Source organism: Pseudomonas sp. R4-34-07, assembly GCF_003852375.1.
Lineage (GTDB): Bacteria > Pseudomonadota > Gammaproteobacteria > Pseudomonadales > Pseudomonadaceae > Aquipseudomonas.
In genome coordinates this window covers 4,519,313-4,745,788 of record NZ_CP027760.1, presented here as the reverse complement: position 1 = coordinate 4,745,788, position 226,476 = coordinate 4,519,313, and the positions used below count along the sequence as shown (strand labels likewise).

The window sequence follows — 226,476 nt, the reverse complement described above, 5'->3', positions numbered from 1 at the left end:
ATGCCATTGAGCAGCCAGGCGGCGGGATAGAGGATTTTCAGCGGCACGCCCAGCAGGGCGTTACCGAAGCCCAGTATGGCCTGTGGATAACGGGTAGCCAGGGCGCGGGGCAGGTAGTCGGCGAGGATCAGCAGCAACGCGCACGAGATCAACCAGCCGAGCCACGGCCCGTTTTGGGCCCAGGCATAGATCGCCAGCAGCGTGCAGAGAATCACGACGGCTGCGCGACACAGGCTGTTGCACAGGATCAGGCTGTGGCGCGGGAAGCTCAGGCGCGCGGCGGCCTTGTCGCCCTGGCGTGTGCCGGGGCGCAGGGCCAGCAGATGTTGTTGCGCGGCTTCGATGGCGGTAAACAGCGCCGCCCATAAAGTCAGCAGGGCAATTACGGCGAGCATCGGCCCAAGGGGCAAGTTGTCCATGATCGCCGCCCGTCAGATATGCAGGATGTATTCGCGAACCAGCTTGCTGCCGAAATAGGCCAGCATCAGCAGGCAGAAACCGGCCAGGGTCCAGCGGATGGCCTTGTGCCCACGCCAGCCGAGGCGGTTGCGGCCCCACAGCAATACGCTGAATACCACCCAGGCCAGGCAAGCCAGCAAGGTTTTGTGCACCAGATGCTGGGCGAACAGGTTTTCGACGAACAGCCAGCCGGAAATCAGCGACAGCGACAACAAGGTCCAGCCGGCCCACAGAAAACCGAACAGCAGGCTTTCCATGGTTTGCAGCGGCGGGAAGTTCTTGATCAGCCCGGACGGGTGCTTGTGCTTGAGCTGGTGGTCTTGCAACAGCACCAGCAGCGACTGGAACACCGCGATGGTGAACATGCCGTAGGCCAGGATCGACAGCAGGATATGCGCGAGGATGCCCGGCTCTTCATCGATCACCTGGACGGTGCCGGTGGGCGCGAACTGCGCCAGCAGCACCGTGAGCATGCCCAGCGGGAATAGAAGAACGAGCAGGTTTTCGACCGGAATCCGGTAGCACGCCAGCAGCGTCAATGCGATCACGGCGGCGGCGATCAGGCTGGCGGCGCTGAAAAAATCCAGGCCCAGGCCAACCGGGGTCAGCAGGTGGGTGAACAGACTGGCCGCATGGGCCAGCAGGGCCAGCACGCCAAGGCCGACCAGCAGACGTTTGTCCGCTTTGGTGCCATGGGCCAGACGAGAGCCCTGATAGAGAGTCGCAGCGGCATACACGATGGCGGCGGCGAGGCTGGGTAGCAAACTGGGTGACAAGGGGAGCATAAATCCTGATAGGCAAGCCCGAAAGGCGCTGAGTTTGGCACACACCTGCGCTGCACGAAAGACTCCTGGGCCAGACAGCGGGTGTGCATGGACGCAGTCTTCGCTATAATCCGCGACCTGCCCACGCCGCAGGCTCGCCGAGCGCTGTTTTTAATAGCGATTTACCACAGCCTGGGCCGCCATTACCTCGGTCTACCAATGCATTTCGATGAATAGGGCCTGAAAGGATCGCGCATGTTTGAAAACTTGACTGACCGTCTCTCGCAGACGCTGCGCCACGTAACCGGCAAGGCCAAGCTGACCGAGGACAATATTAAAGACACCCTGCGTGAAGTGCGCATGGCGTTGCTGGAGGCCGACGTGGCCTTGCCGGTGGTGAAGGACTTCGTCAACTCGGTCAAGGAGCGTGCGGTCGGCACTGAAGTGTCGCGCAGCCTGACCCCGGGCCAGGCGTTCGTGAAGATCGTCCAGGCCGAACTCGAAAGCCTGATGGGCGCGGCCAACGAAGATTTGAACCTCAGCGCCGTGCCACCGGCCGTTGTGCTGATGGCCGGCCTGCAAGGCGCGGGTAAGACCACCACCGCCGGCAAGCTGGCGCGCTTCCTTAAAGAGCGCAAGAAGAAGTCGGTGATGGTGGTGTCGGCCGACGTCTACCGTCCGGCCGCGATCAAGCAGCTGGAAATGCTCGCGGGCGAAGTGGGCGTGACCTTCTTCCCGTCGGACCTGAGCCAGAAGCCGGTTGATATCGCCACTGCGGCTATTAAAGAAGCCAAGCTGAAATTCATCGACGTGGTCATCGTCGATACCGCCGGTCGCCTGCACATCGATGAAGAGATGATGGGCGAGATCAAGGCGCTGCATGCCGCGATCAACCCGGTCGAGACGCTGTTCGTGGTCGACGCCATGACCGGCCAGGATGCCGCCAACACCGCCAAGGCCTTCGGTGACGCACTGCCGCTGACCGGCGTGATCCTGACCAAGGTAGACGGCGACGCCCGTGGCGGCGCCGCGCTGTCGGTACGCGCCATCACCGGCAAGCCGATCAAGTTCATCGGTATGGGCGAGAAGAGCGAAGCGCTCGAACCGTTCCACCCGGAGCGTATCGCCTCGCGTATCCTCGGCATGGGCGACGTGCTCAGCCTGATCGAACAGGCTGAAGCCACGCTCGATAAAGACAAGGCCGACAAACTGGCCAAAAAGCTGAAGAAGGGCAAGGGCTTCGACCTCGAAGACTTCCGCGACCAGCTGCAGCAAATGAAGAACATGGGCGGCCTCGGCGGCCTGATGGACAAGCTGCCGAACATCGGCGGCGTGAACCTGGCGCAAATGGGCAACGCCCAGGGCGCGGCAGAGAAGCAGTTCAAGCAGATGGAAGCCATCATCAACTCCATGACCCCGGCCGAGCGCCGCGACCCTGAGCTGATCAGCGGTTCGCGCAAGCGTCGGATCGCCATGGGGTCCGGCACCCAGGTGCAGGACATCGGTCGCTTGATCAAGCAGCACAAGCAGATGCAGAAGATGATGAAGAAGTTCTCCGCCAAGGGCGGTATGGCCAAGATGATGCGCGGCATGGGCGGTATGTTGCCCGGCGGCGGTATGCCGAAAATGTAAAGTATTCGAGCGCAAGCCTTCGCTTGCGCTCCGACCCACAGGGATGTGGGATCTCCAGCAAACCCGCCGTTGGCGGGCGCTGACTTGCCGTTTTAACCGACGGCTCTATAGCAGATCTGAATGGCACGCTGATAGGCGCCAGAAAAAGACATTTGCAAAAGTCCGGATATTCCTTAGAATATGCGGCCTTTCGGGCACCTATGCCCGCTGTGCATTTAGATTTGCAGCACCGACTACAGGAACGATGTTCACATGCTAACAATCCGTCTTGCCCTTGGCGGCTCCAAAAAGCGCCCGTTTTACCACTTGACCGTAACCGACAGCCGCAACCCGCGCGACGGTTCGCACAAGGAACAGGTTGGTTTCTTCAACCCTGTTGCTCGTGGTCAAGAAGTTCGTCTGTCCGTGAACCAAGAGCGCGTAGCCTACTGGCTGAGCGTGGGTGCACAGCCATCCGAGCGCGTTGCAAAGTTGTTGAAGGACTCGGCTAAGGCCGCAGCCTGAGCAATATGAACGCGACGCCAGCTGTTGCTGATGATTTGATCGTTATCGGCAAGATTTACTCTGTTCATGGCGTTCGCGGCGAAGTGAAGGTGTATTCCTTTACTGATCCGACTGAAAACCTGTTGCAGTACAAAACCTGGACGCTCAAGCGCGAAGGTAGTGTGAAACAGGTCGAGCTGGTCAGTGGACGCGGGAACGACAAGTTCCTGGTCGCAAAGCTCAAGGGTCTTGATGACCGTGAAGAAGCGCGTCTTCTGGCCGGTTATGAGATCTGCGTGCCGCGCAACCTGTTCCCTGAATTGACCGACGGCGAGTACTACTGGTACCAGCTGGAAGGTCTGAAGGTTATTGATCAACTCGGGCAATTGCTGGGGAAAATCGATCATCTTCTGGAAACTGGCGCCAATGATGTAATGGTGGTCAAGCCTTGCGCTGGCAGCCTGGATGATCGCGAACGCCTGTTGCCCTATACCGGGCAGTGCGTGTTGGCCGTCGACCTGGCAGCGGGCGAGATGAAGGTGGAATGGGACGCGGACTTCTAAGCGTGGCTACTTTGCGCATTGAAGTGATCAGTTTGTTTCCCGAGATGTTTTCCGCCATCAGCGAGTACGGCATCACCAGTCGGGCGGTGAAGCAGGGGCTGTTGCAGCTTACCTGTTGGAACCCGCGAGACTACACGACGGATCGGCATCACACTGTGGACGATCGCCCATTTGGCGGTGGCCCGGGCATGGTGATGAAGATCAAGCCCCTGGAAGACGCGTTGGTTGAGGCCAAGGCCGCCGCCGGGGAGAAGGCGAAGGTAATTTACCTGTCCCCTCAAGGCCGTCAGCTGAAACAGGCTGCGGTACGCGAACTGGCAAATGAGGAAGCACTGATCCTGATTGCCGGCCGCTATGAAGGCATTGACGAGCGGTTTATTGAAGCTCATGTCGATGAAGAGTGGTCGATTGGGGACTATGTCCTGTCTGGCGGTGAGCTGCCGGCGATGGTCCTGATAGATGCGGTTACACGACTGCTGCCTGGAGCTTTAGGGCATGCGGACTCTGCGGAGGAAGATTCCTTCACGGATGGTTTGCTGGATTGCCCGCACTACACCCGTCCGGAGGTGTATGCGGATCAGCGTGTTCCCGACGTATTGCTAAGTGGCAATCACGCACACATCCGGCGTTGGCGTTTACAGCAGTCCCTTGGTCGGACCTATGAACGACGCGCCGATCTTCTGGAAAGCCGCTCGCTTTCTGGAGAAGAGAAGAAGCTGCTCGAGGAATACATCCTCGCGCGGGACGATAGTTAACAACGTATCGATGGTAGGTCCATTGACTTACCTTAGGAGCACAGCATGACTAACAAAATCATCCTTGCACTCGAAGCAGAGCAGATGACCAAAGAGATCCCTACCTTTGCCCCGGGCGACACCATTGTCGTTCAGGTGAAAGTGAAGGAAGGCGACCGTTCGCGTCTGCAAGCGTTCGAAGGCGTGGTAATCGCCAAGCGTAACCGTGGTGTGAACAGTGCTTTCACTGTTCGTAAAATCTCCAACGGTGTTGGCGTAGAGCGTACTTTCCAGACCTACAGCCCGCAGATCGACAGCATGGCTGTGAAACGTCGCGGTGACGTACGCAAAGCCAAGCTGTACTACCTGCGTGACCTGTCCGGTAAAGCAGCTCGCATCAAGGAAAAACTGGCTTAAGTCCAGCTTCCCGATGCAGAAAGAAGCAGCCTACGGGCTGCTTTTTTGTGCCTGCGATTTGTGCAGTGCGCCCTGCTAGGCCTGACCAGGCTGAATGACTGCCAGTAATGTCCATCCCGCCAGCGGTTTCATATCGCTCTCTGGCGTGACCACATGCACCCAGCCGCTGCTATCGCGGGCAAACAGCAGTGTCGCCCGTTCCCCGTGCAGTGCCTGATAATCGCTCCAGCCAAACCCATCGGTCAGGTGGGTGGTATACAGTTCGGCGCCTTGCCCCAACAGGCTGGCAAGCTTGGTGTAGCTCAGCGGCTGACTGCCCAGCAAGTGCCCGCGATGCTCGCCGCTGGCCCGGTGCTTGTCGGTGCGACGGCTTTCCTGGCTGTTGGCCAAGGCGAACAGGCGATGCCCGAAGTCATGACGAAAGCGCATGGTGGCCAACGCATTCAACTCGCCGGAAGGGGAAAGCGCGAGCAAATGCCCGAGACCGACCAGGTCCAGATGCGACTCGGCATGCTGTGATGCCGGGTTGCCGAAGTAGGTCGGCAGCCCTTCCATGCGGCTGGCCCGAATGTTTTCCCAGCTCGAATCGGTCAGCAGCACTCGGCTGCCAAGCTGTTGCAGGGCTTTGCCGAGGATGCGTGCCGGGCCGTTCGCACCGACGATCAGAAAGCCGCTTGGCGCGGGCTCGGCTACTTTCAGCAAGCGGGCCAGAGGACGCGCAGTCGCGCTTTGCAGCACCACCGTGCCGATAATCACCGCAAATGTCAGCGGCACCAGCAACAACGCACCTTCGTGGCCGGCCTCATCCAGGCGAATCGCAAAAATGGCCGACACCGCCGCGGCCACAATCCCGCGCGGGGCGATCCAGGCCAGCAGTGCGCGCTCGCGCCAGTTCAGTTTCGAGCCGACGGTCGACACTGCAACGTTCAGCGGGCGCGCAATGAACTGAATGATCAGCAGCAGAATCAGTACGAACGGCCCCAGGGCAATCAATGCGTTCAGGTCCAGGCGCGCCGCCAACAGAATAAACAAGCCGGAAATCAACAGTACGCTGAGGTTCTCCTTGAAGTGCAGGATGTGACGCACGTCCACCCCCTTCATGTTGGCCATCCACATGCCCATCAGGGTCACCGCCAGCAGGCCGGACTCATGCATGACCTGATTGGAGGCGATGAACACCCCCAGCACCGCCGCCAGGGTGGCCAGATTATGCAGGTATTCCGGCAACCACTGGCGGCGCATGACCAGGCCCAGCACCCAGCCCCCGACAATCCCGAACAGGCTGCCGCAGAGGATGACGCCGCCAAAGGTCAGCAGGCTGTGACTCAGGCCATCGCCCGAAGCACTGGCGATGATAAAGCTGTAGACCACCACGGCCAGTAGCGCACCGATGGGGTCGATGACAATGCCTTCCCAGCGCAGGATGTTGGCAATGGACGCCTTGGGGCGTACCACGCGCAACATCGGCACGATGACGGTCGGGCCTGTGACCAGCGTCAGGGTGCCGAACAGCAGCGCCAGCAGCCAGTCGAAACCCAACAGCCAGTGGGTTGCCAGGGTGATCACCGCCCAGGTCGTCAGTGCGCCAAGGGTCACCAGTCGGTGCACCACGCTGCCGATTTCCTTCCATTCCGACAGATGCAGCGTCAGGCTACCCTCAAACAGGATCAATGCGACGGCCAGCGACACCAATGGCATCAGCAATGGGCCGAACATTTCCTGCGGGTCGAGCCAGCCGAGTACCGGCCCCGCCAGAATTCCGCTCAATAACAGAAACAGAATCGCCGGCAACTTCAGGCGCCAGGCCAGCCATTGGCAGCCGAGCGCGGCCACACCGATACCGCCGAAAGCCAACAAGATCTGTTGTTCGTTCATTAAAGCTTCCTGTTCCTAGAAGTAGCGGGCTATGAAAGACTGGTGGCCCTTGCCACAGTTCACTAAATAAAATGGCGCCAAGCCCCTTGCCGCGTCGCCTGAGTAACCATGCCTGCCATTGACCACCCGCTGATCGACCGCTTCCTTGACGCCCTTTGGTTGGAAAAAGGCCTCTCGGACAACACTCGCCAGGCTTACCGCAGCGACCTGGCCCTGTTCAACGGTTGGTTGCAGGAGAAAAACCTGGAGTTGATCAATGCCGGGCGAGAGCTGATCCTCGATCACTTGGCCTGGCGCCTCGAGCAACATTACAAGCCGCGATCCACTGCGAGATTTCTCTCCGGTGTGCGCGGCTTTTATCGCTATCTGTTGCGTGAAAAACTCATCGCGATCGATCCAACTCTACAAGTCGATATGCCGCAATTAGGTAGGCCTCTTCCTAAATCTTTGTCGGAAACTGACGTGGAGGCCCTGTTGGCCGCTCCCGATCTCAGTGAAGCCATCGGCCAGCGCGATCGCGCCATGCTCGAAGTGCTCTACGCCTGCGGGCTGCGGGTGACCGAGTTGATCAGCCTGACCCTGGAGCAGGTCAACTTGCGCCAGGGTGTGTTGCGGGTGATGGGCAAGGGCAGCAAGGAGCGCCTGGTGCCGATGGGTGAGGAAGCGATTGTGTGGGTCGAGCGTTACATGCGCGATGCGCGTAACGAATTGCTCGGTGGCCGCCCCAGTGATGTGCTGTTCCCCAGCCTGCGCGGCGAGCAGATGACCCGCCAGACCTTCTGGCACCGCATCAAGCATCAGGCCAAGGTCGCCGGGATCGGCAAGACGCTGTCGCCGCACACTCTGCGCCATGCATTCGCCACGCACTTGCTCAACCATGGCGCGGATTTGCGTGTCGTGCAGATGCTGCTCGGGCACAGTGACCTGTCCACCACGCAGATTTACACCCATGTCGCGCGGGCGCGCTTGCAGGATATGCACGCCAAGCACCATCCGCGCGGCTGAAAAATCCCAATTTACCCTGCCACGGGCTGCCCTGCGGCCCAACTGTGGTAGGCTTTGTCGGTTCGCAAAGGCGACGGTCACACCCCCATTTTCCAATCGGCGTACCTGCACCGTCCCTGCATCTGCCTTCAGGAGTTCCCATGCGCTTGACCCAGATTATTGCCGCCGCAGCCATTGCGTTGGTTTCCACCTTTGCCGTCGCTGATGACGCAGCCGAGCAGGCCATTCGCAAGAGTCTGGTCAACCTGCAGCTCGACACTCCCATCGAAAGCATCAGCGCCAGCCCGATGGCCGGCCTGTATGAAGTCAAGCTCAAGGGCAGCCGCGTGCTGTACGCCAGTGCCGACGGCCAGTACATCGTTCAGGGCTACCTGTTCCAGCTCAAGGACGGCAAGCCGGTCAACCTGACCGAGAAAGCCGAGCGCCTTGGCGTGTCGAAGCTGATCAACGGTATTCCCGTGGCTGAAACCGTGGTGTACCCGGCCATCGGTGAAACCAAGACCCACATCACGGTGTTCACCGACACCACCTGCCCGTACTGCCACAAGCTGCACGCCGAAGTGCCTGCGCTGAACAAGCTGGGGGTGGAAGTGCGCTACGTCGCGTTCCCGCGCCAGGGCCTGGGCTCGCCGGGTGATGAGCAGTTGCAAGCGGTCTGGTGCTCGGCCGACAAGAAGGCGGCCATGGACAAGATGGTCGACGGCAAGGAAATCAAGGCGGCCAAATGCGCCAACCCGGTTTCCAAGCAGTTCGCCCTGGGCCAGTCCATCGGTGTGAACGGCACACCGGCCATCGTTTTGGCCGACGGCCAGGTAATTCCGGGCTACCAGCCGGCACCACAAGTTGCCAAACTGGCACTGGGTGCCAAGTAAGCATTTATCGTCGAGCCTTTGACGAGCATGGCCCGCCGAACCGTCGGCGGGTCATTAATTGAGAGCCGCAGTTGTGCGGCTGTGTTCCACGGCCGACCTTGAGTCGGCCGTTTCATGGGGAGTTCTTCAGTGAAACCGGTCAAAGTAGGCATCTGTGGGTTAGGGACCGTCGGTGGCGGCACCTTCAACGTACTTCAGCGTAACGCTGAAGAAATTTCCCGCCGTGCAGGGCGCGAGATTGAAGTGGCGCAGATTGCCACGCGTTCGCCAAAGCCTCAGTTCGAAACGACCGGTATTGCGATTACCCACGATGTGTTCGCCGTGGCCACCAACCCTGAAATCGATATCGTCATCGAGCTGGTGGGCGGCTACACCGTGGCCCGCGAGCTGGTGCTAATGGCCATCGACAACGGCAAGCACGTGGTCACCGCCAACAAGGCGCTGATCGCCGTGCACGGCAACGAGATCTTCGCCAGGGCACGTGAGAAGGGCGTGATCGTGGCCTTCGAAGCGGCGGTGGCCGGTGGCATTCCGGTGATCAAGGCGATCCGTGAAGGCCTGTCCGCCAACCGCATCAACTGGGTGGCCGGCATCATCAACGGCACCGGTAACTTCATCCTCACCGAAATGCGCGAGAAGGGCCGTACCTTCGAAGACGTGTTGGCCGAAGCCCAGGCCCTGGGTTACGCCGAAGCCGACCCGACCTTTGACGTGGAAGGCATCGATGCGGCCCATAAGCTGACCATCCTGGCGTCCATTGCCTTTGGTATTCCGCTGCAGTTCGACAAGGCCTACACCGAAGGCATCACCAAGCTGACCACCGCCGACGTGAACTACGCCGAAGCCCTGGGCTATCGCATCAAGCACCTCGGTGTGGCGCGCAGCACCCCGGCCGGTATCGAATTGCGTGTGCACCCGACACTGATCCCGGCCGACCGCCTGATCGCCAACGTCAATGGCGTGATGAACGCGGTGATGGTCAACGGTGACGCCGCCGGTTCCACGCTGTTCTACGGCGCCGGCGCCGGCATGGAGCCGACCGCTTCATCGGTGATCGCCGACCTGGTGGACGTGGTTCGCGCCATGACCAGCGACCCGGAAAACCGCGTGCCGCACCTGGCCTTCCAGCCGGATTCGCTGTCGGCCCACCCGATCCTGCCGATCGAAGCCTGCGAAAGTGCCTACTACCTGCGCATCCAGGCCCAGGATCATCCGGGCGTGTTGGCCCAGGTGGCCAGCATCCTGTCGGAGCGCGGCATCAACATCGAATCGATCATGCAGAAGGAAGTCGAGGAGCAGAACGGCCAGGTGCCGATGATCCTGCTGACCCATCGCGTGCTCGAGCAGCATATCAACGATGCCATCGCTGCACTGGAAGCCTTGCAAGGTGTAGTGGGCCCGGTCGTTCGTATCCGCGTCGAGCACTTGAACTAACCGATTGTTCCAGGGGCCCCGAGCGTTCGGCGGCCCCTGTTCGAGAATGTTTTAGAGGAGCCAGTCATGCGTTACATCAGCACCCGCGGCCAGGCACCGGCCCTGAATTTCGAAGACGTTCTGCTGGCAGGCCTTGCCACCGACGGCGGCCTGTACGTGCCGGAAAACCTGCCGCGCTTCACCCAGGAAGAAATCGCTTCCTGGGCCGGCCTGCCGTACCACGAACTGGCGTTCCGGGTGATGCGCCCGTTCGTCACCGGCAGCATTCCGGATGCGGACTTCAAGAAGATCCTGGAAGAAACCTACGGCGTATTTTCCCACAGCGCCATCGCGCCCCTGCGCCAGCTGAACGGCAACGAATGGGTGCTTGAGCTGTTCCACGGCCCCACCTTGGCGTTCAAGGACTTTGCCCTGCAATTGCTCGGTCGCCTGCTGGACTACGTGCTGGAGAAACGCGGCGAGCGCGTGGTGATCATCGGCGCCACCTCCGGCGACACCGGCTCGGCGGCCATCGAAGGGTGCAAGCACTGCGAAAACGTCGACATATTCATCCTGCACCCACACAAGCGTGTGTCGGAAGTGCAGCGTCGCCAGATGACCACCCTGTTTGGTGAAAACATCCACAACATCGCCATCGACGGCAACTTCGATGACTGCCAGGAAATGGTCAAGAACAGCTTCGCCGACCAGAGCTTCCTCAAAGGCACCCGCCTGGTGGCGGTGAATTCGATCAACTGGGCGCGGATCATGGCCCAGATCGTCTACTACTTCCACGCTTCCCTGCAGCTGGGCGGGCCGGCGCGTTCGGTGTCGTTCTCGGTGCCGACCGGCAACTTCGGCGATATCTTCGCCGGCTACCTGGCACGCAACATGGGCCTGCCGATCAATCAGTTGATCGTCGCGACCAACCGCAACGACATCCTGCACCGCTTCATGAGCGGCAACCAGTACATCAAGGAAACCCTGCACGCCACCCTGTCGCCGTCGATGGACATCATGGTCTCGTCGAACTTCGAACGCCTGCTGTTCGACATGCACGGTCGCAATGGCGCGGCGCTGGCCGAGCTGATGAACAGCTTCAAGCAAGGTGGCGGTTTCAGCGTCGAGCAAGAGCGCTGGACCGAAACCCGCAAGCTGTTCGACTCCTTGGCAGTGGACGACGCGCAGACGTGCGAAACCATCTCTGAAGTCTACGCCCAGACCGGCGAGCTGCTCGACCCGCACACCGCCATCGGTGTGAAGGCCGCCCGCGAGTGCCGTCGCAGCCTGGATATCCCGATGGTGATCCTGGGCACCGCGCACCCGGTCAAATTCCCGGAAGCGGTGGAGCAGGCCGGTGTCGGCAAGGCCTTGGAGCTGCCCAAGCACCTGACTGATCTGTTCGAACGGGAAGAGCGTTACACGGTGTTGGCCAACGACCTGAAGGCGGTGCAGGCGTTTGTCAGCCAGCATGGCAATCGGGGTAAGCCGCTGTAAGGCGCACCGCATAGACAAAAACGCCGCTTTCCCTTCCCAGGGTCAGCGGCGTTTTTTTGTTTCTGGCAGGCCCGCCAGTAATATCATCTACGTGAGTAGCTTATGGGCCAGCGCCATTACCGTGCCAACAGCCGTAAAGAAGCCTATTGCGATGCCCACGGGGTACCAGAAGATCTCACGGGTTATCTTGTGGACTTCAGCATTGAACTTGCGTTGTTCGGCATAGATGCGTGATATGTCCGCGTGAATTTTCTCGATCGACGCTTGTTGTTCATTGTGTTCCAGCATCCTCTTCATCCTTCGTGATAAGGGTCTCATGACATGCACTCTGCCCGCACGGCAGGGTGAACAGCGCTCACCCGAGTATAGGATTCACTCCTCGCCTGCGCGCTCGGCTTACCCCAAAACCGCAACCCATTGCGTAAGCAGTTATGTGCTGCCGTTTTTTACCTGTCATGTTGCAAGCGCATGCTGGATACGTCATCCCCGCACAACCCTTGAAAGACGAAAAAGCGAACTTTCCTACGTTACGACCAGTCACTTAGGAGAGATGCAGCACCCGTTGAAACGATTGTTCCCGAACTATTGAGTGGTGATCGAGATGGAAAGTATCAGCCTATTGCTCGAAGAAGCACTGAGCCCTTATCTGGTTACGCTGACCACCTCTGGTGTGCAGGGCGAATGCCTGGTGACCGTGAAGAACCCCGGCGGCGCCATCATGGTCGAGCGCGAAGTCAACCGCGCTCAGCTGACCGACAAGCGCGCGCTGGTGGATGTGGTGGATTGTCTGCTGCGCGATTTGAAAATCGCTGAAGGTCGACTCGAGCCCTCGGTCATCGCAGCCTTGCGAAATGCCGCCATGACACGAAACCCGGTCTGCGCATGAAGAATTATTTATCCTTCGAAACTTCCTACAACACGGCCGGTCAGAGTTTGTAACAGCAAGAGCAAACATTGTGCTCCGGTGTTTGTGGCTTGTTGTACTGGTCTTTGTAGATCACGTTTAACCCCGAGTTGTCTCCCCACTCCTCGGGGTTTCTTTTTGCCTGGGATTTGGCACAGCGCGCCCTGCGAACGCAAACGGGTCATGGCTGGCGCGCAGTATTCGTTGAATGACCTCGCCATCGGTTAGACTGGTCGCCTTTCCTTGTCCTAGAAGCCCGTTCATGGCCCAGCCGTCCACGACCTACAAATTCGAACTCAACCTCACCGACCTTGACCGTTCGGTGTACGAGAGCGTCAAGCAGACCATCGCCCGCCACCCTTCGGAAACCGAAGAACGCATGACCGTGCGCCTGCTGGCCTACGCCCTCTGGTACAACGAGCAATTGGCGTTCGGCCGTGGCTTGTCGGACGTCGACGAGCCGGCCCTGTGGGAAAAGAGCCTGGATGACCGGGTGTTGCACTGGATCGAAGTCGGCCAGCCGGATGCCGACCGCCTGACCTGGTGCTCGCGCCGTACCGAACGTACCAGCCTGCTGGCGTATGGCAGCCTGCGCGTGTGGGAAGGCAAGGTCGTGCCGGTGGCGAAAAACCTGAAAAACGTGCACATCGCTGCCGTGCCCCAGGAGATTCTGGAGGTGCTGGCCAAGGACATGCCGCGCGTAATCAAGTGGGATGTGATGATCAGCGAAGGCACGATTTTCGTCACCGATGACCGTGGCCAGCATGAAGTGCAACTGGAATGGCTGGTTGGCGGACGTGATTGAACATGTGGGAGGGGGCTTGCTCCCGATAGCGTTGGATCAGTCACAACATCATTGACTGACACTCAGCTATCGGGAGCAAGCCCCCTCCCACATTTGATCTTTGTTGAATTTTGAATTGTCGTTTAACCCTTGTATCAGTAGAGAAGTTATCCCCACCGTATGCGTATCGAACCCCGTCCCTTGCCTGCCGTCCTGCCTTTCCTCGGTGAATTGCCACCGCTGCTGACCCGTCTCTACGCCGCGCGCGGGGTGCAATCGGAAGCCGAGCTGGACAAGAGCCTGGCGCGGTTGATTCCCTATCAGCAGCTCAAGGGCATTGATGCCGCTGTCGACCTGCTGGTCACGGCGCTGGAGCAGCGCCAGCGCATCCTGATCGTCGGTGACTTCGATGCCGACGGCGCCACCGCCAGTACCGTCGGCACACTGGGCCTGCGTTTGCTCGGTGCGGCCCACGTCGATTACCTGGTGCCCAACCGCTTCGAATATGGCTACGGCCTGACGCCGGAGATCGTGGCGGTGGCGCTGCAGCGCGAGCCGCAGTTGCTGATCACCGTGGATAACGGCATCTCCAGCGTCGAGGGCGTGGCGGCGGCGAAGGCGGCGGGGTTGAAGGTGCTGGTGACGGATCACCACTTGCCGGGCGATGAACTGCCGGCGGCGGACGCGATCGTCAATCCGAACCAGCCGGGCTGTACCTTCCCCAGCAAGGCGCTGGCCGGTGTCGGCGTGATCTTCTACGTGTTGATGGCCCTGCGCGCGCGCTTGCGCAGTCTGGGCTGGTACGACAACAGCCCGCAGCCGAACATTGGTGAGTTGCTCGACCTGGTGGCCCTGGGCAGCGTTGCCGACGTGGTGCCGCTGGACGCCAACAACCGCATCCTCGTCCATCAGGGCCTGGAACGTATTCGTGCCGGTCGGGCGCGCCCGGGGATCAAGGCGATCCTTGAAGTGGCCAAGCGCGACCATGCCCGTATCACCTCCACCGACCTCGGCTTTATCCTTGGCCCGCGCCTGAATGCGGCCGGGCGCCTGGATGACATGAGCCTGGGCATCGAATGCCTGCTCACCACGGACATTGCCGCCGCACGGGAAATGGCCGCGCAACTGGATGGCATGAACCAGGACCGCAAATCCATCGAGCAAGGCATGCAGCGCGAAGCCCTGGCCCAGCTCAAGGATTTGCCGGTCGAATCGATGCCGTACGGCTTGTGCCTGTTCGATCCGGAGTGGCACCAAGGGGTGATCGGGATTCTGGCGTCGCGCATGAAAGAGCGCTATTTCCGTCCCACCATCGCCTTTGCCGATGCCGGTGATGGCCTGCTCAAGGGCTCTGGGCGTTCAGTACAGGGCTTTCATATCCGTGACGCGCTGGCGGTGGTTGCCAGCCAGCATCCCAGCCTGATTGCCAAGTACGGTGGTCATGCGATGGCGGCTGGCCTGACCCTGCCCGAAGCGAATTTTCCGTTATTTGCGCAAGCCTTCGATGCCGAAGTGCGTCGGCAACTGCGCGAAGAAGACCTCACCGGTCGGCTGCTCTCCGACGGCACCCTGGCGGTGGAAGAGTTTCACCTGGAGTTGGCCCGCGCACTGCGCCATGCCGGCCCGTGGGGGCAGCACTTTCCCGAGCCATTGTTTCACGGCGTGTTCCAGTTGGTGGAGCAGCGGGTGGTCGGCGAACGGCACTTGAAGGTGGTGCTCAAGAGCGAATGTGGCTCGGTGAAGCTCGATGGCATTGCGTTTGGGGTCGACCGTGAAGTCTGGCCGAACCCGACGGTGCGTTGGGTGGAGTTGGCCTACAAGCTGGACGTGAATGAGTATCGCGGGAATGAAACGGTGCAGTTGATGATTGCGCATATCGAACCGCGTTAGATCCAACTGACACCGGGATACAAATGTGGGAGGGGGCTTGCTCCCGATGGCGGAGTGTCAGTCACTGTTCATATGACTGATCCACCGCTATCGGGAGCAAGTCGAATCGTCGCACCGCCCCTCCCACATTTGGTTTTGTGTACTGCTTACTCGGCTTTGGCTTGGTGCTTGACGATGATATCCACCAGCCGCTTGGCCAGCGCCGGATAGTTCTCATCGAAGTGATGCCCGCCGGGCAGCTTGATGGCTTCGCCCACGGCGGTCTTGTCGGTGCAGCCACTCTCGTCGACTTCCTCGGCGCCGTAGATGCACACCACTTTGTCGGCTGGCAGCTTGGCCATTTCCGGGCCGGTCGCGGCTTCTTTGCCGGCGTTGCCCAGCCAGCCTTCCACTTCGATCTCAAAGCTGCCGGTGCGGGCGAAGGCCAGCAGGATGATTGCGTCGACCCTTTGCTGCTCGTTTGCCGGCATGCGGTTGTAGATGGCCGGCAGCACGTCGGCGCCAAACGAATAACCGGTCAGCACGAAGCGCTTGGTGCCCCATTTCTGCCGGTAGTGCTGCATCAGCTCGGTAAGGTCCTTGGCGCTTTGTTCCGGGGTCTTGTGCTGCCAGTAATAGCGCAGGGTGTCGATGCCGACCACCGGGTAGCCGATCTTTGCCATCTCGCCGGCCACGTCGCGGTCCAGGTCACGCCAGCCGCCGTCACCGGAGAGGAACAGGGTCACGGTGTCCTTGGCCTGGCCTGCCGGCACTTCCACCACCGGAATCGCCAGGCCGCCGTTGTCCGAACCTACCAGTTGCTTGCGCAGCTCGTTGTTCAGCACTTGCGGGTAATGAATGTCGTAGTCGCTGATGCTGGTGGTGGCACGCGGTGTGTCGCGTACGAAACTGGCGCTTTCATCGTCAGGGTTGTCGTTCCACGCCACCAGCCAGTTGCCATGGGCGGCGGTTTTCGGCAGCGGGTCGTTGCAGCCTTCCTGTTTCAGGGCGAAGCCGACGGAGATGGCATTGGCCTTGTCGTCGGTCTGTGTGGCCAGCCAGCGCCAGGCGAGCGCCGCGCCAGGGCCGATGCCGCTGACCAGGGTCGCCGGGCCTTTGAGTTGGCCCAGGGCGCTTTGCAGCGCCTTCTCCTGCAGGGCGCAGTCATCTTTAGGCAGCACCACTTGCACGATCTGCGCCGAGCCGCCCTGGCTCAGGGCGATCAGCTGGCTGTCGGTGAGGGTTTCGTCGGCCATCACTGCCACCGCCACGCGGGCTTTGGCGGTGCCGGCCGGGGTCACGCGGGTCATCGTCGAACCGTCGGCCTGGGGCAACTGCTCCAGGGTCGGTTGTGGGGCAGGGCGGTTCCAGTACCAATAGCCGCCGCCCAGGATCAGCGCGAGCAGCACAACGAAGGCCAATACATACCGCCAGGAGCGTCGAATCATCAGCGTTTCACCAATCCAGTCAAGCCGCCCGCGATCAGGGCGGCGGTGTCGGCCAGTGCCACCAGCGGATCAAGTCCTGCGGGCACGGCCATATAACGGGGTTCCCAGTCAGGCTGGAACTTGTCTTTGAAGCGGCGCAAACCTTGAAAGTTATACAGTTGCTCGCCACGGCGGAACACCATCGAGCCCAAGCGTTGGGTCAGTGGCGCGCCACGCCGTGGCTGCAGGCCCGACAACGGCACCATGCCGAGGCTGAAGCGGGCGTAGCCGTGGTTTTTATAATGTTGAATCAGGCCGACCATCATGAACTCCATGGTCAGCTTCGGCGCGTCCGGGTGGGCGCGCATCAGGTCGAGACTGGCCAGGTCATGGTTGTACGTCTCGAGCAGGTTGGCAAAGGCCACCGGGCGCCCTTCGAAGCGGATGATCGCAATCCGAAAGTGCTTGAGGTAGTCGTCGCTGAAGCGGCCCAGGGAGAAGCCTTTTTCACGCACATTCTTACCGGTAAGCCAGGCGTCCGAGATAACTTTTAATTCATCCATCGGCGCCGTGCCCGGCTCGCAGATCTCCAGTGACAGGCCGTCCCGGGTGCCACGGTTCCAGGTGTAGCGCAAATCCTTCATCTCTTTGCCCTTGGCTTCCAGGTCAAAGCGTTTCAGGTCGACGCGGGCTTCTTCGCCCAGCTTGATCGCAGTGAGGCCGATATCCATGTAGTACGGCAGGTTCTCGGCGCGTACCTGATAGAACACCGGGCGTGCGTGGTGAATGTCGCACAGGTCGCGGAACTGCCAGATCATCTCGGCGCGCGGTTGAGTCGGGCCGATTGGATCATACAACGCCACCAGGCTGCGCCCGCGACGGGCGTACATCAGGAAGGCTTCATCGTTGGGGTGGAACAGCAACGCCTTGTCGCCGGTCAGCGCCAGGCCGCCGTCGGGTTGGGAAGAGGCCATCAGGATCTTGCTGGCGCGTTCCAGCTCATCCGGGGTCGGCAGGTGGATCACCGGGCGCGCGGTCCGCAGCAGCCAGGTCAGCGACACGATCACCAGCAATACGGCGGCGCCGAGCAACGAGCGCAAGCCGCGCGGGGCGTTGGCATCGAGGGTGAATTGCCACCAGAGTTGGTGGCTGTAAGGCACATCTTGATAGGCAAACAGCAACAGCCAGATCGACGCGCCCAGCACGCAGACGCTGGCGACCAGGTACAGCGGCGAGAACGGCAGTTCGGTCAAGCGGCTGGCGCGGTAGAACGAGCGCCGGAAGATCGCCAGCAGCACGGCGGTCATGGTCATCAGGCTGGCTTCTTCCCAGTCGAAGCCCTTGAGCAGTGAGAGCAGGGCGCCGACCAGCAGCAGCACCATGGTCAGCATCCAGGCGGCTGACAAACGTCGACGCAGGCCTTGGGCCAGCAATAGGCACAGCACGCCGATCAGGCTGGCACCGAAGTGCGACGCATCAATCAGGCGGTGGGGAATCAGGAAGCCGATGTTTTCCAGGCGTGAATCGATCTCCGGCGTGGCGCCGGAAAACAGCAGGACCACGCCGGACAAAAAAACCAGTACGGCCAGCACCGGTGCCGCAAGGCCGGAGGCGACGCGCAGGCTCTGCTGAGTCTGGAACAGGCGCTGGGCCTCGTTGATCAGCAGGAAGATACAGGCGATCAACAGCGGCAACACCACGTAGATCATCCGGTACAGCAACAGGGCGGCAGCCAGTGGCGCAGCGCCGAGTTTGTCGGCGAAGGCCGCCAGCAGGATCGCCTCGAAGACCCCCACGCCTCCCGGTACATGGCTGAGCACGCCGGCGGCCAGGGCCAGCAGGTACACCAACAGGAACGGGCCGAAAGGCGGTGCTTCGGGCAGCAGCATATAAAGGACAGCGGCTGCGGCGGCGACGTCCAGCGCGGTGATGACCAGTTGCAGGAACGTCAGGCGACGGCCAGGCAGGCGCAGGGTGCGGCGCCCGGCCTTGACCAGCAGGTTATCCGGATAGGGTTGTTCCGGCAGGCGACGGCGATAGATACCGATGCACAGCATGGCCGACAACAGCAGCACCGCACCGGCGACACCGCCCAGCAGGCTCTGCGGTAAATGCAGGTAGGTCGATGCCGCCGGCAGGTTGCTCAGCGTGGCCAACGCGGCCAGTGGCGGCAGCGCGCAGCCCAGCGCCAGGCTGGCGAACACGGTCATGTGGGCGACTTCCGACGCACCAATGCCGTGGCGTGCATATAAACGGTAGCGCACCGAGCCGCCCGAGAGCATCGACAGGCCGATGGCGTTGCCGATGGCAAAGGCAGTGAAGCCGCCCAGGGCCAGGGTCTTGGCCGGCAGTTTCACGCCAGCGTAACGTGCGCCGGAAAATTCATAGCCCAACAGAATGATGAAGCCGGCCACCGCTGCGGCAAACGCGCCGAGCAAGGCCGGTTTAGGCACCTCCAGGATCGAGTCGTGGAGCGCGTAGAGGTCGAGTTCCAACAACAGGTGTCGGCAGGCGATCAGGGCAATTGCAAACAGCAGCAACGTAACGGCCAGGCCGATGGGCTGACGATATTTGCTCAACAGATCCAGCCAACGCAAACGGGTGGGAGCGATCGGTTGTTCCGCTGTGACAGTGTCATGTGGTTCAGACGAGTTGGCGCGCATCAATCACCTCGTGGATTGTGCGCGACAGGATGGAGGTATCCAGCCAAGTTACCAATCCCTATGGACAAAATAATTACAAATATTAACGCGGATCACCGAGTGGGGCGACTGCGGCCATTGGTCGTAGAAGGTAGCGCTTGAGCATCGAGCATAGCGTGCAATGGGATGGACTCTGCAAACCGTCTACGGTTTCATGAAAGATGCCATGCCATTGTTTCAGAAGAACTTTTTCATCGGATACAAAAAAGGCCACTCTTTCGAGTAGCCTTTTTTGATGTTTGGTTGCGGGAGCCGGATTTGAACCGACGACCTTCGGGTTATGAGCCCGACGAGCTACCAGACTGCTCCATCCCGCGTCTGTGGGCGGCATTCTACAGTCCAGCGACGAGGTGTCAACCGTTAATGAGTCGATGGCTCAAATTAACGGTGATTTATTCAAAATCAAGGCCTTGCCACTTTCATTGTAGGAACGAGCTTGCTCGCGAAAGGCGTCAACGATAACGCAGCGCTTCAGGTAGCCAGCGGTGTGTTGAAGTTTTTCGCGAGCAAGCTCGCTCCTACAGGAGGGGAGGTAAAACAGGCGCGCACAAAAAAGGCCACTCTTTCGAGTAGCCTTTTTTGATGTTTGGTTGCGGGAGCCGGATTTGAACCGACGACCTTCGGGTTATGAGCCCGACGAGCTACCAGACTGCTCCATCCCGCGTCTGTGTGTCGGCATTCTACAGAGGATCGCGAGTGTGTCAACCCGAAAATAGAAGAAAAGCGCTTGTGGTTCAATCGCTTAGCTCTCCAAGGCGAGCTTGGTAGGGGCGCGGAGCCAGTCGGGCCGAGGCTTTCAGCTCTATTGGAGGGCCGAATTCGATTGAGAAAACAAATTCATCTGCGATATTTCGTACCGCTCAGGCAGAAGATTCAAACTACTGGTGCTATATACAGGGGTGAATGCGATACTGGCCATCCGTTGGTCCACACCCCGTTTATATGACGCAGCGCAAAATCATCCACGTCGACTGTGATTGCTTCTACGCCGCCATCGAGATGCGCGACGACCCGAGCCTGGCGCAAAAACCCTTGGCTGTCGGCGGCTCGGCAGACCGGCGGGGGGTGATCGCCACGTGCAATTACGAAGCGCGGGCGTACGGGGTGCGCTCGGCGATGTCATCCCGTCACGCGTTGAAGTTGTGCCCGGACCTGACAATCGTCAAGCCGCGCATGGATGCCTATAAAGAAGCGTCGAAGGAAATCCAGACGATCTTTCGCGACTACACCGATTTGATCGAGCCGTTATCGCTGGATGAGGCCTACCTCGACGTATCCGATAGCCCGCACTTTGGCGGCAGTGCCACGCGCATCGCCCAGGACATTCGCCGGCGTGTCTCCAATCAATTGCACATCACCGTGTCTGCCGGCGTGGCGCCCAACAAGTTTCTGGCCAAGATCGCCAGCGACTGGAAAAAACCCAACGGCCTGTTTGTGATTACCCCGGACCAGGTCGAAGATTTCGTCTCCCAGTTGCGGGTGAGTAAGTTGCATGGGGTCGGCAAGGTCACTGCCGACAAGCTGGCGCGCCTGGGCATTGAAGATTGCCTGCAATTGCGGGAGTGGAACAAGCTGGCGCTGGTGCGCGAATTCGGCAGTTTTGGTGAGCGCCTCTGGAGCCTCGCCCGTGGGATCGATGACCGCGTGGTGCAGAACGACAGCCGGCGGCAATCGATCAGCGTGGAAAATACCTACGATGTGGACTTGCCGGATCTTTCAAGCTGCCTGGCAAAACTGCCCGAACTCATGGACACCCTGGCCGGGCGCATGGCGCGTATCGACAGCAGCTACCGGGCGGGCAAGCCGTTCGTGAAGGTCAAGTTTCATGACTTTACCCAGACCACTTTGGAGCAGGCCGGGGCAGGGCGGGACCTGGAGAGTTATCAACAGCTGATGACCCAGGCGTTCAACCGGGGTGGGAAGCCGGTGCGGTTGTTGGGGATTGGGGTGAGGTTGCTGGATTTGAGTAGCGGTAACGAACAGCTCGAGTTTTCCTGGTAGACGCCGGAGCAAATGTGGGAGGGGGCTTGCTCCCGATGGCGGTGTTTCAGTGCCAGATGTACTGACTGACACACTGCAATCGGGAGCAAGCCCCCTCCCACATTTGGATCTTCACATGGCTTGAAGCTCAGCGTGCGTCAGGGTCTGCGACTAACCGCCCGGCATCCTTGGCCAGCGCCTGCAAAAACTCCTGCTGCAACTCCGGGTCATTGCGCGTGAGTTCGATCAGGCTTTGTTCGAGTTCGCTGGCTTCTTCTTCCAGGCCCAGCTCCGAGAGGCGCTTGACCCGGTGTACCCACTGGTTGACTTCGTCGTCTTCCAAATCGTCGTAGATCAGGCCATGGGCTTCCAGCAATTTTCCGCGCAGGGTGCTGCTGATCGCCAGGGTCGAATCCGTGTGCACGTCGTCCTGGCCGTCTTCCACGCTGATCTTCAAGGTGGTGATGCGGTTCAGGTCCTGTTCGGCAAACGGACTGTCCAACAGGTTCAGGCGCAGGACGCCGTCGCGGTCGGTGGTCAGTTCATGGGTCTGCTTGCCGGCGGTGACCTGTACCGGGCGTTCGCTCCAGGGCAGGCTCGAATACTCCAGGCGCTTGTCACGCTGGACTTCATCGATGCCCGCGAGGTTCTGCTGGGCACGGCCGTGGGATTGCACGTTCATGAACGGGTTAATGCCGTCCACGCCGTAGCTCAGCCAATCGCGGGTCATGCTGGCGGGCAGGTTGCCGAGGGCGAAGATGTTCACCACATTGGCCCCCGCGCCAGCCACCAGCGCCACGGCACCCAGGGGCATCTCGTAGAGTTTGCGCCAGGGCTGATAAGGCGTGTAGCGGTCGTAACGCCGAGTGACTTCGAATTCGGTGACTTCAAAGGTCTTTTGCTCGTGAATCCGAACCCGACGTTGCGGCAGCTCCAGCACTTTGGGCTCGCCTACATCGATCTGCAGGCTGTGGTCGAGCAACTTGCGCTCGACCCGCTCCTCGTGCTCACTGCGTTGCGACATCTGGTTGGCGCAGCCGCTGACCAGCAGGGCGCCGCACAAGGCGGCGCCCCCCAGGGCTCTGGTGTTTCGCTTGAACATGACTTCTCTTGATCTGGTTTTCAGCGACGAATACGCGCCTGAAGGAAAGACAGCACGTCAGCCACCGGCAACGGTTGGGCCTCGGCTTCGGTCCGGCTCTTGTATTCCAGATTGCCATCGGCCAGGCCGCGGTCACTGACCACGATCCGGTGGGGGATGCCAATCAGTTCCATGTCGGCGAACTTGATGCCCGGGCTGGTTTTCTTGTCCCGGTCATCGAGCAGCACTTCAAAACCGGCGGCCGTCAGTTCGGCATACAGTTTGTCGGTAGCTTCGCGTACTTGCTCGGTTTCATAGCGCAACGGCACCAGCGCAACCTGGAACGGGGCCAGGGCGTCGCTCCAGATGATGCCTTTCTCGTCGTTGTTCTGCTCGATGGCAGCGGCGACCACACGGGACACACCAATGCCGTAGCAGCCCATGTCCAGGGTGATCGGCTTGCCGTTCTCGCCCAGCACTTCGCACTTCATCGCCTTGCTGTACTTGTTGCCCAGCTGGAAGATGTGCCCGACTTCGATGCCGCGCTTGATCTCCAGGGTGCCCTTGCCATCCGGGCTTGGGTCGCCAGCCACGACGTTGCGCAGGTCGGCCACGGTCGGAACCGGCAGGTCACGCTCCCAGTTCACGCCGAAGTAGTGCTTGTCGTCGATGTTCGCACCGATCCCGAAGTCGCTCATCAGCTCGACCGAACGGTCGATGATGATCGGCAGCGGCAGGTTCAGCGGGCCGAGGGAGCCGGCGCCGGCGCCAATGGCGTCGCGCAGTTCGGCATCGGTGGCCATGACCAGCGGGCTGGCCACGCCAGGTTGCTGGGCCGCCTTGATTTCGTTGAGCTCGTGGTCGCCACGGATCACCAGGGCGATCAGCTTGCCTTCTTCTTCGGCGCGCACGATCAGGGTCTTGATGGTCTTTTCAATCGGCAGATTGAATTTTTCCACCAGGGCCGCGATGGTCTTGGTATCCGGGGTGTCGACCAGGCGCAGTTCTTCGGCTGGCGCTGGGCGCGAGGTTTCCCGTGGGATGGCTTCGGCTTTCTCGATGTTCGCCGCGTAGTCGGAACCGTTGCTGAACGCGATGTCGTCTTCGCCGGATTCGGCCAGCACGTGGAATTCGTGGGAGCCGGCGCCGCCGATGGAGCCGTTGTCCGCTTCAACCGGGCGGAATTTCAGGCCCAGGCGCGTGAAGATGTTGCAGTAGGCCTGGTGCATGCGGTCGTAGGTCGCCTGCAGGGACGCCTGGTCGGCATGGAACGAATAGGCGTCCTTCATGATGAATTCACGGCCGCGCATCAAGCCGAAGCGTGGGCGGATTTCATCACGGAATTTGGTCTGGATCTGATACAGGTTCAGAGGCAGCTGTTTATAGCTGCTCAACTCGTTGCGCATCAGGTCGGTGATGACTTCTTCATGGGTCGGGCCGGCGCAGAAATCGCGGCCATGACGGTCCTTGAAGCGCAGCAGCTCGGGGCCGTACTCTTCCCAGCGTCCGGATTCCTGCCACAGTTCAGCCGGTTGGGTGCTCGGCATCAACACTTCCAGAGAGCCGGCAGCGTTCATTTCTTCACGAACGATGGCTTCGACCTTGCGCATCACCTTCAAGCCCATGGGCAGCCAGGTGTACAGGCCGGAGGCCAGTTTGCGGATCATGCCGGCGCGCAGCATCAGCTGATGGCTGATCACAACCGCATCGGAAGGCGTTTCTTTCTGTGTGGCGAGCAAATATTGACTGGTACGCATGGTAGGCCGTTGTCGGTTGCTTGGACTTGAAATGACTCGGGATTGTACGGGCGGTTGCTGCTGGAGTACAGGCGTGACATTGCGGGGGATCTGACTGACTGTGGGAGATCCAAATGTGGGAGGGGGCTTGCCCCCGATAGCGGTGGGTCAGTGATACATAAGCGCCTGACACCCTGCTATCGGGAGCATGGGTATCTACACAACTTTGGCGTAGCCCTGAACCTGTGGCGAGGGAGCTTGCTCCCGTGGCGTCCTGGCGGCCTATAGCTATCTGACTGATGCTCCGCGTTCCAAATGTGGGAGGGGCGGTGCGACGATTCGACTTGCCCCCGATGGCGGCCTGACAGCCGACCAGGATGTTGGATCAAGGCGAGTACATATCCGTTGCTGCGGTAACGGCGGCTTAGGGTTCCGCCCTTACGGCGTCTCACTTTTGAAAAGCGCAAAAGTAAGCAAAACGCTCTTGCCCCACCACTCGGCACCTCGCCTAGGCTCGGTGTGCCCGTAATCCGACATTGATTTGGGGGGGCGCCGCCACGCGCCATCCATGGCGCGGGGCGGCTAAACCGGCATCCCTGCCGGTTTACCCCCCAAATCACTGTCGGATTACGGCCAGCGTGGTTTAACGGGGCGCCTAGATCACAAGCAAGATCAAGAGCGGCTCGCTTCGCATCGTGGTTACCGTAGGCTGCTACAAAATTGTGTAGATACCCATGGCTATCGGGGGCAAGCCCCCTCCCACATTGTCAGTCTTCTTGCGGGGGATTCAACTGGGCGCGCCGATTCTCCTGGAACCAGTGCAAGGCAATCAGGAACAACGTCGGCACCCCCAGCAGGCAGGTGATCATGAAGAAGCTGTGATAGCCGAACTTCTCCACCATCACCCCTGAGTACCCGCCGATCAGGCGCGGCAGCAACAGCATGATCGAGCTGAGCAGCGCGTATTGGGTGGCGGAGAACTTGAGGTTGGTCAGGCTCGACAGGTAGGCGACAAAGGCAGACGTGGCCAGGCCCGAGCTGAAGTTATCCAGGGAAATGGTGACGATCAGCATCTGCAGGTCGGGGCCCATGTCGGCGAGCATCACGAACAACAGGTTGGTGCCGGCCGAGGCCACGCCACCGATGAACAGGATCGGCAGAATCCCGAACCGCACGATCAACAGGCCGCCCATGCCGGCGCCGAGCAGGGTCATGATCAGGCCGAAGATCTTGCTGACCCCGGCAATCTGGTCCTTGGTAAAACCCTGGTCGATATAGAAAACGTTGGCCATCACGCCCATGACGGTATCGGACATGCGATAGGTGGCGATCAACCCGAGCAGCAGCAACGCCTGCCAGCGGTAGCGCAGGATAAAGTCGTTAACCGGCGTCAGCACCGGCGCCAGGCCACGGCGGCCCATGGCCGAGAGGCACAGGGCGGTGAGCAGGATATAAAGGATGGCCCGCAGGAAGGCACGGTCTTCCATCAGCAGTTCCCACAGGCTCACGCCCTGGAACAGCACGCTGGCGAAATCCGTGTTGTACAGCTGGGTAAACATGGCAGGCACCGACACCAGCAGCACAATCAGCACGAACACTGACGCCAACTGATGCACGAAGCTATAGCGCCCGGCCTGCAACTGGGTGCGCAGCGGCACGTTGGGTTCGCGCATCAACAGAGTGGTGAGCAGGGCCGGAACCATCAACACGCCGAACAGCACATAGGTGCCGGTCCAGGCCGAGTGCTTATAGTTGAAACCGGTGGAGCCGAAGCCTTCGGCAAAGAACAGCGCACCGGCCGTGGCCAGCAGGGCAGCGATGCGATAACCGGACATATAGCTGGCGGCCAGGGCGGCCTGGCGGCTGTCGTCGGCGATTTCCAGGCGGTAGGCGTCGACGGCGATGTCCTGGGTGGCCGAGGCGAAGGCAACGACGACGGCAATGGCAATCAGCCAGGACAAGTGTTTTTGTGGGTCACAAAAGCCCATGCCGATCAATCCGAGGATCACCAGCGACTGGGAAAGCACCAGCCAGGAACGCCGGCGCCCGAGTTTACCGAGCAATGGCAGGCGCCATTGGTCGAGCAGCGGCGACCAGACCCACTTGAAGGCGTAGGCCAGCCCGATCAGGCTTGCATAACCGATGGTCTCGCGGGCAACACCCGCTTCACGCAGCCACACGGAAAGCGTCGAGAACACCAACATATAAGGCATGCCGGCAGCGAAACCGAGCAACAACAGCACTAACGTCGAGGGGCTGGCATAGGCGGCGAGCGCGGCGCGCCAGGTTTTACGGGGCATGGGCTGGAGTCTGCCTCAGATTTGCGGAAACAAAGCGCGCACTCTAACCGCTGTGCTCTACCGGGCGCCAGCCATGGCGCTGAATATCAACGCGATTGTTCAGGATGCTGACACCTTCGCTGCGTAAACGCGCACGTTGCTCGTCACCTGAGGCGCTGCCCACCGGCAGACTTATCCGACCACCGGCACCCAACACCCGGTGCCAGGGCAGTCGGGTGTCTGCGGGAAGCTGGCTCAGGGTACGCCCGACCCAGCGTGCGGCGCGCCCCAACCCGGCCAGGTGCGCCAACTCGCCGTAGCTTACGACGCAACCTGCCGGCACTTGCGCCAAGGTCAGGTATAGCGCGGTGCGGCGCATGTCGGCGGGGCTTTGCGGGGTGTCGGCAGGTTCATTCACTGTGGGGCTATCCGTTGAGAACGTCGGTGTTTTTGTAAGAAACGTCTGTAAACTTGGGGGTGAGCATGGAACTCACTATAAATAGTTGAGTCAGTTCAGGCTATCCACGACGATAGCCCCTTCTTTTCGCCAACCCCGAGCCCCGTATCTGCTTATGTTGTCCAGAACCCTGCTGTGCCTCGCTGTCCTCAGTGCTTCCACGCCCCTGCTCGCCGATACCGTCTGGTTGAAGAACGGTGACCGCCTGACCGGCAAGATCAAAGTTTTCGACGGTGGCAAGTTGCTGATCCAAACCAGCTACGGGGGCGCCATCCCGGTGGATTGGAAGCAGGTGAAAACCCTGGAGAGCGACCAGGAGTTGCTGGTCAAGCAGGACGCCTATAGTGGTGAAAAGGCCAAGTCCCTCAAGGCTGCGGAGGATGGCAAAGTCGTGCTGGCCAACGGCGAAGCACCCAAGACCGTGGACCTGGCCAGTATCCAGCAGATCCTCAAGCCCAAGCCTGTGATCGAAGACCTGGTGTGGAAGGGCAACATCGACCTGGCGCTGGACTACAAGCGCGCCGACAAAGACACCAACGACTACGACGTCGACTTCAAGACCTCGGCCCGTCACGGCCAGTGGCGCCATACCGGCAAGGGCGAATACAACCGCGAATTCCAGGACGACGTCACCACCACCGACAACTGGGCCCTGGAATACGATCTGGACCGCTTCATCACCGAGCACTGGTTCTGGCAGGGCCGCCTGACCTACAAGCGCGATAAGGTCGAAGACCTGGCGCGCCAACGCACCGTCGGTACCGGCCCGGGCTATCAGTTCTGGGACGATGAACTGGGCGCGTTCTCCCTCGGCTCGCTGATCAACCGCACCGATTACGAATACGCCGATGGCGGCAAGGACAACTTCTATTCCCTGGCCATGAAGTGGAACTACAACCGCTACCTGGTAGGCAAGACCGTGGAATTCTTCACCAACGGCGAGCTGGGCAAGCCGATTGACGGTCCGGCCGAGTATGCCCTGGATGCCGAGATGGGCCTGCGCTACAAGGTCACCGAATGGGCCTCGCTCAATCTCAAGGCCGAGCGCGACGTCATCAGCGGCGACTCCGACAGCAGCTTGAGCAAGACCCGCTACACCGCAGGGTTTGGCGTGGCCTGGTAACGCGGCATCGAGCACCCTGGCAACCTGCGCAGATATTGATTACCTTGTGTTGAGATCCATTCCCATATGCCATGGGCGGCGAAACAACCCAGGAGTCATACATTGAGCGCGCACGTTGCCAGGAACGCCCGAGAGCTGTTGCTCAAGGAATACCGTGGGGCCTTGGCCACACAATCCAAAGCCATGCCCGGTTTTCCCTTCGGTTCGGTCGTGCCGTACTGCCTCGACGAGCAGGGCCGCCCGCTGATCCTGATCAGTCGCATCGCCCAGCACACCCACAACCTGCAGAACGACCCCAAGTGTTCGTTGCTGGTGGGTGAGCGCGAAGCCGACGATGTGCAGGCCGTCGGGCGCCTGACCTACCTGGCGCAAGCCGAAAAACTCGACGACGCCGCTGCGATCGAAGCCGCCGCCGAGCGCTATTACCGTTACTTCCCCGAGTCGGCCAACTACCACAAGGCCCACGATTTCGATTTCTGGGTGCTCCAGCCGGTGCGCCACCGGTATATCGGCGGGTTCGGCGCGATCCACTGGGTCGACCGCCTGACCTTGGCCAATCCGTTCGCGGGCAACGCCGAACGCAGCATGATCGAACACATGAACAGCGATCACGCCAAGGCCATCGCCCATTACGTCGACCTTGCCGGTTTACCGACGACCGAGCCTGCGCAACTGGCCGGCATCGACAGCGAAGGCATGCATCTGCGTATCGGCCAAGCCCTGCACTGGCTGCCGTTTGGCGAACCTTGCAACACGCCGACACAAGTACGCGAAGCCTTGGTTTCATTGGCTCACGCCGAATCCTGGCCGAAAAAATCAGACGTTAGTGCTTGAATTCACGAAAAGGCGACGTCATCTAAGGTGAACTAGCAAGGCATTCTTGCGTTGAGGAACCATTTGATGCGCCCTTTTTTGTTGCTTTTTCTCTTGTTCCCGGTGCTGGAGCTGTTCGTATTCGTTCAAGTCAGCGGTGCGATCGGATTCTTCCCGGCTCTGCTGCTGATCATTCTCGGCTCGATGCTCGGCGTGCTGGTGCTGCGCGTCGCCGGGCTGGCGACGGCACTGCGTGCCCGTGAAAGCCTGAACCGCGGCGAGCTGCCCGCCCAGACCATGCTCGAAGGCCTGATGATGGCCCTGGCCGGTGGCCTGTTGATCCTGCCGGGTTTCATCAGTGACGTGGTGGGCCTGGTCATGCTGCTGCCGGTCACACGCAAATTGCTGGCCGGCAAGATGCGCCAGCGTGCCGAAGAAGCGGCCCTGCGCCAGCGTGCTTTTGCCGACGACCTGCAACCCCGTGGCGGCCCGGCCCCGCGCCAGCCCTTGGGGCGTGAAGGCGATGTGATCGAAGGCGAATTCGAACACCGCGACAACAAATAACTGCTTCACCGGCACGGCACCTTCGGGTGCCGTGTTGCATTTCATCCTTGGGCAAACACAAAAAATTTACTGCGCTGGCCCTTGTAATAAGCCTGGGCGCCCTTATGTAACGGTCACCGCAAGGTTTCTGGTGGTGACACTAGACAGACTTCCGCGGTTCGCCCAGCGAGCCGCGACCGGCACCGCCGGAATTTAACCCGCCGGAATTGATACCGGCCGATGAAAAACACATTAGGAGAGATCGACAATGAGTAACCTTCGTCCTCTGCACGACCGCGTCGTCATCCGTCGCAGCGAAGAAGAAAAGAAAACCGCTGGCGGTATCGTCCTGCCAGGTTCGGCTGCTGAAAAAGCCAACCATGGCGTGATTCTCGCTGTCGGCCCAGGCAAATCCCTGGACAACGGTGATGTACGTGCGCTGGCCGTTAAAGTCGGTGACAAGGTTGTTTTCGGCCCTTACTCCGGCAGCAACACTGTGAAAATCGACGGCGAAGACTTGCTGGTAATGGCTGAGAACGAGATTCTCGCCGTACTGGAAGGCTGATTTCCCCGCTCATTTTCCCGTTTACTCCAAAGTATTTAAGGAATATCGATCATGGCTGCTAAAGAAGTTAAATTCGGCGACTCCGCTCGCAAGAAAATGCTCACCGGTGTCAACGTCCTGGCTGACGCAGTAAAAGCGACCCTGGGCCCGAAAGGCCGTAACGTGATCATCGAGAAGAGCTTCGGCGCTCCGACCATCACCAAGGACGGCGTTTCCGTCGCCAAAGAAATCGAACTGGAAGACCGTTTCGAAAACATGGGCGCGCAGCTGGTCAAAGACGTTGCCTCCCGTGCCAACGATGACGCCGGTGACGGCACCACCACCGCGACCGTACTGGCTCAGGCCATCGTCAACGAAGGCTACAAGGCCGTCGCTGCCGGCATGAACCCGATGGATCTCAAGCGCGGTATCGACAAGGCGACCATCGCCATCGTTGCCGAGCTGAAAAACCTGTCCAAGCCATGCGCTGACACCAAGGCTATCGCTCAGGTAGGCACCATCTCCGCCAACTCCGACAGCTCCATCGGCGACATCATTGCCGAAGCCATGGAAAAAGTCGGCAAAGAAGGCGTGATCACCGTTGAAGAAGGCTCGGGCCTGGAAAACGAACTGTCGGTTGTAGAAGGCATGCAGTTCGACCGTGGCTACCTGTCCCCGTACTTCGTCAACAAGCCAGACACCATGGTTGCCGAGCTGGACAGCCCGCTGATCCTGCTGGTCGACAAAAAGATCTCCAACATCCGCGAAATGCTGCCAGTGCTGGAAGCCGTTGCCAAAGCCGGCCGCCCATTGCTGATCGTTTCCGAAGACGTTGAAGGCGAAGCCCTGGCGACCCTGGTCGTGAACAACATGCGTGGCATCGTCAAGGTTGCGGCCGTCAAGGCTCCAGGCTTCGGCGACCGTCGCAAGGCCATGCTGCAGGACATCGCCGTATTGACCGGCGGTACCGTTATCTCCGAAGAGATCGGCCTGAGCCTGGAAAGCGCCACCCTGGAAAACCTGGGTAGCGCCAAGCGCGTGACCATCTCCAAGGAAAACACCATCATCGTTGACGGTGCTGGCGTTGAAGGTGACATCGAGTCGCGTATCGCTCAGATCCGCGCTCAGGTAGCCGAAACTTCCTCGGACTACGACCGTGAAAAACTGCAAGAGCGTCTGGCCAAGCTGTCCGGCGGCGTTGCAGTGATCAAGGTTGGCGCCGGTTCCGAAGTCGAAATGAAAGAGAAGAAGGCCCGCGTTGAAGACGCCCTGCATGCAACCCGTGCAGCCGTTGAAGAAGGTGTGGTACCTGGCGGTGGCGTTGCGCTGATCCGTGCTCTGGAAGCCCTGACCAACCTGACCGGCGACAACGCTGACCAGAACGTTGGTATCGCTGTACTGCGTCGTGCCGTTGAAGCACCGCTGCGCCAGATCGCTGCCAACTCCGGCGATGAGCCAAGCGTTGTGGTCAACGAAGTCAAGAACGGCAAAGGTAACTACGGTTACAACGCTGCGACTGGCGTCTACGGCGACATGATCGAAATGGGCATCCTGGACCCAACCAAGGTGACTCGTTCCGCGCTGCAAGCGGCAGCCTCCATCGGCGGTCTGATCCTGACCACCGAAGCTGCAATCGCCGACAAGCCTAAGGCTGAAGGCGCTGGCGGCGGTATGCCAGACATGGGCGGCATGGGTGGTATGGGCGGCATGATGTAAGCCAGCCTTACCCGGCTAGTTAAAAAACCCCGTCTGCAGCGATGCAGGCGGGGTTTTTTTATGGGTGTTGCGCAAGCCGTCAACGGGACGTGGCGGGCTTCGATGGCCGGTACAACAGTAGGCAATACATGCCCAGGCAGATCAGCCAGCAGAAAATCGCCGTCCACACGTTGTGGGAAAAAAAGTGCGCCCCTTGCAGCATGCGGCTCACTGAAAACACGCTGCCCAAGCCCACCGCAAAGATAAACGCGTTGCGCGCCATGCGTGGCCGGAGATCGCGCAGGGCGAAGAACCAGGCGAACAAGGCAAAGCCGGTTGCCGCATGCCCGCCGGGCCAGCAGCGACCGGGTTTATCGGTCGGCGGGCGAGGGCTGAGCAGTTCGCTGTAGGTTTCCTGGCCACCGAATTCCTTGAGGCTCCAGGGGCACTGCACGGCGGTGATGGTTTTCAACGGCGCCACAAAGGCCGTCGCCATTGCCAGGGAAAGTACCAGGCAGACCAGTTCACGGCGGTAGGGCTTGAGTCGCTGCAGGATGAAACTGCCGACCAGCCCGAGAATCGCCAGTACCGAAAACAGGATCACCAGCTGCTTGGCTCGATCATGCAGGATGTCTTCGAGGAAGAAGCTATAGCGGCCAATAAAGCCGCCCTGCTCGACGTCGTAGAAGCGTTTGGCCAGGTCCATGTCCAGCGAGGTCAGCTGCAGCAACAGCAAAGCCAGCGCAGAGCCGACGGGAAGGCCCAGGCATAGCCAGAAATTAAGCGGTTTTGAAACGGGAATAGAGGCGGGGGACTTCATGACGGACCTTCGTAAAAAACGTCCCGTACTCACCCGCACGGGACGTTTTGGTTAGCGTGTGCTCAGGGCTGGGGCCTCTTCCTTGGGGGCTCTCCAACTCAGCAGTTGTTGCTTGTAGTCGTAGCTGGCGGCTTGGTAATAGGTGATCGCCCGCTGGATTAACGGGTCGTCGCTGCCGACGCGCAGTTCCTGGCTGTCCCCCAGCGCCTGGTCATGACGACGCAGGCCTTTGCGCGGGCTGAGAATCGCCAGGTTCGTGCCGTCAAACAGGCCCAGGTGCTGGTAGTTGCCGACCACCACGCGCGGTGGCAGCGGGTTGTCTTGCAACAGGTTGCGGCCAAAGAACGTCGATTCGTAGCTCAGGTTGATCAAGCCCAGCAGCGTCGGCGCCAGGTCGATCTGGCTGGCCAGTTGCGCGGTTTCCCGGGCGTCGATCAGCTTCGGTGCATAGATGAACAGGGGGATCTGGTAGTTGGTGATGGGCAAGTCTTCCTTGCCTGCACTGCCGGCGGTGTGGTCGGCGACGAACACGAAGATCGTGTTATCGAACCAGGGCTTCTGACGCGCGGCGTCGAGGAACTGGCCGATGGCGTAGTCGGTGTATTTCACCGCGCCGTCACGGCCCTTGCCGGATTTGATATCGATACGCCCGTCCGGGTAGGTGTAGGGACGGTGGTTGGAGGTGGTCATCAACTGCAGCAAAAACGGCTGCTGCTTGGCGTAGTCGGCATCGGCCAGATTCAGGGTTTGTTTGTACAGGTCCTCGTCGGCCATGCCCCAGGCGTTTTTAAACGAGATTTGCGCTTCGGGCACACTGCTCTGGTCGACGACGCGATAGCCATTGCCGCTGAAAAACGCATTCATGTTGTCGAAGTAACCGCGCCCGCCGTAGACGAACACGCTGTCGTAGCCAATGGCGGAAAGCTGCTGCCCCAGGCTGGCGAAACCGCTTTCGCGGCCGATACGCTTGACGATAGAGCGCCCAGGCGTAGGAGGAACCGCCAGGGTGATGGCTTCCAGGCCACGGTCGGTGCGCGTACCGGTAGCATAGAAGTTATTGAAGTACAGGCTCTGTTGGCGCAGCGCATCGAGGTAGGGCGTGAGGTGGCGCTCGTCGCCGTTGCTGCCCATGTATTTGGCGCTGAAACTTTCGATGGTGACCAGCACGATATTGGGCTTGCGCAGCGTTCCGGAGTTGGTGATGGCGCGGCGGATATCCAGGGGGTCCTGGTCGATGAAACGGGCGTTGGGCTCACTGAGCTCGGCGCGCAATTGCTTGGCGACTACGTCGGTTGGCAGGCTTTTATAGAACTGCGTGTAGTCCAGTTCGTTGTTACGGAACGCGGCAAAGAACTGATAGGGGCCATTGCTGGCCAGTTCGTTGTTGTAGGCGTTGCCACCTTGGGTGCGCGGGCTGTCCTGGCTGATCAATTGCAGGCTGAGGCCGGCGACCACCAGCAAGGCCACGGCATTCACCAACCGGCCACGCAGCGCCGGCAGGGGCGCGGCCATCGCGGCGTTGAAGGGCTTGCGCAGGGCCACGCTGAGGATCAGCGCGAGCATCGCCAGCAGGCTGAGCAGCTTGCCGATCGGGTAGGACTCCAGCAGGTTGTTCAACACCTCGTCGGAGTACACCAGGTAATCAACGGCGATAAAGTTGAAGCGCACGCCGAATTCATCCCAGAACAGCCATTCGGCCACCGAGGTAAACAGCATCGCGAACAGGCTCGCCGTGAGCAGCGCTTGCAAAAACCAGCGATGACCGCGGCGGCGCCACAACGCTGGCGGGCACAGCAACAGGTACAGCCCCAGCGGCAATGCCGCGTAGGCCAGGAAGCCGAGGTCGTAGAGCAAGCCCACGCCGAACACCGGCAGCAGGTTACCGCCGACTTCATCCAGGTGAGTGATGAGCAGCACGCTGCGGGTGAGCAGGAAAACAACCAGCCAGGCGCCGGTTATCAACAGCAAATAGCGCACAGGCGCGGTTTTGGGGAGCCCCATGTCAAATTTCCTTTTATCAATGGCGGCGATCTTCACGCTGACACTGTAGTCAGTTTGTGAAGCTATAGTGAAAAACTCGTTTGGCTGCCCAATCAGTTGAAAACCTTTATCGACGGGCCTCGCCGCTCTATCCCTGAGCCGCACTTGGCCTTAAGCTGCGCGAGCCAACACGGCCGTTACCGCGTACGGAGACACTGCCCATGCGAATTTTATTGGTTGAAGACAACCGCGATATTCTGGCCAACCTGGCCGATTACCTGGGGCTCAAAGGCTACACAGTGGACTGTGCGCAGGACGGTTTGTCGGGCCTGCACCTGGCCGCCACCGAGCATTACGACTTGATCGTGCTCGACATCATGCTGCCCGGCATCGATGGCTACACCCTGTGCAAACGCCTGCGTGAAGATGCACGCCGCGACACCCCGGTGATCATGCTCACCGCCCGCGACCAGTTGGACGACCGGCTGCAGGGCTTCAAGTCCGGGGCCGATGACTACCTGCTCAAGCCGTTCGCCTTGTCCGAACTGGCCGCGCGCATCGAAGCGGTGCTGCGCCGGGCCCAGGGTGGCGGGCGGCGTGTGTTGCAAGTGGGCGACCTGCATTACGACCTCGACACCCTGGAGGTCACGCGCGAAGGGCGCATGCTCAAGCTCAACCCGGTCGGCCTGAAGCTGCTGGCAGTATTGATGCAGAAAAGCCCGCACGTATTGCGTCGGGAAATTCTCGAAGAAGCCTTGTGGGGCGATGATTGCCCGGACAGCGACAGCTTGCGCAGCCACGTCCACCAATTGCGCCAAGTGATCGACAAACCTTTCGCCAAGCCGCTGCTGCAAACGGTGCACGGTGTGGGTTATCGCCTCGCCGAGGGCCGTGATGGAGTTTAAGCAAAGCCTTGCCCAGCGGATCATCATCGCCTTTGCCTTGATGAGCGCGTTGGTAGCGGGGGCTTTCGCCATGGGCATCGTCGCGACGGTGCACCTGGTGGAAGAGAAGTTGATTTCGGCGGGCCTGGGTGGCGATCTGCAACGGCTGCTGTTGATGGACAGCATGGAAGACTGGCGACACCGGCCGGAGCCTGACCAGTTGTTTTATTTCAGCGGCGGCCCCGGCGATTTCGAGCTGCCCAAGGACCTGCGGCATCTGGACCCAGGCTTTCATGAAGTGTTTCGCGAGTCGCTGTCATACCACGCCATGGTCGAGGTGATCGATGGCCGGCGTTATGTGCTGCTGCAGGACCAGAGCGATTTCGAAGAGCGCGAGCGCGTCCTGTTTGCCGTGGTGCTGGTGGGCTTCGTGCTCAGCCTGGCGTTGGCGGTGTTTCTCGGCTGGGTGCTGGCGCGCAAGGTGATGGCGCCGGTGGTACGGCTGGCGCGCCAGGTGCGCCATCGCGACCAGTTGCTCGGGCTTGCCCCGCCTTTGGCACCGGATTATGCGGCCGACGAAGTGGGTGAGTTGGCGGTGGCGTTCGATGCCACCCTGGGTCGCTTGCGCCAGGCGCTGTCTCGCGAACAGTTGTTTACCAGCGATGTGAGCCATGAATTGCGCACACCCTTGATGGTGCTGGCCAGTTCCTGCGAGCTGTTGCTGGAGAACCCGGCAATCGATCAACGGGGGCGCAACCAGGTCCAGCGAATCGCCCGGGCCTGTGAAGAAATGCGCGAACTGGTGCAGACCTTCCTGATGCTGGCCCGTGCCCAGCATGACGATGCCGCCATGTCGGCCCAGGTCAACCTGACACAGGTGGCTGAGGACCTGCTCGGGATCTGGCGCGGGCCCATCGAGCAAAAGGGCCTTGAACTGATCTACTGCCCAGGCAATCCGCTGGATACCCGCTACAACACCACCTTCCTGCATGCGGTGATGGGCAATCTGTTGCGCAATGCACTGCATTACACCGAGCAAGGGTTTATCCGCCTCACCCTGGAGCCCAGCGGTTTTGTGGTGGAGGATTCCGGCGTGGGCATTCCTGAAGACAAGCGTGAGGCGATGTTCGAGCCGTTTGTGCGGGGCAGCGAGAAGCGCGGCGAGGGGCTGGGCTTGGGCTTGTCGCTGGTGCAGCGCATCTGTGAGAACCAGGGCTGGAGCGTGACCCTGAGCACCATGGAGCCCAATGGTTGCCGTTTTCATGTGGAATTGGATCAAGTCAAAACCTGACCGCTCAGTCTGACAATTTGCTGCTGCACGACGCCGGTTTTTCAGCGAAGATGGCCCGATGCTACTGAATGTTTCTGTAAAGTCTTGAAATGTATGCAATTGGACAGGACAAGTTTTTCACAACGAGTTGACTTGTTGATCACAGTTCGCTGCTTAGGGTTGTAGGCATCAGTAATTGGAGATGTAAGATGCCTTCGCCGATCAAGTTGGAATTTTCTGAAAAGTACGACGATAACCACGCTCACCGCTATTTGCTCAAGCATCAGGACAATCTGGCCCGCCGGTGGTCCCACAAACGCGACGAGCAGCTGGCGCGCGCGGCGCTGGCGATGGCCGGTGAGCCAAGCCTGGTGTTGGACTTGCCGTGTGGTGCAGGGCGATTCTGGCCGTTGCTGGCCGAGAAACCCAACCGCGTGATTATCGGGGCCGACAATTCGGCGTCGATGTTGAAGGTCGCCACGGTGGCCCAACCCCCGGAAGTGGTGAAACGGGTACGTCCTTTGCAGACATCTGCCTTTGATATCGATTTGCCAGATAATTCGGTCGACAGTATTTTCTGCATGCGCTTGATGCACCACATCGGTGACCCAGCGCACAGGATGACAATACTGCGGGAGTTTCAACGTGTTACCCGTGACAGCGTGATTATCTCGCTGTGGGTGGATGGCAATTTCAAGGCTTGGAAGCGTAAGCGCGCCGAAGTGCGTCGTCGTAAGAAAGGTGAGCAGGAAGGTTACCAAAACCGGTTTGTGTTACCGGCTGCTACTGTCGAGGCAGAATTCGAGCAGGCCGGTTTCCGGGTTCAGGAATCCCTGGACTTCATGCCGCTCTACGCCATGTGGCGAGTCTATGTATTGCGTAAGAGGTAACAGGATGGCAGTTGAGTGCGTAGTCGGCAGTCATGTAGCTCCCGAAGAACGATTTGATTTTTTCTGGCGCCAGCAGGGCGAATGGGTAGAAGAGCCCAATCGTCGGCGTGGCGGTGAAAGTGGCGTACAGCGGGTGGTCAGTTCCAATGGCCGTTTGCTCTACTGCAAGCGCCAGACCGGCCACATCTACCGCAGTTGGCTGCATCCGTTTGGACGTCCGACCGTGTTGCGTGAACGTGATGCCCTCAGGGGCCTGCGCTTGCTCGATGTACGGGTGCCGGAGATGGTGTTTTGCGAGGCGCGACGCGACCCCGAGCATCAATGGAAAGCCTTGCTGGTCACCGCTTCGCTGGACGGTTTCGACGAGATCGAAAACTGGTACGCCGCCGGTGGTCGTGAGCAATACGGCGAGGAGGTGCATGAACGCCTGCTCAAGGAGCTGGCCACTACCCTGGCGCGCATGCACAAAGGGCGCTGGCAGCATGGTTGCCTGTATATCAAGCACATCTTCGTGCGGGTCACCGGCGAGGGCGATGCGGTGACTGTGGAAGTGGCGTTGCTGGACTTTGAAAAATGTCGCCAGCGTCTGACCGCTTATCGGGCCGCCTCCCATGACATGCTGCAATTGCGCCGCCATTCGTCGTGGAACGATACCGACTGGAAAAAACTCAGCTACTTTTATGAGACGGCGTTTGGCAGCGCTATCAAGGGTTTAACCAGATGAAGCTAGAAATAGCACGAGGTGTGTTCCTGGTCGGGGCGTTGGGCATTGCAGCCCTCGCCCTGGCTGCGTGGGAACAGCCTCGCACACAGGTACTCAGTGCGGCGCAAGGCGGTGGGCTATGCCTGCAGCCACGTGTCGCCAAGGTCAGTGTGGCGGCCAAGCCCGATCATGAATTGCTGTTATTCATGTTCGGGATGTCTCAAGCGATGAGGCCGCAGAGTTGAAACGATTGAACCCCCCAGGAAGGGCTTCGCGATGCGAGGCCCTTTTTTTTGGGACTCAGCGGGGGCAATCGGGTGAGCGCAAGTCACTGCAGTGAACTGAAGGCGCACCCACCGATCACGCTATTGAGGGGGCACGTTGTCAGCTTTGGTCAGCACCGTGTACACCGTCGGCAGGACGAACAGGGTGAATAGGGTACCAATCGACATGCCGGTGGCGATCACCATGCCGATATCGAACCGACTGACCGCACCCGCACCGCTGGAAAAAATCAGCGGGACGACGCCCATTACCGTTGCCAGGGTCGTCATCAGAATCGGCCGCAGGCGAATCGCAGCCGCTTGTTCCACCGCAGCGCGCGCGCACAGGCCTTTTTCCTTGCGCAGTTGATTGGCGAACTCAACGATCAGGATGCCGTGCTTGCTGATCAAGCCGATTAACGTGACCAGCCCGATTTGCGTGTAGATATTCAGGGTGGACCAACCCAGAAACAGTGCGATCAATGCACCGCATACCGACAGCGGTACCGTCACCAGTATCACCAGGGCATCGCGCAGGCTTTCAAACTGCGCCGCCAATACCAGGCCGATGAACGCCAACGCCAGGCCAAACGTGCCCCATAGCGCATTTCCCTCCTGCACGAACTGACGTGTCGCGTTGCGGTAATCGAAGGTATAGCCCGCTGGCGCCTCCTCCTGGGCGATGGTTTGCAGGGTCTGCAGTGCGTTGCTCATACCCACAATCGGAAAGGCCGACACCGTGACTGAATTGAGCTGCTGGAACTGATTCAACTGCCGTGGCCGAACCTGTGGGCTGGAGACTGTGGTCAGCGTCGACAAGGGCAGTAATTGGCCCTTGGCGTTTTTGACTGCGTACTGGCTCAGCCAGGCGGGGTTGTCCCGATAGCTGCGCTCCACTTGAGCAATCACTTTGTAGAGATGACCGTCGATACTGAATCGGTTGATTTCCGCTTCAGCCAGCAGGGTGCTCAAGGTCAGGTCCAGATCCTCCATGGACACGCCCATCTGGGCGGCCTTGGTCCGGTCAATTTCGACCGTTACTTCGGGTCGGTCGAAGGCCAGGTCGATATCCACGTAGGCAAACTTTCCTGAGTCGATCGCGCGTTGTTTGATGCGCTCGGCCACGCCGATCATCGAGTTGTGGTCCTGCTGGGAGCTGATGACAAAGCCAAAGGGCAGCCCTTCACCTGTGCCTGGCAAGGAAGGCAGGTTGAACGCGAAGACTTGCAGGCCGGGGTTGTTGTCGAGTTTTTCACGCAAGGGTGTCAGGACGCTCATCTGTGTACGTTCACGTTCCTCCCAGGGTTTGAGCAGGAAGCCGCCAACGCCTGAATGTACGCCGTCCAGGCCGTTGATCTGGAAGGATGCCTGGTATTCGGGAAAGGTTTTGAACGGTTCGATAAAGTCCTGGGTGTAGCGGTTCAGGTACGCCAGGTTGGTCGGTTGGGGCGCATTGGACAGGATAAAAATCAGGCCCTTGTCCTCGTCGGGCGCCAACTCCGAGAGGGTGAACGTGAGCATGACGGGGATCAGGCAGAGTACGAGCGCGGCGAATACCACTACCACGGACCGCGCTTGCATGATCTGGTGCAGACGGCGCTGATAGCGCGTTTTCAACGCGTTGAAGAATCGGTCCAGCACCCGCGTCAGGCCCTGTGGCTGTGTTTCAGGGCGCAGCAAAATGGCACACATCATCGGTGACAGCGTCAACGCCACGATCCCGGAAATCACCACAGCGCCGGCCAGGGTCAGGGCAAACTCTTTGAACAGCGCCCCGGTCAGGCCCTGCATGAAACCGATGGGTGTATAGACTGCGGCCAGCGTGATGGTCATCGACACCACCGGGATGCAAACCTCTCTTGCCCCCTTGATCGCGGCCTCGAGTGGGGATTTACCCTGTTCGATGTGGCGGTGAATGTTTTCCATCATCACGATGGCGTCATCGACCACCAGGCCGATCGCCAGGACCATGGCCAGCAGCGTCAGGACGTTGATGGAATAGCCCATCAGCTGCATGAGGAACAAGGTGCCAATCAGCGACAGCGGAATGGTGATGACGGGAATGATCACCGAGCGCAAGGAGCCCAGGAACAAAAACACCACCAACACTACAATCAGTACGGCTTCTACCAGGCTGGACAGCACTTGGTCGATCGAGGCATTGATGTAAAGCGTCGAATCGTAAGCGATATCCGAATGCAAGTCGGGCGGGAGCTGCGATTGCAGGTGTGGGATCAGTTCGCGGACACGCTTGCCTAACTCCAGGGGGTTGGCGTCGGGTGTGGCTTGAATACTGGTATAAACCGCAGGGGTGCCATTGAAGGTGCTGAAACTGTCGTAATTTTGCGAGCCCAGCTCCACGCGTGCAACGTCTCCCAGGCGCACCTGATTGTCGCCGTCGGTTTTCACGGGAATCGCACTGAACCCCTCGGCCGATTGCAGTTCAGTGTTGGTGGTCGCACTGGTGACGACATATTCGCCGGTAAGGTCCCCCGCGACAGATTGTACGTTGTAGCGTCTGATTGCCTGGGTCACGTCAGCGGCGCTCAGACCAAACCCTGCGAGTTTTATCGGGTCGAGCCACAGGCGCATGGCGAAGCTCTGGCTGCCGATGATCTGCGCTTGCGCCATGCCCGGCAGTGTCACCAGTCGCGGCTGGACCACGCGCTGCAGGTAGTCCGTGATCTGAGCATTGTTCATGGTTTTGCTGGAAAAACTCAGGTACATCAGCGCGGTGCTGTCCACTGCAACTTTGCTCAGCACCGGATCCTCAATCCCGCTGGGCAACTGGTTCCTGACTTCATTGGACTTGGCCAGCAGCTCGGTGAACAAGCGGTCACTGTCGGCGTCCAGCCGACTATAGATAGAGATAATCGAGATATTCTGGCGACTGGAAGACGTCATATAGTCGATGCCTTGTGCGCTGGCCAGGCTTTGTTGCAAGGGTTGTGTGATGTAACTCTGGATGGTGTGCGCACTCAGACCCGGGGCGACGGTGGTGACAGTGATCAGCGCGTTCTGCATCTGCGGAAACTGGCGCAGCTGCAGTTTTTCGTAGGCCTGACAGCCCAGCAGCACGATCAACAGACTGACCACCACGGCCAGTACCGGGCGACGGATGAACCGGTCGGTGAAGGTCATTCTGCGCCCTCCTGATGTGGCATCGGCTGCCCATCCGGCTGGCTTCGGTCAATGCTGATCCGCACGGGTGTGCCGTGTTTCAGTTTGAGCTGGCCGGCGGTGACCACCTGTTCGCCCTTGCTCAGCCCCTTGGAAACCACCACCAGGCCATTGCGACGCTCGCCCGTTTCGATCAAGCGCTGCTCGGCTATCAGTTGCGGTGTATCGCCGGTATCGGAGGCCTGCGGCTCGCCGTTGTTGCCTCGGATTATCACGTAAACGTACTGACCATAAGGGTTGAAGGCGATCGCACTTTCCTGGATCACGGTTTGCGCAGTCGGTTCGTCCAGCAGCACCCGTAAATGGGCGAACATTCCCGGGAGCAGGTCGTCGCGTGGGTTGGGCAGCGTCGCGCGCACCAGCACATTTCGCGTGCTGTCATCGACGATCGGGTTGATGGCGCTCACCTCGGCGAGGCTGAAGGTGCCTGGGCGTGCCGAGACTTCAACCTGAACCGGCTGCCCGATCCTGATCAGTTGAACGGCTTGCTCGGGCACATAAAAGTCCACGTAAAGGCGGCGTGTGTCCTGCAGGCTGGCGATAACCTGGGTACTTTGCAGGTAATCACCCACGTTGACCTGGCGGATGCCGATGGTGCCGGTGAAAGGGGCGGTGATGTGTTTCTTTTCCAGCGCTGCGGTGCGCTGTGCAACGAGGGCAGTGTTGCGGTTGAGTTCAGCACCGAGCCGATCGAATTCGCCTTTGGAGATGGCGCTGATGTCCACCAGTTTTCGACCGCGCTCAAAGTTCTGACGGGCCAGGCGCTGGTCGGCCTTTGCCACGTCCAACTCTGCCTGTTGGGTTTGGTGCTCGAGCTGCAGCAGGGTCTGTCCAGCCTCGACCCTTTGCCCTGACTCAAAGTGCAACTGTGTGACGACACCGGGCACCTCAGTGCTCAGGTTGATACCTTGCAACGCCTTGAGCGTGCCCGCGGCAGGCATTTGGCGCTGCCAGGGGATTTCAAAGGCATTGGACGTCGCCACACTGACGGGTGGCGTTGGCCCATGCAAAAGCTGCAGTTGCTGATAAATCCAGTACGTCTTGTAGCCGGCGAGCATCAGCACGACTGACAGAACGAGGCTGAGCATGATAATCATCCGGCGGCCCGGCATGGTCATAATGGAGTCCTTGTGAAGACGTGTGCAGGGTTAACGAAGCGCGAGCACGCACGACCAGGCGGCACTGCGTTGAGCGCCGCAGTCTTCGTCAGAACAAGGAAGGGGATAAGGGGTAGCTTCGCAAGTTGTTGTGGGACAAGTCTCTCGGATGAGAAGCAATTCCACAGACTGCGTAGGCGATGTGCCAGGTGTTGGTGGTTGTCGGCGGCTAGGCTCCTGGGCGTCGGCGCAGGAGCCTTGAGATCGAGGCGGGTGGTTACGTCATAAGGTGCAGGTGGTTATCCCATAACCCTGCAGGCAAGGTCAGCGGCGTCGCTACCGGCTGTTTCTGACGGCAATCGTAGAGGCGGCAGCGCCCCTGGCCCGAGGTCACGACAAAGCCGTCCGCCACCGCGCCGACCCCGGCGCAATCGGGCAGCGGGCCGTCCAGGCGCAACTCGCCACTGTCCATGTCCCAGATAAAAAACCGATTACCACGCGGCGCCGTCAACGCCACCAGCCGCAGCTCACTGTGCACCGCGACGCTGGCGGTGTAGTGCCCCATCGCCTGCAACTGCGCATCGGCCACTGCAAAGGCCACGAACGGCTGGCCCGGACGCTTGATCGCGAGCAGCTCGGAGCGCTCCTGGGACGGCCCCATGAACTGCTGCCCGGTGAGGATGGTGCCATCGCTGGCGATTCCCATATGGCGCACGCTGTTCATCTGCTGGCCCAGGGTTTCCTTGCTGATCAGGCTGCCGTCGCGGTGCATCAGCACCAGGCTCGGTTCCATGGCGTTGAGATTCATCTCCACACGGCTTTCGGCTTCGGTACGAATGCCGCCGTTGGCCACCACCAGGGTTTCGCCATCGGGCATCCAGGAGACCTGGTGCGGGCCGATGCCATGGGTGGAGATTTCCCCGCTGTGCACCAGCCGCTCGCCTTCGAACCGGTACACCCCGAGCAAGCCACGGCCGGGATCGGACGTGTCGTTCTCGGTGGCGTACAGCCAGTCACCGCTCTTGTGGATCACCGCGTGCCCATAGAAGTGGCGATTGGGGTTCGAGGTGATGGTCTGCAGCAGCGCGCCGTCACGCAGGTCGACCAGGTAACTCTCGGTGCCCGGGCGGCGGGCGACGAACAGCGCGATCGGCAGCGTCGGGTGGTTGACGATGTCGTGGCAGCGCTGGCCGACCTGGGTGGCGAACACCTGCGTGCCGTCCAGGCGATAACCGACGGCGTAGTGCTTGCCGTCGGCGTCATCCCGCGCCGACAGCAGCAGGGGGCTCTTGTCTTTCTGCTTGAACAGCGTCCAGCCGCCCAACGTCAATGCACTGAGCAGCACGCTGCCTACCGCCAAAGCCTGTCGCCTGAGCATCATCAGTCACCGTCGTTGGCGTTGAAGCCCAGTTGGATGCCCAGCGCCTTGGCCAACTCGCCTTCATGCAGGCGATGGACCACGTTGAGGCTGTCATAGAGATCGTTGAGCTGCTGGCGCCCGGCGTCATCGTTCAACAGTTCGTTGAGGGAGCGCTGGTTGCTGGCGAACAGTTTCAGTGACGCGGCATACGCGGCGTCGATCTTGTCGGCCAGGGCTTTCTGATCGGCCGGCAACAGGCCGCGCAGGCCTTTGTTGTCGACGCCTACCCATACGGTCTGGGCCGCCGCGAGGCTGGCTTCCAGGCTCTGCAGGGACGACTGGCTGCGCCACGCATCGGCCTGGAACGGTTGCGGGATGCCCTTGGTCTGGCGGCCCATCGGCGTGCCGAGTTTTTTCTTCAGGGTATCCAGGGCGGTCACTTGCACACGCAGCAGGTCGGCAATCGCTTCGTGGGAATCGGCGTAGCGCTGGTTCGGAAACTTGCTCATCTGCGCCAGCATGCCGTCGGTGCTGTTCCAACTGGCCAGGATCTCTTCGGCCAGGGCTTTCTGGCGTTCGCCGATGGCCATCAGCAGCGGGCAATAACGGGCTTTCTGGGCTTCGTCGGCGACGTCAGGCTTGGCGTCGTAGAGGATATATTCGTAGGCCGACAGGCCTTGCACCACCACGCTGGATTTGGCGAGGGCGGCGCCGTCGATCTGTGGCTGGCTGGCGACCAATTGTTCGACCTGGCGACCCACCAGGTTTTTCTTGTCCGGCCAGAACTGCACTTGCCATGCGCGGTTGCCTTCAGCCAGCGGGCCGATCAGCAGCGGTTGCAGCTCGGCCCAGGCTTTTTGCGCGTGGAGGAAGTCGGCACGGGCGGTGTCAAGGCTTTCCTTGCCCTGGCAGTAGGCCAGGGCGCTGACGGCCAGTTGGCGGTCGGCTTCAACCCAGCGGCTGTAAGTGGGCAGGATGACTTGCTTGGCGATGGCTGCCGAGGTCACCGCTTGCGGGTCCTGGGGCGAGCAGGCGCCGAGGGCAAGGGCGGCCAGGCTGGTGAACAACAACTTGGGACGGAACATGTCGAGCTCCCTTCTGTAATTGGGGCAAAGCTTATAGAGAATTCAGGAACGCCAGCAACGCGGCGCGCTGCTCGGCGTTGAACGACAACACATGCTGCTGCGCTGCTTGCGCTTGCCCGCCATGCCAGAGCACGGCTTCGAGCAGGTTGCGGGCGCGGCCGTCATGCAGGAACTGGGTGTGACCACTCACGGTTTGCGTCAGGCCGATGCCCCACAACGGCGGGGTACGCCAGTCGCGGCCACCGGCCTTGAATTCGGTACGGTTGTCGGCAAGCCCTTCGCCCATGTCGTGCAGCAGCAAGTCGCTGTAGGGGCGGATCACTTGATTGGCCAGCTCAGGTTCGGCGGCGTTGGCGGCCGTGGTGAACGTCGGCTTATGACAGCCCTGGCAGCCGGCTTGGTAGAACAGGTTTTTACCGGCCAGCACCTGGGGCGCGTTGACGTCGCGGCGCACCGGCACGGCGAGGTTACGCGTATAGAACAGCACCAGGCGCAGGATGTTGTCGCTGACTTCCGGCTCGCCTTCGGGGCCGTTGCCGTTGGGTGCCTGTTTGCAGGCGACTTGGGCGTCGGTGCAGTCATCGAAGGGTCTCAGGGAGGTGGTGAGGCCCATATCACCAGAAAACGCGTGAACATTTTGTTGATTGAGGTTGGGTTGCCCGGCTTTCCAGCCAAATCGCCCCAGCACGGTTTTTTGCGCGGCGTCATCCCACACCCGATTCGCCCGGCCGACGATGGCCTCACGGTCAGCGGTTTTCGGATCGGTGTTGCGCAGGATATCGGCGTCGCTGATGGCCTCGAGCAGGCCCAGGCCGATCATCGGCGGGGCGATGCGTGCAGAGAAACGCGTGTCGGGGTGCATCGGGCCGTAGCCGAGCTGGGTGATCTGCAGGTCGGGCTTGCGTAACTCGACCACCGTACCGTCCTTGAACTGAACGTTGACCGGTGTGTAATCGACCCGCACCTTGCCTTCCGGCGCCACGCCGGGCACGGCCATGTCCTGCAGTTGCCCACCGTACACCGGCTCGGGCACTACGCCGAGCTGTTCGATGAGTTTGGCGTAAGGTGCTGCATCCGGGATAGATAAGCGGACCAGCATCGATACGGCATTGGGCGCATCGGCCAGCGGCGGGTGGCCCCGGCCGTCCTTGATATGGCAGTTCTGGCACGCGTTGGTATTGAACAGCGGGCCCAGGCCGTCACGTGCGGTGGTGGTCGAGGGCGCGATCACCCAGGGGCTGCGAAAGAAACTGTTGCCGACGCTGAAGTCCAGGCGGCGGGTGGGCGCCAGGTTGGCCGAGGGCAGGGAAAACGCGTTCTGGTCGCGCTTGTTCACCGTGGTAGCACCGCCAGCGCGCGCTTCACCCGGCTCGGCCTGGGTAAACTGCGGGGCGTCGTCGCAGGCGGTCAGGCCCAGGGCCATCAACGCTGCGCACAGGTGAAGTAACGAACGGAACATCGAGTTTCCTGAACGAAGGCGGAAAATGTGGGGGCAAAGTCTAACAGGGCGGGGCAGTTTGAATAAGAGCAATTATCGTTTGGTGGCATCCCGTTTCATTCCGCTAGAATGAGCGCACATTTTTTCTGGAGGTGGCCAATGCAGGCTCTCGACGCTTTGCTCAACCGTGTTTCCGTGCCGCGTCTGCTGGAACCGGCACCGACCCAGGAGCAGCGCGACGTGCTGTTCGCCGCCGCCATGCGCGCGCCCGACCACGGCCAACTGCGCCCGTGGCGCTTTCTCACCGTGGAAGGCACGGCCCGCGAGCGGATGGGCACGCTGCTCGCCGAAGCTGCGCGCTTGCAGGATGCCGACGCCCCGCAAGCCGCCATCGACAAAGCCCAGAACGGCCCGTTGCGCGCGCCGCTGGTAGTGGTGGTGATTGCCCGTCTGCAGGAGCACTTCAAGGTGCCCAAATCCGAACAACTGCTGGCAGCCGCCTGCGCGGCCCACGGCATTCTGCTGGCGGCGTATTCCCAGGGGATTGGTGCCGTGTGGCGCACGGGTGAGTTGTCCTACTCGGCCCACGTCGCCAAAGGCCTGGGGCTGGTACCCGGCGAGGAAGTGATTGGCTTCCTCTACCTGGGCACCCCCCAGAACCCGCCGCGCACCGCGCCGAAGGAAGACCTGACCGCGTTCGTCCAAGCCTGGAGCGGCCTGTAAGGAAAAAGGTGATACCAGTGTGGGAGGGGGCTTGCTCCCGATAGCAGAGTGTCAGCCGACTTATCTGTCACTGACACACCGCTATCGGGAGCAAGCCCCCTCCCACAGTGAGGTGTGGTGTTATTTAAACCTTGAACTGATCCATCAACTTCATTTGCTGGCTGGCCAAAGCATTGAGCTGGCTGCTGATGGCTGCCGATTCGGTGGCCTGGCCGGTGAGGGTTTCGGTGACGGTGCGGATCGCGGAGACGTTGCGATTGACCTCTTCTGCCACCGCGCTTTGCTGTTCGGCGGCGCTGGCGATTTGCAGGTTCATGTCGCTGATCACCGTCACCGCGTCGCTGATTTTGCCCAGGGCCTGCACGGCTTGGTGGATCTGCCCGGCATTGCTTTGGGCCTGGTGCTGGCTCGAATGCATGGTCGCCACCACGCCACGGGTGCCGCTCTGGATGCGTTCGATCACTAGGCGAATTTCCTCGACCGAATCCTGGGTGCGCTTGGCCAGGTTACGCACCTCATCGGCCACCACCGCAAAACCACGTCCGCTTTCCCCGGCGCGCGCCGCTTCGATCGCCGCGTTCAACGCCAGCAGGTTGGTCTGTTCGGCGATGCTGCGGATCACTTCCAGGACTGAACCGATCTGTTCGCTGTTGACGGCCAACGCTTCGACTTCGCCGACGGCCTTGCTGACTTCTTCAGCAAGCGTGGTGATATCACGGGTACTTTGTTCGATGATCGACATGCCTTCGCGGGCCGACTGATCCGCGCCGCGTGCCGCGCTGGCGGCGTTGGAGGCGCTGTTGGCGACGTCATGGGCGGTGGCGCTCATCTCATTGGACGCGGTGGCCACCTGGTCGATTTCGCGAAATTGCACCTGCATGCCTTCGCTGGTCTGGCGCGCAATGGCCGAGGACTGGTCGGCAGTGCCGCGCGCTTCGGTGATGCTTTGTTTGATCTGCGCGATGGTCGGTTGCAGCTTGTCGAGGAAGCGGTTGAACCAGTTCACCAGCTCGCCCAGTTCGTCTTTTTTGCTGTAGGCCAGGCGCTGGGTGAGGTCGCCGTCGCCGCTAGCGATGTCTTTGAGCATGGCCGCCACGCTGTTGATCGGGCGGGTCACGCCGGTGGCCGTCAGCCAGATCAGCAGCAGGCCCACCAGGGCGGCGGCAGCCGCTACCAGCAAGGCCTTGAGGGTGCCTGTGGCCTGTGCCTCATCAAGCACAGCTTGCAGCTTTACGTTATCGGCCAGCATCACCGCTTTGGGCAGTTTGATCACCACGCCCCAGGATTTGGCGTCGGGAATCGGCTTGACGGGGTACACGGCGCGAATGGTCTCGTCCTGCTCGCGGATCATGGGGCGGTCGTTGGCGAGCAGCTGCACGATCTCCTTGCCTTCGGCGCCAAGCGTGTCGATCAGGTTCTTGCCCACTCTGGCCGGTTCACCGCTGTAGGCCGCGATCAGGCCGGTGCTGGACAGCACCTCCAAGTGCGCCGCGCCGTTGAATAAGTCTTTCTGCGCCGCGTCGGTGACCGCTTGCAGGGCGTTGAGGGCGATATCGACACCGACGACGCCGATAACCTTGCCATCCACGATCAAGGGCAGGGAGATGGTGGTCATCAGCACGGGTTTGCCGGCCACCGTGTCTTCGTACGGGTCCAACAGGCACGTAGTCCGAGTGTCCCGTGGGCAGGTGTACCAAATGTTGTAGGGCGTGCCGCTGAGGTTGAGGCTGGTTTTCGTCAGGTCATCTTCAACCATGATCGTGTTCAGGCTGTCGCCGCCGGCCCGGCTCCAGTAGCTGGAGAAGCGGCCTTTTTCGTTGGAAACGCGCGCTTTGTCGTCGATGAACTCGCTGTCCTTGCCATCCAGTCCGTTGGGTTCGAACGACAGCCAGATGCCCAGCACCTTGGTGTTACGCTCAAAAGCGGTTTTTACGCTCTGGTTGATGTCTTCGCGCAGGGCACCCGCGTCCAGCGAACGCTTGGCCCCTAGGGTGCGCAGGTCTTTGACTTGATCGGCGAGGGCGGTGACCACCAGCAGGTTTTCGTTGAAGGTTTTCTGCAACTGCACGGCCTGTTCGGCCGCCTTGGCTTGCAGCAGTTGTTCTACGCTGGCAGTCAGCATTCGTGAGCTTGAGTCACTGACCAACTGATCGTTCTGGTTGGTGTTGTAGATATTGATGCCAACCACCAGTGCGATCACCCCTAACAGGCAGAGGCCGGACAGCAGCACGATTTTCAAGCGGATGGAGAGGGTGTCGAACATAGGTTCACTCACAAATGGACTTGTTGAGATGCGCAGAGCCAAGTCCATTCGGCGCCATGTCTGAAACATCGGCGTCACAAATCAATTCATGAATAACAGGCGATGAGCGGTAGGAAAACCCCTACACGCAGCGTTATACGCGCCGTGCAAGCTGCTCGGGGCGCGACCAGATCCACAGGTTGCCCAAGCTCATGCCGGCGATTGCCAGGTAGATCGGCCAGCCGTGATCGAGCATCACCAGCATCAGGGCGGCGCACAGAACCATGCTGACGGTGGCGCTGACTTTGGCCCGGCGCGCGATGATCTTGCCATTGCGCCAATTGAACAGGATCGGCCCGAACAGACGGTGGTTTTCCAGCCATGCGCTGAGGCGTGGCGAGCTTTTGGTCGCGGCCCAGGCGGCAAGCAGGATGAATTCGGTGGTGGGCAAACCCGGTATGACAATCGCCACCAAGCCGATCCCCAGGCTGACGTAGGCCAGCAGGCCGTAGAGGATCTGCGCGATTTTCGAGGTGGATTGGGTTTTGCCGGTCATGGTGTGTGCAATCAGGAGGTCACAAGAAATCAGCTTGAAATAGGGTCGAAGTGTGGGAGGGGGCTTGCTCCCGATGAGGGCGTGTCAGTCACTGAATGCGTCGACTGATACGCCGCCATCGGGAGCAAGCCCCCTCCCACAGTTGATTGCATTTCAATTCAAGATCAGGCCAGTTCAGGGGCGCTAGCGTACGCCTGTTCCAGCAAGACGGTGAAGCGCACAAACGCATCGATGGCGCCTTTATCCATGGCGGCTTCTTCCTCGACGCTCAATTGCATTGCATCGAGGGTGCGAGTGAAGCTTTTCCAGCCTTCGGCGCGGCCGCCCGCCGGCTCGCCCAAGTGACGCGCGCCGAAGGTTTCGCTCAGGCCCAGGCCCACGGCCCGTTTGATCAGGAAGGCAGCACCCAGTTTGGAGCCTTCGGAGACGAACAGCCAGCCCAGGGCTTGGGCCACACTCGGGTTGTTCACCGCCCCGGCAACCGGGGCCGGCACGTCGGTGTCGAGGTCGCCCAGGTCGAGTCTGGCGGCGTCTGCGCGGCAGCGTTCGGCCAGGTTGGGGATGATCCGGTTCAGCTCGGCATCGTTGTACAGCGCCACCAACTCCGATTGGAACAGGTACTGCGCCACCACGAAGCGGGCGAAGTTGGCCTGGGTTGCAAATGGCGCGTGGGCCTTTACCAACGCATCGAGCCTGGTGTGTGGCGCGTGGGTGATCTGGTTCAGGCGCTGGGAGCGCAGGCTTGGACGTTCTGCGGTAGGAGAAGCGGTCATGAAAAAGTCCTTGAGAGGGGGAGCGCCTTTCTGGCTCTGAAGAGAGCGGTTATCAACTAGACGAACAGGAAGACGCAGCACAGTAAAAATTCCGCACCTCGCCGCTCGATCATCGCGGCGAGATGCAGCGGGTGGCGTCAGATGTCCCAGATCACATTGATCGCGAAGTTGCGGCCCGGCTGGGTCAGGCGATCAAGGTTGGCCGGGCCGGTCACCGCGGCTTCGCCGACGCTGTCGTAGCTGCGCACGTCGTCCCAGTTCCAGTACTTCTTGTCGGTGAGGTTGTAGACGCCGCCGTTGATGGTCACGTCGTGGGAGACTTTGTAGTAAGCGCTCAGGTCGAGAATGCCGAAGCCCGGCGTCTTGAACGGGCCGCTGGTATCGCCGTCCGGGGCGTGGAAGGTGCTGCTGTCGACGCGATTCTGTTTTTTTACCAGGGTCCAGCTCAGCAGGCCGCCGTAGCTGTCCTGATCGTAGCCCAGGCCGAAGACGCCCTTGAGCGGGCTGACGCTGTTGAGCGGCTGGCCGTTGTCGTCGTTGCGGCCATGGGCGTAGGACACCGCTCCCTGGGTATAGAGGCCCTGCGGCGCACCGAAGGCGTCCAGGTTCAGGCGGCCCTTGGCTTCGGCGCTCTTGATGGTGGCGCGTTTGATATTCACCGCCTGGAACTGCTCGACGGTGCCGCCGACCACCGCGTTGTCTTCGTCGATGAAGTCGCGGTATTTGTTATAGAACACCGCGATTTCAAACGAGCCCTCGTCGAACTTGCCGCGAAGCCCGGTTTCGATGCCCTTGCTGGTTTCCGGCTTGAGGTCGGGGTTGGGCTCCACGGTGTAGCCCAGGTTGAGGTTTTCGAAGCGGCCGTACAGCGCTTTGGCGGACGGTGTGCGGAAACCTTCGGCGTATTGGCCGAACCAGGTGTATTGATCGGTCAGGGCATAGGTCAGGCCGAACTTGGGCGTGACGCGGTGCCAGGTTTTGTCCTTGCCGTCGACCGCATATTCACCGGTGGGGTTCACGGTGCTGAGGAATTCCTCGGTCAGCTTGGGCTTGAGCCGGGTGTAGTCGTAGCGTACGGCGGGCAGGAAGGTCCATTTATTCCAGCTGATCTGGTCCTGGGCGAACAGCGAATAGGTGTTGATGGTCGGGTCGGGGAAATCGCTGGATTTCTTCACGCTGTCGCCGGCCGACGGGCTGGGCGCGCCGATGGCGGTGCAGCCGCTGCCGACCGCCAGGCAGGTGGCGCTGCCTTCACGCGAACCGGTGACTTTCTGCTGCTTGAGGGTGGTGCCGTAGGTCACCTGGTGCTCGGTGTCGCCAAGGCTGAAGGCCTTGTCCAGCTGCGCATCGAAGACCCACTGCTTTTCTTCGTACAGGGTGTCGCGGGTGCGCAGTACACGACGGCCCGACTGATAGATTTCAGCGGTGGTCTGGTCGGTCTTGGCGATCTGGTAGTTGAGGCTGGTCTTGATGCGGTCGGCCATCGTCGAGTCGAGGGCGAAGCTGTTTTCCAGGCCGAAACGTTCACGGGTAATGGTGTCGTTGCCGCGACGGTCACGGTAAAGGTTGAAGCCGCGCCCACCAATGAACGGGCCGCCCACCGCGTTCTTCAGGTTGATGTCGCGATCATCCTTGTACTTCTCGTACGTCAGGCCCAGGCGGTTATCGTCGCCATAATTCCAACCCAGTTTGGCCAGCACGTTGGTAGTGCGCGCGTCTTCGGGGTTGGCGCCGGTGCGGGCCAGGCCGGTGGCGTTGTTGCCATCATAGGACTCGGTTTCGTGACCGTTGCGCTGGCTCAGGTGCAGCAAACCGTCGACGTCCTGCACACGGCCGGCTACGGTGGCGGACGTCAGCCAGCTTTCGTCGGCGGAGCTGTAGCCGGTCTTCAGGCGGGCGCCGACGTCCTGCCCGGGCTGGATGATGTCATCCGGGTCGAGGGTGAAATAGCTCACCGCGCCGCCAATGGCGCTGCTGCCGTACAGGGCCGAGGCCGGCCCGCGCAGGATCTCCACGCGCTTGACGATTTCCGGGTCGACGTAGTTGCGCCGGGTCTTGGCGTAGGGGCCGTTGAAGAAGTTGTCGGGCACTTCCACGCCGTCGACCTGGGTAAGAATGCGGTCGCCGTCGATACCGCGAATGTTGTAGCCGGCATTGCCCGAGCGCGTGCCGGCGCCGCCCACCGACACGCCCGGTTCGTAACGCACCAGTTCGCGGGTGGTGTTGACGTTCTGACGGTCCAGTTCCTGGCGGTCGTGCACGCTGACCATGCTCGGTACGCTGTCCACATCCTGCTCGGTACGGGTGGCGCTGATGGTCACCTGCTGCAGGTTGAGGGCGCCGCCGGCGGCACGTTTCTCCAGGACGATGTTGTTGTTGCCCAGCTTGCGATAGCTCAGGTTGGTCCCCACCAACAGCCGTTCCAGCGCCTTCTCCGGCGACAACGCCCCACGCACGCCAGGGGACGACACACCCTGGCCCAACTCAGCCGGCAGGCCGACTTGCCAGCCGGTCACGCCGGTGAAAGCGTTCAGCGCCGACACCAGGGGCTGCTGTTCGATGCTGAAGGTGTAGGTGCCTTGGCTGCGCGGTGCGGGTTCGGCGGCAGTGGCGGCCATTGCCGGCACGCCGGCCATCAGTATGGCGGCGGTCAGCAGAGAAAGGACGGGCGAACAAGACCGGCGGTTGAAACGAGAGGACATCGAGAGCGCTCCGGAGATACGAATCTTATAGTTGCGAACCGAACCAAATAGGAATCAGTTGCATTGGCTATAACGAGACGTATTGCCGGTCAGCATCGAGTAAAAATAATTCTCATTTAGTTCAAGATCACCAGCGCCGGGTATTCCGACAGTTTGGCCGAGGTGATGTGGGCCAGGGAACGCACCACGTCCAGCGGTTGGTCGAGTCGATAGTTACCGGTGACGGCGACACTGGCGAGCCTGTCGTTGGTGTTGACGATCCAGCCCGGGTAATAGCGACGCAGCTCCGCCAGCACTTCGCCCATCGGGCAGTTTTCGAACACCAGTCGGCCCTGGACCCAGGCCAGGTCCTTGCCGGCGTCCAGCTTGGCCGGCTGACCAAAGCCTTTGGGACCGATGCGGATACTTTCACCGGCACTCAGGCGCACCCGGGCGTCGTCGACGGTGTTGCTCAGGTCGACATCGCCGCGCTGCACTTGCACCTGGGCTTCGCCGTCGAGATAGCGCACGGCAAACGCGGTGTCACGCACGCTGGCGCGCACCGGGCCGGCGTCGATTTCCAGCGGCAGGCCACGGCTGGGGGCGATGTCGAAAAACGCTTCGCCCTGGTAGAGGCGGGCAATGCGCTGGTGGTCCTTGATGCGGCTGGAAAACGCCGAATTGGTGTTCAGCAATACGTTGGCGCCCTCGTCCAGTTGCAGGCGCTGGCGTTCACCGACCACGGTGAGGTGGTCGGCCTGCAGGCGTACCGGCAGGTTGCTGAAGCTGAACAGGCCGAGCAGCAGCACGGCGGCGGTGGCCAGGGGTTTCCAATGCGGTTTGATCCGGCGCCAGGCGCTCGGTTTGCGTGGTGCGGCCAGGGCCACGGCGGCGCTGTGTACGGGCGCGGCACCCCAGGCGGCCTGGGCTTTGCTGAAGGCGTGGGCGTGCGCGGGGTCCTCGGCCAGCCAGGCTTGGAACGCAGCTTGCTGGCCGGGTTGCGCGCACTGCAAGGCGATCAGCCAATCGAGGGCTTGGTCCATGGCCGTGTCTTGCAGCACCTCGTGAGCCAGCTCGTGGGGGCGCAGTTTATTCGGGTCCGTCACGGTGTTCCTCGGGTCTTCGCCACGTTCTATTCATTTTTCCTACAGCCTGGATCGACACCTCTGTCGGCGTGAAGCTTAAGGCTGATCCAGCCGTTCGGCCACACCTACACAGATGGCCATGATCAACTTCAGTTCCTTTTGTACGGTGCTCAAGGACACCTGCAACTGATCGGCGATTTCCTGGTAGCTGCAACCGTGCAGGCGGCTGAGGATGAAGATCCGCTGCTGGCGAGCACTCAACTGGCCCAGGCTGACGCTCAGGTGCTCGAGCAATTGCTCGGCCTGGGTCGCGTCTTCGGGTGTGCTGATCGGGGCGGCAACGCTTTGCAGGATATCCAGCGGTACATCTTCCTGCAGGGTGCGGGCCTGGATCCTGCGCGAACGCAAATGATCCAGCGCCAGGTTGCGCGCGGTCTGGTAGACGAAGGGTTCAAGGTGGTCGATCGGCCGCTCACTCAGGGCCCGGGTCACGCGCAGGTAGGTTTCCTGCAACAGGTCCTCGGCGGTGCTGTGGTTATTCACCATGCGTTGCAGCGTGCGCAGCAGAATCACCCGTTGGGTGAGAAAGACGTGGTTGAAGCGAGATTGGCTCACAGTGATACCAGACCGATTTGCAGTTAATGATAATGCTTATCATCAACTCAAATGGCAAGTGGCTTGATCGTTCCCACGCTTTGCGTGGGAATTCATCCTGTGACGCTCCGCGTCACGACCTCCGGAGCGGGACGCAGAGCGTCCGGCGTTGCATTCCCACGCAGAGCGTGGGAACGAGCAGGTCGTGTTATTCAGCGTTACACAGCGCCAGGCAGTTATCCAGCATCCGGTTCGAGAAACCCCACTCGTTGTCATACCAGGCCAGCACTTTAAGCAACTTGCCGCTCACCTTGGTGTGATTGGCATCGAAGATCGATGACAGCGGGTTATGGTTGAAGTCACTGGAAACCAGCGGCAGGGTGTTGTAGCCGAGGATTTTCGAGTGCTGGCTGGCGTGCTTCAACAGCGCGTTGACTTCATCGGCCGTGGCTTCTTTTTTCAGCTGCACGGTGAGGTCCACCAGCGACACGTTGATCACCGGCACGCGCACGGCCATGCCGGTCAGCTTGCCCGCCAGTTCCGGCAATACCAGGCCGACGGCTTCAGCGGCGCCGGTCTTGCTCGGGATCATGTTCTGGGTGGCCGAACGCGCGCGGTACGGGTCGGTGTGGTAGACGTCGGTGAGGTTCTGGTCGTTGGTGTAGGCGTGAATCGTGGTCATCAGGCCGCTTTCGATGCCCAGTTCGCGGTGCAGCACTTGGGCCACCGGCGCCAGGCAGTTGGTGGTGCACGACGCGTTGGAGATGATCTGGTGCGATTGACGCAAAATGTCATGGTTTACGCCGTAGACCACGGTCGCATCCGCGCCCTTGGCCGGGGCAGAGATGATCACCTTGCGCGCACCGGCGCTAATATGGGCGGCGGCCTTGTCACGATCGGTGAACAGGCCGGTGCATTCGAACACCACGTCAATCTTGTGCGCGGCCCACGGCAGGTCGGCCGGGTTGCGAATGGCACTCACGGCGATCCGGTCGCCATTGACGGTCAGGCTTTCCTGATCGTGGGCGACCTCTGCTTCGAATGTGCCATGCACGGTGTCATATTTGAGCAGGTGGGCATTGATCGAGCTGTCGCCCAGATCATTGATGGCGACGATCTGCAAATCCTGGCGGTAGCCTTGGGTATACAGTGCGCGCAGAACATTACGGCCGATACGGCCAAAACCGTTGATTGCGATACGTAGAGTCATTGGAAAGTGCCTATCGTCGATTTGTTGTAAGAATTACAAGATTATTCGCATAAAAATAGAAAACAAGCCTTTTTAGTGGCAATATTTTGTTCAATCTACAACGAGTGACCTGAATCAACTGGTCCGATGATCCAAACGACTGCCTGCCATCCATGCGCTGCGGGCGTTTGATCAGCATAGACACTCAGGTCGCCACATCCGTTAGCCTGGAGTTCTATACATGCATCCCCGCGTCCTTGAGGTCACCGAACGGCTTATCGCCCGCAGCCGCGCCACCCGCGAGGCTTACCTTGCGCTCATTCGCGGCGCAGCCAGCGACGGTCCGATGCGCGGCAAGCTGCAGTGCGCCAACTTCGCCCACGGCGTGGCCGGTTGCGGCACCGAAGACAAAAACAGCCTGCGCATGATGAATGCCGCCAATGTGGCAATTGTTTCTTCGTATAACGACATGCTCTCGGCGCATCAGCCGTACGAACATTTCCCTGAACAAATCAAGAAAGCCCTGCGCGAAGTCGGCTCGGTCGGCCAGTTCGCCGGCGGCACGCCCGCCATGTGCGATGGCGTGACCCAAGGCGAGCCGGGTATGGAGCTGAGCCTGCTCAGCCGTGAAGTGATCGCCATGTCCACGGCGGTCGCGCTGTCCCATAACATGTTCGACGCAGCATTAATGCTGGGCATCTGCGACAAGATCGTCCCCGGCCTGATGATGGGCGCGCTGCGCTACGGCCACCTGCCGATGATCTTCGTGCCCGGCGGGCCGATGCCGTCGGGCATCTCCAACAAGCAGAAAGCCGATGTGCGCCAGCGCTACGCCGAAGGCAAGGCCACCCGCGAAGAGCTGCTGGAATCGGAAATGAAGTCCTACCACAGCCCCGGCACCTGCACCTTTTATGGCACCGCCAACACCAACCAACTGTTGATGGAAGTGATGGGCTTGCACCTGCCGGGCGCCTCGTTCGTCAACCCGTATACGCCGCTGCGCGATGCACTCACCCGCGAGGCCGCGCACCAGGTCACACGCCTGACCAAGGCCAACGGTAATTTCACGCCGATCGGCGAGATCGTCGACGAGAAGTCACTCGTCAACTCCATCGTCGCCCTCAACGCCACGGGCGGGTCCACCAACCACACCCTGCACATGCCGGCCATCGCCATGTCGGCGGGCATCATCCTGACCTGGCAGGACATGGCCGACCTCTCCGAAGTGGTGCCGACCCTGTCGCACGTGTACCCGAACGGCAAGGCTGACATCAACCACTTCCAGGCGGCGGGCGGCATGTCGTTCCTGATCCGCGAACTGCTCGAAGCCGGCCTGCTGCACGAAGACGTCAACACCGTGGCGGGCAGGGGCTTGAGCCGTTACACCCAGGAACCGTTCCTGGTCGACGGCGAACTGATCTGGCGCGACGGCCCCATCGAAAGCCTCGATGAAACCATCCTGCGCCCCGTGGCCCGTGCGTTTTCGCCCGAAGGCGGCCTGCGGGTGATGGAAGGCAACCTCGGCCGTGGCGTGATGAAAGTCTCGGCAGTAGCGCCGGAGCACCAAGTGGTCGAAGCGCCGGCGGTGGTGTTCCAGGATCAACAGGACCTGGCCGACGCCTTCAAGGCGGGCCAGCTGGAAAAAGACTTTGTCGCGGTGATGCGCTTCCAGGGCCCGCGCTCCAACGGCATGCCCGAATTGCACAAAATGACGCCGTTCCTTGGCGTGTTGCAGGACCGTGGGTTCAAAGTCGCCCTGGTGACAGACGGGCGTATGTCCGGCGCCTCGGGTAAGATTCCCGCCGCGATCCACGTCAACCCCGAAGCCCAGAGCGGCGGGCCGCTGGCGCGGGTCCAGGATGGCGATATCATTCGCGTCGATGGCGTTACCGGCACCCTGGAGCTTAAGGTGGACGCCGAAGAATTTGCCGCGCGCACGCCGGCCACGGGCCTGCTGGGCAATAACGTGGGCGCCGGTCGCGAGTTGTTTGCATTCATGCGCTTGGCCGCAAGCTCCGCAGAGCAAGGCGCCAGCGCCTTTACCTGTGCCTTGGAGACGCTTAAGTGAAGTTAGCGCTGGTCGGTGACATCGGGGGTACCAACGCCCGTTTTGCGTTGTGGCGGGATCAGGCACTGCATTCGATCCGCGTGCAGGCCACGGTGGATCACGCAAGCCCTGAGGAGGCCATCAAGGTCTATCTCAGGGAGGTAGGCCTGGCGCTGGGTGACATTGGCGCGGTGTGCCTGTCGGTGGCCGGCCCGGTGAGCGGCGATGAATTCAAGTTCACCAACAATCACTGGCGCTTGAGCAAGACGGCTTTCTGCCAGGCGTTGCAGGTAGACGAATTGCTGCTGGTCAACGATTTCTCGGCCATGGCCCTGGGCATGACCCGCTTGCAGCCCGATGAATTTCGCGTGGTGTGCGAAGGTACCCCGGAGCCGTTGCGCCCGGCCGTGGTGATCGGCCCGGGCACCGGCCTGGGCGTCGGTACCTTGCTTGACCTCGGCGCAGGCCGTTGGGCGGCGTTGCCGGGGGAGGGTGGCCATGTCGACCTGCCCCTGAGCAGCCCGCGTGAAACCCAGTTGTGGCAACACATCTACAGCGAGATCGGCCACGTCAGCGCTGAAACCGCGTTGAGCGGTGGCGGTTTGCCGCGCCTGTACCGGGCGATTTGTGCGGTGGACGGGCACACCCCGGTGCTGCACACGCCCGAGGCCATCACGGCGGCGGGCCTGGCGGGCGATCCGGTGGCGCTGGAAGTGCTCGACCAGTTCTGCATCTGGCTGGGCCGAGTGGCCGGCAACAATGTGCTGACCACGGGCGGGCGTGGCGGTGTGTATATCGTGGGCGGGGTGATACCGAGGTTTGCCGACTTCTTTATCCGCAGCGGTTTCGCCAGGAGCTTTGCCGACAAAGGCTGCATGAGTGACTACTTCAAGGGCATCCCGGTGTGGCTGGTGACCGCGCCGTATTCCGGGTTGACCGGTGCGGGTGTGGCGCTTGAGCAGGCATTTGCTTAGGCTGTGACGGCCTCATAACAACAAGGAGGACCCCGTGAGCGTAATCAGTAAATCGATTCTCCTCGTCGACGACGACCAGGAAATCCGCGAATTGCTGCAAACCTACCTCAGTCGCGCCGGCTTCCAGGTCCGTGGCGTGGCCGATGGCGCGGGGTTCCGCCAGGCGATGAACGAGGCGCCGTGCGACCTGGTCATCCTGGACGTGATGTTGCCCGATGAAGACGGTTTCAGTCTTTGCCGCTGGATCCGCCAGCACCCGCGCCAGGCGCAGGTGCCGATCATCATGCTCACCGCCAGTTCCGACGAAGCCGACCGCGTGATCGGCCTGGAACTGGGCGCCGATGACTATATCGGCAAGCCGTTCAGCCCCCGCGAGCTGCAGGCGCGGATCAAGGCGCTGCTGCGGCGCTGCCAGTTCGGCCAGGAGCGCAGCAGTGGCGGCGAGGTGTTGGTGTTCGATGAGTGGCGCCTGGATATGATCAGCCATCGCCTGTTTCATGTGGACGGCGAAGAGGTGATCCTCTCCGGCGCCGACTTTGCCTTGCTCAAGTTGTTTCTCGACCATCCGCAACAGATCCTCGACCGCGACACCATCGGCAACGCCACCCGGGGCCGCGACCTGATGCCGCTGGACCGCATCGTCGACATGGCCGTCAGCCGTCTGCGCCAACGCCTGCGCGATACCGAAAAACCACCCCGGCTGATCCGCACCGTGCGCGGCAGCGGCTATCAACTGGCAGCCAGCGTGGTTGCCGGCAATGCCCACTGAACGCCTGCGTGAACTACGCCGGCGGATCCCGGTACCGCGTTCGCTGCTGGGGCGGATGTTACTGCTGACCCTGTTGGCGGTGCTGTTTGCCCAGGCGTTATCCAGCGTGATCTGGGTGTCGCAACTGCGCGCTACCCAGCTCGAAGGCCTGGTGACGGCTGCCCGTAGCCTGGCGCATTCGATGACCGCCAGCGTGAGTTACTTCCGTTCATTACCAGTGGCCTATCGCCCGCTGGTGCTCGACCAGTTGCGCAGCATGGGCGGCACGCGTTTTGTGGTGACCCTCAACGATCGCCCGCTGGACATGCAGGTATTGCCCGAAACCCCGCGCAAGCAGGCGGTGCTGGTAGCCGTGGACGACGTGCTGCGCCAGACCCTCGGCGCCGATGTACATATTTCGGTGGAATTCGTCAGCGCCGAAGACCTGCGCATTTTCAATGCCGGGCTTAAGCTCGACGAACTGCCGCGCTCCTGGGCTCACTACGCGTTGACCCTGGAGCCGGTCAACCCGCCGGTGCTGGTCACCCAGATCCAGCTCGCTCCCGGTGAATGGTTGTACATCGCCTCGCTGCTGCCAGAACCCTACACCAGCCTTGAAGAACAAGGCCTGCCGGCCCAGCAAGTGTGGTTTATCGTATTGACCAGCGGTTTCCTGCTGCTGTTCATCGGCCTGCTGGTGCATTGGCAGAGCCGCCCGCTCAAGCGCCTGGCGCGGGCGGCGCGGGACATGTCCCTGGGGGCGGATGTTGAGCCGGTGGCCGAAGGCGGCGGCAGTGAAGTGGTGGAAGTCGGCCGTGCGTTCAACGCCATGCGTGAGCGTATCAGCCGTTACCTGACTGAGCGCAGCCAGTTGTTCAGCGCGATTTCCCATGACTTGCGCACACCCATCACACGCCTGCGCCTGCGCGTGGAATTGCTCGAAGACGAAAACCTGCAAGCCAAATTCGGCCGCGACCTGGATGAGCTGGAATTGCTGGTCAAAGGCGCGTTGCAATGTGTGAAAGACACGGATATTCACGAGAACATCCAGCCGGTGGACCTCAACCACGTGCTCGAATGCCTGGTGGAACCCTACCTTGCGCCCAACGGCAATGGGCGAGTGACCCAGCATGGGCAGGCCCTGACCACCTATCCGGGCAAGCCGCTGGCGCTCAAGCGCTGCATCGGCAACCTGATCGACAATGCGCTGAAATACGGGCAGAACGCGCATTTGCACATCGAGGACGATGGCGCCGAGTTCGTCCTGCATGTGGACGACGAAGGCCCCGGCGTGCCGGAGCAGCGGTTGGAGCAGGTGTTCGAACCGCACTTTCGCCTGGCCGGGCAGCAGCAGGGCTATGGGCTGGGGTTGGGGATTGCACGCAATATCGCCCATAGCCATGGCGGTGAGGTGAGTTTGCAGAATTTGCGCGAGGGTGGATTGCGGGTGACCCTCCAGCTGCCCCGCGGCCTCGACTGAACATACGCAGGACCCAATGTGGGAGGGGGCTTGCTCCCGATAGCAGTGTGTCAGTCAGCTGATGTGTAGCTGATACACCGCCATCGGGAGCAAGCCCCCTCCCACATTTTGATCTTCATTGCATCAGATGCTTTGGCGTAACCGGGCCAGGTCCCGCAAAGGCGGCGCGCCAAACAACCGGCTGTACTCCCGGCTGAACTGCGACGGGCTTTCATATCCCACCCGATACCCCGCCGCCGAGGCCTCCAGCCCTTCGGCAATCATCAGCCGCCGAGCTTCCTGCAAGCGCAGTTGTTTCTGGTATTGCAACGGGCTCATGGCGGTGATCGCCTTGAAACGGTGGTGCAGGGTCGAGACGCTCAGGTTCACTTCCCGCGCCAGGTCATCGATTCGCAGCGGCTGTTCGTAGTTGCCGTTCAACCACTTGATCGCCTGGCTCACCCGGTGGCTCTGGCTGTTGGCCACGGCAATCTCATACAGGCGATAGCCTTGGGGCCCGCGCAACAAGCGGTAGAGAATTTCGCGGTTGATCAGCGGGGCGAGCATCGCGATATCTTTGGGCGTATCCAGCAGGCGGGTCAGGCGTAGCACGGCATCAAGCAACTGATGGTCGATGCGGTCGACGTACATGCCTCGGGAAGTCGGACGCGACGGCACACCCATCGGGCCGGCTTCGGCGATCAGTGCAGTGAGCTGGGCCGGGTCGATATTGATGCGCACCGACAGGTTGGGGTCTTCGGGGGTGGCGTCGATGATCCGCCCGGACACCGGCATGGCCACCGAGAAGACTAAGTAATTGAGCGGGTCGTAGGCAAAGATTTCGTCGGCCAGGCGCACTTCCTTGCTGCCACTGGCGAGGATGCACAGCGCCGGCTCCACCAGCACCGGCATGAAATCGCGCGGCGTGTTGTGGCGGTTCAGGTACAGCGAAGTGATCGCCGTGCCGTAGGAGCCATCTTCCCAGGTATGGCGGTGCACGATGCTGGCCAGTTCGGCACGCTGCTTTTCCATCTCGGCATCGAGGGGCATGGACTTGAGGTCGGGCGACGACATGGGGCGTCCTCTACACACTGGTTGAATGGTGCTCAGCTTAGTGGTGGGTATTCAAAAAGTGTTACGTCGATTCTGCACAATCCTTGCCTGATCCTGCGGCTTAGCGTGAATCAGGCAAGCAAGGAGGCTGTCATCTCCCTGAAATATGCCGTTCGGGGCTGGAATAAATCCAGCGCTGGAACGTCCTGCCTACGCTTCTCGCAGGATTGTGCAATAAGCCTGCAGGAATTGACTAACCGTGCCCACACCGGCGCCGCTATCTTTGATCCTGTGGCAACACGCCCTCACAGTGCTTGCCGAGCATCACTTCTCAACGGGAGAGTCGAACATGTCCACCCCCATTCCCGCGAGCCATATGGCCTTTGTCCGTGCCCGTACCGGGTACAGCACCGAACTCGGTGCACGCTTGAGCAGTTTGATCGAACCGGGCCGACAGGCCCAGGGTTGCCTGCAATTTACCGTGCAGCATTCCCAGACCGACCCCGATGTATGGCTGATCTCGGGCTTCTGGAGCAGCGAGCAGGCGATGAGCGCCTACTTCAATTCCCCGGCCCTGATGATCTTCACCGAGTTGCTGAACGACATGGTCGTGCGCAGCATGGACTTCCAGACCTTCACCGATGCATCCGCCGTCAAAGCCTACGGCGAGTACCTGCAACTGGCCGGCTAGAACGTTAGAATGGCCGACTTTTCATTGGCCAGGACGTTCAAACATGGCACGTAAACAATTTGCCCGCCACGAAGCCGTTTCCGCCGTAGTACCGGGAGAGGGCGGCTACAGCGCCGCCGTCGCCGTCAAGGCACTGGACGGCATGGGCGCACCGCGTTTTCACAAGATTCTCGATGGGCAGACGTTCAAGACGGCTTCCGACGCCGATGATGCGGCGGCGGTGCAGCTTGAACACTTGGTCGACGTGGACGCAGACGGTCAACTCGCCTGGGCAACTGCCTCCAACTAAAGACCACCGACGATCCAAATGTGGGAGGGGGCTTGCTCCCGATAGCGGTGTATCAGCTACACATTAGTTGACCGACACACCGCAATCGGGAGCAAGTCGAATCGTCGCACCGCCCCTCCCACAGTTTGACTGTATGTTAGTCAGGCTTTGGTGGCGCCTGGGCGGTACATCCTGAACAGCGCCTCCGGCCCCAGCTGGAAATAATCCGCCGGGCCGCCACCGCGCAAAATCGGCTCGGCGGCGGCGGTGTCGTAGATCCCGTCCTTGAGCAGCCATTTGGCGATGTGCACCGCGACCACTTCGCCCAGCACCAGCCAACTGGGTACCAACTGCTGGTCGGCGCGTTGCAGCTGGATAATCTGCGTCACCTTGCATTCGAACGACACCGGGCTCTCGCCCACCCGCGGTACGCCGACGACTTTCGACGACACCGGCGTCAGGCCAGACAACTCGAATTCATTCACGTCCGGCGAAACGGCCGCGCAACTCTGGTTCATCTGCTCGGCCAGTGGGCGGGTCGCCAGGTTCCACACAAACTCGCCGGTCTGCTCGATATTGTTCAGGCTGTCTTTGCGCCCCACGCTGGAAAATCCAATGATCGGCGGAATGTAGTTGAACGCATTGAAGAAGCTGTAGGGCGCCAGGTTCAGGCGGCCCTCGCGGTCGTGGGATGAGATCCAGCCGATCGGGCGTGGGCCGACGATGGCATTGAACGGGTCATGGGGCAGGCCGTGGCCGTTGGCGGGTTCGTAGAAGTGGATATCGTCGGACATGGGCCAGTTCTGCTCTCGGTTTCGGGGCAAACATCATACCCAATGTGGGAGGGGGCTTGCTCCCGATAGCAGGGTGTCAGTCAGTAATATATTGATTGACCCACCGCCATCGGGAGCAAGCCCCCTCCCACAGGTTTTATCTCATCATCCAGTTAGTCGGTGGTGATGCGCGAGTGTTTGCGTGTGTCCTTCATGGTCACATAGACCACCAACGACACCGCGATACACGCAGTCACATACCAGTAATAGCCGGTTTCCATGCCGATGCTCTTGAACCACAGCGCGATGTATTCAGCGGTGCCGCCGAAGATCGACACGGTGAGGGCATACGGCAGGCCTACGCCCAGGGCGCGGATTTCGGTCGGGAACAGCTCGGCTTTTACCACTGCGTTGATCGAGGTATAGCCGCTGACGATGATCAGCGCCGCCATGATCAGGAAGAACGCGCCCCACCAGCTCTGGATGGTGTGCAGGGTGGTGAGGATCGGCACCGTGAACAGAGTGCCGAGGATGCCGAAGGCGATCAGGATCGGCCGACGGCCAATCTTGTCCGACAGGCCGCCCACCAGGGGTTGCAGGCACATGAACAGGAACAGCGTCGCCGCCGAGATGGTGGTGGAGTCGGAGATGCTCATGCCGACGGTGTTCACCAGGTATTTCTGCATGTAGGTGGTGTAGGTGTAGAACGCCAGGGTGCCGCCCATGGTCAGGCCGACCACGGTGAGCAGTTCCTTGGGGTGGCGCATCAAGGTGCGCATCGCGCTTTCCTTGGCTTTTTCCTTCTTGGTGAACGACTCGGTTTCTTCCATGCCGCGCCGCAGGTACAGCGCAACCACTGCGCACAGCGCGCCGATGGCGAACGGGATGCGCCAGCCCCAGGCATACAGTTGCTCGGTGGTCAGCACTTGCTGCAGCACGATCAGCACCGCCAGGGCGATGAGCTGGCCCGAGATCAGGGTGACGTACTGGAAGCTGGAATAGAAACCACGACGCTCCTTGGTCGCCATCTCGCTGAGGTAAGTGGCGGAGGTGCCGTATTCGCCACCGACCGACAGCCCCTGCAGCAGGCGGGCAAACACCAGCAGGATGGGCGCACCGATACCGATGATTTCATAGCCTGGGCTCAGGGCAATCAACAGTGAGCCGAAGCACATCAGGTAGACCGAGGCCATCAGGGCTTTCTTGCGCCCGACCTTGTCGGCGTACAGGCCCATCAGCCAGCCGCCGATTGGGCGCATCAGGAAACCCACGGCGAAGATCGCGGCGGTATTGAGCAATTGGGCGGTGGTGTCGCCTTTGGGGAAGAAGGCTTTGGCGAAGTACAACGAGAACGCGGCGTAGACGTACCAGTCGTACCACTCGACCATGTTGCCGACGGAGCCGCTGAAGATCGATCTGATCCGGCTGCTGGTGGTGCGTGCTTTCGCCGGCGCAGCCGCCGACCCCAGAGGCAAGGTGTTGGAGTTATCCATTGAAGGATCCTTCATCTAGTTGTTTTTATGGAGCGTGCCTGAGCACTGCCTGGCTTGGGCTGTAGCAGAAGCTGTGCCAGGTAGAGGAAGGCCCGGAATAGAAGGGTTTCAAGGTTTTTTTGAGCGGAAAGTTGCTGATGGTTTTGGAGTGATGAGCGGAAATCCGCTTATGGCAGCTTGCCCCCGATGGCGATCGGAAGGCCGCTAGAGAAACATCTCCCTTGCCAACCCATGCCGCTGCATCTTTTCATTGAGAGTCCGGCGCGGCAGTTGCAGTTCGGCCAGCACCGCCTTGATATCGCCTTTATGCCGGGTCAGGGCAGCTTTCAGGCAATGCGCCTCGAAGGCTTCCTGCTGCGCCGCCAAGGATTGCCCGGCCTCGATGCCCTCCGGTTCCGGCTCGCCAAGCCCCAGCACCTGGCGTTCGGCCGCGTTGGCCAGTTCGCGTACGTTGCCTGGCCAGTCATGACTGAGCAGGCGTCCCAGCGCGGGGCCGCTCAGCGGCTCGGCGCTGCGTCCCAGGCGCTGGGCAGCGTCCTGGGCAAAATGTTCATACAGCAGCGGAATGTCTTCGCGGCGCTCGCGCAGCGGCGGCAGGCGCAGTTGCGCGACGTTGAGACGATACGCCAGGTCTTCGCGAAAGCGCCCGGCGCGGGCCTCTTCCAACAGGTCCGGCTTGGTGGCCGCGATGATGCGCAAATCCACATGAATGCTCTGATTGGAACCCAGGCGCTCCAGCTTCTGTTCTTGCAGCACGCGCAGCAGTTTTACCTGCTGGGCCAAGGGCATGCTTTCGATTTCATCGAGGAACAGCGTGCCGCCGTGGGCGTATTCCAACTTGCCGATCCGCTTGCCCTGGGCGCCGGTGAATGCGCCGCTTTCATGGCCGAACAGCTCGGCTTCGAACAGCTGCTCGGGGATCGCGGCGCAGTTGAGCGCGACAAACGGCTTTTTCGCCCGCGGGCCGAAATCATGCAGGCAGCGCGCAACCAGCTCTTTGCCGCTGCCGGTCTCACCGCGGATCAACACATTGACCGGCAGCGTCGCCAGGTCCAGCACCTGGCGTCGCAGGGTTTGCAAGCTCTTGGATACCCCGAGCAGACTGGACTCCAGCTGGGCGCGATGATCGGCTTGGCGATGCAAGCGGCGGTTTTCCAGGATCAGCCCGCGTTTATCCAATGCACGGCGCAGGCTATTGAGCAGCGCATCCGGGCTGAAGGGTTTTTCCAGGAAGTCGTAGGCGCCGTCGCGCATGGCTTCGACGGCCATCGGCACGTCGCCATGGCCAGTGAGCAGGATGACCGGCAAGTCGGCATCGCGCCGCTGCACTTCGGCCAGCAGCTCCAGGCCGCTGAGGCCGGGCATGCGCACGTCGCTCAGGATCACGCCGGGAAAGTCTCTGGGCAACTGCGCCAGGCATTCCTCGGCACGGCTGAACAACTGCACCGCAAACCCGGACAGGCTCAACCATTGTTCGACGGCCGTACGAATGCTGGCTTCGTCATCCACCACAATCACCGCGTTCAACATAGGTCGGGCGTCTCCAGCGCGACAGGCAAGGTCAGGGTAAATATCGCGCCGTCGCCCCGGTTGCCGGCGATCAGGCGTCCGCCCAGTTCATGCACGATAGCGTAGGACACGGCCAGCCCCAAGCCGAGCCCGTCACCCACCGGCTTGGTGGTGAAGAAGGGGTCGAAGACATTGTTCAAGTGTTCTTCGGCAATCCCGCCGCCGCTGTCGCTGACGCTCAGCTGCCAGAGCTGCTGGTCGGCGTGCAGGCGGATTTCCAGGCGTTTGCGCGGCTTGTCGGCCATGGCGTCGAGGGCGTTGCGCAGCAGGTTGATCAGGACCTGTTCCAGGCGGATCGCGTCGCCGCGTACCCAGGCCGGGCGGGTCAAGTCCAGCACTACGCCGATGGCTTCATCCCGCAAGCGTGCATCGAGCAGGTGCAGGGACTGGTCGACCACGGTGGCCAGGTCCAGGCGTTCGCGCAGGCCGCTTGGGCTTTTACGCGCGAAGGTCTTGAGATGGCCCGTCAGCGCGGCCATGCGGGTGAGCATGTCATCCAGTGGTGTGAGTGCCTTGTAGGCATCATCCACGCGGCCGTGGTCGAGCAACAGCCGCAGGGTCGCCAATTGCATGCGCTGGGCGGTCAGGGGTTGGTTGATTTCATGGGCGAGGGCGGCGGACATCTGCCCCAGTGCCGCCAGCTTGGCCGACTGCACCAGGCCATCCTGGGCGGTGCGCAGGGCCTGGGTGCGTTCCTCGACCAATTGCTCAAGCTCTTCACGGCTGCGTTGACGCAGGCGCGCCAGGCGCCAGCGTTGGCTCAAAAACAGCACGAGGAACACCAATGCCAGCCAGGACCCGGCGGCGGCCAGGCCGGCGTTGCGTTGGTCTTCAAACGGGAACTGGGGTTTGCGCAGCAGGTGCAGGGTCCAGCCTTCGGCTTTGAGCGGCAGCGATTCCCAGATGTAGTTGGCGTTGCCGTCGGGGCCGTTGACGCGCATCAGGTGGCTGTTGTCGTCGAAGCGCTGCAAGATGCTGGTCTCCAGCGGCTGCAGGTGTTTCTTGTCGTATTGGCGGGTGGCCTTGAGTTCGGCCAGGTCGCCGGCCGACAGCGCACGCAGGTTGCGGTAGCGCCAGCCCGGCTGGTTGGCGATGAACACGATCCCGCGCGCGTCGCTGACCAGCAGCAGGTCGTTACCCTGGGCCCATTCACGCTCAAGCTCGGGGAATTCGAGCTTGACCACCATGGCGCCGAGAAACTGCTCGTGTTCGTCGACCACGGCGCTGGAAAGAAAGTAACCCGGTATGCCGGTGGTCACCCCCACCGCGTAAAAGCGCCCGGTGCCCTGGCTCAGGGTTTGGCTGAAATACGGCCGAAACGCGTAGTTGTGCCCCACATAACTGCTGGGCAGGTTCCAGTTGCTGGCGGCCACGGCCAAGCCGGTACGGTCCATCAATTCGAGGGTGGAAGACTGGGCGGCGCCATTGATGCGTTCCAGCTTGCGGTTGAGCAGGTCCTGGGTGGTGGCGTCCAGCGGGCCTTTCAAGGCGTTGATCATCTCCGAGTCCAGCGCCAGCACGGCGGGCAGGGCACGGTAGCGTTCGATCAGGGTGTGCAGCGAGTTGGCATACAGCGCCAGCTGTTGATTGGCACGGGCGGCGTCGTCCACCAAGGCCTGGCGTTCGGCATGGCGCGTGGCCAGAGCTGCCGCCAGCAGCGCACCGGCGACGATCAGCAGGGAATAGAAGGTCAGGCGCAGGGGGCGAGGGATTGCGATCATACGAGGATGAACAGGCGCAGTGGGGGCGAGCACCATAGCATGGGCTGCCCGAAACTTGTGTGGGAGGGAGCAAGCCCCCTCCCACCTTTACTTATTGGACTTCCACCGCCAGGCTTTCACTGATCTTCTTCTGCCAGATCGCAGGACCGGTGATGTGTACGGATTCGCCCTTGCTGTCCACCGCAACGGTGACCGGCATGTCCTTCACGTCGAACTCGTAGATCGCTTCCATGCCCAGTTCGGCGAAAGCGACGACGCGCGATTTCTTGATGGCCTGCGCCACCAGGTAAGCGGCGCCGCCCACGGCCATCAGGTACACGGCCTTGTGGTCCTTGATCGCTTCGATGGCGGTCGGGCCGCGCTCGGATTTGCCGATCATGCCCAGCAGGCCGGTTTGCTCAAGGATCTGACGGGTGAACTTGTCCATCCGCGTCGCTGTGGTCGGGCCGGCCGGGCCAACCACTTCTTCGCGCACCGGATCAACCGGGCCGACGTAGTAGATGAAGCGGCCCTTGAGGTCCACCGGCAGGGTTTCGCCCTTGTTCAGCATCTCGACCATGCGCTTGTGTGCCGCGTCGCGACCCGTGAGCATCTTGCCGTTGAGCAACACGGTTTCGCCCGGCTTCCAGCTCTGCACTTCTTCGGGTGTCAGGGTATCGAGGTTGACGCGACGGGCCGATGGGCCGGCTTCCCAGACGATCTCCGGGTAGGCGTCCAGCGGTGGCGCTTCCAGCGACGCCGGGCCCGAACCGTCAAGCACGAAGTGCGCGTGGCGGGTGGCGGCGCAGTTGGGGATCATGCACACCGGCAAGGACGCGGCGTGGGTCGGGTAGTCCATGATCTTTACGTCGAGCACGGTGGTCAGGCCACCCAGGCCCTGGGCGCCGATGCCCAGTTGGTTGACCTTTTCGAACAGCTCCAGGCGCATCTCTTCGATGCGGTTCTGCGGGCCGCGCTTTTTCAGCTCGTGGATGTCGATGGATTCCATCAACACTTCCTTGGCCATCACCGCAGCTTTCTCGGCGGTGCCGCCAATGCCGATGCCGAGCATGCCCGGTGGGCACCAGCCGGCGCCCATGGTCGGAACGGTCTTGAGCACCCAGTCGACGATCGAGTCGGACGGGTTGAGCATGGCCATTTTCGACTTGTTCTCGGAACCACCGCCCTTGGCGGCCACGTCCACTTCCACGGTGTTACCCGGGACGATGGAGTAGTGGATCACCGCCGGGGTGTTGTCCTTGGTGTTCTTGCGCGCGCCTGCCGGGTCGGCAAGGATGGAAGCGCGCAGGACGTTTTCCGGCAGGTTGTAGGCGCGACGTACGCCTTCGTTGATCATGTCGTCCAGGCCCATGGTGGCGCCATCCCAACGTACATCCATGCCCACGCGCACGAACACGGTCACGATACCGGTGTCCTGGCAGATTGGCCGATGGCCGGTGGCGCACATGCGCGAGTTGATCAGGATCTGGGCGATGGAGTCACGGGCGGCCGGCGATTCTTCGCGCAGATAGGCCTCGTGCATCGCCTGGATGAAATCAACGGGGTGGTAGTAGGAAATGAATTGCAGGGCGTCGGCAACGCTCTGAATCAGGTCGTCTTGCTTGATCACGGTCATGAGTCGCGCTCCTCTATAAGGGAACATTCAATAAGGTGGCTTCAGTGAGGGTGCATCGGTCGGCTGAAACCACCTTTCCAAGGCACGCCACTGGTGCAGGCGCGACGCTAAAAAGGCGCGGCAGTATAACCCGGCACGGTGGCTGATACACCCGACTATGGTCAAACTGTCGCAGGCATGATTCCCTGTGCGCGCCCCTTGAGATTGAGTCCTTGTATGCCTGAACTGTACGTCGGCGAACGCCATTGGCCGGTGACTACCGGCAGCAACCTGCTGGACGCCTTGAACCAGGCGGGGGTGGCTGTGCCCTTCAGTTGCCGCGCCGGAAGTTGCCATGCCTGCCTGGTGCGTTGCCAGGGCGAGGTTGAAGACAAGCAACCTCAGGCGTTGAGCCCGGCGCAACGCCAGGACGGCTGGCGCCTGGCGTGCCAGTGTCGGATCAGCGGCGATCTCAAGGTGAAAGTGTTCGACCCGTTGCGCGACGGCATGGCGGCACAGGTGGTGGGTGCGGATTGGCTGAGTCCGACGGTGCTGCGCCTGCGCCTTCAACCCGAGCGTGGCCTGCGATACCGCGCCGGGCAGCATCTGGTGTTGTGGGCAGGGCAGGTGGCACGTCCGTATTCCCTGGCGAGTTTGCCCCAGCAGGACCCGTACCTGGAGTTTCATATCGATTGCCGTCAACCCGGGGCATTCAGTGATGCCGCTCGCCACTTCAAGATCGGCGATGCTTTAAACCTAGGTGAGTTACGGGGCGGGGCGCTGCAGTATGATCCCGACTGGCAAGCCCGGCCGCTGTGGCTGCTGGCCTCCGGCACTGGGCTGGGTCCGTTGTGGGGGGTGTTGCGTGAAGCGTTGCGCCAGGATCACCAAGGTGCCATCCGCGTCATTCACCTGGCTCATGATGCCCAGGCTCACTACCTGGCCGAACCCCTGACGGCGCTGGCCGCGCAGCATCAGAACCTTACGGTGGAGTTGTGGACCGCAGATGAGTTGGCCCAGGCATTGGGGCAGCTGCGGCTTATTTCGAGGCAAACGCTGGCCTTGGTCTGCGGGCATCCTGACAGCGTCGAAGCCCTTTCCAAGCGCTTGTTTCTGGAAGGACTGCCGCGCAATCAACTGCTGGCCGATGTGTTCCTGCCTCGTGGTTGAGTACTGAATCCTACCGCCGCGAGATTCGCCTTGACTGACGCCATTGCAGGCCACAGTCGACCGAGTTGTTTGAAAGGTGCACGTTCAAATGTGGGAGGGGGCTTGCTCCCGATAGCGGTGGATCAGTCACACATAAACTGACTGATACACCGCTATCGGGAGCAAGCCCCCTCCCACATGTTTTTCAGCGTGTCACTCAGTACTGCGGGTCGCCCACGTGCAGGATCTTCATGCCATTGGTGCCGCCGGTGGTGTGATAGCTGTCGCCCTTGGTCAGGATGACCCAGTCACCTTTCTCGACGACGCCGCGTTTGACCAGCTCGTCGATAGCTTTCTGGCTGACTTCGTTCGGGGCCAGCGAGGCCGGATCGAACGGAATGGTATAGACGCCACGGAACAGCGCCGCACGGGCCTGGGCTTCGCGGTGGGGGGTGAACGCGTAGATCGGCACCGACGAGCGGATGCGCGACATGATCAACGGCGTATAGCCACTTTCGGTCAAGGCGATGATCGCCTTAACGCCCGGGAAGTGGTTGGCGGTGTACATGGCGGCCAACGCGATGCTCTGGTCGCAGCTTTCGAAGACCTTGCCGATGCGGTGGCTGGAGGTCTTGCTGGTGGGGTGCTTTTCAGCACCGACGCAGATACGCGCCATGGCCTGGACGGCCTCCAGCGGGTACGGGCCAGCGGCACTTTCAGCCGAGAGCATCACGGCGTCGGTGTAGTCGAGCACGGCGTTGGCCACGTCGGACACTTCGGCGCGGGTCGGCATCGGGTTCTGGATCATCGACTCCATCATCTGGGTCGCAACGATCACCGCTTTGTTGTGGCGGCGTGCGTGCAGGATGATCTTCTTCTGGATACCGATCAGCTCGGCATCGCCGATTTCCACGCCCAGGTCGCCACGGGCAACCATGACGGCGTCGGAAGCCTTGATCAGGCCATCCAGGGTTTCGTCATCAGCCACGGCTTCGGCACGTTCGATCTTGGCCACCAGCCAGGCGGTACCACCGGCTTCGTCGCGCAGTTTACGTGCGTATTCCATGTCGGCGGCGTCGCGCGGGAAGGACACGGCGAGGTAGTCCACTTCCATTTCGGCGGCGAGCTTGATGTCGGCCTTGTCTTTTTCAGTCAAGGCCGGTGCCGTCAGGCCACCGCCGCGACGGTTGATGCCTTTGTGGTCGGACAGCGGGCCGCCGATGATCACGGTGCAATGCAGTTCGGTCGGGGTAGCAGTGTCGACGCGCATTACCACGCGACCGTCGTCCAGCAGCAGTTCGTCGCCGACGCCGCAGTCCTTGACCAGATCCGGGTAGTCGATGCCTACGACGTCCTGGGTGCCTTCGGTCAACGGATGGCTGGTGGAGAAGGTGAATTTGTCACCGATCTTCAGCTCGATCCGCTTGTTGGCGAATTTGGCGATACGGATTTTCGGGCCTTGCAGGTCACCCAGCAGCGCCACGAAGCGGCCGTGTTTGGCGGCCAGGTCCCGCACCAGCTTGGCGCGAGCCTTGTGCTCGTCCGGGGTGCCGTGGGAGAAGTTCAGACGGGCAACGTCCAAACCAGCCAGAATCAGCTGTTCGAGGACTTCCGGCGAGTTGCTGGCCGGGCCAAGGGTGGCGACGATTTTGGTACGACGGACGGACATGCACAGACTCCTGAGTTCAAGCGCTGGGGAAGGCTACTATGCTCTTTCGTTGTAGTCATTGTTCGTTTGCACTACTTATCGACGATCGGCTTGTTTTTGCTGCGGTGCAAAGGTGAACGCCCTTGAAGATTTTGGACGATAGGTCGATACACTGCACAAGACAGGAGAACCCCCATGCGAATTTTGCTCGTTGCTGCCCTGGCCGTCAGTGTTGTCGGCTGCACCCGCTGGTCGATGGACCATCATTTGAACAACGCTTACCGCGCCTATGGGGTGGGTGACTGCGCACGGGTCACCCTGGAATTGTCCCAGGTAGACCGTGAAAGCCGCACCCGCCGCTATGTGCAGCCCGAGGTTTCGATGTTGCGCGGGCAGTGCCTGGAGCGCCAGAAACTGTTCGTCGATGCTGCGCAAACCTACCAATTCATCATCAGCCAATACCCATCAAGCGAGTACGCTTACCGAGCCCAAGCCCGGCTCGATACCCTGCGCCAGCTGGGGCATTTCTCTGGCGTGACCGCGGCGCAACCACGGCCGGCGTCTTTATGATGGTATTCGTCGCTTCATAACTGGCCTCTTTCCAGTCTTGGGTTATTCTTTGAATAGATGTTTGTACAACTTTCTGTTCAAAAGAATGTAATGCCCGGATTCGGCAGCTGTCTCGTGGCAACGATTTCTTGTCACACCGATATCCAGGGAGAGCGATGGGCTTGTTCCGAATCACTGGCTTTATTGGATGGCGACCTCACCATGTTTATCGAACGACGGATCGAACGGCATCAGCTACCTTATTTCCTGCAGGTGTTCAATCGGCTTACGGACAAGCCAATCGGCTATCTGGGCGACGTCTCTGAAGAAGGGCTGATGCTGATCAGTCAGTTGCCAATGATGATCGGCGCAGATTTTGAGCTGCGCCTGAAGATTCCAGGGCCGGACGGCGAGTTTCAGGCTGTTGACCTTACCGCGACCTGTTTGTGGAGCCGTGAAGATGTCAACCCGCAGCATTACGACTCGGGGTTCCGCGTGCGTCAGGCGTGCGAAGAATACGCACAGCTGATCAGCGCCTTGTTGCATTACTTCAGTTTCGACCCTCAGCAGGCCCCTGTCTGATTATTCATGTGCAGTCGGCCATGGGGGGCCTGTGCCTACCGTGGCCGTGCGCTTGCCGTCAGAACACTCCGGCTTTTTTCCAGCGCAGGTAACGTGTCACCAACGCGGCGCCCAACTCTGACGGCAGGCTATCCAACACCGACAACCCATGAGCGCCCAGGCGATCATGCAGCTGGTTGCGCATGTTGAGGTAGTCAACCGCGCCGCTGTAAGCCAGTGCTTCGGGTAGGGTTTGTACCGGGGCCTGGCGCAGTTGGTCGAGTACTTCCTCTCGCAGACTGGCGACCAGTACCCGATGGTGTCGACCGATCCGCTTGATGGCACCCATCAATGCTTCGTCGTCTTCATCACGCAGGTTGGTCACCACGATCACCAAGGCGCGGCGTTTTTGCCGAGCCAGCAATTGGCTGGCGGCGGCCTCATAGTCAGCGGTCTGGCGTGTGCTTTCCAGGTCATAGACTGCATTGAGCAAGACGTTCAACTGGCCGCTGCCCTTGACCGGCGCCAGGTAACGCGGCTGATCGCTGGCAAAGGTACAGAGCCCGACTGCATCGCCTTGGCGCAAGGCGACATAACTCAGCAACAGGCAGGCATCCAGCGCGTGGTCGAAGTGGGACAACTCGTCGTCCTGGCTGCGCATGCGTCGGCCGCAATCGAGCATGAATACAATCTGCTGGTCACGCTCATCCTCATACTCGCGGGCAATCGGCGTGCGCTGGCGTGCCGTGGCTTTCCAGTCGATCTGACGCAGGCTGTCACCGTCGCGAAATTCGCGTAATTGATGAAACTCCAGGCCTGGTCCGCGCCGCTGGTGCTGACGTACGCCCAGTTGGCTCAGCCAGTTATCCACACCCTGCAACCGGGCACCGGATAAACGCGCGAAGTCCGGATACACGCGAGTGGCATCCGAGGCTTCGATCCAGCGTCGCGCCGACCACAGCCCCAACGGGCTGGGCAAGTGGATTTCGCAGCGGCTGAAATTGAAATGCCCACGTCGCAGGGGGCGCACGCGATAGCCCAACTCGCCGCGCTCACCGGGGCGCAGTGAGATGGATTGCGGCAGGTTATCCACTACCAGTCCTTCGGGCACGTGATCGAACACCAGCACGGTCAGCGGCTGTGGATAATCGTGTTCCAGTGACAGGCGCACTTCTCCCCAGCGCCCCAGCGCCAGGCTACCGGGCAACATCCGCTGTACACGTGCCGAAGGGCGGCGGCGCAAGCGCATGGCATCCAGCATCGCCAGCAACAGCAGGGCCAACAGCAGGCCCCAGGCGATTGCGTGCAAGGTATCGGGCACCTTGAACTGCAACGCCGCCGACGCGCCCAGCAGGATATCGAGGGCCAGCAGAACACCCAGCCAGGTCAGGAGCAGACGGGTCGGTTTCATGCCGGCGTTACTGCCTGGGGGCCGCGATCTGGTCGAGCAACTGCTTGATCACCTGGTCCACCTCCAAACCATCGATATCCAGCTCCGGCGAAAGACGCACTCGGTGACGCAGTACCGCCAGGGCGCAACCCTTGACGTCATCCGGGATCACGAATTCGCCGCCGCGCAACAGCGCCCGCGCACGGGCGCCGCGAACCAGGGCGATAGACGCTCGTGGACCGGCACCGATGGTCAGGCCTGGCCAACTGCGCGTCGCCCGCGCCAGGCGCACGGCATAGTCGAGGACCTGTTCATCCAGAGGCATGCCGCTGGCAATCTGCTGCATCTGCACCACGTCTTCGGCTTGCAGCACGGTGCGCAAAGGCTGCACATCGAGCATGTCGGCCCTGGACGAGCGGGTCACTTCGCGCACCATATCCACTTCCTGGTGCGCCTCGGGATAGTCCATGCGCACCTTGAGCATGAAGCGGTCCAGCTCGGCTTCGGGCAATGGGTAGGTGCCTTCCTGCTCGATGGGGTTCTGGGTGGCCAACACCATGAACGGCTCGCCGATTGGCAATGCCTCACCCTCCAGCGTGACCTGGCGCTCCTGCATGGCTTCGAGCAGTGCCGCCTGGGTTTTGGCCGGGGCGCGGTTGATTTCGTCGGCGAGCAGCAGGTGAGTGAATAACGGCCCCTTGCGCAGCTTGAACTGTTCGGTCTGCAGGTCGTACACCGCGTGGCCGGTGACATCGCTGGGCATCAGGTCCGGGGTGAACTGGATGCGTGCGAAATCACCGCCAAAACAACGGGCCAGCGCACGCACCAGCAACGTTTTGCCGAGGCCGGGTACGCCCTCGAGCAACACATGACCACCGGCAATCAATGCGGTGAGTACGTCATCGATCACCGCGTCCTGGCCAATGACTGCCTTGCGCAATTCAACGCGCAGGGCCTGGGCCTGTTGGCTGGCGTATTGAACGTTTTTTTCGGCGTTCAGGGCTGTGGCCATTGGAGAGTCGCTCATAGGGCATTCCTGAGGGTTTGCAGGCACGCCACCTGTCGGCTGAAGTCGGCGCTGGACAGCCGTTTCAGCGCAGGTGCGCCGAGTGCCTGGCTGATGATAGGGGAAGGTTGTCGCGTCAGAAGTGCCAGCACCTGGCATTGTTCTGCCGTGTCGAGGTGTTCAAAGCCGGGGTGGTGGCGTCGGGCGGTGCGCAGGAGGTCGTGCTGCAAGGCCTGCAGCAATGCGCCCTGGCCGTTGCGGCGTAGCAGGAAGTCGGCGCTGGCGCGCAAATGCTCCTGCAGCTGCCGACGCGCCTTGGGCGCGGGTGCCCGAATCGGGCCCTGGCGCATGCCGGCTTGCCAGAGGGCCAGGGCAATCAGTGCAACAAGCGCGACAAGGGCCTGGGGGAAGTAACGGATCAGCAGGGTAAACAGGTTGTCCACGTCGCTGTTGAACAGCAGCGTGACGTCGGTACCCTGGTTCAGGTACCACAGCAGCCAGGCGTTGTCGTGTTTGCCGATGCTCGGGGTTTTCCACAGGTCGCTGTCGGTGATCACCGTGACGCGGCCCAGCCCCAGGTCCAGTTGCATCAGGTGGCTGGACTTGGCGCTGTTGGCTGAAAACTGCGCCAGGTGCCGGGGGTCGATAAGGTTGAAGTCGGTGTCGAAACTGAAATACGCAGGCTTGGTTTCATTGTCGACATACAGTTTGGTGAGGTCTGGCGCGTTCTTTTTGCGCGGTGGCGCCGGCTCGTCGAAGTCATCACTCAAGGCCTGGCGAAGCTCGAGACGATCAAGCAGCAGGTCGCCGCTTTTGCCGGTTTCTTCATCCCATAACGCCTCGGCCACCAGTAGCAGGTGGCCCCCGGCTTTGGCCCAGGCCAGCAACTGTTCGACCTGGCGTGGGGTCATGTTGCCGCGTTCTCCCAGCAACAGCAGGCTATGGCCTGGTGCAGGCAGGTCGGCAAGCCGCTCTAGGCCGTTGGCATGCGCTACCGTCAAACCTTGCTGGCCCAGGAAATGCTCGGCCGCGAGGTAAGGATTAGCCAGCGCGTCCGGCGCCGGGCCGTGATCCACAACCTCCTCATAGGGAATTGCCTTGTGCCAGGCATACAGACCGCCCACTCCCAACAGGCAAGCCAGCAGCAGTGCCATCCACAGTAAGGGTCGCTTCATTGGCTGGCCCCGCCACTGAAGAGTGCGCGCCAGTCGCTGCAGAGCTTTTGCTGGGCGGCGCCGGGAGGCAGCCGGTGGCCATAGGCGAGGTTTTGCCAGTGCCGGGTCAACTCGTGACTGAATGCCAGCAACTGCGGTTGCTGCAACTGATGGACGCGCTCCAGTACCTGGCCCTCGGTGTCGGCACTTTTGAGCGGCAGGTTGAACTCATGCAGCAGCCGGCTGAGCAGGCCGCGGTACAGCAGGCCAAGGGCTTGCCTCGGTTGGGTGGGCCACAGCTGTTCGGCGGTGCTGGCGATGTCGTCGGGCAACGTCTCGACCCCCAGCTCCAACCCGAACAACTGGGCAGGCGCAGGTTTTGCGGCGTTGGGGCGAGGTCGCCGCCTGCGGCTGACAAACGTGCGCAGCCATTCACGGTAGCGCCACACCACCCAGGCCAGCCCGCCGATCAGCAAGCTCCATAGCAGTATCTCCAGGCCTTGGGCCACGTGCTTGAAGGTGTTGCTGTTGAGGTTGTCGAGCAAGTGCTGGAGCCAGCCAGGTAGCTTACCGTCGCCGCCCTGGACTTTGGGGTCAGTGGCGGGTTTTTCTTCGCCAAAACGATAGCGGGTGACGGTTTGCGGATTCTTGAACGGCGGTTTTTCCAGTAATGCCTTGATCGATTGGCTGGCCGCCTGGGTGCTGAGCGGCTTTGGATCAGCCGGTTCATCCGCCATCGCCGTTGGGCTCAGTTGCGCCAGCGTCAGCCCGACGACCAGCAGCAACAGCGGCGCGACACTGCTCAGGCGTTGGCGCAACCGACGGAACAGCAGCTCCAGGTCCCAAGCCTCCAGGACGGTGCGACGGTTGAGATACAGGCTGAAACCGCAGGCGACGTAGATGGGTTCCCAGAACACCAGGATCAGCGCATAGAAGGCATTACTCAGGTGTTCCAGCCATAGCCCCTGCGGGCCGGTCGCCAATGCCAGCCGCTGCCAGTCCCAATCCAGTTCGACCTGTTCCGGGATGAATAGATAGAACAGCGCCATGCAACCGAACCACAGGCCGATTTCCAGGTGCACCCCGATGATCGTCAGCCAGCGCGCGCCACCCGCGTTGCGCTGTTGCAGTACGCCCAGGCGCTGTTGACGCGCTTGACCCTCCAGGCCTTCAAGCTGGCTCACGGGCAGCACGAAGCTGCGGCTCAGGCTCAGCCGGCGCCAGGTGAGGCTGGCGAGCAGTTGCCCCTTGAGCAGGCGCGGCCACTGGCGAACAGCTTGTCTCAGGCTTGGCGTTTCACCAAACAGCGCCTTGGAAAGAATGTACAGCGGCAAGCGCTCGAAGGCCGGCTTCAGCCACCAGAACAAGAAGATGGCGTAGGACGGGTACTGCCACAGCAGCGCACTGAGCAGCACGAACACCGGCAGGCTGACCAGCGCCCAGCTGCTCATCAGCAATACACGATGTTCCCGGGCCATCAGTACGCCGAGGTCCATGGCTTCCCAGGAGGTGCGGGGGCGGATGACCACGCTGGAGTCAGTCAGGCGCATGGCGAGTCCTGCCGGCGAAGATCAGGTAGGCGGCCACGAACAGCCAAAGTGCGCTGCCCACGAGGTATTTGATCCAGGGCGCAATGCTCGTGGTGGATGACCAGTAGGCTTCGATGAATGCTGCGATCAGCAGCAATAACATGACCCCGCACAGCATCTGCACGCTTTTGCGGGCCGCCAGGCGCAGGGATTCGCTACGTGCCAGGGGCCCTGGAGCGATCAGCGACCAGCCCAGTTGCAGGCCTGCTGCACCGGCCAGTGCGATGGCGCTGAGTTCGAAGGCGCCGTGACCGATCACGAATGACCAGAACGTCTGGCCGTAGCCGATTTCACTGAGGTGCCCGCAGACCGCGCCGATGATCAAGCCGTTAAATACCAGAAAGAACACGCTGCCCAGGCCGAACAGCAAGCCGGCGGCAAAGGTCTGGAAGGCGATGCCGATGTTGTGCATCACGTAATAGCCAAACATCATCCAGTCTTCACTGGAAGCCCGTTCGGCCGCGCGCCCCAGGCGGCTGGCGGCGGGGTCGTACATGCTTTGCATCTCGGCCACTTGTTGCGGGCTGACGATGCTGTAGATCAGGTCGGGGAACAGGTACACCGATAACGCTATGCCCAGCAAGCTGCCGAAGAACAGCAGACTGGAAATCAGTACGAAGCGCCATTGCTCGCGTACCAGGCGCGGAAAATCGGCAAGGATGAACGCCAGTACGTTCGCCGTCGTTTGACTGCGATGGCGATACAGTTGTTGGTGACCGCGCAGCGCCAGTTGTTGCAGGTGGTCTACCAGGTAGCTGCTATAGCCGCGTGCCTGGGCCAGGGCCAGATGCTGGCACAGGCGGCGGTATTGATAAGGGAAGTCGGTTGCCTCGCAGGCTTTGCCTTGCTCTACCTGTTTGAGCAGTTCGGCGAAAGTTTGCCATTGCTGCTGGTGGCGGCTTTCAAAAAGGCTCTGCTTCATGTCGGCCCCAACAAACCGTGGGCCACACCGTTGAGTTGCTCCACGGCGCGAGCCGGAGACACCTGCAAGGGCGCGGCGAGGATGGCAGCCAATTCATGGACCCGCTCGGCAGACAATTCAGCCTGGCGTTCGGCGAAACCGAGTATGGCCCGCTGTTCGCTCAGCTCCAGCGCGAAGGGCAGGCGCAGGGCGGCTGCCTGAGGGATGCGCGGGCGGGCCGACGCCTGATCGCGGTAGACCACCAGCGTACCCGCTGCCAGGTCGCCGAGGCGCTTGAAGTGTGGATGTTGCAGACAACTGATGGCGCCGAAGAAGTAGCCGAAGGGCAGCATGTCGACAAAGCGCAGCAGGTTGCGGATCAGCGACGCCGACCAGCCAATGGGGGTGCCGTCGTCCTGTACCACCCGCAGGCCCACGACCTGCTTGCCGGGAGAGCAGCCCTGGTTGAACACTTCGAACAGCACCATATACCACCAGCTGACCAGGAACAGCAGCAGGGAGCCCAAGCCGAGCCCGAGGTTGCCAAGCAGCGCCAGGGGCACCAGCAGGACGCCCATGATCACGCCGCGCACGAGCAGGTCGAAGGCAAAGGCCACGGCCCTTGGCAGCAGGCCGGCAGGGCGCAAGGGCAGGTCGATACCCTCGGGGGTCTCGATCTGGTAGCAGGTATCCAGAGGAGCTGTTGGCATTGCGATCCTTGGCAGTGCGAAGCGACTGAGAGAGACGGATGCTAGCAGTGTCGAGGCTGGAAGCAACCCTTCAAGCTTTTGCTGGATGTTTGTCCAGTAAGGTATCGCTGGCCCCTGACACCTCGCAGCGCCTAGACTTTGCCGGTCTTCAGCACAGGAACAGCCCGTGACCTCTATTTTCTGGTACGACTACGAAACCACCGGGATCAACCCACGCAGCGATCGCCCGCTGCAGGTGGCCGGCATTCGTACCGACCTCGAGCTCAACGAGGTCGGTCCGCCGATCAATCTTTATTGCCAGCCTGCCGACGATATCCTGCCCCACCCGGCGGCGTGTGCGATCACCGGTATCACGCCGCAGGTCCTGGCGCAGAAGGGCCTTGCCGAAGCGGATTTCATGACGCGGGTGCATGCCGAACTGTCTGCCCCTGGTACGTGCGGCGCGGGTTATAACACCCTGCGATTTGACGATGAAATGACGCGCTACAGTCTGTATCGCAACTTTTTCGACCCTTACGCGCGCGAATGGCAAGGCGGCAACAGCCGCTGGGACCTGATCGATGTGATGCGTACCGCCTATGCCCTGCGCCCGGAAGGGATTGTGTGGCCCGAGCAGGACGGGCGCGTGACGCTCAAGCTCGAGCGCCTGACCCAAGCCAATGGCATCGACCACGGCCAGGCCCACGATGCATTGTCTGACGTGCGCGCAACCATTGCCCTGGCGCGATTGGTGCGGGACAAACAACCCAAACTGTATGAATGGCTGTTCCAGCTGCGCAGCAAGCAACGGGTGATGGACCAGGTGCGATTGCTGCAGCCGCTGGTGCACATTTCCGGACGCTTCAGCGCCGAGCGGCATTACTTGGGCGTGGTGTTGCCTCTGGCTTGGCATCCGCGCAATCGCAATGCATTGATTGTCTGTGACCTGGGGCTCGACCCGCAGGGCCTGCTGGAACTGGATGCCGACACGTTGCGCAAGCGCCTCTATACGCGGCGTGAAGAACTGGCGGAAGGTGAGCTGCTGGTACCCCTGAAGTTGCTGCACATCAACCGCTGCCCGGTCGTCGCGCCCTTGAAGGTGCTGCGCGCGCAAGATCGCGAGCGCCTGCAATTGGATATGGACGTTTATCAGGCGCGGGCGCTGCGACTAACTGACGCACAGGAAGTTTGGCGTGACAAGTTGGCGAGCGTTTACGCCGAGGAGGAATTTGCGCCGAATGCCGATCCGGAGCAGCAGCTCTACGAGGGTTTTATCGGCGACCGTGACCGACGCTTATGTGAACAAGTTCGCCTGGCAGAGCCGCTGCAACTAGGGCGTCAGCAATGGCCTTTCGATGATCATCGGTTGCCGGAATTATTATTTCGCTACCGCGCGCGTAACTTTCCTGAAACCTTGAACAATGAGGAACAACAGCGCTGGAGACTTTTCTGTCAGCAACGTTTGTCAGACCCGGTGTGGGGCGCACCCAATACCCTGTCGGCATTTAAGGCGGCGCGCCAGGAGTTGCAAAACAATGCGACAGCGTTTCAGTGCCAGGTACTGGGTGAATGGCAAGACTATGCCGACTCTTTAGCCGCTCGCCTGAGTCTGTAGCTGCATAACTGCAAAACATCCAGACAATAAAAAACGCCAGCAAGCTGGCGTTTTTAATGTGTCGCGTATCGGGTGTGGATCCGACCAGGCTTAGCCCAGCAGGGTCGCCCAACCTTCAACCACGTCACCGCCCCACTTGGCTTTCCACTCTTTCAGCGTCTTGTGGTTGCCACCTTTGGTTTCAATCACTTCACCGTTGTGCGGGTTTTTGTATTGCTTGACCTTGCGAGCACGTTTGGTGCCGGTAGTTTTCACAGCGCCGCGAGGTGCTTTAACTTTCGATTCCGGATCCAGCAGTGCGATGATGTCACGCAGGGATTTGGAGTATTCGCCCATCAGGGTGCGCAGTTTGCCTTCGAATTCCAGCTCGGTTTTCAGCTTGTCGTCTTGCGACAGGTTCTTCAAACGGGCTTGCAGCTCTTTGATAGCTTCTTCGGTGGCGCGGTATTCGTTGATCAGGGACATGTGGACTACCTTATGTAGAACGCTGATTGACAGGGTGAGTGGCCCAATAATAGTCAGGCAATTTCACCAAGTAAACATTTAAGCAGCTATTTATGTGAATTACATTGAATGTTTGTGGCAATGCGCTGCAGTCGAGTTAATTATCAGGTGAGTGGCTGAGAATAATCAGCTTAATGCGGCTAAGTGCCGAGCTTAGCCGTGCACGTACATATAGCGGTGGTAAAACCTTACGCTATTAAGGGCTGTTGCCACGGCCGGGACTCAGAATAAGCCGCAAGGAGTACTGCAGTTTTTCTGCGCAATCGCTAGAATGGCGGCCTTTGCGAAGTTCTGGAGTTTCCCCCTAATGCGCACTTTTCGGCTGGTGATTGCTTGCCCGGACCGGGTTGGCATCGTTGCCAAGGTCAGTAACTTTCTGGCCTCTCATAACGGTTGGATCACCGAGGCGAGCCATCACTCGGATGATCTCAGCGGCTGGTTCTTCATGCGTCACGAAATTCGTGCCGATACACTGCCTTTTGGTCTGGAAGCCTTTCGTGAGGCGTTTGCGCCGATTGCCGAGGAGTTTTCGATGACCTGGCACATCACCGACACGGAGCAGAAAAAACGTGTCGTCCTGATGGCCAGCCGTGAATCCCACTGCCTGGCGGACCTTCTGCACCGCTGGCACAGCGATGAGCTCGATTGCGAGATCGCCTGTGTGATCTCCAACCATGATGACCTGCGCAGCATGGTCGAATGGCACGGCATCCCGTATTACCACGTGCCGGTCAACCCGCAGGACAAGGAACCGGCGTTCGCCGAGGTGTCGCGCCTGGTCAAGCAGCACGACGCCGATGTGGTAGTGCTGGCGCGCTACATGCAGATCCTGCCGCCGGAACTGTGCCGCGAATATGCCGGTAAGGTGATCAACATTCACCACAGCTTCCTGCCTTCGTTCGTGGGGGCCAAGCCTTATCACCAGGCCTCCCTGCGCGGCGTGAAACTGATCGGCGCGACCTGCCACTACGTTACCGAGGAGCTGGACGCCGGTCCGATCATCGAGCAGGACGTGGTACGCGTCAGCCACAGCGACAGCATCGAAGACATGGTGCGTTTCGGGCGTGACGTCGAGAAGATGGTGCTGGCGCGCGGCCTGCGTTATCACCTGGAAGATCGCGTGTTGGTGCACGGCAACAAGACCGTGGTGTTCTGATCGACGCTTGTTGATTGAATAAGCGGGGGCCCGGGAGTAAAACTCTCCGGGCCCTTTTTATTTCAGGACGCGACCATGACCGACCCACTCGATAAGGCGACTTCCAGGCCACCGGCTACCCTGGGCGAGGGGTGTCTGAGTCGCTACGACCCGGACGCGCTGGGTGCCGATGATGGTACTGACTTTCCTGGCGCTGCCCAGTTGTGGGAGCAGTTACAGGCACCTGAGAAGGCGCCTCCTGCCCCTGAAAAAGACGTTTGAGCAGCGGTTTGCCCACCATCAGCAAAAACACTGGCGCACCGGCCAGCAGATAGAAGTAGTAGGTCACTGCCCGCCAGATCAGAATCGCCGCCGCCGCCGTGGATTTGCCCACCATCGGCGCCAGCAATGCCGCCGACGTCAACTCCGCCGCCCCGGCCCCGCCTGGCAACAGGCTGAATTGCCCTGCGGTCAACGACAGCATCTGGATCAGGAAACTCCAGGCCCACTGCACGTCACCCCCCAGGCCGCGTAGCGCCAGGTACAACACGCTATAGCGTAATAGCCAATGCAGGCTGGTCAGCGCAAACACCCCGAGCAGCGTGTGCCAAGGCAATTTCAGGGTTTGGCTGAATGCCGCGAGGAAGCGCAGCAACCGGCGAGCCCAGCGCCGACGGGTGCTGACACGCACGTGCAAGGCTTTGAGTGCCAACCCGGCCAGGCGAATCAGCCGACGATGAAAGCGCACCACCAGCAGGCCAACGACGACGCCACCCACCATCGATACGGCACTGAGCCCCAGCAGCCATTCCAGGCGCGGGCTGAGGCTGTGGAACAGCGCATACAGCACGATGCCCACCAGTGCGCAGAGAAAAAACAGCAAGTCGCTCAGTTGGTCCATGGCGAACACCGCGCTGCCGTGGGCGGGGCGTATGCCATTGCGTGCCAGCAGGCCCATCAACGTCAGCGGCCCGCCGCTGCCCCCAGGCGTCGCGCACATCGCGAACTCGGTCGATATCACCACGCCCAGGCTTTTACGCCATCCCAACCGGCCGCGCTGTTCGCCAAGCAACAAGCGCAGGCGCAGGCTGTTGATCAACCAGCAGCCGATGATCATGGCAAACATCGCCAGTAACTGGGGCAGGGGGAACTGCCGCAGGCGCGCAACGGTTTCGCCGCCCCCGAGCCACACGGGAATCACCAGCGCGACTATCAGCGCCAGCACCAGCCAGATCAGTCGGCGCATGGCAGCGTCGACAGCCAGGCGGCCTTGGTCCGTGGCGTGCGTCCGTCCTCGAGCAGGCGCTGCAGGGTTTGCAGCCAATAATGACGGGAAAACCCGTGGCGCATGTCCACGGGGTGCAAGCCGAGTCGAATCACCGGGGCCGTCTGCCAGCGCTGTTCGCGGCGGTCGCTGAGCACTTTGGACAGGCCCCGGCGCCACGCACTGCGCGCGCTCCACACTAGGCCAGGGGCATGGATGCGTGTGAAGTCAGGCAGCCGATACAAATGCTGCGGGTCGCTGGTATAGCCGAGCGGCAACTGGCGCAGCGCCAGCCGAGTGCCTTCGCTCATCAGCCAGGCGGGTGCGACAAACCCTTGCAGCGGCCACTCATTGCGCTGGAATACCTCAATGCCGTCACTCAGGCGCTGCAACGCCTCGGCCTCGGACAACTGGTAGAACTCGCCCTCATGGGTATAGATGCGCCGCATGAACCATTCTTTTGGCGTGCGCGGCGGGGGTTGTTCGTCGCAGTGGTAGTAGCCGTGCAAGGTCAGTTCATCGCCTCTGGCTACGCGGCTATCAAGCAGGCGCCGGAAGTCACCGTGCGCGTCCAGGGCGTTATGGTGATGGAAGTCCGGGACGACCAGCCAGGTGATAGGCACATTGCCGATGGCATCGACGGCCTCGACAAAAGGCCGGTAATCGGCCCAGGTGTTCGGCGCCACATCGTGCAGCACCAGCATGACCGAACGTTCAGCCATGGGCGAGCATCGGTTTGTGCGTGCCCAGCACGGCGTGGTAATGCCCCAGCAGGCTGTCCACTACTGCATCCCACGCATACTGCTGTTCGACATGGCGCCGAGCCTGTTCCCCGAGGCGGCGACTGTCGGCGCCAAACAGTTCGCGTACCGCATCGGCCATCGCCTTGGGGTTGTTGGGCGCGCAGAGCAGGCCACAGCGCTCGTCAACGATCTCAGTGAAGGCGCCGGCCGCAACGGCGACCACCGGGATGCCACAGGCCATGGCTTCCAGAATCACCAGGCCGAAGGTTTCCTGGTCGCCGCCGTGCAGCAACGCGTCGGCGCTGGCCATCAAGCGGGCAACATGATTGGCCGGGACGAAGCCATCGACGACGGTGACGTTGTCCGGCACGCTGGCCGGCATGCCGGAGCCCACCAGCAACAAGTGGTAACCTTCGCCCAGGCGTTTCATGCAATTGAGCAGCACCGGCAGGTTTTTCTCCTTGGAACCACGCCCGGCGAAAATCAGCAGCCGGGTGTCTTCAGCAATCCCCAGTTCGGCGCGCAGGCCGGGGTCGCGTACGGCGGGGGTGAAGGTTTGCAGGTCGACGCCCAGGGGTTGTACGAAGACGTTTTTCACCCCAAGCCCAGTGAGTTTGTCGGCCATCACCTGGCTGGGGGCCAGTACTCGGTCAAAATTCCCATAGAGTTTGCTGACATAGGCTTCGACGTTGGGGGTAAACCAGGCGCCCATGCGGTTACGCACCAGCAGCGGTAGGTCGGAGTGGTAAAAACCGATGACTGGCACATCCAGCTGGCGCCGTGCGTCGAGGGCGGCCCAGGCGGTCAGGTACGGATCGCCGACTTCGATCAGATCCGGCTGTAAATCGTGCAGGACATTTCGCCAGGGAGCCAAGCGCAGGGGGAAGCGATAACCCTTGCCGAAGGGCAGCGGTGGCGCCGGCACCTCGAAAATCCCGTCCCGCTCGCTCAAATGGGCGCCAGGCACCAACAGGCTGTGGCGAATCCCGGGCTTGAGCGCCAGGCGCCGGTGCTTGGCGTCCAGATAAGTGCGTACGCCACCGCTGGCCGGGGCGTAGAACATGGTTATGTCAGCGATATGCACGATGAACATCCCTCCGATCCATTGCTCTCTTAACGTGGACCTGAGCTAAGGATAGATGTTCGATCGGGATTGGCTGTGGGAGGGCGCAAGCCCCCTCCCACCATCGCCTCAGATGCGGAAGCTGCCCACCATTTGCTTCAAGCGTGCGGCTTGCCGTTCGAGGTCCGAGCAGGCGCGCAGGGTCGATTGCAGGTTTTCCACGCCTTCCTGGTTGAGGGTGTTGATTTCGGTGATGTCCATATTGATCGACTCCACCACCGAGGTCTGCTCTTCGGTGGCGGTGGCCACGGACTGGTTCATGCCGTCGATCTCGCCAATGCGCTGAGTCACGCTGTTCAAGCGCTCGCCGGCCAGGTTGGCGATCTCCAGGCTGTCCTGGCTGTGGCGCTGGCTTTCACTCATGGTGCTCACCGAATCCCGGGCGCCGACTTGCAACTCCTCGATCATCTTCTGCACCTGTTGCGCCGATTCCTGGGTGCGATGCGCCAGGTTGCGCACCTCATCGGCCACCACCGCGAAGCCGCGGCCGGCCTCACCGGCACGCGCGGCTTCGATGGCAGCGTTGAGCGCGAGCAAGTTGGTTTGCTGGGAAATACTGGTGATCACTTCAAGAATCTGGCCGATATTCACCGTCTTGCTGTTCAGCGCCTCGATATTGGTGCTGGAGGCGCTGATCATGGTCGACAGCTGGGTCATTGCCTTGATATTGCGCTCTACCACTTGCTGGCCGTCTTCGGCCAAATGCCGCGCATCACTGGCCTGATTGGAGGCTTGCGCCGCGTTGCGGGCGATCTCCTGGGCAGCGGCGCCCAGTTGGTTGATGGCAGCGGCGACGCTGTTGGTGCGGTTGGCCTGTTCGTCTGAATTGACCATCGACGAGTTGGACGCGCTGACCACCCGCAGTGCCACTTCATTGACTTGCTCGGTAGCCGACGACACCTCGCGGATCGAGGTATGAATGCGCTCCACGAAACGGTTGAACGCAGTACCCAGGGTGCCGAACTCGTCGTTGTTCTGGATGGTCAGGCGTCGGGTCAGGTCGCCTTCGCCGTCGGCGATGTCCTGCATGGCCCGGGTCATCACGTGCAGCGGTTGTAGCAACACGCGGATCAACATGCCCAGCAAGGCGATGATGATCACCACGGCGATGATGGTAGCGATGACCGCCGAGGTGCGGAATTCACTGAGCATGGCGAAGGACTTGGCTTTATCCACCGAAATACCCAGGTACCAGTTCACCGACGGCAGGCCCTTGATCGGGGTGAACGTGACGATATTGGTCTTGCCATTGGCCTGCACTTCGCTGAAGGCAGCGCTGATCTTCGGTGTGTCTTTCGGGTACACGTCAGCCAGGGTTTTCATCACCAGGGCCTTGTCCGGGTGCACCAGCACTTTGCCGTCGGCGCTGACTAAAAAGGCGTAACCCATGCCGCCGAAATCCAGCGCGCCAATGTTGTCCACCAGGGTTTGCAGGCTCAGGTCGCCGCCCACCACGCCGATGCTCTGGCCGGCCTTGGCACTCGGGGTGGCGATGGAAATAATCAGTTGCCCCGTTGCCGCGTCGATATAGGGTTCGGTCAAGGTCGAGCCGTTGCTGGCCTGGGCGCCTTTGTACCAGGGGCGAACGCGCGGGTCGAAACCGTCGGGCATCTTGGTGTCAGGGCGGATGGTGAAGGTGCCCTGGCTGTCGCCGACGTAGGTTGCCATGAACGACGATGTCAGCGCTTTCTGTTCCAGCAGGCTGGCAACCACCGAAGGTTCGGGGCTGAGGGCAATATTCTGCGCGGCATTTTCTACCAGGGCGATGCGCCCGGTGAGCCAGGTCTGAATACTGCCGGCGGTGACGTCGCCCATTTCATGCAGGTAGTTATCGAGGTCGTCACGGATCGCGTTGCGCTGGAGGTAGTCGTTATAGAGGGTAAATAACGCGAAGGCGGCGATGACGATAAGGGAGGCTGCAAGCAAAATTTTATGGCTGAAGCGCAGGTTTTTATTCATGGCTTGTAGGGTCCGCTAAGGTCTTGATATCCGAGGCGCGTCTTTAGGGGATGCGCAAAAATGGCAGCGTCAAAAAAAGGTGTGATACTTCTGGTGCTAGCGCCAGGGGGCTCTGTGGGAAATATCTGTCCTGTTTTTAGATTTTGTGGGTCTCACAGTGCCTGTATCGACCTGGCTGCATTAAAGATTAACCAAAGGTGACGAAATGCCTGACTCCACACAACTGCTTATCGGTGCCGGCCCAGACGGCCAGCCCATCGCCCAGCCCATGCGCCTGGCCAACCGGCATGGGTTGATCGCCGGCGCCACGGGCACCGGCAAGACCGTCACCTTGCAGCGCCTGGCGGAAGCCTTCAGTGATGCCGGCGTGGCGGTATTCGCCGCCGACATCAAGGGTGACCTGTGCGGCCTGGGCGCAGCGGCCAGTCCCCAGGGCAAAGTCGCCGAACGCATTGCCGGGATGCCCTTCCTTAATTACGCACCGAAGGCTTATCCGGTTACGTTGTGGGATATCCACGGGCAGTCCGGTCATCCATTGCGCACGACCATCAGCGAAATGGGCCCGTTGTTGCTCGGCAGCCTGCTGGAACTCACCGACAGCCAACAATCGGCGCTGTACGCGACCTTCAAGGTGGCCGACCGTGAGGGCCTGTTGCTGCTGGACCTTAAAGACCTCAAGGCACTGCTCAACCACCTGCGTTATCACCCTGAACTGCTGGGCGACGATGCGGCGTTGATGACCACCGGTTCCAGCCAGGCGTTGTTGCGGCGCCTGGCGGTGCTGGAGCAGCAGGGCGCCGAAGCCCTGTTTGGCGAGCCGGCCCTGCAGCTCGAGGACATTCTGCAGCCCGCCAGCGACGGGCGCGGCCGTATCCACTTGCTGGACGCCAGCCGCCTGGTGCATGACGCGCCGAAGGTCTATGCCACGTTCCTGCTGTGGCTGTTGGCGGAACTGTTCGAGCAGCTGCCGGAGCGCGGTGATGCCGAAAAGCCGCTGCTGGCGCTGTTTTTCGACGAGGCGCATCTGTTGTTCGCCGATACGCCCAAGGCGTTGCAGGACCGTTTGGAACAGGTGGTGCGGCTGATTCGCTCCAAAGGGGTGGGGGTGTACTTCGTCACTCAATCTCCGGGGGATTTGCCTGACACGGTGCTGGCGCAGTTGGGGCTACGTATCCAGCATGGCCTGCGCGCATTCACCACCAAAGAGCAAAAATCCCTGCGGGCGGTGGCGGACGGTTTCCGGCCCAACCCGGCATTCGATGCCTTGGCGGTGCTGACCGAGTTGGGCACCGGTGAGGCGCTGGTGGGTACCCTGCAGGAAAAAGGCACGCCGGAGGTGGTCCAGCGCGTATTGGTCGCACCGCCACAGTCGCGGATCGGGCCGCTCACCGAGGCCGAGCGTGCGGCGTTGGTCGCCAGTTCGCCGCTGCAGGGCCGTTATGACAAGCCGATTGACCGCGAATCGGCCTACGAAGTGCTGATGGCGCGCAAAGAATTGGGGCCGACCGAGGAGGCCAAGCCGGCGACCGAAGAACCCAGCTTCACCGACAAAGCCGGTGCGTTCCTGGGCACCACGGCAGGCAAGGCGCTGAAATCCGCCATGCAGCAGGCCGCCAATCAGATGGGGCGGCAGTTGGTGCGTGGCTTGTTGGGCTCGCTGCTGGGTGGCAGCAAGCGCAAGTAAGACTCAGGATTTGGGCCTGGCATGGGCGGCCAGCCGCTCCAGCGCCGCGCGCAAACCCGGATCGCTGATCCCTTCGGCGGTGGCCTGGAGGGTTTCGGCTGCCTGTTCCGACAGGTCCAGCGTATGTCCGGCCGTGCTTCGCAGCACTGTAGGCGGCTGCACTTTGAACTGGATGCGCGTCAGGCCGGCAAACTCATCGAACACCATCAATTGGCGTTGCAAGCGTTTTTGCTGATAACGCAAACGGGTGGCCCAATGCCCGTCAGTGACAATTAATAGCAAGTTGCCTTCGCGCCAGGACGCCACATGACAATGTTCGCGTGCGGCCGGTTGCAGCTGGCTTTCGAGCAGGCGTTGCAAATGCGCCAGGCGTTGCGCGTGGCCAAAGATGGCTTTCAGCGGCTTGGCTTCGCGAAGCAACACGCCGGGAGCGCGGGCTGTAAGAGGGCGAAATGCCATGTCTAGACACCTTAAGTAACAGAGCCGTCATCTTAGCAGAAAGCGCCGGTGAGCCCCGAGACCCTGCAAGGGCAGGGCTTTTCTCATGAAATCAATAAGTAACTTCTGCCTTTCATGGGTTGAAGTTCCGCCAAAAGCCCTTATTTTAAACAAGCCCTCTCACAGCGCCGTGCCCGCATCGGGGAACAACGCCACTTTCCTCACCCACGATTCCGGGTAGAATGCGCGTTCGCATGCGGCCGTGAGGGCTGCTCGGGCCACTCACGGTGCGCCCTCCATCCCTATGTGTGGAAGAACCTGCCGATATGTTTGCGCCTTTGTTAAAGAAACTTTTTGGAAGCAAGAATGAGCGCGAAGTCAAACGCATGCTCAAGACGGTGCAGCTGGTCAATGCCTTCGAAGAGCAGATGGTTGCCCTGTCGGATGAGCAATTGCGCGCCAAGACCGAAGAGTTCAAGGCCCGCATAGCCAAAGGTGAAACCCTCGACAAGCTGCTCCCCGAAGCCTTTGCGGTCGCCCGTGAAGCCGGTAAGCGCGTCATGGGCATGCGCCACTTCGACGTCCAGTTGATCGGCGGCATGACCTTGCACGAAGGCATGATTGCCGAAATGCGTACCGGTGAAGGCAAGACCCTGGTGGCAACCCTGGGTGTTTACCTGAACGCACTGTCCGGCAAGGGCGTGCACGTTGTGACGGTGAACGACTACCTGGCTCGCCGGGACGCCAACTGGATGCGCCCGCTGTATGAATTCCTCGGCCTGACCGTCGGCGTAGTGACGCCGTTCCAGCCGCCCGAAGAAAAGCGCGCCGCCTACGCTTGCGACATTACCTACGGTACCAACAACGAATTCGGTTTCGACTACCTGCGCGACAACATGGCGTTCAGCATGGATGAAAAATTCCAGCGCGAACTCAACTTTGCCGTGATCGACGAAGTCGACTCCATCCTCATCGACGAAGCCCGTACCCCGCTGATCATCTCCGGCCAGGCCGAAGACAGCTCGCGGCTGTATACCGAGATCAACAAGTTGATCCCGCGCCTTGAGCAGCACATCGAGGAAGTCGAAGGCGTGGTGACCAAAGAAGGCCACTTCACCATCGACGAGAAGACCCGCCAGGTCGAACTCAACGAGGCCGGCCACCAGTTCGTTGAAGAAATGCTGACCCAGATCGGTGAGCTGGCCGAAGGAGAAAGCCTGTACTCGGCTCACAACCTGGGCCTGCTGACCCACGTATATGCCGGCCTGCGCGCCCACAAGCTGTTCCACCGCAACGTCGAATACATTGTCCAGGACGGCCAGGTCGTCCTGGTCGACGAACACACCGGCCGCACCATGCCCGGTCGTCGCTTGTCCGAAGGCCTGCACCAGGCCATCGAAGCCAAGGAAATGCTCAACATCCAGGCCGAAAGCCAGACGTTGGCGTCCACCACCTTCCAGAACTACTTCCGTCTGTACAACAAACTGTCCGGCATGACCGGTACGGCCGACACCGAAGCGTTCGAATTCCATCAGATCTATGGCCTGTCGGTGGTGGTTATCCCGCCGAACAAGCCCCTGGCGCGTAAAGACTATAACGACCTGGTGTTCCTGACTGCCGAAGAGAAATACGCGGCGATCATCAATGACATCAAGGACGGCCTGGCCAAAGGCCGCCCGATCCTGGTGGGTACCGCGACCATCGAGACGTCCGAGCATGTGTCCAACCTGCTCAACAAGGAAGGCATCGAGCACAAGGTGCTCAACGCCAAGTTCCACGAAAAAGAAGCCGAGATCATCGCCCAGGCCGGTCGCCCCGGCGCCCTGACCATCGCCACCAACATGGCCGGTCGTGGTACCGACATCCTGTTGGGCGGCAACTGGGAAGTGGAAGTGGCCTCGCTCGACAACCCGACCCCTGAGCAGATCGCCCAGATCAAGGCTGACTGGCAGAAACGCCACCAGGCCGTGCTCGAGTCCGGCGGTTTGCAGGTGATCGCGTCCGAGCGTCACGAGTCGCGCCGTATCGACAACCAGTTGCGCGGTCGTGCCGGTCGCCAGGGTGATGCCGGTTCCAGCCGTTTCTACCTGTCCCTGGAAGACAGCCTGATGCGTATCTTCGCCTCGGATCGGGTGAAGAACTTCATGAAGGCCCTGGGCATGCAGTCCGGTGAAGCGATCGAGCACCGCATGGTGACCAACGCCATCGAGAAGGCCCAGCGCAAGGTAGAAGGGCGTAACTTCGACATTCGTAAACAACTGCTCGAGTTCGACGACGTCAACAACGAACAGCGTAAAGTGATTTATCACATGCGTAACACGTTGCTGGCCGCCGACAACATTGGCGAGACCATCGCTGACTTCCGTCAGGACGTGCTCAACGCCACGGTCAGCGCGCATATCCCGCCACAGTCGCTGCCTGAGCAGTGGGATGTGGCCGGTCTGGAAGCCGCGTTGAAGAGCGATTTTGGCGTCGACTTGCCGGTTCAGCAGTGGCTGGACGAAGACGATCACCTGTACGAAGAAACCCTGCGCGAAAAACTGATGGCCGAATTGCTGGCTGCGTACAACGAGAAAGAAGAGCAGGCGAGTGCCGAAGCCTTGCGCACCTTCGAGAAGCAAATCGTGCTGCGCGTGCTGGACGACCTGTGGAAAGACCACCTGTCGACTATGGACCACCTGCGCCACGGTATCCATTTGCGTGGCTACGCCCAGAAAAACCCGAAGCAGGAGTACAAGCGCGAGTCGTTCACGTTGTTCTCCGAGCTGCTGGATTCGATCAAGCGCGATTCGATCCGCGTGCTGTCCCACGTTCAGGTGCGTCGCGAAGACCCGATCGAGGAAGAAGCGCGCCTGCGCCAGGAAGCCGAGGCACTGGCTGCGCGCATGCAGTTCCAGCACGACGAAGCGCCGGGCCTGGACGCACCGGAGGTGTTGGGCGAAGAGGTCGATGTGGCCCTGGCTCAAACCCCGGTGCGCAATGACCAGAAGCTGGGCCGCAATGAGCTGTGCTACTGCGGTTCGGGTAAGAAATTCAAACACTGCCACGGCCAGATCGAATAAGATTTTCGCCTGACGCTGCAACACCCCACGCCGCGACCGGCATCAGCCGTCGCGGCGTTTTGCCATTAATCCCCCGTCGATAGCGACGGCACACACATCATCTCTTCAAGGAGCGCATACATGGCTGTTGGTCTTGGTCCTTTGCCCACATTGCACCCGGTCGCCGGTTTTGAACTCGGTATCGCTTCGGCCGGCATCAAGCGTGCGGGGCGCAAGGATGTGGTGGTGATGCGCTGCGCCGAAGGCTCGACCGTCGCCGGTGTGTTCACCCTCAACGCTTTTTGCGCCGCGCCGGTGATTCTGGCCAAGCAACGTGTGGCCGGGTCGATTCGTTACCTGCTGACCAACACCGGCAACGCCAACGCCGGTACCGGCGAGCCTGGCCTGGTGGCGGCTGCGCGCACGTGCGCCAAGCTGGCCCAGCTGACCGGCGTGGATGCGAGCCAGGTGCTGCCGTATTCCACCGGCGTGATCGGTGAGCCGCTGCCGGTGGAGAAAATCGAAGGCGCCCTGCAAGCCGCGCTGGATGACCTGTCTGTGGATAACTGGGCGGCTGCAGCCACCGGCATCATGACTACCGACACCTTGCCCAAAGGCGCAAGCCGGCAGTTCGTGCACGATGGCGTGACCGTCACCGTGACCGGTATCAGCAAGGGCGCAGGCATGATCCGTCCGAACATGGCCACCATGCTCGGCTATATCGCCACCGACGCCAAAGTCTCCCGCGATGTATTGCAACGCCTGATGCTGGACGGCGCCAACAAGTCGTTCAACCGCATCACCATCGACGGTGACACGTCCACCAACGACTGCTGCATGCTGATCGCCACCGGCCAGGCCAACCTGCCGGAGATCACCTCCACCGAAGGCCCGCTGTTCGCCGCATTGAAGCAGGCGGTATTCGAAGTGTGCATGGATGTGGCCCAGGCCATCGTGCGTGACGGTGAGGGCGCTACCAAGTTTGTCACCGTTGAAGTCAACGGCGGCGGCAACCACCAGGAGTGCCTGGACGTGGGTTATACCGTGGCGCACTCGCCGCTGATCAAGACCGCCTTGTTCGCTTCCGACCCGAACTGGGGCCGTATCCTCGCGGCCGTTGGTCGTGCCGGCGTGCCTGATCTGGATGTGAGCAAGATCGACGTCTTCCTCGGCGACGTGTGCATTGCCAGCCGTGGCGCCCGCGCCGACACCTACACCGAAGCCCAGGGCTCGGCGGTGATGCAGCAGGAAGAGATCACCATCCGCATCGAGTTGGGGCGCGGCGACTGCAGCGAAACCATCTGGACCACGGACCTGTCCCACGAATACGTGAAGATCAACGCGGAATATCGCACCTGAAACCCGGAGGAAATCGGCGGTGAAACGAGTGCATGTAGCAGCAGCGGTGATCCGCGGTGTCGATGGCAGGATCCTGCTGGCACGCCGCGCCGATACCCAGCATCAAGGCGGCCTCTGGGAGTTTCCCGGCGGCAAGGTGGAGGCTGACGAGTCAGTCGCCACGGCCTTGTCCCGTGAGTTGAAGGAAGAGCTGGGCATCCAGGTCACCACGGCGCGGCCGTTGATTCAGGTGCAGCATGACTACCCGGACAAGCAGGTGTTGCTGGATGTCTGGGAAGTCTCGGCCCTTACCGGCGAGCCCCACGGGGTCGAAGGGCAGCCTCTGGAGTGGGTGGCCCCGCGGGACCTGATCAACTATGAGTTTCCAGCGGCTAACGCGCCTATTGTCGCGGCAGCGCGTCTGCCTGCCGACTACCTGATCACGCCCGGTGAGCTGGAAACCGGGCCTTTGTTGCGTGGCCTTCAAACAGCCATCGCCGGCGGCATCAAGCTGGTTCAACTGCGCGCGCCCAACGGTTACGACCCCAAATACCGCGACCTCGCCGTGGACGCCGTGGGGCTGTGTGCGGGCAAGGCGCAGTTGATGCTCAAGGGGCCGTTCGAATGGCTGGGGGATTTTCCAGCGGCTGGCTGGCACATGACCTCGGCGCAATTGCGTAAATACGCGAGCAAGGGCCGACCGCTGCCGAAGGACCGTTGGTTGGCGGCCTCGTGTCACAACGCTGAAGAACTGGCGCTGGCGCAGTTGATGGATGTGGACTTCGTCACGCTGTCGCCGGTTCAGCCGACCGAGACTCATCCCGAGGCTCAGCCGTTGGGTTGGGAACAGGCGGCCGAGCTGATCCGTGGGTTCAGCAAGCCGGTGTTTCTGTTGGGCGGGGTTGGGCCTGCGCAGCGGGAGCAGGCTTGGGCGGCTGGAGCGCAAGGTGTTGCGGGGATTCGGGCATTTTGGCCGCAAGCTTGAAGCATGATCGTTCCCACGCTCCGCGTGGTAACGCATGCTGTGACGCTCTGCGTCATGACTTTAAAGGCGGACGCGGAGCGTCCCGGGCGGCATTCCCACGCAGAGCGTGGGAACGATCAACAGGCACCTGAAAACGATCAATGGGGCTTCGCCGCCGCCTGCCACAACACCTCGGCAACCCCCTGGCGCTTGGCAATCACCCTGGCCGCTACAAACAGCAGATCCGACAATCGATTGATATACGCCAACCCAACCCCTTCCAACGGCTCCAGCGCATTCAACTGCTGACAGCGGCGTTCGGCACTGCGCGCCAGGCTGCGGCACACATGGGCCTGGGCGATCAGCGCTGAGCCGCCGGGCAGGATGAAATTTTCCAGTGGCCCCACCTCTTCATTCCAGCGATCGATCGCTGCTTCCAGCCGATCCACTTCCGCTGCATTCAACGCCTTGTACACCGGCATGGCCAGCTCGCCGCCCAGATCGAACAAGCGATGCTGGCAGGGTGTGAGCACCTCCACCACATCGTTCAGTTCGGGGTGCTTGCCGCTCTGCTCCTCCAGGTTGGCCAATAACAACCCCAACTGGCTGTTCAGCGTATCCACCTCGCCAATGGCCTCCACCCGTGGGTGATCCTTGGGCACGCGGCGACCGTCGCCGAGGCCGGTTTCGCCCTGGTCACCGGTGCGGGTGTAGATCTTCGACAGGCGAAAGCCCATGGTCATTGCTCCAGTTGGGTGAGTTCTGCGGGGGACAATTGGCTGCCGGCCAGTGGCAGGCGCAAGGTGAAACAGGTGCCTTGGCCCAGGGTGGAATGCACTTCCATCTGGCCCTTGTGGTTATTGGTGATGATGAAATATGACACCGACAACCCAAGCCCGGTGCCCTGGCCGATCTCCTTGGTGGTGAAGAACGGCTCGAAGGTGCGTTTGCGCACGTTTTCGCTCATGCCGATGCCATTGTCTTCCACCTGGATCTCGGCCCAGGGCGGGTTGAGGCGGGTGCGCAGGATGATTCGCCCAGGCTCGCTGCCGTCTTCACGCAGGTGAATCGCCTGGGCGGCGTTTTTCAGCAGGTTGAGCAGCACCTGCTCCAGTTCGTTGGCCGTGCCGGGCACGGGCCCCAGTTGCGGGTCGAACTGGCGGATGATCGCCTGGCCCTTGAAATCGAAACCGATGGCCAGGTCGAAATCGTTACCGGCGATCTCCACGGCCTGGTCGATCAAGGCCGGCAAATCGCAGGGGGCCATTTGCCGGTTGCTGCGCCGGCTGAAGCTGAGCATGTGGGTGACGATTTTCGCTGCACGCGCGCCGGCCTGTTGAATCCCATCCAGCAACTGCGGGACTTCGCGGCCTTGCAGGTAGTGATTGACCAGCGCCAGCTCGATGCCCGCCTGTTCGGCGTGTTCCAGGTTCTTGGGCAGGTCGGGTGACAGGCGGCGCCGAATGTTCTGCACGTTGTGCAGGATAGCCCCCAGCGGGTTGTTGATTTCATGGGCCATGCCAGCAGCCAGGCCGCCGACCGAGAGCATTTTTTCCGATTGCACCATCATTTCTTCCAAGGACAGGCGCTGGGTGATGTCATCGATACGGATCACCACGCCGCGCCCGGCGCCGCCCATCAACGGGTAGAACGTCAGGGCGTAATGCTTTGGCTCGTCGTCCTTGACCCAGGTGACCCGCTCGATCCGCTCCACCGTGTGCTGTTCCACCGTGGCCTTGATCTGCGGCAGGTACGGCTTGAGCGGTTGGAACGCGAGGAAGATCGGCTGGTTGAGGGCTTCATCCAGGCGCGTGCCGGAAAGCGCGGTGGCTTCCTGGTTCCACTGGGTGACGTAGAGCTGTTCATCCAGGGCGATCAGCGCCGAGGGCATCGAGTCGATAATGCTGTTGAGGTAGTTCTGAAAACCGGTGAGCTTTTTCTCGATCTTGCTGCGCACCTGCACTTCCAGTTCCAGCTTGCGGTTGGTATGGCGGGTTTCTTCGGCCAGGCCCTGGGCCTGGTCGTAGGCCGCCTGGGAATCATCCCGCGCGCGCTTGAGCTGCTGCTCACGGGCCTCGATGCGCGACAGCATGGTATTGAACGCTTCCGCCAGGCTGCCGATTTCATCATGGTTGCCGGGGCCTGCGCGCAGGGCGTAGTTCTCTTCGCGCGTCACCTGGCGCGACAGTTCTTCGAGTTCATGGATCGGCCGCGTGATCAGGCGTTTGATCTGCCGGGCGATGACCAGCCACAGCAACACGCTGAAAATCAGGATGCCCAGGCTTGCGGTGAGGGTGCCGGTATAGAACGCCACCGGGAGCTCGCTGCTGGCCACCAGCAGCAAATGCCCCGAAGGCTGGTCGGTGCGGGGCAGGGTGATGACCTGGTTGCTGCGAAACTCGGTGAGGCGCCAGGCCTCGATATGCCGGTAGTTGTCGGGCAGGTGCAGGCGGTCGCCGTGTTGCATCTGCGCCAGGCGATTGCCTTCGCCGTCGTACAAGGCGGCGGCGCGCAGCGGTGAATAGCTGGTCAGCTCATTGAGCAGTGCGTTGGCCTTGGCCGGGGATTGCAGGGCTTCGGCCGCGAGTGCCGGGTTGGACACCAGCCGACCGATGGCCTGCAAGGCCTGGGGCGCCATGCTTTCCTGGGAGATCCAGTAGGCGGCGCTGATAAAGGTCAGGTTGGCCACCAGCAACACGGTGGTCAGCAGTACCAGCAGGGCGGCCAGCAGTTTCTGCCCCACCGGTAGGTTTTCAAGACGCTGGCGCAGTGGCATCAGGTTCTTCGCAGGCAATAGACATATGGCAGGGTAGCGCGTGCCTCAGTCGCTGGGCAATCCGCGTGCAACCAACTGCTCGACCAAGCGCGTTTGCAGCTGCTGCAGATGCGGCAGTACCCGTTGATGGCGGGCCGCCGCCTGGCACGCGTAGCCCAGCAGGTAGCTGATTTCGGTACGCCGTGCGTTGGCCACGTCCTGGTACATGGAGGAATAGTTGGCCGCAGTGGCCTGGATCACCCGTTGCACTTCACTGTGCAAATCTTGCGCAGCCGCAGGCTGGCCGCAGCACTCCAGCAATTCGCTCAATTCCGCGCACAGGGTGGCGACTTCACATTGGTGGGCCTGCAGGCCGCCGTTGCGGCACTGATAGAGCACGGTCAACGGATTGATCGCGCAATTGAGGGCCAGCTTGCGCCACAGCCGTGTGAGGATATCGATGCTCCATTCATGGGGGATGGCGGCGGCCTGCAAGTCGTCCAGCCACACCGGCGCGGTAGGATGAGCCGCATCCCCCAGCCAGGTGTAGCCATGGCCGGCAAACACCACACGCCATTCGTCCTCGCGAAACGCGCCTTCGGTGCTGGAGGCAAAGATGCAGCGCGCCTGTGGCAACTGGGCGGCCACCGCATCCTGGCTGCCGAGGCCGTTTTGCAGCAGGATCAGTTCCGCGTCCGGCGCCAGGCGATGCTGTAACTGTGCGACGGCACTTTGGGCGTCGTAGGCTTTGCACGCCACTAACAGGCGCTGGATCGGCTCCGGGCTGTCGGGTGTTTCGCCGATTACCGGGTAGGTGTGCGCAACGCCTTGCTCAACCAGGGTCAGGCCGTTGCTCGACGCATAGCTGGCCAGGCGCGCCTGATCGCGCAGGATCAGCCGCACCGGCACGCCTGCGCGCGCCAGTCGCGTGGCCCAGAGGGTACCCAGGCTACCGGCGCCGAGAATATGCCAGGTGGTCGACATCAGTGTGTGCTCCGTAAGGTCGCCAGCGGTGAACGCGGCGAAAGAACCGCTATAATGCCCCGGCATTTTAGCTCGGGCGCGCTCCATCTCTACTGAGCCCGCCCCTTATATTGGAGAAATGACATGCCTTCGTTCGACGTGGTATCCGAACTGGACAAACACGAAGTCACCAACGCCGTCGAGAACGCCGTCAAGGAACTGGACCGTCGCTATGACTTGAAAGGCAAGGGCAGCTTCGAATTCAAGGAAAAGGAACTGACCGTCAACCTGACCGCTGAAGCCGATTTCCAGCTGGAAGCGATGATCGAGATCCTCAAGCTGGCCCTGGTCAAGCGCAAGATCGACGTGCAGTGCCTTGAAGTCAAGGACGCCTACGCTTCCGGCAAGCTGATGAAGCAGGAAGCCGTGCTCAAGGAAGGCATCGACAAGGAACTGGCCAAGAAGATCGTCGCGCACATCAAGGATGCCAAGCTGAAAGTCCAGGCGGCCATCCAGGGTGAACAGGTGCGTGTCACCGGCAAGAAGCGTGATGACCTGCAAGAGGCAATCGCGGCCCTGCGCGCCAAGACCTTCGACATGCCGCTGCAGTTCAACAACTTCCGCGACTGATGGCACCTTGCGGAACCTGTGGCCGTTTTCGACGTCCCACGCCGCAGCAACAATGCCTACAATTGAGCCCTACGGGGCTCATTTGCGTTTTCAGGCAGTCAATGAAGCCGCATATCCGCACAACAGGAGAAGATAGATGGATTTGAACGCTGAAGTGGATCACTTGATCAAGACCTCGCAGTCCTGGATCCCGATGATCATGGAATACGGCAGCCGGGTACTGCTGGCCGTTATCACCCTGGCCATCGGTTGGTGGCTGATCAACGTCTTTACCCACCGAGTGGGGCGCTTGCTGGCCGTGCGTAACGCCGACCTGGCGCTGCAGCACTTCATCACCAGCCTTGCGAACATTGCGCTGAAAGTCATGTTGATCGTCAGCGTGGCCTCGATGATCGGCGTGGCGACCACCTCGTTCGTCGCCGCCATCGGTGCCGCTACCCTGGCGATCGGCCTGGCCTTGCAGGGCAGCCTGGCCAACTTCGCCGGCGGCGTGCTGATCCTGTTGTTCCGTCCGTTTCGCATCGGTGACTGGATCGAAGCCCAAGGCACCTCGGGTACCGTCGACAGTATCCAGATTTTCCACACGGTGCTGCGTACCGGCGACAACAAGACGGTGATCGTACCGAACGGCATCCTGTCCAACGGCATCATCACCAACACCAACCGCCAGCCGACCCGCAAGGTGGTGTTTGACGTAGGCGTGGACTACGAGGCTGACCTGCAGAAAGCCCGTGAAGTGTTGCTGGAACTGGCCAGGGACCCGCGCGTGCTGGCCGACCCGGCGCCCGTCGCAGTGGTATCGACCCTGGGCGACAGCTCCATCACCGTGTCCCTGCGTTGCTGGACCAATACGGCGGATTATTGGGATGTGGTGTTTATGCTCAATGAACTGGCGCGCGACCGTTTGAAAGGGGCGGGGATTGATATTCCGTTTCCGCAGCGGGTTATTCGCGTGATGCAGGAAGCACCTGCTAAGTCGTGAGAAAGTCTCGCATTCAAGTTGGCCGAAAGGTCAGGTTAAATGCGACAGGCTCATATAGTTACTTAGCTTGCTAGTTATTTCGTTGTTGGACATATAACTGCAATAAAAAAGCCGCTCCCTTGCAAACAGGGGAGCGGCTTTTTATTCAAGGTCGAAACCTTAAGTCATCGTTGTAATTACTCGCGTGATTACAAGATGTTCAGCGGGTAGTTCGCGATCAGACGCAGTTCGTCGATCGAAGGCGAACCGTAGTAAACGCCATCACCGGAACGATAAGTCGCTTGGCGCAGACGCAGGCTGAGGTTTTTAGCCGGGCCGCTCTGAACCACGTACTTGGCTTCGATGTCGCGTTCCCACTCTTTACCGTTGCTGGTGGTGGCTGTGTTGGCGCCGCTACCGGTCACGTAACGCGTCATGAAGCTCAGGCCCGGAACGCCGAAGGTCGCCATGTTGATGTCGTAACGTGCCTGGTACGACTTCTCGCCTTCGGCGTTGAAGTCGGAACGGGCGATGGAGTTGGCCAGGAATACAGTGCCGCCGCCATCTACGCCGTAGCCGTAGTCGCCGTCACCGGTAACCTTCTGGGCAGCCAGGGTGAAGGTGTGAGCGCCGACGGTGTACGCGCCCTGCAAGCTGAATGCGCGGTTGTCGAGCTTGGTCACGCCATCTTTCTCTGCGCGCTGCAGGCCGGCGCCTTCGCTCTTGGTGTCGTAGATGTTGAAGTCCAGCGCGAAGGACTGGTCATCGCTCAGGGCGTGGGTCCAGTTCAGGTTGCTGTAGTACTTGCGGAAGTAGTCTTCGGTTTTCGCGTAGTACAGGCTGCCAGTGACTTCAGGGGTGAAGGCATAGACGCCGCCGACGAAGTCGGTCTTCGTCAGGCCCAGGCTGTCGTGGTAGGTCTGGTTCTGCGCGACGCTGGAAGTGAAATGGCCGCCTTCGAGCTTCAGGCCCTTGATCTCGTTGCTGGTGATCGAGATACCTTGTGGCAGTTCTGGGAGCAAACGGCTGTCATCGGAGGCGAATACAGGCGCTGTGGTGTATTGGTCACCGACTTTCAGCACGGTATTGGAAATGCGGAACTTAACCGCGCCGCCGCCTTTTGAGTACTCGTCTTGCGAACGACCGTCGGAACCGGTAGGGAACAGACCGGTGCCGGCACGGCCCTTGCCGCTGTCAAGCTTGAGGCCCATCAGGCCGATCACGTCAACGCCGACACCGATGGTGCCTTGGGTGAAGCCCGACTCGTACAAGGCGTTGAAGCCCAGGCCGCTTTCTTCCGCACGGCTCTTGGAGCCCGGGCCCGACGGGTTGTTGCGGAAGTCGCGGCTGAAGTACAAAGCGCGAGTGTTGATGCTGAACGTGCTGTCTTCAACAAAGCCCTTGGAATCGTCTTGGGCGGACGCCATTGCGAACTGCGAGGTGCCTGCTGAAACAGCCAGGGCGATCATGCTCCACTTCATCACGCGCATCGTGATTTGCTCCTTTGGTTTTAGAAGAGTACTGCCGTCCCACCTGTATTTTTATCTGGGCGGCTCTTTCTTTATGTGTGTCGGCGCAAAGTTATCTCACACCGGCGCTGTTGACGATACTTGCCAAACTATCCTTTCAGCTTCTTTACGAGGCTGTCGTAAATTGCTAGCTCCGTGTCGCAAATCACAGCCCGACGGTAACCAGGCTGACAACTTCAATGTTCTTTTCAAACGCCTTCAAAGTTTGAAATCGTCCCTGGTACACATTGAAACGCTAATGTTTCTTATCGCGAAACCCTGGCATCCACCCAGGTGTCGTTGCCGACGATAGCGAGGTGAATGCAACAAGCGTGCACAAAGCGCCAACCGAATGTCATTTTTTCGTGAAAAACGTTACGGCAGTGTAAAAACCGCATAAACACGGGCCTCTCGGGCAGTCTGGTTCAGGCTCGACATTCAGGTGTTACCGTCGTGCGGTGGCGCGCAAAACCTGCGCCTTGGCAAAACGTTACCGATTGACCCTCATAAGTGGGTAGCGGCCGACTCCCTTTGAAGCACAAGTGGGTCATTTTGGTGCATCCCTTCGAAGCCCGAGTTAGCGTGGTTCACACATCCGACTGCCTCGAAAGGGTGCATCCCTGGAATGGGTTTGCCTCAGGCCGCTCGCGCATTCGCCGTGAAGCCTCGCGCATTCGGCGGTATGCTGGGCGCCTGTAATTGACCTGCCGAACGGAGTGCCCACGTGTTCGCTTTAGATCAACGCCTGCATCAAGACACATTGGCCATTGGGGACTTCCCGCTCTGCCGCCTGCTGCTGTCCAATGATTCGAATTATCCCTGGTTCATCCTGGTACCGCGCATTGACGGTATCAGCGAAGTGTTTCAACTGGATGTCGCCGAGCAACAGACGCTGTGGCAGGAAACGACCGCCCTCGCACAGCTGCTGAACGAAGGCCTGGCCGCCGATAAGATGAACATCGGCGCGCTGGGTAACGTGGTCAGCCAGCTGCATGTGCATGTCATCGTGCGCAAGCGCGATGACGTGGCATGGCCGGCGCCGGTGTGGGGCAAGCATCCGGCCCGTCCTTACAGCGCAGAGCAGGTGGCGGCGATCCGCAGCCGATTACGTGAATTATTGCCTGCCGACTTCATTTTTACCCAGGACTGAACCATGGATCTGCAAGATCGCGTCACCGACCTGGAAAGCCGCCTGGCTTTCCAGGACGACACCATCGAAACCCTCAATGATATTCTGGTCGCCCAGCAGCAAGCGGTGGAGCGCCTGCAATTGCAGATGATCGCCTTGCTCAAGCGCCAGGAAGAGATGGGCGGCCAGTTCGAAACCTCGGAAGAAGAAGCCCCGCCGCCGCACTATTAAATGAGCGTGCAATAAAAAACCGCGATCCGGCCTACGCCGGATCGCGGTTTTTTTTGCAGCGCAGGCTGGAATCAGCGACGCGGCAGGGCAGCGATGACATCTTCAGCTTGCAGGCCTTTGTCGCGGTTCATCACCGAGAACTCCACGCGCTGGCCTTCGACCAGGACGCGGTGGCCTTCACCGCGGATAGCTCGGAAGTGGACGAAGATATCGTCACCCGAGTCGCGCGAAATAAAGCCGAAGCCTTTGGAGGTGTTGAACCACTTGACGGTCCCGGTATCCCGGTTGGTCATGTCGTAGTTTTGCGACGCGGCCGCTGGGGACGAACGGTAGAAGCTGATGGCCAGGTGAAGAACGATGGCGACCACAGCGATTACCAGGCTGAGCAGGATGGCCGGGTGGCCGCCCACTTCAGGCATGGGTGCCAGCAGGGTAAGGGTTTGAACAACGACGGTCAGTACCAGCAGCGCGCTGACCAGGTTTTGCAGTTGATGACGCGTGCCTTTGTTCCAGTAGGGGATTACCGGTGCCAGGGTCAGGTTGAGAAGGCCGAACAAGGCCAGGTATAGAGCGTCGTGTTGTTGCAGGTAGGGCAGGCTTTCAGGCTGCAGGCTCGGGATAAAGGACAGCAGCAACGCTGCAACGCCCGTTAGCAGGTGGACGATTTTCAACATTTTGATTAACTCACGTTAAGACGGATCACAAGGAAGAGCTGACTGGCACGGTTCGCTTCTGAACAATGGGAGGCGTTGGGCACGTGCGCGGGTAGCAGCCTATGTGACGTGCCGCAGAAATGAACGGCAGCCACACGCCGCCTATTTAACAGCAAAGGCTGTGCCTACTCAAATCAAGCATTTCGGGGTGTTGCAATCGAGGTGGCATTTTTGCGTCGAAGGCTTGTCCTAGACAGGTGCAGGTAATTCGAGCGGCCTTTCGAGCGTTTTTCTTACAGGATGACCGGCTCTTCGGCCGCTGCCCTCGCAACCGGTGCGGGGCAATTTGCCGCACATTGCCTGGGTGCGTCGGGCTGCACGCGGCCAGCACTCTTGCTAGAGTGATCCTGCACCTGATCAATGAATGCTCGTCAATTGAAGGGGAAAAACATGGCAATCGATATTGGTATCAGTGAAGAAGATCGTAAATCCATCGTCGACGGACTTTCACGGCTGCTGTCCGATACCTATGTGCTGTACCTGAAGACCCACAACTTCCACTGGAACGTCACGGGCCCCATGTTTCGTACGCTGCACTTGATGTTCGAAGAGCAGTACAACGAGCTGGCGCTGGCGGTGGATTCCATTGCCGAGCGTATCCGTGCCCTGGGCTTCCCGGCACCGGGTGCCTATTCGATCTACGCCCGCCTGTCTTCGATCAAGGAAGAAGAGGGTGTGCCGAGCGCCGAAGAGATGATCAAGCAACTGGTGGCTGGCCAGGAGGCTGTCACCCGTACCGCGCGTGGCATTTTCCCGTTGCTCGACAAGGTCAGCGATGAGCCGACTGCGGACCTTTTGACCCAGCGGATGCAAGTCCACGAAAAAACCGCGTGGATGCTGCGTTCGCTGCTCGAAAATCAATAACCGTCGAACCCGTGCGGCGTCTTCGGGGCGCCGCTCACTGGTTTCTCTGCGCTTGCTGGCGTTGTCCTACGACGCCCAGCGCCCGCGTCTTCTGGCTGCTCGTCGCTTCCTGCGGTTTTATAGGCTGACCGTCCAATGGGAGAAACCCATGGACTGCTGTTTTGGCAAGGGAGTGTCAGGTGTATGTCATGTGGTAAGGGCGTGGAAACCGGTGGTTTTCACAAGATAAAGGTCGATCCCTTCGCGAAAGGGTTCGACATGGGGCTCGCCAAGCCATTATCGCGGTCGGTGCGGCTCAACGGGTTTTCCACCTGCCTGCGGCTGGAACAGATCTACTGGAATATCCTGACGGAAATGGCCAGGATCAATACCTGCTCGGTCAGTGCGTTGTTGTCCTATGTCGATCGGGAAGTGCATTTGCGCTATGGCGGTGTGAAGAACTTCAGCGGGCTGGTGCGGGTGGTGTGTGTCGTTCACCTGTTGAAAGACCGCCTTAGCGCCTCTGGCCCCTTCTGATGGAGGCTGCAGGGCGTGGCCCTTCCTTCCGGCGGGCCGCGCCTCGGGCAGAAAGCCGGCTGCGCTGCCTCGATTTACCAGATATAATCCCGCGCTTTGCTGCGCATGCCGGGCTTTATGCACATCGGCAGGGCGTAGCGCAGTAACGATCTGATCGCCGAGACAACTCCATGCCCATGTACGACTATCAATGTGCTTCCTGTGGTCATCAGTTGGAAGCCATTCAGAAGATCAGCGCCGCGCCGCTGGTCGATTGCCCAGCCTGCCAGGCACCTGAGTTGAAAAAGATGTTGTCCATGCCGGGCTTCCGCCTGAGCGGCAGCGGCTGGTACGAGACCGATTTCAAGACCGGCGCCAAGAAGAACCTGGCGGGCGGCGACAAAGCAGACTGAGTTGAACTCTACGCGCAGGCTCCTGCATTATCCGTCCCCTGCTTTAATGTACGGTGACGAGGCACGCCTGCCACCGAATTTCGAATTACGAGAAGTGAAACCACGACCATGATGCGCAGCCACTATTGCGGCCAACTGAACGAGACCCTGGAAGGTCAGGAAATCACCCTTTGCGGATGGGTTCACCGTCGCCGCGACCACGGCGGGGTGATCTTCCTCGATATCCGTGATCGTGATGGTCTGGCCCAGGTAGTGTTCGACCCGGATCGCGCCGAGAGCTTCGCCGCCGCCGACCGCGTGCGCAGCGAATACGTCGTGAAGATCACCGGCAAGGTGCGCCTGCGCCCGGCTGGTGCCGTAAACAAGAACATGGCGTCCGGCGGCATTGAAGTGCTGGGCTATGAGCTGGAAGTGCTGAACGAGTCGGAAACCCCGCCGTTCCCACTGAACGAATATTCCGACGTTGGCGAGGAAACTCGCCTGCGCTATCGCTTCCTGGACCTGCGTCGTCCGGAAATGGCCGAGAAGCTGCGTCTGCGTTCGCGCATGACCACCAGCATCCGCCGCTTCCTCGACGAGAACGGCTTCCTCGACGTGGAAACGCCGATTCTTACCCGCGCCACCCCGGAAGGCGCACGCGACTACCTGGTACCGAGCCGTACCCACCCGGGTAGCTTCTTCGCCTTGCCGCAATCGCCGCAGCTGTTCAAGCAACTGCTGATGGTGGCCGGCTTCGACCGTTACTACCAGATCGCCAAGTGCTTCCGTGACGAAGACCTGCGCGCCGACCGCCAGCCAGAATTCACCCAGATCGACATCGAGACCAGCTTCCTCGATGAAAAAGAGATCATGGGTCTCACCGAACAAATGATCCGCAACCTGTTCAAGGAAGTGCTGGACCTGGAGTTCGGCGAATTCCCGCACATGACCTTCGAAGAGGCCATGCGTCGCTACGGTTCCGACAAGCCAGACCTGCGTAACCCGCTGGAACTGGTCGACGTGGCCGACCAGCTCAAGGACGTCGACTTCAAGGTGTTCAGCGGCCCGGCCAACGACCCGAAATGCCGCATCGCCGCCCTGCGCGTGCCTGGCGGCGCGAGCATGCCGCGCAAGCAGATCGACGACTACACCAAGTTCGTCGGCATCTACGGTGCCAAGGGCCTGGCGTACATCAAGGTCAACGAGCGCGCCAATGGCGTTGACGGCCTGCAGTCGCCGATCGTGAAGAACATCCCCGAAGCCAACCTGAACACGATCCTTGATCGCGTCGGTGCGGTCGATGGCGATATCGTGTTCTTCGGTGCCGACAAGGCCAAGATCGTCAGCGAAGCCCTGGGCGCACTGCGGATCAAGCTGGGTCACGACCTGAACCTGCTGACCTGCGAATGGGCGCCGATGTGGGTGGTCGACTTCCCGATGTTCGAAGAGAACGACGACGGCAGCTTCAGCGCCTTGCACCACCCGTTCACCGCGCCGAAGTGCTCCCCGGCCGAGCTGGAAGCCAACCCGGCCGGCGCGTTGTCCCGTGCCTACGACATGGTGCTCAACGGCACTGAGTTGGGTGGCGGTTCGATCCGTATTCACCGCAAAGAAATGCAGCAAGCAGTGTTCCGTCTGCTGGGCATCAACGAAGCGGAACAGGAAGAGAAGTTCGGCTTCCTGCTCGACGCGCTCAAGTACGGTGCGCCGCCGCACGGTGGCCTGGCCTTCGGCCTGGACCGTCTGGTGATGCTGATGACCGGTGCCCAGTCGATCCGTGAAGTGATTGCCTTCCCGAAAACCCAGAGTGCTGCGGACGTCATGACCCAGGCGCCGGGCGTCGTGGATGCCAAGGCACTGCGCGAATTGCACATCCGTCTGCGCGAGACGCCGAAGGCTGAGTAAGGCTGCTGCGTGAAAGCGCACTGAGGTTTACGCAGTCTTAAAGGCGCATCTTCGGATGCGCCTTTGCGTTACAAAGGCCGCACTTAAAAAGAGAAGTCCGCCCGGAGCGGGATAGATAAAGGTTTCTAGAGAATTTCGGAGTTGTGTTATGGCTGGCCATTCCAAGTGGGCGAACATCAAGCACCGCAAAGAGCGTCAGGATGCCAAGAAAGGCAAGATCTTCACCAAGTGGATCCGCGAGCTGACCGTCGCCGCCCGCCAGGGTGGCGGTGACCCGGGCTCCAACCCGCGCCTGCGCCTGGCGCTGGACAAGGCGCTCGGCGCCAACATGAGCCGTGACATCATCGACCGCGCCGTGGCCCGTGGCGCCGGCGCCGCCGACACCGACGACATGGTCGAGCTGACCTACGAAGGCTATGGGCCAGGCGGCGTGGCGGTGATGGTCGAATGCATGACCGATAACCGCAACCGTACTGCAGCTGCGGTGCGTCATGCGTTCAGCAAGTGCGGCGGCAACCTGGGTACCGACGGTTCGGTGGCCTACCTGTTCGAGCGCAAGGGGCAGATTACCTTTGCAGCGGGCACGGATGAAGACGCGCTGATGGAAGCCGCGATGGAGGCAGATGCCGACGACGTGGTCACAAACGAAGATGCCTCCATCGACGTGTTCACCTCGTTCGCCAGCTTCTACGCGGTGCGCAATGCTTTGGAGGCCGCAGGTTTCAAGGGCACTGACGCGGAAATCGTGATGCTGCCGACCACCAGCGCCGAACTGGACCTGGACGGTGCGCAAAAGGTGTTGAAGCTGCTGGATATGCTTGAAGATCTGGATGATGTGCAAAACGTGTATTCGAATGCCGACATTCCGGAATCCGTGGCCGAACAGCTAGGCTGAAGGTTGATGTAGATCCAAATGTGGGAGGGGGCTTGCTCCCGATAGCGGTGGGTCAGCCAAAAATATTCTGACTGATCCACTGCCATCGGGGGCAAGCCCCCTCCCACATTGAACTTCGCTGTATCAAAAAATATGTTTATCCAACCCGCAGGCGTTATGACTTTAATCCTAGGTATCGACCCCGGTTCGCGCATTACCGGTTTTGGCGTGGTGCAACACACGCCGCGTGGCTGCGTTTATGTAGCCTCGGGCTGCATTCGCACCGGCGCGGGGGAGTTGGCCGAGCGCCTGCAGATCGTCTATCGCGGCGTTCGTGAAGTCATCCAGACCTACGGCCCGGTGACCATGGGCATCGAAAAAGTCTTCATGGCCAAGAATGCCGACTCGGCGTTGAAGCTCGGCCAGGCCCGTGGGGCGGCCATTGTGGCGGGGGCCGAGGAGGGCATGGAAATCGCCGAATACACCGCGACCCAGGTCAAGCAGGCCGTCGTCGGTACGGGTGGGGCGAATAAGGAACAGGTGCAGATGATGGTCATGCACATGCTCAAGCTCACCTCAAAACCCCAGATCGACGCATCCGACGCCCTGGCCATTGCCATTTGCCACGCCCACACCCGCTCCAGCCTGCTGCCTCATGGCCTGGGCGCGGCACGCAGTCGTGGCGGACGCCTGCGTCTCTGATAGCATCAGCGCAATCGTTATTTCCGGTCAGGCCTGTTCTGACCCCAAGCTTTAAGGATCTGAACCGTGATTGGACGCTTGCGCGGCACCCTGGCTGAGAAACAGCCGCCGCACCTGATTCTGGATGTGAATGGATTGGGGTATGAGCTTGAAGTGCCCATGACCACCTTGTACCGCTTGCCGTCGGTCGGCGAGCCGATAACTTTGCACACGCATTTAGTCGTGCGAGAGGACGCGCAACTGCTCTATGGTTTCATTGGCAAGCGCGACCGTGACTTCTTTCGCGAACTGATTCGCCTCAACGGCGTCGGGCCCAAGCTGGCCCTGGCGTTGATGTCGAGCCTGGAAGTGGATGAGCTGGTGCGTGCCGTTTCGGCCCAGGACACCTCGGCGCTGACCAAGGTGCCCGGTGTCGGCAAGAAAACCGCCGAGCGCCTGCTGGTGGAACTCAAGGACCGTTTCAAGGCCTGGGAAGTGGTGCCGAGCATGTTCGCCCTGGTGCCCAATCAGCCGGATATGCCGGCGACTCAGGTTGCCAGTGCCGAAAGCGATGCTGTCAGTGCGTTGATCTCCCTGGGCTACAAGCCGCAGGAGGCCAGCAAAGCGGTGTCGGCCATCAAGGACAAGAACCTGAGCAGCGAAGACATGATCCGCCGAGCCCTGAAGGGAATGATTTAAGTGATTGAAGCTGATCGTCTGATCGCGGCCACCGGCCCGCGCGACCGTGAAGAAGTCCAGGACCGCGCCATCCGCCCCTTGAGCCTGGCCGACTACATCGGCCAGCCTACCGTGCGCGAGCAGATGGAACTGTTCATCCAGGCCGCGCGCGGGCGCAGCGAGTCGCTGGATCACACACTGATCTTCGGCCCGCCTGGCCTGGGTAAAACCACCCTGGCCAATATCATTGCCCAGGAAATGGGCGTGTCGATCAAGTCCACCTCCGGCCCGGTGCTGGAGCGCCCCGGCGACCTGGCCGCGCTGCTGACCAATCTCGAGCCTCACGACGTGCTGTTTATCGACGAGATCCACCGGCTGTCGCCCATCGTCGAAGAAGTGCTGTACCCGGCGATGGAGGACTTCCAGCTCGACATCATGATCGGCGAAGGCCCGGCAGCCCGCTCGATCAAACTCGATCTGCCACCGTTCACCCTGGTCGGCGCGACGACCCGTGCCGGCATGCTGACCAACCCGCTGCGAGACCGTTTCGGTATCGTTCAACGTCTTGAGTTCTATAGCACCGCCGACCTTGCGACGATCGTCAGCCGTTCGGCGAGTATCCTCGGCTTGCCGCTGGACCCTGAAGGCGCATTCGAAATCGCCCGGCGCGCGCGGGGTACGCCGCGGATCGCCAACCGTTTGCTGCGCCGCGTACGCGATTTTGCCGAGGTACGGGCCAAGGGGCATATCACCAAGGCGGTCGCGGACCTGGCGTTGAACCTGCTGGATGTGGATGAACATGGCTTCGATCACCAGGATCGGCGCTTGCTGCTGACCATGATCGAGAAATTCGACGGTGGCCCGGTGGGCGTGGACAGCCTGGCCGCCGCCATCAGTGAAGAGCGGCATACCATTGAGGATGTGCTGGAACCCTACCTGATCCAGCAGGGCTACATCATGCGCACGCCACGGGGCAGGGTGGTAACGCGTCACGCCTATCTGCACTTCGGGCTAAACATTCCGTCACGATTGGGAGAGATGCCCGTGGTAGACGAATTTCTCGATGCAGTGGACGATTAAAAAATTGTAGGAGCGAGCTTACTCGCGAAAAACCTCAACACTGACGCAGTGTGTCTGGTTGTACGCGGCGCGCTCAGGGGCTTTGCAAGCAAGCTCGCTCCTGCAGGGTATTTGTCATGTGGGGTGATTTATCTGAAGTTTGTGCTGTCCCAGTGTCTGGCGTCGTCATTCAGGCAATGGAAATGTGTTCAGGTATTGAAAAAACAGTTGTCCAGCCGGATTGGCAACCTGAGGAGTAAGCACTAGAGTATGCGCGCGCAAAACGGGGATCAGTCGTTCGCACATCGCTGTCGCGTTTATTACGAGGACACTGATGCCGGCGGCATCGTTTATTACGTCAATTACCTGAAATTCATGGAGCGGGCTCGAACCGAGCGGCTACGGGAGCTGGGCTTTGCCCAATCCTTGCTGGCAGGGGAGGACCTGTTATTCGTCGTGCATTCCAGCGAGGCGCGTTACCACGCACCGGCGCGGCTGGACGATGAACTGCTGGTCAGCGCTGAAGTCATCGAATTGAACCGTGCCAGCCTGCGATTCAAGCAGCAGGTCAGGCGGGCTACGGATGCAACGCTGCTCTGTGAGGGGCAGTTCCTGGTGGCGTGTGTACGCACCAACAGTTTGAAACCTCGGGCCATTCCCGAAACTCTACGTGCGGCCTTTGCCGCCGTGAGCGGCGCGGGTAAACAATCAAAGCAGGAGATTTAGCGTGGAACCTACCGTCGTCGACCATTCCTCCATGTGGAGCCTGGTCAGCAATGCCAGTGTCGTGGTGCAACTGGTCATGCTGACCCTGGTAGCCGCATCGGTTACCTCTTGGGTCATGATTTTTCAGCGCAGCAACCTGCTGCGTGCCGGTCGACGTGCCCTGGAGAGCTTCGAAGAGCGCTTCTGGTCGGGTATCGACCTGTCCAAGCTGTATCGCCAGGCCGGCAGCAATCCGGACCCGGATTCGGGCGTCGAGCAAATCTTCCGCGCCGGCTTCAAGGAGTTCTCGCGCCTGCGCCAGCAACCGGGCGTTGACCCGGAAGCGGTGATGGAAGGGGTGGCCCGGGCCATGCGCGTCGCCATCTCCCGCGAAGAAGAGAAACTGGAGCAGAGCCTGCCGTTCCTGGCGACTGTGGGTTCCGTCAGCCCGTACATCGGCCTGTTCGGTACCGTATGGGGCATCATGAACTCCTTCCGTGGCCTGGCCCAGGCCCAGCAAGCGACCCTGGCCACCGTGGCCCCGGGCATCGCCGAAGCCCTGATCGCCACCGCGATCGGCCTGTTCGCCGCTATCCCCGCAGTAATTGCCTACAACCGTTTTGCCGCCACCAGCGAAACGTTGATCAGCCGTTACTACACCTTCGCCGATGAATTCCAGGCGATCCTGCACCGTAAAGTGCACACCAGCGAAGAATAAGCAGGTAATTCCCAATGGCTTTAATCGCTCGAGCTCGCAAAAAGCGCAAGCCGGTCGCCGAGATGAACGTAGTGCCCTACATCGACGTGATGCTGGTGCTGCTGGTGATCTTCATGGTGACCGCGCCGATGCTCAACCAGGGCGTGAAGGTTGATCTGCCCAAGGTTTCCAGTGAAGCCCTGCCGCAAGACAACAACACTCAGGTCCTGACCATTTCGATCAAGGCTGACAAGACCTACTACTGGAACCTTGGCAGCGAAGTCGACACGCAGAAGCAGCAGGACAAGGCCCTGACCTTGCCGGCGATGACTGACGCCGTGACCAAGATCATTCGCTCCGGCAACGAAGGCGGCAAGCACACCCAGGTGTTCATTCGCGGTGACAAGTCGGTCGACTATGGCTCCGTCATGGGCGCCATGGGCGGGCTGCAGAAGGCCGGCGTCGGTAACGTTGGCTTGATTACCGAGGCGCCCTGATGCAGCAACAGCGAGAGCCGTCCGCCTCGGAAAGCTACTTCTGGCCTGGCGTGTGGGCAATTGCCCTGCACATCCTGGTGTTCGGCATGCTGTTCGTCAGCTTTGCCATGACCCCGGACCTGCCGCCAGCCAAGCCGATCGTGCAGGCGACCCTGTATCAGCTGAAATCGAAAAGTCAGGCCACCACCCAGACCAATCAGAAGATTGCGGGTGAGGCCCAGAAGTCGGCTGCGCGCCAGACCGAAGTCGAGCAGATGGAACAGAAGAAGGTCGAGCAGGAAGCGGTGAAGGCTGCTGCGGAACAAAAGAAAGAAGAGGCGGCTCAAAAGGCCGAGGAATCGAAAAAGGCTGACGAAGCCAAGAAAGCTGACGAGGCGAAAAAGGCTGATGAAGCCAAGAAGTCCGAGAAAGCTGCCGAAGCCAAAAAGGCCGAAGAGAAACAATTGGCTGATATAGCCAAGAAGAAATCCGAAGAAGAAGCCAAGAAAGCTGCCGAGGAAGAGGCCAAGAAAAAGGCCGCTGAAGAAGCCAAGAAAAAGATCGTCGAAGACGCGAAGAAGAAAGCCGCCGAAGACGCCAAGAAAAAAGCTGAAGCAGACGAGGCGAAAAAGAAAGTCGCCGACGAAGCGAAGAAGAAAGCTGCCGCCGACGCCTCCAAGAAAAAGGCCCAGGAAGCAGCCCGTAAATCCGCCGAAGAGAAAAAGGCCCAGGCCCTGGCAGATTTGCTTTCCGACACGCCGCAGCGTCAGCAAGCCTTGGCCGATGAGCGTGGCGATGAAGTCGCGGGCAGTTTCGACGACCTGATCCGGGCTCGGGCAGCGGAAGGCTGGACACGTCCACCTTCGGCACGTAAAGGCATGACAGTAGTGCTGCAGATCGGCATGTTGCCGGACGGCACGGTGACTTCGGTCAGCGTGGCCAAGTCCAGTGGTGACGGTTCGTTCGACAGTTCGGCGGTTGCCGCAGTCAAGAATATTGGCCGGTTGACCGAGATGCAGGGAATGAAACCAAGCGACTTCGCTCCCTATCGTTCATTCAAGATGACATTCACACCTGAGGATCTAGCCTTGTGAGAAACCTTCTTCGAGGAATGCTTGTCGTTATTTGCTGCATGGCAGGGATAGCGGCGGCGGATGAAAAGAACATCCTGGTTACCAGCGGCAGCGATCGGGCCACCCCGATCGCGGTAGTGCCGTTCGGCTGGCAGGGCGGCAGCGTGCTGCCGGACGACATGGCCCAGATCGTCAGCGACGACCTGCGCAACTCCGGCTACTACGCACCGATTCCGAAAGGCAACATGATCAGCCAGCCGACCCAGGCCAGCGAAGTCATCTTCCGCGACTGGAAGGCCGTGGGCGCGCAGTACCTGATGGTCGGCAGCATCACACCGGCCGGCGGTCGCCTGCAGATCCAGTACACGTTGTTCAACGTGGCCACCGAACAGCAGGTCCTGACCGGCAACGTTTCGGGCACCGCCGAGCAACTGCGTGACATGGCCCACTACATTTCGGACCAGTCGTTTGAAAAGCTCACCGGTATCAAGGGTGCGTTCTCCACACGCATGCTCTACGTGACCGCCGAGCGTTTTTCCGTAGACAACACGCGTTACACCCTGCAGCGCTCCGACTATGACGGTGCACGCGCCGTGACCCTGTTGCAGTCGCGCGAGCCAATCCTGTCGCCGCGTTTTGCGCCGGACGGCAAGCGTATTGCCTATGTGTCGTTCGAACAGAAGCGTCCGCGTATCTTCGTCCAGCACATCGATACTGGCCGTCGTGAGCAGATCACCAACTTCGAAGGCCTCAACGGTGCGCCAGCCTGGTCGCCGGATGGTTCGCGCCTGGCATTCGTGCTGTCCAAGGACGGTAACCCGGACATCTACGTGATGAACATGGCTTCGCGCCAGCTCACTCGCGTGACCAGCGGCCCTGGCATCAACACCGAACCGTTCTGGGGTAAGGATGGCTCGACCATCTACTTCACCTCCGACCGTGGCGGCAAGCCTCAAATCTATAAAGCCAGCGTGGGTGGTGGTGGCGCGGAACGCGTGACCTTTATTGGTAACTACAACGCCAACCCCAAGCTTTCGGCCGATGAAAAGACGTTGGTAATGATTCACCGTCAGGATGGTTTCACTAATTTCCGGGTTGCGGCCCAGGATTTGCAGCGCGGAACCGTAAAAATCCTTACAGATACCAACCTTGATGAGTCAGCCACTGTTGCGCCCAACGGCACCATGGTAATCTACGCCACCCGCCAGCAGGGCCGGGGAGTCTTGATGCTCGTGTCCATTAATGGACGCGTAAGGCTCCCGCTTCCTACCGCACAAGGCGAAGTCAGAGAACCATCCTGGTCCCCTTACCTGAACTGACGCGGCGCTACAAAAAGAAGTACTTAACACACTGGGGTTCATTAGGAGTTTCACGATGGAAATGCTGAAGTTTGGTAAGTTTGCTGCTCTGGCTCTGGCTCTGTCCGTAGCCGTTGGTTGCTCCTCTAAAGGCGGCGACAATGCCGGTGAAGGCGCAGCTGTTGATCCAAACGCTGGTTACGGCGCTAACACTGGTGCAGTCGACGGCTCCCTGAGCGAAGAAGCTGCTCTGCGCGCGATCACCACTTTCTACTTCGAATACGACAGTTCGGACCTGAAGCCAGAAGCCATGCGCGCTCTGGACGTTCACGCCAAGGACCTGAAAGCTAACGGCGCTCGCGTTGTTCTGGAAGGTAACACTGACGCCCGTGGTACTCGTGAGTACAACATGGCACTGGGCGAGCGTCGTGCGAAAGCCGTTCAACGCTACCTGGTACTGCAAGGTGTTGCTCCAGGCCAACTGGAACTGGTTTCCTACGGTAAAGAGCGTCCAGTTGCAACTGGCAACGACGAACAGTCGTGGGCTCAGAACCGTCGCGTCGAACTGCGTAAGTAATTCGTCATGCGAACGTGCCGTCGTGCTCTAACTGTATTGGCTTTCAGCCTCGCACCGCTTGCGGTGTGGGCTGCGGTTCCTGTAACGGATAGCAACTCTGGCTATAACAATAGCGGCAGCAGTTATCCGCCAGCGGGTTATGGCACGAACGGCGCCTATGCTGGGGGGGCGGCTACGGCCGCGCCTTCGGCACAGGGCGAACTGTTCAACCAGCTGCAACGCATGCAGGATCAATTGGCCCAGCAACAAGGCGCCATTGAAGTTCTGCAGAATCAAGTGAACCAGCTTAAGCAAGAAGGCCTGGAGCGTTACCAGGATCTTGATCGACGTATTGGAGCCGGTGTTGCACCTGCCGCTACTCCTGATAATTCTTCTACCGGTGGCACGCCCAGTGCTGCCGCCGGTGGCGCAGCAGCGGGGGCCGCGGCAGCCAGCCAGGCCCCGGCCGCCAGCAGTGAACCGGGCGATCCGGCGAAGGAAAAACTGTATTACGATGCAGCCTTCGACCTGATCAAGGCCAAGGACTTCGATAAGGCCAGCCAGGCGTTTACCGCATTCCTGCGCAAGTACCCCAACAGCCAATACGCGGGCAATGCCCAGTACTGGTTGGGTGAGGTCAACCTGGCAAAGGGTGATTTGCAGGGGGCAGGCCAGGCGTTTGCCAAGGTCAGCCAGCTGTACCCCAAGCACGCCAAGGTACCGGACTCGCTGTACAAACTCGCTGACGTGGAACGCCGTCTTGGCCATGCCGACAAGGTCAAAGGCATTCTGCAGCAGGTCGTCGCCCAGTATCCGGGTACTTCCGCTGCGCAGTTGGCCCAACGGGATCTGCAACGCTTGTAAGCAATGCAGTCCGTTTAGAAGAAACCCGCGCCTGGCGCGGGTTTTTTCGTTAGAATCCACGCCCTTTTATGACACACGCTTCCTGGGGTTGACGCGTTGGCGCAATCCCTTGAAGTGCCTGACGGAGGCGGACAGCCTGTTCAGCTGTTACGCCCGTGGCGACTATGCAAGACACATTACGTATTACCGAAGTTTTTTACTCATTACAGGGTGAAACGCGCACCGCAGGGCTGCCTACCGTATTTGTACGACTCACCGGCTGCCCCTTGCGTTGCCAATACTGTGACAGCGCTTATGCCTTCAGCGGCGGCACTGTGCGCACCCTGGACGACATTCTGGAGCAGGTTGCCGGCTACCGACCGCGCTACGTCTGTGTAACAGGCGGCGAGCCGTTGGCGCAGCCCAATGCCATTCCTTTGCTCAAGCAGCTGTGTGACGCCGGATACGAGGTTTCGCTGGAAACCAGCGGCGCCTTGGACATCTCCGCGGTAGACCCGCGTGTGAGCCGAGTGGTCGACCTCAAGACCCCCGATTCCAAAGAAGCTCACCGCAACCGCTACGAGAACATCGACTTGCTGACGGCCAACGATCAGGTCAAGTTCGTCATCTGTTCTCGAGACGATTATGACTGGGCGACGTCCAAGCTGATCCAGTATGGCCTCGAGCGTCGTGCAGGCGAGGTGCTGTTCTCCCCAAGCCATCACGACCTGAACGCCCGTGAGCTGGCGGATTGGGTGGTCGCGGACAACCTGCCGGTGCGCCTGCAATTGCAGTTGCACAAATACCTGTGGAACGACGAGCCGGGGCGTTGATACGCCTGATCAGGCGCTGATGCGCGGCGTTCAACCCGCCGAAATATGACCCCTGCGTATAATTTTGAATTATTTTCAAATAAGGTGTTGAATAATCCTTAGAAATCAGTATTATACGCGCCACCACACAGCGGGTCGTTAGCTCAGTTGGTAGAGCAGTTGGCTTTTAACCAATTGGTCGTAGGTTCGAATCCCACACGACCCACCATTTTTGGCGGTTTAGAAAATCCGGAAGGCCCACGCAAGTGAGGATTTCCGGGTTTTTTTTTGCCTGAAATATGCTGAACATGCGCTCTATGCGCCACGTACATAGTCGCTACCTCTCAGCGAACGGCTCAACCGCCATCACCTATCCCCCTCAGTAGCCTTTTTGCTCTTTTCTGCGCCCCGTCGCGCTCAATTTCGATCATCGTCTAAACCCTGCTCTTAAAGGTTTATTGCCCTATAAATTCATATATTGAAAGAAATCACCACTATTTTTTCAATTTCTGATTTTTTATGTAATTTCTTTCACGTTGTCGCGCCAAATACGCAATTCATGTCAAGCTCTCTATGTTTAGTATTGGATCCAATGTCGGGTGCGTTCAGCGAGGCTGTCTGTGCTACCGACGATCAGTTCTAAAAGGAGAAGCGACATGATGCTCAAGGACCCTTCCAGCAAATACCGCCATTTCACTACCGTGGACCTCCCGGACCGCCAATGGCCAAGTGTCATGCAGGCTGCAGCGCCAACCTGGTGCAGTGTCGACATGCGTGACGGCAACCAGGCATTGATCGAACCCATGAATGCCGAGCGCAAGCGCCGTTTCTTCGAGCTGCTGGTCAAGGTGGGGTTCAAGGAGATCGAGGTAGGCTTTCCTGCCGCTTCCCAGACCGATTTCGATTACGTGCGTGAATTGATCGACAGTGGCGCGATTCCCGACGATGTGACTATCCAAGTGATGACGCAGGCGCGCAGCCATTTGATCGAGCGCACGTTTGAAGCCTTGAAAGGCGCCCCGCGCGCGATCGTGCATGTGTACAACGCCACCGCGCCGGTGTTCCGGGAGGTGGTGTTCGGCGTGGACCGGGCCGGTTGCATCGACATTGCCACCCAGGCAACGCATGAGATCAAGCGCCACATGGACAACAATCCAGATACGCAGTGGACGTTCCAGTATTCCCCTGAAACCTTCTGCTTCACCGAACTGGACTTTGCGTTGGAGGTCTGCGAAGCGGTGACCGATGCTTTCGGCCCGACCCCGTCGAACAAAATGATCCTGAATCTGCCCACCACGGTGGAGGTCTCCACGGCCAATGTCTTCGCCGATCAGATCGAGTGGTTCTGCCGCCATTTCAGTCGGCGCGACAGCGTAGTCATCAGTGTCCACCCGCATAATGATCGCGGTACCGGGGTCGCTACCGCCGAACAGGCTTGCCTGGCCGGAGCCGAGCGGGTCGAGGGCACGTTGTTCGGCAACGGTGAGCGAACCGGCAATGTGGATATCCTGACGCTGGCAATGAACCTCTACACCAGCGGCATCGACCCGCAACTGGATTTCTCGGACATCATCCACGTGCAGCGTGAAGTCGAGTTCTGCAACCAACTGCCCACGCACCCGCGCCATCCCTACGCCGGGGAGCTGGTGTTCACGGCGTTTTCGGGCTCGCACCAGGATGCGATCAAAAAAGGCTTCGCGGCCCGCCAGGCCAATCCCGATGGGCTGTGGGAAGTGCCCTACTTGCCGATCGATCCCGCCGACATGGGGCGCAGCTATGAAGCGGTGATTCGCGTCAACAGCCAGTCGGGCAAAGGTGGCGTGGCGTATCTGCTGGAACAACATGGCATCGTGATGCCGCGGCGCCTGCAGATGGAATTCAGCAGCCTGGTGCAGCAGGAAGCCGATGCCTCCGGTCAGGAAGTCAGTGGCGAGATGATCCTGGCCTGCTTTACCCGGCACTACCTTGACCAAGGCAAGCCTTACATCTTGTTGCAGCCCAAACTGGTCAGCGAGGGCAACGTGACTTATCTGGAAGGCACGCTGATCGGCGGCGCGAGCCCCCTTGAACTGAGCGGTGAAGGTAACGGCCCGCTGGCGGCGCTGGTCGACGCATTCGCGCAGCGCGGCATCCACTTCGACATCGCCGATTACCACGAACATGCCACCCGTGACGGTGCCCAGGCTGAAGCACTGGCTTATGTGGAGATCCGCGTGAACAACCAGTTGCTGTTCGGTGCCGCCCGCGATGGCAGCATCTTGCTGGCGTCCCTCAAGGCGGTGACGAGTGCCGTCAATCGCGCATCGCGTCTGGGCCTGCTCAGCGTGGCGAGTGCTGCGGTGCCTTCCTGAGATGAATGCCCATACCGCATTGGCGGCGCTTACCGGTAACTATGGTCACGGCGATATCGTTGCCTCGCATCGACACGACGAAGGCCAGTTGGTCTACGCCATCAACGGCGTCATGCTGGTATCGGTCGTCGGCACCACTTGGGTGGTGCCGTCCGGGCATGCGCTGTGGGTCCCCTCCGGGCAGGAGCACCAGATCCGCATGACGGGCGAGGTGCGCATGCGCACGTTGCTGATCAGCCCCGGCGCCCACCGCGCCTTGACGGAGGAGTGCCATGTCATCCGTGTGTCGCCACTGCTGCGTGAGTTGATCATCACCGCCGCCGAAACACCTGACAGCGAGCCGGTGGTGGTGCGTCACAGGCAGATTGTCGACCTGATCTTCTCTGAACTCGACAGGGCACAGAAAGTATTGGCGCATGTGCCGATTCCAGACGAGCCGCGGCTCAAGTCGCTGTGTGCCGACTTTATCGACAACCCGTCCCAGGAATCGAAACTGGAGAGCTGGGCGGTGCAACTCAATATGAGTTCGCGCACCCTGGCTCGGCTGTTCCAGAAAGAGTTGGGCATGAGTTATGGCGAGTGGCGCAAGCGCACGCGACTGCTGCTGAGCATGCAGCGCCTGGCCTGCGGCGTGTCCATTCTGGAAGTGGCGCTTGAGCATGGCTACCAAAGCCCCAGCGCTTTCACGGCAATGTTCAAACGCACCATGGGCTACACACCCAGCAACTGCCGTTTGGTCTGATCGACCCCGCGCTACCCCCCACCAACTGGACATGGCCCGCCTTTGCGCAGGGCCATGCGTACGTGCGCCTGGACGGCGGGCGCTCTGGATCCGGCTGCGCAGCCAAGTTGTCCCAATCGAAACGATGGTTGTCTGGAACTCGGGAGATGCGCAGCACGGTGCTCTCTTAACCTGCGTCTCTACTCAGCACTCTGGATTTCTGCGATGGGTTCGCCTTCATTTTCCACGCGGCACTGCCGTCTTTCGCTCCTGGGCGTGGCTGTCGTCTGGTTGGCAGGATGTTCTTCCTGGGTCACCCATGTGCCGGCGCAACCGCACCCGCCGCGCATCGATGCCTTGAGCCGCCTGCCGCAGGGTGTGTCGGCCCAGGTTTTGCCCGACCGTTGGTGGCAGTTGTACAACGACCCCAAGCTCGACGCGCTGGTGCAGCAAGCGCTGGAACACAACCGCGACCTGGCGGCGGCGCAGGCCCATGTGCAGTCGATGCTGGCCGGCATCATGCAGGCCGACGCCGAGCGTTGGCCGTCCACCCAGGCGTCACTGGGCGCCGTCTACGGCAAGACTGCCGACGATCAGACCCTGGCCAAGGCTACCGACAGCCACGCACCGTCGCAGTGGGCCTTCAACCCTGGTTTCGAATTGGCTTACCAAGTGGATGTGTGGGGCCAGGTCCAGCGCAGCATTGAGCGGGCGCAGGTGCAAGCGGCGGCGGCTCAGGACGCCGAGGACTTGCTGCGCATCACCGTCGCCGCGCAAACCACCCGCGCCTACGTGAATGCCTGCGCCCTGGGCGCGCGCGCCAAAGTGCAGCGCCATTCACTGGAAGTGGTCGGGCGCAGCCTGGCGCTGACCGATCGCCAGCGTCAGGCCGGCGTGGTGACAGACCTTGAATACAGCCGCATGCAGGCCCTGCAGGGCGAAACCCTGGCCCTGTTGCCGATGCTGGAGGCGCGCCGCGAGTCGGCGTTGTATGAACTGGCGATGCTGACCGGCGTGGCTGACCTGGAGCAGGGTTCAGGCGCGGCGACGTGCGAAGTGGTACCGCAACTCAGTGCCGCGCTGCCGGTGGGCGATGGCTGGCAATTACTGGCGCGCCGCCCTGATATCCGTCAGGCCGAGCGAGCATTGCGAGCCGCCACCTTGCAAGTGGATATCGTCCAGGCCGACCTGTATCCGAAGGTGACTTTTGGCGCCTCCGTGTCTTCCTCGGCCAGCAAGTCCCATGAACTGGGGGACAGCAGCGCGGTGATGTTTGGCATCGGTCCGCTGATTACCTGGCAGTTCCCCAACTGGCGTGCCAACCGTGCGCGGGTCAACCAGGCGCGCGCGCTCGAGCAGGTGGAAGTCGCGCAATTCGAAAACAGCGTGCTCAGGGCGCTCAAGGACGTACGCCAGGCCCTGGCGCTGTACGACGGCGAGCGCCAGCGCCACGCCGCCTTGAGTCAGGCACTGGATAGCAGTCGGCATGCCTACAAGCTGGCGCAGTTCAACTACAACGCCGGCTCCATCGACTTTCTCGATGTGCTAGACAGCGAGCGTGAGCTGATCCGCCTGCAAGCCACGCGCGCCGATGCCGATGGCCAATTGCTGCAGCGCCAGATCAGCCTGTTTCGCGCCCTGGGGGGCGGTTGGCAATCCGCTTCCGCCCAGGCTCCGGCCGCTGCACTCACCCACGCTTCCGCCCATTTTTCCGGTACCCAGCCATGAATATCGCTGTTGATGAAAAAACCGCTGTGCAGGATGAGCAGGAGCATGTGCTCGAGCAGCTCATGCACGCCCGCAAGCAACGCCGCAAACGCAACCTGATCCTGCTCGGTGGCGCTGCGTTGTTGATCGCAGCGGTGGCGTTCGGCGTGTATTGGATGACCGTTGGGCGTTACCTGGAACAGACTGACGACGCCTACGTGCGTGCCGACTGGATCCCCATCAGCCCCAGGGTGTCCGGGTACGTAGCCCAGGTGTTGGTGGAGGATGACCAGCCCGTCAAGGCCGGGGATGTGCTGGTGCGCATCGAGGACCGTGACTATCAGGCGCGCTTGGCCCAAGCCCGTGCGGAGTTGGCGCAAGCACAAGCCTCGATTGCGGCCGAGCAGGCCAACCTGCACGTTACCGACAGCCTGATCGCACAGCAAAAGGCCGGCGTCGCCCAGGCCGAGGCGCATACCCGCAGCGTGGGGGCGGAGTTGCGCCGCGCCAGTCTGGATCAACATCGCTATGAAGGCCTGGTCCGCGAGCACGCCGCCAGCGCCCAGCGCCTGGAAAGCGCCGCGGCCAGTTACACCCAGGCCAGCGCCGCGGTGGACATTGCCCGGGCGATGCAGCGCCAGCAGGAAACCCGGCTGAATGTCGCCACTACCCGCCGCCAATTGGCCGATGCCTCGCTGCAGCAGCAGATAGCCCGGCGCGACCAGGCCGAGGCCCAGTTGAAACTGGCGACCCATGCGCTCGAAGACACCTTGATCCGCTCGCCGATCGACGGGGTAGTGGGGCAGCGCAAGGTGCGCACCCGCCAATATGTCGCGCCGGGCCTGCCGCTGCTGGCCGTGGTGCCCTTGCAGCAGGCCTACGTGGTGGCCAACTACAAGGAAACCCAATTGCGTGACATGCGCGCCGGGCAAACGGTGGATATCAGCGTCGACAGCTATTCAGGGCGCAAGCTCAAGGGCCATGTGGTGAGTCTTTCGCCCGGTTCGGGTGCGGTATTTGCGCTGCTGCCGTCGGACAACGCCACCGGCAACTTCACCAAGATCGTGCAGCGTTTTCCGGTGAAGATCGTGATCGATCAGCACGATGACGGCGGCCCCATCCTGCCGGGCATGTCGGTGATCACGACGGTGGATACCCGTCCTGCTGCCCAGGGCGCCGCGCATGACTGAGATTGGCGAGAAAACCGTCTCCTTTCGCGCCTGGGTGGCCGTGATCGGCGGGCTGTTCGGCTGTTTCATGGCCGGCATGAACGTGCACGTGACCAGCGCCGCGCTGCCGGAAATCGAAGGCTCGCTGGGGGCGACCTTTGAAGAAGGCTCGTGGATTTCCACGGCGTATCTGGTTGCGGAAATCGTCATGATCCCTCTGACCGCCTGGCTGGTGCAGGTGTTCTCCCTGCGCCGGGTGATGCTGGTGGGCTCGTTTGTATTTCTAGTGGCTTCCATTGCCTGCTCCTGGGCACCCAACCTGGAAGTGATGATCATCATTCGGGTGATCCAGGGCGCCGCCGGCGCGGTGCTGATCCCGTTGTCGTTCCAACTGATCATCACGGAACTGCCGCCCAGCAAGATCGCCATGGGCATGGCCCTGTTCGCCCTGTCCAACAGCGTGGCCCAGGCCGCCGGTCCGTCCATCGGCGGCTGGCTGACGGATGCGTATTCCTGGCGCTGGATTTTTTACCTGCAACTGGCCCCCGGCATTCTCCTGCTGCTGGCGGTGGCATGGTCCATCGATGCCAAACCCATGCAGTTGAGCCTGCTCAAGCGCGGTGACTGGGGCGGCATCCTGGCCATGATTGTCGGCCTCGGCGGGTTGCAGATCGTGCTTGAAGAAGGCGGGCGCAAGGACTGGTTCGGCTCCGATTTCATCGTATGGATGTCGCTCACCGCCGGCGTCGCCCTGGTGTATTTCGTGCTGTCACAGCTCTACGGCAGCCGCTCATTCATCAACCTGCGCCTGCTCAAGAGCTACAACTTCGGCGTGGCGAGCGCAGCGATGTTCATTTTTGGCGGGGCCACGTTCGGCCTGGTCTTTCTGGTGCCCAATTACCTGTCCCAACTGCAGGGCTACAACGCCCGGGAAATCGGGATCAGCCTGATTGCCTACGGCATGGTGCAACTGGTGCTGGCGCCGTTCATGCCGCGCCTGATGAAGTGGCTCAACCCGAAACTGATGGTTGCCAGCGGCTTTTTCATCATGGCCCTGGGCTGCTATCTCGGCGCGCATCTGGACATGGACAGCGCCGCCAACGTGATCATCCCGTCCACTGTGGTACGGGGCATCGGGCAACCGTTGATCATCGTGGCGCTTTCGGTGCTGGCCGTGTCCGGGTTGGCCAAGGATGAAGCCGGTTCTGCCTCCGCTCTGTTTTCCATGCTGCGCAACCTGGGCGGCGCCGTGGGCACTGCCGGGTTGACGCAGATCGTCGCCATGCGCGAGCGCTTTCATTCAGAGCGCGTCGGCGAGTCGATCACCATGTTTTCCCCGTCATTCCAGGAGCGCCTGCGCGCCGGCATGGCAGACAGCGAAGCCTTCGTCTTCAACCAACTGCTGCCCGCCCAGCAGCAAGTCCTCGAGGGCTTGATGCGTACCGTGCGCCGCGAGGCCTACCTGATGGCCTACAGCGATGCGTTCTACGTGTCCTGTATCGCCTTGGTCCTGTGTGGTGTGGCGGCATTGGCATTACGTCAACAAGCAAAGAATTGAATGCACATGGCCGGCAAATGATGCGCGGCGCTTCTCAGCAAACAAGAGGGAACTTGAATGGAAAAAAGGCGACAGGCCTGTTGACGGTTTAGTGGATTGCTAACTTAGCAATGACATGCAGTTTGCTAATGCTCGCGAAAAGCGAGTAGGTAAACTATCGCCCGACAAAGTTGATATTTAAAACTTTGCTCGGGCTTCTGTTGTTGTGTGTTTTGTAGTTTGGAAATATTTAGTATTATTTTTCCAGAAAACACTTGCCGATCGTTATGAGCTTCCTCTAAGTTTCGTCTTGCTTCGGCGGGTGACCGCTCGGTCTGCCGAAGATTCACCGTGTAACTTAATTAACATATATACCGTGCTGGCCGGTAATGGCGAGATAAGCCTGCGCATGCCTGAAAAAAGGCAGGTCGGTATATGTCGCGTGGCCTGAACGCAACTAAGCCTGATAAGGAAAGCACCATGGAAGATAAAAAGTCGCTATTGAACGCAAAGAAAACGGAACTGGGCAATCATCGGATTTTTGCTGAAATCAATTCATTGCCTGTCCTGCGCGCCTTTATGGAAACCCATGTCTTTGCCGTGTGGGATTTCATGTCCCTGGCCAAGCGCCTGCAACAGGACCTGACGTGTACTCGCCTGCCTTGGCTCCCACCACTGGACCCGGCGGCAGCTCACCTGATCAACGAAATCATCCTCGGCGAAGAGTCCGACCAGAACCTGCAGGGCGGTCACTACAGCCACTTCGAACTCTACCTGCATGCCATGCGTGAGGTTGGCGCCAGCACCGACAAGATCGAATTCTTCGTCAAGCTGATGCGTGAAGGCGTCGATCTGCAGACCGCGTTGGACCGTTGTGAAGCAGGCCTGGCGGCTTCCGCGTTCGTGACCGATACCATCGAAACCGCGATCAATGCGTCGACGCACAGTGTCGCCGCCGCGTTCCTGCATGGTCGCGAGAGCGTGATTCCGGAGATGTTCCAGCGCATTCTCGATGACTGGGACATCACTGCCGACGATGCCCCGACGTTCCGCTACTACCTGCAACGCCATATTGAAGTCGACTCCGAAGATCACGGCCCGGCGGCGGAAAGCCTGCTCGCGCGCCTAGTCAACGGTGATGCGCAACGCCAGGAAGAAGTGTATGAGTCGGCCATCGCTGCCGTGCAAAGTCGTCTGGCCTTGTGGGACAACTTGCGTGTCGCCATGCGTGAAAATGTCAGTGAGTGCGTGGCATGAACGTAGCAGTTATCGAAGCTGACCAGGCCCAATGGGTCGAGGTGACGTCTGAGCGCGGTATTACCCTGACGGTATTCAAGGACACCCTGGACCCGATCAATAAAACCGGTATTCGCACGCGATTGGTGCGCTTTCATCCGGGCGGTGGCACCCGTGAGATTTATACGCACGATTATCACGAAGAAGTGTATTTGATTGAAGGCGACCAGACAGAGTCAGCCAGTAAAGATCGCCCCGAGAAAACCTATCGCGATGGCGGTTACTTCTTCAGGGCGGCGCACACCGAACACGGGCCGTTCCATTCCGAAGACGGCTGTTTGTTGTTTGAAGTGCACTACTACTGATCATCATGAACAAAGGGAACGCTTCATGAGAGCTGAAGAATATCAATCATTTTCCGAGGCGTGGGAGGAGCGGGCGACGATTCGCACGCGACCGAGGCGTCGTTTGGAAGATGATGAAAAGTTAATATTCCCGATCAGTCGCCAACCGCTGGTAATGGGGGCAACGTTTATTCGCGAGTGTGCTCACTTGCAGCACTTCGTGCTCGTTCAAAGCTTGTACAAGTTCATTAACGATGTAGTGATTTTCGAAACGGAAATTGTCGACAGAACGGCCAGAAGCATTGCGAAAGATAACTTCGCCATCCGCTTTCCGTTTGCGTGTCGGTATGACGCGATGACGGTGGTAGTCGATGAGGACTACCACGCATTGGTGGCGATGGACTACATGCAACAGACCATCGAGCTGACCGGGATCGAGCCCATCACCTTGCCTGCGGAAATCGAACTCAGCCGGTCGATTCCCAAGGCCCTGGCAATGGCGCCCGAGCACCTCAAGGCAGCGGTTGAGCTGATCTGCGTTGCGGTTGCCGAAAATACCCTGACCAATGATGTCGCGGCATTTGCCCGGGACGATTCGGTCAAGGCATCGGTCAAGGGGTTGATGGCAGACCATCTGGCGGACGAGGGGCGGCACTCCGGCTTCTGGGCCAAGTTGACGCGCATTTACTGGAGCACGGCGAGCGAGGAGGACAAGCGCGCGCTGGCCGCGATCATGCCGGTGTTCCTCGCCGAGTACCTGACCAACGACATCCAGCAGGGGTTCGATTTCGCCTTGATCGAGCAGTTGCCGGTGAGCCCTACGGTCAAGGCGGCCTTGCGTGAGGAGGTCGAAGGCATGAGTTTTCCGATCACCCCGACGCATCCGCTGGTGGGCAACATCGTCCGATTCTTCAAACACAGCGCCATGCTCGACGCTCCCTGCATGCAGGAAGCGCTCGCCGATTATCTGCGCTAGAGGAGAACAGCCATGAGACACCTTGATATCGTTCTGTGCGGGCGCAGCCATGCGCTCGCCCGCCTTACGCAAGAGCTGGAGCAGATGGGCCATACGACGCATCTGCTGCCCACTGATAATGCTAATGAGCACTGCCGGTTACCGTCGCCGGACTTGCTGATCGATGATGCCAGCACGACAGGGGTCCCTCACTATCCGGCGTGTCACCGTCTATCGTTACGGATGCAGTCTGACGATGCCGGCGATGTGTCCGCGCCGTTGCACCTCGAATGCCTGTGGCGTGCGGGGGAGGGCGATTGGATGACGCTGGGGCGCCGTGAAGTCGGCGCCGATACGGCCGGCAATGGTGCGGACCAGGCGCACGAAGCCATCGTGCAGATGGTGGAAATGGCCAGCGTGCACATTGGCCGCTACTCGCGCAGTGCCGACTACCTCGAGGCGCCGCGCGAACCAGTGAAGGCGCTCGACCGCCTGCTGAGCCTGACCCGGCTTGATCAATTGGCCTGGCAGCATCGCCACAATGCCACTGCCGCCATCGGGGTGCTGCAGGAAGCCCGGCAACCCTTCGTACAGCGGCTGGCCGACAGTCTGCTGGCCAATGCCGAGCGCACTGCCTTGAAAGTCGATGGGCAAGGCATGTCGTATGCGCAACTGCACGCCTACAGCGTGGCCATCCAGGAGCGCCTGCAGCCTTTGCTTCAATCCCGGGCCGGGGAGTTGACCGTGATCGGCATCTCCTTGTCCAAAGGAACGGCGCTGTATGCCGCGATTCTCGCAGTGATTGGCTGTGGGGCCGTGTACCTGCCGCTTGACCCGAACCATCCCGAAGAGCGCCGTGGGGCGATCCTCAAGCATGCCAAAGCCAGCTTGCTGATCCAGGACACCGACGCTGGCAACCCGCTCCCGGGCCTGGCGATTCTGGACATCAGCCACCTGGATTTCTTCCACCATGGCGCCAAAGGTTACAGCCGCGTGGCCCTGGCTCCGCATCAAAGCCTGCTGCGCGTGCCGCTGGCAGGGGCGGCGCCTTGTGTGGCGATCTACACCTCAGGCACCACCGGGCAACCCAAGGGCGTATTACTGACGGTCGACAACCTGAGCCACTTTTGCGCATGGTATGCCCGTTATGTGGAACTGGATCGCCATAGCCGCGCCTTGCAGTTTTCCACGATCAATTTCGATGCCTCGTTGCTGGACATCTTCCCGACGCTGATCCAGGGCGCGGAGTTGATCGTACCCACCGAGGATCAGCGCCGTGATCCTGTGGCGCTGGCCGAATTGATTCAGCAGGAGCACGTGACGCATGCCTTCCTGCCACCGGCCTTGCTCAGCATCCTTGCGCTCGAATCGCTGTACGGCATGCAGCATTTGGTGACAGGCGGCGATGTGTGCGAGCCCCATGTCATCGAGCAACTGGCGGGGCAGTGCCAATTGCATAACATCTACGGGCCCACCGAGACGACCGTGCTTGCCACATGCCGCACTTTCCTGCCCGGCGACAACAATCGCAACCTTGGCGTGCCGATCGCCAATACCGCGATTTACCTGCTCGATGAGCAGGGGCAGCCGGTAGGGCAAAGTGGCAGCGGCGAGATCCACATCGCCGGGCCAGGGGTGGGCCTGGGTTATCTGGACGCCGTGCAAATGACTGCCGAGCGTTACCGCCTGCACGAATTGCCCGATGGTCAGCTGTTGCGTTTGTACCGCACCGGCGACCTGGCGCGCTGGACGTCAGACGGCATCCAGATCATCGGGCGCCTGGATAACCAGGTGAAGATTCGCGGTTTTCGTGTCGAGCCGGAAGAAATCGAACACTTGCTGCAATCGAGCCAGTTGTTTCGCCAATTGGCGGTGGTGATCGATCAACAGCGGCGCATCCTGGCGTTTTTCTCCCAGCCCCACGGCGGTGACGGACACGCGGCCAGCGAACAGTTGCAGGCTTACGCACTCAAGCACTTGCCCGATTACATGCGCCCCAGCGCCTACTGCCTGCTGGACCGCCTGCCGGCCACGGCCAACGGCAAAGTCGACCGCAAGGCCTTGAAGAATCTTCCCGTCAATTACAAAACCCAGGGGCCACGCCAAGCGCCGCAGAACCTTACCCAGGAAACGTTGCTCGGGTTGTGGGCCACACTGCTCGACATGCCCGGTGCCGACATCTCGGTGGATGACAGCTTCTTCAACCTCGGCGGCCACTCAATCCTGTTGTCGCAAATGCTCATGGGCATTCGCGAGAAGTTCGGCAAGGGCGTTTCGATCAATCGTTTTATCGAACAGCCGACCCTGATCAACCTCGCCAAGCTCATCGACCAGGACGTGGAGGCCACGGCCACGGTCAGCCCTCAGGCCTTGCGTGACGCGATGCTGCGACCTGAGCTGGACGTGTTGCCGATCAGCCGCCTGGGCAACCTGCACAAGGTCATCGTCACCGGTTCCAATGGGTTTCTGGGGGTGCACATCGTCGAAGCGCTGCTGGAGCTGGGCAGCACCGAAGTGGCGTGCCTGGTGCGCGAATCAGCAGGAATGAGCGCCCAGCAGCGTTTCGAGCAGGCCTTGATTCAGAACCGTCTGGAGCACCTGGACTTGAGCCGCGTAAGGGTGTTGGCGGCGGATATCAGCCAGCCTCGACTGGGGCTGTCGCAGGCTGATTATGAGTGGCTGGACCGTGAATACGGCGTGTTGATCTATAACGCGGCCAACGTCAACCATGTGCTCGACTATGAGTCGCTGGTCAAGGACAACGTCACCCCCGTGCTGGAATGCCTGCAGCTGTGTGAAGGGCGCAGCAAGAAGGTGTTCAATTTCATTTCCACCTTGTCGGCTTCCAGCACGGTGGATGCGCAGGGGCGCGTGTTGGAAGAACCGCCGGCGTTCACGCCGCCGATCTACATTCGCAATGGCTACAACCTTTCCAAGTGGGTGGCTGAGCGCATCTTGTGGAACGCCAGTGAGTCGGGGGTGTGGGTCAACCTCTATCGTCCGGGCAACATTGCCTTCAATACGCGGACCGGTGTGTGCCAGCCCCATCAGAACCGGTTGATGCTGATGCTCAAAGGCTCATTGCAGCTTAAGGAAGTGCCTGAGCTGGCGCTGAACTTCGACCTGATGCCGGTGGACTTTCTCGCTCGGTTCATTGCGTTTCATGCCAGCCGACATAACCGCTCCAAGGCGGTCTTCAACTTGCACAACCCGTTGCCCCTGAGCTGGGCGCACTACCTGGAGGCGTTTCGCGCCGCTGGTCACGATTTCCAGATGGTCCCGGTGACACAATGGCAGCAGCGCCTGTCGGCGATCGACAGTGACAACGCGTTATTCGGTGTAGTCGGCTTTTACCTCAATGGGTTTGAGGAAGACATCGGCGATATCTCGATGATCGAATACCGCAATGCGCTCTCAGGCATCCGTAGCATGGGTGAAGACTACCCGGCCAAGAACAGTGCGCTGCTGCAAAAAGGCTGCGACTACCTCAAGCAAATCGATTTCATCTAAAGCACAAACAAGGAGCTGTCTCATGCAACATTTTGAACCCGATACCCTGGTGCGCAACCCCGTGGGCAACCCTGTGGTCGCCAGCGTCAGCGTCAATGGCGACGCGCGCAGCGTGTGGAATATCGTCGGTGACTTTTCCGGTTTCGCAAAATTCATTCCGGCGCTGTCCCACATCGAAATGACCGGGGAGGGCGTGCGCTCGGTACGCAAGAAGCTGTTCAAGGACGGCAACGTGGTGATCGAGCAACTCAACAGTCATGACAACGACGGCATGACCATGACCTGGTCGCTGATTTACACCTCACTGAATATCGGCAACCTGTGGGCCGTCATGCAAGTGGAACCGCAAGGCCCGAATCAAAGCCTGGCGACCTGGACCATCATCGGTGAGCCCTACACCGGTGGCCCGGAGGACGTGCCGGCGTTCGAGGCGTTCCTGCAAGGGTTCGCCGATGATGCGATGAGCAATGTCCAGAAGCTGTTTGCCTGACCACTTGCACCACCCCGCGAATGCCTGGGTATTCGCGGGGCACCAATCCCGCCGTCATCCCCCCGCAAAATGCCCCGTGCAAGGCCAGATTAGGCTTTTGAATCCATTCGATATTCTGTAGCCTTGCGCAGCTTCAGCTTTACCCGTGCTTGATGAATACACACTTCGTCCGGCGGCGCCCGAAGGGCTCCTGAGCCGGTGGTACACTCGACTTTCGCGCTACTGCGCCTGCAGGTCTTGCGAACATGACGCACATTTCCGAACGCCTACTGGTTCAAGCCCACCTCGACGCCAAGCAGCCCAAGGCCCTCAGCGCCGATGAAGAGGCGAGCCTGCGGGCCGCCATCGCCGCCGAGCTTAAAGCGCAGGACGCGGTGCTGGTCGCCCACTTCTACTGTGACCCGGTGATTCAGGCCTTGGCCGAACAAACCGGTGGCTGCGTTTCCGACTCCCTGGAAATGGCGCGCTTCGGCGCTGCTCACCCGGCCAAGACCGTGCTGGTGGCGGGGGTGCGGTTCATGGGCGAAACCGCGAAAATTCTGACCCCTGAAAAACGTATCCTGATGCCGACCCTGGAAGCCACCTGCTCCCTGGACCTTGGGTGCCCGGTGGATGAGTTTTCCGCCTTCTGCGATCAACACCCCGAGCGCACGGTGGTGGTCTACGCCAACACCTCGGCGGCGGTCAAAGCCCGCGCCGATTGGGTGGTGACCTCCAGTTGCGCACTGGAGATCGTCGAAAGCCTGATGGATAACGGCGAGACGATTATCTGGGGCCCGGACAAACACCTGGGCACCTACATCCAGCGCCAGACCGGTGCCGACATGCTGCTGTGGGACGGTGCGTGCATCGTCCACGAAGAGTTCAAGTCCAAGCAGCTGGAAGACATGAAGGCGCTGTATCCGGACGCCGCGATCCTGGTGCACCCGGAGTCGCCGACAGCGGTTATCGAATTGGCACACGCCGTCGGTTCCACCAGCCAGCTGATTGCCGCGGCACAACGGTTGCCGAACAAGACGTTCATCGTCGCCACTGACCGCGGCATCTTCTACAAGATGCAGCAGCTGTGCCCGGACAAGGTCTTCATCGAAGCGCCTACCGCCGGTAACGGCGCCGCGTGCCGCAGTTGCGCGCACTGCCCGTGGATGGCGATGAACACCCTGGAACGCACGCTGCAATGTCTGCGCGAGGGCAGTAACGAAATATTCGTCGAGCCGTCAGTGATCCCGCAGGCGGTACGCCCGCTCAAACGCATGTTGGACTTCACCCAGGCGGCGCGCCTCAAACTGGCCGGCAACGCGTGACTCGAGGCTGACATGAATAAAAATGTGGGAGGGGGCTTGCTCCCGATAGCGGTGTGACAGTCACTCTATATTTTGACTGAACCACTGCTATCGGGAGCAAGCCCCCTCCCACATTTCGGTCTCCGCTATTGTGCGATTATTTTTTCTGCTTCGGGATACGCACCAGCTGCGTGTCCGAATAGATGTCATGCCAACTGCGCTTGTGCTTATCGAATAGCGACCAGATAAATCCCAGCCCTACACACAGCCACGAGGCGATCGACACCACAAAGCGCAACAGCGCCTGCCACAGACTGATGCGCGAGCCATCGGCGTTCTGCACGCGCACGCCCCACACCTGCATGCCCAGGGTCTGCCCGGAGTGGGTCCAGAATTTGGCGAAGAAACCGAACAACACAAACAGCAGAAGGGTCGATAGCAGCGGGTCACCGTCCAGGGCGCCGGATTCGGTAAGGCTGCGCATCTTCGCTTCGCCGACGAAGGCGATCCATACCAGCTTGTAGATAAACGCGGTGACGATCAGCAGCGCGGTGCATAAAAGAAAATCATAGAACATCGCTGCCAGTCGACGGCCCAGGCCAACTGCGGGGAACTCGCCTTGGGGGCTCAACAGGGCTTTGGGCATGGCAGGGCTCTCTGGGAAAACTGCAGTTTACGCAATGGCGCCCATAAAAAAGCCCCTGATGTCATATCAGGGGCTTTTTGTCGCAGGAAGGATCAGCCTTCTGCTTGTACTTCGTCAGCTTGCATGCCTTTCTGGCCTTGCACGGCAACGAAGGTTACTTTCTGGCCTTCTTTCAGGCTCTTGAACCCGTTGCCCTGGATAGCGCGGAAATGCACGAACAGATCCGGACCGCTTTCTGGCGTGATAAAACCAAACCCTTTTTCGTCGTTGAACCACTTGACGGTACCGCTCTGACGTTCAGCCATTTTCTTCTTTCCTTTGACGCTAAAAATTAATGACAGCCCCTTTCACATGAAAGAGTACTGGGCTGGGTTGCAGGAAAGTAAGAGACGTCGAACGGGTTGTAGCACTACTACTTCAGCTACTGCCCAGGTCCAGGTTCCAAGCGACCCATGCAAACACAGTGGAGAAACTCTACGCCAACTAATATGAAAAAAACAAGCCCTGCCAAACAGCCCGGGATTGCTCGGGCTGATGACAGTTTTGTTGAAGTTGCGCAGCTGCCTTATTCGATAGATTCGATCACTTGTTATAGGGAAAAACCCCGAACAATTACTATCACGCGTGCACTGTTATATGGCGCTTGCGTTACAGTTTAGTGCACGGCACGCAAGTGCGTTACTTATTGAAACAAACATTCAGCCGCGGAAGTAACGCTGCGGCACGAATGGCATTTTACTTACACGCAATGGCACCTTTTTCCCACGCACCAACGCAGAGACTTCGGTATCCAGTGTGACAAATGCGCTGTCCAGGTACCCCATCGCCAGCGGGCCGCCCAAGCTTGGGCCAAAGCCTCCGCTGCACACGCTGCCGATCACCGTGCCCTGTTCATCAACGATTTGTGCACCTTCACGCACCGGGGTGCGCTCCTGGGGCAGCAAGCCTACGCGTTTGCGGCCTACGCCCGTTTGCTGCTGGGTGAAGATCCGGTCTGCGCCCGGGAAGCCGCCGGCACGCGCGCCATCGGCACGGCGGGCCTTGGAGATGGCCCACAACAGGCTGGCTTCAATCGGGGTGGTGTCGGTGTTCATGTCATGGCCGTACAGGCACAAGCCCGCTTCCAGGCGCAGGGAGTCACGAGCGCCCAGGCCGATCGCCTGTACTTCGGCCTCGGCCAGCAGGCTGCGAGCCAGGCTTTCGGCGTTTTCAGCCGGTACGGAGATTTCAAAACCGTCTTCCCCGGTGTAGCCGGAGCGGCTGACGTAGCAGTCCACGCCCAACAGCCGCAGGGAGGCAAACTGCATGAACGTCATCTCGTTGACTTGCGGTGCCAGGCGCGCCAGCACCTTCACCGCCGCCGGGCCTTGCAGGGCCAGCAGCGCGCGCTCTTCGAACAGCGGTTCGATGCTGCACTGGTCGCCGATGTGCGCGCGCAGGTGTGCCAGGTCCTGATCCTTGCAGGCGGCGTTGACCACCAGGAACAGTTCGTCGTTGCCCAGGTTGGCCACCATCAGGTCGTCGAGAATGCCGCCCTGGTCATTGGTGAACATCGCGTAGCGCTGCATGCCTACCGGCAGGTCGATGATGTCGACCGGTACCAGGGTTTCCAGGGCCTTGGCGGCGTTGGCGCCGGTCAGGCGGATCTGGCCCATGTGCGATACATCGAACAACCCGGCCTGTTCACGGGTGTGCAAGTGTTCCTTCATTACGCCCAACGGGTACTGCACCGGCATGTCGTAGCCGGCGAAGGGCACCATGCGCGCGCCCAGCTCGATGTGCAGGGCGTGCAATGGGGTTTTCAACAGGGTTTCGGTGGACATGTTCAGCTCCTGAAAAACGTGCCGGCGCGGTCAGGCGTCAGCACTCGATAATGTTGACCGCCAAACCGCCACGGGCGGTTTCCTTGTATTTACTCTTCATATCGGCGCCGGTCTGGCGCATGGTGCGGATCACTTTGTCGAGGGACACAAAATGTTGCCCATCGCCGCGCAAGGCCATGCGCACGGCGTTGATCGCCTTGACCGAGCCCATGGCATTGCGCTCGATGCAGGGCACCTGCACCAACCCGCCAATCGGGTCGCAGGTCAGGCCGAGGTTGTGTTCCATGCCGATCTCGGCGGCGTTTTCCACCTGTGACACGCTGCCGCCCAGCACTTCGCAGAGCGCGCCGGCGGCCATGGAAAAGGCCACGCCGACCTCGCCCTCGCAACCGACTCCGGCGCCGGAGATCGAGGCGTTTTCGTTAGTCAGCATCACCTGGCTGATGGACAGCCCGTAGGTGGCGCAATGGCCGAGCAAGTCCTTGGCATGTTTGAAAGGGAAGGTCAGTGGGGTGGCATCCTCGACAATTCGGTCGGCGCCGGCCGCGTCTTCATCCACCACGAAACCGCCGCCGACCGAGTAGTACTCGCGGCTGCGCACCTGGATGCCGGCGGCATCGAAGGCGCGAAAAATCATGCCGTTGGGATGGTAGGCGAGGGGTTTGCGAATCATCGCCAGGCGTGCGGCCACAGTTTCGGTATTCACGGTGTCCGGGTGCTCGCCTTCCAGGCCGAGCAGCACGGCTTTGTCGCTGCCGTGGCCTTTGCCGGTGGCGCCGAGCGAGCCATAGAGTTCCACCTTGATGCTGTGGGTGGCGCTCAGCAGGTTGTCACGCTTGAGCCCTTCGACGAAACGAGCGGCGGCGCGCATCGGGCCGACGGTGTGGGAACTGGAAGGGCCGATGCCAATCTTGAACAGGTCGAACACGCTTAAAGACATGAGTTGTTCTCCGGTTTCTTATTATGTATCGGGTGGACTCGGTCAGTGTGGGAGGGGGCTTGCTCCCGATGGCGGTTGTACATTCAACCTATCTGTTGACTGACACTCCGTCATCGGGAGCAAGCCCCCTCCCACCTTTCAAGCGAGTACACCCCCGAAGTTACGCGTAGCTTTCGATCGATGGACATGCGCAAACCAGGTTGCGGTCGCCAAACACGTTGTCGACCCGGCCCACCGGCGGCCAGTACTTGCCTTCGATCAGCGACGCAACCGGGTACACCGCCTGCTCGCGGCTGTACGGATGGCTCCACTCGCCCACCAGTTCCGCCGCAGTGTGCGGAGCGTTCTTGAGCGGGTTGTCGTCCTTGTCCAGCGTGCCGTTTTCCACTGCGCGGATTTCTTCGCGAATGGCGATCATGGCATCGCAGAAGCGGTCCAGTTCTTCCTTGGATTCACTTTCGGTCGGCTCGATCATCAAGGTGCCGGCCACCGGGAACGACATGGTCGGCGCATGGAAGCCGAAGTCGATCAGGCGCTTGGCCACGTCATCCACGCTGATGCCGCTGCTGTCTTTCAACGGGCGCAGGTCGAGGATGCATTCATGCGCCACCAGGCCATTGCTGCCGGTGTACAGCACGGGATAGTGCTCTTCCAGGCGACGGGAAATGTAGTTGGCATTCAGGATCGCCAACTGTGAGGCGCGCTTGAGGCCGGCGCCGCCCATCATGCTGATGTACATCCAGGTGATCGGCAGGATGCTCGCGCTGCCGAAAGGCGCTGCGCACACGGCGCCTTCCTTGCGTTCCATGGCCGCATGGCCAGGCAGGAACGGCGTGAGGTGCGACTTGACGCCAATCGGGCCAACGCCCGGGCCGCCACCGCCGTGGGGGATGCAGAAGGTTTTGTGCAGGTTCAGGTGGGACACATCGCCGCCGAACTTGCCCGGCGCGCAGAGGCCGACCATCGCGTTCATGTTGGCGCCGTCGATGTACACCTGGCCGCCGTTGTCGTGAATGATCGCGCAGATGTCGCGGATGCCTTCTTCGAACACGCCGTGGGTGGACGGGTAGGTGATCATCAGCGCGGCGAGGTGCTCGCGGTGTTCGATGGCCTTGGCGCGCAGGTCTTCGATGTCGACGTTGCCACGCGCGTCGCAGGCGGTGACCACCACGCGCATACCGGCCATGTTGGCGGTCGCCGGGTTGGTGCCGTGGGCCGACGAGGGGATCAGGCAGATGTCGCGACGCGCTTCGCCACGGCTCTGGTGATAGGCGCGGATGGCCAGCAGGCCGGCGTATTCGCCCTGGGAGCCGGCGTTCGGCTGCAGGGAAATCGCGTCGTAGCCGGTGGCCGCGCAGAGCATGGCTTCCAGGTCCGAGGTCAGTTGCAGGTAGCCGGCGCTCTGTTCGGCCGGGGCGAACGGGTGCAGGGCGCCGAATTCGGCCCAGGTCACCGGGATCATTTCGCTGGCGGCGTTGAGCTTCATGGTGCACGAGCCCAGCGGGATCATGGTGCGATCCAACGCCAGGTCCTTGTCGGCCAGCTTGCGCAGGTAGCGCATCAGCTCGGTTTCCGAGTGGTAGCGGTTGAACACCGGGTGGCTGAGGATCGGCGACTGGCGCAGCAAGGCGCTTGGCAAAGTGCTTTCAGTGGCGGCGAAGGCAGGCAGCGCCTTGCCGTCGGCGAAGATCGCCCACAAGGCTTGGATATCCGCCTGGGTCGTGGTTTCGTCGACCGACAGGCCGACACGCTCGGTGTCCACCACGCGCAGGTTGATGCGCTGGGCACGGGCCTTGTCGTGCAGGGCGGCAGTGTTGGCGCCGGTGTTGAGGGTCAGGGTGTCGAAGAAGTGCTGTTGTTCGACCTTCAGGCCCAGAGCGGTCAGGCCCCTGGCCAGGATCGCGGTCAGCTGGTGAATGCGCTGGGCGATCTGGGTCAAGCCTTTGGGGCCGTGGTACACGGCGTACATGCTGGCGATGTTGGCCAGCAGCACTTGGGCGGTGCAGATGTTGCTGGTGGCTTTCTCGCGACGGATGTGTTGTTCGCGGGTCTGCATGGCCAGGCGCAGGGCCGGCTTGCCGAAGCGGTCTACCGAGACACCGACCAGACGGCCCGGCATGTCGCGCTTGAACGCGTCCTTGGTGGAGAAGTACGCCGCATGCGGGCCGCCAAAGCCCAATGGCACGCCGAAGCGTTGCGCGCTGCCGATGGCCACGTCGGCGCCGAACTCGCCCGGCGGGGTCAGCAAGGTCAAGGCCAGCAAGTCGGCGGCCACGGCGACTAGGGCGTTGGCGGCGTGGAAACGCTCGGTCAGTTCGCGGTAATCAAACACGTCACCATTGCTGGCCGGGTATTGCAGCAGGGCACCGAAGAACGGGCTGACGTCGGTCAGTTCGCGCTCATCGCCCACTACTACGTCGATGCCCAACGGCTCGGCACGGGTGCGCAGCACGTCGAGGGTTTGCGGGTGGCTGTGCACCGAAGCGAAGAACGCGTTGCTGCCCTTGTTCTTGCTCAGGCGCTTGCAGAAGGTCATGGCTTCGGCGGCGGCGGTGGCTTCGTCGAGCAGGGAGGCGTTGGCGATCGGCAGGCCGGTGAGGTCGCTGATCAGGGTCTGGAAATTCAACAGCGCTTCCAGGCGGCCCTGGGAAATCTCTGGCTGGTACGGTGTGTAGGCGGTGTACCAGGCCGGGTTTTCCAACAGGTTGCGCAGGATCGGCGACGGCGTATGGCAGTTGTAGTAGCCCTGGCCGATGTAGGTTTTGAACAGTTGGTTCTGGCTGGCGATGGCCTTGATTTTGGCCAGGGCCTCGGCTTCGCTCAGGCCGTCTTCCAGGCCAAGCACGCTGGTGCCCTTGATGCTTTCCGGGATCACGCTGGCGCTCAGGGCTTCCAGGGAATCGAAGCCCAGGCTCGCGAGCATCTGCTGCTCATCTTCCTGGCGCGGGCCGATGTGACGGGCGATGAATTCGTTGGCGGTGCTCAAGTTGATCGTCATGGCGCGCTCCTCAGGCTTCGGCGTTGGCTTTGATCAGGCGGTCGTACGCATCCTGATCCAGCAGTTTAGCGACTGCCTCGGCATCGGCCGGTTTAAAACGGAAGAACCAACCTTCGCCCATCGGATCTTCGTTGACCAGTTCCGGGCTGCCATCGAGTTTGTCGTTCACTTCCAGCACTTCACCGTCCAACGGCATGTACACGCCGCTGGCGGCCTTGACCGACTCCACGGTGGAGGCTTCAGCGCCCTTGGCGTAGGCCTGCAACTCCGGCAGTTGCACGAAAACCACATCACCCAGCGCGTTCTGCGCGAAAGCGGTGATACCCACGGTGACGCTGCCATCGGCTTCGGCGCGCAGCCATTCGTGATCTTCAGTGAAACGCAACTCGCTCATGGAAACTCCTCAGGGCCAGATTCGTCTGGTGGACGGGATTGGAATAATGGGGAGTTGCTTAGCAATATTGCGGCCAATGTTATTAAGTCCTTGAAAAACAGGCACTTAGTGAAATTGGTTCTGAGCTTATGCGCTGAGGCTGTAGCGATTTCGCTACAGTCAGGCGCGTGAAAAAAAGCCTTTGCGGATCAAAGCCTTGCATGGCGCCTAAAAAACGGGGTTGTATCGATATCGTTCCACTGTAGCGCTTTCAGTACACTGGATGTCGTTCCTGGACCAAAACCTAAGGTGGAGGAACCTTGTAGGAGCGAGCTTGCTCGCGAAAAACGTCCAGGCAACGCGTTCATTCTGAATAGACGCGGTGGCCATGCATTCCTCGCGAGCAAGCTCGCTCCTACAGGGGATCAGGGTGAGCCCCTTCCCACATTGGTTTGCATGCCACCCCTCGAGTCAGGGCTTGTTGGGGATGCCGTACTTGCGCAATCGGTGTGCGATAGCCGTGTGCGAGGTTTGCAAACGGTTGGCCAGTTGGCGCGTCGAGGGATAACTGGTGTAGAGCGTTTCCAGCAAGCCGCGCTCGAAGTCTTCCACCGCCTGTTCCAGGCTGTCGACTTCGCCATCGCTCTGGCGGGCGACGGAGGTGCCGGCAATGTCCAGGTCGCCGATATCCACCAGGCTGCTTTCGCAGATGGCGGCGGCGCGGAAGATCACGTTCTGCAATTGGCGCACGTTGCCTGGCCAGCGGTTGCCCAACAGGGCCGGGTAGGTACCCGGCGCCAGGCGGCACACCGGGCGCTGGATCTGTGCGCACGCTTGCTGCATGAAATAGCGGGCCAGCAGCAGGATGTCCTGGCCGCGCTCGCGCAACGGCGGCACCTCAACGTTGAGTACGTTGAGGCGGTAGAACAGGTCTTCGCGAAAGGTGCCTTCGCTGACCATCTTTTCCAGGTCGCGGTGGGTGGCGCTGAGGATGCGCACATTGACCTTCACTTCGCGGTCGCCGCCCACCCGGCGAAAGCTGCCGTCATTCAAAAAGCGCAGCAACTTGGCCTGCAGGTACGGCGACATTTCGCCGATCTCGTCGAGAAATACTGTGCCTTGGTTGGCCAGCTCCATCAGCCCCGGCTTGCCACCCCGTTGTGCGCCGGTAAAGGCCCCGGGGGCGTAGCCGAACAATTCACTTTCGGCGAGATTTTCCGGCAGCGCGGCACAGTTCAAGGCCAGAAAGGGTGCACTGTGACGCGCGCTGATCGCATGACAGGCGCGTGCCACCAACTCTTTGCCGGTGCCAGTTTCACCCTGGATCAACAGCGGCGCATCCAGGGTGGCCACCCGTTGCGCGCGTGCCTTGAGGGTGCGGATCGCCGGTGATTCGCCCAACAGCGCATCAAAACCTTCGGCATGGTCGTGGTGCAGCGCCGAGAGTTGTTCACCGATGCGGTTCGGCTGGTAAAGCGTGAGCAGGGCGCCGGCATCGGTGATCGGCGTGGCGTCCAGCAACAAGGTCTGGCCGTTCACGCTGATCTCGCGCAATGGCAGGCGAAAGCCGTGCTCCAGCAAGGTGTCGAGCAGCCCTGGATCGTTGAACAGCTCGGCGATGCTTTCCCCGGCCGGTTCGCGCCCGTAAAGCGCGATCAGCGCCGGGTTGGCCAGCAGGATCTTGCCCGCGCTGTCCAAGGCCAGCACCGGGTCGGTCATGGCCGCCAGCAGGGCGTCGAGTTGCAGGTGGCGGCGTTGGCCGGGGAGGATGTCGACCACGGTCACCGCCTGCACGCCCTGCACGCTGAACAACGCATCGCGCAGTTCCTCGAGCACCTCGGCGCTCAAGGTCGGCGCGTCGATATAGACGTTGGGCGGCACCATCTCCACCGCATCCAGGTTGAGATTGCGCCCACCGAGCAAGGCCAGGACTTCCTGGGTGATGCCGACGCGGTCGATGAAGCTGACGTGGATACGCATGGGGCGATTGGCAATTCTGGAGAGCAGAGGCGGCAAGTATGCCTGACAGGTGATGGAGATCAAAAATGTGGGAGGGGGCTTGCTCCCGATAGCGGTGTGTCAGCCAAAGATTTATCAGCTGATCCACCGCCATCGGGAGCAAGCCCCCTCCCACATTTGAAAAGTGTTGTGTCAGTGCACCCTGACTATGCCAAGTGTTCAGGCTTGATCGGGTCGCCCGATTTCACATCCAGCTGATGCCGCACATCTTCGAACATCAAGTCGTACTGCTTGTGCATCGAGCCATTCAACACGGCCGTTTTCGGCATGCCGTATTTCTGCGCGATATTCATCGCATGCCGCGCAAAGTCGAAGGCCTGGTCCTTGGGCAGGAAAAACTCCTCCTTGAGGTCCTTGCCCTGCACCGAACCGTGCAGTTTGAACAACATGCCCTTGCCTTCCTTGGGGTCCTGGCTGACTTCATAGTCGATGCACAGGTTGTAGCTGTAGTCGTCTTTGTTCAGCGCGTGACGTTCGACGTGCAAGTGTCCCGGTTCAAAGGTAGCCATAGGCAAATCTCCTCTACTTCACAGATAGCTGATGCCAGGGGTTGCCGTGCTGATGCGGGTGCCGGCGCTGCCCTGGACGATGGCTTCGATGTCCGAGAGTGAACCGATCACCGCGGTTTTGCCAGTCTGGCGGGCGAACTCGCAGGCCGCTTGCACCTTGGGGCCCATGGAACCGGCGGCGAAGCCGAGTTGTTCCATGGCGTCGGGGTGAGCCTGGCCGATGGCCTTCTGGGTGGGCTTGCCGAAGTCAATGAACGCCGCGTTGACGTCGGTGGCGATCACCAGCAAATCGGCGTCCAGTTGCGCGGCCAGCAGCGATGAGCAGAGGTCTTTGTCGATCACCGCTTCAATGCCTTTGAGCTTGCCGTCTTCGCCATACATCGTAGGGATACCGCCGCCGCCAGCGCAGATCACAATGGCTTTCTTCTCCAGCAGCCATTTGATCGGGCGGATTTCGAAGATGCGTTTCGGGCGCGGGCTGGCAACCACGCGACGGTATTTGTCGCCGTCGGGAGCGATGGCCCAGCCTTTTTCGGCGGCAAGCTTTTCCGCTTCGGCCTTGGCGTACACCGGGCCGATTGGCTTGGTCGGGTTCTGGAATGCGGGGTCGTTGGCGTCGACTTCCACTTGTGTGAGCAGGGTGGCGAAGGGCACTTCGAAGTCCAGCAGATTGCCCAGTTCCTGTTCGATGATGTAGCCGATCATGCCTTCGGTCTCGGCCCCGAGTACGTCCAGCGGGTACGGCGAAACGCTGGTATAGGCCGCTGCCTGCAACGACAGCAGGCCGACCTGCGGGCCGTTGCCGTGGGCGATCACCAGCTCGTTGCCGGGGTGGATCTTGGCAATCTGTTCGGTGGCGATACGGATATTGGCGCGTTGGTTGTCTGCGGTCATGGGTTCACCACGGCGCAGGAGGGCGTTGCCGCCCAGGGCTACGACGATGCGCATAGAAAATGTCCTTCTGAAATGATCGTTCCCACGCTCTGCGTGGGAATGCAGCCAGTGGCGCTCTGCGCCACAAAAGCGGACGCAGAGCGTCCAGTGAGGCATTCCCACGCAGAGCGTGGGAACGATCAGTTAGATATCCGCCAACGCCGACACCAGGATCGCCTTGATGGTATGCATGCGGTTCTCCGCCTGCTCGAAGGCAATGTTGGCCGGCGATTCAAAGACTTCCTCGGTGACTTCCACGCCACCGGCCAGGTGCGGATAGCGCGCGGCGATGTCTTTGCCAACCTTGGTTTCGCTGTTGTGGAACGCCGGCAGGCAGTGCATGAACTTCACGCGCGGGTTGCCCGAGGCTTTCATCATCTTGGCGTTGACCTGGTACGGCAGCAGTTGCTCGATACGCTCGTCCCACGCTTCTACCGGTTCGCCCATGGACACCCAGATATCGGTGTGAATGAAATCCACGCCCTTGACCGCCTCGGCCGGGTCTTCGGTGATGGTGATGCGCGCGCCGCTTTCTTGCGCGAACGCCTGGCACTGCTTGATGAAGTCGTCATGGGGCCACAGGGCTTTCGGCGCGCCGATGCGTACGTCCATGCCGAGCTTGGCGCCGATCATCAGCAGCGAGTTGCCCATGTTGTAGCGCGCATCGCCCAGGTAGGCGTAGCTGATGTCATGCAGCGGCTTGTCGCTGTGTTCGCGCATGGTCAGGGTGTCGGCGATCATTTGCGTCGGGTGGAATTCGGCGGTGAGGCCGTTGAACACCGGCACGCCGGCGAACTTGGCCAGCTCTTCGACGATTTCCTGCTCAAAGCCCCGGTATTCGATGGCGTCGAACATGCGCCCAAGTACGCGGGCGGTGTCTTTCATGCTTTCCTTGTGGCCGATCTGCGACGACACCGGGTCGATGTAGGTGACGTGCGCGCCCTGGTCGTGGGCCGCTACTTCGAACGCGCAGCGGGTGCGGGTCGAGGTCTTTTCGAAGATCAGCGCGATGTTCTTGCCTTTGAGGTGCGGACGCTCGGTGCCGGTGTATTTGGCGCGCTTGAGGTCGCGGGAAAGGTCCAGCAGGTAATGCAGTTCGCGGGTGGTGTGGTGCATCAGCGACAGCAGGCTGCGGTTGCGCATATTGAAAGCCATGATGGAATCTCCTTAATAGTCGATAGGGTCGCGGATGATCGGGCAGGTCATGCAGTGGCCGCCGCCACGGCCCCGACCGAGTTCACCGGCGCTGATGGTGATGACTTCCACCCCGGCCTTGCGCAGCAGGGTGTTGGTGTAGGTGTTGCGGTCGTAGCCGATCACCACGCCCGGTTCCACGGCCACCACGTTGTTGCCGTCATCCCATTGCTCGCGCTCGGCGGCGAAGCTGTTGCCGCCGGTCTCGACCACGCGCAGCGCCTTGAGGTTGAGCGCTGCGGCGACGGTGTCGAGGAAGTTGGTGGTTTCCCGTTGAATATCGATACCGTGGGGTTTGCTGTCGTCCGGGCGCAGGGTGAAGGGCACGATCTGGTTGACCACTTCGGGAAACACGGTGACCAGGTCGCGGTCGCAGAAACTGAACACCGTGTCCAGGTGCATCGCCGCGCGGGACTTGGGCAGGCCGGCCACGATCACGCGTTCCACGGCGTTGTTCTTGAACAGGTTGCGCGCCAGTTGGCCGATGGCCTGGTGCGACGAGCGCTCGCCCATGCCGATCAGGACCACGCCGTTGCCGATCGGCATCACGTCGCCGCCTTCCAGTGTGGCGGCACCATGGTCCTGGTCGGGGTCGCCGTACCAGATCTGGAATTCAGCGTTGGTGAATTCGGGGTGGAATTTGTAGATGGCGCTGGTCAGTAGGGTTTCCTGGCGTCGCGCCGGCCAGTACATCGGGTTGAGCGTCACGCCGCCGTAGATCCAGCAGGTGGTGTCGCGGGTGAACTGGGTATTGGGCAACGGCGGCAGGATGAAACTGGCGTGGCCGAGGAAGTCGCGGAACATCTCGATGGTCCGGCCGCCGAAGCTGCTCGGCAAGTCATCGGCCGAGACGCCGCCGATCAGGAACTCGGTGATCTTGCGCGGCTCCAGGCTGCGCAGCCAGGAACCGACTTCGTCGACCAGGCCCAGGCCGACGGTGTTGGCGGTGATCTTGCGCTGCAGAATCCAGTCCAGGGCTTCGGGGATGGCGACGATGTCGGTCAGCAGGTTGTGCATTTCCAGCACATCAATGTCCCGCTCGCGCATCTTGGTCACGAAGTCGAAATGGTCGCGCTTGGCCTGGGCGACCCACAGCACGTCATCGAACAGCAGTTCGTCGCAGTTGTTGGGGGTCAGCCGCTGGTGGGCCAAGCCTGGGGAGCACACCATGACTTTGCGCAGTTTGCCGGCTTCGGAATGAACGCCGTACTTCACTTTTTCCGTGGTCATTTCAGATCCTCCAGTGGACATGCAATTACAGCGTCAGGAAGCCGTCGTAGAGGCCATAGGCAGCCACCAGGGCGCCAACGATCACTGCGGCGAAAATCAGCTTCTCGACGTTGGTGAATATCGGTTTGCCCAGTTCACGCTTGGCCTTGGCGAACAGGATCGCGCCGGGGGCGTAGAGCAGGGCGGACAGCAGCAGGTATTTGGTGCCGCCGGCGTAGAGCAGCCAGATCGCGTAGATCAGGGCGACGGCGCCGATGAACAGGTCTTTCTTGCGTTCTTTGAGGGCGTTTTCGTAAGTCTCGCCGCGCACCGCCAGCAACAGCGCATACGCCGCCGACCACAGGTACGGCACCAGGATCATCGAGGTGGCAAGATAGATCAGCGACAGGTAAGTGCTGGCGGAAAACAGCGTGATCACCAGGAACACTTGCACCATCGCGTTGGTCAGCCACAGGGCATTGACCGGCACGTGGTTGGCGTTTTCCTTGCGCAGGAAAGCTGGCATGGTGTGGTCCTTGGCGGCGGCGAACATGATCTCCGCGCACAGCAACACCCACGACAGCAGTGCCCCCAGCAGCGAAATGATCAAGCCGACACTGATCAACACCGCGCCCCAGTGGCCCACCACATGCTCCAGCACGGCGGCCATCGATGGGTTCTGCAGCTTAGCCAGTTCCGGCTGGGTCATGATCCCCAGGGACAGCACGTTCACCAGCATCAAAAACAGCAGCACGGTAATAAAGCCAATCACCGTGGCCTTGCCCACATCGGAGCGTTTCTCCGCCCGGGACGAGAAGATGCTCGCGCCTTCGATACCGATGAACACCCACACGGTGACCAGCATCATGTTGCGCACCTGGTTCATCACGCTGCCCAGGTCCGGATTTTTCACGCCCCAGATGTCAGCGGTGAAGATGTCCAGCTTGAACGCGAACAGCGCGATCAATACGAACAGCACCAGTGGCACCACTTTGGCGACGGTGGTCACCAGGTTGATGAACGCCGCTTCCTTGATCCCGCGCAGCACCAGAAAATGCACGGCCCACAGCAACAGCGAGGCGCCAATCACGGCGGCCGGGGTGTTGCCCTCGCCGAAGATCGGGAAAAAATAGCCGAGGGTGCTGAACAGCAGCACGAAGTAACCGACGTTGCCCAGCCAGGCACTGATCCAGTAACCCCAGGCCGAGGAGAAACCCATGTAGTCGCCGAAACCGGCCTTGGCGTAGGCGTAGACACCGCCGTCGAGGTCCGGCTTGCGGTTAGCGAGAGTCTGGAACACGAATGCGAGGGTCAGCATGCCGACGGCGGTAATTACCCAGCCAATCAACACCGCGCCCACATCGGCACTGGCGGCCATGTTTTGCGGCAGTGAGAAGATCCCGCCGCCAATCATCGAGCCCACGACCAGCGCCACCAACGCGCCAAGCCTAAGTTTTCCGGGTGAATCAGACATTGTGTGACTCCAATGCAGGAGAGAGAGATCACAGAATAATTCCGTGGGCTAATCAAACAGCTGACTTAGATCACATCATCGGCACATTCCATTGTGAATTAATGACTTAAGATGAAGGTTCGCGGGCGATGAGAATCCCGAAGAGGCGCTTTGCAGAGCGCTTCCTCCTTCCTGGTTAATCATTTGGTGGTCATGGATGTATGACGCTAGTTCGTATTCGCCAATGTGCAAACTTTTTGAATAAGGTCTGACGACTGGTTTATGCCGCACTTATTTAAATTATAAATACGCCTAAAGTTCCTGTTATTACATGCCCTTATGTTATGAAGGCTATGTTCATTAAACTGAATTAGTTGAGTGCGCAGCTGTCAGCTGAAAAATTTAAATCAAGGAATCGTCATGTCCCACCCTGCACAGAAACTTCGGCTCAGTGCCCTGATCGCCCTGGTGGTGGGGTCGATGATTGGCGGTGGCATCTTCTCACTGCCGCAGAACATGGCTGCACGCGCTGGCGCGGGCGCGGTGTTGATCGGCTGGGGAATCACGGCGGTGGGCATGCTGACCCTGGCCTTCGTGTTCCAGACCCTGGCCAACCGCAAGCCGGAACTGGACTCTGGCGTGTATGCCTACGCCAAGGCCGGGTTTGGCGACTACATGGGGTTCTCCTCGGCCTGGGGTTACTGGATCAGTGCGTGGATGGGCAATGTGGGTTACTTCGTGCTGCTGTTCAGCACCCTCGGTTACTTTTTTCCGGCGTTTGGCGAGGGCAACACGCCGCTGGCCATCGGCTGTGCGTCGCTGTTGCTGTGGGCTGTGCATTTTCTAGTGATGCGCGGGATCAAGGAAGCGGCGTTCATCAACCTGGTGACCACCGTGGCGAAGATCGTGCCGCTGCTGATGTTTATCGTGATTGCCGCCGTGGCGTTCAAGGCGGATATCTTCAGCCGCGATATCTGGGGCCTGGGCAACCCGCAAATGGGCAGTGTGACGGACCAGGTGCGCCACATGATGCTGGTCACGGTGTTTGTGTTTATCGGCATCGAAGGTGCCAGCGTTTACTCGGCGCGGGCCGAGAAGCGCGCGGACGTGGGCCGGGCCACCGTGATCGGTTTTCTCGGCGTGCTCGCGCTGCTGGTGCTGGTGAATGTGCTGTCCCTGGGGATCATGAGCCAGCCGGAACTGGCGCAATTGCAAAACCCGTCCCTGGCCGGGGTGCTGGAGCATATCGTCGGGCGCTGGGGCGCGATATTGATCAGCCTCGGCCTGGCGGTGTCGCTGCTGGGCGCGCTGTTGTCCTGGGCGCTGCTGTGTGCGGAAATCCTCTACGCCACCGCCCAGGACAAGACCATGCCGGCATTCCTGAAGAAGGAAAACGCCAACCAGGTGCCGGTCAACGCCCTGTGGCTGACCAACCTGATGATCCAGGCGTTCCTGGTGATCACGCTGTTTTCCGCCAGCACCTACACCACCCTGATTTACCTGGCTTCGTCGATGATTCTGGTGCCCTACCTGTGGTCGGCGGCCTATGCGGTGCTGTTGAGCGGGCGCGGCGAAACCTACGAAGGCGCCCAGCGTCGGCGAATGAAGGACTTGCTGGTGGGCCTGATTGCCCTGGTTTACGCCGTATGGCTGCTGTATGCGGGCGGCCTGAAATACCTGCTGCTGTCGGCGCTGCTGTATGCGCCCGGGGTGATCCTGTTCGCCCAGGCCAAGCGAGAGCAGGGCCAGCGGTTGTTCACCGTTGTGGAAAAAGGCATTTTCGGGTGCGTGGTTGCAGGGGCCGGCTTGGCGGCTCATGGGCTGTATAGCGGGGTGTTGTCGTTGTGAGGACAGGCTGTGCGGGCCTCATCGGGGGCTTGCCCTAATGCCAGTCAGTTAAGGCTTTTTGTAGGAACGAGGCGGGCGGCTAGCCCTTGCTCGCGAAAAACTCACAGGCACCGCGTTCATTCAGAAAGCACGCGTTATCGTTGACGCTTTTCGCGAGCAAGCTCGCTCCTACAGACGGCGGTGTACGCTTAACTGACTGGCATTAGGGCTTGCCTCCGATGGCGCTCTTCCCGTCACCACTGAGGCCGGTGCGCCCCCAGTTCGCCAGCGGGCAAATCCCACTGCAGCGGTGCGCCGCTGATACTCAGCGGCGCCAGCAACCGGTGGGCCTGGCCCCAGGCAGTCTGCTCAACCACCAGGCCTTGATCGCGCGTATCTTCGGCCCGCAGCGGCGGTTGCTCCGGCACTTGCCCTGCATCCACCAGCAGTTTCGCCGTGCGTGCCAATGACAAGCGCGCCGACCCACCCCGGCCGCAGGCCAGGCGCTCGGTCAAGGCCCGGATCGCACTGGCGGCCATCAGGTACCCGGTGGCGTGATCCAGCGCCTGCACGGGCAACGGCAGCGGTTTATCCGCGTGCTTCCAGGCCATGCCCGCATCGGCAATGCCGCTGCTCATCTGCACCAGGCTGTCGAAGCCGCGACGGTTACGCCACGGGCCACTCCAGCCATAGGCGTTGAGGCTGACGTCGATAAGGCCCGGCGCGATGCGTTGCAGTGCGTCGACCGAATAGCCCAACTGCTCTAACGCATCGGCGCGGTAACCGTGGAACAACATATCGGCGTCCTTGAGCAACGCTTCGAATACCTGCCTGCCTTCGGGGCTTTTCAGATCCAGCCGCGCGCAGCGCTTGCCCAGGGTCATTTCCGGCACCACGCCGGGCTCGTCCCAGGTCGGCGAGTCGATGCGCAATACATCCGCACCCAAACCCGCGAGAAAACGACTGGCAACGGGGCCGGCCAATACGCGGGTCAAGTCCAGTACCTTGATGCCGGCCAGTGGGCGCGCAGGCGAACCGAGCCAGGGTTTGTCGGTGCCGCTTTCGAAGACCTGGCGCTGTATCAGCTCTTCGGTATTCACGGCCAAGCCCTGTGGATGCTGCTGCCAGGCGTGCCACGAACGCATCTGCGCCGCGCAACCGCCCGCGTCGACAATCGCCTGTTCCAGTTCAGCCGCGTTCCATTTGGCAACGTGACGCGCCATTTGCGTACGCTCAGTGACCCTGCCCAACACCCGTTCGGCCGCCGCGCGGTGATGAGGCGCATTGGTGTGCAAGCGAATCCAGCCGTCGGCGCTGGCGTAGTCACCGGCTATCGGGTCCCACAGCGGGGGCACCTGCCAACCCAGCGGGCGAATCGATGAGGCAAACCAGAATGAGGCGAGGCGACGGTCCACGCTGACGCTTGGCAAGCGCGCGGTCTGTTGCCGGATAAGCTCGGCGACGGCCTGGCCGGCGGCGCCGATGCTGGCGGCGGCCAGGTCAGTCACGGCGAAGGCCGAGGGCAGGGCGCCGGGCTCGTTCAGAGGCAGCGGGGTGTGCGGTAGATCGAGTGCCGCTTGGATGGGTGTCAGCAGGTCAGTCATCTAAGGCCCTCCGTGAGAGAAGGGCCACTATAGAAGATCGTCAGGCCGGTGTGACAACCCCCGGCACCAACGGCAGTTCGATACTGGCGACAAAGCCGCCGTCGGCATGATTGGCCAGGATCAGGTTGCCGCCATGGCGTTCGGCGGCGCGACGGGCGATCGCCAGGCCCAGGCCGTGACCTTGCGCTGTCTGGCCCGGGGCGCGGTAGAACGGCTCGCCCAGTTGGCTCAGGTGCTCGGCCTCAACGCCGGGCCCATGGTCGCGCACGCTGATCAAAATGCGCTCGCCGCGCTGCTGTGCCTGCAGCTCGATGGGCTGGCCGGCCGGGTTGAAACGCTGGGCATTGCGCAGCAGGTTATCCACGGCGCGTTCGATCATGGTCGGCCAGCCTTTGAGGTGCAGGTCGGGTTCAGTGCTCAGTTGCACGGCTTGCTCGGGCGCGCTGAGCTGGGCGTCCTTTTGCAGCGTCTGGAGCAACAGGTTGAGGTCGACCTCTTCGGCGCTGGCGTTGTCGGCATCCACCCGGGCCAGTACCAGGATCTCACTGATCAGGGCTTCCAGGCGGTCGCATTCGCGGGTCAGGCGCGGCCACAGTTTTTCCCGTTCTTCGGGGCTGGCGCGCTCGGCCAGGGCCAGGGCGATACGCAAGCGGGCCAGGGGCGAACGCAGTTCGTGGGAAACGTCGCGCAGCAGTTGGCGCTGGCTGGCGATCAGGCTTTGCAGGCGTGCGCCCATGCGGTTGAAATCGGTGGCCAGCACGCCGAATTCATCGCGGCGGTTGGCCAATTGCGCCAGGCTGTTCTGCTGGTACGTGGCTTGGCCCAGGTCATGCACCGCGCCGCGCAGTCGGCTCAGCGGACGGGTGATGGACAATGTCACCAACAGGCTGAACAGGGTCAGCACCACCAGGGCAATGGCCAGGGCGCTGAACGGCCACAGCAGGCTGCTGCGGTGCCAGGCATCGAGTTCCGGGTGCGGAATGCGGTAAATCAGCAGGTAAGTGTCGCCGGTTTTTTCGCTGGTGTACTCGGCGGTCAGGCGCCGCCAGGGCAGGTGGCCGTCCTGGCTGTCATTCTGCCGGGCTTCGAAGGCCGCGGCGCGGCGCGGGAAGGTGCCGCGTACCACCGGCTCGCCGCCTTCGTTCAGCACTTGCACGTCAATGTGATACTGGCGTTTGCGTTGCTGCAGCAACTCCTGGGCAGCGTCTTCGCCTTGGGCTTCGTAGAGTTGCGTCCACTCTTGCGCCAGGTTGTTGAGGCCGGGGTGACGGCTGAGAATCCAGGCGTCCTGGTTCAGCATATGCCCAAGCAGGATCGACAATCCGGCAACCAGGGCGATGGCCAGCCAGAAACTTGCCAGGATGCGCCAGAACAATGAACGCACGGGAAACCCTCAAATAGGAAAAGCCCAGTGGCGGGGCCACTGGGCTGGGAGCATTAACGCGAGGGCATTATTGCGCTTTTTGCGGTTGTTGCGCTTTCCAGGCCTGGAATTCTTTCCATTCGGCACGACGCTGCTCTTGCTGCTTGACGATCTCGTCGAACTTCTTCTGCTGGTCGGGTTTGAGCACGGCGCGGATGTCGGCCTGGGTTTTCTGCTTGCCGGCGGCGATCTCGTCCTGCATGGCTTTCTGGTCAGCGGCGGGCAGTTTGGCCAGGTACTTTTGGGTCAGGTCTTTGCGAGCGTGCCATTGGTCACCCATCAGCTTGCGAATCTGCTCGCGTTGTTCCTTGCTCAAATCCAACTGGCTGAACGGGCCACCTTTACCACGCGGGCCGTGTTCACCGTGGCCTGGGCCACCCATCATGTGGCCTTCCGGGCCGCCCATCGGGCCTGGACCTTCCGGCATGGCGGCCATGGCGACGGTAGGCAGTGCAGCGGCGAACATCAAAGCGATAAGGGTCTTGCGCATGGGGATTCTCCTGTCTCTATTCCGGTGAGTCCGGATGTGAGTAGATTACCCAGGACAAGGTCAGCGGCCGTCAGCGGAGGGTAAAGGTTTGGTAAGGGTGAGGCGGCGGCCCCGATCGTTCCCACGCTCTGCGTGGGAATGCATCCCGTGATGCTCCGCGTCACCCAAGCGCAAGGCGGACGCAGAGCGTCCGGGCGGCGTTCCCACGCGGAGCATGGGAACGATTATTCAAGGGGCGTAGTAGTAACCACGGCTGCGCAGCGCCACGATCCGCGGACGGCCGTCCGGGTGTGGGCCGATTTTCTTTCGCAGGTTGCTGACGTGCATGTCCAGGCTGCGATCGTACAGGGTCAACTTGCGGCCCAGGGCGATTTGCGCCAGTTCCTGTTTATCCAGCGGTTCGCCGGGCTGGCGCAGCAAGGCTTCGAGCAGGCGGCTTTCGGAGACGGTCAGGGTAAATTCCTGTGCGTCGATGCTGACCACGCCGCGCACCGGGCTGAAGCACAAGTCCCCCAGTTCCAGTTGGGTCGACACGGCTGCCGGATGACTGCGGCGCAGCACGGCACGCAAGCGAGCGGTGAGTTCGCGCGGATCGCAAGGCTTGGCCAGGTAATCGTCGGCGCCCAGTTCCAGGCCGAGGATGCGGTCCAGGGGTTCGCCCCGGGCCGAGAGCATCAGCACCGGCAATTCCGGGTGGTCGTTGCGCAGTTGCTTGAGCAACTCCAGGCCGCTGCCGTCGGGCAGCATCACGTCGAGCACCACCGCCGCCGGGGCGGTTTCGGCCAAGGCCTTGCGGGCACTGGAGCCGTCGTGGCAGGCGCGTACCTGGAAACCTTCCTGGCTCAGCCAACTGGTCAGCAGCTCACAGAGCTCCTGGTCATCATCTATCAGTAACAGCTCGCTCATGACTCACTCAATTTAGCCATTGTCGACGACGACGGTGCCCACCGCTGGCAAAGATGCCGCACAGCAAGGCGATCAGGGCGACGCCCGCGCCGGTGACAAACCATTGCTGCTGCTCGGTCAGCCATCGGGTCAAGGCACCGCCTTGTGTCTCTTTGAGTTGCTGGGCCAGGCGTTGGTTCTCCTGGCGCAAACGACTCAGTTGCGCGCTTTCACGGGTAGCCTGCGTGCCTTGCAGTTGCTTGCTCAGCGCTTCGCGTAGCCCTTCGCTTTCTTTCAAGCGTTGCTGCAATTCGGTGATCTGGCTGCCGGCACTCAAGGACAGCGGCGTGGAGCTGCCGCTGCTCGAGGACTCTTCAGCGTGGGCCGTCGCCCCGATCGTTAACACTGCCAACAGACACAACTGACGTAAGCGCATCGGAACTCCTGATTCCACACGGATATTCAGAACGTTGTCGGCAGGTTACCGGGAATGATGAGCCATTGGGATGGCGCCGAAGCGTTTTGGCCCGGCGCCACCGGGCTCAAGGCAGGACTTGCTTGAACGGCTTGATCACGACATCCGCGTAGACGCCCGCCGCCACATAAGGATCAGCCTTGGCCCATGCCTGGGCATCGGCCAGGGAAGCGAACTCGGCAACGATCAGGCTGCCGGTGAAACCCGCTTCGCCCGGCTCGTTGCTGTCGGTGGCCGGGTGCGGGCCGGCCAGTACGATGCGGCCTTCGGTTTGCAGCTGCTTGAGGCGCTCGACGTGGGCCGGGCGCACGCTCAGGCGTTTTTCCAGCGAGTTGGCAACATCGGTGGCAATGATGGCGTAGAGCATGTCAGTCCTCGGTTTTCGGCGTGGTGGCGGCAGAGTCATGCAGGTGACGCGACAGGTAGATACCTTGGCCGACCAGGAACAGCAGGGTCATGGCCAGGCTGCCGAACACCTTGAAGTCGACCCAGTATTCCTGAAAGGTGAAGGCCACGAACAGGTTGGCGGCACCGCAGAAGATGAAAAACACGATCCAGGCCACGTTCAGGCGCACCCAGATCGGGTCCGGCAGGCTCAGCGCGTGGCCCATGATCCGCTTGATCAGCAGGCGATCACCAATGAAGTGGCTGCCGATGAACACCAGGGCGAACAGCCAGTTGACCACCGGGGCTTTCCATTTGAGGAAGGTTTCGCTGTGGAAGGCCAGGGTCAGGCCGCCGAACACCAGGCAGGCGATGAGGGTCAGCCATTGGCTTTTTTCCAGCTTGCGCTGGGAGATGAAGATGGCGCCGTACACCACGATGGAGCTGATGATCAGCACGGCGGTGGCGCTGTAGATGCCGCCGAACGAGAGTTCGTGACCGGCGATGTCGATGACCCTGGGGTCGAGTTTGGTAACGATGAAAAACAGCAACAGCGGGATGAAGTCGATGAATTGTTTCACAGTAAGAGCCAGAAGCTGGATGTGGCGGCATAATAACAAACATCCTTGGTTGCGATAGCGCCAGCTGACTTGAGGTTACACACTCCCGTGAATGTTGATTTGCACTGCCACAGCACGGCCTCCGACGGCGCCCTGGCGCCTGCGGTACTGGTTGCGCGTGCGTTTGAAAAAGGCGTGCGAGTCCTCGCGTTGACCGACCACGACACCCTCGAAGGCCTCGATGAGGCCCGCGCGGCGGCCCAGGCCTTGGGCATGCAGCTGGTCAACGGCGTGGAATTGTCCTGCACCTGGGGCGGCGCCACCATTCATGTGCTCGGCTACGGTTTCGAGCAAGACGCCCCGGCCCTGGTGGCGGCCATCGCCCGATTGCACGATGGCCGCTGGCTGCGGTCCGAAGAAATAAGCCGCAAGCTCAGCCTCAAAGGCATGCCTGGCGCCCTCGACGGCGCTCGGGCTATCCAGCAGGCGTTGGGCGACAGCGGTAATGCACCGGCCCGTCCGCACTTCGCCGACTGGATGGTGCAAGCAGGTTTCGTCAAGGACCGCGCCGAAGCCTTCCGTAAATGGTTGGGCGCGGGCAAGTTGGGCGATGTGAAGCAACATTGGCCGACCCTGGAGGACACCGTCGAGACCCTGCGAGCCGCCGGGGCCTGGGTCAGCCTGGCGCATCCCTGGCATTACGATTTCACCCGCAGCAAGCGCCGCAAGCTGATCAGTGACTATATTGGAGCGGGCGGCCACGCGATTGAAGTGGTCAACGGGCATCAACCCGCCGAGCAGGTCGGCAGCCTGGCGATCCTTGCCCGCGAATTTGGTCTGCTGGTCAGTGCCGGCAGTGATTTTCATGGCCCAGGTGGCTGGTCCGAGATCGGCGAGTATCGCCAGGTTCCGCAAGACCTGCCGCTGTTGTGGGGGCGATTCAAGCATGACCCCATTATTGCCACCGTCTGAACAGGTAGAGCTCGTGAGTCAATTCTTCCAGATTCATCCGGAAAACCCCCAGGCGCGCCTGATCAAACAGGCCGTGGAAATCATTCGCGCCGGCGGCGTGGTGATCTATCCAACTGATTCGTCCTACGCCATCGGTTGCCAGATCGGCGACAAGGGTGCGGTCGAGCGCGTAAGACGTCTGCGCCAACTGGATGACAAGCACAACTTTGCGCTGATCTGCAGCGACTTGTCCCAGCTCGGGCTGTTCGCCAAGGTCGACACCGGCACCTTCCGCTTGCTCAAGGCCCATACGCCAGGGCCGTACACCTTCATTCTCAACGCCACCCGCGAAGTGCCGCGCCTGTTGCTGCACCCGAAAAAACGCACCATCGGCCTGCGCGTGCCGGAGCACCCGATCGCCCTGGCGCTGCTGGCCGAACTGGGCGAGCCGCTGATGAGCGTGTCGCTGATCCTGCCCGGCGAAACCGAGCCGCTGTATGACCCTTACGAAATGCGCCGCCTGTTGGAGAAACATGTCGACTTGATCATCGACGGTGGCTACGGCGGCAACAAAGCCTCCACCGTGATCAACCTGGCCGATGGCGAGCCGCAAGTGGTGCGTGTAGGGTGCGGCGACCCGACGCCGTTCATGGTCGAGGCCTGAATGTCGGTCGTGGAAACCGTCGATTTCCAGGCGGGGGCCCAGCAGGAACTGCCCTTCGCGATGGTCTATGGCCAGGCGGTCCTGGAAATGCCCCTGGACCTGTACATCCCGCCGGACGCCCTGGAAGTCTTCCTTGAAGCCTTCGAAGGCCCGCTGGACCTGCTGCTGTACCTGATCCGCAAACAGAACATCAACATCCTCGATATTCCCGTGGCGGAAATCACCCGGCAGTACATGGGCTATGTCGAATTGATGCAGTCGGTGCGCCTGGAGCTGGCCGCCGAGTATCTGGTGATGGCCGCCATGCTCGCCGAGATCAAGTCGCGCATGCTGCTGCCGCGCGCAGAGACGGTCGAGGCCGAAGAAGATGACCCGCGCGCCGAACTGATCCGGCGCCTGCAGGAATACGAGCGCTTCAAGGCGGCCGCCGAAGGGATCGACGGTTTGAGCCGCGTAGGGCGCGATGTGGTGGTGCCCAAGCTGGATGCCCCGGAAGCCCGCGCGCGCAAACTGTTGCCCGACGTGAGCCTGGAAGAATTGCTGATGTCCATGGCCGAGGTGCTGCGCCGTGGCGATATGTTCGAAAGCCACCAGGTCAGCCGCGAAGCCCTGTCCACCCGCGAGCGCATGAGCGATGTGCTGGAGCGTCTCAAGGGCGGCGGGTTTGTGCCGTTTGTCGAGCTGTTCACCGCAGAGGAAGGGCGCCTGGGCGTGGTGGTGACCTTCATGGCGATCCTGGAGCTGGTCAAGGAGTCCTTGGTCGAGCTGGTCCAGAATGAGCCGTTTGCGGCTATCCATGTGCGGGCGCGAGCCGAATAACGAGCTGAATCGATGAATCTGACTGAACCCCGCGAACTGGCACCCTTGCTGGAAGCTTTTCTCTTGGCCTCGGGCAAGCCGCAATCTTTGGAGCGCCTGTTCGAACTCTTTGAAGAGGCCGAACGTCCCGAACCGCCGGTGTTCAAGAAGGCGTTGGAGATCCTGCGCAAGTCCTGCGACGGTCGCGCCTTTGAATTGCGTGAAGTGGCGTCGGGTTATCGCCTGCAGATCCGCGAGAAATTTTCCCCTTGGGTGGGGCGCTTGTGGGAAGAACGCCCGCAGCGTTACTCACGGGCGATGCTGGAGACCATGGCGTTGATCGCCTATCGCCAGCCGATCACTCGGGGCGAGATCGAAGATGTGCGGGGCGTGGCGGTCAACAGCCATATCGTCAAGACGTTGCTGGAGCGCGAGTGGATCCGCATCGTCGGCTACCGTGACGTGCCCGGCAAACCGGCGATGTTCGCCACCACCAAGGTGTTCCTCGACCACTTCAACCTGAAAAACCTCGACGACCTGCCGCCCTTGGCCGAACTGCGCGAGATGGAAGCCGAACCGGTGCTCGACTTCGACGACGCGCCGGTACCGGCCAGCTTGCAGGAACTGGCCGACGCCAGCGCCGAGCCGGAAGAGCCGAAAGACGAAACCAGTTTCCATACGTTGCTGTTGGAACTGGACGACATGGAGCAGGGCATCAAGACCGATTTTGATGATGTGCTGCGCGATGGCGCCGTCGAGCCTGAGATTCAGGTGAACGTTGAGCCCGAGCCTGACGTCGAAGCAGACATCCTCGGTGTTGCCGATGCCCGGGAAAAACTGCTGGCCGCCGTCGCCGCCCTCGAACAGCCGCCGTTGAGCGATGAGGAAGACGAAGCCCGGGCGCTGGCCGAGGCCATCGAAAACGAACGCCGCCAATTCGAAGACTGACGCAATGATCGTTCCCGCGCTCCGCGTGGGAATGTCGCCTTGGACGCTCCGCGTCCGCTGTGACGCGGAGCGTCACGGGATGCATTACCACGCGAAGCGTGGGAACGAGAGCCTTAGCGATGACTTCCACCAAAGACCCCTGCATCAGCATCTGCAAGTTCAACGACGACATCTGCGTCGGCTGTGGCCGCAGCAAGCGCGAAATCCGTGCCTGGAAAAAACTCGACAAAGTCGACAAGCGCACGGTGCTGGCCGAAGCCGAGCTGCGCCTGCTGGCCCTGGGTGCCACCGGCCGGCGGAAAAGCAAATGATTGTGCCTGGATCGGCTAGTCTCTGATGCGCAACGCGCGGCATGCGCGTATGATTCGCGACCCTTTGCCGAGCTATTCGGCCAAAGCCCCGCTTTCAACACTCTTCAGGCAACGCCTGAATCGACCCACCGGGAGGTGCTTAAGATGAACGACAAAGACCAGAACGACAGCCAGGAAATCGGCCCAGCAGGCGAAAAACTGCAAAAGGTGCTGGCGCGTATCGGCGTGGGCTCGCGCCGCGATGTCGAAGCCTGGATCACCCAGAAGCGCATCAAGGTCAACGGCGTCGAGGCTACCCTTGGCCAGCGCGTCGACCTGCACGATGCAATCACCATCGATGGCAAGGTCATCAAGCGTGAAGAGGCGGCCGAATCGGTACGCCGCGTGATCATGTACAACAAGCCCGATGGCGAGATCTGCACCCGTGATGACCCGGAAGGCCGTCCGACCGTGTTCGACAAGATGCCCAAGCCCAAAGAGGGCCGCTGGATCAACATCGGTCGCCTCGACATCAACACCACGGGCCTGCTGATGTTCACCACCGACGGTGAGTTGGCCAACCGCCTGATGCACCCGTCCTACGAGATGGACCGTGAATACGCCGTGCGTGTGCGCGGTGAAGTCGATGACGAGATGATCGAACGCCTCAAGGCCGGCGTGGTGCTGGAAGACGGCCCAGCCAAGTTCACCGACATCAAGCAGGCGCCAGGTGGCGAAGGGTTCAACCACTGGTACCACTGCGTGGTGATGGAAGGCCGTAACCGCGAAGTGCGTCGCCTGTGGGAATCCCAGGGCCTGGTGGTCAGCCGCCTGAAGCGCGTGCGTTTCGGCCCGGTGTTCCTGAACTCCGACCTGCCGATGGGCCGCTGGCGCGAAATGAGCCAGTACGAAGTCGACATCCTCAGTGCCGAAGTTGGCCTGACGCCGGTGGCCATGCCGCAGATGAACGCCAAGAGCAAAGACAAGCTTGAGCGTATGCAGCGTAAGTCGTCGCGCCCGGTGGCCCGTACCGAACGTGTTGCGCGCACCGTGCGCCCGGCGTTGAACGCTCCGGCCACTGGTGGTCGCATCTCGCGTGAGCCGCAGATCGAAGGTGAGCGTCGTCCAACCGCGCCATCGCGTCAGGAAGGTGACCGCGCGCCACGTACGCCGCGCCCAGCGCCGACGGGTGGCCGCAGCAACCGTGGTGAAGCGGAGCGCCCCGCTGACAACGCCAGCACCAAGCGTCCAGCCAAGCCTGCGGCTAACAAGCGCCCTGGCCCGAAACTGGTAGCGGACGAGCCGTCGGGCAAGCGCCGTGGCGCGCCGGCCGGTTCCGGTCAGCGTCCTGGGTTTGGTCGCAAGAAGCCGCAGTGATGTCTTAAGCGCTGCACAAAAAAACGCCAACCTTCGGGTTGGCGTTTTTTTTGATTCAAATTTGAAATGCGCTCAATTGTGGGAGGGGGCTTGCTCCCGATAGCGGTGTATCAGCTTGCATAAGCATCGGCTGAACCACCGCAATCGGGAGCAAGCCCCCTCCCACATTTGGGTCTCCAGTGTTTTCGAGACCGGTGTTCAGAACGCAAACGTTCCATCAAACACCGGCTTGTCATCCAGCGCCAACACGCCGCTGGCAAAGATCAAGTCCAGGTGATGGCTGCCTTTCTGCCCGCCACCCAACCCCAGGTGCAAGCCGCAATGGCGCTCCTCAAAACCTGCGTTGCGCGCATACAAATCCTTCACGCCTTCATTGGTGCCAATCCCCAATTCCTCCACACGGCGGTTGGACGGGTTGGCATTCAGGTACTTGTTGAAGTCATCCGCCAGCCCCGGCACGTCGCTGGCCACGCTGCAGATGGTGGAGTTCTCGATCCACAGTTCCAGGGGTGACTCCAGCACGCCGTATTTGCGCGCAAAAGGGATGGTGCTGAGAAAGGTGCCGACAAACCGCACTTGCCCGTTGATGGCTTCGCTGTGGGTGGCAATCTCGCCAGGGGCCAGGTCGTGGTTGCCGACGCCGTTGATATTGGTCCACTTCTTGATGCTGCTCATTGGTGCTTCAAGGCGTGAGCCGTGCTTGTCGGTGAAGCTCAGCACGCTGGCCTCGGACATGCGCCGGATCAACGTGGCGTTGAGGTCGGCGATGCGCTGCGGTTCGACGCTGAAAGTGTCGTAGAAATAGTCGCCGTAGTCCTTGAACAGCAGCGACTTTTTCCAATGTTCGGCCATGACGCCGTGCAACGCGCGGATGAAGTCCGGGCCTTCGGCACGCGGGTTGGGCAGGGTCGAGGAATCGTAGAGAAACAGGTACAGGTCGCAGGCTTCGATGGCCTGGGCCAGGGTTTCGCTGGCGCTCAGGTCCAGGCGCTGCACCTGGAAATTGAAACGGGCGGCGCTGCCCTGGGTGATTGCCTGGGCGATGGCGTCGTAGCGTTCGGTATGGCCCAGCAGCACGGTAGGGCGGTTCACGCCCTGAAGGGCCGGGTGGTGAGCGAGATAGTAGAGAAAATGTTCGACAGCGCGGGCCTTGTCCATGACGAGTGTCCTTCTGTGCCTTGGGTAAGGGGGCAGGTGCCGTGCACGACACCTGCCGGATGCCTGCCGGGTGTTAGAAAGGCCACATCGCGGTGCCAAATGGCACAACGGCATCAGCTTGCATCATTTCAACGGCGGCCTCATGGGTCGGCGCTTCAAACCAATCGTCAAGTTGCAGTTCAGTTTCCAGGTCTTTTTCCAGTGCTTGCATGGTGTATCTCCTAGAGGACGTTGTTTGAGAACGGCTTGCCAGCGGCTCGCAGGCAAGTGAAGAGAACCTAGGAGAGAGTGTTTCAAAATGCAAAATATTTATTGACACGGTTTCATTTGGATTTTTTCTTCCGTTTTTTTGACGCTATTTTTTATTCAGGTAAAACAGCGGATTGGCTGAACCGATTCTTCAGACGAGTCTGACTGACAATTTTCCGTAAACCGTCATTTGAGCCTGACCGTAAAGCCAGTTTTCCGCTGCGTAACGTTAAGTTTACGTTATCGTCCTGCCCGCTTTGGGTGCAAATCCCCTGTAAGGAATACCTGACAGATTGTCGGGTGCACGTTCGTGGTGCGTGCCGAAGCTGTCGAGCGGTGTACAATGCGCCGCGTTTTACTGTGACCCCCTCTTGCGTACCCACGCAAAGGCCAAGACCCAGGGTGTATCCGCCCTGATCACTCCGTCCGGCCACGAGCCAGACGGGTTCGATTTCGTCACAGATAAAAACAAACAGGTGACGCATGACCGCTAGAAAGACGCTGTACTCCTGGTGCCTGCGCTGGGGTTTGAGCGGCGCTGCTTGAGTCGGTAATTCAAGGCAGCAACCTGCATTCAACCTCTTCAAACCTTGCGTGAGACCTTTTTCATGAGTGGACCCCATTCTTCTTCAGGCGAGCTGAAACGCGGCCTGAAAAATCGGCATATCCAGTTGATCGCCCTCGGTGGCGCCATCGGCACCGGTCTGTTCCTCGGCTCGGCCGGGGTACTCAAGTCTGCCGGCCCATCGATGATCCTGGGCTATGCCATCTGCGGCTTTATCGCCTTCATGATCATGCGCCAGCTCGGCGAAATGATCGTCGAAGAGCCGGTCGCCGGTTCCTTCAGCCATTTTGCCCACAAGTATTGGGGCGGTTTCGCCGGTTTCCTGTCGGGCTGGAACTGCTGGATTTTGTACATCCTGGTGGGGATGTCGGAGCTGACCGCAGTCGGCAAATACGTGCACTACTGGTGGCCGGAGATTCCGACCTGGGTCTCGGCGGCGGCGTTCTTCGTGCTGATCAACCTGATCAACCTGGCCAACGTCAAAGTCTTCGGTGAAGCCGAGTTCTGGTTCGCGATCATCAAGGTAGTGGCCATCGTCGGCATGATTGCCCTGGGCAGCTACCTGCTGGTCAGTGGCAGCGGTGGTCCGCAAGCTTCGGTGAGCAACCTGTGGGACCACGGCGGCTTTTTTCCCCATGGCGTGGGCGGATTGGTGATGGCCATGGCGATCATCATGTTTTCCTTCGGTGGCCTGGAAATGCTCGGGTTTACCGCCGCCGAAGCGGACCAGCCACGCACCGTGATCCCCAAGGCGATCAATCAGGTGATCTACCGCATCCTGATTTTCTACATCGGCGCGTTGGTGGTGCTGTTGTCGCTGACGCCGTGGGACAGCCTGCTGGCCACCCTTAATGCGTCGGGCGATGCCTACAGCGGCAGCCCTTTCGTGCAAGTGTTCTCGATGCTGGGCAGCAACACCGCCGCGCATATTCTCAACTTTGTGGTATTGACGGCGGCGCTGTCGGTTTACAACAGCGGCACCTACTGCAACAGCCGCATGCTGTTGGGCATGGCCGAGCAGGGTGACGCGCCGAAAGCGCTGGCCAAGATCGACAAGCGTGGGGTGCCGGTGCGTTCGATCCTGGCGTCGGCGGCGGTCACCCTGGTGGCGGTGTTGATGAACTATTTCATCCCGCAGCATGCGCTGGAGTTGCTGATGTCGCTGGTAGTGGCCACGTTGGTGATCAACTGGGCGATGATCAGCTTCTCCCACTTCAAATTCCGTCAGCACATGGACCGCACCGGCCAGGTGCCGCTGTTCAAGGCGCTGTGGTACCCCTACGGCAACTGCGTCTGCCTGGCGTTCGTGGTGTTTATCCTGGTGATCATGCTGATGATTCCGGGTATCCAGGTGTCGGTGTATGCGATCCCGGTGTGGGTGGCGTTTATGGCTCTGTGCTATTGGTTGAAAAACAAGCGTAAGGCACAAACCGCCCTGGTCACGCCACAGACGGTGCTTGAGTAACCTCGTTTACCCTGAATAAAGAACCCGGCGTATCGCCGGGTTTTTTTGGACTGGCGGGACGCGTGGCGTATGCTGGTCAGCCTGAATCACGGACCCGTTCCAATGCTGGTAATTTCCCACAACGTGCACCTGCCCGACGCCGAAATCGAGCTGACCGCCATTCGCGCCCAGGGCGCCGGTGGGCAGAACGTCAACAAGGTGTCGAGTGCGGTGCACCTGCGTTTTGATATTCCGGCCTCGTCGCTGCCAGAGTTTTACAAGGAGCGGCTGTTGGCATTACGCGACAGCCGCATCACCAGTGAAGGCGTGCTGGTGCTCAAGGCCCAGCAATATCGCACCCAGGAACAGAACCGCGCCGATGCGCTGGAGCGCCTGGTGGAGTTGATCCTCAGCGCCACCAAGGTCGAGAAGAAACGCCGCCCGACCAAGCCGACCCTGGGCTCGAAAAAGCGTCGCCTCGAATCCAAGACCAAGCGCGGCAGCATCAAGGCCGGGCGCGGCAAGGTCGACTTCTAGGCCTCGCGTGCTTCGCGGGCCCTGGGCGCCTGGCGGTACAGGTACACACTCAGCAGCAAGCCACCCAGGGCGGCGAGGGCGGCGAACAGGAAGATCGATGCAAAGCCGAAACCTGCCGCCACAGCCCCGGCCAATGGCCCGGTGATACCCAGCGATAAGTCGATGAACAACGAATAAGCCCCCACCGCCGAACCGCGACTTGAGGCGGGCACCAGGTTGACCGCTTCCACCCCCAGCGCCGGAAATACCAGGGAAAAGCCAAACCCGCTCAACGCCGCGCCCGCCAGGGCCAGGTTGGCGTCCGGCGCCAGCCACAGCAACAACAGCCCAAGGATTTCCACCGACAGGCAGGCAATCGCCACGCGAAACCCGCCGATACGGTTGATCAGGTTGCCGAACAGCAGGCGCGCACCGATAAAGCTGGCGCCAAACAAGCTCAAGGCCCACACCGCGTTATCCCAGTGCTGGGTGGTGTAATACAAAGTGATAAAGGTTGCGATGGTGCCAAAGCCGATGGAGCCCAACGCCAGCGCGCAGCCGTGCGGTAACACCCGCCCCAGCACGTTCATGAACGGCAGGCGCACGCCGGTCACGATGGGCGCGGCAACCTTGTTCCAGGCCAGCAACAGGCCGACTGCCGCCAGCAGGAGGATGCTCACGCCCATGCTCCACAGTCCGAAACTTCTTACCAGTAATACGCCCAACGGCGCACCGACCGCCAAGGCGCCATAACTGGCGATGCCATTCCAGGAGATGACCTTGGCGGTGTTCGCCGCACCGACCCGGCCGATGCCCCACCCGATGGCGCCCGAGCCCACCAGGCTTTCAGCACTGCCCAACACCAGGCGACCGATCAGCAGGCTGGCGAGGCTCAAGGCCGGCAGGCTTGAAAACCACGCCGCGAGCAGCATGAACACACCGCTCAAGCCACACCCCGCCAGGCCGATCAACACCGCGCGCTTGCTGCCCAGGTTGTCGATGATTTTGCCCGCGTACGGGCGGCTCAGCAGGGTGGCCAGGTACTGCACGCTGATCACCAGGCCGGCAATCACCGCGCCATAGCCCAGTTCGCTATGCACATAGCCCGGCAAAACGGCCAGGGGGATGCCGATATTCAGGTAACCGATAAAGGTGAACAGCACGATGGAAACGACTTGCAGCGTGACCGCCATGGGGCGCTGGGTATCTGGCATGGGAGAGGTCCACTGTCGCAGCAGGTAAAGATAGGCTGCTAATGATACCGGTGGTTTGGCTCGCGTAGGGCGTTAAAGCGCAAAAACCTCAGATCGGGAAGACCTCAGGTTTGCGCAGGGGCCAGCAGTTGGGTGGTGACCAGGGCGGCCAAGGCGTTTTCCTGGGTGCCGAAGCGCTTGAGCAATGTTGCTTGTTTGTCCGCGCTGAGGCGGTTCCACACCTCGATCATTTGCAAGGCGGCGTCGAGGACGGCGGTGTCCGGGGAATCGGGAAGGGTGTCGGTCATGGCGGGTATCCCAGTTCAGGCAGTGTGGAAAACGCTTGAAGTGGCGCTTTCCACACGGTCTGGTACGGCGTCAGTCCTGGCGTTTGCTGTCGACTGGTTTGGCTTGTTTGGCTTCAGGCTGCTTTGGGCTGGCCTGCTGCGGTGTTGGCTGCTCTGTTGGGTGCAGGCTTGGGAAGGGGAGATTAGGTATCTCGTGCATCGTCGTCGCTCCTCGCAAGGTCTGTTCTAAATCGCGTGTGATTGCGCGCTCTCAAAAAGCCTTGGCAGGATACAGCACCGTAAATGACAAATAGACTTTTATATCCACGAAAACTAGAACGGCACCTTGCCCAGAATCATGTCGCGGTACATCACAAAATCACCCAGCAGGCTGTAAAACGGGTGCTGAAAGGTCGCCGGGCGGTTTTTTTCAAAGAAGAAGTGGCCGATCCAGGCAAAGCTGTAGCCGGCAATCGGCACGGCCAGCAGCAGGCCCAGCGAGCCTCGACCCACGGCATACGCCAGAATGCCGATCACGAGGGTGGTGCCGATAAAGTGCAGGCGCCGGCAGGTGCTGTTGCCATGCTCTGCCAGGTAATACGGGTAAAACTCGGCGAAGCTGTTGAATCGCTTGAGATTTTCCACTGTGGCCGGCCCTTTGATTGTTATGCCGCCCAACAGATGTTCGGCGGGGAGCTTATTGGAGTCTAGAGTGATCGATGGTTACAGCCAGTGACAATAGATGCCACTTTAGTATCCTTGCCTTCCTGGCCTGCCATTCAGGCCAGCTTTATTCAAGAAGACGCCATGAGCGAACGAACAACTTCTGCAAGCTGGGCGATGGGGATAGTCAAGGCCTTGGAAATGGACGGCCTGGATTGCCGGGCCCTGTTCCAACAACTGGGGCTGGACTACGCCGCCCTCAGTGATCCCGACGCGCGGTTTGCGCAAGACGCCATGACCCGTTTGTGGCAGCGCGCGGTGCAGGTGTCGGGCAACCCGGCAATTGGCCTGAACATGGGGAAAGTGGTGCGCCCGGCATCGTTTCATGTGGCCGGTTATGCCTTGATGTCCAGCAACACCCTGGCCGAAGGCTTTGGGCGCCTGGTGCGTTACCAGCGCATCATCGCCGAAAGCGCCGACTTGAGCTTCCGCTTGTTACCCGAGGGTTATGCGCTGATTCTGACAGTGCACGGTGACCATCTGCCGCCCACCCGGCAAAGCGCCGAAGCCTCGCTGGCCAGCGCGTTGGCGCTGTGCGGCTGGCTCACCGGGCGAACCCTGCAACCGCGTAAAGTACTGTTGCAAGGCGCTCAGCCGGTCGACCTGGCGCCCTATAAACAGGTGTTCCATGCGCCGCTGGAATTCAATGCGCCCTATGACGCGCTGATTTTCGAACAGGCTGACATGGATGCCCCGCTGCCCACGGCCAACGAGGCCATGGCGCTGCTGCATGATCGGTTTGCCGGTGAATACCTGGCGCGCTTTTCCGAAAGCCGCGTGACCCACAAGGCACGGCAAGTGCTGTGCCGCCTGCTGCCCCAGGGCGAACCCAAGCGCGAAGTGGTGGCGCAGACGTTGCACCTGTCCCAGCGTACCTTGCAGCGGCGTTTGCAGGAGGAGGGCACCAGCTTCCAGACCCTGCTCGATGACACCCGCCGCGAGCTGGCCGAGCAATACCTGGCGCAGCCGAGCATGACCTTGCTGGAAATTGCCTACCTGTTGGGGTTCGCCGACCCGAGCAACTTCTTTCGCGCGTTTCGCCGCTGGTTCGACGCCACGCCCGGCGAATACCGGGCGCGGTTGCTGCAAGCGAGCGTCAGTGACGCCAGAACGCCGGAATACAAAGCACAAACACCGTAATAATTTCCAGCCGCCCCAGCAGCATGCCCAGCGACAGAATCCACTTGGCCGCATCCGGCAGGCTGGCGAAGTTGCCGGCCGGGCCGATGGTTTCACCCAGGCCGGGGCCGACGCCGGATACAGTGCTGGCCGCGCCGGTCAACGCGGTCATCCAGTCCAGCCCCAGCAGTGACAGGGCCAGCGCGATGGCGCAGATGGTGATGGCGAAGAAAAACGAAAAAGTCAGGATCGAGCGCACGATTTCTTCGTCGAGACGATGGCCGTTGTACTTCTGTTTGATCACCGCGCGTGGGTGAATCAGCTGGTTAAGGTTGGCCTTGAGCAGGATATAGGCGACCTGGAAGCGGAAGATCTTGATCCCGCCGGCGGTAGAACCCGAACAGCCGCCGATAAAGCCCAGGTAGAAGAACAGCATCAGTGAGAAGTTACCCCAGAGGCTGTAGTCCCCCAGCGCGAAACCGGTGGTGGTCACCACCGAGGTGACGTTCAGCGCCACATGGCGAAGGGCTTCCAGCCAGTGCAGGTTGGTGGTCCACCAATACCAGGTGCCAAGTACCAGCCAGGTCACCAGCAGCAGGCCGAGCAAACCCTGCACCTGCTGGTCCTTGATCAGCGCCTGGCGGTTGCCGCGCAATGTCGCCACATACAGGGTGAACGGCAAGCTGCCGAGGATCATCACCACGACCGCCACCCAGTGCACCGCCGGTTGCTTCCAGTGCGCCAGGGATTCATCGGAGGTGGAAAACCCACCGGTGGAAATCGCCGACATGGCGTGGTTGATCGCATCGAACAACCCCATCCCGGCCCACCAGAACGCCAGGCTGCCGAGGATGGTGATGCCCACATACGCCGCAACGATCAGCCGCGCCACCATATGGGAGCGTGGCATGACCTTTTCCGAACGGTCCGAAGATTCGGTCTGGAACAGGCGCATGCCGCCGATGCGCAGCAGGGGCAGGATCGCCACCGCCATGCCGATAAAGCCGATGCCGCCGAGCCAGTGCAACAGCGAGCGCCACATCAGGATGCCCGGCGACATGCTGTCCAGCCCACTCAACACCGTGGACCCGGTGGCTGTGATGCCGGACATGCTTTCAAAAAACGAGTCGGTGTAGCTGATGTGCTGGGTCAGCAAAAACGGCAGCGCCGCGAACACGCACACCACCACCCAGCTTGTCACCGTCAGCAGGTACATGTCCCGTGGGCGCAGGTGCACATGCTCGGGGCGACCGGGAATGACCAGGGCCAGGCCGGCGATAAAGGTGATCATGCTGGCCCACAGGAAAGACGGCAGGTCGCCGGTGCGTTCGAAGATCACCAGGGTGGCCATGGGCACGACCATGGCGATCGCCAGCGTGATCAGGAAGATGCCGATGATGAAACCGATGATGCGCAGGGTCGGCAACGCCATGAAGTTCGCTCTGAAGATTGGGCAGAGGCGCCATTCTACCTGCGGTGCAGGTCTTGTAAACCGAGGGTTTGGACGCGACATAGCGCAAATTGTGGGAGGGGGCTTGCTCCCGATGGCGCCGGGTCAGCAAATACATTTGTCACTGACACACCGCTATCGGGAGCAAGTCGAATCGTCGCACCGCCCCTCCCACATAGGTTTTGTGGTGAAGAGGGCGCAAAAAAGGCGACCCGCAGGTCGCCTCATTCAACTGCGCCTTGATCAGAACTCGTGATCAGCGCTGTCCGGGTTCAGGTCGCTGATGCCCAGTTTGCCCGCAGCGGCTTCGATTGAACCGGTCTGCTTGACCAGCGCAGCGATTGCGTCACGTACGATCTGGTTACCCGCATCGTTACCGGCTGCGATCAACTGGTCGTAGTGCTCGCCCTTGGCGGCGTGGTCAACCATCACCTGGATCTTCGCTTCGGTCGCCGCCAGGTCAGCCTTGAGGGCTGCATCGGCCGCCGGGTCGGCTTTCGCCACCAGGGACGACAGGCTCGGGCCGGTCAGCTTGTTGCCGTCGACGCGGGTGTACTCGCCCAGGTAGACGTTGCGAATGCCCTTGGCGTCATAGAAGTGCGAGTTATGCGTGTTGTCGCTGAAGCAGTCCTGCTCGTCTTCCGGCGAGTTGGCCTCCAGGGACACCTTCATGCGTTCGCCGGCCAGCTCGCCGAGGGACAGGCTGCCCATGCCGAACAACATTTTGCGCAGGCCGTCGGTAGCCGGTTCCGACTCCAGGGTGGCGCGGTAGTTGTCTTCGACGTTGGGCTTCCAGTTGCCGACCATTTCCTGCAGGTCGCTGACCAGCAGTTGGGTCACGGCGCGCAGGTAGGTACGACGACGCTCGTTGTGGCCGCCGGTGGCACCGTCACCGGTCATGTAATCCGAGGCCGGGCGGTTACCCGCGCCTGGACCGGTACCGTTGAGGTCCTGGCCCCAGAGCAGGAATTCGATTGCGTGATAGCCGGTGGCGACGTTGGCTTCGGAACCGCCCAGCTCATTGAGGCTGGCGAGTTTTTCCGGGGTAATCTCCTTGACGTCGACCTTGTCTTCGCCGACCTGGACCTCGGTATTGGCGATGATGTTGGCGTTGGCGCCTGGATTGCCCAGTGCGTGTTCGTAGGATTTGTCGACATAGTCGATCAGCCCCTCGTCCAGGGGCCAGGCGTTCACCTGGCCTTCCCAGTCGTCGATGATGGTGTTGCCGAAGCGGAACACTTCACTCTGCAGGTAAGGTACGCGCGCAGCGATCCAGGCGGTACGGGCCGCTTTGAGCGTGTCGTCGTTCGGGTTGGCCAGGAAGGTGTCGATGGCGGTCTGCAGGGTTTTCGCGGTGGACTCGGCGTCGCTGTACACCGCAAACACCATGTCTGCGTAATGCGCGACCACGGCCTTGGCGGCAGCCTCGTCGACCTGGCCCGCAGGCGCGGCTGGCGCTGGGGCGGTAGTGCTGGCAGCGGCAGGCGCCTGAGGCGCGGCGGCCTTGTCTTTACCTTCGCCGCAACCGGCGAGAGAAATGGCGATAGCCAGCAGACTGGCGGTGGCCAGGGGCATACGAATCATGGCGAACATCCTGCTTCGGTTGTTGATAGGGCGCGCGCGCGGGCGCAAAAGCTGCGACATAATGCGAAAGATTTGCATTTTGTGTAAAGGCTTATACGCGTGAAATATTTGGAATCGTTCGGCCCGCTCAAAGAATCGCCGCGTTATTGCGTTCCGATTGCTTCAAGTAAGCCGCCAACTCCCGGGCCGGCAGCGGTTTGCTGTAGTAGTAACCCTGGCCTTCATGGCAGCCCTCGGAAATGATGTAGGCCTCCTGTTCGGCGGTCTCCACGCCTTCGGCAATCACCTGCATGCCCAGGCTTTTGCCCAGTTGGATAATCGCCCGCACGATGGTCGCATCGTCGTCTACGTCCAGCAGGTCCTGGACGAAGCTCTTGTCGATCTTGATCTTGTCCAGCGGCAGGCTTTTGAGGTAACTGAGGGATGAATAGCCGGTGCCGAAGTCATCGATGGCGATCAGCGCCCCCGAACGACGCAGGCTCAACAGGTGTTGGGCCGCAGTGCTGATGTCTTCCATCAGGCCCGTTTCGGTGACTTCCAGCTCCAGGCTGCGCGGCGGCAGGCGATAAATCTGCATCAGGTTGTTGACCACCCGCGGCAATTCGGTGTGGTGCAACTGCACGGTGGACAGGTTGACCGCCATGCGCAGCTCGGTGAAGCCCTGGTCATGCCACTCGCGCAGTTGGCGGCACGCCTGGTCAAGCACCCATTCGCCGATGGGAATGATGGTGCCATTCTGTTCCGCCAGCGGGATGAACAGGTCCGGCGGAACCAGGCCGTGTTCCGGGTGCTGCCAGCGAATCAACGCCTCTACACCGACCACGCGCAGGTCGCGATAGCTGATCTGCGGTTGGTACACCAAGTGGAACTGGTCGCGGCTCAAGGCATCGCGCAGGTCTTTTTCCAGCTCGCGGCGCCGACGCATTTCGCTGTCGACGCTGGCGATATAGAACTGATAACGGTTGCGCGAGCGGCTTTTGGCCAGGGTCATGGTCTGTTCGGCCTTTTGCAGCAATTTCTCCGTGCTGTCGCCGTCTTCCGGGAACAAGGTGATGCCGATGGTGGCGCGCAAACGAATCTGGTCCTGGTCGAGGGCGAATTCCGCTTCCAGGTCATCCAGAATGCTTTGCGCCAGTTCGGCGGCTTCGTAGGGCTGGTCGATATCGGCTTGCACCAGGGCGAACTGGTCGCCCCCCAGGCGTGCGAGCGCGCCGAGGCGACCGCTATGGGCGCGCAAACGATCGGCCAGTGCCAGCAGCAGTTTGTCGCCGTTCTGGTAGGTGAATTGTTCGTTGACGCTCTTGAAGTCATCCAACCCCACGCACAACACCGCCACCCGGCGCTGACGACGGCCTGCGTCGGTCAGGATCCTGTCCAGTTGCTCCTGCAACTTCTGGCGGTTCGGCAGGCCGGTGAGAAAGTCATACTGGGCCATGCGCAACAGGCTGGACTCGGCCGCGTGGCGCAGGTGGGTATTGCGTTCGATGGATTCGAGCAACTGGTTGGCGGTGTTTATCCACAGGCCCAGCTCGTTGCGCTCATGCCCCTTGAGCTGCGGGATCTTGTGCTCGCTGGGCCGGTCCGGGTTGATCGACGTCAGGTGTTCGATAATCCGCGACAGCGGTTTGGTCAGCAGCCAGTGGTACACCAGGTACAGCACCAGGCCCATGGCCAGGGCGCGCAGCACGCCGGAAATAAAGATGATTACTGAGCTGACAATAAAGCCTTCGCCGTAGGTGGCGGTGTCAAGGGTAATGCTCAGGTCGCCGTAGTACTCGCTGTAGGGGCCCTTGCCGACCAGGGCGGTGGTGAAGGTGCGTTCCTGTCCCAGAATCAGGTCGGTCAACCAGCGGCTGGAAGATTGCTGCAAGGCGCGGCTTTTTTCCGCGAGCATGGTTTCGTTGGGATGACCGATGGACGCGACGCGCACGGCGTCATCCTGAAACAGCCCTTCGATCACCTGCATGCCCATTTCGCGGTCCAGGCTATACACGGCCTGGGTCGAGGGGTCGCGAAACATGTCGAGAATACGTTGGGCATCACCGGCCACGGCCTGGCGCGTCTTGTAGGCATCGAACACGATCTGCGCCACGCTCAGCGCTACGCCCACGATCAATGCCGAGAGCAAGACAACCCGTAGCAACTTCACCGACAAGCTGTTTTTGAGTTCCAGCTTCAAAGGGGCATTCCTTGTCTCATGCGGGTGGCCTTCAATATGCCATGAGTATTGGCAATCGGGCGATGGCAGTCAAAGGAACATTGGCGCGCAAGGCGACTTCACACCTGACAGAAAGGAAAAAACCAGAAAAACGGCGGATTCGTTCCGCCGTCTGACTGTTTGACTAACGCGCTGCATGCCAACGGTAGCTTGGCATTTCAAACGCATTGATTAACTGACTGAAAAATCAATCTTCGGCGGTGGCGGTGGCATGTTGTCCTCACCGGGGCGCTCTGGTGCTTTCGCGCCACCTTCATCGCCGCCGCCACCTGCACCACCGGCAAGACCTTTCATCAGGCCGCTGATGAGTTGCATCGCCATTTGCCCGCCTGCTTTTCCGATTTCTTCCATCTTTTTTCTCCAGAAGAGCGCGAGAGGGTTATTCCTCTCACTCTGTGCGTGGCAAATTCCCTTCGGCGAGTTCCAGGATTCCAATCAACTCGCTACTTTCCAGCGCCCATGAAAAAGCCCGGCAATCGCCGGGCTCTTTCTACTGCAAGCGTTGCTTAGGCAGTGAAGGTCTTGCCTTCGAACTGCTCGGCCACGAACTTCCAGTTGACCAGGTTCCAGAACGCTTCTACATACTTCGGACGCACGTTGCGGTAGTCGATGTAGTAGGCGTGTTCCCAGACATCGCAGGTCAGCAGCGGGGTGTCGCCGTTGGTCAGCGGGTTGCCTGCGCCGATGGTGCTGGCCAGGGCCAGGGAACCGTCAGCCTTCTTCACCAGCCAGCCCCAACCGGAACCGAAGGTGCCGATGGACGTCTTGCTGAACTCTTCCTTGAACTTGTCGAACGAACCGAACGCAGCGTTGATGGCTTCAGCCAGTGCGCCGGTAGGTTGGCCGCCGGCGTTTGGCGCCAGGCAGTTCCAGTAGAACGTGTGGTTCCAGACCTGAGCGGCGTTGTTGAAGATACCGCCCGAGGAAGACTTGACGATTTCTTCCAGGGTCTTGCCTTCGAACTCGGTGCCTGGCACCAGGTTGTTCAGGTTCACGACATAGGTGTTGTGGTGCTTGTCGTGGTGATACTCCAGGGTTTCCTTGGAGATGTGCGGCTGCAGGGCATCGTGTGCGTAGGGCAGCGGCGGCAATTCGAAAGCCATGATGATTCTCCTAATCAGGTCAGTTGCGGTGAGCGCAAGGCCGATCACGGGCGGCCAAACAAGCGCCGGCGAGTCTGTACTCTTTGCGGCGCAAGTTCGGGATCATAGCACCGGGGGTGCGGCAAAACCACGCAACAACTGTGTGGGATAGAGGTTCCAGAGCCTTTTGGAATAAGTTCATGGCGCACTGATTAATTGGTAGGCCACGCTGAACATCATCACGGCCACCAGCAGGTCCAGCAGGCGCCAGGTGGCCGGGCGTGCCAGCCAGGGCGCCAACCACGCCGCGCCGAGGGCCAGCGTTGCGAACCACAGCAACGAAGCGCTGGCGGCGCCTGCTACATACGCGCCCGGTTCGGTTTGCTGCGCGCCCAGTGAGCCGATCAACAGCACGGTGTCCAGGTACACGTGGGGGTTGAGCAGGGTTACCGCCAGGGCGCTGAGCAGCACCGCGCGCAATGAGCGCACCTTGAGGTGTGCGCCTTGCTCCAGGCTCTGTTTCGAAAACGCTCGACGCAATGCCAGGGTGCCGTACCACAGCAGGAACGCCGCGCCGCCCCAACGGGCAATGCCCAGCAGCAGCGGGCTTTGCGCCAGTACCGTCGCCAGGCCGAATACGCCGGCTGCCACCAGCAATGCATCGCACACCACGCACAACGCGGCCACCGGCAGGTGATGTTCGCGGCGCAGGCTTTGCGCCAAGACAAAGGCGTTTTGGCTGCCGATCGCCATGATCAGGCCGAGGGACACCAACAGCCCATTCAGATAGCTTTGCCACATTGGGTTTACTCCGCGTCCGCCGCCAACTGGTGCAACACATGCATGGCGCGCTCGGCATCCGCGCGACCGACAAACAGGTGGTCGTGGTAATAACCGGCGATCACGTTGCAACTGATACCGGCCTGACCCAGCGCGCTGGCGAACGCGGCGGTCAGGCCCACCGCTTCGAGGGCTGAATGCACATTCAAGGTGATCCATGCCGCCACATAGTCGAATGCCAGGCCGGCCTGCTCGGCGTGCCGGCGTTCCAGGATCAACGTCAGGCCTTCCTGCTCGCGAAAGCTGCCGATCACCTCGCAACCGGCCGGGATGCGGTGATCGGGCAGGGTGCAGAATACGTAGTCACCGTCATTGAGCTGAGGGCTCATGCTGCGCAACAGGGTTGCCAGGGAAGTTTCGCCAACCATGGAAGGTTCCTTATAAAGAGAGAAGCGATGCTGGCTATTCTCTGGGTACAGGCTGTATAAGAAAAATCAATATTGCTGATCGCTCATTAGGGAAACTGATGTTCGACTATAAATTGCTTTCCGCGTTGGCGGCCGTAGTGGAACAGGCGGGCTTCGAGCGCGGCGCGCAGGTGCTGGGGCTGTCGCAGTCGGCCGTGTCCCAGCGCATCAAGCTGCTGGAAGCGCGCGTCGGCCAACCGGTACTGGTACGGGCAACGCCGCCGACCCCCACCGATATCGGTCGGCGCTTGCTCAACCATGTGCAACAGGTGCGGCTGCTGGAGCGCGACCTGCAAAGCCAGGTGCCCGCGTTGGACGAAGAAGGCATGCCCGAGCGCTTGCGCATCGCGCTGAACGCCGACAGCCTCGCCACCTGGTGGGCGCTGGCGGTGAGTGATTTCTGCGGCGAACAGCACTTGCTGCTGGACCTGGTGGTAGAGGACCAGACTGTCGGCCTCAAACGCATGCGCGCCGGTGAAGTGGCGGCCTGCATCTGCGCCAGCGAGCGCCCGGTGGCCGGCGCCCGCAGCCTGGCGCTTGGCGCCATGCGTTATCGCGCATTGGCCAGCCCCGCGTTTATCGCGCGGCACTTCCCCGCTGGCGTGCAGGCCGACCAGTTGGCCAGTACCCCGGCCCTGGTGTTCGGGCCGGATGATTTCCTGCAACACCGTTACCTGGCTTCGCTCGGGGTGAACGGTGGTTTCGAGCACCATTTATGCCCGTCGTCCGAAGGCTTTATTCGCCTGACGGAAGCTGGGCTGGGCTGGGGGCTGGTACCCGAACTGCAGGTACGCGACCAGCTGCAGAACGGCCTGTTGGTCGAATTGCTGCCAGATAAGCCCATCGACGTGCCGCTGTACTGGCATCATTGGCGCAGCGGCGGGCAACTGTTGGGCCTGTTGACCGAGCATCTGGCACAGGTCTGTGGACAATGGTTGGTGCCGTTGAAGTGATGGCGGGCGTCAAGGCAACAGCGATGAAAAACGAAAGAACATGGGGTAATGCATGAAGATTCTGGTCACCGGCGCAAGCGGCTTCATCGGCGGGCGCTTTGCGCGTTTCGCCCTGGAGCAGGGCTTGGACGTGCGGGTCAACGGGCGTCGTGCCGAGGGTGTGGAACATCTGGTGCGGCGCGGGGCCGAGTTTATCCAGGGCGATCTGAACGATGCCGACCTGGTGCGCGCGCTGTGCCGTGACGTCGAGGCCGTGGTGCATTGCGCCGGTGCCGTCGGGCTGTGGGGCAAGTATCAGGATTTCCATCAGGGCAATGTGCTGGTCACCGAGAACGTTGTCGAAGCGTGCCTCAAGCAGCGCGTCGGGCGGTTGGTGCATCTGTCCTCGCCCTCCATCTATTTCGATGGGCGCGACCACTTGGGGCTGACCGAAGAGCAAGTGCCCAAGCGCTTCAAGCATCCTTATGCGGCGACCAAGTACCTGGCGGAGCAGAAGGTCTTCGGGGCCCAGGAATTCGGTCTGGAAGTGCTGGCCCTGCGCCCGCGTTTCGTCACCGGTGCCGGTGACATGAGCCTGTTCCCGCGTCTGTTGAAGATGCAGCGCAAGAACCGCCTGGCCATCGTCGGTGACGGCCTCAACAAGGTCGATTTCACCAGCGTGCACAACCTTAACGAGGCGCTGCTCAGCAGTTTGCTGGCGCCTGGTTCGGCATTGGGCAAGGCCTACAACATCAGCAATGGCACGCCGGTGCCGGTGTGGGACGTGGTCAACTACGTGATGCGACAAATGGACCTGCCGCAGGTCACCCGCTATCGCTCCTATGGTTTGTCCTACAGCATGGCGGCTTTGAATGAGGCGTTCTGCGCAATGTGGCCGGGGCGGCCGGAGCCGTCGTTGTCGCGCCTGGGCATGCAGGTCATGAACAAAGATTTCACCCTCGACATCAGCCGGGCGCGGCATTATCTCGACTATGAGCCCAAGGTCAGCCTGTGGAGCGCCCTCGACGAGTTCTGTACCTGGTGGAAGGCCCAGGCCCCGGGCCACGCTTAAGCTCACAACCAGCAACACATCGGGAACCGTATCGCCGGTTGCGTGTCGACCCATGCGCCGGGCGCAGGGTTTATACTCGCGCCGCTCGGCTTTCCAGCCGGCCATCTCATTGATTCAGGGTAGATTCATGCGTAACGATGCTAAAGACGACTTCGACAACGTTCCCAGCCTGCGGGCTGATCCCGGGGACGATGATGATTTCGTGCCGACTGCCGCCACCTCGGTGCGCTCGCGGACGACGCCTGTGGTCAAGGTTAAACGGGCCAACACCGGCCCGTTGTGGGCGCTGGTCGGCGCATTGCTGATCGCCTTTGCCGGTCTTGCCTGGTGGAGCTTCCAGCAGATTTCCCTGATGGGCCAGCAACTGGTCGCCACCCAGGAAAGCTTTGCGCGTATCAGCGAAGAAGCGGCGGGGCGCCTGCAGGATATTTCCGGCAAGGTCGTGGCCAGCGAAGCCAATGTGAACAACGGCAGCGAAGCCCTGAAATTGCAGATCAAACAGCTGGAAGCCCAGTTGCTCGAGCAGGGCAAGCAACAAGTGGGCGTGGCCGGCCAAGCCACCGCGCTCGACCAGCGCCTGGCACAGATGAGCGCCAGCACCACTGAGCTTGCGAATGCGAATGCCAAATTGCAGGGCCAGGTGCAGGCCCTGACCGATGCGGTCGCCAGCCTCAAGGCGGCACAGGTTGAGACCAAGGACCTGGCCAGCGACGTGGCGGCCTTGAAGAAGCAAGGCAATCCGACGGCGGCCATCGCCCGTCTTGAGCAGGACGTGCTGGTACTCAAGAGCGCGCAGGAAAACCAGCCCGCCACCACGGATGCACCGACCAATAAAGAGTTCGACGTGTTCCGCATCCAGACCACGCGCAATATCACGACCTTGCAAAGCCAGGTGCAGAACCTGAATCAACGTCTCAATGCGCCGGCGGCGGCGGCGCCACTGGGTCAATAACTTGGTCTGTGAGCTGTGAATGAAATCAAAATGTGGGAGGGGGCTTGCCCCCTCCCACATTTGAATCTGTATTAGTTAAGTAAATCTCTGTCGTGCTCAAGTTTGTCACCATCCGGTGACATTTATCTTCGCCTTCGTTACTTGCCGCTTTCATGCCCTTGTTTAGACTCCGGTCACCCATAAAAAATAACAAGGGCTACCCATGACCATGCAACCACTGCCTGCCAGCAGTTGGCTGAACGCACCTGCCCATCACGCCTGGCTCGCGGCAGAAGGCCAGCGTTTGCTGTCATTTGCCAAGGCTTCGCGCCTGCCGCACGGCTTTGGCAACCTCGACGATAGAGGCCAGTTGCCGGCCGATGCCCATGCCGAAACCATGAACACTGCCCGTATGACCCACAGCTTCGCCATGGCCCACGCCATGGGGCTGCCCGGTTACGCCGAGCTGGTAGCCCACGGCGTCGCGGCCCTCAGTGGCCCGTTGCACGATAGCGAACACGGTGGCTGGTTCGCCGCGCCCGACGCCATCGATGGCAATACCGGCAAGGCCGCTTACCTGCATGCCTTCGTCGCCCTGGCCGCCAGCTCTGCGGTGCTGGCCGGTGCCCCCGGCGCGCAAACCCTGTTGAACGATGCGGTCCATATCATCGACCAGTTTTTCTGGAGCGAGGAGGAGGGCGTGATGCTCGAATCCTTCGCCCGCGATTGGAGCGGCGTCGAAGCCTATCGCGGCGCCAACAGCAACATGCACGCCACCGAAGCGTTCCTCGCCCTGGCCGATGTCACCGGTGACACGCGCTGGCTGGACCGCGCGTTGCGTATCGTCGAGCGCGTTATCCACACCCACGCCGCCGGTAGCCACTTTATGGTGATCGAGCACTTCGACGCCCAGTGGAAGCCTTTGCCCGCTTACAATGAAGACAACCCCGCCGACGGTTTCCGTCCCTACGGCATCACCCCCGGCCATGGCTTCGAATGGGCGCGGCTGGTACTGCATCTGGAAGCCGCGCGCCTGCAAGCCGGGCTGTTCACGCCGGACTGGTTGGTGAGCGATGCCCAAGGGCTGTTTGCCAGCGCCTGCGACTATGCCTGGGCCGTGGATGGTGCGCCGGGCATTGTCTACACCCTGGATTGGAACAACCGCCCGGTCGTTCGCGAACGCCTGCACTGGACCCATGCCGAAGCCAGCGCTGCGGCCCAGGCGCTGCTCAAGCGTACCGGTGAGTTGCATTATGAAATCTGGTACCGGCGGTTCTGGGAGTTTTGCGAAACCCATTTCATCGACCGGCTCCATGGCAGCTGGCATCACGAACTCAGCCCGCACAACCAGCCCAGCAGCAAAATCTGGGCGGGCAAACCGGACCTGTACCATGCCTGGCAAGCCGTGTTGCTGCCTGCATTACCCTTGGCACCCAGCCTGGCCAGTGCATTGGGCAGCGGACGCTATGTCACCAAGTGGTGACATTTGTACGTCCCTTTGTTACCTGCGCCCGGAAAATCCCTGTTTAAACTCCGTGCAGCGCAAGCTCTAGACTTGCATGCATAACAACAAGAAAAGGTATTCAGATGAACGCGATTAATCGCCTCGCCGTAGCTATTTCCGTTGCCTCGTTGTTTCCCCTCAGTGCATTTGCCGCCGACTCGAAAGGGACGGTTGAAGTGGTGCATTGGTGGACCTCGGGCGGTGAAAAAGCGGCTGTCGATGTCTTGAAGGCCCAAGTCGAGAAAGACGGCTTCACCTGGAAAGACGGCGCTGTTGCAGGTGGCGGCGGTGCCACTGCAATGACCGTGCTGAAAAGCCGTGCGGTCGCCGGCAACCCACCTGGCGTCGCCCAGATCAAAGGCCCGGACATCCAGGAATGGGCGTCCACCGGCCTGCTCGACACCGACGTGCTCAAAGACGTCGCCAAAGAAGAAAAATGGGACTCCCTGCTCGACAAGAAAGTCTCCGACACCGTGAAGTACGACGGTGACTACGTCGCCGTACCGGTCAACATCCACCGTGTGAACTGGCTGTGGATCAACCCGGAAGTCTTCAAGAAAGCCGGCATCACCAAGAACCCCACCACCCTCGAAGAATTCTATGCCGCCGGCGACAAGCTGAAAGCGGCGGGCTTCATTGCGCTCGCTCACGGCGGCCAGCCTTGGCAGGACAGCACCGTGTTCGAGGCGGTGGTGCTCTCGGTGATGGGTGCCGATGGCTACAAGAAAGCCCTGGTCGACCTGGATAACGGCGCACTGACCGGCCCGGAAATGGTCAAGTCGCTGACCGAGCTGAAGAAAGTCGCGACCTATATGGACGTTGACGGCAAAGGCCAGGACTGGAACCTCGAAGCCGGTAAAGTCATCAACGGCAAGGCCGGCATGCAGATCATGGGTGACTGGGCCAAGTCCGAATGGACCGCCGCCAAGAAAGTCGCCGGCAAGGACTACGAGTGCGTAGCGTTCCCGGGCACCGACAAAGCCTTCACTTACAACATCGACTCCCTGGCGGTGTTCAAGCAGAAAGACAAAGGCACTGCCGCTGGCCAGCAGGACATCGCCAAAGTCGTCCTGGGTGAAAACTTCCAGAAAGTGTTCAGCATCAACAAGGGTTCGATCCCTGTGCGCAACGACATGCTGAACAAAATGGATTCGTACGGTTTCGACTCCTGCGCCCAGACGGCGGCCAAGGACTTCCTGACCGATGCCAAGACCGGTGGCCTGCAGCCAAGCATGGCGCACAACATGGCCACCACCCTGGCGGTACAAGGTGCGTTCTTTGACGTGGTCACCAACTACATCAACGATCCGAAAGCCGACCCGGCCGACACCGCCAAGAAATTGGGCGCTGCGATCAAGTCAGCCAAGTAACGCGCTCTAAAAGCGCTTTTCTGTAGGAGCGAGATTGCTCGCGAAAAACTCAAGGTCACCGCGTTCATCCCTGATGCCCGCGTCATCGTTGAAGACTTTCGCGAGCAAGCTTGCTCCTACAGGGGAGCGCCATGGTTTTACCTGTCAGTCCTTTTCCTTGTATTGGATTTCCCCATGAGTTCTGTTGCTGTGTTCAGCAAGGCCTCGCCATTCGATGCACTGCAGCGCTGGCTCCCTAAACTGGTGCTGGCGCCGAGCATGTTCATCGTGCTGGTGGGCTTTTATGGCTACATCCTGTGGACGTTCGTGCTGTCGTTCACCACCTCCACCTTCCTGCCCAGCTACAAGTGGGCGGGCCTGGCGCAATACGAGCGGTTGTTCGACAACGATCGTTGGTGGGTAGCGAGCAAAAACCTCGCCGTGTTCGGCGGGATGTTCATCGGTATCACCCTGGTGATCGGCGTGCTGCTGGCGATTTTCCTCGACCAGAAAATCCGTCGCGAAGGTTTCATTCGCACCATTTACCTGTACCCGATGGCGCTCTCGATGATCGTCACCGGTACCGCCTGGAAATGGCTGCTCAACCCGGGCATGGGCCTGGACAAATTATTGCGCGATTGGGGCTGGGAAGGCTTCCGTCTCGACTGGCTGATCGACCCCGACCGCGTGGTCTACTGCCTGGTGATCGCCGCCGTGTGGCAAGCCTCGGGCTTTATCATGGCGATGTTCCTGGCGGGCCTGCGGGGCGTCGATCAGTCGATCATCCGCGCCGCGCAGATCGACGGCGCGAGCCTGCCACGCATCTACTGGAGCGTGGTGCTGCCAAGCCTGCGTCCGGTGTTCTTCAGTGCGGTGATGATCCTGGCGCACATTGCGATCAAGAGCTTCGACCTGGTGGCGGCGATGACCGCTGGCGGCCCGGGCTATTCCTCCGACCTGCCGGCCATGTTCATGTACTCGTTCACCTTCAGTCGCGGCCAGATGGGCATGGGCTCGGCCAGTGCAATCCTGATGCTCGGTGCGATCCTCGCGATCATCGTGCCGTACCTGTATTCCGAGCTGAGGACCAAGCGCAATGACTAGTCTCGCCGCTAAACCTGCCATCAGCCTGAGTCGCATCGCGATCTACGCGGTGCTGATCCTTGCGGTGCTGCTGTACCTGGTGCCGCTGGTGGTGATGCTGCTCACCAGTTTCAAGACGCCTGAAGACATCAGCACCGGCAACCTGCTGAGCTGGCCAACCGTGGTCAGCGGCATTGGCTGGGTCAAGGCCTGGGCCACCGTGGATGGCTACTTCTGGAACTCGATCAAGATTACCGTGCCCGCTGTGCTGATCTCCACGGCCATCGGTGCGTTGAACGGCTACGTACTGTCGTTCTGGCGCTTTCGCGGTTCGCAGCTGTTCTTCGGCCTGTTGCTGTTCGGCTGCTTCCTGCCGTTCCAGACCGTGCTGCTGCCGGCGTCGTTCACCCTCGGCAAGATGGGCCTGGCCAGCACCACCACCGGCCTGGTGTTCGTGCATGTGGTCTACGGCCTGGCGTTCACCACGCTGTTCTTCCGTAACTACTATGTGAGCATTCCGGATGCGTTGATCAAGGCGGCCCGCCTGGACGGTGCCGGTTTCTTCACCATCTTCCGTCAGATCATTCTGCCGATGTCGACGCCGATCATCATGGTCTGCCTGATCTGGCAGTTCACCCAGATCTGGAACGATTTCCTGTTCGGTGTGGTGTTCTCCAGCGGCGACTCGCAGCCCATCACGGTAGCGCTGAACAACCTGGTCAACACCAGCACCGGCGCCAAGGAATATAACGTGGATATGGCGGCGGCGATGATCGCCGGGCTGCCGACCCTGCTGGTCTATGTGATCGCAGGCAAGTATTTCGTGCGCGGCCTGACGGCCGGCGCGGTCAAGGGGTAATCATGGCTACGCTTGAACTTCGCAATGTAAACAAGACCTATGGCGCCGGCCTGCCCGACACCCTGAAGAACATCGAACTGTCGATCAAGGAAGGCGAATTCCTGATCCTGGTCGGCCCTTCGGGGTGCGGTAAGTCCACGTTGATGAACTGCATCGCCGGCCTTGAGACCATCTCCGGCGGCGCGATCATGATCGGTGATCAGGACGTGAGCGGCATGAGCCCCAAGGACCGTGACATCGCCATGGTGTTCCAGTCCTACGCGCTGTACCCGACCATGAGCGTGCGCGAGAACATCGAGTTCGGCCTGAAGATCCGCAAGATGCCCCAGGCCGACATCGACGCCGAAGTCGCGCGCGTGGCCAAGCTGCTGCAGATCGAACACTTGCTCAACCGCAAGCCGGGCCAGCTGTCCGGTGGCCAGCAACAGCGCGTGGCGATGGGCCGGGCCTTGGCGCGTCGACCGAAGATCTACCTGTTCGACGAACCGTTGTCGAACCTTGACGCCAAGCTGCGCGTCGAGATGCGCACTGAAATGAAGCTGATGCACCAGCGCCTGAAGACCACCACCGTGTACGTGACCCACGACCAGATCGAAGCAATGACCCTGGGCGACAAAGTGGCGGTGATGAAGGACGGCATCATCCAACAATTTGGTACGCCGAAAGAAATTTACAACGACCCGGCCAACTTGTTTGTGGCAAGCTTTATCGGTTCACCTCCCATGAACTTCGTACCTTTGCGTCTGCAACGCAAGGACGGTCGCCTGGTGGCGCTGCTCGACAGCGGCCAGGCCCGTTGCGAGCTGCCGCTGAGTATGAATGACGCTGGGTTGGAAGACCGCGATGTGATCCTGGGCCTGCGCCCGGAGCAGATCGTGCTGGCGGCGGGCGAGGGCAATGGTTCTTCGAGCATTCGTGCCGAAGTCCAAGTAACCGAGCCTACCGGCCCGGACACCCTGGTGTTCGTGCAGCTCAATGACACCAAGGTCTGCTGCCGTCTGGCGCCGGACGTGGCGCCGCAGGTGGGCGAGACCCTGACCCTGCAGTTCGACCCGGCCAAGGTATTGCTGTTTGATGCCGCGACCGGTGAGCGATTGGGTACCGTTGCTGCATTGCCGGCACAGGGGCATGCCGACAATGTGACCCAGTTCAAAGGTCGTTAGGCGAGATAAGTAGTTGTTTTGATTAAAAAATGTAACCCGCGTTAGATAAAAACAGTTTAATAACAATAAAGACGAGGATGTAGGGATGAAAAAGCAACACAACAACACTCGGCTGTTCTGCCAACTGTCAGCGGCAGCAGCCCTTGTATTGTCCGCCAATGCGATGGCGGCCGATGCGTTCAGCGCCGATTCCAAGTGGATGACCGGCGATTGGGGCGGCGAGCGTACCAAGCTGATCGAGCAAGGTATCGACATCAAGGCCGACTACGTAGGGGAGATGGGCTACAACGCCCACGGTGGCTACAACGACGACAAGACCGGTCGTTACTCCGACCAGTTCGGTCTGGGCGTGGCACTGGACCTGCAAAAACTGTGGGGCTGGGATAACACCCAGGCCAAGATCCAGTTCACCAACCGTAATGGCCAGAACATTTCCAATGACCGTATTGGCGATCCGCGCGCCGGCACCTTGAGTTCGTCTCAGGAAGTGTATGGCCGTGGCCACATGGTGCGTCTGACCCAGTTCTGGGTTCAGCACCAGATGTTCGACAACAAGCTGGACGTGAAGCTCGGCTACTTCGGTGAAGGCGAAGACTTCAACACCTTCCCGTGCGACTTCCAGAACCTGTCGTTCTGCGGCTCTCAGGTCGGTAACTACGTAAACACCTGGTACAACTGGCCGGTCGCCCAGGCCGCTATCCGCGTGAAGTACAACATCACGCCTGAGCTGTATGCGCAGATTGGTGCCTACAACCAGAACCCGTCGCAACTGGAGCACGGCAACGGCTTCAAACTCAGCGGCAGCGGTACCAAAGGCACCGTGATTCCGGTGGAGTTGGTCTGGTCGCCGAAGGTCAACAACCTGCCGGGCGAATACCGTGTGGGTTACTACAAAAGCGCTGCCGATGCGTCTGACGTACGCGAAGACGTCAACGGCAACGATGCCGCCACTACTGGCGCCGCCTACCGTACCCACAGCAGCAAGAAAGGCTACTGGTTCGTTGCGCAACAGCAACTCACCACGCATAACGGCGACGCTACCCGTGGCCTGAACATCGCCGCCAACGCGACCTTCCACGACAAGGAAACCAACCTGGTCGACAACTACCAGTCGTTGATGCTGGTGTACAAAGGCCCCTTCGACGCGCGTCCAAAAGATGACGTCGGCATTGGCGTCGCTCGCCTGCATGTCAACGATGACGTGAAGAAGAACTCTGAACTGCTCAACGCCGCCAATGGTGTGAGCGACTATGACAATCCGTTCTACACGCCCATTCGTGAGACTGAGTACAACGTCGAACTCAACTACGGTTTCCACGTCACCAACTGGCTGACCGTGCGTCCGAACCTGCAATACGTTGTCCAGCCTGGTGGCGTGGACAAAGTCGACAACGCGTTGGTAGCGGGCCTGAAAATCCAGTCTACGTTCTAACGCTGTTGCGATAAGCTCCTTCTCTCTGTGCGCATTTTGCGGGTAGCCATGGCTATCCGCTTTTTTTTGGGTTGCACTGTGATATTCGGAACCTGTGCACATGCATGAGCAACCGCTGCAACGCTTTTTCAAATCCTTGCGCGAGCGTCCGGTGTTCGCCTGGGAGCGCTTCCAGATGCGTGACGTATTGGTGATCGACCATCCGCTGTGCCAGGCGGTGTTCAGTCGCCAGGGCGCGCAATTGCTGCACTTTCAGCCCACCGGCCAGAAACCCTGGCTGTGGTGCGCCGCCAAGTGGCCGCAAGTCGGTGCCATCCGGGGTGGCGTGCCGGTGTGCTGGCCGTGGTATGGCCGTCACCCCAGCGAAAACGCGTGGCCTTCCCACGGTTGGGCGCGCTTGATCGATTGGAAACTGCTCGACAGCAGCACCGAAGACGATGGCGTGCGCCTGCACTGGCAGCTGCAGCTGTGCGACTGGCAGGTGGACCTGCACGCGCATTTGGGTGAAACCCTGGAACTGCGCCTGAGCACCGAGCATCAGGATGAGCTGCCGTGCCAGTTGAGCCACGCTTTGCATGCCTACTGGCGTATCGGTCACGTTGACGAGGTAGCGCTGTCTGGGCTCGACGGGGCGCAAGGTTATGACCAGCTCAACCGCCAGGCTTGCCAGCAGGAAGGCGAGCTGCGGGTGGATGGCGGCTGCCAGCGGGTGTTCCAGCATGAGGGTGAGTTGCACCTCAAGGACCATGCGTGGCAGCGGGAACTGTGTATCGACACCGGCGACAGCGCCGATACCGTGGTGTGGCATCCCGGCAGCCGGCCGTTGCTGGGTGTGAGCTTCAACGAGGCGTCGGGGTTTGTGTGCGTGGAGTCGGCGATGGCCGGGCGAGCCTTGCGCCGGGGGAGAGGGCGCATCTGAGTTTGCAGGCTCGGGCTGGGATTTAGTGGTGTGGCTGTGATCGTTCCCACGCTGCGCGTGGGAATGCAGCCCTTGACGCTCCGTGTCTGCTCTTGATGCCGTGACGCGGAGCGTCAAAAGAGGCATTCCCACGCGGAGCGTGGGAACGATCAGGCTCAGTTGAACTCATCCCCCACCGGATACCGGCTGTCATTCAAGCTCTCTTTGATCTTGCGTAAATGCGGCTGGAAATCCACTCCGCGGCGCAACGTCATCCCGGTCGCCAGCACATCCAGCACCGTCAGCTGAATGATCCGCGAGGTCATCGGCATGTAGATATCGGTGTCTTCCGGCAGCGGAATGTTCAGGCTTACCGTGCTGGCCTTGGCCAGTGGTGAGTTCTCGGCCGTTACGCCCAGCACCGACGCGCCGTTTTCCCGCGCGATACGCGCCACTTCCACCAGCTCACGGGTACGCCCGGTGTAGGAAATGATCACGAACAGCTCACCGGTATGCGCCACTGAGGCGATCATGCGTTGCATCAGCACGTCGGCGTGGGCGGTTACCGCCAGGTTGAAACGGAAGAACTTGTGCAGCGCGTCCATGGCCACCGGGGCCGAGGCGCCCAGGCCGAAGAAGTGGATCTGCCGCGCCTGGATCAACAGATCCACGGCCTTGCTGATCAGGGCCGGGTCGAGGGCCTGGCAGGCGCTGTCCAGGGACGCGATGGCGCTGCCGAAGATCTTCTGGGTGTAGGCCTCCGGGTTATCATCGGCTTCCACGGCGCGGCTGACATACGCCGCGCCACTGGCCAGGCTTTGCGCCAATTGCAATTTAAGTTCAGGGTAACCACTGACGCCGAACGAACGGCAGAAGCGGTTGACCGTCGGTTCACTGACCGAAGCGGCTTGGGCGAGGGCAGCGATCGAGAAGCGGGTGGCCTGCTGCGGGTTGAGCAGGATGACCTCGGCGACTTTTTTCTCGGCCTTGTTCAATTCTTCGAGGCGGTTCCGGATCTGTTCCAGAAGATTTCGCACGCGGTCCATTCAGTCTTTCCTTCGGGCGACGATGCAAATAAAAAGGCGGTAACCAATCGATGAGTGGCGTTTCGCGGTGGCCTATCCTACTGAGGGTAGCCGAACACCACCACTCGCAATGCGTATTTGCGGAAAATGTTGTGGTTATTACTACATTTTTCCTTGAGTGATGCCTTGAAAAAAGGTATTTGTAGCTTAACTTGATAAAAGAACAAACATCATGCCTTTGATAACCGTAGAACCCTGCACCTTTGCCCTGTTTGGCGCCTTGGGTGATCTGGCGCTGCGCAAGTTATTTCCTGCCCTCTATCAACTCGATGGCGCCGGCTTGCTGCACGATGACACGCGCATCCTGGCCCTGGCCCGCGAAGCCGGTTCCGAGCAGCAGCACCTGGCCCATATCGAAACAGAACTGCGCAAATACGTCGGCAAGGAGCTGGACGAAGCCGTGGCCCAGCGTTTCCTGGCGCGCCTGGCGTATGTGCATGTCGACTTCATGAAGGCCGACGACTACGTCGCCCTTGCCGAAAAGGTCGGTAGCGAACAGCGCCTGATCGCCTACTTCGCCACCCCGGCCGCCGTGTATGGCGCGATCTGCGAAAACCTGTCCAAGGTCGGCCTGGCGGAAAACACCCGCGTCGTGCTGGAAAAGCCGATTGGTTCGGACCTGGAATCCTCGCGCAAGGTCAACGACGCCGTCGCGCAGTTTTTCCCGGAAAACCGCACCTACCGCATCGACCACTACCTGGGCAAAGAGACCGTCCAGAACCTGATCGCCTTGCGTTTCGCCAACAGCCTGTTCGAAACCCAATGGAACCAGAACTACATTTCCCACGTGGAAATCACCGTGGCCGAGCAGGTTGGCATCGAGGGCCGTTGGGGCTACTTCGACAAGGCTGGCCAACTGCGCGACATGATTCAGAACCACCTGCTGCAGTTGCTGTGCCTGATCGCCATGGACCCGCCCGCCGATCTGTCTGCCGACAGCATTCGCGATGAGAAGGTCAAGGTGCTCAAGGCCCTGGCGCCGATCAGCCCGGAAGGCCTGACCACCCAAGTGGTGCGCGGCCAGTACATTGCCGGCTACAGCGCCGGTAAAGCCGTGCCGGGGTACCTGGAAGAAGAGAATTCCAACACCCAGAGCGACACCGAGACCTTCGTCGCCCTGCGCGCCGATATTCGCAACTGGCGTTGGGCCGGGGTGCCGTTCTACCTGCGTACCGGCAAGCGCATGCCGCAAAAGCTGTCGCAGATCGTCATCCACTTCAAGGAACCGTCCCACTATATCTTCGCCCCCGAGCAGCGCTTGCAGATCAGCAACAAGTTGATCATCCGCCTGCAGCCGGACGAAGGTATTTCCCTGCGCGTGATGACCAAGGAGCAGGGCCTGGACAAGGGCATGCAACTGCGCAGCGGGCCGCTGCAACTGAATTTTTCCGACACTTATCGCAGCGCACGGATTCCCGATGCCTACGAGCGGTTGTTGCTGGAGGTGATGCGCGGCAATCAGAACCTGTTTGTTCGCAAAGATGAAATTGAAGCCGCGTGGAAGTGGTGTGACCAGTTGATCGCCGGGTGGAAAAAATCCGGTGATGTGCCCAAGCCGTACGCGGCGGGGTCCTGGGGGCCGATGAGCTCGATTGCACTGATCACGCGGGATGGGAGGTCGTGGTATGGCGATATCTGAATTGAAACTGCCTCAGGGCGTCACTGCCCATGAGTATCGTACGCCCGTGCTGTTGGCGGACGGCCTGGCCAATGACGTGGCCGAACAATTGCGCGCGGCCATCAGCGCCCGTGGCGCGGCCACCCTGGTGGTGTCCGGTGGCCGCAGCCCGGTGGCGTTCTTCCAGAACCTGGCCAGGCAAGCCCTGGACTGGTCCAAGGTCACGGTCAGCCTGGCCGACGAGCGTTGGGTGCCGGTGGAGCACGCCGACAGCAATGCCGGCTTGTTAAAGCAGCACCTGCTGCAGGGCCCGGCGGCCAAGGCGAAATTCTTGAGCCTGTACAGCGCTGCCGCCAACCTTGAAGAGGCGGCCGAGCAGGCTGATCGCCTGCTGGCCGAACTGCCGGCGATCGATGTGCTGGTGCTGGGCATGGGCGATGACGGCCACACCGCATCGCTGTTTCCCAACAGCCCGAACCTCGCCCAGGCGTTGCAGGCCGACGGCACCCGCCGTTGCTGGCCAATGCTGGCGCCGACCGTGCCGCACCAGCGCCTGACCATGAGTCGTGCATTGCTGGCCACGGCCCACTACACCGTGCTGTCGATTTCCGGCAGTTCGAAGTTGACTACCTTGAGCGCCGCGCTGGCCGGTGACGATGTCGCCGCCATGCCGATTCGCGCGTTTTTGCAACCTACTTTAGAGATTTACTGGTGCCCATGAGCCAAGGATCAGCCGCTATGAAAAGCCCTCAACCGACCGTGTCCATGGCGGATAAAGTTGCCCTGATCGACAGCCTCTGCGCCAAGGCGCGGATCCTGCCGGTGATCACTATCGCCCGCGAGCAGGACATCCTGCCCCTGGCCGATGCCCTGGCTGCCGGTGGCCTGACCGCCCTGGAAGTGACACTGCGTTCCGAGTTCGGCCTCAAGGCCATCCAGGTATTGCGCGAGCAGCGCCCTGAGCTGTGCACCGGTGCCGGCACTGTGCTGGACCGTCATATGCTCGAAGCGGCAGAAGTGGCCGGCTCGCAGTTCATCGTCACCCCCGGCATCACCCGCGACCTGCTGGAAGCCTCGGTGCACAGCCCGATCCCGCTGCTGCCTGGCATCAGCAATGCCTCCGGCATCATGGAAGGCTATGGCCTGGGCTACCGCCGCTTCAAGCTGTTCCCGGCCGAAGTCAGCGGCGGCGTGGCGGCGATCAAGGCCTTGGGTGGCCCGTTCGGCGAAGTGAAATTCTGCCCGACCGGCGGCGTCGGCCCGGCCAACATCAAAAGCTACATGGCGTTGAAAAACGTGATGTGCGTGGGCGGTAGCTGGATGCTTGATCCTGAATGGGTAAAGAACGGCGATTGGGCGCGTATCCAGGAAGTCACCGCCGAGGCGCTGGCGCTGCTGGATTGATCTGATTTATCGAATCGTTGTTGCTGTGCTTAACGGCATTTTTGCGGTGCACTTGGTCGGTGTACCGCTTTTTTTTGCCTGTAGAAAACCTGGAGAACGCCACAAAACCAATGTGGGAGGGGGCTTGCTCCCGATAGCAGTGGTTCAGTCAATACATGTAGTGACTGATTCACCGCTATCGGGAGCAAGCCCCCTCCCACATTTAATCTTCGCTCAGCTCGGTAATGGCGTTGACCAGCGTGCCGATGTCTTTTGCTGACGTCACCAATCCCGGTGTCACCCGAATACACGTGCCAAACGCCGAACCCGTGCGGGTCGTGGTGAACAGCCCGTAATCGTTGAGCAACCGATCCACCATCACTTGCTGATCGCGCCCAACGAACTTGAACGCGGTAATCCCGCAATACAGCCTCGGATCATCCGGCGTCAGCACTTCGATCCCTGGCACAGCCCGCACCTGGTTCACCCACAGATTGCGCAGGTAATTGACCCGCGCGCCCTTGGCCGCCGCGCCGCCCAGTTGCCGATGCTCTTCAAACACCAATGGCAGGCTCATCAGTGCCGGAAAGTTCGGCGTGCTGTACGACGTACGCGCGCGTACATCCGTGGCGGGGTAGTGGAATTCACCCATGTCCGGGTCGATATCCGCCAGGCGCTCGGGGGCGATGTAGAGAAAGCCCAGGGTCAGCGGGGCGCCGATCCATTTGTGCAAGTTGAAGCCGGCGAACTGAATGCCCAACTCGGCCAGGTTGAAATCGATCTGGCCCAGAGCGTGGGCGCCGTCGAGAATTACATCAATATCCTGTTCACGCGCAGCCTTGGCGATCGCCGCCACTGGCATCACCAGGCCGGTGCGGTGCGTGACATGGGTCAGCGCCATCAGCTTCAAGCGCGGGTACTGAATGAAGGTATCGCGATAGATCTGCACGAGGCTGTCGAAACTGGCCGGGTGAGCGTGGGAAATCTCGATCACTTCGACACCGCGCACGCCGGCCAGCCAGCGCATCGCGCCTTTGACCGTGTCGTACTCCAGGTCACTGATAAGCACTTGGTCGCCGGGTTGCAGGCGGTTGTAATTGCGGATCAGCGACTGCAAGGCTTCAGTGGCGTTGCGGGTGAAGGCCACCGAGTCCGGGTCTGCATCGATCAAAGCGGCCAGTTGGCGACGAATCTCGAGATTTTCCCCTTGCTCGAAGCGCTGACGCACGTACACCGAGTTGCTGCGATTGATGAAGGCAACGTGTTCCAGGTACTGGGCCTGGACTGCACGGCTCATGCGCCCGAAGTAGCCGTTTTCCAGATTGATCGGGCCCGGCTCCAGCTCATAGCGCTGGGCGATGGCCTGCCAGTGACTTTCGTTGTTTGCATTCCTTGGCATGGCGAGGCTCTTAATTAATGGCGAGGGGCGGGTTTACCGTGTTTAACGCGCAGCGGTTCAAGCAATTCGGCCAAACCGTTGTGGTCGATTTCCTGCATCAGTGCCAGCAAGCCACCCAGTTCCCCGTGGGGAAAACCTTCACGGGCGAACCAGTTCAGGTAGGGGCCGGGCAAGTCGGCGATGATCCGCCCTTTGTATTTGCCGAAGGGCATTTCGCGGGTGATCAGCAATTCGAGTTTTTCGGGGTTCATGGGCTTCAGCGTTTGATTCGATAGCAGGGAAAATACAGGCATTCTGCATGAAGGCCAAATGACAGATCATGCAAATAACGTCGATACAGATGGTTCAATAATTCGTAAGTCATTGAAATACAACAAATAAGTAATTTTTCAAAACCTGGCACGAGCGCTGCAATCATTAAGACAACTTTCTCAACCCACATAAGGAATTGAAAAATGACTGACATCAATAAAGAATCCATCTCCGTACTGAACGACCTGATCGAAACCAGCATCGACGGCCAAAAGGGTTTCCAGGAGTGCGCTGAAGACATTAAGCACCCTGAACTCAAAGCCCTGTTCGTCAAGCGCTCCGCCGATTGCGCCACTGCTGCCACCGAGCTGAAAACTGCCGTGCGTGCCCTGGGTGGCGAGCCGAAAGAATCCGGCAGCGTGGCCGGTGCTATGCATCGCGGTTGGGTTGACGTGAAATCGATGGTGACCGGTAAGGACGAAGAGTCCGTGCTGAACGAAGCCGAGCGCGGTGAAGACCACGCACTGAAGGCTTACAAGGAAGCGATCGAGAAGATCAACAAGCACAACCTGCTGGGTATTCGTGATCTGGTTGAACGTCAGTACCACGGCGTGCAGCGCAACCACGACCAGGTTAAAGCTCTGCGTAACCAGGCTCGCGCTCAGTCGTAAGCCCTGGGTTGTAGATGCTGTAAAAAGTGTGGGAGGGGGCTTGCTCCCGATAGCGGTGGATCAGTCGATAGGTTTATTGACTGAATCACCGCCATCGGGGGCAAGCCCCCTCCCACATTTGTATTGCGTCATTTTCAGCCAATGCTGATCGGCGGCAGCTCGGTCAACGTCACTACCTGCTGTTTGCGCGGGGCAAGAATCTCCGCTTCGCCATCCACTACCAACTCATCGCGCTGGTTGAACACTCGCGTGGCAATGCGTACACGGAACTTGGGCAGCTTCTCCAGGATTTCCAGGCGCACGGTGAGGGTGTCGCCGATCTTGACCGGCTTTTGAAAGCTCATCTGCTGGCCGATATAAATCGTGCCCGGGCCAGGCAGTTCACAGGCTACCGCCGCGCTGATCAACGCACCGCTGAACATGCCATGGGCGATGCGTTCTTTGAACATGGTCGCCTTGGCATACTCGGCATCAAGGTGCACCGGGTTGTGATCGCCAGACATGGCGGCGAACAACTGGATATCGCGCTCTTCGACGGTCTTGCTGAAGCTGGCGGTCTGGCCGACTTCAAGGGCCTCGTAGGGGGTGTTGGTTACCTGGGTCATCTAAACGTGCATCCTGTGGCTAATCAATAATTTAATTGGCTGATTTTAAACGAAAAATTATTCGCAGCGGGTGGGCCTGCGCACTGTTAGGGCGTGCTCGAGCCACGTCAGCACATCCGCGGTGACGTCGTCGCGGTTGGTTTCATTGAACACTTCATGACGTGCCTGCGGGTAGAGCGTCAATTGCAGGTGCTGGCAGCCCGCGTCGCGCAAGGCATGGGCCAGGCTTTTGAGACGCTTGCCTTCACTCACCGGATCACATTCGCCGCCGATTATCAGAATTGGCAGGCCCGGATCGATCTGCGCGAGATTGGACGCTTTGCTGATTTGCTGCAAGCCGCCGAGCAGGTCGACCCACAGCTGGTTGGTGCAGCGGAAACCGCAAAGCGGGTCATGGATGTAGTGGTCGACTTCAACCGGGTCGCGGCTGAGCCAGTCGAAGGCGGTGCGATTGGGTTTGAACGCTTTGTTGAAGGAGCCGAACGAAAGAAAGTCAATCAATGCACTACGCCCGCGCATACCCTGGCGCGCGCGCTCGATACGGGCAATCGCCCGTGCCGCGCGATACAACGCCACCGGCTGGAAATTCGAACCGCTGAGTATCGCCCCATGCAGGCTGGCGCTGTGATGCAGCAGATAGGCCTGGGCGATATAGCTGCCCATGCTGTGACCGAGCAAAATAATCGGCAGCCCCGGTTGCTGCTGGCCGATGTGCTGGTTAAGGCTGGCCAGGTCGCCCACCACTTTGTTCCATCCATCCTCTTCGGCGTACAGCCCCAAGGTGCCTTCGTCGGCGGTACGGCCATGCCCACGTTGGTCGAGCGCATACACACCATAGCCGGCGCCGCACAACGCCTGCGCCAGGCGCCCATAGCGGCCGCTGTGCTCGGCCATGCCATGGGACAGCATCACCAGGGCCCTGGGGGGCTCGGCGGGCATCCATTGATTGACGTACAGGCGGCTGTGGTCGTTCGCGGTCAGCCAGAAAGTGCTGTGGTTCATGGCGGTTCCTTTGCGCATTGTCGTTGCAGTGTATAGCTCATCGGGTGGGGGGCGGGGTATCTGCCTGCGCCTCAGCGACAAGATTCATACAATCAATGACACAGTTCAGTGTATTGCCTGTTTGGCCATTACTGCTAACGTCCTCAAAGCTCCGCTCTTTGTAGCTGCATAGAAAAGCGGCCGGACACACTCAGGTAAAGAGGACAAGAATAATGCAACCTGATTTTTGGAATGACAAACGCGCGGCGGGTGTGCCTAACACCATCGACCTCACTGCCTATCAATCAGTGATCGAAGTCTTCGAGCGTTCCTGCAAGACCTTTGCCGACCGTCCGGCGTTCAGCAACATGGGCATTACCCTGACCTACGCCGAGCTTGAGCGCCAGAGTGCGGCGTTCGCCGGTTACCTGCAGCAGCACACCGACCTCAAGCCCGGCGAGCGCATCGCGGTGCAGATGCCCAACGTGTTGCATTACCCGATTGCGGTTTTTGGCGCACTGCGCGCCGGGCTGATTGTGGTCAATACCAACCCGTTGTACACCCCGCGTGAAATGCGCCACCAGTTCAAGGACGCCGGCGTGCGTGCGCTGGTCTACCTCAACCTGTTCGGTTCGCGGGTACAGGAGGTGTGTACCGACACCGAGATCGACTACCTGATCGAAGCCAAAATGGGCGATTTCATGCCCGCCGCCAAAGGCTGGCTGGTCAATACCCTGGTCGACAAAGTCAAGAAGATGGTCCCGGCCTACCACCTGCCGCGTGCGGTGTCGTTCAAGCGCGCCTTGCACATGGGCGCGGGCCTGGGCGTGACGCGACATCCGGTGAGCCTCGAGGACATCGCCGTGCTGCAATACACCGGTGGCACCACCGGCCAGGCCAAGGGCGCGATGCTCACCCACGGCAATCTGGTGGCGAATATGCAGCAGGCGCGGGCGTGCATGTCGCAACTGGGGGACGACGGCCATCCGCTGATCAAGGAAGGGCAGGAGGTGATGATTGCGCCGCTGCCGCTGTACCACATCTATGCATTCACCGCGAATTGCATGTGCATGATGGTGTCCGGCAACCACAACGTGCTGATCACCAACCCGCGCGACATCGGCGGGTTCATCAAGGAACTGAAGAAGTGGCGCTTCACCGGGCTGCTGGGGCTCAACACGCTGTTTGTGGCGCTGATGGAGCATCCGGACTTCAAGAGCCTGGACTTCTCTCATCTCAAGTTGACCAATTCCGGCGGCACGGCGCTGATCAAGGCCACCGCCGAGCGTTGGCAGCAGATCACCGGTTGTACGATTGGCGAGGGCTACGGCCTGACCGAAACTTCACCGGTGGCCAGCACCAACCCCTATGGCAATCAATCGCGGCTGGGCACAGTAGGAATTCCGGTGCCGGCCACGGCCATGAAGGTGATCGATGACGAGGGCGTTGAGTTGCCGTTGGGTGAACGCGGCGAACTGTGCATCAAGGGCCCGCAGGTGATGAAGGGCTATTGGCAGCAACCGGCGGCCACGGCCGAGGCGCTGGACGCCGAGGGGTGGCTCAAGACCGGCGATATCGCCGTGATCGATACCGACGGCTTTATACGCATCGTCGACCGCAAGAAAGACCTGATCATCGTCTCGGGTTTCAACGTCTACCCCAATGAGATCGAAGACGTGGTGATGGCCCATCCGGCCGTGGCCAACTGTGCGGTGATCGGCGTGCCGGATGAGCGCACGGGAGAAGCGGTGAAGCTGTTTGTGGTCGCGCGTGCCGAAGGTGTGAGCCTTGAGGAATTGAAGGCCTACTGCAAGACCAACTTCACCGGGTACAAAGTGCCCAAGCATATTGTGCTCAGGGATTCGCTGCCGATGACGCCGGTGGGGAAAATCCTGCGGCGGGAGCTGCGCGACATCGCCTGAACCGAATAGCTACAAAATGTGGGAGGGGGCTTGCTCCCGATTGCGGTGTTTCAGGCACAGATGCAGTGACTGACACTCCGCCATCGGGAGCAAGCCCCCTCCCACATTGTTTTGTATTGCCCGCAAAGCCCTATTCCAGAGCCTTTCAGTGGGTTATTTTGCCTGCGTTAAAAGTGTGACCAATTATTGTAGGACAGTCGTGTTAGTGACCGTGGGGCCCTCTTTTGGCTCTAGTCGGCCCTTGGCAAAGCTGCTACTCTCGGCGCGCTTTGTGACGTCTAGGCCTGCTTGAAGCGCCAGATTCACCTTAAAAAAACATACACCAATAATAATCGCATCAAATGCGATGATGAATTCGCGTCGCTGAGGAGTGGGCTTCCATGAACGAAGACTTTTGGAAGGATAAGTACCCCGCCGGGATTGCTGCACAAATCAATCCAGACGAGTATCCGAATATTCAGGCGGTACTGAAGCAGTCCTGCCAGCGCTTCGCCAACAAACCGGCTTTCAGCAACCTGGGCAAGACCATCACCTACGGTGAACTGTACGAATTGTCCGGCGCATTCGCCGCCTACCTGCAACAGCACACCGACTTGAAGCCTGGCGACCGAATCGCCGTGCAACTGCCCAATGTCCTGCAATACCCGGTCGCCGTATTCGGCGCTATCCGTGCCGGGCTGATCGTGGTCAACACCAACCCGCTGTACACCGCGCGGGAAATGGAACACCAATTCAATGACTCCGGGGCCAAGGCCCTGGTTTGCCTGGCCAACATGGCGCACCTGGCTGAAAAAGTCGTGCCCAAGACCGCCATCAAACACGTGATCGTGACCGAAGTCGCCGACCTGCTGTCGCCGTTCAAGCGCCTGTTGATCAACAGCGTGATCAAGTACGTGAAGAAAATGGTCCCGGCCTATCATTTGCCGCAAGCGATCAAGTTCAATGACGTGCTGGCCAAGGGGCAGGGCCGGGCGGTCAGCGATGCCAACCCGGCCAGCGGCGATGTGGCGGTGCTGCAATACACCGGCGGCACCACCGGCGTGGCCAAGGGCGCGATGCTCACCCATCGCAACCTGGTCGCCAACATGCTGCAATGCAAGGCGCTGATGGGCTCCAACCTCAACGAAGGGTGCGAGATCCTGATCACGCCGCTGCCGCTGTACCACATCTATGCGTTTACCTTTCATTGCATGGCGATGATGCTGATCGGCAACCACAACATCCTGATCAGCAACCCGCGCGACCTGCCGGCGATGGTCAAGGAGCTCTCGAAGTGGAAGTTCAGCGGCTTTGTCGGCCTTAATACCCTGTTCGTGGCGCTGTGCAACAACGAAGCTTTCCGCAAGCTGGATTTCTCCGCGCTGAAGGTCACTCTTTCAGGCGGCATGGCGTTGCAGCTGGCGGCCGCCGAACGCTGGAAAGCCGTGACCGGTTGTGGCATCTGCGAAGGCTACGGCATGACCGAGACCAGCCCGGTGGCCACGGTCAACCCGATCCAGCATATCCAGATCGGCACCATTGGCATCCCGGTGCCCTCCACCGTGTGTAAAGTGATCGCCGACGACGGCACCGAGCTGCCGCTGGGCGAAACCGGCGAGCTGTGCGTGAAGGGCCCCCAGGTCATGAAGGGCTACTGGCAGCGCCAGGACGCAACCGACGAAATGCTCGACAGCGAAGGCTGGCTGAAGACCGGCGACATCGCGATCATCCAGCCCGACGGCTACATGCGTATTGTCGATCGCAAGAAAGACATGATCCTGGTCTCGGGTTTCAACGTGTATCCCAACGAACTGGAAGACGTGCTGGCAGGCCTGCCGGGCGTGTTGCAGTGTGCGGCCATCGGCGTGCCGGATGAAAAGTCCGGGGAGCACATCAAGCTGTTCATCGTGGTCAAGCCAGGCGCCACCCTGACCAAGGAGCAGGTGATGGAACACATGCGCGCCAACGTCACCGGCTACAAGGTGCCCAAGGCCGTCGAATTTCGCGATGCGCTGCCGACCACCAATGTGGGCAAGATTCTGCGGCGTGAATTGCGCGATGAAGAACTGAAGAAGCTCGGTTTCAAAAAGTAACGCACTTCAAATGTGGGAGGAGGCTTGCTCCCGATAGCGGTGGGCCAGTCGCAGATAACGTGACTGACACTTAGCTATCGGGAGCAAGCCCCCTCCCACATTTATGACTGCGTTATTACAGGGCGAACTGCGCAAAGCTGATTCCCGCACCGGCAGGGCGCACGTCCTTGAGGAACGAGTCCTTGTCGGCGCTCAGTTCCAGGGTGATTTCCGGCTTGCGCTTGCCGGCATTGCGCACCACCAACCCTTCGAGGTTCTCACGCAGGAACGCCGTTGGCACTTTCAGGTGCAGCAGTTGGTCAGTCTCGGCGTTGTGCATCAACAAGTGGATCCACTCGTACTGGCCCACGCCAATCCGCGCCACTGGCAAGTCGAACCACCAGATATTGCGTTTGGGGTCCAGGTCGGTGAAATGGCAGTTGTTGACGCCGAGTACGGCGCCGCCCAGTTCCTGGTTTCTGCGGGCGATGGCCTGTGCTTTATTGAGTTTCATAACCTTCCTACGGGATCTGTTATTCAGCGTTCGAGCCTGAATCTGCCGGGCATTCTCGTGGGTTGGCCGCAAAACATAAAGGCAAACCTGCCCCTTTCGATCAAATGCACACTTAAAAATAATTGAAACTCTGGCGCTTGGCTTCCAGTCAACCGCTACGTAGTGACCTAAAACCATTTGATTGTTATCAGGAGTAATACCATGAGCAGCACTTCCGATAAGGTAAAAGGCGTAGCTAATGAAGCCGCCGGTAACATCAAGCAAGGTGTCGGCAAGGTGACGGACAACGACAAACTGCGTGCTGAAGGCGTGATCCAGGAAAAGAAAGGCGAAGCTCAGCAGGCAGTGGGCAAGACCAAGGACGCAGTGAAAAAAGCGACCGAGTAAGACGGTCCGGCTGGCTCATCCCAGCAGCCCGACGGCCATCTACGGATGGCCGTTTTTGTATCCAAGGCTGCAACTAAAGTTTAGAAATTGTTTCAAAGTCGCCAAGTGGGCTACTTTGATGTAAAAAACGGCCCCTGAGTCGCCCGCGACCTCACCCTCTTTGCGGCGAAAGGAGACGCTATGATTTTTCCGGTACTCGATGGTCTCAAGCTGCACAAGGTGCTGGTGCGCACCGTAACGGAATTCGTCGACGACGAGATGCCCACCTACGCCTCGGCTCTGGCCTACCAGATGCTGTTCTCGTTGTTTCCCTTCCTGTTGTTCCTGATTGCCCTGATCGGGTTCCTGCATCTGCCGGATTTCTTCACCTGGCTGCGCCTGCAGTCGGAGCTGGTATTGCCGCCCCAGGCACTGGAGCAGGTCAACCCGGTGATCGACCAGTTGCAGCAATCCAAGGGCGGGCTGCTCTCGGTGGGTATCGTGATCGCCCTGTGGACCGCCTCCGCTGGCGTACGCCTGATGATGAGCGCGATGAATGCGGCCTATGACGTGGTGGAGGGGCGGCCGATCTGGAAGCGTTTCCCGCTATCGATTTTCTACACCATCGGCATCGCTGGCATGCTGCTCGCCGCCGCCGCGCTGATGGTGCTCGGCCCGCAGGTGATGGAATGGCTGGCGGGGCAGATCGGTATGCAGGAATTCGTTGTCACGCTGTGGACCATCCTGCGCTGGCCGCTGATCGTGATCCTGCTGATGTTTGCCGTGGCCCTCATGTACTACGTGATGCCGGACGTCGAACAGGAGTTTCGCTTTATCACCCCCGGTTCCGTATTGGCGGTGGTGGTGTGGATCGTCGCTTCCCTCGGCTTTGGCTACTACGTTAAAACCTTCGCCGACTACAACGCCATGTACGGCAGTATCGGCGCGATCATCGTGTTGCTCTTGTACTTCTATATTTCCGCCGCCGTGCTGTTGCTTGGCGCGGAGATGAACGCCGTGATCGAACACATGTCCGCCGAAGGCAAGGACCCCGGCGAAAAAGAAATCGACGAACCGGGCCATACCGGTGAAAAACAACATGTCTCAGGCCTGGGCCGGGACCATTCCAAGCCTCTTACCGTTGAGCCTGATCAATGATCCGTGAAATCCTGAAAATGGGCGATGAACGTCTGCTGCGCATCGCCCCGCCAGTGCCGCCGGAAATGTTCGACAGCCCCGAGCTGTGGCAACTGATCGATGACATGTTCCAGACCATGGAACACGTGGGCGGCGTCGGCCTGGCTGCGCCGCAGATCGGTGTGGACCTGCAATTGGTGATCTTTGGTTTCGAGGCCAGCGAACGCTACCCGGAGGCACCACCGGTACCGCAGACCATCCTGATCAACCCGTTGATCACACCGCTCAGCCCGGTGCTGGAAGAGGGATATGAGGGCTGCCTGTCCGTCCCCGGCCTGCGCGGCGCTGTGGACCGTTATCAGCAGATCCGCTACGAAGGTTTCGACCCCAAGGGCGAGCCGATCGTACGCTTCGCCGACGGCTTCCATGCACGGGTGGTGCAGCATGAGTGCGATCACCTGATCGGGCGGTTGTACCCGTCGCGGATTACCGACTTCAGCAAGTTCGGGTTTATCGAAGTGATGTTCCCGGAAATGGACCCAACCGCCGACGAATGACCAGCAGACTGCAACAGGTCCAAATGTGAGAGGGGGCTTGCTCCCTGTAGGAGCGAGCTTGCTCGCGAAAGATGTCAACGATAACGCGTGCTTGCTGAATGAACGCGGTGCCTGTGAGTTTTTCGCGAGCAAGCTCGCTCCTACCCACTTCTATCGGGCGCAAGCCATCAGGTTATCGAAGCCCCATCGCGATCATCGGCTTGTTGCGCTTGTAGCGCACCAGCCGTTCACTGAGCGACTGCGGCAACACGGTGTGCTGGGAAAACCCCATGTGCTGGTACAGCGTTTCAAGGTCCGGATGGCACAACAGCCAGACCTTGCCGTCCACACCCGCCACCGCCTGTTGAATCAACCGCGCCGCCAGCCCCTGGCCGCGATAAGCCGGGTCAACGAACACGCCGGTCAGCCATTGCCCACCGACCACGGGGGTCAGGCATAACCCGGCAACGATCTGCGTGTCCCTCGCCACCCACAACTGCCCGTCCTTGAGCGCCTTCATCGACGAGTTGTGGCTGCGGTAAAACTTGTTCAGCAGCGGCCATAGCGGCGCTGCCAAGCGTTCGATGTGCATGTTCAAACCAATGAAAGGGCGAGGCGGGCATTGTAGCCGTTGCCGGCAGGGCGCAAACATCGGCCTGCGAGTCCGCATATAAAGTTATAAATAGATGACTTTTTAATATTATTAATGAATAAGAGGGCTTGCTAGGATCGCTGCTTCGAAGCACCCGACATACCGTGCCCAACCGCACCCGCCGTCAAGGTCAAGGAAGCGCTCTTATGCTGAAAATAATTGCTGTCGCCGTTCTTTCGCTGGTCGCCGCAAACGCCCTGGCCGCCGATCCAGCCACGCTGCGCATTGGCTATCAGAAAAGCTCGGTGAGCATGGTGCTCGCCCGTGAACACAAGCTGTTCGAAGCCGCGCTGCCCGGCACTCAGGTGCAGTGGACCGAGTTCCTCGGTGGCCCGCCGCTGATCGAGGCGCTGAACGCCGGCAGCCTGGACATCGGCAATATCGGCGACATCCCACCCATTTTCGCCCAGGCCGCCGGTATCGAGTTGCAGTACATCGCCGTCGAGCCCAATGAGGGCAAAACCGAAGCCGTGCTGGTGCCTCAAGCCAGCCCCATTCAGAGCGTGGCCGAACTCAAGGGCAAGCGCGTGGCGCTGCTCAAGGGTTCCAGTGCGCACAACCTGTTCCTCAAGAGCCTGCTGCGCGCCGGCTTGCAGTGGAAAGATGTGAACGTGGTGTACCTGTCGCCCTCCGACGGGCGCGCCGCGTTCGAGCAAGGCAAGGTGGACGCCTGGGTGGTGTGGGACCCTTACTACTCGGCCGCCGTGGTCGACGGTGCCGCCCGCGTGTTGGGCACCGGTGAAGGCCTCAATCCGGCCGGCAGCTTCTTCGTGACCAGCAGCGCGTTTGCCCGGCAAAATCCCCAGGCCATTGCCACCATCCTGCAAACCCTCGGCAAGGCGCAGCGTCTGTCCCTGGACCAACCCGAAGACAGCATCGCGCTGATGGCCAAGACCCTGGGCCTGCAACCGGCGGTGGTCAAACGCTACTTCGAACACCGCTCGCCCGAGCCGATCCGGCCGCTGCAGGCGGTCGACATCGCCAATCAGCAACGCACCGCCGATTTGTTTTTCGCCAATGGCTTGATTCCGAAGAAGGTTGATGTGCAGCAGGTTGTGTTCAAAGGTCCATAAGCCCTGGGGCGGGGGAGCGGCTCCCTCGCCACTACTTGATTACCTGACCGCTCATGGATTTTCCGCTGCCAGGGCCGCAACCACAGTGGGCCGCTTGCCCACCCGTTGTTGAAATGCCACCAACGCCGGCCATTCATTCAGCTCAATCCTATGAACCGCCGCCCAACGCAGCACCACAAACAGATACGCATCCGCTACCGAATACTGCGCGCCCAGCAAATAATCCTGTTGCTCCAACGTTTGCACCAGCACCGCAAAACGTTTGAATAATGTGGCCTGGAACAGGGCCCGCACCTCGCCCTGGATTGCCCTGTTGAAAAAGACCGCCAGCCCGCCATGCACTTCGGTGGCGATGAAATTCAACCACTCTTGCAAGCGCACGCGCTCCCAGCTGCCGTTGGCCGGGGCCAGATGGGCATCGGGCTTCAGGTCGGCGAGGTATTGCAGGATCGCGCTGGCTTCGGTCAACACCTGGCCGTTGTCCAGTTGCAGTGCCGCTACGTAACCTTTGGGGTTGATCTGCAGGAAATCCCTGCCGTCGGCCGTGGTCTTGGCTTGGTTATCCACGCGCACCAGGTCGAAGGGCAAGGCCAATTCCCGCAGCACGATATGGGGGGCGAGCGAGCAGGCATTCGGGGAAAAATACAGTTTCATGGAGGGCCTCTATGTCGGGTTTGCGCCAGTCTCGCGGGCATGGCACCGTGGGTAAAATTAAAGCTTCATACCCCACCCATAAGGACAGCTACTGCCATGATGAACTTGATGCATTGGCGCCTGCTGGTGGCGGTGGCCGATCACGGCAGCATCACCGCCGCTGCCGAACGGGTGGGCATGACCCAGTCCGCCGCCAGCCAGGCCATGGCATCCATGGAGATCGCGTTGGGGGTGCAACTGTTCACCCGCGAGCCGCGCAAGACCTTGCCCACTGCCTTGGGGGTGAGTGTGATCGAACAGGCGCGGGTGATGCTCAGTGCCTTGCAGGCGATACGCTGCCGCGTGGAGGAAGCCCGACCCATGCTGCGTGGGAACCTGCGCATCGCGTGTTTCCCTCAGGTACTGGCGAAGTTTCTGAGCCCCAGGTTGCAGCGTTTTGCGCAGTTGTATCCGGGCATTGAGGTCACCACCCTTGAGGTCACCGACGACGAAGTGCATGCCTTGCTCGACGCCGACCTGGTCGACCTGGGCGTGGTGCTCAACCCAGAACCCGAGCGCAACCCCACGCTATTGGGGCGGGACATTTGGCTGGCGGTGGTGCCAGCCCGGCACGCGCTGGCGCAGCAGGTCACGGTGACCCTTGCGCAGTTGCTGGAGCAGCCCTTCGTGCTTGCCACCGGCGGCTGCAGCGTAAACGCCCGCAGCCTGAGTGCCGACGCCGGACTGACGCTGCGCGATGTGCGTGCCGAAGTGCGTGAATGGAGCAGCGCTTTCAGCCTGGTACGCGAGGATGTCGGCGTGACCCTGGTGCCGGAAACGACCCTGCCGGCCCAGTGCCAGGGCCTGCGCGTGCTGCCCCTGAGCGTGCCGATACACCGCGAGTTCGCCCTGGTCGGCTCGCCAAACCGCTCATCTTCTGTGGCCGCCGATGCGTTGCTGGCAATGCTGGCTGATAACTGAAAACGCCGCTGACCTGATGTGAAAGAAATTCAAAATGTGGGAGGGGGCTTGCTCCCGATGGCGGTGGATCAGTCAATGAATCGGTGGCTGATACGCTGCTATCGGGGGCAAACCCCCTCCCACATTTTTTGTTCAGCTGTGTGGCTTAGATTGCTGCCAGGGTGTCTTTCACTGCCTGGGCCTGTGGAGCAGCCGCCTTCGCCGCTACCTGCTGCTGTTGCTGCTCCTTTAAACGCTCAGCCACTTGCCGGGCAATCGCGTCCTGTTGTTGCTGCGGCAGGGCCTGCACTTGCTCTTCTGTCATCCCCTGCTCCTTGAGCAACTGCTCGCGGATGCGCTCGGCCGGGGATTTGCTCATGTACTCACTGAGTTCAGCCCGCGCCCCGGAGGTCGTCGCTGTGGCTTGCAACTGCACGCGGGTCTTGGCGAAGGCCTCGTCGATGCGATCGCTCGCCTTGTCCAGGTCCTTCTGGGCGGCCGGCACCGTCACGCTTTGCTGCGCCGTTTGCAGGGCGCCGCTGTACAGCGCGCTGGCAGCGGCGTTGGCCGGGTCCATGTCGGAGCGCTTGAGCTGTTGGACGGTCGACGCGGCTTGGGTGTCGTTGTTAACCAGCATGATCGGTCACCTGGGGGAATGTTCGGTGTGACAGCTGGAGCAATTAGCATGCCGGGCACGACGTGCCCGCTTTTATTGGGGGGCAAGCCGCCGTCGCGGCAAACACTGTCCTGTCGACGGCCAACCCTTGCCGTCAGTGGGCGATATTCTCCAGTGCCAGGTTACGCGTTCGCGGCCCGAACCAACTGATGGTGATCATCACAATCAACATGCTGCTCGCGATAAACGCCAGCACGCCCGGTGTGCCCAGGTGTTCGAGGATAAAACCGATCAGCAGGCTGCTGAACACCGTGGACAAGCGGCTGAACGAGTAGCAGAACCCTACCGCCCGCGCACGGATATTGGTGGGGAACAATTCGCTCTGATACGAGTGATAGCTGAAGCTCAGCCAGGCGTTGCAGAAGGTGATCATCACCCCACAGAAGATCAGCCCCACCGCCGTGGTTTGCACAGCGAACAGGCTGCCGAAGATCACCGCACCCAAGGCCGAGCCGACAATCTGCCACTTGTTCTCAAAACGGTTGGCGACCTTCACGAACAGCAGCGGGCCCAGCGGATAGGCGAGCGTGATGATAAAGGCGTAGAGCAGACTATGGGTTACGCTGACGCCCTGGCCCGACAGCAAGGCGGGCAACCAGTTGCCAAAACCGAAGAAACCGATGGCCTGGAACACATGGAAGACGATGAGCATCAAGGCGCGACGGCGGTAGGGCGGTTGCCAGATATCGGCGAAACGGCCGCTGCCCTGCACGCTGACAGCCTCGGGTTCCGGCGCATCCAGAGGCTTGCCGTGATCCTTCAGGCAGCGCGCTTCAAGGGTATCCATGATCGTGCCGGCTTCTTCGAAACGACCTTTCTGCGCCAGCCAGCGCGGTGATTCCGGCAGGCGCTTGCGCAGTTGCCAGATAAACAACGCAAAGACTGCACTGCTGAGCACCACCCAGCGCCAGCCGGAGATCCCGAACGGCGCCTGGGGCACCAGCCACCATGACATCAGCGCCACTGCCGGCACCGACAGGAACTGGATGAAAAACGCAAAGGCAAATGCCGAACTGCGCATGCGCTTGGGCACCAGTTCCGACAGATAGGCGTCGATCGTCACCAGTTCAATACCCAGTCCGATGCCCACCAGAAAGCGCATGCAGATAATGCCCAGGGCGGACGTCTGGATGCCCATCAGCACCGTGGCGACGGTGTACCAGATCAGCGCAAAGGTGAAGATCGCCCGGCGCCCGAAACGATCGGCGATGGGGCTCAGCAGGCTGGCGCCAAGGAACAGGCCGAGGAAGGTGGCCGAGGCGAACGCGGCCTGGTCGGAAAAGCCAAACACGCCCTGGCTGCCCGTGTGGAAAATCCCGTCGCTGATCAGGCCTGGGCTGATATAGGCCGTCTGGAACAGGTCATACAGCTCGAAAAAACCGCCGATCGACAGCAATGCCACCAGGCGCCAGATACTGGCGACGGCGGGCAGGCGGTCGATACGTGCGCTGATGTGGGCGGCGCGGGTCGGGTCGATGCCGTCGGTGGCGGAGCGTGCAGGCATGGGTCAGAACACTCAGTAAGTGATGGGGATTTCAAAGACCTGGAACGCATCATCCACCGGTTGGTAACCCAGTACACGTATGGTTTCGCTCAGGTCCAGGCGCTTGAAGCGGTTATTGGAAATGCCATGGGCGACCAGGTGTTTCACATCGCGGGTGTCCACCGCGCACTGCAGCAATTGCACCGCATCGCGAGGGCTGAGCCACGCGCTGAGGTCGCGGGCGTTGTTCAGGTCTGCGTGCTGGGGAAACTCGAACGCGCCAATGCGCACGGCAATGGTCGAGAGCGGGGTTTTGGTCGCGTAATAGCCACACAGCGCCTCACCGTAGCATTTGGTCACGCCATACAGGTTGGCGGGCATCACTTGCATGTCGGGGGTGATCTCACGGTCTACCGGATAACCTTCGACAGCTTGCGCGCTGCTGGCATATACCAGGCGCTGCACGCCAGCGGCCACGGCGGCCTCGAACAGGTAGGTGGTGGCGAGGATATTATTGGGTAGCAGCTCCTCGAACGACGCAGCGGGGTCTGGGATACCCGAGAGGTGTACAACCACCTCGATGTTTTCGAGCAGGCTGGCGAGGACGGATTTGTCGCTCAGGTCAGCGCGCACGAAACGGTGTTCGCCCAACGCGAAGTCCGGCTCGACACGGTCGGTCAAGGTGAAGCGGTAGCGGTCTTTCGACGCTTCGAAAAAGGTCTTGCCGATTTTGCCGCAGGCGCCGGTCAGCAGTACGTTGAGTCCGTTCATGGTGTGTCCTTGTTAATTATGGCCGTCGAGCGCGAAGGTCTTGAAGCCTGCATGCTGCCCGCCGAGTCGTTGGTAATACGCCGCGATGGCGGGGTAGGGCGGACGCTCCATGGGCGTCACTTGCCAGCGGTGTACCGAGAGGCCGATCAGGATATCGGCGAGGGTGAATTCATCGCCCGCTACGTAAGCGCCGGTCTTGGCCAACTGTTGTTCCAGAATGCCCATCACGCTGTTCCAGCGCTGCACGGCGGCGGCAATCTGTGCTGCGTCCAGGCCGTCGGGATTGTTACGCACCAGCGCGGTGAACGCATCGCCCCAGGCACGGTTGAGTTCGACCGCTTGCCAGTCGATCCATTGTTCGACGCGCGCCCGTGGCGCGGGCTCGACGGGCAGCAGGTCAGTGCGTTGATAGAGGCCGACCAGGTAGCGGCAGATGGTATTGGATTCCCACAGCACGCCATGGTCGTCGATCAGCACCGGCACCTGGGCATTGGGGTTCAACGCGAGAAATTCGGGGGATTGGGTGGGCTTGAAGCCGATGCCCCAGTCTTCACGCACGTAGTCGATACCCAGTTCCTGGCAGGTCCACAGTACTTTTCGTACGTTAATGGAGGAGGCGCGGCCCAAGATTTTCAGTGAATGTCCCATGGTGCTTCCCTGGCGATGGAAAGTGGTCAATTTAGCAGGGGCCAAGTGGGCATGGTTAAAAAATGTGGGAGGGGCTTGCTCCCGATAACGGTGAATCAGGCAGTCTATCTGTTGCTGACCCACCGCCATCGGGGGCAAGCCCCCTCCCACATTTTGACCGAGTAGGGACTTAAGCGCGTGGGGTGTGTTGGTCCATGGTCTTCCATCTAAGTTTGTAGGTGATATCTGCAGGTAGAGTCTGAAAACATAGTTTTTCAAGTTCTAGCTGTTGCTCTAGTAAAATTCCAAGGCGTAGTTTTTGTACTTCTGGCTTTTACGGTGCAGGAGATGCAGATATGTATCCAAGCAGAAAAGTTATAAGTGCCGCCGAACTGAAACGAGCCCTGACATTAGAGGATCTAACCGACCTCAACCCCGAGCCGCACGCAGTGCGACTATTGCTTGACCAAATTCTCCAAGGTCTGACCTCGCGTCATTGGCCTGACCCTCAGTGGCTGGAAGGGCCGCGTGTGGTTTCGGCCCACGATAACTACGGGCTGCTCGGCTACGACACCCGCGAAATTACCCTGGGCAGTGCCCACACCCGGTGGGTTGATGACACCAGCCTGCTGCGTACTCAAACCACCAGTTTGATTCCGGCAGCGTTACAGCGGGCCAGTGAAAACCGCCAGCCTGGGCAGATGAGGCTGTTGGCGGCGCCCGGCATGACATTTCGACGTGATAGCCGTGATCGCTGGCATTGCGCGGAACCGCATCAGATGGACCTGTGGGTATTGGGCGAGCCGCAGCTTGCTGAGCGGGACCAGCTACTGCGCCTGGTGGGAGACATCCTGGACATTGCGGTGCCCGCCATGGAATGGGTGTTCTCGGACAGCCCCCACCATTACACCGAAGGTGGTATCGAGGTGAACTTGATCCTTGATGGAGAACCGATCGAGGTGTTGGAGTGCGGCTGCATCGCCCGGTCGTTACTTGAACGCTTGAATATCGATCCGCACCACCACGGCGGCCTGGCTTTGGGGATGGGCCTGGATCGTTTGACCATGCTGCGCAAGGGCATTCCGGATATTCGACTCCTGCGTGATACCCATCCCCGCGTCAGGGCGCAAATGTTCGACTTGAAGCCGTGGCAGCCGATTTCTCGATTGCCTTCGATTACCCGAGACATTTCTCTTGCGGTGACGCCGGGGCAAAGCGAAGAAGTTATCACTGAGAAGATGCTGCTCGCCGCAGGTGAGGACGCAGCGTGGGTGGAAGAAATGCAGATCAAGGGGCGCTGGTCTCGAGATGAGTTGCCAGCGCAAGCAATCGCTCGCCTGGGGTTGTTGCCTGGGCAAGAGAACATCCTGCTTCGTATCGTGTTACGCGATTGCTCGCGATCCATCGGTTCGCGGGAGGCCAACGCGCTATACGAGCGTATCCAGGCGGCGTTGCACGAAGGCGCGGAGGGCGGCGGCTACAGGCTTCCTCCGTCCGACTAAGCGCGAGCCTTCATGTACTCTCCCGCACCTGCAACTCAAACCCCATATCCACCACCGGCTTGGCGATCTTGTTACCCGCCATGATCGTCAGCAAATGCTCCGCCGCACGCCGGCCGATGGCTTCGCGGGGCGTGCTGATGCTGCTCAGGCGCGGCACCATGAAGGAGGATGCGGGCAAGTCGTTAAAGCCCAGCACCGCTACACGCTGCGGCACGTTGATGCCATGGCGCATGGCTTCGAGCAGGGCGCCCTGGGCCAGGTCGTCGTTGCCGAAGAAAATCGCGTCTACATCCGGATGGGCGGCGAGCAGTTGCAAAAACAGTTCGCCCCCCAGGCCGACCGACGAAGGGCGCGGGGTCAGCAATTCCAGCGCCGGGTCGTACAGGCCAGCCTTTTGCAGTGCTCGGCGGAAACCTTCGCCACGCAGCAACGTGCGTTGATCCAGTTGCGCGCCGATGTAAGCCAAGCGTTTGTACCCACGGGACAGCAGGTGCGCCGCCGCCGTCTCACCCGCCGCCAACTGCGAGAAACCCACGCAGTTCACGCCGGCATTCGGGTCCAGGTCCATCATATATACGCAGGGCACGTTGCTGGCCTCGACCATCCGTCGCGCGCTTTCGGTGCGGTCGAACCCGGTCAGCAGCAAACCTCGAGGCTGGTAGGCCATGTAGTTGCGCAGCAGGTTTTCTTCTTCATCGCGCGAATAATGGAAATTGCCGATCAGCACTTCAAAGCCCTTGGGGCGCAGCACCTGATGAATGGCTTCCAATGTTTCGATAAACAGCAGATTGGACAAGGACGGCACCAGCACCACTACCGAATGGCTCTGGGCCGACGCCAGCGCACGGGCAGCGGGGTTGACCACGTAGTTGAGTTCGGCGGCGGCTTGCTGGACTTTTTCCACCAGTTCGGCGGCGACGGTGCTGATACCGCGCAGGGCGCGGGAGGCGGTGATCGGGCTGACGCCGGCCAGACGGGCAACTTCATTCAATGTGGGGCGACCGGTGGTACGGGTATTTTTATCGTTCTTAGAGGTCATCAGGCGGCTTGCCAAACAAAAATCGAGGCACTAAGGTAGCGCTGTCTCCAAACGGCTGCAAATGCTTGAACGTTGGGTTGCCTGATCCCGTTCAAATGATTGGAGCGGATGCACGCGTCACTCCATAAAAAAAGACAAGACGGCGCGGGAAAAGCCTGTTTTTGCACTAGCCTTACGCTGTGCAAAGGTAGCGCTATCTGCGTCCTGAGGTGTTTATGAGTCAACCTGTTACTGCCCTGGTCATCATGGGTGTTGCCGGCTGTGGCAAAACCAGCGTCAGCGAGGCCCTGTGCCGTCTGAACGGCGCCACCGCCATTGAAGGCGACAGCTTTCACCCCGCCGCGAACATCGAAAAGATGAGCGCCGGCCACCCCCTCAACGACGACGACCGCGCCGGCTGGCTCGACATCCTCTGCGATGAACTGCGCCGTTCGCTCAAGGCCGGAGAGCATCCGGTGCTCACCTGTTCGGCCCTGAAAAAGAAATACCGCGACCACCTGCGCGAAGCCGCGCCGGGCCTGGGCTTTGTATTCCTGGAGCTGACCCGTGAAGTGGCCGCCGACCGCGTGTCCCATCGCCCGGGCCATTTCATGCCGGCCAGCCTGATCGACAGCCAGTTCGCCACCCTTGAATCACCCAAGGGCGAGCCGCTGACCCTGGCTCTCAACGCCAGCGAAGACAGCGTCGAGGAGCTGGCCGAGCAGACCAACGCCTGGTGGCGCAAGCACGGCTTTGAACCTAATCACTAATTTTTTGCCGGAAAGATAGCGCTATCCCCGGCAGGAAGTTCAACACCCGCTTTAATAACAACAACAAACAGGAGAGACCCCCCATGTTTGGCATGTCCCACGAGTCATACCTGCTGCTAGACGCAGTAGTCACTATCATCGGGTTGATCATTCTGATCACCAAGTTCAAGGTGCACCCGTTCATTGCACTGATCATCGCGGCCGGTTTCCTCGGCCTGACCTCGGGCATGCCCGTGGACAAGATCATCAAGGCGTTCCAGGATGGGTTCGGCGGTGTGCTCGGCTTTGTCGGCATCATCCTCGCGCTGGGTACCATGCTCGGCAAGATGATGGCCGAGTCCGGCGGCGCCGATCAGATCGCCCAGACGTTGATCCGCGCCTTTGGCAAGGACAAGGTCCAGTGGGCCATGATGTTCGCCGCGTTCCTGGTGGGCATCCCGCTGTTCTTCGAGATTGGCTTTGTGCTGCTGATCCCGCTGGTGTTTATCGTTGCACGTCGCACCGGTGTATCGCTGATCAAGATCGGCATTCCGCTGCTCGCCGGCCTGTCGGCGGTGCACGGCCTGGTGCCGCCGCACCCGGGCCCGCTGCTGGCCATCGGCGTGTTTGGCGCGGACATCGGCAAGACCATCCTGTATGGCCTGATCGTCGCACTGCCAACCGCCATTATTGCCGGCCCGATCTTCGGCACGTTCATCGCCAAGTACATTCCGGGCAACCCGTCCCAGGAACTGGTGGATCAACTGGCCCGCGAGACCGATAACAAATCGCTGCCAAGCTTCGGCATCACCCTGGTCACCGTGCTGCTGCCGGTGTTTTTGATGCTGCTCAAAACCTTCGCCGACATTGCGTTCGCCGAAGGCAACGTGGTGCGCAACTGGATGGACATGATCGGTCACCCGATCACCGCGCTGTTGCTGGCGTTGCTGCTGTCGCTGTACACCTTCGGCCATCGCCAGGGCATCCATTCCAAGCAGATCCTCAAACTGCTCGACGCCAGCCTTGCGCCGACCGCCGCGATCATCCTGATCATCGGCGCCGGTGGCGGCTTCAAGCAGATGCTGGTGACCAGCGGCGTGGGCGACGTGATCGGCCACATGGCGGTGAACGCACAGATCAACCCGATCCTGCTGGCGTGGCTGGTGGCGGCGGTGATTCGCGTGGCCACAGGCTCCGCAACCGTGGCAACCATTACCGGCGCGGGCATCGTGGTGCCGGTGGTGGGCATGATCCCAGGGGTTAACCGCGAGCTGCTGGTGCTGGCGACGGGGGCAGGTTCGTTGATCCTGTCGCACGTTAACGACGCGGGGTTCTGGTTGGTGAAGCAGTACTTCAACATGACCGTGGCCGAGACATTCAAGACCTGGACGGCGATGGAGACCATCCTGTCGGTGGTGGCGCTGATCTTCATCATGTTGCTGTCGTTGGTGGTGTAGGCCACACCACTCAACCAATGTGGGAGGGGGCTTGCCCCCATATGCGCTAACCAAACCCCAAAAGATATAATCAAGTCTGACTCTTTAGGATGCGAGAGCAGTGACAATAGACCCAACACAAAAACTGAATGAAGACTGGCCCAAGCTCCTGGCACTACTACCGCCTGGATGGGAAGCCAAGGCAAAAGAGCTGGGGGCCCTGAAGTTCGGTCGCCGATTCAGCGGGCCAGAGAGTCTATTGCGCACGTTATTGATGTACATGAGCGCCGATTGCTCGATGGTCGAAACGGTAGAGCGAGCGCGTACAGGGAAATTGCTGGAGTTATCAGACGTGGGCCTTCTCAAGAGGGTCAACAAATCGGGGGCCTGGCTAGGTTGGATCACAGAGCAGTTGATCCAACAATCGCCGGTCGCGGCCATGCAATGCCCGGCGCTGCTGGGGAGACGAATACTGGCTGCTGATGGCAGTGTCGTAATGGAGCCTGGCGCGGTCACCTCAACATGGCGGCTGCATTACACGATGGATATCAGCACGTTGCGTTGCTGTGAAGTGCAAGTGACACCGTCCAAAACAGGCGAATCGTTGACTCGGTTTTCGGTGCAGCAGGGCGATGTTTTCATCGCGGATCGAGGGTTTGCCAACCGGCGTGGAGTCAATCATGTACTCAATGCAGGCGGTGACATCCTGGTACGAATGAACCTGAGCAGCCTGCCGCTTAGCGATGAGCAAGGGTCGCCTTTTGAGCAACTGGCGCGACTACGGACCTTGCAGCCAGGGCAAACGGGCGAGTGGGCAGCTGTGATGAAAGGTTCAAAGGAGGATATTGCAGTACGTGTGTGCGCCTATCGAAAAACCGACGAGCAGCGATCGCAAAGCGAGTGCAAGCTCAAGAGAGTCGGGCAAAAAAAGCAGAAGCAATTGAAACCTGAAACGATGGAAGCGGCCGGTTACGTGGTGCTGGTAACAACCTTGGACTGCCTGGATACGCAGGAGGTTTTGGCTCTCTATCGGCACCGTTGGCAGGTGGAGTTGGCGTTCAAGCGGATGAAGTCATTGCTGGGGTTATCCCACCTCAGAAAGAAAAATCCGGAAGGCGCAAAAGCATGGTTGCAAGGGAAATTATTAGTGGCTTGCCTGATTGAGCGGTTAATCGCAGCGGGCGAGCATTTTTCCCCTATCGAGGGAGACGAGACAGAAAAAGGAAGTGCCGCCACTCCGTTGTCACTGGCGTGAGATGGCCTTTATTTACTGGCTACTTTGCAGCGCGATCAATCCCCACTTGTCGTTGTTTACGTGTATCGAGAAGTGGGGAGATATCAGCCAGGCACTGCGTGAATCCCCACGAAAACGAGGACGCCAGCAGGACGAGTTGTGGGGAGGGAGGTTTGGTTAGCGCATATGGGGCTTGCCCCCGATAGCAGAGTGTCAGTCACTACATGTGGTGACTGATCTACCGCCATCGGGAGCAAGCCCCCTCCCACAATTTTGACCGAGTCGGGCGCTGATCTTCGGCATGTTGCTGTCGTTGGTGGTGTAAGCCACACCACCACAGCAGATATGGGAACCCAATCCAATGTGGGAGGGGGCTTGCCCCCGATAGCAGGGTGTCAGCCACTGCATGTGGTGGCTGATTCCCCGCGATCGGGAGCAAGCTCCCTCCCACAATTTTGACCGAGTCAGACGCCGGGTTTTGCTACCAGCCCATCCGCCCGGAACATCCCGCGAATTCCCCGCACCGCCTGGCGAATCCGGTCCTGATTCTCGATCAGCGCGAAGCGCACGTGATCGTCACCATACTCACCAAAGCCAATCCCCGGCGATACACACACCTTCGCCTCAAGCAGCAGTTTCTTGGCAAACTCCAGCGAGCCCATGGCGGCATACTGCTCGGGAATCTTGGCCCAGACATACATCGACGCCTTCGGATTTTCCACCATCCAGCCCAGCTCATGCAGACCCTTTACCAGCACGTTACGGCGCTGACGATACTGCTCGGCAATGTCTTTCACACACTGCTGGTCACCTTCCAGCGCCGCAATCGCCGCCACTTGCAGCGGGGTGAAGGTACCGTAGTCGTGGTAACTCTTGATCCGCGCCAGGGCGTTGACCAGTTCCGGGTTGCCCACCATGAAGCCGATACGCCAGCCGGCCATGTTGTAGCTCTTGGACAGGGTGAAAAACTCCACCGCAATGTCCTTGGCGCCGGGCACTTGCATGATCGACGGGGCTTTCCAGCCGTCGTAGACGATGTCGGCGTAGGCCAAATCATGCACCACCAGCACGTCGTACTGCTTGGCCAGGGCGATCACGCGCTCGAAGAAATCCAGCTCCACGCACTGCGCGGTGGGGTTGGACGGGAAGCCGAGGATCATCATTTTCGGCTTGGGGATCGAGCCGCGAATCGCCCGCTCAAGCTCAGCGAAGAAGTCCACGCCGGGCACCAGCGGCACCGAGCGCACTTGGGCGCCTGCAATCACGGCGCCGTAGATGTGAATCGGGTAGCTGGGGTTGGGCACCAGCACGGTATCGCCCTGGTCCAGGGTGGCCAGCATCAAGTGCGCCAGGCCTTCTTTGGAACCGATGGTGACGATGGCTTCCGACTCGGGGTCGATGTCCACCTCATAACGATCTTTGTACCAACGCGAAATCGCCCGGCGCAGGCGCGGAATGCCTTTGGACGTGGAGTAGCCGTGGGTGTCTTCACGCTGGGCGACGGTGACCATTTTCTCCACGATGTGCGGGGGCGTGGCGCCGTCGGGGTTACCCATGCTCAAGTCGATGATGTCTTCGCCGCGCCGACGCGCAGCCATCTTCAGCTCGGCAGTGATATTGAACACGTAGGGGGGGAGTCGATCTATGCGCGCAAAGCGGCGCGGCGAACCTTGGTCTGCCATTGTTGCCTCGAGGTACGTAAGCGCCCGGAACCGTCCGAGCGACGTCGGCCACTGCGGTGGCCTGCGGGCAGACAATACGGTCGATGATGGCCAGTTGTCCAGATGCGTAGGAAAAATTTCCACATGGAGCGCGACGCGGATATGCCCCTATACTCGATGCGGGTTTGTTCCCTCATAAGAAGGAGACTGTTCGTATGGATCAGCAGACAAAACAACCGTTGGAACCACGCATGGAAGCCGGCAAGGCCATGGTGATCGCCGGCGTCCAGGGGCGCTATTCGAAGGCTACCGTGGGCGATATCCCCAATCTGTGGGAGTTGTTCGACACGTGCATCAAGGACATCAAAAAGCGCGTCGGCGGCGTGACGTATGGTGTTTGCCATAACCCCAAGCACGGCGAATTCGACTACATGGCCGGTGTTGAAGTCCCGACCAAGGGCGATGTGCCGAGCAATTTCCAGTTCATCGAAATTGCGCCGCTCAATTACGCCGTGTTCACGCATTACGGGCCTGTGCGGGCGCTGGAACAGACGTACGAGCGCATCATGTTCGAATGGCTGCCGCATTCGGGCTACAAGGTGATGGGCGCGGATTTCGAGCGCTACAGTGCGGACTTTGACGGGAAAAAGGGCACCGGGACGGTGGAAATCTGGCTGCCGGTTGGACAGAAAGCCTGAGAGCCAGAACCGGGGGCGACTCAGCCCCCGAAGCTATTTTGATAACCTTGAGCGGATTGACGTATGGCGCTCGCCACCTCAGGTGCCAACCGGCAGTAGTCATCTTCGCGCTTGAGCACCATTTCAAGGGTCTGCAACAGCGCCTGGATACGCTCCTCGGGATGTTCGACTTCGCAGGTTCTGGCAAATTCGAGGATGCCCAGGCGCGAGGCGAATAACGATTTATTTCCGCCCAGGTCCAATGCCAGTGAGTCTTCCGGGATGTAAGCGGTGGTGTTTACGATGTCGTAGGCCGGTGCCAACCGCGTATCTGATTTCACCGGATTGCTATAGAGCACGCCGAAATTCTTCAGATGGGCATCGCCATTACCCACGATGCAACTCAGCGCTACGCTATCGAACAATTGGTCCAGCGAACTGCGTTGATGCGCCGGGGCGCAGAACACGCGTACAGCCTTGGCTATGGCGGCGTAACTCTTGGTGTACTTTTGCTCGGCGGACAGGCCCATCAGCGCGGTCATGTCTTCGAAGCCCAGTGGGTTGAGCTGTGCGTCCCGATCGAAGCGCCGCATGATGAACAGCTTATGGTTGCGGGACAGATAAAACGGCGGTACGGGCAGGCCCGCGTCTCGGGCAATGGACATGCACAGGTATTCATTGATGGCCAACCCCGGAAACTCGTCGCGCCCGCTTTTAATGATCAGATCGTCGGTTTTCGAGGTGAATTTCTGTTCGGGCGTTTGTGGTTTTTCCGGCACCAATACTTTGGGTTGCACACCGGATATACCTGCTCGCAGGATGTAGCGATCCACCAGCTCGACGAACAGATCTTCCGCGCCGTCCCACGCAAGAATTTCGTCGAGATTTTCTCCGGTTGTGTGGGGGCTGTTGCGATGGATCAGCTCGTTCACCTGTTCAGAAGATACGAAAACCCGACCGATTGGCGCGCTGCTTCCCGAGAGCGCCAACAGCAACATCGGGTCGACCTTCACCGTTTTGGCGAGGCGATTGCGCAGTTGCTCCAGCACGTAGCCTTCGGGCAAATTCATCTGAAAGATAGGGTGCAGGTCCCGGCGACGGTATTCTTCCGTGCGGACGGGCATCGACAGGCTGATTGCGCTGTCGGCTTTTGCGTTATCGCTATACCGGAACAAATAGTCTTGAGCACCGACCAGCACGCTGCCGCTGTCCCCTTGAGGCGTATGAACGCGTAGCGTGGGGCTATTCATTGAACAAGTCCTCCAGTTCCTCCAGGGTCGGCAAGGTCACAGGCACCAATTTGAATTCGCTGCCCAAGGCGGCAACCACCCGAGCATAGGCATTCATCGAGACCGAGAGGCTGCCTTTTTCGATTTCGATCAGCTTTTGCCGGGTAATTCCGGCCAACTTCGCCAGATCCACCTGCTTATATCCGCGATTCAAGCGCATGGTGCGCAGCTGGACGCCGAGTCGTTGAGTAATTACAGAAGTGTCCATATCGCGCATACATTACTTTGCTGTCGTTAAGTTATGTATACGTTACATTTTGATGGTGTCAACACCGGGCTGACTAAACACCCATCTCAACCTGCGCTCATACCCAATCCTTCCCCTGTAAGCCTCACCGCTATCCACCCAACCGACTGCCAGATACAACCCCATCGCCGCTTCATTGTCCGCATCCACCGACAATTCCAGTGCCTTGATCTGCGGCCACGCCTGTAGCGCCACCTCCGGCAGCGCCAGCAAACACGCCTTGCCAAACCCACGACCCTGCTGATGCCGATCAACCTGCAACGCATGCAGCGTCGCACTGTGTTCGTCAGCCCAATGGGGCAGGCAAGGTGGGCGTTTGAGTAGCAGAAAGGCTACCGGCCGCTCGTCGGCGAGCAGGGCGAAGCCTTTGATAGCGTCGGGGTTGGGATTGACCAGCAGGCTGTTCAGCGCGCAATAGATATCACCCGAATATGCCAGTTGTTCTGGATTGACTTCCAGGCCGTCGAGCTGCTGTTTTTGTACAACGTTCAGCGCCTGATAGGGGACGAGGCGGGTTTCCATGTGCGGCATATCCGAAATCCTACAAAGAGGGCGGATTCTAGCGTTTTTGCCGGAGGCGACATTATTTTTGTGCGGACTGTCGATTTGCCTGCAGTGCGTTCGACTAAGGGTGTCTTTCGTGATTTTCCAACCCAAGGAGTCATCGCCATGAGCACTGCAATCAACAGTCTGATCGAGCAATGGAAGCACGCCGTCGTCAGCCGTGATGTCGATAAGATTGTCAGCTTTTACGCCGACGATATCGTCTCGTTCGACGCCGTGACCGCGCTGCAATTCAAGGGCAAGGCGGCCTATCGGGCGCACTGGGAAGCGTGCATGGAGCATTGCCCCGGCCCGGGTATTTTCGAGTTTCATGAGTTGCACATCGTGGAGGCGCAAGAGAGCGCGTTTGCCCATTGGCTCGCCCACTGCGGCGGCGCCGGGCCGGATGGCGAGGTGAAGGCATGCTGGATGCGCGTCACTGCCGGCTATCAGCGTATCGACGGTCAGTGGAAGGTGGTGCATGAACACTGGTCGGCACCTTTCGATATGCAAAGCGGCGCTGCGCTGTTCGACCTCAAGCCTTGAGCGTTGCGGACTATAGTCAGTTATCCGAACCGGAGAACGCCATGAAATACCTGTGCCTGATCTACAGCAACGAACAGGTGTTGCACACCTCGCCCGACAGCCCGGCTGACACCGAGTGTTTCGCTTACGCCGAGGCGATACAAAAAAGCGGTCGGATGCTCGCCGCCGAGCCGCTGGAATCGGTCAGCACCGCCACCACCGTGCGCATGCGCAATGGCAAGCTTTCGATCACCGACGGCCCCTTTGCCGAAACCAAGGAACAGCTCGCCGGGTTCTACCTGATCGAGGCCAAGGATTTGAATGAAGCCATCCAGGTGGCGGGTGGCATTCCGGCAGCGCGGGTCGGCAGTGTGGAAGTGCGTCCCGTGCGTGAATTGAACCTGGCGTGATGACGCATAACCTGCAGGTCGAGCGTATTTACCGCAGCGAATCACGCCGCGTACTCGCGACGCTGATTCGCCTGCTCGGTGATTTCGACCTGGCCGAGGAGGCCTTGCACGAGGCGTTTTTCGTCGCCGTGCAACGCTGGCACCACGACGGCATACCGGATAATCCACGGGCCTGGCTGGTGTCGACCGGACGCTTCAAGGCCATTGACCGCTTGCGTCGCCAGGCGCGGTTTACCCCGTTGTTGCAGGAGCAGGCGGATGCGCTGGAGGCGGCTGACTGGAGTGCTGAAGACGTGGAAGACGACCGCCTGCGCCTGATCTTCACCTGTTGCCACCCGGCCCTGGCGGCCGACGCCCAGGCGGCGCTGACCTTGCGTGAAATCTGCGACCTGAGCACCGAAGAAATCGCCTGCGCGTTTCTCGCCACGCCGGTCACCATCGTGCAACGCATCGTGCGGGCCAAGCACAAGATCCGTGACGCGAAAATACCCTATCAAGTGCCGTCCCTGGCCGAGCTGCCCGGGCGCCTCGACAGCGTGCTGCGCGTGATTTACCTGGTGTTCAACGAGGGCTATTCGGCCTCCACCGGCGCCGACCTCACGCGCGAAGACTTGACCCGCGAAGCCATTCGCCTCGGCCGTTTACTGATGGAGCTGTTGCCGGAGCCCGAAGTCATGGGCTTGTTGGCGCTGATGCTGCTGCATGAATCGCGTCGGCCGGCGCGCACTTCGGCGAGCGGGGAACTGGTGTTGCTGAATGAACAGGACCGCTCGCTGTGGGACGCGTCCTTGATTGCTGAAGGCTGCGCACTGGTGGAACAGGCGCTGACGACACCGCGCTTCGGGTCGTATTGCCTGCAGGCGGCGATTGCCGCCGTACATGCTGAGGCGCCGAATGCAAAGGCAACCGACTGGCCGCAGATCGTCGGGCTCTACGATGTCTTGCTTCGGGCCGTGCCGTCGCCGGTGATCGAGCTGAACCGGGCAGTGGCAGTGGCGATGGGGCAGGGGCCGTTAGCGGGCCTGGCGCTGGTAGACGGCATTCTGCAGCGCGGTGAGCTACAGGATTACCACTTGGCGCATTCGGCGCGGGGTGAATTCTGCCGACAGTTGGGGCGGGTTGATGAAGCGCGCGCCGCCTATGCGCGGGCGCTGACGTTGACCCGGCAAACCCCTGAGCAGCGCTTCCTCGAGCAACGCCTGGCCGAACTCCAAGCCCATCAACAGTGACTCACTCGAGCATCTTGCCCAGCAACCAACTGCCCGCCGGCCCCGGTGGGTTCTGTCGCGACCACACCGCATCCACCGCCACCGAGCGGGGCCAGCTGCGCACCTTGAGTTCAACCAATTGCCCACCGCCAAAACGCTCCACCAGCCAGCGCGGGATCGGAGCCCAGCCGAAGCCCAGTTGCGCCATCTCCATCAACATCAGGTAACTGGGGGCCGACCATACGCGCTGGGTGCTGCGGTTTTCATTGGGATTGATGATGCTCGCCAGGCGCAACTCCCGGTGCAGCTGCAGCGTCTGCGGGTGAACCTTGGCCAGGCTTGCCAACGGGTGTTTACGCGAAACGAACAGGGCGATTTCGGTACGTTCTTCAACGGGGGCAAACGTCAGGTCCGGCGGGTAAACCTCCTGCTGTTCGATAAACGCGATGTGTGTGCGGCCACTTTGCACCAAGGCGATCAAGTCTTCGCATTCAGCGATCAGGCATTCCAACTCAAGGTCCGGGTAGCGTTGTTCAAAGGCGCTGAGGGCCACCTCGAAGTGGTCGGACTGGTAGGTATCGGACATGGCGATACTCAGCTTCGGCTCCAAGCCCTGGGCCAATTGGCTCGCCGCCAGCTCCAGCCGGCTGCTGGCCTCCAGCACCTGCTCCGCACGCTGCAACAACACCTGGCCGGCCGGGGTCAGCGTGGGTTTGCGGCTGCTGCGATCGAACAGCACCACGTCCAGATCAATCTCCAGGCTCGCCACCGCCGCGCTGATGGTGGATTGGCTCTTGCCCAGCTTGCGTGCCGCCGCAGAAAACGAGCCTTGGGTCGCCGCCTGGACAAACGCCTGGAGCACTTCATGGGACGCCATGAGTATCGCCTTGATCGATGGTTATTAGTTATGAAGTATCGGCTCAAGGGGTAATCATGGCAACCATCGTCCTTCACGGAGCCGGGTCATGAACCCTACCAAATCGATGACTGAACGCGTTCTGCAAGCCCTGGGTTTTGAGGGTTTGGCTTTGTTGATCTGTACGCCCTTGCTGGTCTGGGTGACCGGCCGGCCGGCCCTGGAAATGGGCGCGGTGACGCTGGGCATCAGCTTGCTGGCGCTGAGCTGGAACGTCATTTTCAACAGCGTCTTCGACCGCCTTAAAGTGCGCCTGCAACTGCCCGGCGGCGGCTGGACGCGGGTGCTGCACGCGCTGCTGTTCGAAGGTGGCCTGATCCTGCTGGCGGTGCCCTTGATTGCCGCCTTGATGAAGATCAGCCTGTTGGACGCCTTCATCCTCGACATCGGGGTGCTGCTGTTTTTCCTGCCGTACACCTACGTCTATCACTGGGGCTATGACGTGATACGCGACAGAATTGCCAGCAAGACCCCGATTTCCCTGTGAGCGCCAGGCGCCTACAGGAACATGCCGCCGGAAGCCTCAATGCGCTGGCCGGTGATCCAATGACTGCCATCGGCCAGCAGCAGCGCGATGGCGCCGCCAATGTCGTCGGGTAAACCGGCGCGGCCCAGGGCGGTGTTGTTGGCGACCATGGCATTGATGTCAGCGTTGTCGCGCACCGCACCACCGCCGAAGTCGGTTTCAATCGCGCCGGGGGCGAGGATATTGACGCTGATGTCACGTGCGCCCAGTTCCTTGGCCTGGTAGCGGGTCAGCACTTCCATCGCGCCTTTCATGGCCGCGTAGGCGGCGTAGCCCGGCAGGCTGAAACGCGCCAGGCCGCTGGACACATTGAGAATGCGCCCACCGTCGCGAATCAACGGCAACAGCTTCTGTGTGAGAAAAAACGGCCCCTTGAAATGAATCGCCACCAGTTGGTCGAACTGGGCTTCGGTGGTTTCGGCAAAGCTTGCATGCAGGCCGATGCCGGCATTGTTGATCAGAAAATCAAAGCGGTCCTGTGCGAAAACATCCTTGAGCGCGCCGGTAACTTCATTGACGAACCCTGCGAACGTCGCGCTCTGGCTCACGTCCAGTTGCACCATGGCCGCGCGGCCGCCCAGCTGTTCGATCTGCGCCACTAACGCCTGGGCCTCATCGGCCTTGCTGTGGTAGGTACCGATGATATCGACGCCTTGGGCTGCCAGATGCAGTGCAGCGCTTTTGCCCAAGCCGCGGCTGGCGCCGGTGATCAATGCGATTTTACGTGTGGTCATGCTGCAGTCCTCTGAGGTGGTAGTGGGACTGAGTGTATTTGTACGTCCGTAACGTGATAAACAGGGCTATATCGGAATCACTGGTCGGGCAAGGCGAACAATCCCATGAATAAACTGGAGCTGCTGCGCACGTTCGTGCGTGTCACCGAACTGTCGAGTTTCACCCAGGCTGGCGAGAGCCTTGGCCTGCCGCGCTCCACCGTGTCCGAGCAGGTGCGGACTCTAGAAGAACTGCTCGGTGCGCGCCTGTTGCAACGCACCACGCGCAGGGTGCAGGCCACCCAGGACGGCCGGGTTTTGTATGAGCGCAGCAAGGATTTGCTGGCGCATATGGAGGAACTGGAAGGGCTGTTCCGACAGGACGAAACCCAATTGGCCGGCAGCATCCGGGTGGACATGCCCAACGCGATGGCGCGCACCTTGATCGTGCCCAACTTGCCCCCGTTCATGGAGCGGCATCCGCTGATCGACATGCAGATCAGTAGCTCGGACCGCCAGGTGGACCTGATCGCCGAAGGCTTCGACTGTGTCGTGCGCGTGGGCGCCCAGCCCGATCAAAGCGTGGTGGCGCGGCGGGTGTGCAGCCTGCCCATGGTCAACTGTGTGAGCGCGGCGTATGTGCAGCGCTACGGCAGGCCCGAAACCCTGGCTGACCTTGAGCACCATCAACTGGTGCATTACGTACGCCCGCTGGGCGCACGCTCGGCGGGGTTCGAATACGTGCAAGGCGGCAAGGTGCAGCGGCTGCCGATGGCCGGGCGCGTGACCGTCAACAGCACCGATGCGTATCAAGCGGCGTGCCTGGGGGGCTTTGGCATCATTCAAGTGCCACGGCTGGGCATCTGCGAATTGTTGGTCAGCGGCGAGCTGGTAGCGGTGCTGCCGGATTACCCGGCGCCGCCGCTGGACGTGTCGTTGCTCTACGCCGGCCAGCGGCATTTGCCCTTGCGCGTGCGGGTGTTCATGGAGTGGCTGGCGGCCACGCTGCACGCGCATCTCTAGAGGCGAACGTGGTTCAGAACAGTTGCGTGAACAGCCAGTAAAGGCTGCCCGACAACACAATCGCCGCCGGCAACGTCAGCACCCAGGCCATCAGCAAATTGCGGATGGTGCGCATCTGCAAGCCGCCGCCGTTGGCCACCATGGTTCCCGCCACACCCGATGACAATACGTGGGTGGTCGACACCGGCAGACCGAACATGTCGGCCGCGCCGATGGTCAGCATCGCCACGGTTTCGGCCGAGGCGCCTTGGGCGTAGGTCAGATGGGTCTTGCCGATCTTTTCGCCCACCGTCACCACGATGCGCTTCCAGCCAACCATGGTGCCAAGCCCCAGGGCGATGGCCACCGCGATCTTGACCCACAGCGGGATGAAGCGCGTGGCGCTGTCGATCTGTTGCTTGAACAGCTGCAGCTTGTCTTGGGTGTCGGCGTCGAAACCGCCGACCTTGCCCTTGTCCATCAAGCGAATGGTTTCGCTGGTCAGGTACATGTCGTTACGCACGTTGCCCACCGCTTCAGCCGGTACCGCGGCCAGGGAGCCATAGCCTTTAACCTCGGCACCGATGTGGCCGGTGATGGCGGCGAGGGCGGGCACCAGTTCCGGGGTGGCTTCCTTGGTACGCACATAGGTCGACAAGGTTGCACGGGAGTCTGCGGGTGCCGGCTGCGGCACCGCCTTCACCAATGCGGCCTGGGTTACCTCGGCGACCGCCGCAAATTGCAGCGACTGGTCGGCGGGCATGGTGCGGTTCAGCGCGTAAGCCATCGGCAGGGTGCCCACCAGGATCAGCATGATCAGGCCCATGCCTTTTTGCCCATCGTTGGAGCCGTGGGCGAACGACACACCGGTACAGGTCACGATCAGCATGCCGCGAATCCACCATGGCGGCGGCGTATCGCCTTGGGGCGCTTTATACAGCGAGCGGTTTTTCACGAAGGCGCGCAGGGCCAGCAACAGCAAGGCGGCAAATGCGAAGCCGATCAGCGGCGACAACAGCAAGGCGTAGCCGATTTTGGTGGCCTGGCTCCAGTCGACACCGCTGGTGCCGTCGCGGCCATGCATCAAGGCATTCGCCACGCCCACGCCAATGATCGAACCGATCAGGGTGTGGGACGACGACGCCGGTAAACCCAGCCACCAGGTGCCGAGGTTCCACAGGATCGCGGCGATCAGCAGGGCAAAGATCATGGCGAAGCCGGCCGATGAACCCACCTGCAGGATCAGCTCGACCGGCAGCAGCGCGATGATGCCGAACGCCACTGCGCCGCTGGAAAGCAGCACGCCGAGAAAGTTGAAAAAGCCCGACCACACCACCGCGAAATGCGGCGGCAGCGAGTTGGTGTAGATCACCGTCGCCACCGCGTTGGCGGTGTCGTGAAAGCCGTTGACGAATTCGAAGCCCAGGGCGATCAACAGCGCCACGCCGAGCAGCAGGAACGGTGTCCAGGTGGTAACCACCGTGCCCAGTTCGTGCATGTCATGCATCAGGCTATAGGCGGTGAACAACAGGCCCATGGCGAGTACGGCGAAGAACATGATCACCGTCACCAGGCCGGGCTTGGTGTCCAGGCGGGGTGCGGAGGCGGTGGGTGAGGCGTGGGGCGAGGCAGTCAGGGAAGGGGTGGCCATGCCGGAGCATCCAGTGTGATGAGGATGTCGCCCATGATCATTGC

The 226,476-nt window shown here is 60.6% G+C and carries 209 protein-coding genes, 3 tRNA genes and 3 pseudogenes (1 of these 215 running past the window's edge); 112 read left to right on the top strand and 103 right to left on the bottom strand.

Features of this window, described 5'->3' with window-relative positions; translation table 11 throughout:
• Both C4J85_RS21865 and C4J85_RS21860 read right to left on the bottom strand, forming a co-directional pair.
• Positions 1–419: the start of a transporter associated domain-containing protein gene (locus C4J85_RS21865; protein ID WP_124410689.1), read on the bottom strand. It extends 820 nt beyond the left edge of the window; only the first 419 of its 1,239 coding nucleotides appear in the window; it begins with the start codon at positions 417–419; its stop codon lies off the left edge, out of view.
• A 12-nt stretch (positions 420–431) separates the two neighbouring features.
• Positions 432–1,244, bottom strand: coding sequence for an inner membrane protein YpjD (locus tag C4J85_RS21860; protein WP_124410688.1), 813 nt, complete (start codon positions 1,242–1,244; stop codon positions 432–434).
• Between the two features lie 234 nt (positions 1,245–1,478).
• On the opposite strand from C4J85_RS21860, the gene ffh reads away from it, so the two are divergent.
• The 5 genes from ffh (at position 1,479) to rplS (ending at position 5,052) form a co-directional block, all read left to right on the top strand.
• Positions 1,479–2,855, top strand: coding sequence for a signal recognition particle protein (gene ffh / locus C4J85_RS21855; protein ID WP_124364259.1), 1,377 nt, complete (start codon positions 1,479–1,481; stop codon positions 2,853–2,855).
• A gap of 252 nt (positions 2,856–3,107) precedes the next feature.
• Positions 3,108–3,359 carry a 30S ribosomal protein S16 gene (gene rpsP / locus C4J85_RS21850; protein ID WP_003175899.1) on the top strand — a complete coding sequence of 84 codons (252 nt, stop codon included), beginning with the start codon at positions 3,108–3,110 and terminating at the stop codon, positions 3,357–3,359.
• Between the two features lie 5 nt (positions 3,360–3,364).
• A complete protein-coding gene (gene rimM, locus C4J85_RS21845; RefSeq protein WP_124364258.1) occupies positions 3,365–3,901 on the top strand; it encodes a ribosome maturation factor RimM in 537 nt (178 codons plus the stop codon).
• Positions 3,883–4,656, top strand: coding sequence for a tRNA (guanosine(37)-N1)-methyltransferase TrmD (trmD, locus tag C4J85_RS21840; protein WP_177412756.1), 774 nt, complete (start codon positions 3,883–3,885; stop codon positions 4,654–4,656). Before rimM ends, trmD begins: the two co-directional genes overlap by 19 nt.
• 45 nt (positions 4,657–4,701) lie before the next feature.
• Positions 4,702–5,052, top strand: coding sequence for a 50S ribosomal protein L19 (rplS, locus tag C4J85_RS21835; protein ID WP_003175895.1), 351 nt, complete (start codon positions 4,702–4,704; stop codon positions 5,050–5,052).
• Positions 5,053–5,127: 75 nt separating this feature from the next.
• Here the strand turns inward: rplS and C4J85_RS21830 are convergent, their stop codons facing one another.
• Positions 5,128–6,927, bottom strand: a complete 1,800-nt coding sequence (locus C4J85_RS21830; RefSeq protein ID WP_124368232.1) for a sodium:proton antiporter — start codon at positions 6,925–6,927, stop codon at positions 5,128–5,130.
• Positions 6,928–7,035: 108 nt separating this feature from the next.
• Between C4J85_RS21830 and xerD the strand changes: the two genes are divergently transcribed.
• The 4 genes from xerD (at position 7,036) to thrC (ending at position 11,714) form a co-directional block, all read left to right on the top strand.
• Positions 7,036–7,932 (top strand): site-specific tyrosine recombinase XerD, encoded by an 897-nt coding sequence (gene xerD / locus C4J85_RS21825; RefSeq protein WP_124368231.1) that lies wholly within the window; start codon positions 7,036–7,038, stop codon positions 7,930–7,932.
• Between the two features lie 140 nt (positions 7,933–8,072).
• Positions 8,073–8,804: a thioredoxin fold domain-containing protein gene (locus C4J85_RS21820; RefSeq protein WP_057723916.1), complete on the top strand. Its 732-nt coding sequence runs from the start codon at positions 8,073–8,075 to the stop codon at positions 8,802–8,804.
• A 129-nt stretch (positions 8,805–8,933) separates the two neighbouring features.
• Complete coding sequence (locus C4J85_RS21815) at positions 8,934–10,238, top strand: homoserine dehydrogenase (RefSeq protein ID WP_124368230.1); 1,305 nt, start codon at positions 8,934–8,936, stop codon at positions 10,236–10,238.
• Between the two features lie 66 nt (positions 10,239–10,304).
• Complete coding sequence (gene thrC, locus C4J85_RS21810) at positions 10,305–11,714, top strand: threonine synthase (protein ID WP_124410687.1); 1,410 nt, start codon at positions 10,305–10,307, stop codon at positions 11,712–11,714.
• Positions 11,715–11,801: 87 nt separating this feature from the next.
• On the opposite strand, the gene C4J85_RS21805 is transcribed toward thrC, so the two are convergent.
• Positions 11,802–12,002, bottom strand: coding sequence for a hypothetical protein (locus C4J85_RS21805; RefSeq protein WP_057723913.1), 201 nt, complete (start codon positions 12,000–12,002; stop codon positions 11,802–11,804).
• A 313-nt stretch (positions 12,003–12,315) separates the two neighbouring features.
• Here C4J85_RS21805 and C4J85_RS21800 point away from each other — a divergent pair, with 313 nt between their 5' ends.
• From C4J85_RS21800 to recJ, 3 genes are all read left to right on the top strand, one after another.
• Positions 12,316–12,600, top strand: coding sequence for a DUF3509 domain-containing protein (locus C4J85_RS21800; RefSeq protein ID WP_124364253.1), 285 nt, complete (start codon positions 12,316–12,318; stop codon positions 12,598–12,600).
• 280 nt (positions 12,601–12,880) lie between these two features.
• Positions 12,881–13,423 carry a YaeQ family protein gene (locus C4J85_RS21795; protein ID WP_124368227.1) on the top strand — a complete coding sequence of 181 codons (543 nt, stop codon included), beginning with the start codon at positions 12,881–12,883 and terminating at the stop codon, positions 13,421–13,423.
• Positions 13,424–13,582: 159 nt separating this feature from the next.
• Complete coding sequence (recJ, locus tag C4J85_RS21790) at positions 13,583–15,292, top strand: single-stranded-DNA-specific exonuclease RecJ (RefSeq protein ID WP_124368226.1); 1,710 nt, start codon at positions 13,583–13,585, stop codon at positions 15,290–15,292.
• A gap of 146 nt (positions 15,293–15,438) precedes the next feature.
• Here the strand turns inward: recJ and C4J85_RS21785 are convergent, their stop codons facing one another.
• The 4 genes from C4J85_RS21785 to C4J85_RS21770 all read right to left on the bottom strand — a co-directional run bounded on the left by C4J85_RS21785 (position 15,439) and on the right by C4J85_RS21770 (position 20,064).
• Entirely contained in the window at positions 15,439–16,719 is a 1,281-nt protein-coding gene (locus C4J85_RS21785; RefSeq protein WP_124410686.1) for a virulence factor family protein, read from the bottom strand.
• Positions 16,719–19,361: a bifunctional lysylphosphatidylglycerol flippase/synthetase MprF gene (mprF, locus tag C4J85_RS21780; RefSeq protein WP_124368224.1), complete on the bottom strand. Its 2,643-nt coding sequence runs from the start codon at positions 19,359–19,361 to the stop codon at positions 16,719–16,721. Before mprF ends, C4J85_RS21785 begins: the two co-directional genes overlap by 1 nt.
• A gap of 279 nt (positions 19,362–19,640) precedes the next feature.
• Positions 19,641–19,717, bottom strand: a tRNA-Met gene (locus C4J85_RS21775).
• A 270-nt stretch (positions 19,718–19,987) separates the two neighbouring features.
• Positions 19,988–20,064 (bottom strand) — tRNA-Met (locus tag C4J85_RS21770).
• A 278-nt stretch (positions 20,065–20,342) separates the two neighbouring features.
• Between C4J85_RS21770 and dinB the strand changes: the two genes are divergently transcribed.
• Positions 20,343–21,401, top strand: a complete 1,059-nt coding sequence (gene dinB, locus C4J85_RS21765) for a DNA polymerase IV (protein ID WP_124371739.1) — start codon at positions 20,343–20,345, stop codon at positions 21,399–21,401.
• Positions 21,402–21,528: 127 nt separating this feature from the next.
• Here the strand turns inward: dinB and C4J85_RS21760 are convergent, their stop codons facing one another.
• From C4J85_RS21760 to C4J85_RS21745, 4 genes are all read right to left on the bottom strand, one after another.
• Positions 21,529–22,482 (bottom strand): hypothetical protein, encoded by a 954-nt coding sequence (locus tag C4J85_RS21760; protein ID WP_124408069.1) that lies wholly within the window; start codon positions 22,480–22,482, stop codon positions 21,529–21,531.
• Positions 22,483–22,502: 20 nt separating this feature from the next.
• Positions 22,503–24,218, bottom strand: a complete 1,716-nt coding sequence (locus C4J85_RS21755) for a proline--tRNA ligase (protein WP_124364246.1) — start codon at positions 24,216–24,218, stop codon at positions 22,503–22,505.
• Between the two features lie 746 nt (positions 24,219–24,964).
• On the bottom strand, positions 24,965–26,497 hold the full coding sequence (locus C4J85_RS21750) for an AmpG family muropeptide MFS transporter (RefSeq protein ID WP_124368222.1): 1,533 nt from the start codon (positions 26,495–26,497) through the stop codon (positions 24,965–24,967).
• A 43-nt stretch (positions 26,498–26,540) separates the two neighbouring features.
• Positions 26,541–26,855 (bottom strand): MGMT family protein, encoded by a 315-nt coding sequence (locus C4J85_RS21745; protein ID WP_256657927.1) that lies wholly within the window; start codon positions 26,853–26,855, stop codon positions 26,541–26,543.
• 193 nt (positions 26,856–27,048) lie between these two features.
• On the opposite strand from C4J85_RS21745, the gene C4J85_RS21740 reads away from it, so the two are divergent.
• The 5 genes from C4J85_RS21740 (at position 27,049) to groL (ending at position 31,672) form a co-directional block, all read left to right on the top strand.
• Positions 27,049–28,056, top strand: a complete 1,008-nt coding sequence (locus tag C4J85_RS21740) for a DUF481 domain-containing protein (protein ID WP_124408068.1) — start codon at positions 27,049–27,051, stop codon at positions 28,054–28,056.
• Positions 28,057–28,158: 102 nt separating this feature from the next.
• Complete coding sequence (locus tag C4J85_RS21735; protein WP_124410685.1) at positions 28,159–28,890, top strand: HugZ family protein; 732 nt, start codon at positions 28,159–28,161, stop codon at positions 28,888–28,890.
• Positions 28,891–28,956: 66 nt separating this feature from the next.
• A complete protein-coding gene (locus tag C4J85_RS21730) occupies positions 28,957–29,433 on the top strand; it encodes an FxsA family protein (RefSeq protein ID WP_124364241.1) in 477 nt (158 codons plus the stop codon).
• Positions 29,434–29,680: 247 nt separating this feature from the next.
• Complete coding sequence (locus tag C4J85_RS21725; RefSeq protein ID WP_124408066.1) at positions 29,681–29,977, top strand: co-chaperone GroES; 297 nt, start codon at positions 29,681–29,683, stop codon at positions 29,975–29,977.
• A gap of 51 nt (positions 29,978–30,028) precedes the next feature.
• Positions 30,029–31,672 carry a chaperonin GroEL gene (groL, locus tag C4J85_RS21720; protein WP_057723897.1) on the top strand — a complete coding sequence of 548 codons (1,644 nt, stop codon included), beginning with the start codon at positions 30,029–30,031 and terminating at the stop codon, positions 31,670–31,672.
• 79 nt (positions 31,673–31,751) lie between these two features.
• Here groL and C4J85_RS21715 read toward each other — a convergent pair whose 3' ends face one another.
• Both C4J85_RS21715 and C4J85_RS21710 read right to left on the bottom strand, forming a co-directional pair.
• Positions 31,752–32,471: a phosphatase PAP2 family protein gene (locus tag C4J85_RS21715; protein WP_124410684.1), complete on the bottom strand. Its 720-nt coding sequence runs from the start codon at positions 32,469–32,471 to the stop codon at positions 31,752–31,754.
• Positions 32,472–32,522: 51 nt separating this feature from the next.
• Positions 32,523–34,472 carry an LTA synthase family protein gene (locus C4J85_RS21710; protein WP_124410683.1) on the bottom strand — a complete coding sequence of 650 codons (1,950 nt, stop codon included), beginning with the start codon at positions 34,470–34,472 and terminating at the stop codon, positions 32,523–32,525.
• A gap of 200 nt (positions 34,473–34,672) precedes the next feature.
• Between C4J85_RS21710 and colR the strand changes: the two genes are divergently transcribed.
• From colR to C4J85_RS21685, 5 genes are all read left to right on the top strand, one after another.
• Positions 34,673–35,356, top strand: a complete 684-nt coding sequence (gene colR, locus C4J85_RS21705; protein WP_124364237.1) for a two-component system response regulator ColR — start codon at positions 34,673–34,675, stop codon at positions 35,354–35,356.
• Positions 35,346–36,626: a HAMP domain-containing sensor histidine kinase gene (locus C4J85_RS21700; RefSeq protein WP_124368216.1), complete on the top strand. Its 1,281-nt coding sequence runs from the start codon at positions 35,346–35,348 to the stop codon at positions 36,624–36,626. Before colR ends, C4J85_RS21700 begins: the two co-directional genes overlap by 11 nt.
• Positions 36,627–36,814: 188 nt before the next feature.
• Positions 36,815–37,495 (top strand): class I SAM-dependent methyltransferase, encoded by a 681-nt coding sequence (locus tag C4J85_RS21695; protein WP_124364235.1) that lies wholly within the window; start codon positions 36,815–36,817, stop codon positions 37,493–37,495.
• 4 nt (positions 37,496–37,499) lie between these two features.
• Entirely contained in the window at positions 37,500–38,219 is a 720-nt protein-coding gene (locus C4J85_RS21690) for a lipopolysaccharide kinase InaA family protein (protein ID WP_124368214.1), read from the top strand.
• Entirely contained in the window at positions 38,216–38,443 is a 228-nt protein-coding gene (locus C4J85_RS21685; RefSeq protein ID WP_124364233.1) for a hypothetical protein, read from the top strand. Before C4J85_RS21690 ends, C4J85_RS21685 begins: the two co-directional genes overlap by 4 nt.
• A gap of 120 nt (positions 38,444–38,563) precedes the next feature.
• Here the strand turns inward: C4J85_RS21685 and C4J85_RS21680 are convergent, their stop codons facing one another.
• The 5 genes from C4J85_RS21680 to C4J85_RS21660 all read right to left on the bottom strand — a co-directional run bounded on the left by C4J85_RS21680 (position 38,564) and on the right by C4J85_RS21660 (position 46,642).
• Entirely contained in the window at positions 38,564–41,602 is a 3,039-nt protein-coding gene (locus C4J85_RS21680; RefSeq protein ID WP_124410682.1) for a multidrug efflux RND transporter permease subunit, read from the bottom strand.
• Positions 41,599–42,753, bottom strand: coding sequence for an efflux RND transporter periplasmic adaptor subunit (locus C4J85_RS21675; protein ID WP_124411223.1), 1,155 nt, complete (start codon positions 42,751–42,753; stop codon positions 41,599–41,601). The genes C4J85_RS21680 and C4J85_RS21675 overlap by 4 nt, the downstream gene beginning before the upstream one ends.
• A gap of 262 nt (positions 42,754–43,015) precedes the next feature.
• A complete protein-coding gene (locus C4J85_RS21670; protein WP_124369017.1) occupies positions 43,016–44,116 on the bottom strand; it encodes a DUF1513 domain-containing protein in 1,101 nt (366 codons plus the stop codon).
• A gap of 2 nt (positions 44,117–44,118) precedes the next feature.
• Complete coding sequence (locus C4J85_RS21665) at positions 44,119–45,183, bottom strand: imelysin family protein (protein WP_124364232.1); 1,065 nt, start codon at positions 45,181–45,183, stop codon at positions 44,119–44,121.
• 31 nt (positions 45,184–45,214) lie between these two features.
• Complete coding sequence (locus C4J85_RS21660; RefSeq protein WP_124410681.1) at positions 45,215–46,642, bottom strand: di-heme oxidoredictase family protein; 1,428 nt, start codon at positions 46,640–46,642, stop codon at positions 45,215–45,217.
• Positions 46,643–46,780: 138 nt separating this feature from the next.
• Here C4J85_RS21660 and C4J85_RS21655 point away from each other — a divergent pair, with 138 nt between their 5' ends.
• The gene (locus C4J85_RS21655; RefSeq protein ID WP_124410680.1) at positions 46,781–47,344 is read left to right on the top strand and encodes an NAD(P)H nitroreductase; all 564 of its coding nucleotides are present in this window, start codon (positions 46,781–46,783) and stop codon (positions 47,342–47,344) included.
• Positions 47,345–47,468: 124 nt separating this feature from the next.
• Here C4J85_RS21655 and C4J85_RS28080 read toward each other — a convergent pair whose 3' ends face one another.
• The 8 genes and pseudogenes from C4J85_RS28080 to gap form a co-directional block, all read right to left on the bottom strand.
• Positions 47,469–48,224 carry a methyl-accepting chemotaxis protein gene (locus C4J85_RS28080; RefSeq protein ID WP_372238023.1) on the bottom strand — a complete coding sequence of 252 codons (756 nt, stop codon included), beginning with the start codon at positions 48,222–48,224 and terminating at the stop codon, positions 47,469–47,471.
• 102 nt (positions 48,225–48,326) lie between these two features.
• Positions 48,327–49,466, bottom strand: a pseudogene (locus C4J85_RS28075) (HAMP domain-containing protein); the annotation flags it as partial.
• Between the two features lie 274 nt (positions 49,467–49,740).
• Positions 49,741–50,142 (bottom strand): YbaN family protein, encoded by a 402-nt coding sequence (locus C4J85_RS21645; RefSeq protein ID WP_124410679.1) that lies wholly within the window; start codon positions 50,140–50,142, stop codon positions 49,741–49,743.
• Between the two features lie 164 nt (positions 50,143–50,306).
• On the bottom strand, positions 50,307–50,915 hold the full coding sequence (locus C4J85_RS21640; protein WP_124410678.1) for a biliverdin-producing heme oxygenase: 609 nt from the start codon (positions 50,913–50,915) through the stop codon (positions 50,307–50,309).
• A gap of 137 nt (positions 50,916–51,052) precedes the next feature.
• Complete coding sequence (locus tag C4J85_RS21635) at positions 51,053–53,617, bottom strand: TonB-dependent receptor (protein WP_124410677.1); 2,565 nt, start codon at positions 53,615–53,617, stop codon at positions 51,053–51,055.
• A gap of 116 nt (positions 53,618–53,733) precedes the next feature.
• Complete coding sequence (locus tag C4J85_RS21630; RefSeq protein WP_124371725.1) at positions 53,734–54,702, bottom strand: FecR domain-containing protein; 969 nt, start codon at positions 54,700–54,702, stop codon at positions 53,734–53,736.
• A gap of 75 nt (positions 54,703–54,777) precedes the next feature.
• Complete coding sequence (locus C4J85_RS21625; RefSeq protein ID WP_124368204.1) at positions 54,778–55,296, bottom strand: RNA polymerase sigma factor; 519 nt, start codon at positions 55,294–55,296, stop codon at positions 54,778–54,780.
• Positions 55,297–55,483: 187 nt separating this feature from the next.
• Positions 55,484–56,485, bottom strand: coding sequence for a type I glyceraldehyde-3-phosphate dehydrogenase (gene gap, locus C4J85_RS21620; protein WP_124364224.1), 1,002 nt, complete (start codon positions 56,483–56,485; stop codon positions 55,484–55,486).
• Positions 56,486–56,705: 220 nt separating this feature from the next.
• On the opposite strand from gap, the gene edd reads away from it, so the two are divergent.
• From edd to C4J85_RS21600, 4 genes are read left to right on the top strand one after another with little or no spacing between them, the layout of a single operon-like run.
• Positions 56,706–58,532: a phosphogluconate dehydratase gene (edd, locus tag C4J85_RS21615; protein WP_124368203.1), complete on the top strand. Its 1,827-nt coding sequence runs from the start codon at positions 56,706–56,708 to the stop codon at positions 58,530–58,532.
• On the top strand, positions 58,529–59,485 hold the full coding sequence (locus C4J85_RS21610; protein WP_124368202.1) for a glucokinase: 957 nt from the start codon (positions 58,529–58,531) through the stop codon (positions 59,483–59,485). Before edd ends, C4J85_RS21610 begins: the two co-directional genes overlap by 4 nt.
• Before the next feature lie 34 nt (positions 59,486–59,519).
• Complete coding sequence (locus C4J85_RS21605; RefSeq protein ID WP_124364221.1) at positions 59,520–60,254, top strand: response regulator; 735 nt, start codon at positions 59,520–59,522, stop codon at positions 60,252–60,254.
• Complete coding sequence (locus tag C4J85_RS21600; RefSeq protein WP_124368200.1) at positions 60,244–61,713, top strand: ATP-binding protein; 1,470 nt, start codon at positions 60,244–60,246, stop codon at positions 61,711–61,713. The genes C4J85_RS21605 and C4J85_RS21600 overlap by 11 nt, the downstream gene beginning before the upstream one ends.
• A 123-nt stretch (positions 61,714–61,836) precedes the next feature.
• On the opposite strand, the gene C4J85_RS21595 is transcribed toward C4J85_RS21600, so the two are convergent.
• Positions 61,837–62,766 (bottom strand): AraC family transcriptional regulator, encoded by a 930-nt coding sequence (locus C4J85_RS21595; protein WP_124368199.1) that lies wholly within the window; start codon positions 62,764–62,766, stop codon positions 61,837–61,839.
• 328 nt (positions 62,767–63,094) lie between these two features.
• Between C4J85_RS21595 and C4J85_RS21590 the strand changes: the two genes are divergently transcribed.
• Together C4J85_RS21590 and C4J85_RS21585 are read left to right on the top strand one after the other, a co-directional pair.
• Positions 63,095–63,436 (top strand): antibiotic biosynthesis monooxygenase family protein, encoded by a 342-nt coding sequence (locus C4J85_RS21590; RefSeq protein ID WP_124368198.1) that lies wholly within the window; start codon positions 63,095–63,097, stop codon positions 63,434–63,436.
• Between the two features lie 43 nt (positions 63,437–63,479).
• On the top strand, positions 63,480–63,725 hold the full coding sequence (locus C4J85_RS21585) for a hypothetical protein (protein WP_124410676.1): 246 nt from the start codon (positions 63,480–63,482) through the stop codon (positions 63,723–63,725).
• Between the two features lie 140 nt (positions 63,726–63,865).
• On the opposite strand, the gene C4J85_RS21580 is transcribed toward C4J85_RS21585, so the two are convergent.
• The 5 genes from C4J85_RS21580 to C4J85_RS21560 all read right to left on the bottom strand — a co-directional run bounded on the left by C4J85_RS21580 (position 63,866) and on the right by C4J85_RS21560 (position 70,875).
• Positions 63,866–64,498 (bottom strand): flavin reductase family protein, encoded by a 633-nt coding sequence (locus C4J85_RS21580; RefSeq protein ID WP_124410675.1) that lies wholly within the window; start codon positions 64,496–64,498, stop codon positions 63,866–63,868.
• Positions 64,499–64,650: 152 nt separating this feature from the next.
• Positions 64,651–65,970, bottom strand: coding sequence for an MFS transporter (locus tag C4J85_RS21575; protein ID WP_124408055.1), 1,320 nt, complete (start codon positions 65,968–65,970; stop codon positions 64,651–64,653).
• Positions 65,971–66,174: 204 nt separating this feature from the next.
• Positions 66,175–67,500: a sigma-54 dependent transcriptional regulator gene (locus C4J85_RS21570; protein ID WP_124405164.1), complete on the bottom strand. Its 1,326-nt coding sequence runs from the start codon at positions 67,498–67,500 to the stop codon at positions 66,175–66,177.
• Entirely contained in the window at positions 67,494–69,260 is a 1,767-nt protein-coding gene (locus tag C4J85_RS21565) for an ATP-binding protein (RefSeq protein ID WP_124410674.1), read from the bottom strand. The genes C4J85_RS21570 and C4J85_RS21565 overlap by 7 nt, the downstream gene beginning before the upstream one ends.
• Positions 69,261–69,351: 91 nt before the next feature.
• Positions 69,352–70,875, bottom strand: a complete 1,524-nt coding sequence (locus tag C4J85_RS21560) for a fumarate hydratase (RefSeq protein WP_010208051.1) — start codon at positions 70,873–70,875, stop codon at positions 69,352–69,354.
• Positions 70,876–71,091: 216 nt separating this feature from the next.
• On the opposite strand from C4J85_RS21560, the gene C4J85_RS21555 reads away from it, so the two are divergent.
• Positions 71,092–72,024: an iron-sulfur-binding ferredoxin reductase gene (locus C4J85_RS21555; RefSeq protein WP_124410673.1), complete on the top strand. Its 933-nt coding sequence runs from the start codon at positions 71,092–71,094 to the stop codon at positions 72,022–72,024.
• A 196-nt stretch (positions 72,025–72,220) separates the two neighbouring features.
• Here C4J85_RS21555 and pyk read toward each other — a convergent pair whose 3' ends face one another.
• Entirely contained in the window at positions 72,221–73,672 is a 1,452-nt protein-coding gene (gene pyk / locus C4J85_RS21550; protein ID WP_124368190.1) for a pyruvate kinase, read from the bottom strand.
• A gap of 174 nt (positions 73,673–73,846) precedes the next feature.
• Between pyk and C4J85_RS21545 the strand changes: the two genes are divergently transcribed.
• Together C4J85_RS21545 and C4J85_RS21540 are read left to right on the top strand one after the other, a co-directional pair.
• Positions 73,847–74,221 carry a tol-pal system YbgF family protein gene (locus C4J85_RS21545; protein WP_124364211.1) on the top strand — a complete coding sequence of 125 codons (375 nt, stop codon included), beginning with the start codon at positions 73,847–73,849 and terminating at the stop codon, positions 74,219–74,221.
• Positions 74,222–74,422: 201 nt separating this feature from the next.
• Complete coding sequence (locus C4J85_RS21540; RefSeq protein WP_124369016.1) at positions 74,423–74,782, top strand: PilZ domain-containing protein; 360 nt, start codon at positions 74,423–74,425, stop codon at positions 74,780–74,782.
• Between the two features lie 58 nt (positions 74,783–74,840).
• On the opposite strand, the gene C4J85_RS21535 is transcribed toward C4J85_RS21540, so the two are convergent.
• The 6 genes from C4J85_RS21535 to C4J85_RS21510 are packed head-to-tail and all read right to left on the bottom strand — an operon-like array spanning position 74,841 to position 81,511.
• Positions 74,841–76,172, bottom strand: a complete 1,332-nt coding sequence (locus C4J85_RS21535; protein WP_124410672.1) for a DUF58 domain-containing protein — start codon at positions 76,170–76,172, stop codon at positions 74,841–74,843.
• 7 nt (positions 76,173–76,179) lie between these two features.
• Positions 76,180–77,178 (bottom strand): MoxR family ATPase, encoded by a 999-nt coding sequence (locus C4J85_RS21530; protein WP_124408051.1) that lies wholly within the window; start codon positions 77,176–77,178, stop codon positions 76,180–76,182.
• Positions 77,175–78,332, bottom strand: coding sequence for a DUF4350 domain-containing protein (locus C4J85_RS21525; protein WP_124410671.1), 1,158 nt, complete (start codon positions 78,330–78,332; stop codon positions 77,175–77,177). The genes C4J85_RS21530 and C4J85_RS21525 overlap by 4 nt, the downstream gene beginning before the upstream one ends.
• On the bottom strand, positions 78,329–79,861 hold the full coding sequence (locus C4J85_RS21520; RefSeq protein ID WP_124410670.1) for a DUF4129 domain-containing protein: 1,533 nt from the start codon (positions 79,859–79,861) through the stop codon (positions 78,329–78,331). Before C4J85_RS21520 ends, C4J85_RS21525 begins: the two co-directional genes overlap by 4 nt.
• The gene (locus C4J85_RS21515; RefSeq protein WP_124410669.1) at positions 79,848–80,822 is read right to left on the bottom strand and encodes a stage II sporulation protein M; all 975 of its coding nucleotides are present in this window, start codon (positions 80,820–80,822) and stop codon (positions 79,848–79,850) included. The genes C4J85_RS21520 and C4J85_RS21515 overlap by 14 nt, the downstream gene beginning before the upstream one ends.
• Positions 80,819–81,511: an RDD family protein gene (locus tag C4J85_RS21510; RefSeq protein ID WP_124410668.1), complete on the bottom strand. Its 693-nt coding sequence runs from the start codon at positions 81,509–81,511 to the stop codon at positions 80,819–80,821. Before C4J85_RS21510 ends, C4J85_RS21515 begins: the two co-directional genes overlap by 4 nt.
• 166 nt (positions 81,512–81,677) lie before the next feature.
• On the opposite strand from C4J85_RS21510, the gene sbcB reads away from it, so the two are divergent.
• Positions 81,678–83,105 carry an exodeoxyribonuclease I gene (gene sbcB, locus C4J85_RS21505; RefSeq protein ID WP_124368183.1) on the top strand — a complete coding sequence of 476 codons (1,428 nt, stop codon included), beginning with the start codon at positions 81,678–81,680 and terminating at the stop codon, positions 83,103–83,105.
• Between the two features lie 90 nt (positions 83,106–83,195).
• Here the strand turns inward: sbcB and mvaT are convergent, their stop codons facing one another.
• Positions 83,196–83,570, bottom strand: a complete 375-nt coding sequence (gene mvaT / locus C4J85_RS21500; RefSeq protein ID WP_003175830.1) for a histone-like nucleoid-structuring protein MvaT — start codon at positions 83,568–83,570, stop codon at positions 83,196–83,198.
• Positions 83,571–83,916: 346 nt separating this feature from the next.
• Here mvaT and purU point away from each other — a divergent pair, with 346 nt between their 5' ends.
• Entirely contained in the window at positions 83,917–84,765 is an 849-nt protein-coding gene (purU, locus tag C4J85_RS21495; protein WP_019821236.1) for a formyltetrahydrofolate deformylase, read from the top strand.
• A 115-nt stretch (positions 84,766–84,880) separates the two neighbouring features.
• On the opposite strand, the gene C4J85_RS21490 is transcribed toward purU, so the two are convergent.
• The 5 genes and pseudogenes from C4J85_RS21490 to C4J85_RS28065 form a co-directional block, all read right to left on the bottom strand.
• Positions 84,881–85,990 (bottom strand): lysylphosphatidylglycerol synthase transmembrane domain-containing protein, encoded by a 1,110-nt coding sequence (locus tag C4J85_RS21490; protein WP_124410667.1) that lies wholly within the window; start codon positions 85,988–85,990, stop codon positions 84,881–84,883.
• Positions 85,978–86,730: a DUF2334 domain-containing protein gene (locus C4J85_RS21485; protein ID WP_124410666.1), complete on the bottom strand. Its 753-nt coding sequence runs from the start codon at positions 86,728–86,730 to the stop codon at positions 85,978–85,980. The genes C4J85_RS21490 and C4J85_RS21485 overlap by 13 nt, the downstream gene beginning before the upstream one ends.
• Positions 86,723–87,835, bottom strand: coding sequence for a glycosyltransferase family 1 protein (locus tag C4J85_RS21480; protein WP_164487886.1), 1,113 nt, complete (start codon positions 87,833–87,835; stop codon positions 86,723–86,725). The genes C4J85_RS21485 and C4J85_RS21480 overlap by 8 nt, the downstream gene beginning before the upstream one ends.
• A gap of 108 nt (positions 87,836–87,943) precedes the next feature.
• Entirely contained in the window at positions 87,944–88,708 is a 765-nt protein-coding gene (locus C4J85_RS28070) for a methyl-accepting chemotaxis protein (protein ID WP_372237509.1), read from the bottom strand.
• Between the two features lie 93 nt (positions 88,709–88,801).
• Positions 88,802–89,833: pseudogene (locus tag C4J85_RS28065) on the bottom strand (cache domain-containing protein); the annotation flags it as partial.
• A gap of 205 nt (positions 89,834–90,038) precedes the next feature.
• Between C4J85_RS28065 and C4J85_RS21470 the strand changes: the two are divergent.
• Positions 90,039–91,517, top strand: coding sequence for a helicase HerA-like domain-containing protein (locus C4J85_RS21470; protein ID WP_124410663.1), 1,479 nt, complete (start codon positions 90,039–90,041; stop codon positions 91,515–91,517).
• Positions 91,518–91,520: 3 nt separating this feature from the next.
• On the opposite strand, the gene C4J85_RS21465 is transcribed toward C4J85_RS21470, so the two are convergent.
• Positions 91,521–91,976 carry a DUF721 domain-containing protein gene (locus tag C4J85_RS21465; protein WP_124408040.1) on the bottom strand — a complete coding sequence of 152 codons (456 nt, stop codon included), beginning with the start codon at positions 91,974–91,976 and terminating at the stop codon, positions 91,521–91,523.
• Positions 91,977–92,281: 305 nt separating this feature from the next.
• Here C4J85_RS21465 and secA point away from each other — a divergent pair, with 305 nt between their 5' ends.
• The 3 genes from secA (at position 92,282) to C4J85_RS21450 (ending at position 97,319) form a co-directional block, all read left to right on the top strand.
• Positions 92,282–95,017 (top strand): preprotein translocase subunit SecA, encoded by a 2,736-nt coding sequence (secA, locus tag C4J85_RS21460; protein WP_124368176.1) that lies wholly within the window; start codon positions 92,282–92,284, stop codon positions 95,015–95,017.
• A 120-nt stretch (positions 95,018–95,137) separates the two neighbouring features.
• Positions 95,138–96,355 carry a bifunctional glutamate N-acetyltransferase/amino-acid acetyltransferase ArgJ gene (gene argJ / locus C4J85_RS21455; protein WP_124410662.1) on the top strand — a complete coding sequence of 406 codons (1,218 nt, stop codon included), beginning with the start codon at positions 95,138–95,140 and terminating at the stop codon, positions 96,353–96,355.
• A 19-nt stretch (positions 96,356–96,374) separates the two neighbouring features.
• Positions 96,375–97,319: a Nudix family hydrolase gene (locus C4J85_RS21450; RefSeq protein ID WP_124410661.1), complete on the top strand. Its 945-nt coding sequence runs from the start codon at positions 96,375–96,377 to the stop codon at positions 97,317–97,319.
• A gap of 137 nt (positions 97,320–97,456) precedes the next feature.
• On the opposite strand, the gene C4J85_RS21440 is transcribed toward C4J85_RS21450, so the two are convergent.
• From C4J85_RS21440 to C4J85_RS21430, 3 genes are read right to left on the bottom strand one after another with little or no spacing between them, the layout of a single operon-like run.
• The gene (locus C4J85_RS21440; RefSeq protein WP_124410660.1) at positions 97,457–98,035 is read right to left on the bottom strand and encodes a cob(I)yrinic acid a,c-diamide adenosyltransferase; all 579 of its coding nucleotides are present in this window, start codon (positions 98,033–98,035) and stop codon (positions 97,457–97,459) included.
• 2 nt (positions 98,036–98,037) lie between these two features.
• On the bottom strand, positions 98,038–100,074 hold the full coding sequence (locus tag C4J85_RS21435; RefSeq protein ID WP_124410659.1) for an ATP-binding protein: 2,037 nt from the start codon (positions 100,072–100,074) through the stop codon (positions 98,038–98,040).
• Positions 100,075–100,119: 45 nt separating this feature from the next.
• Positions 100,120–101,037: a putative 2-dehydropantoate 2-reductase gene (locus tag C4J85_RS21430; RefSeq protein WP_124410658.1), complete on the bottom strand. Its 918-nt coding sequence runs from the start codon at positions 101,035–101,037 to the stop codon at positions 100,120–100,122.
• 123 nt (positions 101,038–101,160) lie between these two features.
• On the opposite strand from C4J85_RS21430, the gene C4J85_RS21425 reads away from it, so the two are divergent.
• The gene (locus C4J85_RS21425) at positions 101,161–101,646 is read left to right on the top strand and encodes a YajQ family cyclic di-GMP-binding protein (protein ID WP_003193880.1); all 486 of its coding nucleotides are present in this window, start codon (positions 101,161–101,163) and stop codon (positions 101,644–101,646) included.
• Between the two features lie 136 nt (positions 101,647–101,782).
• Positions 101,783–102,628 carry a mechanosensitive ion channel family protein gene (locus C4J85_RS21420; protein WP_124410657.1) on the top strand — a complete coding sequence of 282 codons (846 nt, stop codon included), beginning with the start codon at positions 101,783–101,785 and terminating at the stop codon, positions 102,626–102,628.
• Between the two features lie 188 nt (positions 102,629–102,816).
• Here the strand turns inward: C4J85_RS21420 and C4J85_RS21415 are convergent, their stop codons facing one another.
• A complete protein-coding gene (locus tag C4J85_RS21415; RefSeq protein WP_124410656.1) occupies positions 102,817–104,097 on the bottom strand; it encodes an OprD family porin in 1,281 nt (426 codons plus the stop codon).
• A 742-nt stretch (positions 104,098–104,839) separates the two neighbouring features.
• Here C4J85_RS21415 and C4J85_RS21410 point away from each other — a divergent pair.
• Positions 104,840–105,265: an HIT domain-containing protein gene (locus C4J85_RS21410; protein ID WP_124368168.1), complete on the top strand. Its 426-nt coding sequence runs from the start codon at positions 104,840–104,842 to the stop codon at positions 105,263–105,265.
• A 3-nt stretch (positions 105,266–105,268) separates the two neighbouring features.
• On the top strand, positions 105,269–105,475 hold the full coding sequence (locus tag C4J85_RS21405) for a SlyX family protein (protein WP_124364187.1): 207 nt from the start codon (positions 105,269–105,271) through the stop codon (positions 105,473–105,475).
• A 71-nt stretch (positions 105,476–105,546) separates the two neighbouring features.
• Here the strand turns inward: C4J85_RS21405 and C4J85_RS27855 are convergent, their stop codons facing one another.
• Positions 105,547–106,149 carry a cold-shock protein gene (locus C4J85_RS27855; protein WP_005790922.1) on the bottom strand — a complete coding sequence of 201 codons (603 nt, stop codon included), beginning with the start codon at positions 106,147–106,149 and terminating at the stop codon, positions 105,547–105,549.
• A gap of 429 nt (positions 106,150–106,578) precedes the next feature.
• On the opposite strand from C4J85_RS27855, the gene C4J85_RS21395 reads away from it, so the two are divergent.
• The 28 genes from C4J85_RS21395 (at position 106,579) to nadA (ending at position 134,920) form a co-directional block, all read left to right on the top strand.
• Positions 106,579–107,052 (top strand): Dps family protein, encoded by a 474-nt coding sequence (locus C4J85_RS21395; RefSeq protein ID WP_003193874.1) that lies wholly within the window; start codon positions 106,579–106,581, stop codon positions 107,050–107,052.
• 183 nt (positions 107,053–107,235) lie between these two features.
• Positions 107,236–107,568 (top strand): ribbon-helix-helix domain-containing protein, encoded by a 333-nt coding sequence (locus tag C4J85_RS21390; RefSeq protein WP_124371699.1) that lies wholly within the window; start codon positions 107,236–107,238, stop codon positions 107,566–107,568.
• Between the two features lie 170 nt (positions 107,569–107,738).
• On the top strand, positions 107,739–107,960 hold the full coding sequence (locus C4J85_RS21385; RefSeq protein WP_003193872.1) for an FmdB family zinc ribbon protein: 222 nt from the start codon (positions 107,739–107,741) through the stop codon (positions 107,958–107,960).
• Between the two features lie 108 nt (positions 107,961–108,068).
• Positions 108,069–109,844 carry an aspartate--tRNA ligase gene (gene aspS / locus C4J85_RS21380; RefSeq protein ID WP_057013724.1) on the top strand — a complete coding sequence of 592 codons (1,776 nt, stop codon included), beginning with the start codon at positions 108,069–108,071 and terminating at the stop codon, positions 109,842–109,844.
• A 148-nt stretch (positions 109,845–109,992) separates the two neighbouring features.
• Positions 109,993–110,739: a YebC/PmpR family DNA-binding transcriptional regulator gene (locus C4J85_RS21375; protein WP_124368165.1), complete on the top strand. Its 747-nt coding sequence runs from the start codon at positions 109,993–109,995 to the stop codon at positions 110,737–110,739.
• Positions 110,740–110,895: 156 nt separating this feature from the next.
• Complete coding sequence (ruvC, locus tag C4J85_RS21370; RefSeq protein WP_057723842.1) at positions 110,896–111,420, top strand: crossover junction endodeoxyribonuclease RuvC; 525 nt, start codon at positions 110,896–110,898, stop codon at positions 111,418–111,420.
• 66 nt (positions 111,421–111,486) lie between these two features.
• Positions 111,487–112,098 carry a Holliday junction branch migration protein RuvA gene (gene ruvA, locus C4J85_RS21365; RefSeq protein WP_124364184.1) on the top strand — a complete coding sequence of 204 codons (612 nt, stop codon included), beginning with the start codon at positions 111,487–111,489 and terminating at the stop codon, positions 112,096–112,098.
• Positions 112,099–113,157, top strand: coding sequence for a Holliday junction branch migration DNA helicase RuvB (gene ruvB, locus C4J85_RS21360; RefSeq protein WP_003175801.1), 1,059 nt, complete (start codon positions 112,099–112,101; stop codon positions 113,155–113,157).
• Positions 113,158–113,406: 249 nt separating this feature from the next.
• The gene (ybgC, locus tag C4J85_RS21350) at positions 113,407–113,862 is read left to right on the top strand and encodes a tol-pal system-associated acyl-CoA thioesterase (protein ID WP_124364183.1); all 456 of its coding nucleotides are present in this window, start codon (positions 113,407–113,409) and stop codon (positions 113,860–113,862) included.
• A 1-nt stretch (position 113,863) separates the two neighbouring features.
• A complete protein-coding gene (tolQ, locus tag C4J85_RS21345; RefSeq protein ID WP_053135845.1) occupies positions 113,864–114,559 on the top strand; it encodes a protein TolQ in 696 nt (231 codons plus the stop codon).
• A gap of 23 nt (positions 114,560–114,582) precedes the next feature.
• Positions 114,583–115,035 carry a protein TolR gene (gene tolR / locus C4J85_RS21340; RefSeq protein WP_161793227.1) on the top strand — a complete coding sequence of 151 codons (453 nt, stop codon included), beginning with the start codon at positions 114,583–114,585 and terminating at the stop codon, positions 115,033–115,035.
• Positions 115,035–116,108 carry a cell envelope integrity protein TolA gene (gene tolA, locus C4J85_RS21335; protein ID WP_124364182.1) on the top strand — a complete coding sequence of 358 codons (1,074 nt, stop codon included), beginning with the start codon at positions 115,035–115,037 and terminating at the stop codon, positions 116,106–116,108. The genes tolR and tolA overlap by 1 nt, the downstream gene beginning before the upstream one ends.
• A gap of 17 nt (positions 116,109–116,125) precedes the next feature.
• Positions 116,126–117,406, top strand: a complete 1,281-nt coding sequence (gene tolB, locus C4J85_RS21330) for a Tol-Pal system beta propeller repeat protein TolB (RefSeq protein ID WP_177412755.1) — start codon at positions 116,126–116,128, stop codon at positions 117,404–117,406.
• Between the two features lie 55 nt (positions 117,407–117,461).
• Positions 117,462–117,962, top strand: coding sequence for a peptidoglycan-associated lipoprotein Pal (gene pal, locus C4J85_RS21325; RefSeq protein ID WP_003193861.1), 501 nt, complete (start codon positions 117,462–117,464; stop codon positions 117,960–117,962).
• A 6-nt stretch (positions 117,963–117,968) separates the two neighbouring features.
• Entirely contained in the window at positions 117,969–118,805 is an 837-nt protein-coding gene (gene ybgF / locus C4J85_RS21320; protein WP_124410655.1) for a tol-pal system protein YbgF, read from the top strand.
• A 164-nt stretch (positions 118,806–118,969) separates the two neighbouring features.
• The gene (gene queE / locus C4J85_RS21315; protein WP_005790893.1) at positions 118,970–119,617 is read left to right on the top strand and encodes a 7-carboxy-7-deazaguanine synthase QueE; all 648 of its coding nucleotides are present in this window, start codon (positions 118,970–118,972) and stop codon (positions 119,615–119,617) included.
• A gap of 132 nt (positions 119,618–119,749) precedes the next feature.
• A tRNA-Lys gene (locus C4J85_RS21310) sits at positions 119,750–119,825 on the top strand.
• Positions 119,826–120,252: 427 nt separating this feature from the next.
• Positions 120,253–121,947: a 2-isopropylmalate synthase gene (gene leuA, locus C4J85_RS21305; protein WP_124410654.1), complete on the top strand. Its 1,695-nt coding sequence runs from the start codon at positions 120,253–120,255 to the stop codon at positions 121,945–121,947.
• 1 nt (position 121,948) lies between these two features.
• Positions 121,949–122,689, top strand: coding sequence for a helix-turn-helix domain-containing protein (locus C4J85_RS21300; protein ID WP_124410653.1), 741 nt, complete (start codon positions 121,949–121,951; stop codon positions 122,687–122,689).
• 204 nt (positions 122,690–122,893) lie between these two features.
• A complete protein-coding gene (locus C4J85_RS21295; RefSeq protein WP_124408027.1) occupies positions 122,894–124,396 on the top strand; it encodes a TolC family protein in 1,503 nt (500 codons plus the stop codon).
• Positions 124,393–125,565 (top strand): HlyD family secretion protein, encoded by a 1,173-nt coding sequence (locus tag C4J85_RS21290; RefSeq protein WP_124410652.1) that lies wholly within the window; start codon positions 124,393–124,395, stop codon positions 125,563–125,565. The genes C4J85_RS21295 and C4J85_RS21290 overlap by 4 nt, the downstream gene beginning before the upstream one ends.
• Entirely contained in the window at positions 125,558–127,102 is a 1,545-nt protein-coding gene (locus tag C4J85_RS21285; RefSeq protein ID WP_124410651.1) for a DHA2 family efflux MFS transporter permease subunit, read from the top strand. The genes C4J85_RS21290 and C4J85_RS21285 overlap by 8 nt, the downstream gene beginning before the upstream one ends.
• A 459-nt stretch (positions 127,103–127,561) precedes the next feature.
• Positions 127,562–128,338, top strand: coding sequence for a DUF3050 domain-containing protein (locus C4J85_RS21280; protein ID WP_124410650.1), 777 nt, complete (start codon positions 127,562–127,564; stop codon positions 128,336–128,338).
• Complete coding sequence (locus C4J85_RS21275; protein WP_124405133.1) at positions 128,335–128,682, top strand: DUF4437 domain-containing protein; 348 nt, start codon at positions 128,335–128,337, stop codon at positions 128,680–128,682. Before C4J85_RS21280 ends, C4J85_RS21275 begins: the two co-directional genes overlap by 4 nt.
• A 25-nt stretch (positions 128,683–128,707) precedes the next feature.
• On the top strand, positions 128,708–129,637 hold the full coding sequence (locus C4J85_RS21270) for a diiron oxygenase (RefSeq protein ID WP_124364171.1): 930 nt from the start codon (positions 128,708–128,710) through the stop codon (positions 129,635–129,637).
• Between the two features lie 12 nt (positions 129,638–129,649).
• Positions 129,650–133,126: an amino acid adenylation domain-containing protein gene (locus C4J85_RS21265; protein WP_124410649.1), complete on the top strand. Its 3,477-nt coding sequence runs from the start codon at positions 129,650–129,652 to the stop codon at positions 133,124–133,126.
• Positions 133,127–133,148: 22 nt separating this feature from the next.
• A complete protein-coding gene (locus tag C4J85_RS21260) occupies positions 133,149–133,616 on the top strand; it encodes an SRPBCC family protein (protein ID WP_124410648.1) in 468 nt (155 codons plus the stop codon).
• Between the two features lie 245 nt (positions 133,617–133,861).
• Complete coding sequence (gene nadA / locus C4J85_RS21255; protein ID WP_124410647.1) at positions 133,862–134,920, top strand: quinolinate synthase NadA; 1,059 nt, start codon at positions 133,862–133,864, stop codon at positions 134,918–134,920.
• Between the two features lie 136 nt (positions 134,921–135,056).
• Here the strand turns inward: nadA and C4J85_RS21250 are convergent, their stop codons facing one another.
• From C4J85_RS21250 to arcD (C4J85_RS21195), 12 genes are all read right to left on the bottom strand, one after another.
• The gene (locus C4J85_RS21250) at positions 135,057–135,545 is read right to left on the bottom strand and encodes an RDD family protein (protein WP_124405129.1); all 489 of its coding nucleotides are present in this window, start codon (positions 135,543–135,545) and stop codon (positions 135,057–135,059) included.
• Positions 135,546–135,637: 92 nt separating this feature from the next.
• The gene (locus tag C4J85_RS21245; protein WP_003365337.1) at positions 135,638–135,850 is read right to left on the bottom strand and encodes a cold-shock protein; all 213 of its coding nucleotides are present in this window, start codon (positions 135,848–135,850) and stop codon (positions 135,638–135,640) included.
• Positions 135,851–136,243: 393 nt separating this feature from the next.
• Positions 136,244–137,368, bottom strand: a complete 1,125-nt coding sequence (gene gcvT / locus C4J85_RS21240) for a glycine cleavage system aminomethyltransferase GcvT (RefSeq protein WP_124368153.1) — start codon at positions 137,366–137,368, stop codon at positions 136,244–136,246.
• Between the two features lie 37 nt (positions 137,369–137,405).
• The gene (locus C4J85_RS21235) at positions 137,406–138,308 is read right to left on the bottom strand and encodes an L-serine ammonia-lyase, iron-sulfur-dependent, subunit alpha (RefSeq protein WP_124410646.1); all 903 of its coding nucleotides are present in this window, start codon (positions 138,306–138,308) and stop codon (positions 137,406–137,408) included.
• Between the two features lie 160 nt (positions 138,309–138,468).
• Complete coding sequence (gene gcvP, locus C4J85_RS21230; protein WP_124410645.1) at positions 138,469–141,306, bottom strand: aminomethyl-transferring glycine dehydrogenase; 2,838 nt, start codon at positions 141,304–141,306, stop codon at positions 138,469–138,471.
• A 10-nt stretch (positions 141,307–141,316) separates the two neighbouring features.
• Positions 141,317–141,700 carry a glycine cleavage system protein GcvH gene (gene gcvH, locus C4J85_RS21225; RefSeq protein ID WP_057007158.1) on the bottom strand — a complete coding sequence of 128 codons (384 nt, stop codon included), beginning with the start codon at positions 141,698–141,700 and terminating at the stop codon, positions 141,317–141,319.
• Positions 141,701–142,150: 450 nt separating this feature from the next.
• Positions 142,151–143,659: a sigma-54-dependent transcriptional regulator gene (locus C4J85_RS21220; RefSeq protein ID WP_124410644.1), complete on the bottom strand. Its 1,509-nt coding sequence runs from the start codon at positions 143,657–143,659 to the stop codon at positions 142,151–142,153.
• Positions 143,660–143,844: 185 nt separating this feature from the next.
• The gene (locus C4J85_RS21215; RefSeq protein ID WP_124368149.1) at positions 143,845–144,207 is read right to left on the bottom strand and encodes a DUF5064 family protein; all 363 of its coding nucleotides are present in this window, start codon (positions 144,205–144,207) and stop codon (positions 143,845–143,847) included.
• 18 nt (positions 144,208–144,225) lie between these two features.
• Positions 144,226–145,155, bottom strand: coding sequence for a carbamate kinase (arcC, locus tag C4J85_RS21210; RefSeq protein ID WP_124371681.1), 930 nt, complete (start codon positions 145,153–145,155; stop codon positions 144,226–144,228).
• A 129-nt stretch (positions 145,156–145,284) separates the two neighbouring features.
• The gene (locus C4J85_RS21205) at positions 145,285–146,295 is read right to left on the bottom strand and encodes an ornithine carbamoyltransferase (protein WP_124405122.1); all 1,011 of its coding nucleotides are present in this window, start codon (positions 146,293–146,295) and stop codon (positions 145,285–145,287) included.
• Positions 146,296–146,307: 12 nt separating this feature from the next.
• Positions 146,308–147,564 carry an arginine deiminase gene (gene arcA / locus C4J85_RS21200; RefSeq protein WP_124410643.1) on the bottom strand — a complete coding sequence of 419 codons (1,257 nt, stop codon included), beginning with the start codon at positions 147,562–147,564 and terminating at the stop codon, positions 146,308–146,310.
• A 25-nt stretch (positions 147,565–147,589) separates the two neighbouring features.
• Positions 147,590–149,017 (bottom strand): arginine-ornithine antiporter, encoded by a 1,428-nt coding sequence (gene arcD, locus C4J85_RS21195; RefSeq protein ID WP_124408018.1) that lies wholly within the window; start codon positions 149,015–149,017, stop codon positions 147,590–147,592.
• 399 nt (positions 149,018–149,416) lie between these two features.
• On the opposite strand from arcD (C4J85_RS21195), the gene arcD (C4J85_RS21190) reads away from it, so the two are divergent.
• Complete coding sequence (gene arcD, locus C4J85_RS21190; protein ID WP_124410642.1) at positions 149,417–150,844, top strand: arginine-ornithine antiporter; 1,428 nt, start codon at positions 149,417–149,419, stop codon at positions 150,842–150,844.
• 233 nt (positions 150,845–151,077) lie between these two features.
• Here arcD (C4J85_RS21190) and C4J85_RS21180 read toward each other — a convergent pair whose 3' ends face one another.
• From C4J85_RS21180 to C4J85_RS21150, 7 genes are all read right to left on the bottom strand, one after another.
• Positions 151,078–152,427, bottom strand: a complete 1,350-nt coding sequence (locus C4J85_RS21180; protein ID WP_124410641.1) for a CoA transferase — start codon at positions 152,425–152,427, stop codon at positions 151,078–151,080.
• A gap of 40 nt (positions 152,428–152,467) precedes the next feature.
• Positions 152,468–153,811, bottom strand: coding sequence for a HAMP domain-containing sensor histidine kinase (locus C4J85_RS21175; RefSeq protein ID WP_124368141.1), 1,344 nt, complete (start codon positions 153,809–153,811; stop codon positions 152,468–152,470).
• A gap of 67 nt (positions 153,812–153,878) precedes the next feature.
• Positions 153,879–154,340 carry an LTXXQ domain protein gene (locus C4J85_RS21170; protein WP_124371674.1) on the bottom strand — a complete coding sequence of 154 codons (462 nt, stop codon included), beginning with the start codon at positions 154,338–154,340 and terminating at the stop codon, positions 153,879–153,881.
• Between the two features lie 228 nt (positions 154,341–154,568).
• Positions 154,569–155,246 (bottom strand): response regulator transcription factor, encoded by a 678-nt coding sequence (locus C4J85_RS21165; protein ID WP_124364152.1) that lies wholly within the window; start codon positions 155,244–155,246, stop codon positions 154,569–154,571.
• Between the two features lie 7 nt (positions 155,247–155,253).
• Positions 155,254–155,661, bottom strand: coding sequence for a translation initiation factor 2 (locus C4J85_RS21160; RefSeq protein WP_124410640.1), 408 nt, complete (start codon positions 155,659–155,661; stop codon positions 155,254–155,256).
• 106 nt (positions 155,662–155,767) lie between these two features.
• A complete protein-coding gene (locus C4J85_RS21155) occupies positions 155,768–156,067 on the bottom strand; it encodes a YciI family protein (RefSeq protein WP_124364150.1) in 300 nt (99 codons plus the stop codon).
• 1 nt (position 156,068) lies between these two features.
• The gene (locus C4J85_RS21150) at positions 156,069–156,665 is read right to left on the bottom strand and encodes a septation protein A (protein ID WP_124410639.1); all 597 of its coding nucleotides are present in this window, start codon (positions 156,663–156,665) and stop codon (positions 156,069–156,071) included.
• Positions 156,666–156,752: 87 nt separating this feature from the next.
• Between C4J85_RS21150 and C4J85_RS21145 the strand changes: the two genes are divergently transcribed.
• From C4J85_RS21145 to rluB, 6 genes are all read left to right on the top strand, one after another.
• The gene (locus C4J85_RS21145) at positions 156,753–157,616 is read left to right on the top strand and encodes a PHP domain-containing protein (protein ID WP_124408015.1); all 864 of its coding nucleotides are present in this window, start codon (positions 156,753–156,755) and stop codon (positions 157,614–157,616) included.
• Positions 157,617–157,629: 13 nt separating this feature from the next.
• Positions 157,630–158,259 (top strand): L-threonylcarbamoyladenylate synthase, encoded by a 630-nt coding sequence (locus C4J85_RS21140; RefSeq protein ID WP_124364147.1) that lies wholly within the window; start codon positions 157,630–157,632, stop codon positions 158,257–158,259.
• Between the two features lie 120 nt (positions 158,260–158,379).
• A complete protein-coding gene (locus C4J85_RS21135; protein WP_177412781.1) occupies positions 158,380–159,078 on the top strand; it encodes a ScpA family protein in 699 nt (232 codons plus the stop codon).
• A gap of 12 nt (positions 159,079–159,090) precedes the next feature.
• Entirely contained in the window at positions 159,091–160,005 is a 915-nt protein-coding gene (gene scpB / locus C4J85_RS21130; protein WP_124410637.1) for an SMC-Scp complex subunit ScpB, read from the top strand.
• Positions 160,006–160,124: 119 nt separating this feature from the next.
• Positions 160,125–160,316: a DUF1289 domain-containing protein gene (locus tag C4J85_RS21125; protein WP_057723807.1), complete on the top strand. Its 192-nt coding sequence runs from the start codon at positions 160,125–160,127 to the stop codon at positions 160,314–160,316.
• A gap of 144 nt (positions 160,317–160,460) precedes the next feature.
• Positions 160,461–161,672: a 23S rRNA pseudouridine(2605) synthase RluB gene (rluB, locus tag C4J85_RS21120; RefSeq protein WP_124368135.1), complete on the top strand. Its 1,212-nt coding sequence runs from the start codon at positions 160,461–160,463 to the stop codon at positions 161,670–161,672.
• 198 nt (positions 161,673–161,870) lie between these two features.
• Here rluB and C4J85_RS21115 read toward each other — a convergent pair whose 3' ends face one another.
• Together C4J85_RS21115 and C4J85_RS27545 are read right to left on the bottom strand one after the other, a co-directional pair.
• Positions 161,871–162,830, bottom strand: coding sequence for a leucyl aminopeptidase (locus C4J85_RS21115; protein WP_124368134.1), 960 nt, complete (start codon positions 162,828–162,830; stop codon positions 161,871–161,873).
• A gap of 73 nt (positions 162,831–162,903) precedes the next feature.
• Complete coding sequence (locus C4J85_RS27545) at positions 162,904–163,041, bottom strand: hypothetical protein (protein ID WP_003237751.1); 138 nt, start codon at positions 163,039–163,041, stop codon at positions 162,904–162,906.
• Positions 163,042–163,687: 646 nt separating this feature from the next.
• Between C4J85_RS27545 and C4J85_RS21110 the strand changes: the two genes are divergently transcribed.
• Both C4J85_RS21110 and arfB read left to right on the top strand, forming a co-directional pair.
• Complete coding sequence (locus C4J85_RS21110; protein WP_124405108.1) at positions 163,688–165,109, top strand: amino acid permease; 1,422 nt, start codon at positions 163,688–163,690, stop codon at positions 165,107–165,109.
• 102 nt (positions 165,110–165,211) lie between these two features.
• Positions 165,212–165,625 carry an alternative ribosome rescue aminoacyl-tRNA hydrolase ArfB gene (gene arfB / locus C4J85_RS21105; protein WP_124410636.1) on the top strand — a complete coding sequence of 138 codons (414 nt, stop codon included), beginning with the start codon at positions 165,212–165,214 and terminating at the stop codon, positions 165,623–165,625.
• Here the strand turns inward: arfB and C4J85_RS21100 are convergent.
• The 3 genes from C4J85_RS21100 to C4J85_RS21090 all read right to left on the bottom strand — a co-directional run bounded on the left by C4J85_RS21100 (position 165,622) and on the right by C4J85_RS21090 (position 167,729).
• A complete protein-coding gene (locus C4J85_RS21100) occupies positions 165,622–166,818 on the bottom strand; it encodes an MFS transporter (protein WP_124410635.1) in 1,197 nt (398 codons plus the stop codon). The genes arfB and C4J85_RS21100 overlap by 4 nt on opposite strands.
• Before the next feature lie 104 nt (positions 166,819–166,922).
• On the bottom strand, positions 166,923–167,105 hold the full coding sequence (locus C4J85_RS21095; RefSeq protein WP_124410634.1) for a hypothetical protein: 183 nt from the start codon (positions 167,103–167,105) through the stop codon (positions 166,923–166,925).
• A 312-nt stretch (positions 167,106–167,417) separates the two neighbouring features.
• Positions 167,418–167,729, bottom strand: coding sequence for a DUF962 domain-containing protein (locus C4J85_RS21090; RefSeq protein WP_124368130.1), 312 nt, complete (start codon positions 167,727–167,729; stop codon positions 167,418–167,420).
• A gap of 162 nt (positions 167,730–167,891) precedes the next feature.
• Here C4J85_RS21090 and C4J85_RS21085 point away from each other — a divergent pair, with 162 nt between their 5' ends.
• The gene (locus C4J85_RS21085; protein ID WP_124410633.1) at positions 167,892–168,947 is read left to right on the top strand and encodes an AraC family transcriptional regulator; all 1,056 of its coding nucleotides are present in this window, start codon (positions 167,892–167,894) and stop codon (positions 168,945–168,947) included.
• Here C4J85_RS21085 and C4J85_RS21080 read toward each other — a convergent pair.
• The 7 genes from C4J85_RS21080 to C4J85_RS21050 form a co-directional block, all read right to left on the bottom strand.
• Positions 168,904–170,358 carry a TrkH family potassium uptake protein gene (locus C4J85_RS21080; protein WP_124410632.1) on the bottom strand — a complete coding sequence of 485 codons (1,455 nt, stop codon included), beginning with the start codon at positions 170,356–170,358 and terminating at the stop codon, positions 168,904–168,906. The genes C4J85_RS21085 and C4J85_RS21080 overlap by 44 nt on opposite strands.
• A 261-nt stretch (positions 170,359–170,619) precedes the next feature.
• Positions 170,620–171,960, bottom strand: coding sequence for an imelysin family protein (locus tag C4J85_RS21075; protein ID WP_124364132.1), 1,341 nt, complete (start codon positions 171,958–171,960; stop codon positions 170,620–170,622).
• 127 nt (positions 171,961–172,087) lie between these two features.
• Positions 172,088–174,139, bottom strand: coding sequence for a bifunctional diguanylate cyclase/phosphodiesterase (locus C4J85_RS21070; RefSeq protein ID WP_124368126.1), 2,052 nt, complete (start codon positions 174,137–174,139; stop codon positions 172,088–172,090).
• Between the two features lie 210 nt (positions 174,140–174,349).
• Positions 174,350–174,529 carry a hypothetical protein gene (locus tag C4J85_RS21065; RefSeq protein ID WP_104504514.1) on the bottom strand — a complete coding sequence of 60 codons (180 nt, stop codon included), beginning with the start codon at positions 174,527–174,529 and terminating at the stop codon, positions 174,350–174,352.
• A 155-nt stretch (positions 174,530–174,684) separates the two neighbouring features.
• Positions 174,685–175,281 (bottom strand): superoxide dismutase, encoded by a 597-nt coding sequence (locus C4J85_RS21060; RefSeq protein WP_065949384.1) that lies wholly within the window; start codon positions 175,279–175,281, stop codon positions 174,685–174,687.
• Positions 175,282–175,458: 177 nt separating this feature from the next.
• Positions 175,459–176,061 carry a LysE/ArgO family amino acid transporter gene (locus C4J85_RS21055; RefSeq protein ID WP_124364130.1) on the bottom strand — a complete coding sequence of 201 codons (603 nt, stop codon included), beginning with the start codon at positions 176,059–176,061 and terminating at the stop codon, positions 175,459–175,461.
• A 5-nt stretch (positions 176,062–176,066) separates the two neighbouring features.
• Positions 176,067–176,468, bottom strand: coding sequence for an ACT domain-containing protein (locus C4J85_RS21050; protein ID WP_124410631.1), 402 nt, complete (start codon positions 176,466–176,468; stop codon positions 176,067–176,069).
• Between the two features lie 98 nt (positions 176,469–176,566).
• Between C4J85_RS21050 and C4J85_RS21045 the strand changes: the two genes are divergently transcribed.
• From C4J85_RS21045 to C4J85_RS21000, 10 genes and pseudogenes are all read left to right on the top strand, one after another.
• Positions 176,567–177,460: a LysR family transcriptional regulator ArgP gene (locus tag C4J85_RS21045; protein WP_124368123.1), complete on the top strand. Its 894-nt coding sequence runs from the start codon at positions 176,567–176,569 to the stop codon at positions 177,458–177,460.
• Positions 177,461–177,512: 52 nt separating this feature from the next.
• Positions 177,513–178,511, top strand: coding sequence for an NAD(P)-dependent oxidoreductase (locus C4J85_RS21040; protein ID WP_124368122.1), 999 nt, complete (start codon positions 177,513–177,515; stop codon positions 178,509–178,511).
• Between the two features lie 127 nt (positions 178,512–178,638).
• Positions 178,639–179,463, top strand: coding sequence for an ATPase (locus C4J85_RS21035; RefSeq protein ID WP_124410630.1), 825 nt, complete (start codon positions 178,639–178,641; stop codon positions 179,461–179,463).
• Positions 179,464–179,665: 202 nt separating this feature from the next.
• Entirely contained in the window at positions 179,666–180,925 is a 1,260-nt protein-coding gene (locus C4J85_RS21030) for an AGE family epimerase/isomerase (RefSeq protein WP_124368120.1), read from the top strand.
• A 104-nt stretch (positions 180,926–181,029) separates the two neighbouring features.
• Complete coding sequence (locus C4J85_RS21025) at positions 181,030–182,316, top strand: ABC transporter substrate-binding protein (protein WP_124368119.1); 1,287 nt, start codon at positions 181,030–181,032, stop codon at positions 182,314–182,316.
• Positions 182,317–182,490: 174 nt separating this feature from the next.
• Positions 182,491–183,399 (top strand): carbohydrate ABC transporter permease, encoded by a 909-nt coding sequence (locus C4J85_RS21020; protein ID WP_124364123.1) that lies wholly within the window; start codon positions 182,491–182,493, stop codon positions 183,397–183,399.
• Positions 183,392–184,237, top strand: coding sequence for a carbohydrate ABC transporter permease (locus C4J85_RS21015; protein WP_034115702.1), 846 nt, complete (start codon positions 183,392–183,394; stop codon positions 184,235–184,237). The genes C4J85_RS21020 and C4J85_RS21015 overlap by 8 nt, the downstream gene beginning before the upstream one ends.
• A gap of 2 nt (positions 184,238–184,239) precedes the next feature.
• Positions 184,240–185,400: an ABC transporter ATP-binding protein gene (locus C4J85_RS21010; RefSeq protein ID WP_124371660.1), complete on the top strand. Its 1,161-nt coding sequence runs from the start codon at positions 184,240–184,242 to the stop codon at positions 185,398–185,400.
• A gap of 85 nt (positions 185,401–185,485) precedes the next feature.
• On the top strand, positions 185,486–186,832 hold the full coding sequence (locus C4J85_RS21005) for a carbohydrate porin (RefSeq protein ID WP_124368117.1): 1,347 nt from the start codon (positions 185,486–185,488) through the stop codon (positions 186,830–186,832).
• Positions 186,833–186,932: 100 nt separating this feature from the next.
• A pseudogene (locus C4J85_RS21000) lies at positions 186,933–187,777 on the top strand (D-hexose-6-phosphate mutarotase).
• A 129-nt stretch (positions 187,778–187,906) separates the two neighbouring features.
• Here the strand turns inward: C4J85_RS21000 and C4J85_RS20995 are convergent.
• A complete protein-coding gene (locus tag C4J85_RS20995; RefSeq protein ID WP_170039859.1) occupies positions 187,907–188,767 on the bottom strand; it encodes a MurR/RpiR family transcriptional regulator in 861 nt (286 codons plus the stop codon).
• A 220-nt stretch (positions 188,768–188,987) separates the two neighbouring features.
• On the opposite strand from C4J85_RS20995, the gene zwf reads away from it, so the two are divergent.
• From zwf to C4J85_RS20980, 3 genes are read left to right on the top strand one after another with little or no spacing between them, the layout of a single operon-like run.
• Positions 188,988–190,454 (top strand): glucose-6-phosphate dehydrogenase, encoded by a 1,467-nt coding sequence (gene zwf / locus C4J85_RS20990; protein ID WP_124410629.1) that lies wholly within the window; start codon positions 188,988–188,990, stop codon positions 190,452–190,454.
• On the top strand, positions 190,441–191,154 hold the full coding sequence (gene pgl / locus C4J85_RS20985; protein WP_124410628.1) for a 6-phosphogluconolactonase: 714 nt from the start codon (positions 190,441–190,443) through the stop codon (positions 191,152–191,154). Before zwf ends, pgl begins: the two co-directional genes overlap by 14 nt.
• Before the next feature lie 17 nt (positions 191,155–191,171).
• On the top strand, positions 191,172–191,837 hold the full coding sequence (locus tag C4J85_RS20980; RefSeq protein ID WP_069076884.1) for a bifunctional 4-hydroxy-2-oxoglutarate aldolase/2-dehydro-3-deoxy-phosphogluconate aldolase: 666 nt from the start codon (positions 191,172–191,174) through the stop codon (positions 191,835–191,837).
• Positions 191,838–192,039: 202 nt separating this feature from the next.
• Here the strand turns inward: C4J85_RS20980 and C4J85_RS20975 are convergent, their stop codons facing one another.
• Together C4J85_RS20975 and C4J85_RS20970 are read right to left on the bottom strand one after the other, a co-directional pair.
• Positions 192,040–193,215, bottom strand: a complete 1,176-nt coding sequence (locus C4J85_RS20975; protein ID WP_124410627.1) for an aminotransferase class V-fold PLP-dependent enzyme — start codon at positions 193,213–193,215, stop codon at positions 192,040–192,042.
• Between the two features lie 14 nt (positions 193,216–193,229).
• Positions 193,230–193,466 carry a DUF3820 family protein gene (locus tag C4J85_RS20970; protein WP_104505342.1) on the bottom strand — a complete coding sequence of 79 codons (237 nt, stop codon included), beginning with the start codon at positions 193,464–193,466 and terminating at the stop codon, positions 193,230–193,232.
• Between the two features lie 204 nt (positions 193,467–193,670).
• On the opposite strand from C4J85_RS20970, the gene C4J85_RS20965 reads away from it, so the two are divergent.
• Positions 193,671–194,138: a PA2169 family four-helix-bundle protein gene (locus tag C4J85_RS20965; RefSeq protein WP_124371656.1), complete on the top strand. Its 468-nt coding sequence runs from the start codon at positions 193,671–193,673 to the stop codon at positions 194,136–194,138.
• Between the two features lie 134 nt (positions 194,139–194,272).
• Here C4J85_RS20965 and C4J85_RS20960 read toward each other — a convergent pair whose 3' ends face one another.
• Together C4J85_RS20960 and C4J85_RS20955 are read right to left on the bottom strand one after the other, a co-directional pair.
• Positions 194,273–194,743: a MaoC family dehydratase gene (locus tag C4J85_RS20960; protein WP_034115694.1), complete on the bottom strand. Its 471-nt coding sequence runs from the start codon at positions 194,741–194,743 to the stop codon at positions 194,273–194,275.
• Between the two features lie 57 nt (positions 194,744–194,800).
• Entirely contained in the window at positions 194,801–195,745 is a 945-nt protein-coding gene (locus tag C4J85_RS20955) for an alpha/beta hydrolase (protein WP_124410626.1), read from the bottom strand.
• 212 nt (positions 195,746–195,957) lie between these two features.
• Here C4J85_RS20955 and fadD2 point away from each other — a divergent pair, with 212 nt between their 5' ends.
• Together fadD2 and fadD1 are read left to right on the top strand one after the other, a co-directional pair.
• On the top strand, positions 195,958–197,646 hold the full coding sequence (gene fadD2 / locus C4J85_RS20950) for a long-chain-fatty-acid--CoA ligase FadD2 (RefSeq protein WP_124410625.1): 1,689 nt from the start codon (positions 195,958–195,960) through the stop codon (positions 197,644–197,646).
• Positions 197,647–198,026: 380 nt separating this feature from the next.
• On the top strand, positions 198,027–199,718 hold the full coding sequence (gene fadD1, locus C4J85_RS20945; protein ID WP_124408004.1) for a long-chain-fatty-acid--CoA ligase FadD1: 1,692 nt from the start codon (positions 198,027–198,029) through the stop codon (positions 199,716–199,718).
• A 115-nt stretch (positions 199,719–199,833) separates the two neighbouring features.
• On the opposite strand, the gene C4J85_RS20940 is transcribed toward fadD1, so the two are convergent.
• On the bottom strand, positions 199,834–200,211 hold the full coding sequence (locus C4J85_RS20940; protein WP_124368109.1) for a hypothetical protein: 378 nt from the start codon (positions 200,209–200,211) through the stop codon (positions 199,834–199,836).
• Positions 200,212–200,412: 201 nt separating this feature from the next.
• On the opposite strand from C4J85_RS20940, the gene C4J85_RS20935 reads away from it, so the two are divergent.
• From C4J85_RS20935 to def, 3 genes are all read left to right on the top strand, one after another.
• Positions 200,413–200,598: a CsbD family protein gene (locus C4J85_RS20935; protein WP_124368108.1), complete on the top strand. Its 186-nt coding sequence runs from the start codon at positions 200,413–200,415 to the stop codon at positions 200,596–200,598.
• A gap of 180 nt (positions 200,599–200,778) precedes the next feature.
• Positions 200,779–201,735 (top strand): YihY/virulence factor BrkB family protein, encoded by a 957-nt coding sequence (locus tag C4J85_RS20930; protein WP_124368107.1) that lies wholly within the window; start codon positions 200,779–200,781, stop codon positions 201,733–201,735.
• Positions 201,732–202,271 (top strand): peptide deformylase, encoded by a 540-nt coding sequence (gene def / locus C4J85_RS20925; protein ID WP_124408002.1) that lies wholly within the window; start codon positions 201,732–201,734, stop codon positions 202,269–202,271. Before C4J85_RS20930 ends, def begins: the two co-directional genes overlap by 4 nt.
• A gap of 172 nt (positions 202,272–202,443) precedes the next feature.
• Here def and C4J85_RS20920 read toward each other — a convergent pair whose 3' ends face one another.
• The gene (locus C4J85_RS20920) at positions 202,444–202,842 is read right to left on the bottom strand and encodes a GNAT family N-acetyltransferase (RefSeq protein ID WP_124368105.1); all 399 of its coding nucleotides are present in this window, start codon (positions 202,840–202,842) and stop codon (positions 202,444–202,446) included.
• Positions 202,843–203,048: 206 nt separating this feature from the next.
• Between C4J85_RS20920 and C4J85_RS20915 the strand changes: the two genes are divergently transcribed.
• Positions 203,049–203,975 (top strand): aliphatic sulfonate ABC transporter substrate-binding protein, encoded by a 927-nt coding sequence (locus tag C4J85_RS20915; RefSeq protein ID WP_124368104.1) that lies wholly within the window; start codon positions 203,049–203,051, stop codon positions 203,973–203,975.
• Between the two features lie 51 nt (positions 203,976–204,026).
• Here the strand turns inward: C4J85_RS20915 and gstA are convergent, their stop codons facing one another.
• Positions 204,027–204,629 carry a glutathione transferase GstA gene (gstA, locus tag C4J85_RS20910; RefSeq protein WP_124410624.1) on the bottom strand — a complete coding sequence of 201 codons (603 nt, stop codon included), beginning with the start codon at positions 204,627–204,629 and terminating at the stop codon, positions 204,027–204,029.
• 96 nt (positions 204,630–204,725) lie between these two features.
• Here gstA and C4J85_RS20905 point away from each other — a divergent pair, with 96 nt between their 5' ends.
• Positions 204,726–205,589: a LysR family transcriptional regulator gene (locus C4J85_RS20905; protein WP_124410623.1), complete on the top strand. Its 864-nt coding sequence runs from the start codon at positions 204,726–204,728 to the stop codon at positions 205,587–205,589.
• A gap of 145 nt (positions 205,590–205,734) precedes the next feature.
• Here C4J85_RS20905 and C4J85_RS20900 read toward each other — a convergent pair whose 3' ends face one another.
• From C4J85_RS20900 to C4J85_RS20885, 4 genes are all read right to left on the bottom strand, one after another.
• Positions 205,735–206,205: a hypothetical protein gene (locus C4J85_RS20900; protein WP_124405086.1), complete on the bottom strand. Its 471-nt coding sequence runs from the start codon at positions 206,203–206,205 to the stop codon at positions 205,735–205,737.
• Between the two features lie 133 nt (positions 206,206–206,338).
• Positions 206,339–207,748 (bottom strand): MFS transporter, encoded by a 1,410-nt coding sequence (locus C4J85_RS20895; RefSeq protein WP_124410622.1) that lies wholly within the window; start codon positions 207,746–207,748, stop codon positions 206,339–206,341.
• Between the two features lie 12 nt (positions 207,749–207,760).
• Positions 207,761–208,498, bottom strand: coding sequence for an NAD(P)-dependent oxidoreductase (locus C4J85_RS20890; RefSeq protein WP_124410621.1), 738 nt, complete (start codon positions 208,496–208,498; stop codon positions 207,761–207,763).
• Positions 208,499–208,510: 12 nt separating this feature from the next.
• The gene (locus C4J85_RS20885; protein WP_124407997.1) at positions 208,511–209,146 is read right to left on the bottom strand and encodes a glutathione S-transferase family protein; all 636 of its coding nucleotides are present in this window, start codon (positions 209,144–209,146) and stop codon (positions 208,511–208,513) included.
• 335 nt (positions 209,147–209,481) lie between these two features.
• Here C4J85_RS20885 and C4J85_RS20880 point away from each other — a divergent pair, with 335 nt between their 5' ends.
• Positions 209,482–210,627, top strand: a complete 1,146-nt coding sequence (locus tag C4J85_RS20880; RefSeq protein WP_124410620.1) for a hypothetical protein — start codon at positions 209,482–209,484, stop codon at positions 210,625–210,627.
• 10 nt (positions 210,628–210,637) lie between these two features.
• Here C4J85_RS20880 and C4J85_RS20875 read toward each other — a convergent pair whose 3' ends face one another.
• Positions 210,638–211,669 carry a LacI family DNA-binding transcriptional regulator gene (locus tag C4J85_RS20875; protein WP_164487570.1) on the bottom strand — a complete coding sequence of 344 codons (1,032 nt, stop codon included), beginning with the start codon at positions 211,667–211,669 and terminating at the stop codon, positions 210,638–210,640.
• A 212-nt stretch (positions 211,670–211,881) separates the two neighbouring features.
• Here C4J85_RS20875 and C4J85_RS20870 point away from each other — a divergent pair, with 212 nt between their 5' ends.
• From C4J85_RS20870 to C4J85_RS20860, 3 genes are all read left to right on the top strand, one after another.
• Entirely contained in the window at positions 211,882–212,415 is a 534-nt protein-coding gene (locus C4J85_RS20870) for a gluconokinase (protein WP_124410619.1), read from the top strand.
• 83 nt (positions 212,416–212,498) lie between these two features.
• On the top strand, positions 212,499–213,851 hold the full coding sequence (locus C4J85_RS20865) for a GntP family permease (protein WP_124364092.1): 1,353 nt from the start codon (positions 212,499–212,501) through the stop codon (positions 213,849–213,851).
• A 100-nt stretch (positions 213,852–213,951) separates the two neighbouring features.
• A complete protein-coding gene (locus C4J85_RS20860) occupies positions 213,952–215,085 on the top strand; it encodes an IS4 family transposase (RefSeq protein WP_124410618.1) in 1,134 nt (377 codons plus the stop codon).
• Between the two features lie 443 nt (positions 215,086–215,528).
• Here the strand turns inward: C4J85_RS20860 and alaC are convergent, their stop codons facing one another.
• Positions 215,529–216,746, bottom strand: a complete 1,218-nt coding sequence (gene alaC, locus C4J85_RS20855) for an alanine transaminase (RefSeq protein WP_124364091.1) — start codon at positions 216,744–216,746, stop codon at positions 215,529–215,531.
• Positions 216,747–216,940: 194 nt separating this feature from the next.
• On the opposite strand from alaC, the gene C4J85_RS20850 reads away from it, so the two are divergent.
• On the top strand, positions 216,941–217,423 hold the full coding sequence (locus tag C4J85_RS20850) for a GyrI-like domain-containing protein (protein ID WP_124364090.1): 483 nt from the start codon (positions 216,941–216,943) through the stop codon (positions 217,421–217,423).
• A gap of 20 nt (positions 217,424–217,443) precedes the next feature.
• Here C4J85_RS20850 and C4J85_RS20845 read toward each other — a convergent pair whose 3' ends face one another.
• The 3 genes from C4J85_RS20845 to C4J85_RS20835 are packed head-to-tail and all read right to left on the bottom strand — an operon-like array spanning position 217,444 to position 219,460.
• Entirely contained in the window at positions 217,444–218,652 is a 1,209-nt protein-coding gene (locus tag C4J85_RS20845; protein ID WP_124410617.1) for a type II toxin-antitoxin system HipA family toxin, read from the bottom strand.
• On the bottom strand, positions 218,645–218,899 hold the full coding sequence (locus C4J85_RS20840; protein WP_124364088.1) for a helix-turn-helix domain-containing protein: 255 nt from the start codon (positions 218,897–218,899) through the stop codon (positions 218,645–218,647). The genes C4J85_RS20845 and C4J85_RS20840 overlap by 8 nt, the downstream gene beginning before the upstream one ends.
• Positions 218,900–218,941: 42 nt before the next feature.
• Entirely contained in the window at positions 218,942–219,460 is a 519-nt protein-coding gene (locus C4J85_RS20835; protein WP_124410616.1) for an N-acetyltransferase, read from the bottom strand.
• A gap of 147 nt (positions 219,461–219,607) precedes the next feature.
• Between C4J85_RS20835 and C4J85_RS20830 the strand changes: the two genes are divergently transcribed.
• Genes C4J85_RS20830 through C4J85_RS20820 form a run of 3 tightly spaced genes read left to right on the top strand, consistent with a single transcriptional unit; the run spans position 219,608 to position 221,645 of the window.
• Positions 219,608–220,027: a nuclear transport factor 2 family protein gene (locus C4J85_RS20830; RefSeq protein WP_124407990.1), complete on the top strand. Its 420-nt coding sequence runs from the start codon at positions 219,608–219,610 to the stop codon at positions 220,025–220,027.
• 41 nt (positions 220,028–220,068) lie between these two features.
• On the top strand, positions 220,069–220,416 hold the full coding sequence (locus tag C4J85_RS20825; RefSeq protein ID WP_124371636.1) for a YciI family protein: 348 nt from the start codon (positions 220,069–220,071) through the stop codon (positions 220,414–220,416).
• On the top strand, positions 220,416–221,645 hold the full coding sequence (locus C4J85_RS20820; RefSeq protein WP_124410615.1) for an RNA polymerase sigma factor: 1,230 nt from the start codon (positions 220,416–220,418) through the stop codon (positions 221,643–221,645). The genes C4J85_RS20825 and C4J85_RS20820 overlap by 1 nt, the downstream gene beginning before the upstream one ends.
• Position 221,646: 1 nt before the next feature.
• Here C4J85_RS20820 and C4J85_RS20815 read toward each other — a convergent pair whose 3' ends face one another.
• Positions 221,647–222,501, bottom strand: coding sequence for a LysR family transcriptional regulator (locus C4J85_RS20815; RefSeq protein ID WP_124410614.1), 855 nt, complete (start codon positions 222,499–222,501; stop codon positions 221,647–221,649).
• Between the two features lie 88 nt (positions 222,502–222,589).
• Between C4J85_RS20815 and C4J85_RS20810 the strand changes: the two genes are divergently transcribed.
• On the top strand, positions 222,590–223,027 hold the full coding sequence (locus C4J85_RS20810; RefSeq protein ID WP_124410613.1) for a multidrug/biocide efflux PACE transporter: 438 nt from the start codon (positions 222,590–222,592) through the stop codon (positions 223,025–223,027).
• A gap of 11 nt (positions 223,028–223,038) precedes the next feature.
• Here C4J85_RS20810 and C4J85_RS20805 read toward each other — a convergent pair whose 3' ends face one another.
• A complete protein-coding gene (locus C4J85_RS20805) occupies positions 223,039–223,800 on the bottom strand; it encodes an SDR family NAD(P)-dependent oxidoreductase (RefSeq protein ID WP_124410612.1) in 762 nt (253 codons plus the stop codon).
• 105 nt (positions 223,801–223,905) lie between these two features.
• Here C4J85_RS20805 and C4J85_RS20800 point away from each other — a divergent pair, with 105 nt between their 5' ends.
• Positions 223,906–224,802 carry a LysR family transcriptional regulator gene (locus C4J85_RS20800; protein WP_124407984.1) on the top strand — a complete coding sequence of 299 codons (897 nt, stop codon included), beginning with the start codon at positions 223,906–223,908 and terminating at the stop codon, positions 224,800–224,802.
• A 13-nt stretch (positions 224,803–224,815) separates the two neighbouring features.
• On the opposite strand, the gene C4J85_RS20795 is transcribed toward C4J85_RS20800, so the two are convergent.
• Positions 224,816–226,432: an inorganic phosphate transporter gene (locus tag C4J85_RS20795; protein ID WP_124371630.1), complete on the bottom strand. Its 1,617-nt coding sequence runs from the start codon at positions 226,430–226,432 to the stop codon at positions 224,816–224,818.
• Positions 226,433–226,476: the final 44 nt, after the last annotated feature.

What these genes read in the sequence shown, in the direction of transcription:
- C4J85_RS21010 (WP_124371660.1), top strand. Translation starts at nt 184,240, where the DNA reads ATGGCTACGCTTGAACTTCGCAATGTAAACAAGACCTATGGCGCCGGC.
- C4J85_RS20845 (WP_124410617.1), bottom strand. Translation starts at nt 218,652, where the DNA reads ATGAATAGCCCCACGCTACGCGTTCATACGCCTCAAGGGGACAGCGGC.
- C4J85_RS21235 (WP_124410646.1), bottom strand. Translation starts at nt 138,308, where the DNA reads ATGTCTTTAAGCGTGTTCGACCTGTTCAAGATTGGCATCGGCCCTTCC.
- C4J85_RS21035 (WP_124410630.1), top strand. Translation starts at nt 178,639, where the DNA reads ATGCGTAACGATGCTAAAGACGACTTCGACAACGTTCCCAGCCTGCGG.
- C4J85_RS21395 (WP_003193874.1), top strand. Translation starts at nt 106,579, where the DNA reads ATGGCAATCGATATTGGTATCAGTGAAGAAGATCGTAAATCCATCGTC.
- aspS (WP_057013724.1), top strand. Translation starts at nt 108,069, where the DNA reads ATGATGCGCAGCCACTATTGCGGCCAACTGAACGAGACCCTGGAAGGT.
- C4J85_RS21700 (WP_124368216.1), top strand. Translation starts at nt 35,346, where the DNA reads ATGGAGTTTAAGCAAAGCCTTGCCCAGCGGATCATCATCGCCTTTGCC.
- C4J85_RS20865 (WP_124364092.1), top strand. Translation starts at nt 212,499, where the DNA reads ATGTTTGGCATGTCCCACGAGTCATACCTGCTGCTAGACGCAGTAGTC.
- def (WP_124408002.1), top strand. Translation starts at nt 201,732, where the DNA reads ATGATCCGTGAAATCCTGAAAATGGGCGATGAACGTCTGCTGCGCATC.
- C4J85_RS21635 (WP_124410677.1), bottom strand. Translation starts at nt 53,617, where the DNA reads ATGTCCTCTCGTTTCAACCGCCGGTCTTGTTCGCCCGTCCTTTCTCTG.
- nadA (WP_124410647.1), top strand. Translation starts at nt 133,862, where the DNA reads ATGACGCACATTTCCGAACGCCTACTGGTTCAAGCCCACCTCGACGCC.
- C4J85_RS21560 (WP_010208051.1), bottom strand. Translation starts at nt 70,875, where the DNA reads ATGACCGTGATCAAGCAAGACGACCTGATTCAGAGCGTTGCCGACGCC.
- C4J85_RS20800 (WP_124407984.1), top strand. Translation starts at nt 223,906, where the DNA reads ATGAATAAACTGGAGCTGCTGCGCACGTTCGTGCGTGTCACCGAACTG.
- C4J85_RS20850 (WP_124364090.1), top strand. Translation starts at nt 216,941, where the DNA reads ATGGATCAGCAGACAAAACAACCGTTGGAACCACGCATGGAAGCCGGC.
- C4J85_RS20805 (WP_124410612.1), bottom strand. Translation starts at nt 223,800, where the DNA reads ATGACCACACGTAAAATCGCATTGATCACCGGCGCCAGCCGCGGCTTG.
- secA (WP_124368176.1), top strand. Translation starts at nt 92,282, where the DNA reads ATGTTTGCGCCTTTGTTAAAGAAACTTTTTGGAAGCAAGAATGAGCGC.
- C4J85_RS20890 (WP_124410621.1), bottom strand. Translation starts at nt 208,498, where the DNA reads ATGAACGGACTCAACGTACTGCTGACCGGCGCCTGCGGCAAAATCGGC.
- C4J85_RS21065 (WP_104504514.1), bottom strand. Translation starts at nt 174,529, where the DNA reads ATGGAAGAAATCGGAAAAGCAGGCGGGCAAATGGCGATGCAACTCATC.
- C4J85_RS20825 (WP_124371636.1), top strand. Translation starts at nt 220,069, where the DNA reads ATGAAATACCTGTGCCTGATCTACAGCAACGAACAGGTGTTGCACACC.
- C4J85_RS21040 (WP_124368122.1), top strand. Translation starts at nt 177,513, where the DNA reads ATGAAGATTCTGGTCACCGGCGCAAGCGGCTTCATCGGCGGGCGCTTT.
- C4J85_RS21275 (WP_124405133.1), top strand. Translation starts at nt 128,335, where the DNA reads ATGAACGTAGCAGTTATCGAAGCTGACCAGGCCCAATGGGTCGAGGTG.
- colR (WP_124364237.1), top strand. Translation starts at nt 34,673, where the DNA reads ATGCGAATTTTATTGGTTGAAGACAACCGCGATATTCTGGCCAACCTG.
- ybgC (WP_124364183.1), top strand. Translation starts at nt 113,407, where the DNA reads ATGCGCGCGCAAAACGGGGATCAGTCGTTCGCACATCGCTGTCGCGTT.
- rpsP (WP_003175899.1), top strand. Translation starts at nt 3,108, where the DNA reads ATGCTAACAATCCGTCTTGCCCTTGGCGGCTCCAAAAAGCGCCCGTTT.
- C4J85_RS20820 (WP_124410615.1), top strand. Translation starts at nt 220,416, where the DNA reads ATGACGCATAACCTGCAGGTCGAGCGTATTTACCGCAGCGAATCACGC.
- C4J85_RS20840 (WP_124364088.1), bottom strand. Translation starts at nt 218,899, where the DNA reads ATGGACACTTCTGTAATTACTCAACGACTCGGCGTCCAGCTGCGCACC.
- mprF (WP_124368224.1), bottom strand. Translation starts at nt 19,361, where the DNA reads ATGCGCGCCAACTCGTCTGAACCACATGACACTGTCACAGCGGAACAA.
- C4J85_RS21600 (WP_124368200.1), top strand. Translation starts at nt 60,244, where the DNA reads ATGCCCACTGAACGCCTGCGTGAACTACGCCGGCGGATCCCGGTACCG.
- edd (WP_124368203.1), top strand. Translation starts at nt 56,706, where the DNA reads ATGCATCCCCGCGTCCTTGAGGTCACCGAACGGCTTATCGCCCGCAGC.
- scpB (WP_124410637.1), top strand. Translation starts at nt 159,091, where the DNA reads ATGAATCTGACTGAACCCCGCGAACTGGCACCCTTGCTGGAAGCTTTT.
- gcvP (WP_124410645.1), bottom strand. Translation starts at nt 141,306, where the DNA reads ATGACGATCAACTTGAGCACCGCCAACGAATTCATCGCCCGTCACATC.
- C4J85_RS20900 (WP_124405086.1), bottom strand. Translation starts at nt 206,205, where the DNA reads ATGCTGGTTAACAACGACACCCAAGCCGCGTCGACCGTCCAACAGCTC.
- ruvC (WP_057723842.1), top strand. Translation starts at nt 110,896, where the DNA reads ATGACTTTAATCCTAGGTATCGACCCCGGTTCGCGCATTACCGGTTTT.
- C4J85_RS21265 (WP_124410649.1), top strand. Translation starts at nt 129,650, where the DNA reads ATGAGACACCTTGATATCGTTCTGTGCGGGCGCAGCCATGCGCTCGCC.
- C4J85_RS21490 (WP_124410667.1), bottom strand. Translation starts at nt 85,990, where the DNA reads ATGCGCCGACTGATCTGGCTGGTGCTGGCGCTGATAGTCGCGCTGGTG.
- C4J85_RS21050 (WP_124410631.1), bottom strand. Translation starts at nt 176,468, where the DNA reads ATGGTTGGCGAAACTTCCCTGGCAACCCTGTTGCGCAGCATGAGCCCT.
- C4J85_RS21485 (WP_124410666.1), bottom strand. Translation starts at nt 86,730, where the DNA reads ATGGCTGAACGTTCGGTCATGCTGGTGCTGCACGATGTGGCGCCGAAC.
- C4J85_RS21125 (WP_057723807.1), top strand. Translation starts at nt 160,125, where the DNA reads ATGACTTCCACCAAAGACCCCTGCATCAGCATCTGCAAGTTCAACGAC.
- C4J85_RS20965 (WP_124371656.1), top strand. Translation starts at nt 193,671, where the DNA reads ATGACTGACATCAATAAAGAATCCATCTCCGTACTGAACGACCTGATC.
- gap (WP_124364224.1), bottom strand. Translation starts at nt 56,485, where the DNA reads ATGACTCTACGTATCGCAATCAACGGTTTTGGCCGTATCGGCCGTAAT.
- C4J85_RS20915 (WP_124368104.1), top strand. Translation starts at nt 203,049, where the DNA reads ATGCTGAAAATAATTGCTGTCGCCGTTCTTTCGCTGGTCGCCGCAAAC.
- C4J85_RS20930 (WP_124368107.1), top strand. Translation starts at nt 200,779, where the DNA reads ATGATTTTTCCGGTACTCGATGGTCTCAAGCTGCACAAGGTGCTGGTG.
- C4J85_RS21795 (WP_124368227.1), top strand. Translation starts at nt 12,881, where the DNA reads ATGGCCCAGCCGTCCACGACCTACAAATTCGAACTCAACCTCACCGAC.
- C4J85_RS20795 (WP_124371630.1), bottom strand. Translation starts at nt 226,432, where the DNA reads ATGGCCACCCCTTCCCTGACTGCCTCGCCCCACGCCTCACCCACCGCC.
- C4J85_RS21220 (WP_124410644.1), bottom strand. Translation starts at nt 143,659, where the DNA reads ATGCGTATCCACGTCAGCTTCATCGACCGCGTCGGCATCACCCAGGAA.
- C4J85_RS21595 (WP_124368199.1), bottom strand. Translation starts at nt 62,766, where the DNA reads ATGTCGTCGCCCGACCTCAAGTCCATGCCCCTCGATGCCGAGATGGAA.
- queE (WP_005790893.1), top strand. Translation starts at nt 118,970, where the DNA reads ATGCAAGACACATTACGTATTACCGAAGTTTTTTACTCATTACAGGGT.
- C4J85_RS21005 (WP_124368117.1), top strand. Translation starts at nt 185,486, where the DNA reads ATGAAAAAGCAACACAACAACACTCGGCTGTTCTGCCAACTGTCAGCG.
- pgl (WP_124410628.1), top strand. Translation starts at nt 190,441, where the DNA reads ATGGCGATATCTGAATTGAAACTGCCTCAGGGCGTCACTGCCCATGAG.
- C4J85_RS21530 (WP_124408051.1), bottom strand. Translation starts at nt 77,178, where the DNA reads ATGAGCGACTCTCCAATGGCCACAGCCCTGAACGCCGAAAAAAACGTT.
- xerD (WP_124368231.1), top strand. Translation starts at nt 7,036, where the DNA reads ATGCCTGCCATTGACCACCCGCTGATCGACCGCTTCCTTGACGCCCTT.
- C4J85_RS21440 (WP_124410660.1), bottom strand. Translation starts at nt 98,035, where the DNA reads ATGGGCTTTCGCCTGTCGAAGATCTACACCCGCACCGGTGACCAGGGC.
- C4J85_RS20880 (WP_124410620.1), top strand. Translation starts at nt 209,482, where the DNA reads ATGTATCCAAGCAGAAAAGTTATAAGTGCCGCCGAACTGAAACGAGCC.
- C4J85_RS21155 (WP_124364150.1), bottom strand. Translation starts at nt 156,067, where the DNA reads ATGCTCTACGCCATCATTGCCACCGATGTTGCCAACTCGCTGGAAAAA.
- C4J85_RS21590 (WP_124368198.1), top strand. Translation starts at nt 63,095, where the DNA reads ATGTCCACCCCCATTCCCGCGAGCCATATGGCCTTTGTCCGTGCCCGT.
- C4J85_RS20815 (WP_124410614.1), bottom strand. Translation starts at nt 222,501, where the DNA reads ATGGCGTCCCATGAAGTGCTCCAGGCGTTTGTCCAGGCGGCGACCCAA.
- gcvH (WP_057007158.1), bottom strand. Translation starts at nt 141,700, where the DNA reads ATGAGCGAGTTGCGTTTCACTGAAGATCACGAATGGCTGCGCGCCGAA.
- C4J85_RS21290 (WP_124410652.1), top strand. Translation starts at nt 124,393, where the DNA reads ATGAATATCGCTGTTGATGAAAAAACCGCTGTGCAGGATGAGCAGGAG.
- C4J85_RS21545 (WP_124364211.1), top strand. Translation starts at nt 73,847, where the DNA reads ATGCGAATTTTGCTCGTTGCTGCCCTGGCCGTCAGTGTTGTCGGCTGC.
- gstA (WP_124410624.1), bottom strand. Translation starts at nt 204,629, where the DNA reads ATGAAACTGTATTTTTCCCCGAATGCCTGCTCGCTCGCCCCCCATATC.
- C4J85_RS21710 (WP_124410683.1), bottom strand. Translation starts at nt 34,472, where the DNA reads ATGGGGCTCCCCAAAACCGCGCCTGTGCGCTATTTGCTGTTGATAACC.
- C4J85_RS21115 (WP_124368134.1), bottom strand. Translation starts at nt 162,830, where the DNA reads ATGGACAAGGCCCGCGCTGTCGAACATTTTCTCTACTATCTCGCTCAC.
- C4J85_RS21465 (WP_124408040.1), bottom strand. Translation starts at nt 91,976, where the DNA reads ATGGCATTTCGCCCTCTTACAGCCCGCGCTCCCGGCGTGTTGCTTCGC.
- C4J85_RS21390 (WP_124371699.1), top strand. Translation starts at nt 107,236, where the DNA reads ATGTCATGTGGTAAGGGCGTGGAAACCGGTGGTTTTCACAAGATAAAG.
- C4J85_RS21160 (WP_124410640.1), bottom strand. Translation starts at nt 155,661, where the DNA reads ATGCGCTTACGTCAGTTGTGTCTGTTGGCAGTGTTAACGATCGGGGCG.
- C4J85_RS20940 (WP_124368109.1), bottom strand. Translation starts at nt 200,211, where the DNA reads ATGAAACTCAATAAAGCACAGGCCATCGCCCGCAGAAACCAGGAACTG.
- C4J85_RS21760 (WP_124408069.1), bottom strand. Translation starts at nt 22,482, where the DNA reads ATGTTCAAGCGAAACACCAGAGCCCTGGGGGGCGCCGCCTTGTGCGGC.
- C4J85_RS21030 (WP_124368120.1), top strand. Translation starts at nt 179,666, where the DNA reads ATGACCATGCAACCACTGCCTGCCAGCAGTTGGCTGAACGCACCTGCC.
- C4J85_RS20970 (WP_104505342.1), bottom strand. Translation starts at nt 193,466, where the DNA reads ATGAACCCCGAAAAACTCGAATTGCTGATCACCCGCGAAATGCCCTTC.
- C4J85_RS20935 (WP_124368108.1), top strand. Translation starts at nt 200,413, where the DNA reads ATGAGCAGCACTTCCGATAAGGTAAAAGGCGTAGCTAATGAAGCCGCC.
- C4J85_RS21080 (WP_124410632.1), bottom strand. Translation starts at nt 170,358, where the DNA reads ATGGCGTTGCCGACCCTGCGCATCATCGGTTTCATCATCGGCATCTTC.
- fadD1 (WP_124408004.1), top strand. Translation starts at nt 198,027, where the DNA reads ATGAACGAAGACTTTTGGAAGGATAAGTACCCCGCCGGGATTGCTGCA.
- C4J85_RS20920 (WP_124368105.1), bottom strand. Translation starts at nt 202,842, where the DNA reads ATGCACATCGAACGCTTGGCAGCGCCGCTATGGCCGCTGCTGAACAAG.
- C4J85_RS21435 (WP_124410659.1), bottom strand. Translation starts at nt 100,074, where the DNA reads ATGCCACTGCGCCAGCGTCTTGAAAACCTACCGGTGGGGCAGAAACTG.
- C4J85_RS21655 (WP_124410680.1), top strand. Translation starts at nt 46,781, where the DNA reads ATGCAGGCTCTCGACGCTTTGCTCAACCGTGTTTCCGTGCCGCGTCTG.
- C4J85_RS21020 (WP_124364123.1), top strand. Translation starts at nt 182,491, where the DNA reads ATGAGTTCTGTTGCTGTGTTCAGCAAGGCCTCGCCATTCGATGCACTG.
- C4J85_RS20870 (WP_124410619.1), top strand. Translation starts at nt 211,882, where the DNA reads ATGAGTCAACCTGTTACTGCCCTGGTCATCATGGGTGTTGCCGGCTGT.
- C4J85_RS21555 (WP_124410673.1), top strand. Translation starts at nt 71,092, where the DNA reads ATGCCTGAACTGTACGTCGGCGAACGCCATTGGCCGGTGACTACCGGC.
- C4J85_RS21740 (WP_124408068.1), top strand. Translation starts at nt 27,049, where the DNA reads ATGTTGTCCAGAACCCTGCTGTGCCTCGCTGTCCTCAGTGCTTCCACG.
- C4J85_RS21645 (WP_124410679.1), bottom strand. Translation starts at nt 50,142, where the DNA reads ATGACCGGCAAAACCCAATCCACCTCGAAAATCGCGCAGATCCTCTAC.
- C4J85_RS21580 (WP_124410675.1), bottom strand. Translation starts at nt 64,498, where the DNA reads ATGTCCGACGATATCCACTTCTACGAACCCGCCAACGGCCACGGCCTG.
- C4J85_RS20810 (WP_124410613.1), top strand. Translation starts at nt 222,590, where the DNA reads ATGAACCCTACCAAATCGATGACTGAACGCGTTCTGCAAGCCCTGGGT.
- mvaT (WP_003175830.1), bottom strand. Translation starts at nt 83,570, where the DNA reads ATGTCCCTGATCAACGAATACCGCGCCACCGAAGAAGCTATCAAAGAG.
- C4J85_RS21715 (WP_124410684.1), bottom strand. Translation starts at nt 32,471, where the DNA reads ATGAAGTCCCCCGCCTCTATTCCCGTTTCAAAACCGCTTAATTTCTGG.
- C4J85_RS21730 (WP_124364241.1), top strand. Translation starts at nt 28,957, where the DNA reads ATGCGCCCTTTTTTGTTGCTTTTTCTCTTGTTCCCGGTGCTGGAGCTG.
- C4J85_RS21095 (WP_124410634.1), bottom strand. Translation starts at nt 167,105, where the DNA reads ATGACCGACACCCTTCCCGATTCCCCGGACACCGCCGTCCTCGACGCC.
- C4J85_RS21425 (WP_003193880.1), top strand. Translation starts at nt 101,161, where the DNA reads ATGCCTTCGTTCGACGTGGTATCCGAACTGGACAAACACGAAGTCACC.
- C4J85_RS21800 (WP_124364253.1), top strand. Translation starts at nt 12,316, where the DNA reads ATGGAAAGTATCAGCCTATTGCTCGAAGAAGCACTGAGCCCTTATCTG.
- C4J85_RS21245 (WP_003365337.1), bottom strand. Translation starts at nt 135,850, where the DNA reads ATGGCTGAACGTCAGAGCGGTACCGTCAAGTGGTTCAACGACGAAAAA.
- C4J85_RS21685 (WP_124364233.1), top strand. Translation starts at nt 38,216, where the DNA reads ATGAAGCTAGAAATAGCACGAGGTGTGTTCCTGGTCGGGGCGTTGGGC.
- C4J85_RS21820 (WP_057723916.1), top strand. Translation starts at nt 8,073, where the DNA reads ATGCGCTTGACCCAGATTATTGCCGCCGCAGCCATTGCGTTGGTTTCC.
- C4J85_RS21205 (WP_124405122.1), bottom strand. Translation starts at nt 146,295, where the DNA reads ATGGCTTTCAATATGCGCAACCGCAGCCTGCTGTCGCTGATGCACCAC.
- C4J85_RS20835 (WP_124410616.1), bottom strand. Translation starts at nt 219,460, where the DNA reads ATGGAAACCCGCCTCGTCCCCTATCAGGCGCTGAACGTTGTACAAAAA.
- C4J85_RS21375 (WP_124368165.1), top strand. Translation starts at nt 109,993, where the DNA reads ATGGCTGGCCATTCCAAGTGGGCGAACATCAAGCACCGCAAAGAGCGT.
- C4J85_RS21045 (WP_124368123.1), top strand. Translation starts at nt 176,567, where the DNA reads ATGTTCGACTATAAATTGCTTTCCGCGTTGGCGGCCGTAGTGGAACAG.
- C4J85_RS28080 (WP_372238023.1), bottom strand. Translation starts at nt 48,224, where the DNA reads ATGCAGGTGCAATTTCGCGAAATCGACCAGGTGGCCACCGCGTCCAAT.
- C4J85_RS21570 (WP_124405164.1), bottom strand. Translation starts at nt 67,500, where the DNA reads ATGTTGAACGCGGTGATTGTGGTGGATGACGAAGCCAGCATTCGTACG.
- rluB (WP_124368135.1), top strand. Translation starts at nt 160,461, where the DNA reads ATGAACGACAAAGACCAGAACGACAGCCAGGAAATCGGCCCAGCAGGC.
- C4J85_RS21725 (WP_124408066.1), top strand. Translation starts at nt 29,681, where the DNA reads ATGAGTAACCTTCGTCCTCTGCACGACCGCGTCGTCATCCGTCGCAGC.
- recJ (WP_124368226.1), top strand. Translation starts at nt 13,583, where the DNA reads ATGCGTATCGAACCCCGTCCCTTGCCTGCCGTCCTGCCTTTCCTCGGT.
- C4J85_RS21415 (WP_124410656.1), bottom strand. Translation starts at nt 104,097, where the DNA reads ATGCGCGTGATGAAGTGGAGCATGATCGCCCTGGCTGTTTCAGCAGGC.
- C4J85_RS21430 (WP_124410658.1), bottom strand. Translation starts at nt 101,037, where the DNA reads ATGTCGACCACCTGGCATATTCTCGGCGCCGGTAGCCTGGGTACCCTC.
- rplS (WP_003175895.1), top strand. Translation starts at nt 4,702, where the DNA reads ATGACTAACAAAATCATCCTTGCACTCGAAGCAGAGCAGATGACCAAA.
- C4J85_RS21520 (WP_124410670.1), bottom strand. Translation starts at nt 79,861, where the DNA reads ATGCGCCTGACTGACTCCAGCGTGGTCATCCGCCCCCGCACCTCCTGG.
- pal (WP_003193861.1), top strand. Translation starts at nt 117,462, where the DNA reads ATGGAAATGCTGAAGTTTGGTAAGTTTGCTGCTCTGGCTCTGGCTCTG.
- C4J85_RS21250 (WP_124405129.1), bottom strand. Translation starts at nt 135,545, where the DNA reads ATGCCCAAAGCCCTGTTGAGCCCCCAAGGCGAGTTCCCCGCAGTTGGC.
- gcvT (WP_124368153.1), bottom strand. Translation starts at nt 137,368, where the DNA reads ATGTCCACCGAAACCCTGTTGAAAACCCCATTGCACGCCCTGCACATC.
- C4J85_RS21295 (WP_124408027.1), top strand. Translation starts at nt 122,894, where the DNA reads ATGGGTTCGCCTTCATTTTCCACGCGGCACTGCCGTCTTTCGCTCCTG.
- arcD (WP_124408018.1), bottom strand. Translation starts at nt 149,017, where the DNA reads ATGTCTGATTCACCCGGAAAACTTAGGCTTGGCGCGTTGGTGGCGCTG.
- C4J85_RS20980 (WP_069076884.1), top strand. Translation starts at nt 191,172, where the DNA reads ATGAAAAGCCCTCAACCGACCGTGTCCATGGCGGATAAAGTTGCCCTG.
- C4J85_RS21260 (WP_124410648.1), top strand. Translation starts at nt 133,149, where the DNA reads ATGCAACATTTTGAACCCGATACCCTGGTGCGCAACCCCGTGGGCAAC.
- C4J85_RS21420 (WP_124410657.1), top strand. Translation starts at nt 101,783, where the DNA reads ATGGATTTGAACGCTGAAGTGGATCACTTGATCAAGACCTCGCAGTCC.
- C4J85_RS21055 (WP_124364130.1), bottom strand. Translation starts at nt 176,061, where the DNA reads ATGTGGCAAAGCTATCTGAATGGGCTGTTGGTGTCCCTCGGCCTGATC.
- dinB (WP_124371739.1), top strand. Translation starts at nt 20,343, where the DNA reads ATGACGCAGCGCAAAATCATCCACGTCGACTGTGATTGCTTCTACGCC.
- ybgF (WP_124410655.1), top strand. Translation starts at nt 117,969, where the DNA reads ATGCGAACGTGCCGTCGTGCTCTAACTGTATTGGCTTTCAGCCTCGCA.
- C4J85_RS27855 (WP_005790922.1), bottom strand. Translation starts at nt 106,149, where the DNA reads ATGTTGAAAATCGTCCACCTGCTAACGGGCGTTGCAGCGTTGCTGCTG.
- C4J85_RS21660 (WP_124410681.1), bottom strand. Translation starts at nt 46,642, where the DNA reads ATGTTCCGTTCGTTACTTCACCTGTGCGCAGCGTTGATGGCCCTGGGC.
- C4J85_RS21385 (WP_003193872.1), top strand. Translation starts at nt 107,739, where the DNA reads ATGCCCATGTACGACTATCAATGTGCTTCCTGTGGTCATCAGTTGGAA.
- C4J85_RS21695 (WP_124364235.1), top strand. Translation starts at nt 36,815, where the DNA reads ATGCCTTCGCCGATCAAGTTGGAATTTTCTGAAAAGTACGACGATAAC.
- C4J85_RS21785 (WP_124410686.1), bottom strand. Translation starts at nt 16,719, where the DNA reads ATGATTCGACGCTCCTGGCGGTATGTATTGGCCTTCGTTGTGCTGCTC.
- tolB (WP_177412755.1), top strand. Translation starts at nt 116,126, where the DNA reads ATGCTTGTCGTTATTTGCTGCATGGCAGGGATAGCGGCGGCGGATGAA.
- C4J85_RS21585 (WP_124410676.1), top strand. Translation starts at nt 63,480, where the DNA reads ATGGCACGTAAACAATTTGCCCGCCACGAAGCCGTTTCCGCCGTAGTA.
- C4J85_RS21060 (WP_065949384.1), bottom strand. Translation starts at nt 175,281, where the DNA reads ATGGCTTTCGAATTGCCGCCGCTGCCCTACGCACACGATGCCCTGCAG.
- C4J85_RS21285 (WP_124410651.1), top strand. Translation starts at nt 125,558, where the DNA reads ATGACTGAGATTGGCGAGAAAACCGTCTCCTTTCGCGCCTGGGTGGCC.
- C4J85_RS21170 (WP_124371674.1), bottom strand. Translation starts at nt 154,340, where the DNA reads ATGCGCAAGACCCTTATCGCTTTGATGTTCGCCGCTGCACTGCCTACC.
- C4J85_RS21755 (WP_124364246.1), bottom strand. Translation starts at nt 24,218, where the DNA reads ATGCGTACCAGTCAATATTTGCTCGCCACACAGAAAGAAACGCCTTCC.
- C4J85_RS21110 (WP_124405108.1), top strand. Translation starts at nt 163,688, where the DNA reads ATGAGTGGACCCCATTCTTCTTCAGGCGAGCTGAAACGCGGCCTGAAA.
- C4J85_RS21830 (WP_124368232.1), bottom strand. Translation starts at nt 6,927, where the DNA reads ATGAACGAACAACAGATCTTGTTGGCTTTCGGCGGTATCGGTGTGGCC.
- C4J85_RS21565 (WP_124410674.1), bottom strand. Translation starts at nt 69,260, where the DNA reads ATGATCGCAATCCCTCGCCCCCTGCGCCTGACCTTCTATTCCCTGCTG.
- argJ (WP_124410662.1), top strand. Translation starts at nt 95,138, where the DNA reads ATGGCTGTTGGTCTTGGTCCTTTGCCCACATTGCACCCGGTCGCCGGT.
- C4J85_RS21025 (WP_124368119.1), top strand. Translation starts at nt 181,030, where the DNA reads ATGAACGCGATTAATCGCCTCGCCGTAGCTATTTCCGTTGCCTCGTTG.
- C4J85_RS21470 (WP_124410663.1), top strand. Translation starts at nt 90,039, where the DNA reads ATGCCTGACTCCACACAACTGCTTATCGGTGCCGGCCCAGACGGCCAG.
- C4J85_RS21540 (WP_124369016.1), top strand. Translation starts at nt 74,423, where the DNA reads ATGTTTATCGAACGACGGATCGAACGGCATCAGCTACCTTATTTCCTG.
- C4J85_RS20975 (WP_124410627.1), bottom strand. Translation starts at nt 193,215, where the DNA reads ATGCCAAGGAATGCAAACAACGAAAGTCACTGGCAGGCCATCGCCCAG.
- C4J85_RS21085 (WP_124410633.1), top strand. Translation starts at nt 167,892, where the DNA reads ATGAGCGAACGAACAACTTCTGCAAGCTGGGCGATGGGGATAGTCAAG.
- groL (WP_057723897.1), top strand. Translation starts at nt 30,029, where the DNA reads ATGGCTGCTAAAGAAGTTAAATTCGGCGACTCCGCTCGCAAGAAAATG.
- C4J85_RS21280 (WP_124410650.1), top strand. Translation starts at nt 127,562, where the DNA reads ATGGAAGATAAAAAGTCGCTATTGAACGCAAAGAAAACGGAACTGGGC.
- C4J85_RS21575 (WP_124408055.1), bottom strand. Translation starts at nt 65,970, where the DNA reads ATGGATAACTCCAACACCTTGCCTCTGGGGTCGGCGGCTGCGCCGGCG.
- C4J85_RS21745 (WP_256657927.1), bottom strand. Translation starts at nt 26,855, where the DNA reads ATGCGCCGCACCGCGCTATACCTGACCTTGGCGCAAGTGCCGGCAGGT.
- C4J85_RS20955 (WP_124410626.1), bottom strand. Translation starts at nt 195,745, where the DNA reads ATGAACCACAGCACTTTCTGGCTGACCGCGAACGACCACAGCCGCCTG.
- C4J85_RS20830 (WP_124407990.1), top strand. Translation starts at nt 219,608, where the DNA reads ATGAGCACTGCAATCAACAGTCTGATCGAGCAATGGAAGCACGCCGTC.
- C4J85_RS20960 (WP_034115694.1), bottom strand. Translation starts at nt 194,743, where the DNA reads ATGACCCAGGTAACCAACACCCCCTACGAGGCCCTTGAAGTCGGCCAG.
- C4J85_RS20895 (WP_124410622.1), bottom strand. Translation starts at nt 207,748, where the DNA reads ATGCCTGCACGCTCCGCCACCGACGGCATCGACCCGACCCGCGCCGCC.
- C4J85_RS21535 (WP_124410672.1), bottom strand. Translation starts at nt 76,172, where the DNA reads ATGAAACCGACCCGTCTGCTCCTGACCTGGCTGGGTGTTCTGCTGGCC.
- leuA (WP_124410654.1), top strand. Translation starts at nt 120,253, where the DNA reads ATGATGCTCAAGGACCCTTCCAGCAAATACCGCCATTTCACTACCGTG.
- C4J85_RS28070 (WP_372237509.1), bottom strand. Translation starts at nt 88,708, where the DNA reads ATGGTCAATTCAGACGAACAGGCCAACCGCACCAACAGCGTCGCCGCT.
- C4J85_RS21180 (WP_124410641.1), bottom strand. Translation starts at nt 152,427, where the DNA reads ATGACTGACCTGCTGACACCCATCCAAGCGGCACTCGATCTACCGCAC.
- C4J85_RS20885 (WP_124407997.1), bottom strand. Translation starts at nt 209,146, where the DNA reads ATGGGACATTCACTGAAAATCTTGGGCCGCGCCTCCTCCATTAACGTA.
- tolA (WP_124364182.1), top strand. Translation starts at nt 115,035, where the DNA reads ATGCAGCAACAGCGAGAGCCGTCCGCCTCGGAAAGCTACTTCTGGCCT.
- C4J85_RS21215 (WP_124368149.1), bottom strand. Translation starts at nt 144,207, where the DNA reads ATGGCTACCTTTGAACCGGGACACTTGCACGTCGAACGTCACGCGCTG.
- C4J85_RS20905 (WP_124410623.1), top strand. Translation starts at nt 204,726, where the DNA reads ATGATGAACTTGATGCATTGGCGCCTGCTGGTGGCGGTGGCCGATCAC.
- arcA (WP_124410643.1), bottom strand. Translation starts at nt 147,564, where the DNA reads ATGACCACGGAAAAAGTGAAGTACGGCGTTCATTCCGAAGCCGGCAAA.
- C4J85_RS21300 (WP_124410653.1), top strand. Translation starts at nt 121,949, where the DNA reads ATGAATGCCCATACCGCATTGGCGGCGCTTACCGGTAACTATGGTCAC.
- C4J85_RS21405 (WP_124364187.1), top strand. Translation starts at nt 105,269, where the DNA reads ATGGATCTGCAAGATCGCGTCACCGACCTGGAAAGCCGCCTGGCTTTC.
- arcC (WP_124371681.1), bottom strand. Translation starts at nt 145,155, where the DNA reads ATGCGCATCGTCGTAGCCCTGGGCGGCAACGCCCTCCTGCGCCGTGGT.
- zwf (WP_124410629.1), top strand. Translation starts at nt 188,988, where the DNA reads ATGCCTTTGATAACCGTAGAACCCTGCACCTTTGCCCTGTTTGGCGCC.
- alaC (WP_124364091.1), bottom strand. Translation starts at nt 216,746, where the DNA reads ATGGCAGACCAAGGTTCGCCGCGCCGCTTTGCGCGCATAGATCGACTC.
- C4J85_RS21690 (WP_124368214.1), top strand. Translation starts at nt 37,500, where the DNA reads ATGGCAGTTGAGTGCGTAGTCGGCAGTCATGTAGCTCCCGAAGAACGA.
- arfB (WP_124410636.1), top strand. Translation starts at nt 165,212, where the DNA reads ATGCTGGTAATTTCCCACAACGTGCACCTGCCCGACGCCGAAATCGAG.
- ffh (WP_124364259.1), top strand. Translation starts at nt 1,479, where the DNA reads ATGTTTGAAAACTTGACTGACCGTCTCTCGCAGACGCTGCGCCACGTA.
- fadD2 (WP_124410625.1), top strand. Translation starts at nt 195,958, where the DNA reads ATGCAACCTGATTTTTGGAATGACAAACGCGCGGCGGGTGTGCCTAAC.
- arcD (WP_124410642.1), top strand. Translation starts at nt 149,417, where the DNA reads ATGTCCCACCCTGCACAGAAACTTCGGCTCAGTGCCCTGATCGCCCTG.
- C4J85_RS27545 (WP_003237751.1), bottom strand. Translation starts at nt 163,041, where the DNA reads ATGCAAGCACTGGAAAAAGACCTGGAAACTGAACTGCAACTTGACGAT.
- C4J85_RS21665 (WP_124364232.1), bottom strand. Translation starts at nt 45,183, where the DNA reads ATGTTCCGTCCCAAGTTGTTGTTCACCAGCCTGGCCGCCCTTGCCCTC.
- rimM (WP_124364258.1), top strand. Translation starts at nt 3,365, where the DNA reads ATGAACGCGACGCCAGCTGTTGCTGATGATTTGATCGTTATCGGCAAG.
- C4J85_RS21675 (WP_124411223.1), bottom strand. Translation starts at nt 42,753, where the DNA reads ATGCCGGGCCGCCGGATGATTATCATGCTCAGCCTCGTTCTGTCAGTC.
- purU (WP_019821236.1), top strand. Translation starts at nt 83,917, where the DNA reads ATGCGCACTTTTCGGCTGGTGATTGCTTGCCCGGACCGGGTTGGCATC.
- thrC (WP_124410687.1), top strand. Translation starts at nt 10,305, where the DNA reads ATGCGTTACATCAGCACCCGCGGCCAGGCACCGGCCCTGAATTTCGAA.
- C4J85_RS21670 (WP_124369017.1), bottom strand. Translation starts at nt 44,116, where the DNA reads ATGCTCAGGCGACAGGCTTTGGCGGTAGGCAGCGTGCTGCTCAGTGCA.
- C4J85_RS21750 (WP_124368222.1), bottom strand. Translation starts at nt 26,497, where the DNA reads ATGCCCCGTAAAACCTGGCGCGCCGCGCTCGCCGCCTATGCCAGCCCC.
- C4J85_RS21270 (WP_124364171.1), top strand. Translation starts at nt 128,708, where the DNA reads ATGAGAGCTGAAGAATATCAATCATTTTCCGAGGCGTGGGAGGAGCGG.
- C4J85_RS21015 (WP_034115702.1), top strand. Translation starts at nt 183,392, where the DNA reads ATGACTAGTCTCGCCGCTAAACCTGCCATCAGCCTGAGTCGCATCGCG.
- C4J85_RS21165 (WP_124364152.1), bottom strand. Translation starts at nt 155,246, where the DNA reads ATGAGCGAGCTGTTACTGATAGATGATGACCAGGAGCTCTGTGAGCTG.
- C4J85_RS21075 (WP_124364132.1), bottom strand. Translation starts at nt 171,960, where the DNA reads ATGATTCGTATGCCCCTGGCCACCGCCAGTCTGCTGGCTATCGCCATT.
- C4J85_RS21510 (WP_124410668.1), bottom strand. Translation starts at nt 81,511, where the DNA reads ATGCCAACAGCTCCTCTGGATACCTGCTACCAGATCGAGACCCCCGAG.
- C4J85_RS21640 (WP_124410678.1), bottom strand. Translation starts at nt 50,915, where the DNA reads ATGACCGCTTCTCCTACCGCAGAACGTCCAAGCCTGCGCTCCCAGCGC.
- C4J85_RS21515 (WP_124410669.1), bottom strand. Translation starts at nt 80,822, where the DNA reads ATGAAGCAGAGCCTTTTTGAAAGCCGCCACCAGCAGCAATGGCAAACT.
- C4J85_RS21100 (WP_124410635.1), bottom strand. Translation starts at nt 166,818, where the DNA reads ATGCCAGATACCCAGCGCCCCATGGCGGTCACGCTGCAAGTCGTTTCC.
- C4J85_RS21860 (WP_124410688.1), bottom strand. Translation starts at nt 1,244, where the DNA reads ATGCTCCCCTTGTCACCCAGTTTGCTACCCAGCCTCGCCGCCGCCATC.
- C4J85_RS21680 (WP_124410682.1), bottom strand. Translation starts at nt 41,602, where the DNA reads ATGACCTTCACCGACCGGTTCATCCGTCGCCCGGTACTGGCCGTGGTG.
- C4J85_RS21805 (WP_057723913.1), bottom strand. Translation starts at nt 12,002, where the DNA reads ATGCTGGAACACAATGAACAACAAGCGTCGATCGAGAAAATTCACGCG.
- trmD (WP_177412756.1), top strand. Translation starts at nt 3,883, where the DNA reads ATGGGACGCGGACTTCTAAGCGTGGCTACTTTGCGCATTGAAGTGATC.
- pyk (WP_124368190.1), bottom strand. Translation starts at nt 73,672, where the DNA reads ATGTCCGTCCGTCGTACCAAAATCGTCGCCACCCTTGGCCCGGCCAGC.
- C4J85_RS21525 (WP_124410671.1), bottom strand. Translation starts at nt 78,332, where the DNA reads ATGAAGCGACCCTTACTGTGGATGGCACTGCTGCTGGCTTGCCTGTTG.